The sequence below is a fragment of the Shewanella sp. MR-4 genome, assembly GCF_000014685.1.
In the GTDB taxonomy this organism is placed as follows: Bacteria; Pseudomonadota; Gammaproteobacteria; order Enterobacterales; family Shewanellaceae; genus Shewanella.
Genome location: NC_008321.1, coordinates 517,651 through 748,336 on the forward strand (window position 1 = coordinate 517,651; position 230,686 = coordinate 748,336).

Genomic DNA, 230,686 nt, shown 5'->3' on the forward strand with positions numbered 1-230,686 from the left:
TAACTTGTTGTTTAAATGTGACAAAAATGCTTAAGGTGCGGCTGTTGCTGGTAAGAGTGATATTGAGTGCTAATGATGCCAATGGTCATGGATGTTAAAGTGTTAACTGCTGTTTTTAAGATTAAATTCAGCCTTTATCACTTGGTGAAAATTCAAAGTTTGACCTATATCACAGTTTTAAACATTTATTCAGTTACAGCTTTCACAAACTTCTGCGGTATTTTTGTGCGTTTGAAAATTTTGCACATAACTTTAGATCAAAAACAGGTGATTTTTATCTCGAAAATGGCTTTTTTGCGCCTTTTGTCTGCAGTATTTGTGGTTGCCTAGTGGCAAAAGTACAAAATAAACTGCTTTGCCAAGTGTGACCTATGCCCTAAATTTGCCTAAAAAAATAATGGTATGAAGGTTGTCACCATGTCGTCTTTAGAGCAGTCAACGTCGGTTCCCCCCAATCATTCGCCCGCGAATGCCGGGCTTGAAAAGAAAAAAATGCTGATCTTAGTAGCGGATATTCTGCTGCTATTCGCGTTGTATTACGGTTTACCCTTTGACCAAGGGGTCAATACAGGGCTTGCTATCTTAGTGTTCGCCGCCATCTTGTGGTTAAGCGAAGCTATTCACATCAGTATCACGGCGATTTTAGTGCCGATTTTGGCGGTATTCTTTGGAGTGTTTGAAACCAAAGAAGCCATGAGTAACTTTGCCAATCCAATTATCTATCTGTTTTTCGGTGGTTTTGTATTAGCAGCTGCGCTGCACCATCAAAAGATCGATACCCTGATAGCGCAAAAATTATTGCTGGCCTCCAAGGGTAAACTCAGTATTGCCTGTTTAATGCTGTTTGGCGTGACGGCGTTGCTGTCTATGTGGATCAGTAACACAGCAACCACGGCGATGATGTTGCCACTCGCACTGGGGATTTTGCAGCAGCTCGATCGCAAGATGTACCACAGCACTTATGTGTTCTTACTGCTTGGGATTGCCTATTCCGCCAACATTGGTGGCATTGGTACCTTAGTCGGCAGCCCGCCAAACGCGATTGCCGCGGCGCAGGTCGGCCTAAGCTTTAGCGACTGGCTGAAGTTTGGTATTCCAACGGTAATCTTGATGTTACCTATGATGCTTTTGGCACTCTACTGGTACTTTAAGCCGGATCTATCTGCGCAATGTAAGTTGGATGTTGAAGAGCAAAAACTGACTTTCCAAGGCAAACTCACCTTAGTTATCTTCCTCGCGACGGTTTGTTGCTGGATTTTCAGTGTGCCGCTGGCCAAAGCGCTCGGTGGGATCACGCAATTTGATACCGTCGTCGCCCTTGGCACTGTAGTGTTGCTGGCTGGACTCGGGCTCGTAGGCTGGAAGAAGATAGAATCGACCACAGATTGGGGCGTATTGATCCTGTTCGGTGGCGGTTTAACCTTGAGTGCCGTGCTCAAAAGTACTGGTACCAGCGTGTTCCTCGCGCACTGGATGACGGATATTTTTGGTAGCACCCATATGTCGTTGTTCGTGTTTGCGGTAATCGCTTTCGTGGTGATGCTGACCGAGTTTGCTAGTAATACCGCAAGTGCCGCGCTGTTAGTGCCAGTATTTGCGGCGATTGCCGAAGCATTAGGGGTATCGCCAGTGATGCTCTCAGTGCTGATTGGTATTGCGGCTTCCTGCGCCTTTATGTTGCCTGTGGCGACGCCGCCTAACGCCATTGTTTACGGCTCTGGCCATATTAAGCAGTCGGAAATGGTGCGAGTGGGCATGATAGTTAACTTCCTCAGCATGATAGTGCTGGGCATTATTGCCCACACCTTCTGGGAAGTGTAAACACGCCTGATTCATCCAAATAAAATACCCAGCTAGGCTGGGTATTTTTATGGGCGAAACTATAGATTCTAGCAATAACTCTGCAGCCATTGGTCGAGCGCCGACTTGGGTAAGGCGCCCGCTTGCTGGGCGATAAGATGCCCCTGTTTGAATATCATCAGCGTAGGGATAGAGCGGATCCCAAATTGCGCCGCCAACGCCTGTTGCTCCTCGGTATTAATCTTGCCGAAACGAAATTGTGGTTCCCATGCTTTTGCTGCCGCCGAAAAGGTGGGGGCAAAGCTTTTACATGGGCCGCACCAGCTTGCCCAAAAATCGACAACGATTGGCAACTCTGACTTGTGAGCATGATTGATAAAATTGGCGCTCGTGAGCTCAATGGGCGCCGCCGCAAACAGATCCTGTTTACATTTGCCGCAGGTAGGCTGCTCAGTTAACCGCTCTTGGGGCACGCGGTTTAAGGTGTCACAGTGGGGGCAGGCGATAATCATGGAATGGCTCCTTAGCTCAATGCATGCTGTAGATATGGGGACGCCGTGGCAAATTTAAAGGGAGGTCAAGGCGTATCGAAACCTGTACCACAAAATGGGTGAGCTGCACCGACAAGCTCGGCTGGCGATGTTAGAATAGGCTCTTTGATGGATCACTTGAATGTAAGTGAAGACGAAGAGATTAATTAAATGACTGAATTAGAAGTTGTCGATCTGGTTATCGGCGAAGGAAAAGAGGCCGTAAAAGGCGCGTTGATCACCACTCAATACCGCGGTTTTTTGCAGGATGGCACTCAGTTTGATTCCTCCTATGACCGTGGTCAGGCATTTCAATGCGTGATTGGCACTGGCCGAGTGATTAAAGGTTGGGATCAAGGACTGATGGGCATGAAGGTTGGCGGAAAACGTAAGTTATTCGTCCCTGCGCATTTAGCCTACGGCGAGCGTCAAATTGGTGCCCATATCAAGCCTAATTCGGATCTCACCTTTGAGATTGAATTGCTTGAAGTGCTCACCCGCGATTAAGCGTCAGCTTGATGGAGTCAGCATCTGGCTGACTCCTTTGTATGGCTTGTCAGCCCCCCTTGGCTTTATCCTTTTTACTATGTCCCTTCGGCTTTAACTGTTTTACACTGGACGAAAATCCCCCAACCTAACAACAGAGACTTTTCGTGGTAGCGGATTCTGCAGCACAAATAAAGCAACTTCAGGCCGAAATCGCCGAACTTAAACGTGAAAATGCGCGGTTAACGGCGCTCAATAATCGCGCCGAAGAAAAACTGTTTGCCGCCCTCGATGGCAATGGCTTGTGTTTGTGGGAGCAGCATGTTCCCAGTGGCAATCTCACCCTGTTCAATGTGAAGTGGGGCGAACTGCTCGGCTTTAGCCGCGAGGAGCTTCGCGCCCATGTCGACAGCTGGAAAAGCAAACTTCATCCAGAGGATAAAGACTGGGTAATCAAAGCCTTTGAAGACCATGTGAATGGTAAGGCCGATTATTATCAGGTCGTACATCGCATGCTGCACAAAGATGGCAGCATCACTTGGGTGTCGGATCGTGGCCGCATTGTTGAGCGTCTACCCGATGGCACGCCGCTGCGAATGATGGGCAGCCATATCGATATCACTCAAGAAAAGCGCTACGAGCTGGATTTAGCTCGGTTAGCTCATAGCGATCCTCTCACCAACCTGATGAACCGCCAAGCCATCACCACGGCCTTCGATGAGTTATTGCAACCCGGCCAGCGTGGGGCGTTATTCTTTATCGATCTTGATGGTTTTAAAGCCTTAAATGATCACCATGGTCACAAGTTTGGCGATAACTTATTGGTGCATGTGGCGCATTCCTTAGTGGAGCATTCGGGTGCACAGGCAAAGATCGCGCGGCTCGGCGGGGACGAGTTTGTGATTGTCCTGCCCACTTCGGATATCGAAGCCTTAGGTATGCTCGCGCAATCCTTATTGGATGTTTATCGACAACGTTTCTTACTCGATGGTTGCGAGGTGGCGATAAGCCTGAGTATTGGTATCGATATTTTTGAGTACGGTGATCGTTTTGCTCAAAGCTGCGATCGCGCCGATGCCGCTATGTATCGTATTAAACACCAAGGGAAAAACGGCTACAGTTTCTCTCGGAATGAGAGCGCTATTGACCGTTAATCGGCGGCAGATGCGCCTAGCTTGCGCGTCTTTATGAAGCGACATTTCACAGCTGACAGCCCCACACCTCAACGGCGGCATCGTGTTTGTTCGGCGGGCCAATCCAATGACTCATGGCTTGGCATTGCGCCTCCCCCGAAGCCTGAGTGAAGCACAGCTCAAAATCCCCCGCCTCGGGTGTGCGCCCTAGGCGTAATCTCGGCAGCACGGGCAACTTAGGTTGATAATGCCAACTGCCATTGCTAAATACCGCATCATCGGGGATTTCCATTCCTGCCCCCGTGCCTTTGACTCTGGCCTCAGTGAGGCGTAATCCTTGAGTGGTGACTTGATAGTCTTCTTCCCAGCGGATTTTTTCTATGCTGTGGTTCCACGCGAGGGTGAACTGCTCTGTGGGCACTTGTGCCCACAGTGTGCCCGCTAGGCCTAAACATAGACCTAGCATCTTATTGCCTTACCTTTGCATACACTCAAAACCTTACCCCTGCTCGGCAAGACGTTTCAGTTTGCGCGCTCTTAGGCTGTGCTGCACGATAAAGAGTAGCGCCAGTCCAAAGCCGATTTCATCACTGAGCGGTGTCGCAAGGATTAAACTGGCTCCGGCGAGGAAGCCGATAACACGCTCCCACCAATAGAGTTTTTGCAGTAAGAAACCGGTGAAGATCACGCCCCAGATACCAATACCTACGGTGGCTTTTAACATCACAAAGCCGATGGCAAGCCAGCTATCGCTTTGTAGCATAAGCGCCGGATCGTAAACCGCCATAAAGGGGATCACAAAGCCAGCGATAGCGATGCGAATCGCCCATAGACTGATCTTCAGCCCCGATTCTTTTGCGATTGGCGCAGCGGCAAAGCAGGCCAAGGCGACGGGAGGCGTGAGGTCGGCCATAATTCCAAAATAAAACACAAACATATGGGAGACGATCAGCGGCACACCTAAGTCCAGCAGCGCGGGGGCGGCAATCGAGCTGGTAATAATATAGTTAGGGATACTCGGGATGCCCATGCCTAACACCATGCAGGTGAGCATAGTTAACACCAATGAGAGGAAGAGGTTATCTTGACCCACGGCGAGGATGTAACTGGCGAAGGTTGAGGCAATCCCCGTCAGCGAGACGATCCCGATAATCACCCCAACCAGGGCGCAGGCAATCCCCACGGGCACCGCATGGCGAGCGCCATCGACTAAAGCGTGCAGGCAGATGGTCAGGGTATCTTTACCCCCTTTGATAAACCAGCAGACAGCGACGAGTAAGGCGATGACCCCAAAGACGACGGCGATTCCCATCTGGAAGAAGCCGGCACACAACACCCCAAGGGCAATCCAAAAGGCGAAGCGCATCGCATTAGAAGGTAGGCGCAGCACAATCGCAGAGCCTAAGATCACAATCGAAGTTAGTGCTAAACCGACCATGCCAGAAAACAGCGGCGTACGACCCGAAAACAGCAAGTAAATCAAAATAAACAGTGGGATCAGCAGATACCAGCGCTCCTTCACTGCCGCCCAGGGATCGGGGCATTGATCCTTAGGCAAACCACAGAGATTGGCGCGTTTGGCCTCCAGATGCACCATCCAGAACACTGAGCTGAAATACAACAATGCGGGGATTAACGCCGCTTTGGCGATTTCAATAAACGGCACGTTAATGGTTTCGGCCATGATAAAGGCCACCGCGCCCATGATGGGCGGCATAATTTGGCTGCCCATACTGGAAGTGGCTTCTACACCGCCGGCAAAGGCGGGGCGGTAGCCGAAGCGCTTCATCAAGGGAATGGTAAATTGCCCCGTGGTCACCACGTTGGCAACTCCCGAGCCCGTGATTGTGCCCATCATCGCCGAAGAAACCACGGCCACTTTCGCCGGGCCGCCGAGTTTATGGCCGAATAATCCCATGGCAAAATCGGTAAACAGACGGATCATCCCCGCTTGCTCTAAAAATGCACCAAAGAGAATAAACAGGAAGATATAGGTAGCCGACACATAGGTTGGTGTGCCGTAGAGCCCTTCGGTACCGAAGGATAACTGATTGATAATTTGGTCAACGCCGTAGCCACGGTGCATTAAGTCACCGGGGAGATATTGGCCGAATAAGCCGTAGGCCAAGAAAATACAGCAGATAATCGGCAGCGCCCAGCCCATCACCCGCCGCGCGGCTTCAAACACTAAAACAATCAACACCACGCCAATTACCATATCGGCATCGGTGAGTTCACCGGAGCGCTGGATCAAGTCGGCCTCAAAAAACCATTGATAGGCGGCCGTTGCCATGCCCGCAAGGCCAAGCACCCAGGCTAAGGGTTGCCAGGGGCGAGACTTGCCCACCGCCGGATAACTCAAGAATACGACTAAGAGTAAAAAGCCCACGTGGGTTGCCCGCAAAACTTGGGTCGATACGGGATGAAAGGCGGCGGTAATGATTTGAAAAATAGAGAAAAGTAGCGCGGTGTAAAACAGCGCCTTGGGCCAGTCACTGGTCTTAGCGCCTAGTCCTTGTTCGGAATCGCTCATATTTATGCCTCACAGCATTAGACTACAGAGGGCGACGCAGCACTTGAGTGACGCTATCACTCAAGTGCTTAGGTGAAAAATGGGTCGCACAGATTGAGGTTACACCCTTAGAGTGCGCCAACTTCTTTGAAATAACGCTCAGCACCTGGGTGCAGTGGCGCAGGCAGGTTTTTGGTTGCCTTGTCTAATTGAATGGCTTTCGCCGCTGAGTGGGCGTTGCCGAGGCGATCTAAATGCTCAAACATCAGTTTAGTCATCTGATAGGCTAAATCGTCAGACACACCAGTTTGAGTCACAAAGAGGTTTTGAATAGCAACCGTAGAGACATCGGCGGTTTGGCCTTCGTAGGTGGCTGCTGGGATCACTCCATGTTGGTAGGCGGGATTATTGATTTTGCCGATCACATCTTCGGGAATTTCCACAAAGTTGATTGGCATAGTCGCGGCTAAATCGCGGATCGCTGCCATACCTAAGCCCGAAGATTGTAAGGTCGCATCTAACTGACGGTTCTTAATTAGCTCGACCGATTCGGCATAGGGTAAAAACTCCACTTTGCCCATGTCTTCGTAGCTTAAACCCGCGGCTTTAAAAATGGCGCGCGCGTTGAGTTCTGTGCCCGACTTAGGCGCACCGACAGAAATACGTTTACCTTTCAAATCGGCTAAGGTTTTGATGCCAGACTCCTTATTGGCCACAATTTGAATGTAGTTAGGGTAAGCGGCTGCGAGCACGCGCACCTTATCTAATGGCTTTTTAAAGCCGGCATCGGCATCGCCTTGATAGGCAGCAGCCACAGAATCGCCTAAGGCTAAGGCCAATTCACCACGGCCCGCTTGCAGCAAATTGAGGTTTTCAACCGAGGCTTTAGTGGCCTGCACTGAGGTTTTGGCGCCTTCAATGCCTGAGCCATAGAGCTGCGACAATGCCACACCAATGGGGTAATACACGCCACTGGTGCCGCCAGTTAAGATATTGATAAAGGCAGGTGCGGCCGCCATTGAGGCTGCGCTGAGTGAGAGCGTTAATGCTGCGCCAACGGCGATAAAACGTTTGTTGATTTTCATGCTGAAATATCCTTATTTTTTATTGTGTTATATAGGGTAAGGTAAATCGGACTGTTTGATTGCAACTTTAGTATCACTACTTATATACCCAAATCTGCTCAAAATACAGGCTTTGTCACGAGTTTATATGCAGTCTAAATCGTGATTTATTAGGCGTATAGCCAATATTCCAATAGGGCTAGCGAGCGTCGGGTGCTGTGATGGCTAAAATGGAATAAGCTGATAAATCGGTAACTTAGCTGCGATTGTGGTTCTGGGTGATCTAGGTAAATAAAACCTTAGCAAAAGACTCAAGCAATGTGCATGTTGCTTTAGTCTAGGTGACTTTTTTAGTTAAAGGGTTTTCCTAGTTAAAGTAATGATTTAATTGGTTATTAACTTGTTTTGTTTGCTGAATTAATCACCAATGGTATGGGGAATAAAAAGCGAGCCAATAAAAAGGGCTAACCGCAGTTAACCCTTAATTGTCGATATTGGAGGCGCACCCTAAAGTGCCACAATATTATTTAACGTTATCGAGGAGACCTTTAGACGCGTTTTTGGCGTGTTTTGCGGCACGCTTTTCCTTCATCGTCATTAACGGCTGTTTCTTGGCCTCTTTGCGATTTTTTTGCTCTTTACTCATAGTTAACTCCATGTACTTTCAGTGGTTGTTCATCAGGCTAATCATGTAAGCCATTTGCGTAAAACCCGTTCCATGATGTCCTGATTAAAGCGAAACGATTAAACTCGAATTACACCATTTTTAAATCACAACTATTTAAAACTATTGGTAATTTACTTGAATTTATTTGCCTCTCTGAGCGGTACTCGCAAAATAATCTTATCACCTAAATCCTAACTAAGATCCACTCACTACTTAGAATAATTCACGCTAATGGTAGTGCCAATGTGTATATAAAATATGCGGTTTAGCGCACGGTTTTAGCCCTGCGCCATTACCTGCGGGTCGACTTGCCGAGTATGCCGCCGAGTAATCCGCGCAATATTTGTTTGCCGAGTTGATTACCCACGGTTCGCGCGGCTTGTTTGGAGAGTGTCTCGGCCAATCCTTGGCGGCGTTTATTGCCGAAGATCAGTTCACTAAACCAGCCTTGATCCGCTTCTTGGGCGGCGGGCGTACTCGCGGTTTGGGTGCTAGCTGCGCCATTGGCCGCTTCGGCGTGCCGTTGATTGAGCCGTTCGTAGGCGGACTCTCGGTTGATTAAAGTGTCGTACTTGCCGCCGATGGGGCTCTTGGCTCGAATGGCGTTTAACTCCTCCGCGCTTGCTGGCCCCATGCGACAGCGGGGCGGTGCAATCAGGGCGCGTTCCACCATAGTGGGCACGCCTTTCTCGGCGAGTGTCGAGACTAAAGCTTCGCCCACGGCGAGTTGTGAAATTACCTCGCTGACCACCAATTTAGGGTTGGGCACAAAGGTCTCTGCCGCGGTTTTAACGGCTTTTTGATCCCTTGGGGTATACGCCCTGAGGGCATGCTGAATCCGATTACCGAGCTGACCTAAGATCTCGTTGGGAATATCGTCAGGAAACTGCGAGCAAAAATACACCCCGACACCCTTGGAGCGGATAAGCCGCATAATCTGCTCTATGCGTTTAAGCAAACTTGCTGGGCAGCCTTCAAACAATAAGTGCGCCTCATCAATAAAGAAGACTAACTTGGGTTTATCGAGATCGCCGACTTCGGGTAGGTTTTCAAAGAGTTCTGATAGCAGCCAGAGTAAGAAGCTGGAATAGAGGTTAGGGGTCAGGATTAACTTATTGGCGGCTAACAGGCTGATAATGCCGCGCCCTTGTAAGTTCGTGCGCATCAAGTCTTCGAGTTGAAGCGCTGGCTCGCCGAAAAAGTCTTTGCCGCCATCGCGCTCCAAGCCGAGGACCGAGCGTTGAATAGCGGCGAGGGACTGGGCGCTGATAAGCCCATACTTGGCGGAGATATCTTTACGTTCATCGGCGACTAAGTTCAGCATGGCGCGAAGATCGTCGAGATCGAGTAACAATAAACCTTGGTCATCAGCCAGTTGAAACACTATGTCCAAAATACTGCTTTGGGTGTCATTGAGTTCGAGAATGCGCCCGAGCAGGGTGGGTCCCATCTCGCTCACGGTTGTGCGTAAGGGGTGCCCTTGCTCTCCAGCCAAATCCCAGAAAACCACAGGATTGGCCTCGGTTTGATATTCTTCAATCCCGATTTCGGCGGCTCGCTGGAAGAGTTTGTCGTTTGGTGTGCCCGCGACGCCAAGCCCAGAGATATCGCCTTTAATGTCGGTGATAAATACCGGCACACCTTGGCGAGAGAAGCCTTCGGCGAGGGTCATCAGCGAAACGGTTTTACCCGTCCCAGTGGCGCCTGCGATCAGTCCGTGGCGGTTGGCATATTTAAGATTTAAGTGAACCTGTTGCTCACCTTTACCTAAGAGTAGAGTATTCAAGCGCAGTCCTTGTCTTAATTAGCCCCGTGATGAACCTATGGGGCGTCGGTCATGGGTGGATAAAAAAACATCACTCAGTGTTTGCCTTTCGTGGATCTGTGTCAATATCGTTGAGCACATAATCGATACAGGTTTAGGGCGTGTTGACGTTTCGAGATTAGATTTTGTTCGTTCTGGCAAGCTCGTGCTTGCGAAACGAGGAATGATGTGTAGTTATTCTACTCAAATGACGAGTGACAAAGAGCAAGGGCTTGCCAGACGAACCCTTCGGGCAGCATTTGGCTGGCTTTTCTGCTGCGTTATCGTCCGTTTATGTAGAATAACTACACTGCACGGACTTTGCCTTGCATAAAAGCCAGCGAAATTGCTGCAAAAATAACCCTGAAACGTCAACATGCCCTAGTAAAGCTTGCCAACGTTAGCTTGGTTAAGTGTAGCTATTTTGTTGAGGAGCCGAAGATGAAAACCCCTTTGATTATGTTAGTCTTGTCCGCATCACTGTTAACCTCCGCCTGCGCCGAGTTAGCCTGTTCTGCTAGGACGGATGTCGACCCCTATGAGCCCATGCTAGATAAACAGCGCTGCGTGGCCGAGGCGGATAAACAGTTAGCAGCCCACGAGAAAGCCAAAAAGGCTGCAGAGGACCAACAGCTTAAAGAAGCTGTCGACAAAGCGATTCAACAACGTCAATAGAAAGGATTGGTATGAAGGGAGCGGGAGGAACACAGGGCGGTATTGGCCAATTTTTTATTGGGCTTGCCATGATGTGTGCAGGATTTTATCTGTTATTCAATGCGATACAGGTAAGTTCCAGTTTTGGGCTGGGCTATGGACTCTACCGCATGAATGCCTTTGGACAGGGATTCTCTATCACCACAGGTATGGTGATGCTGCCGTTTATCCTCGGGATAGTGATGGTGTTTTTTGATGCCAAGACCAAGCTCGGTTGGCTGCTCACCTTAGGCTCCTTAGTCGCCTTAATTGTCGGCGTGATAAGCTCAATTCAGTTTCACTTTAGGGCCATGTCGGCCTTCGATTTGATCGTGATTTTAGTGTTAGCCTTTGGTGGGCTAGGGCTGTTTTTGCGCTCGTTAAAAGCGGCGCCCACCGAGCAGAATGATCCCAAATAACGGCTACACTGAAATCTAGTTCCCATACCCATAGCCTAGGAAATCCAATGCGTTGGCGTGACAGTGACCGCAGCTCCAATATCGAAGACAGACGTGACCAGCAGATGGCGTCCGCGGGCGTGCCTAGCGCGCTCCTGCTGCGCTTGCTGCCTTTTCTACTTCGCACCAAAATAGGCCGAGTGATACTGCTGTTGGGCGGGCTATATTTTGCGTTTCAATATTTTACTGGCGGATTGTCCCTAGATCCGAGCCATCAAGCGGGGTTTAGTCAATCACAATCGGCCAGCAATACAGCCGCTCAAGATGAGAATGCCCAGTTTGTGGCGGCGATCCTCGGCACCACCGAAACCGTCTGGAATCAATTGCTGCAAGGGCGATATGTCGAGCCCAAACTGGTGCTCTATCGCAATATGACCTCAACGGGATGCGGTATGGGACAGGCGCAATCAGGGCCTTTCTATTGCCCCGCTGATAGCAAAGTTTATATCGACTTGAGTTTTCTCGAGGAGCTGAAAAAACTTGGGGCGCCGGGGGATTTCGCCTTCGCCTATGTGATTGCCCACGAGGTGGGTCATCATGTGCAGAACCTACTCGGGACCAGCACTAAAGTGCGTCAGGCGCAGCAAGCCGTCGGCAAGGCGCAGGCCAATCAACTGAGTGTTGCCCTCGAATTGCAAGCCGACTGTTATGCTGGCGTGTGGGGGCATTATGTCGACAGGCAGCTCAATCTGCTCGAAGCCGGAGATGTAGAAGAGGGCATCGCTGCCGCGAGTGCCGTGGGGGATGACCGCCTGCAAAAAATGGCTGGCCGAGCCGTACAACCCGAAGCTTTTACCCATGGCAGTTCGGCTGACAGGGTAAAATGGTTTAAGACGGGTTTTGCCTCAGGCAAGCTTGCCAGCTGCAATACCTTTAATCACAACTCGTGATAACACTGCCTTAGCGTGGGATTGAAACATGGCATTTGAAGATAGGTTTCGGCTCAGTAGCCATGGGGTGATCACTAACGATGCAGGCCAAGTGTTACTCCTTAAGGCAAATTACGGCAATTGCGCCTGGGGCTTACCCGGCGGCGCCTTAGAGCCCGGTGAAACGATTCACGAAGCCCTGCTGCGCGAATGCCAAGAGGAACTGGGGCTGGCGGTGAACGTCCACTACCTAAGCGGCGTGTATTATCACAGCACCTATCAATCCCAAGCTTTTATCTTTCGTTGTGAGTTTGCATCTGCCGACGCCGTGATTCGCTTAAGCCATGAACACTCAGAGTTTGCCTTCCATGATATCGACACACTTAGCGCGGTCCAGCAGCAAAGAGTTAAAGATTGTCTTAATTTCAACGGTGTTGTCGTGAGTGCAAAGTTTTAAGGCTTTGTCAGTAAGTATCTACAACAATAAAAAGAGACAGCAATGAAACTCGGTCGTAACGATCCTTGCCATTGTGGCAGTGGTAAAAAGTTTAAACGTTGTTGTATGAGCAGCGTTTTCCAGCAACATGCCCAAGTGTTCGATGATGTTGAGGCTATGTTGGCAATGAACCCAAATTTGAGCCTTGATGAACTTAACGCCGTTTTACAACACAAAGTTCAGGATCGCAATAATCAACCTCATCCCGATTTTTGTGGCGTAACACCAACACAAATGGCCAATTGGCTATATGCGCCTTTTGAGCAATTACAGTGGGTGAAAATCAGCACACCAGACGATCTTTCAACCAGTCCGGTGATGCGTTATCTAGCGCTAATTCTTGATGAGGCCATGGCGCAAGAAGGCTCCTTCAAAGCCACAAGTAAAGGCAGCTTACCGGCTAAGTTGGTTAAACAGGCCTGTGAGTTATTACCTGAGTTTGCCGTTGCTCAGTTCGAACGTGATCTCAGTATCAGCGAGTTTGCGGGCAGTAACGAAGACAAATTTAATGCCTTGCACTACACCCGAGTGCTTGCCGAAATTAGTGGTATTATTTACCTTCGTAGTGGCCGTTATCACGTTAAAAAGTCAGCGCAAAAGCAGTATCAAGCTCTAGGCATACAGGCATTTTTTAAACCTATGTTAGAGGCTGCCATCGGCAAATATAACTGGGGCTATCTGGATGGTTTTGAGTTTGATGTCGACTTACGAACCTTTTGGTTATTTATGTTGTGGCGCCTACAAGGTCATCACAGTGTAGAAAAGCTGGTGAAAGAGGTGATGACGGCTTTCCCCGATTTACTGCTTGCATTCGCTTTGGATGATTACTTCTCGCTAGAAAGAAACTTAAGCATGCTCATCGAATCTCGATTTATTGAGCGATTTTTACAGTTTTGGGGATTTTTGATCATTGAGCCAAGGCGTTACAAAGACGCTGAACCGATCGGCAGAGTTGTTAAGGTACAGCCTTTGTTAAAACAAACTTTTCAATTCACCATTAACGCATAGCAAGGTCATCGTGAGCGAATATCAATACTATAAATTCGAGCGTCTGGATGGGTACTTAGATGCTAAGGCGCGTCAAGCACTCAGAACCATTTCAAGCCGTGCGGACATCACTGCTACGTCCTTTCAGGTGTATTACACCTACAGTGACTTAAAGGCGGAACCTTCTACGCTGATGTTAAAATACTTCGATATCGGGTTTTACTATGCCGATTGGGGCTCAATCGATGTATACATCAAGTTACCTGCCGGAACGATCCCTGAAGCGTTGCTTGGCTTTTCAAGCGATGGGCTTCATGTACACCAAAGCGATGAGTGGCAACTACTGATTTTTTCCATCGAAGAGTATGGCGAGTATTTTGACGATGAACAGGCTGACGACTTTTTCCAGCATTTAGTTGGGTTACGCAGCGAGTTAATCCAAGGGAATTGGCGTCTTGTGTACTTTATGTGGCTCAAAGCGTTTGATTGTAATGACGAACTTGAAGAAATACCGTTAATTCAATACGATTTTGAGCACCTCAGTGAAGAGGTGCAGACGTTTGCGGCGCTGTATGATATTCCCTTAGCATGGGTTAAGGCACTTGCGATGGTGCTGAACGAACAACCAAGTCACCAAGCCAAACAAGCCCAATTTCAGTTTGATACGTGGCTGCATAATCTCACGGATGCGGAGAAAGACACGCTATTACGCACGCTGTTTGAGCAAGGCCTGCTAACTCGTCACCAAGCCTTAGCGCTGACGCGAAAAGAATCGGCCAACACAGACGAAACCTATCAGTATTGGTTAACGCCTGACCTTATTACCCCTTACATTCAACAAGCGCAAAGCCAATTACAGCAAGAGCAAGCTGAGGCGCTCGCAAAAAAATTAGCCATCGAAAAAGCGGAAAAAGAGAAGATGTTGACGGATATCTATAATCAGCGTGAGCACAGCTGGCAGCAAGCACAAGAGCAAGCGAATCGCACCTGCGCCAGTGGCTATGATGAGGCAGCACGCTATTTGCATCAGCTGTTTGAGGCCTATCAGTTTAAAGCGGATAACGTGGCGTTTGAGCAACGTTTTAAGCGCTTTGTTGTGACTAATAATAGCCGTAAAGCGCTGTTAAACCGGTTAAGTGATTTGCTTTAAATGATGGGGTTACAGACAGGCCAAGCGTTGTTAGCAAAAAATATCGTTCAGTTTTGATTGGCTGAAAGCTTGTATGCTCCTTAGGTCTACAGATTGTTACTCATAAAGTCACTTTGTGTAGACCTCGGGATGCTAAGCAACTCTCTTTACCATCTCTGTGGTAAATACTGGGTGAAATACAAAGGCATTACAATATTGGTTTGTTCTAACGCCGATGAGCCTTGTGTGCCCGTTAACTTAAAGGTTTTACTTGGAGCACATTTTTCAACGTAGGATGCCAACGATTTGGCTCTTGTACGTTTGCCACTTTTGACTTCAACAGGGACGATAACGCCTTCATCGGTTGCCAAAATAAACTCGATTTCGGCCCGGGCGTCATTCCATGAATAGCTTGGGTCAACGCCAATAGCAGTGAGCTCTTGCTGCACAAAGTTTTCAGCCACATAGCCTTTGTACTCATAGTCTTGTTGCTTAATCTCTTTATAACTGCTGCCTAGCATATGATTGAGCAGTCCCACATCAAATAGAAACAGTTTAACCATATTTTCTTTTTTGTAGGCCGCCAGAGGTGATTTTGGTATCCCTTCAATAGGGTAGTTTGGCAAGGCTAAGCGGCAACAGTGAAGCCAATGGATCGCGGTCTCAAAATCGCTATAACGAGATTTGCGCTCATGCACATGTTTAAATTTAAAGCGTTTAACGGACTCATCGCTGACAAGTGATAACTGCGCTGGAATACTGTTAAACACAGATTCAATCAGTGTGGCATCGACCTTGCCCGCGTACTTGCCAAAATCGCGGCGATAACCTTCAACTAAATCGGCATGAATTTTTGTGACTTTTTCAACCCGCTCTAAAATGCTTGAATCTTTAAACCTATACCAAGCGGAAACGGCTTCTGGCATACCACCGGTAAAAAAGTAATCTGTAAGTTTATCCATCAATTTAGTGTGCGCTGCCGGTGTGCTTGCTTGGGCTTCAAACGCTTTGATCAGTGCTTGCTCGTTGGATGCGTAAATAAATTCTTGGAAGGTCAGAGGTCGTAAATTGTATTGTTCTACCTTACCTACAGGGAAGGTGTTGAGCAAACCAATGTTCGAGCCGCTTGCCGCGACAAAATAGGACGGTGCTTTTTCAGCAAAATACTTTAGTGAGGTAACGGCACGCTCACATTCGCCAATTTCATCTAATATCAGCAGATCGGTTTCTGGGTTGAACGCCTGATTGGTCAACAGCTCAATGTTCATTATTAGCTCGTCTGGTGACAGTGAGCCATCGAATGCTTGTTTGTAGGCGGGATTTTCAAGAAAGTCGATACGCAGGATGTTGGCAAAGGTGTTACCAAACAACTCTTGCAGCAGATAGGTTTTACCCGTTTGCCTTGCGCCATCGATCAATAATGGCTTGCGCACAGGTTGGTTTTTCCATGCTATTAAGGCGTTGAGTAGGTTGCGCTGCATTGTCATTTCCCGTCAATTAAGATTGTTAACGGCCTATACTATAACTCACTCTACACTTTTACGCGCAGAAAAGTGTGGAATTTTACATTTTTATGCGCATAAAAGTGATAATCCGATCTGTTTCATGCATGTTACTCTTTATTTAATTCAAAATTAACGAGTTACCGATTGTTAAATTTATAAAGCCAAAGTCAAAGTCAAAGTCGTGGGGTTTCACCCTGATTTTTAATCAAGAGTCGACCAAGGAGGACTGCTCGTCCTATCCTCCTTTGATTATGAAGTTTGCTATTGGTCACTTAAAGCATCAAAGAGTTGTGGATGTTCTGTTTCACCCGCAAAATTTAACAGTGGGTGTCTCGTTAAACTTCTGGTGAACGTGCCAAGGTTTCACAGCCTTAAACCTAGACTAATTCTTGGTAGTAAGAAGAGATTAAAAAATTGATTTAATTTGATAATCCATTCGACTATTAAGCACCGCCATTTCAGTGACTCGCCGTAAATATATCCCTATAGGCTCGACGGCGGCATCCATGCCGCCAACGGTCACTTCTATGACTGTGCTTAATTTCGCGAGCTAAATCGTATTCTGCTAATCTGAAGCAGCACCTAAGTGTGACATGAAAAATGAGTGAACAATCTCAGCGGATATATATCTTTAAGCATGTTATGCAATTTCCCCACAGCTGAAAAATATGCTTAGACTTTCTATATTAAAAATATTAAGTAGTAACAATTGCTTCCATCTCAGTAAAGTGTACTTCATCAATTGTCTTTACCATATCTAATAGGATATTGAGAATCGCAGGTGACTCTCCAAGCAAGTTATCAACATTATCCTCTAACTCAATCTCTTGGTTGTGCGAGTATTTGTTGATAAAGCGATAAACCTTTTCAGCATCTTCAGGTTTGATTTCAGGATATTTTTTTACGCCATCATCAACTAGCTGCCTAAAATCATTTCTCTTTTTAGGAAATTTAAAGCACAAGAAAGATTCAAGAAGCTTTCTCGACAAATTTGCACACAAATACACTTCATCAAGATTAAGCTCGTGTTTCTCTTTTAGAGAATAAAGTTTAGAGAACAGGTAGTGATACTCGGAATTGTAATCAGTTAATGAATGGCCTGCGTTAACCAATTTAGACTGACGCACCCCATCAGATTTACTTTCAATTGTATAAGCTCTTGCTTTGATCTCTGGCGGTTGTTTACGCATCTGATTTTTCTTCAGTATCCAGTCTCTTACCAACTTGAAGTAGGCAAAATTGTGCGTCATTACAAACAACTGCTTTGCCTGTTCACAGTGCTTTTTCAAGAATGAGTACGAGTGAAACAAATGATTTGAGTCAAAGCTAGAAACTGGGTCATCAATCACCACAATCGTATTCTTAATATCATTATCGCGTTCTTCTAGTTTCGTCACGAAGTAGACAAATGCGATCGCAGTTTTCTCACCTTCACTCAGGTTTTGAGCGTGACTATCGGACCCATTACGTGAAATCCGATAGCCTTTTTGCTTTGCATCAAACCTTAAAGTTAACTCAGTTCTCCCAATAAACTTTGCCAGCTCAGCATTGAAAGCATCTACGGCAATTGACTCATTCGATAACTCTGCTTCAAGTCTCTGTATTTCTTTCATAATTGCAGAAATATCATCACTCAGCTTTTGTACATTAGCATATGCGGTCTTTCTATCTTCTATTTTTTTGCTGTATTCAAAATCGATAACTTCATCTGCGGCGTAATGAAGTTCAAGTGCTTTTTTATGTGAGGTCGTAACGGACTGAAAGTTTTCTGATTTGTCATTGTGTTTTTTCACACAAGTAGCGATATCAAGAATCACTTTGTTATATTGGTCTATCAAATCCACTGTTACAGACGAAATCTTTTGAGAGATATCAAATGGATCATTTGATTTATTTTCTATACATACTTGCCACTTATCTACGATACTCTTGATTTCAGTTACAACTCCCACCAAAGGAGCTACTGCATCTTTATACTCAGTCTGAAACTCATCAAAAAATGACTCAACGCTGGGTAAAGTAAGCTCAGGCAAATCAGGACAGTACTTTGTTGCCTCAGTAATCTCTTGCTTCAATATTTTGAATTCATTACTAAAATGATTGTTTAAACTAGTGAGCCTTGATTCATCTATCTTATTTCCGCAGAAATGACATTTTTCCGATTTGTGCTCATCATGTACCGACATACCACTTGATACCCACGTTTGAATATCGGGGTTGTCTCTAAGAAACTCAATGACTTCATTAACAGCTGACTTACTTAACAGTTTAGTTAGCTCATTAAAGCTTGACTCAAAATAATGTTGACTGATTGTATTTGCTGCAAATGAAATTTTATCTTTTTCGACAGGTGAGGCTGACTTGGTATGAAGAGTGATTTGCTCATCGGTAAGAACTGACGCAGGATCCACAATTTCCGCAGAGCTAGTTCTAATCAAATTTTCAAGCGAGGTTTTGTTGTAGTTAAGATACTTACTATCTTCGGTCCCAATTAGTTTTAAGCTTGTTTTGATATTCTTCGCTGTGCGTGTCAAAAATTTGTTTATTTCGGTATCGAGGTCGTCAGCTATCTTTGCTTCTTTTTCTGAAGCTGATTCTTTCAGTTTGAGGGTTTTATTTTGTTCATCTAACAGCTTTCGTTCTTCGATTTTTCGCTGGTCAACAAGCAGGATACTTTTGACTGTACCACTCCAGTCGATGTTTTCACGAACGAAATCATTATTAAATGTCCGAATGTTTAGCTGATTCTGAGAAAGGTTTTGTTGAGTAAGAATACTTTGAGCTTGACCATCCAAGCTATACTCGATTTCAAATGCTGATTCGGTGTAGTTGGTACCATCTAATTTCTTGTTTTCAATGCAACGGAATAATCGAGATAACGTCGATTTACCTGAACCGTTCCAACCATAGATAAGATTAAATTTCGCAAACTCATCACAACCATCATTGATGTGATTCTCATAAATGCCGAATGAGCGAAGAGTCTTTATTTTACTAATGCCGTTAATCATCTTGTCTATCGCTTCTTGTTTGACTGAGCTAGCACTGAAGCTGCGAATTCTTTTGTCTCGTCACTGTATTTGCTCGACTGAAGAACCTTAGACGCTTTAGTTTCCATATCTTTGCCTGTTTGCTTTGATGAACTGGCTTGAGACATAGCGCTTGCTGCTAGTGACTTCTGAATATTTGAAGCATTAGGGTTTAATAGGGTCTTAGCTGCTTTTGAAGCAACTGACTTAGAGGTTTGTTTAGTACTCATATTCTTATCCTGTGAAATAGACAATAAGGATATGGTGACCACTGAATATAATTTCAACAGCAGACGATAAAAAACCTCAATTTATCAGGGGTTTTATGAAAAAAGTCACAACTATTGATAGCTAATCATTAATAAATTAACGAGCCATCCATCATTAAATTTACACGGTGCATGCTTGTAAGAAGGGGTTCAGATTACTGTAGGGGTTGGCAAGATTAAGCGCTGTCATGAAAGTGACCGTCCGTGACATGGATGTCACGGTCGAGCACACAGGGATGTGCTTGCTGCGTGTCACTGGAATGAAAGTGCTTAATTGTTGAAACAGAATGATGAACCCCCTTTCTATGAGTAATTAGTACCGCTGTGTATTTGTTTAATTCCAACCCAAAACAAATAAAGCAGGATTTCCGCTCACAAGCATTGCGGGAATGACGGTGCTTAATCAATGTAGTCATTACGATATAAGCGCAAACCAAGGTACGGCAACTTGTCATTCTCCTTATGGCTTTCGTCTCGTAGCTCTTGTCTTGTGGATCAGGCGCGCAGGTGGGATTTCTTCTGTTATACTGCCCCCTCGATTTTTTGGAGGCGAGAATGGACGTATCTTCTTTACTAGACGGCCTGAATGATAAACAGCGCGAGGCTGTCGCGGCACCGCAATCCAGCATGTTAGTGCTTGCGGGCGCAGGCAGTGGCAAAACGCGAGTATTAACCCACCGTATCGCGTGGTTAATGCAGGTCGAACAGCAGAGCCCTTACTCAATTTTAGCCGTGACGTTTACCAATAAAGCCGCAGCCGAGATGCGTGAGCGGGTGGAGAAGGTCGCTGGCACCAATATGGGGCGGATGTGGATTGGTACCTTCCACGGGTTAGCGCATCGTCTGTTACGCACTCACTTCCAAGATGCGGGACTACCGCAAAGCTTCCAAATTCTCGATTCGGACGATCAGGTGCGTTTGCTGAAACGCATCCTTAAAAGTTTGAATCTGGATGAAAAACAATATCCTCCCCGTCAGGCGCAGGCCTATATCAATGGCAAGAAAGACCAAGGATTACGGCCCAAGCATATTGATGCGGGTGGTTTCCCGATTGAGCAAAACCTGCTGAAGATTTATCAGGTTTATCAAGAGTCTTGCGACCGCGCAGGTTTAGTCGACTTTGCCGAAATCCTGCTGCGTGCCCACGAGCTGTGGCTCAATAAACCGCATCTGCTGGCGCATTATCAGGAGCGTTTTAAGCATATTCTGGTGGACGAGTTCCAGGATACCAACGCCATCCAATATGCGTGGATCCGTGTGTTGGCCGGCCAAACTGCCAACGTGATGATAGTGGGTGACGATGACCAATCCATTTACGGTTGGCGCGGCGCTCAGGTTGAAAACCTGCACCGGTTCCTGCGGGATTTTCCGACTGCGACTACGATTCGCCTCGAGCAAAATTATCGCTCCAAGGGCAATATTTTGAAGGCGTCGAACGCCCTTATCGCCAATAACCCTGAGCGTTTAGGTAAAGAGCTGTGGACCGACGAAGCCGATGGTGAGCCGATTTCCCTCTACTGCGCCTTTAACGAAATGGACGAGGCGCGCTTTATTGTCGGTCGTATCAATGATTGGTACGAAAAAGGCGGCAATTTAAGTGACTGCGCGATTTTATATCGCTCAAACGCTCAGTCGCGCGTGCTCGAAGAAGCCTTATTACACAAAGGCTTAGCCTATCGTATTTACGGTGGCCTGCGCTTCTTCGAACGCCAAGAGATTAAAGATGCTATGGGTTATATGCGTCTTATCAGCAATAAAAATGACGATGCCGCCTTCGAGCGCGTGGTCAATACGCCGCCCCGTGGCATTGGCGATCGCACCTTAGATATTCTGCGTTCGACCGCCCGTCAGCAAGAGCTTACGTTATGGCAGGCTTGTTTACGTTTGCTGGATGAAAAGGTGCTGGCTGGCCGCGCCGCCTCTGCGGTACGTGGCTTTATGGATCTTATCGTCACCCTGCAGGAAGAAACTCAGGACATGGCGCTGTACCGGATGACAGACACAGTGATCCAAGCCTCTGGGCTTAAGGCCATGTACGAGGCGGAAAAAGGCGAGAAGGCCCACGCCCGTATCGAAAACTTAGAGGAACTCGTTACTGCGGCGCGTACCTTCGAAATGCCAGAGGAGCTTGAGGATATGGGCGAGCTGAATGCCTTCTTATCCCATGCAGCCCTAGAGGCGGGCGAAGGTCAGGCCGATGCCTTTACCGATGCCGTACAGTTAATGACACTGCACTCGGCCAAGGGGCTTGAGTTTACTATGGTGTTTATGGCGGGCGTCGAGGAGGGGATTTTCCCGAGTAAGATGGCGCTCGAAGAGGGCGACAGACTCGATGAGGAACGCCGCCTCTGTTACGTGGGCATGACCCGCGCGATGGAAAAACTCTATATCACCTATGCCGAATCCCGCCGTATTTATGGTCGCGAGGATTATGCCCGCCCATCGCGCTTTATTAAGGAAATTCCGCCGCAATATGTGGACGAAATTCGCTTAAAAGCGCAGGTGTCAACGCCGATGGCGAATAATCGCTTCAGTACGCAAAAGTCGGCGGTCGCCAACGATACTGGCTTTAGCGTCGGCCAAAGGGTGCATCATCCAAAATTTGGTGACGGCAAAGTGACTAACTTCGAAGGCAGTGGCGCACAGGCGCGGGTGCAGGTGAATTTTAGTGATTTTGGCAGTAAGTGGCTGGTGGTGGCCTACGCGCGTTTAGAGGCGCGTTGATTGACGCCAATGTCATGATTTTGTGACAGCTTGAGTCTGCACAAATTCGCTTAAAAGGTGGCTAGGGTATATGATGCTTAGCCTAGCAACCGAGATAAAAAATTAGGTTTGGGAGTAGCTAGTTAATGAATCTAAAGCAGAAGTGGGACGTGTATTCCCGCCTGACTCGACTCGACCGTCCTATCGGCACCTTGTTATTGCTCTGGCCCTGTTTAATGGCGCTGGTGTTAGCGGCGGGTGGAATGCCCGATATCAAAGTGTTGATTATCTTTATTATCGGTGTGGTGATCATGCGTGCCTGTGGCTGCATTATTAACGACTATGCCGACCGCGACCTCGACTCCCACGTTGAACGCACTAGATCCCGTCCCCTCGCCAGTGGCGAAATCAGCACCAAAGAAGCGTTATTGCTGTTTGTGATCTTAGGTCTAGCCGCCTTTGGTTTAGTCTTACTGCTCAATGGTTTAGTGGTTAAGCTCTCTGTTGTCGGCATTATCCTCACCATTATCTACCCCTTTACTAAGCGGGTAACGAATATGCCGCAGATGTTTTTGGGCGTGGTGTGGAGTTGGTCGATTCCCATGGCTTATGCGGCGCAAACCGGTGAAGTGCCCATCGAAGCTTGGTGGTTATTTGCCGCCAATTGGTTTTGGACTGTGGCCTACGACACTATGTACGCCATGGTCGATAGGGACGATGATTTAAAAGTCGGTATCAAATCGACCGCCATTCTGTTTGGCCAATACGATCGCCAAATCATTGGATTATTTCAATTTGCTGCGCTGCTGTGTTTTATCGCAGCGGGTTGGAGTGCCGACCGTGGCCTGCTCTATGGTCTGGGACTACTTACCTTTGTTGGTTTTAGCACTTACCAACAGATGTTGATTTTTGGCCGCGAGAGAGCTCCTTGCTTTAAAGCCTTCCTTAACAATAACTGGGCAGGGTTAGCACTGTTTGTTGGTTTAGGCGCCGATTACCTGTTCTAAACATTTTCGAGTAAATTTAAGTTTATTTGTGCGCGTTAGAATAACCTAACGCGCACATTAAAGGATATTTACGACTTCCAGACGTCATTATTCTTGTATCTATCATCCACATGACTTTCATCATTATTTCGAACCACTTTGGTTGCAAAGGTATCTTTCTCAAACTCGTGGATTTCAGTGGTATTTAAAATGATTTTTATAAAGTAATAGGCAAAGAATGGTATGGCTAAACCAAACGTAATGATGGATAGCGTAATCCACAGTATTGTTTGAATTAAAATGGCTTCAAACTTAAGGTTGTTTACAATCTTGTATTTTTTCACTTCGAGTCATTCCCTGTTAAAATAATGCTTAGCATCTAATGGTATGATTTGTAATTGACTTTATCAATCTAATCATTTGGTATCAGCTGAATGTTTCATCTTTGTCAATAATTCTTGTTCTACTTCATTGTAAGTAATAAGGAATGACTTTAGGTGTAGTTTATTGGAGCTGGTCAGCTTCAATCTCGGTGGTATTTTGAATTCCAACATGATAGTTGCTTTACTTGTACGCAAATTTATCGCTGTATATTTATTTTAATGAGGCGAATAAAGCTTTAAATTAAAGTAAAAAACTAAGGAGGTAGGATATGCCGTGCCGACTAACACAATTGTTTGGGATCCAGTTTCCGATTATTCAAGCCCCGATGGCGGGCGTGCAGGGTAGTGCACTGGCGATTGAAGTATCGCAGGCAGGTGGATTGGGCTCCTTGCCCTGCGCCATGTTATCCCTCGAGGCGCTTGAGGCTGAGTTAACCGAAATCCGCAGCAATACCACTAAACCTATCAATGTAAATTTCTTTTGCCATAGTGAGCCTTTAGCGCAGGCGGCCAAGCAAGCGGCTTGGCTTGAACAGCTCTCGCCTTATTTTACTGAATTTAATTTCGATCCGAATGCGCAGCCCGCTGGCGCCCAGCGCACCCCCTACAGCAAGGCGCAGGCCGAGGTGTTAGCCAAATTTAAGCCCGAGGTGGTGAGTTTTCATTTTGGGCTGCCCGATGAAGAATTGCTGCTGGAAATCAAATCCTGGGGCTCAAAAGTTATCTCCACGGCGACTACAGTCGAGGAGGCTCTTTGGCTCGAGGCCCGTGGCGCCGATGCGATTATTGCCCAAGGTCTAGAGGCGGGCGGGCACAGAGGGCACTTTTTATCCGAGGATTTAACCGAGCAGCAGGGGACTTTTAGTCTATTACCGCAGGTGATTGCGGCAGTGGATATTCCGGTGATTGCCGCCGGCGGCATTGTCGATGCCACTACAGTGCGCGCCGCCATGGCGATGGGCGCTTCGGCGGTGCAAGTGGGAACAGCCTATTTACTCTGCCCCGAGTGCAATACCAGCAGCATCCATCGTGAGGCGCTGCAAAGCGACGCCGCGCAGCATACGGCACTGACTAATTTATTTTCCGGTCGACCCGCTCGCGGCATAGTGAACCGCTTTATGGCCGAGATGGGGCCGATGAATGAAGCTGTGCCAGATTTCCCCTTGGCATCCTCGGCCGTTGCAGGCTTAAGAACGGCGGCGGAGCAACAAGGATTTGGCGATTTTAGTCCGCTATGGTGCGGCCAAAATGCCAGTGGTTGCCGAAACATTCCCGCAGCCGAGCTGACGAGGCAGTTGGCTTTAGGTGTGATGGGAGCATTATCTGGCTGATTATTTTTAACTCAACCTTGTCTCCATGGTCGTCACTCCCCATATCACCACTAAGCCAAGTGAGGAGTTTGGTGTTCATTATCATGGGGATGAGGTGTATCGAGCCGCATCCCTAAATTGAATATGCTCGTTGATAGGGATGTTAAATGCTAAAAATCCAACTTAGACGCCAAGTTAAATACCGCATTGCCTTTCTGGTACTGATGATTGCGGTTTATACCCTAGGCTTTCATTTGCTGCCGGAGCAGCTTACAAACACGCGCGAAGCCTTATCCTTAGCCGTAGTGACGGCCCTCTATTTTGTGTTGTTGCCAGTGCTTTATTGGTATTGGATTATCAAAATAGGTGCGCAAAAGCCGTGGAAGATGTTGGTTGTGTTAAGTTTGAGTAGCCTAATGGCGAGGCTTAGCTATCCACATGAAGTGGCTGAGTATTTCGAGTTTATCGCTTGGCTACGTTACCCCATTATTGCAGTATTACTCATTATCGAGCTGTACTTGATAGTAAGTATTATTAAGGGGTTATGGCAGGCGAGAAAGGCATCTGGGGATCCAAGATTAGCTATCGTTGAGCAGTATGCAGCAATGGCGCAGTCTGAGCCGAGTGCTGAAACGATAAAAAGGGAGTCAATTAATCCCAAAAAGCCGTCAGAGTCTGACTTGCCGCCCATACCCGATGAGAAGAGGCTAACATTGGGTTTAATCCTCGCCACTGAGCCCGCCAGTTGGTATTACGCCATTCCTTACTTTTCCCGTCGCCACCCTGAGGCCATTGGCTCTCTCAACTTACTCAGTGCTAAGCCTTGGCATGCTTTGGTTGTCATCGTGGGGTTAATGGCCGCCTCTGCGGTGAGCTACAGTTTACTCGATGGTATAAGTCATATTGCTGCTCTCTTTGTTTCAGGTTTGCTTTTGTATTCCATCCTATTAATGGCGGCAAATTATCGGATCAGTCGTTATTACTCACTTTACCAAAGGGCAGATAAGCTCATCATTAATAACGGTATGTGGGGCTTTATGGCCGTTGATTTCACGCAGATTAGTGAACTGAAATTAGGGCGCTTTAGCAGTCCTGTGTCGCAGGCTTCACAGGGTGACACCATGCCTAGTGACGCACCCGAAATCTTAACCCTAGGTCGCGGTGAGGCGAATGCGCAGTTGATATTTAACCAGCCGCAAGTTTATTACGGCGCTATGGGGCAATTACCTGAGTCATTGACTGTGGTTAACTTAGTCGTCGAGGACCCTCAAGCGTTAGCCGATACTTTAACCCCAAGTGTTGTGTTAGATAAGGTATCGTAGCGAGAAGAAAATGAGTTCGCGGCCTTGGTGCAATCAGCGCGTCGCTTCTGCTCAAATAGGCTTAAATTTTACATGGCTAAAATATAAGCCTATTCATTTATACTGGCGGCCGGGTGGCTTAGTCCTGTAATGCCGATCTGTTTCACTTGGTATTTGTTCTCAGTAATTGCTTATGTCACTGGCTGAATATCACGACCAACCCTTGTGGTTGCGAGCGATTTCCATCTGAAAGGATAACGCTAATGTTGTTACGTCGAATCATAGTTACCTGTCTCGCCCTTATCAGTTTTTCCACTTTTGCTGTCGATAAAAGCTATCAAGATATAGTGCTAAAAATCTATCCAGATCAACAGCAAACCTCCTTAAAAAACATCGCTGGCGATAAACCGATTTACCTTAAGTTTTGGGCAACCTGGTGTCAGCCCTGTATGGAGCAGATGCCGCATTTTGAGGAATTGCAGAAAAAGTATCAGGACAAGGTCAATATTCTTGCCCTGAATATCAATATCAACGAAGAACAACCTAAAATTGCCGAAGTCATCTCCCGTTTCGGTCTGACTATGCCAGTCTGGCTAGACAACGAAGGTGAATTGGGTGTGGCCCTTGGCTTGGTCGGGACCCCCTATAGCGTGTTAATCAATCGCGCGGGCGAGGTGGTTTACACTAGCCATGAGTCGGATGCGAACCTCGATAAATTTATCGATATGTTGGCCAATGGCCAAGAGCTCAGCGCACAAACTACAGATGCGCCAAGCCCAGAACAAACGGCTAAGCTGCTGAAACCTTGGGAGCAAGGTGAGCATTTACTGTTTTTTACTGCCACTTGGTGTGATTGGTATTTGGCAGAGAGTCGCCCTGAAATGTCTCAGGCCTGTGTTGCCGCCCAGAAAGATTTAGACAAGCTAGCGCAAAAATTGCCGAACAAAGCCTGGCATGGGGTGGTAAATCATCTGTGGACGGACGATAAAGCCCTCGCCGATTTTAAACAGCTCTATCCTTCACGCGTCGATTTCAGTATCGATGAATTAGGCGTGCTATTTAATCACTTTAGTATCCGCAACATCCCGACATTGCTTTGGGTGAAAGACGGTAAAGTCATTGAGCGTATTACCGATTTTAGCCAGCCAGAGAAAATTGTCGTAAGGCTCAAGGCCGCGCCATAGGGATTTTCAACCATTTGGCCTTCGAGATATTCGAAGGCCTTTGGGGATACAAGTAGCACTGATACACTACTCACGCTTTAGTTAAATGTCGTTGCCCATGGAAAGCACTGCGCAATAAACTGGCTCACAGAATGGGGAACACCCAAAGGCTGGTTGTTGCTTGGCACTCTGCCAAGTTTTCCGCCTTGTTGTTGGATTCTATTGTGGGAGTATGTGGATGGCACAGATTATCAGTAATGCTGCGGTGGGTCGTACCCTATTGATTTTATTGCTGTGTGCTGGTGTTTTCTTTTTTATCGATTTTTTAGTTCCCGCCTTGGCCGCCCTGATCGTCTGCTTCTCCAGTTGGCCGTTGTATCAAAAATTAATGGTTAAATGCGGTGGTCGCTCGGCGCTGTCTGCCACTATCGCGTTAGTCTTGATTATTCTTGGGCTTATTACGCCGCTGATTTTTGTATTTTCCTATGCTTTACAAGAGATTAGAGCCTGGGTGGAGTGGCTGGTGTATGCCAACCAGCATGGCGCTCCTGTGCCGCTGTGGATTAAGGATTTACCTTGGATTGGCGAGTGGCTCACCCTGCAATGGCAGCAGTTTATCGGTGAACCCCATGAGCTGGGCAAGATAGTCAGCGCGATCAGTGGCCAGAATCTGAGTGGCATTTCCCGCTGGGTACTGCAATTGGGCTGGAATACCTTGGGCCTGCTGCTGACTCTTCTCTTTATGCTGATTACCTTGTTTTTCTTATATAAAGATGGCGAGTCGGTGGCCAAGCAGTTGGATATTGTTGGCGAGCGCATTCTTCCTGCCCGCTGGCATCGATTCTCCCGCGTGGTGCCTGCGACTGTGAGTTCAACGGTTATCGGCATGACGCTTATCGCTATCGGTGAGGGCATAGTGCTAGGGATTGCTTACTGGATTGCCGGTGTGCCTTCGGCCGTGGCCTTTGGGGTGTTGACCGCGTTTATGGCCTTAGTGCCTGGCGGCGCGCCAACCATGTTCACCTTGATCTCACTGTACTTAGTCGGTACCGGCGATATGACGGCGGGGGTGGGCTTATTCCTCTGGGGCAGTATCGAGCTGTTTATTGTCGATAAAACGCTGCGACCTAATTTGGTTGGCGGGCCAATCAAATTACCCTTCTTGCCGACCTTTTTCGGTTTGATTGGTGGGGTCAAAACCATGGGGTTCGTTGGTCTGTTTGTCGGCCCTGTGCTGATGGCGCTATTAATTGCCATTTGGCGCGAATGGTTAAGGGACGATCCCAGTACCGAGTCTGACTCGCCAGAGGCTCCGACATCAGCATCCCAAGAGATACAGCCAAAGCACGCAGATTAGATCTGGCCGTATGTCTGTTTGCGCTCTTCGGTGTAAAACCACCAAGGTTTAGGGTCGTCACCTGCCATAAAGCGGGTGATAGACAGAAACACATCCAGCACGCAGGGGTCATGTCTCAGCCCCGTTGTATCGCACAGCGTGACATACATTTCGTAGGGATTACGCCCGCGTAATTGCGCAGGCGTCTCTATGCCAAGCAGACGCAGATCCGCCGCGCTCGCTTTACCAATATTGGGTAAATCCGTTAATTGCACGACCTCGGCACGCACCACTTTCGTCGGATTCATCTGTTGCCCAACCCAAGTTAACTCACGTCCTATGAGTCTACCTCCTTCTTGGTGTTTTCGTCAGATTTTCAAGGGGCTGTGGCTATCGGCTCGGCAAAACGTTGTTGTATTTGCAGTATTTGCTCTTTGCAGGCGATAAAGGCAAAGGCAAGCTTTGGGTCAAACTGAGTCCCTGAGTTTTCTTCAATGTAATTAAAGGCCTGCTCCGTACTCCACGCGAGTTTATAGGGGCGGTCTGATGTGAGTGCATCGAAAACATCGGCAATGGCGGCAATGCGGGCGCTTAATGGGATTTGCTCGCCAGCCAGCCCATGGGGGTAGCCTGTCCCGTCCCAACGTTCATGGTGATGGAGGGCGATTTCCTTGGCGAGGGATAACAGCGGATCGTCATCGTCACCGAGGATCTGTGCGCCGAAGCTGGCATGTTGCTGCATTTGCTGCCACTCGTCATCGGTTAACTTACCCGGTTTTGACAGAATCGAATCTGGGATGCCAATTTTGCCAATGTCGTGCATCGGCAGCGCAGTAAAACACATCTCACACCAAGCCTGCGAATCGCAAACCTGTTGGGCCAGAATACGGCCATAATGGCTCATGCGGGAGATATGTAATCCCGTCTCGTTATCCCGATATTCTGCCGCCAGTCCAAGCTTTTGAATAATCTTATGACGAGTCGATTCAAGCTCTTGGGTTCGTTGCTGAACCAGTGCTTCGAGCTGCCTTGCCTGATTGCTCAAGGCTAAATGGGTTTGAGTACGTACCTTCAGTACCGCAGGGCTAATGGGTTTGGAAATATAGTCCACCGCGCCGAGTTCAAATCCGGTTTGCTCGTCTATGGTGTCTGTCTTAGCGGTGACAAACACTACGGGGATCTTGCTGGTAACAGGATCGCGTTTGAGTCTGCGACAGGTTTCGAAGCCGTCCATCTCAGGCATCATCACATCGAGTAGGATTAACTCTGGTAATGGATGGGTGCTGGCCAGTTTTAACGCTTTTTCACCCGATGTCGCGGCGCGGATAGTGTATTGCTCTGACAAGATCCCATGAATGATCTGAATATTGTCTGGAGTGTCATCCACTACCAAAAGGGTAGGTTTTGTTACGAATGGAGTCATGGTTTCGCCTCAACTGAGTCGGTTGGTTTCCCGTATTAATCCGGTGGCGACATTGAGTTAACCCCAATTCGTCCCCGTTAATGCCAGTGCCAAACTAGGCGGTTAATGCTGCTTAATTCCATGAAGATGTAATATAACAATATGAAAAATATCATAAAAAATAATGATAGATTTTTCATTGTCAGGTTATATGTTGGCGATAACTGTAAGCTTGACGGAAAAATAAAATCGCGGATTTAACGACTGGTTAAATCTTGTACTGACAGGATAATACTCCAAAAAAATGTATCATGTTGTATCTTTTGACCTGTTTTGTTCACACTTTTCGGGATTGATACTTTTTAGTCGTTAAAGTTTTTCTTACAATTGTTGCCTGTTTTATGAGCGAATGCGCCATTGGCCCCCGTGGATATGCGGCCAAATGAGCTCCATCCATTATCTCGGTTTTAATAGCCGCCAACGTATTTTCGCTGTTCGCATTTCGTCAGTTCTTATTCTTAATAACACCATTCATACCAACGGGACGGTAAGAAACTTAACCTAAGAGGAAAAGTTATGGCCGTTTTTGGCATTTCATCGGGTCATTTATACAGGACCATTCGACAAGTCTTGGCGGTCATTTGCTGTCATAAACAACAAATCCATCTTGGGAAGCGTATCGCTTCTCTGGGATATGTTGTTTGCCTAGTGAGTTTATTCGCCGTGCATTTTGGGCTATTCCCTAATATGGCAATGGCAAACGAGGTCTCACAACAACAGTATCGTCAAGCGTTATCTCAGTTGACGCCCGCGCAAAAGCTCGCCCATAGCCATAGGGTGAGTATGATCTTGGAATCGGATAGACCCTTTTGGCATCAAATTGCTAAGTTTGCCAAGATTGCGGCGATGGATCTCAATATCCAGCTCGACGTTGTTTACGGTGATGGCACCCCGGAAACCCTACTCAAACTGGGCCATGAGGCGATAGATAACAAGGTCTCTGGGATTGTATTTGTTCCCGTTTCGGGTATGGGGCAGGAACTCTTAGCCGAGGCTAATCAGCAGCATATACCTGTTGTGACCATCAATTCTGAATTTAAACAAAGCTCATTATCCCTCAGGACCCAAAACCCCAACTGGATTGGCCGAGTAGCGATAAACAACACCAACCTCGGACAGAGTCTGCTCGAAAAAATGTTTGAGCATGAAAACTCTGCCGAGCGGATGAATGTGCTGTTACTCGCGGGAAACAAAGATAACCTCGATGTGCAAAAGCGTACCGCTGAACTGAAAAGTGCGGTGAACAAGCAATTTGCCAATGCCAAGCTCAAAGTGGTGAATACCGATTGGACGGCCTCGGCGGCGCGTGATGCTTATCTAAAAGCCATAAAACAAGATCCTAGTATCAACACTGTGATTGCCATGGATACCACAATGGCCTTGGCGGTGAGTCATGAGGCCGAAGCCAGTACACTAAGACCCATTCCCCATATTGCCTCGTTAAGCTGGGATTATCAGCTCGCTCAAGGGATCCAAAATGGCACTATCGCCGCGGGTGTCGGTGGCGTGGAGTTTCAGGGCGCATTTAGCCTGGTGCTGCTGTTCGACTACTTAAACGGAGTGGATATTCGTTCCAAGGGGGCGGAGTTTTTAATAGCGCCCTTGATCATCAGCCCGAATAACTATAACGATTACTACGAGTTACTCGATTTTGACTCATTGCAACCCGATTTTGCCCGTGTCTCGTTGGCGCTCAATAAAAATCTGTTTTTGGTCGATTTTCGCTTAGGTGCACTGATCCCCAATATGGATTTGCATCGCTTTATGAGCATATTAACCGTCGAGGAAAGGGCCTTTATCAACAACAATCCCATCGTCAGGGTTGGCGTGGATCCCCATTCTGCTCCAATTGATTTTATTGATGAAAACGGTATTCACCGCGGCATGATGGCGGATTATCTCGCCGAAATCAGCCGTGTGGTGCCACTGATTTTTCAGACCTATAACGAAGGTTCTTGGCAGCAAGCGGTCGAGGAATTTAAACACCGTAAAGTGGATATGTTATCTCTGGCGTCGGCGGGCTCTGGGCGTGAGCAGTGGATGCTATTTACCGATCCCCTAAATCAGTATCCGCCCGTGATTGTGACCCCTATTGAGGGGACACACTTTAATAGTCTTGAAAGCCTCAAGGGTAAGTCGGTCAGCGTGGTTGCTGGCGACATTACTCAAAACCATTTGCTTGATGACTATCCTGATATTGTACTGGTCCCCGTCAGCAACTTGGAGCAGGCCTTAACGGCGGTGGATAAGCGTCAGGTGGATGCGGCCTTTGTAAATTTCCCGAGTACCGCACACTTACTCCAGTCCCCCCCCTTTAATCGCCTCCAGATAACGGCCGCCACTGACTATCGCTTTGGCATTTCTATGGGAGTGCGTAAGGACTGGCCCGAGCTGCAGAGCATCTTAAACAAGGCATTTGCACAAATTCCGCAGGATAAGGCACGCGAAATTCAGCACCGTTGGGTGAATGTGCAATATGACCTGGGGTTAAAGAAGCAGCAAGTGTTTAACTGGGCGGTGCGTATTGCCGTGGCGGTCTTGCTGGTGCTGTTTCTTTTTAGCTTGCGCAACAGGCGGTTAAATAAGGATATCGCGCAGCGGATCCACACAGAACAGCAGCTAAGCCTGAGCATGCACAAGTTTCAGGCGCTGTTCGATTCTGCGGTCGATGCCTGTGTCATTACCGATAGCCAAGGGGTGATCATTGAATGTAACAGTGCGTTGCTGTCATTACTTAAGTATCAGAGTAAAGACCAACTCATTGGTCAGCGCACCTTAGTCTATTACCCCGAACAGAGCGACGATGCTTTAAATCAGAGCGTGTTTGAGCGGCGTCTGCAAACCGTGCTAGACCAAGGGCAGCTTAAGTTTGAATCCGAGTTTATTACCACTGCGGCAGAGATCATTCATGTTGATGTGACGCTTAAGCGAATCGAGCTCAATGGCTCCCTGTTTGTGCTCGGGTCATACCACGATCTGTCGGAACGAAAATTGATGAATGCCTTGCTCGAGCGCGAGCGGGATCTGCTTAAAAACGTATTAGGCAGAAGTCCGATCGGCGTCTGGATCTGTGTTGAAGGGGTTTGCCGTTATGTGAATGAGCAGATTACCGAGATGACGGGGCTAGAAGTCGGCCAATCTGTTTATCGGATTTTTGTGCAGCCCGAAGACTACCGTTGCCATATTCGTGAATTGGATTTAAGCCAAGACAGTACCGTATTTGAGACACAACTGTTTGATGCCCATGGGCAGCGCCGCGATGTGCTGCTGACCTCTTATCACACAGTGCAGGATGGCCAAAATGCTAACCTCTGTTGGGCCTTAGATATTACCGACACTAAGTCGATCCAGGATGAGTTAGCCATAGCAAAAGATGCTGCCGAGGCGGCTAACCGCGCTAAGTCGGACTTTTTAGCCAATATGTCCCACGAGATCCGCACGCCGATGAATGCCATTCTCGGCATGTCGTATCTAGTGCTGCAGACGGAGCTGAGCAGCAAGCAACGGGATTATGTGGGCAAGGTGCATCAGGCGGCCGGTTCTTTGCTGGGCATACTCAACGATATTTTGGATTTTTCTAAAATCGAGGCCGAGAAGATGGATATCGAATGTACCGTATTCGATCTCGACGATGTGCTGTCTAACTTGGCCAATGTAGTGAGTTACAAGGTTGAAGAGAAGAACATGGCATTTATCTTCGATCTGCCGCCCGAGTTGCCCCGTTACTACCATGGTGATGGCTTGCGTCTGGGGCAAATTTTGATCAACTACTGCAATAACGCGGTGAAGTTTTCCCACAACGACAGCAGTGTGGTCTTGAGTTGTCAGACTCAGCAGCAGGGGGAGCAGGTTGAACTCACCTTCTGTGTGGAAGATTTTGGCATTGGGATCCCCGACCAAAAACAGGGAGTGTTATTTGGCTCATTCGAACAAGTCGATGCCTCGACTTCACGGGAATATGGTGGAACAGGGCTGGGGTTAGCCATTTGTAAGCGCCTAGCCCACCTGATGGGCGGCGAAGTGTGGTGCGAGAGCGAGTTAGGCGTGGGGAGCCGCTTCTATCTCAGGCTCACACTCAACTGTGCCGATACCTATGAGTCTCAGTCGCTATTCGATGCCTTAGCGGGCGAAACCGCTAAGCTAGTCGGGTTGCATCCTAGATTGGAAAAGCTGCTCACCGAGCATGGGCTGGCGGCTAAGATGCAGGTGGCGGTGGCCGAGACCAATAGCGTGATTGAAGAGCTTAAACACTCGAGGACACGCCAGCTGGTGCTCTGTGATTACAGTGCATTTAGCCCTGAGTTACTGGATGCGCTGACGGCGAATCCCGATTCACGTATGTTGTTGGTTGGTAACCTTAGCGATCAGGACGCCCTAAGACCGCTGATTGAGAATAACCCAAGGGTGTTGTCACAAACGAAGCCACTGACGCCCATCGCAATCGGCAATGCCCTGTTATCCCTGCTGGGACATAACAATGAGAATGGCAGGCAAATGCAGCAGGATCATTCCTTACACGCCCTTAAGACCCAGCTAGCGGGGGCAGAGGTGTTACTGGTAGAGGATAATCAGCTCAATCAGGAGCTGGCGGTGGAGTTGCTGCACCAAGCGGGCGTGAATGTCACTGTGGCTAATCATGGGCTTGAGGCCATAGATCGCATCGAGCAGCAGTACTTCGACTGCGTGTTAATGGATTGCCAGATGCCGGTGCTCGATGGTTACGAGGCGACCCGCCGTATCCGCGAATTGCCTCAGTTTGCCAATTTACCGATTTTAGCCATGACGGCCAACGCCATGTCCGGTGATATTGAAAAAGCACTGGCGGTGGGAATGAACGACCAAATCACTAAACCTGTGCATGTGAAGGATCTCTACACTGTGATGGCGCGCTGGATCACGCCCAAGCAGCGTAAATCTGTGCCCTTGGTATTAAAGCGAGCGAGCACGGCCCATAGCTTGCCGCAGCTCGATGGCTTACAGACTCACAATGGTTTGGCGCTTTGCGATCACAACGAGTCGCTCTACAGCCATTTGCTGGGCTTGTTTATCAACACCAGTAAGACACTGCTTGGGCAGCAACAGCGAGCTTGGCAGGATGAGAATATCGATGAGCTGCGCTTAAGCCTGCACACCTTAAAGGGCGTTGCCGCTAATGTGGGGGCGGTGGAGATCAGCCGTCAAGCTGGCGAACTCGAGCTACAATGCCAGACGGCGCAGCAGAGTTTTACCGTGGAGTTACACGAGCAACTGTTGGGGCTACAAACCGAATTGCAGTGTTTGGTCAATGGCTTGGAGCTTTGGCATCAACAGCTCAACAGCCAGCATGAAACCACACTGGATGATGACGCCCTAATTGGGTTGATGGAGCAATTAGAAAACAGCCTGCTGGAATACAATACCAACGCTTTGGAATGGGTAAATAAGCTTATCCATGCGCCGCAGTTTCAGTCCCAGGCGAGTGTGCTTAAACAGTTAAAAATGGATGTAGAACTGTTTGATTTTGAACAGGCATTAGCGCGACTGCACACTCTTAAACTGGCGCAGGAGGACGTATGCAGTTAGGTCAGATGCAGTGTTTGATTGTTGAGGATATGGATGCCCTGCGTAAGATTATGGCCGAGCAGCTGCGGCAACTCGGTTTTGGTCAGGTGTTACAGGCCGATTGTGGTCGCCAAGCCTTGGATGTCTTACAGCGTCATCAGATCGAGTTGTTGCTGCTGGATTGGAGTATGCCCGATGGTGATGGCCAAGAGTTACTCGAGAACTTGCGCCAACAGGAAAAATGGCGGGAGTTACCCATTATCTTAGTGACGGCTAATGCCCATCGAGGCTTGGTAGACGCGGCGCTGAAGTACGGGGTCTCAGACATTATTGCGAAGCCCTTTAACTCCAAAACCTTGCAGGCGAGAGTGTTACAGGCTCTTACGCGCCGGCATAAGCGGGCTAAGTCTGTTCCGACTTTGCCCATAGCTTCTAATGCTGCAGTAACGCCAATGTCCGAACCCTCATCAGCAATGAATGTGGTGCTGGTGGTCGATGATATGCCGGATAATCTGGCCTTTATGGCGGGACTCTTAAACGACGAATACAAGGTGCTATTTGCTAAGGACGGTAAAGCGGCACTCAAAATTTGCCAATCAACAACGCCGCCCGATGCGGTGTTGTTAGATGTGATGATGCCCGAAATGGACGGACACCAAGTGCTGCAAGCCTTGAGATCTGAGCCTAAATCGGCGCAGATCCCAGTGATTTTTGTCAGCGCCCTCGGCGAGGTTGAGCATCATCTACAGGGGCTTAGAGGCGGCGCTATCGACTATCTTAATAAACCAGTGCAGCCGGAGATCTTAAAGCTCAAACTGGCGAATGTGCTAGCACAAATGCAGCGCCAGCGGACATTACAGCAAGAGTGCGACGAGATGCAGCGGCTTGCGCGACTAAAGGACAGTGCCGATGGCATCATGAGCCACGATCTTAAAAATCCGCTGGTGACCATCAGCGCGCTGGCGCAAAAACTCGCGCAGGATAAAAGCTGTCCTAAGGACTGGTTACCCAAGATTAATTTGGTCGATGAGCTGGCCTTACAGTCGATTAATACGGTGAATTTGACCTCGGATATTCTGCGTATCGAGGCGGGGCAATATGCCTTGGATGCCGAGTGGTTTTCAGTGCATGAAATGCTGAAGCAATTGCTACAGGCGGCGCAGGTCAACTTTCACAGCAAACAGTTAGTGGCGTATCTGTTGCCCGATGAAGACCCCAACAGTCAATTCGATGTGATAGGCGATCCTAAACTCTGCCATCCCATGTTGTTCAATCTGATTAAAAATGCCTTCGAGGCGGCGCGAGCTAAGACTAAAGTGGCGATTTCGCTGATGCGTCAAGAAGGCGAAGTGCTGATCGCTATCGAAAACACTGGTGTCGTGCCCGTCGATATCCGTGAGCAGTTTTGGGAAAAGTATGTCACTCAAGGTAAGAGTGAGGGCTTAGGCATTGGCACCTATGCGGCACGTTTGTTTGCAAGGGCGCAAAAGGGCGAGGCTAATCTCGTGGTGGATGACACTAAGTTACTGACTCGAGTTGAAATCCGCCTACCCGCGGCCATAGATGCCATCGTCGCCGAGGAATAAGTGCAAAACGGCTATGCTGCGACCATCTTAGTCTGCGATGGACAGTTGGGAATACCGCAAGGATGCCGAACAAGACGCATCGGACTAAGGAAGCGGCCTAGGCTGCATGCTGTTGCTACATGCTGTGCAGCCTAGGCAGCTGTTTTACGCTTTTACTAACTGAGTTAAATCCGCAGGGCGATAGTACACTGACTTTAATACCTTGCCTTGGCGCACGACTTTACCGGCCATTTCCACATCCTTAGCGCATTTGGCGATGATAAACTCGCCCTTTTTGCTGCCAACGATTTCAACGCCTTGCTCGGCATAGAAGGCGATAGTCTCTGTCAGTTCCTGCTCATTGCGGCACACTTTGCTCATGTTGCTCGAATGCACTTCATCCCAGCAGGCGATAAAGTCGATTTCACGGTTTTTAGCCACACACAGCAGCAAGTCGATAAGGTAGCTGATCTCTAGGCGGTCACTCATTTGGGCCGCGCCTAAATGCACTAAACGCCCCATTAATACATACACAGAATCGACAATAGCATCGGCCTGTTCGATACGGCTATCGGCTTCGGCAAGTTCGGTTAATTCTTCAATAATCAGTGAAGTATGTAGCGTGTCGGCCTTTTCATCCAAGGAGTTAGCATCGTTGACGGCGAGGTCGAAGGTGCTGCGAAACTCACTGATATCACGGTACAAGTGGTCATAAATAGGTTGAGTTAAACAAGTGAGTTTCATCGGGAAGCCTTAGATTTTATCAATGGGTTTTACGAATGGATTTGCAAAATCGATTCATGGATAACAGCGGCAATTCTAAAGAAAGGTGGCGCAGAATACAAAGCGAGTCCGCCTTGGGGAAAAATACCCGCTGCCAAATTGGGGAGCAGCGGGCTTCGGCAAAGATTTAGGGTGGGTTACCGAACGGAGATTTGATTCATGGATTGGCTAAGACAAAACCACCTTAGCCCTTTAGTGCTGTACTCATTAGTGCCAAGTGTAATTACTGGGCATATTTAGCGATAAGCTTATCCAAATAGGGCGCAACCTCTTTATCGGTCCAATCGAGATAGCCACGGACAAAACCGACTAGGTTGCCTTTAGCATCAAAAACATAGGTAGCGGGGACAACGTTGGCTGGGATGATCTGCTCGATGTTTTTGTCTGGGTCGAGCCAAGTGCGGTAGTCGTTAAAGCCATGCTGATCCAAAAATGGTCGTACATCTTTTACTTCTTCATCAATCGAGATGGGCACTATGGCAATGTTCTTATCGACATATTGTTGCTGGAGTTTTTGCAGCTCAGGGATTTCCCGTAAGCAGGGCACGCACCAAGTCGCCCACAGATTCACTAAGGTCAGTTTGCCTTGGTGTTGTTTTAAGCTGTGTGCCTGCCCAGCTTCATCGATAAAAGGCACTTCGGGCACGCCGCGGGCATGCTGCATCTCGATAAAGCCAGTCATGACTCTGGGTTTAGGGATGGGATCACCCGTGTCGTAGAGTTTGTTTTGCAGTGAATGGGCCTGAACGGCGCAGCTCAGCAGCCATGCGGTGCAAAGGAGAGCGAGCTTGGCGGTGTAAGATTTCATGGGGTTATCCTTCTATTCAAACTGAGCAATAGGGTAAAGGGGTTATCTTTTAGGGGCTATGCGTTTGGGACTTGTGGCCTGCGCTTTAACAGCGCAAACCCTAAGCCAAATCCTGCGGCTAACAGCACGAGCGGGCCGAGCCAGAGTGCCAGTGTGGCGGGCTTAAATTCGGGCTGATAACGGATTTTCTCGCCATAGCGCTGCACCATAAAATCGAGGATCTCATCCCGCTTATAGCCTTGTTCCAAAAGTGAAAAGATTTGTCCTTTAAGCTCATGGGCAATCGGTGCTTGCGACTCAAATAAGGTTTGATTAGTTGCCATAGGGCAGCGCAGCACTTTGCTAATCTCTATGGCTTGCTGTTGATAGGAGGCGCCAAGGTTGGGAGCCTCCTGCGCCGTGGCGAGAAACGTCGCGCCGCCAAAGCACAGACTCAGCGACAGCAACCAAAATAAGAGGCTCAAATAGGGTGAGCGAAACAGTGGGTTCATAACGTCATTGTCTCCTGTGGTGAGCGACTGACATTCAGCGCCTTTGTTTGTGCGACTCTGTGGCTTTGTTTGATTGGCCAAGCGGCAATCGCGCCCGCAAGCATCATCAATAAAGCACCCAGCCAAATCCAAGTCGCCAAGGGCTTATAGCTAATGCGGATCAGATATTCGGTGTCGCTCAGTTGCAGCCCCATAGAGACATAGAGATCCCGCCAAAAACCGTGGTCTATGCCCGCATGGGACACTTCCATGCCATTACTATTAAAAGTTTGTCGCTGTGGATGGAGGTAACCCAGCACTACGTCATCCTGCTTGGCTGCGCGGATACTGATATTGGCTTGAATCGCGCTAAAACTTGGGGTTACTACTGGTTCTGTGCTTTCGTAGACCAGTACATAATCGGCAAGGGGTTTACCTTGGCCAGGCCCCATACGCAGCAAGGCTTCCTGCTCGAAAAACGATACCGAGGTCGCGCCGATAATGCTGACTGCCACACCAAAATGGCCGACTAGCATGGCTAATCTGGCGCGCTTTGATGTTGTCGATATGGCGGGCTTAGGTGGCGTCAATGCTTTGGATTTCACTGTTACACTCACCCCAAGACAGCAGAGTAAAAACAACGCACTGGCGCAGCCAAGGAATAGGAAGAGAGCACCATCGGTTTGGGTTTGATAACTCATTAGCGCCGCGATAATCACAATGGCGATAGAAGGCAAGGCTAATACCTTGAGTGGCTTGCCGCGCGATCGTCCCCAAGCAATTAACGGTGCTATGCCCATTAGCATCACCGCGATAAAGGTCAGTGGGACAAAAATCGCATTAAAGTAAGGGGCGCCGACCGACAGAGTGCCTAAGCCTAGCAACTCGTATAGCAGGGGATAAAAGGTGCCCAGCAGAACGGTAAAGGCTGCAACCACTAATACTATGATGCCAAGCAGTAACAGTGTCTCTTTGCTCAATAGACTAGGGCTGACCTCGTGCTTCAAGGCTTGGGCTTTGAGTGCAAAAATCAGCAGCGCTGCGCCGACAAACAGCACCAATAAACATAGGATTGACATGCCTCTGGTGGGATCTGCCGCAAAGGCATGCACAGATTGCACTATGCCGGAACGCACCAAAAAGCTGCCGAGTAAACTCAGCGAAAATGCCAAGATGCACAAAAATAGCGTGGTGAGGGCAAAGCCTTGGGTCTTTCTGGTCAGCACTAAAGAATGCACCAGCGCTGTGGCGACTAGCCAAGGAATAAAAGAAGCATTTTCAACGGGATCCCAAAACCACCAACCGCCCCAACCCAATTCGTTATAGGCCCACCAAGAACCAAAGGCATTGCCTCCCGTGAGGAAAATCCATGCCAGTAATACCCAAGGCCGCAAGTATTCGAGGTGACGATGCACTAATACGCCTCCCAGCAGGGATGCTAGCGCCGCAGCAAAACATACCGTTAGCCCGACATAGCCTAAAAACAGCATAGGTGGGTGCAGTATGAGGCCAATGTCCTGCAATATCGGATTGAGGTCGCGCCCTTCAATGGGGATGTTAGGCAGTAATCGGGCAAAGGGATTGGAGGTAAAGAGTAAAAACAGATTAAAGCCGAGGATAACGAGCGCGAGAATCGCCAGTAGCCGTGCAAAGTAGGCTTTATCCGTCTGCACATCGGCGTTATCTAAGTCGACGAATTTACTCGCTTGGCGGCAATTGATGATGGCACCCCATAACGCGATGGCGAACACCCAAAACAGCATAGAGCCTTCATGGCTGCCCCATACTGCGGCAATTTTATAACCGAGGGCGAGTTGGCTGTTGGAATGATTCGCCACATAGGCAACCGAAAAGTCATCGCTAATAAAGCCATAAATAAGGCATAAGAGTGCGCTCAATAAGCTTATAAACATGGCATTAAATAATTTATTGCCGAACTCGATTAAATAAAACTGTGGTTGATGAATGCCAATAAAGTGAATGATTGTGGAGAATAATGCCAACACAGTACTTATGATGAGCAATAGGTGACCTATTTCTGGGATCATACTTATCATAGTGATTTCCTGTGTTGCATGGTTAATCTGATTTATTGGCTATTCATTAATGGCGAAATTAAACATTGATAATGTCGAGTCTTTTAATTTGAGCTTTATGTCAATTCTCGCTGGATTATTTTTTATGAATCTTATTTTTAATTTTGAGTGCTTTTAAATATCTCGAGCATTTCACCCGCTTTGGACTGACTGGCAGGGTAGCGGAGTTTTTCGGGCAGGAATGTGATCTGTCTCGGCATTAAAATCGTCACGTTTCTCTTTGGTGATTTTTGAAAAATAAAACCATTTTTTAGGTCTTTTTATATCTCAAAAAACACGATTTATATCTAAAATATTTTTCCTGCATTTTAATTAAGTCATTGGTTTTGTTTTATTTGTTTCTTTTTATTTCTATTGATTTCTGAAGCTAAATTTAATGTGCTCTAGCTCAGGTTTTTAGGCGTTTAGCTGCTTCATCATGCCGCCACTGGTCAATTGTTTATGTCGTTCAGTGAACAGTTAGGTTCAGTGGAAAATATAAAACTAATGATAAATTAGGAGTGAATGATGAAGCGATGGAAATCCAAAGTAGCATTAAGCGTGCTATTTTGTTTAGGTTCTGCCGTAAGCGCTACCACAGTCGCTGCCGATGCTAAGTCGGAGGGGAAAGTGGTACCTGGAGTGGGTAATAAACAGCAATCCCACTATACTCAAGATATTCTGGCTAACCCCAATTTAAATGAAAATTTAATGGAGAAATCCCGCGGTGTGAAAACACTGCAGGATTATATTGTTCAAGAGCAAGAATTGTTTGATTTTCTATTTGAAAATCACCCAGTTTTTAAATACGACGCTGAAGGTCGATTAAAGGGCACTTATAAAGTCAGTGACCGTGGTGAAGAATATTTGCACGGTGGTGACAGTGTTGCTTACAGCAAACACAGTAAAGAAGTGAACCCCACTGATGGCACCGCAGTGCGTTACAGCTCCTATAACGATGGCCAGCGTCCTAAGGCACTGCAATACCGTTTAGGAGCCAAATCGATTTTAGATTTCCCGAACAAGTTTGTCGGCCCAGAAAAATGCGGTGAGTGTCACGGTCCGCAATACGAGAAGTGGAGACGTTCACGCCACTCTAAGACGATTCGCTTCCCTGGCGAGCATCCTGAGGTCGATAACGACCTGAAGAAAACCATGTATGGCACTAAGGATACCTCGATTCTGCCATCGGGTATTACCGCCGATGCCATCTACGCCACTGTGGGTACACCACGGACTAAGTATGGTTTTATCGACGCCTACCTAGTGCGTGGTACTTATCACGTGAAAGACGGTCTGTTGAAGGATGGCACTGGGACTATGGTCGCTGGTGGTAACCAGTTCTCCCGTGGTTGGGCTGAGTGGTTAACCCCTGAAATGGCAGCCAAAATCAACAAAGCTATCCCAAGCTTCCCCGTCAAAATGGAAGACTTCGGTACCAGCGGTTCACACCAATGGGGCATGAGTTCATACGGCGCTAAGTACGAGAAGGAATTCCTGTTCCAACCGGCTAGCTCCTATTGCGAAATGTGCCACAGCTTTAAGTTTGACTTCCAAACTAAAGATGAATTTTTCGCGGCTTTAGGTAACCCAAAAGAGCTGCAAAAACACACGATTTCTAAAGGGATTACCTGTGAAGAGTGTCACGGCGCAGGTGGTCACTTAGACGGTGGTATTGGTGGTGGCATGCCATCTAACTGTGAACGTTGTCACCAACGCTTTAACTTTGTTGAAGAGTTAGCCGACACGCCACAGGGTAAAGAGAAGCTGGAATATGCCTTCAACGTGAAGATGAAGTCTTCTTGCCCATCCTGTGGTACTGAAGGTTCGCAAATGTTTGCCTCAGCGCACTATGACAAAGGCATGCGTTGTTCAACCTGTCACGATCCGCACGAAGTCACCGACGGTGATTGGACTACGGGTATGACTAAGCCAAAAATCATCAAAGAGTGTACTGACTGTCACACGGCCCAAGCCGAGATCGCCAAGAACACTAACACCCACAGCAACCAAACCTGTCAAAGCTGTCATATGCCAAACATGGGAAGTTGTGAAAACTTCACGGCGATCCAATTCCCAGATATGGCGGGCTTCGACAACGTGCGTAAGTCACACATGTGGAAGATTGATGTCGACCCACTGCGTAAGACCCTCAACCCACCTGAAGGCAAGTCTCGCGATGCGACCACTAAGGGCTGGACTGTGGCGAAAGACGAGAACGGCTACAACTACCTCGACCTGATGTGGACCTGTGCCCGTACATCTGCCTCAGACCATGATGTGGTGGATAACAAAGGTTGTCATAGCCAGTTCCAATCTGAGCTAGAAGTCGGCCTGCACTTCGAAGATCAGCTGGAAATCTACGGCGAAGTTCAAAAGTGGCAAAAACCCGTTAAGGATACTTTTGCTCAAGTAGAACAAGCCCTTGCCCGTATCGACAAGCTGTTAGAAGTCACCAAGCTGTCGGTAGAAGACAAGACTCAAGTGTTGATGTTGACCGACAAAGCCCAGGACGTTGTTCGCCTAATCAAGGCTGACGGCTCATGGGGTGTCCATGGTCCACGTTATTCACTGAAACGTCTCGACGCTGCCTTGACCTATGTTACTCAAGCCCAAGCCATTATCGATGGCAACGGCCTGAGCGCACAGAAAATGTAGTTCGACTCGAGTCTAACTTGTCCCCGACACGCGAGTGTCGGGGGCTATACGAGGCCAAATGATGAATAAAGCGATTCGACACAGCCTATTAGGCGGCTTACTGGCGCTGGGCCTAGGTGGCATGAGTTTACCCGTCGTGGCTGGTGGTGGCTCTGAGATCTCCGAGGCGCCCTATAACGAAATTCAGTTGAATCCGATTTCCATGCGGGAAGCCGAAACCTTAGTCGGCAAGCCAGGGGTGTATTTTTTCGATGTAAACACGCTGGAAATCTGGGCGGATGGTTTTATCCCCGGAGCGGTGTTTTTCAATGTGCAGAATTGGCGAGATCTACTGCCAAAGAATAAAGACGCTGTGATGGTGTTCTATTGCGCTAACCGTCTTTGTACCGCCAGCAACATGGCCGCACGGGAAACCATGAAGCTAGGTTACACAGGTGTGCGCCACATGGCCGATGGCATCTTCGGCTGGCGCATGTCAGGCAGAACAACAGAAAAACCATAGTAATCAAATAAATATTTTAATCGGTTATGGGGTTACCCATACGTTTTCGGCTAAAGCACTAAAGCCCAAGGGCTAAATTGTAGAGAACATAAAATGAAAATATCTATGCCAACTTCTTTTATCCCAAAAAACCTCACAGTGGCGACCTGCGCTGCATTGTTTGTCTCTATGGCGAGCTTTGCTGCCCCAACGCTTAAAACCGATGCGGATAAAGCGTCTTACAGCATCGGCGCCTCTGTGGGTAATTACATTTCTGGCCAGATTTATAACCAAGTCGAACTGGGCGCCGAAGTGAATGTGGACTTAGTGGTGAAGGGCTTTGTGGATGCGCTGAAAAAACAGCAGCAATTAACCGATGAAGAAGTGCTGACCTATCTTAACCAACGCGCCGAACAGTTAAACCAAGTGAGAAAGGCTAACGCCGAGAAGCTCGCTGCGGAAAACACTAAGGCAGGTGAAGCATATCTTGCTGAAAATAAGAAGAAATCAGGCGTAACCGTTACAGAGTCAGGCCTGCAATACGAAGTGTTAACCCAAGGCTCTGGCAATAAACCCAACCCTGAAGATGTGGTCACCGTCGAGTACGTTGGCAAGCTTATCGATGGCACCGAGTTTGAAAATACCGTCGGCCGTGAGGAACCCACACGTTTCGCCCTGATGACAGTCATCCCAGGTTGGGAAGAGGGCTTAAAACTCATGCCTATGGGCTCTAAATACCGTTTTGTTATCCCGGCAGAGCTGGCCTATGGCAATGAGTTTGTCGGTGAAATCCCACCGCAATCCACCTTAATTTTTGAAATCGAACTGAAAAATATCGAAAAGCCCAGCGAGAAAAAAGAAGCCCGCATGATGGGCATGATGCCTGCCCACTAAGGGCTAAGCATTGGCTTAGGTTCAGTGAGTGATGAACTTGGATAGGCGAGCGTCGAGGTAAGGCATGGCAAGTTTAGGATTCAGCATAGCACTTCTGTTAAGCGGGTTTGTGGCTTGGATTTTCTGGCAGCACGCGCGTTTAAACCAGCGGCAAACGCTGGTGGGAGAGTCTCAAGTCTCCCATGGTGTGCCTGTGCTGTGCAGTGCGCTGCTGTTGCTACTTACGCTCGCCATCTATAGCCAAACGGGGCGTTATCAGGATTGGAACACAGGCAAGCTCAATGAAAACATTGACTATTTAGTGGCTGCCGACATCACCAAAGCCCTGCGCCTCGTGGATGAACAACCGCAAAACCCGTTGGCATTACAGGCGCTTGCCGAGGCTTATAGCGCCGGTGGCTTATATGCCGATGCGGTGCAGACCCTAGACAAACAGCTTGCGTTGGTGGGGGAGGATGCAGAGGTGCTCGGCGCTAAGGCCAATGCCCTCTATTACCGCGATGGCCGCCAAATGACCGCAGAGACCCAAGCACTGATTGCACAGATCTTGGCGCTCGCGCCCTTCGAGCCACAGACGCGGATGCTACAGGCCAACGATGCCTATCTCCATGGGCGCTACCAAGAGTCGATAGACCATTGGCAAGCATTACTGGCGCAGCCAAGGGCAGAGATTAATCGTGAGGCCCTGTTAAACGCCATCGGCAAGGCCCAAAGCAAATTGAATGAAAGTGGATATTAATCAAGTCGCTAGCCACTTTCAGGCATGTTGGAACGATAACGATATAAATAAAAACGTCGGTATAAAACCGATAGATGGAGGATGTTGTGAGTGAAAATATAGAGAGACGGAGGTTCCTTAAAAGCGCTGGCATGTGCTCTTTGATGTTAACGCCTTTAGCCGGGTGTTCGGTCAAAGAAGAGTCCGACGGCGCCCATAAGCCCCATTACGTCATGGTCTTTGACCAAAACAAGTGTGTCGGCTGTGGCGACTGTAAAACCGCCTGTAATCAAGCCAACCATTTACCTGAAGGCAAGTCACGGGTGTTGCTCGAGCAGCAGAGTGGCCGTGTCGAAGGTCAGCCTTGTCCGCACTGCGGCAAGATGAGTTGTGACTGTGAACGTAAGTTTGTGCGGGTTTCCTGCCAGCAGTGCAAGAACGCCCCCTGTGTGACCGTTTGTCCTACGGGCGCGGCGCACCGCGATGCGAAAACGGGCATTGTGACTATGGACGCGAGCAAATGCGCCGGCTGTAAATACTGCATTGGGGCTTGTCCTTACAACGCCCGTTACATCAACAGCGATACGGATGTGGCCGATAACTGCGATTTCTGTTTGAACAGCAAGTTAGCCAAGGGCGAATTACCCGCCTGTGTGCAGAGCTGTAAATACGATGCGCTGATCTTCGGTGATGCCAACGATCCTCAATCCTACGTAAGCAAACTCTTAGCGGTAAAAGACTCAGTGCGCATTAAGCCGCAGTTTGGCACCGAGCCGAGCTTACGTTACATACCAATCGTCAAACTGGGAGTGTAAATATGGATACCAGTATGGAATTTACCTTAGGCCTCTCCCAAGGCGTCGCTTGGCCTTGGCCGATTGCGGTGTATTTGTTCTTCGCGGGCATCTCGGGCGGGGCGCTAACCATTGCGCTGGCGCTGCGGTTTTACTTAGGTCAGGTTGAAAATACCGCCTTTTTAAAAGCGGCGACCCTGCTGTCGTTTGTCACTATCAGTTTAGGGATGTTGTGTCTGGTGCTCGACCTGACTAACCCCTTATTCTTCTGGCGAATTTTGGTGTTCTACAACTTAAATTCTGTGATGTCGATTGGTGTGATTGCCCTGTCGGTGTATATCCCGTTAGTGGCTGTGGTCGCGCTATTCGCCCTCGAAAAAGAGCTGATGGCCATTCCCCAATTGCAGTTCCTCGGCCCCATCATCACTAAGCTGAAGGGCTTTAGACGCCCGATGGAAGCACTGGTGTTATTACTGGCGTTATCCGTCTGTGCTTACACCGGCTTCTTAATCTCCGCCTTGATCCGCTTCCCGCTGATCAACACCTCGGTATTGCCTGCGCTGTTTATTGCCTCGGGGCTTTCTGCGGGCGGCGCCTCGGCCAAAATGCTGGCGGTGTGGTTGTTTAAAGAACCTTTGCACAGCGGCGAGATGAAGATCCTACACGGCGCCGAGTGGCCGATTATGTTCGCCGAAGCCCTGTTTATTTTTATGATCGCCACCGCGCTGTTAACTGGCAATGCCGGAGGCCAGTTTGCCTTTGCCGCCTTCCAAGAAGGGATCTGGGCAAGCGTATTCTGGATTGGCGTGGTCGGTATCGGCTTTGGTGCGCCGCTGCTCCTTAACTTCGCCACAGGTAAGCATTTTAGCCATTCGGCCAAAGCGTTTTATATGTCGGGCATGTGCGCGGTAGTGGGCATGATGTGCCTGCGACTCTTCATCCTGTTGGCGGGGCAAAACTACGCGATTTAACCCAGAGCTAAGGCCAAAGGCTTGAGCTAAGAACCATTTTTGTATCAACCCTCGTCGCAAGAGGTCTGTCCCTGCAAGGTGCCTTGGCGAGGCGTTGATATTTTTCAAGGAATAACAGGATGAAAAAGTACTTAAGTTTGCTACTACTCGCTCCTTTGTTATTGGGCTGCAATAAGAGTGAAGCCACTGATCATCAACATAAAGCCGAGATGATCCACGAGCATGACCGTTGCCATCTCTGCGGCATGGTGATCACTAAATACCCCGGGCCTAAGGGGCAAGTGCATTTGAAGGCCGAGAAGATGGTGCCTAAGTTTTGCTCCAGTCGCGATATGTTTAACTTTGCCCTACAGCCTGAAAACAAAAGACAAATTGATTACATGATGGTGCATGACGCCGCATCGACCGACTGGGAACAGCCAGACGATGGCGCCTTTATCGATGCCGCCAGCGCGTTTTATGTCTACGGTACCAGTAAAAAAGCCGTGATGGGGCCTGCTGTAGCGCCTTTTAGCACTAAAGCCGCCGCCGAGGCCTTTGCTCAAGAATACGGTGGCCGCGTGCTTCGATTCGATGAGATCACCCTCGAATTACTGGCCGGCGATAAGTAGGCGATTGCTATGTGGCGCGGTTTGCTCCTCGGTTGGCTCTGTAGCTTATCCCTTGTTGGGTTAGCGCAGGAGTTTAGGGTCACAGATACTGCGGCTTTAACCCAAGCCCTCGCGCGGGCGCAGGATGGCGACACTGTTGTGCTCGCCACCGCCGTTTACGAAGGCAATTTTAATGTCAGCCGCACGATTCATCTTAAGGGCGAAGCGGGGGCGACTCTTGATGCCCTGCGCCAAGGTAGCGCCTTAATCATTGCTGCGCCCAAGGTCATCGTCGAAGGGCTGAATATCCGTCACTGGGGGCAGGATCTTTATTACCAGAATGCGGGGATCTTGCTGCAAGTGGGTGCTGACGAAGTGCTCATTAAGGGCAATCGGCTGGTGGGTGATGGCTTTGGTATCTATGGCGAGCAGCTGAGTGCGCCCCGCATTATGGAAAACAGCATCAGCGGTAATGGTGCCATTTATGTGTTAGATAGGGGGGACGGCGTCTTCCTCAAGCATGTGAGCGCGCCGCAGGTGCAAGATAATCATTTTATTTTTGTCCGCGATGGCGTGTATCTCGAGTCGGTGACGGACAGCCAAATCCACCATAATCAATTCGCTAAGTTGCAATACGGCATCCATTACATGTACACCCGAGGCGATGAAGCCTCAAATAATCAAGCCATTAGCGTCGATGGCGGTTATGCCTTGATGAACTCGCAGCACATCTATCTACACCACAATAAGGTCAGCCAAGCGCGGGACTTTGGCATTCTGCTCAATATCACTGACGATGCCCATATTCAGGCGAACATCGCGACTGAGGTGGTTAATCCCCAAGGCTCTGTGGAGCTGGGTAACGAGGGCAAGGGCATTTTTATCTACGCCGCGCAGAATAATCGCATCGAGGCGAACGAGTTTAGCCATAGCGATACCGGGATCAGCATGGCCATGGGCGGCGAAGCAAATCGCCTTTGGCATAACCGGATTGTCGCCAACCAAACCCAAGTCAAATACGTTGGCGAGGCGCAACTCGAGTGGAGTTATCAGGGGCAGGGCAATTACTGGTCCGAATATCAGGGCTGGGACACTAATGGCGATGGTGTCGGGGATATAGTCCATCGGCCCAACGACAGCTTAGACAAACTCTTTTGGCTCTATCCCGAGGCCAAGCTCTTGATGGAAAGCCCAGTGGTCTTGCTGCTGCGTTGGGTGGAGCGGCAGTTTCAGCCAACGAGTGCGAGCGGCGTGAGTGACAGCTTTCCCTTAATGGGATGGAAAACCGAGGAGATGGGCAATGAGCCATTTCAGCAATGATGCACAGCATAAACAGGCGCTTACCTTGATGAAAAACGAGGCTTCATCCCAAGGACAAGTGGCGATTAAGGCCATTGGGCTTTACAAGCGTTATGCGACATTTGAGGCGCTCACTGATCTTCATTTTGAACTGCACGCCGGCCAAACTTTAGCGCTACTCGGCCACAATGGTGCGGGTAAATCGACCCTGATTAAAATGATCTTGGGGCTTGTCTCCCCAAGCCATGGCGAGCTATTTGTGCAGGGACAACCTCTGCATACTAAGCGACCTAACGCTAATCTGTCATTAGGCTATTTGCCTGAAAATGTGAGCTTTTATGACAATATGACGGCGCAGGAGATCTTAAGCTATTTTGCCAAACTTAAGGGGGTCGCCCCCAAGCGAGTATCCATTTTGCTGGAAGAATTCGGCCTAATGGCAGCCAAGGATAAACGCCTAAGCACCTTTTCCAAGGGGATGCGCCAACGCTTGGGATTAGCTCAGGCGGTATTAGCCGATCCTAAGGTGCTATTGCTGGATGAACCGACTGTGGGCTTAGATCCCCTCGCATCGGCATTTTTATATCAGAAAATGGCGCAACTGAAGGCGCAGGGCTGCGCCATCATCATCAGTACTCACGAGTTAGGATTAGTGCAAGATCAAATGGATAGTGCGCTGATCTTAGGCCAAGGTCGGCTGCTCGCCTCGGGCGATTTATCGCAGCTTAGGGCAATCAGCGCGCTGCCAAGTCAGCTAGAGTTGCACCGCGTTTCGCCGCTGCAATATCAGCAGCTAATGGCTCTGCCACTGTTCGCCTCAATGCGGAATCACTCAAGCGCAAACAGCGTGTGCTTTAGTGTGCCCGATGCGCTTAAGCCCAAGGTTATCGAGCAATTGCATCTCCTTAAAATTCATGAGTTTTCCATTGCTCCACCGAGCTTGCAGGATCTTTTCCATCACTTTATGGCAGGGCTGAATCGCTCTACTTCGTCAACCGCGTGCTCGGCGGTTGAAGACGAGCAAGATCAAAGGGAGTTAGTGGCATGAGTCAGATAAGTATCGAGCAAGGCTGTGCCCAATATTGTCCCCCACGGGCGCTAACACTGATTCAAGCCGTTGCAGTTAAAGAATTTAAGGACAATTTACGCAACCGTTGGCTGGGCTTGATGGCGGGTATCTTGTTGATTTTGTCCCTGTGCGTGAGTTTTATGGGCAGCGCCGTGTCGGGTACAGTGGTGCTGCTCGATAGCGTACAAATCTTCTCTGGCTTAGTCACGCTCGCGGTGTTTATCTTGCCCTTGGGGGCGATTTTACTCAGCTACGACAGTTTTGTCGGCGAGCGTGAGTCGGGCACGTTATTGCTGCTACTCACCTATCCCTTGGCCCGTTGGCAGTTGGTGTGTGGCAAGTTGCTCGGCCATGCCTATGTGATGATTGCAGCCTGTGTGATGGGGTTTGGCGCGACGGCATTGTTGCTACTGGCCTTTGTTGGCGGACACTCTAGATACGCCTTAGTCATAGGGTTTATCCACTTGATTAGCAGCGGTATTTTGCTGTCGCTGGTGTTTGTGCTTTTGGGTTATTGCGTGAGTCTGTGTGTTCGCGAAAAGGCCAAAGCCCTGGGCATATTACTGCTGCTGTGGTTTGTGTTGGTCTTGGTTTATGACTTAGTGCTACTCACGGCGCTGGTGAGTCTGGCGGAAGTGTTCAATCGCCAGCTATTTAACCTATTGATTTTAATTAATCCTACCGATCTTTTCCGTGCCTTGAACCTGCTGGCCAATCCCGCCGATACCCTGTCGGCTAAGAGTAGTCTCGCCCTGATTGCCCAAACGGGAATGGGGCCTGTGCTGATGTACGCCATGCTGGCGGCTTGGATAGGGCTGTTAGGATTACTAGCCTGCTGGATTTTTGCGAGGCAAGAGGTTTAGTTTTTTCTGCATTAGTTTAAATTTATGCTTTATAAACAATGGGTAAACTGAGTATAGGGTCACAGTATTTTATGTTGTTAAGAAGTAAAATAAACCCTCTTGATTTAGTAGCTAGGAATCACGGTTGCTCTCGGGTGAGACTGAGTTTCACTGTGTTTGCCCGTTGTTAGCGCAATCATAGTCTATTGTGTTGGCTTAGTTTGGGCGCTTAACATGCATAAAATCACTTCATACCTAATGTTAGATGAACAGGCCAAAGAGCTTGTTGACCTTGTTCATGGAACCCAGATCGGCCTGACTTTTTCAGAAACCGCCGTACTTGTATTGCTGTTATCTGCCCCGAACGCGATTTTTACCAAGGAAGAATTGCTGCAAGTCGGCTGGCCAGAACGTGTGGTCGCGCCTACCTCATTAACCCAGTGCATCAGTACCTTACGTAAAAAGTTAGAGCCTTATACCGAAGTGCAGCTCAAAACGGTGGCGCGCCGCGGTTATCAGTTGCATGTGTCCGAACAGTCCCATGTGAAGATGTTGGCAATTAACGATGCCGATGCGATCCGCGATGCCATTGTCGGTGTCTCGGCGTGGACGAAACTGGCAGGCATCGTCATGCTGGGGTTAATCCTTATCTCTGTGTGGTACTGGAGCGATCACCATGCCGTGGTCAAACAGGTCGCAAAATGGAACGCCGATAAATATATCAGCCTCAATATTGGCGGTACCTTGGGCACGGCACAGGTGCTGTATATCGACGACGAAGAACATTTACATCCCTCGTGGTGGCAAAAGCATCTAGCGCCAGAAGGTAACCATATCAGCGGCTTGCCTTATTTCAGCGCCTTCGCCGCAACGGATGGTAAAAACTATTCGATGGCTATTTGCCCCTCGCTCGATGCCAAGGATTGTAACGGCAAGGGCATCATCAATATCACCTCGATTGATGCAACGCCGGTGGGCCTTAACATGGCCGAGTTTATCCCGCTGAGTAAGACGATGGAGGAGCGTATTCGCTACAACCGCATCGTGCTGCCGATTGATGACAAGGGGGCGGGGGAGCTGCTGGAGCATAACTACCACGCGGATATATATTTCCCAGTGGCGGGCGAGCTGCTGGTGCGTACGGATCTCAGCATGTCGCTGGTGTACGAAGGGGAGAATCGGGGCAAGTTTTACTCCACCTCCTGCATTACCGATCAGGACTGTTTAACCACGCCGATTAAGTACACTATCCGTGGGGAGTTTGAGCAGTATCAAACGCAAATTGATGATCTGAATGTGGATGTATTCCATGTCAAAGTGTCGCAAAAAGAGCTCACCAAACCCGATGAGGTGAGTGGCTCTGCCATGCAGTTTTACCGCGCGATCCGTAAGCACGATATTCGCGATGAAGATCTGTTTTACTATCGGGTTTATCAAAATAAGGGCACGGCGGTGTGGATAGTCCCACAAATGGGACAACTGCTGGCCTGGACTCAGTACACTCAAGTCAAACTCTAACCTAGTGTGTTATGCAAACAGCCGATAGCCATCGGCTGTTTGGGTTTTTGCTAGCAGCATCTGTTTGTAGAGAGGTAGAGTGTATTAAAGACTTTGCATTAACTTTCTATCATAAAGCGTGAGTTTCTTTTACATCCCACCATATCGCCAGTTACACTGCCTCGCCATGCTGGAAAGCATTCGAATAGCCAAAATACCAAAAATACAAGAATAACAACGGAAGGAGTCTCTCATGTCGGACCGCCTGATCCCCGCCATATTACTGTCGACGACAGTACTGACAGGGTTAACTGCCTGTGGTGATAACACCAAGGAAACCGCCGCTGTCGCTAGCGACAATGCAGCAAAAGTACAAACCAGCGCAGCGCCTGCTGCCAGCCAAGCCGCCATGCCAATCGGCATTAACCTCGCGGCCATGTCGCCTAAGGTTAAACCCGGCGATGATTTTTATACTTACGCCAATGGCGAGTGGATGAAAACCACAGAGATCCCCGCCGATCGTTCAAGCACGGGTGCATTTCTAGTGGCTTTCCAAGAGACGGAAAAGCATAAAACCAGCCTGATCGCCGACTTGGTCAAGGCCGAACATGCTGCTGGCAGCGATGATGCGCGCATTGCCGATTTCTACAAGGCGTACACTAATACTGCGGCAATCGATGCGGCGGGCATGAAGCCAATGGAAGTCGATTTAGCCCGCTATCAAGCCATTGCGGATAAACACGCCCTATCTGCGGCGCTCGGTGCTAACCTGCGTGCCGATGTGGACCCTCTCAATGCCACCGACTTTTTCACCGAAAACCTCTTCGGTATTTTCGTGACTCAAGGTCTGGCGACGCCGGGTGAAGTGCTGCCTTACCTACTGCAAGGCGGTTTAGGTTTACCCGAGCGCGAATATTATCTGTCGGACGACCCTAAAATGGTCGAGATCCGCACCGCTTACCGTGCCTATATCGAGACCCTGCTGACCGATGCGGGTATCAGCGATGCAGCGGCCCGTGCCGATCGCATTTTTGCCCTCGAACACCAGATTGCTAGCGCCCACGCCAGCCGTGAAGACAGTGAAGATTTCACTAAGGCATCGGGTGTGTGGAGCCGCGCCGACTTTGACGCTAAAGCCCCAGGCATCGACTGGACAGCCTTTTTAGATGCCGCCCAGCTTGGCAAGCAAGACAGATTTGCCGCCTATCACGCCAGTGCTATTACTGGGCTGTCGGCGCTGGTGGCCTCTGAGCCGCTGGATGCGTGGAAAGACTGGTTGGTGTTCCACCATATCAACAGCCACGCCGATGTATTGCCATCGGCTATCGATAACGCCTCTTTTGCCTTTAACGGCACTAAGCTATCGGGCACCCCTGAACAGCGCAGCCGCGATAAACGCGCCTTGAGTGCCTTGGATGAATACCTAGGTGATGCCGTGGGCCGCGCCTATGCCGAGCATTATTTCCCTGCCTCGGCCAAGGCCGAAGTCAGCACTATGGTGGATAACATCGTCAGTGCCTTTGGTAAGCGTGTCGAAAAACTCGAGTGGATGGACCCTTCAACCAAGCAGGAGGCCCTAGCTAAGGTTGCGACCATCGCCGTTGGCGTGGGTTATCCCGATAAATGGCGCAATTACGATGCCTATGCGGTATCGCCAACCAATGCCTATGCCAATGTTATCAATGGTGAAAAGGTGGAATACGCCCATCAACTCGCCAAAATCGGCAAACCAATGGACAAGGGCGAGTGGTGGATGACGCCGCAAGTGGTTAACGCGGTTAACCTGCCAGTGCAAAACGCGCTTAACTTCCCAGCGGGGATTTTGCAGCCACCATTCTTCGATGCTAAGGCCGATGCGGCCTATAACTATGGCGCGATTGGCGCAGTGATTGGTCATGAGATCAGCCATAGCTTCGATAACAATGGCGCGGCGTTCGACTCGACTGGCGCTATGCGTAACTGGTGGACGCCAGCGGACTTTGCTCAGTTTGCTAAGCAGGGTGAGGCATTGGCGAAGCAGTTTGATAGCTATGCACCATTCCCGGATCTGCATGTCAACGGCAAGTTGACCTTAGGTGAAAACATTGCCGACGTGGCGGGCTTAGCGGCCGCACTCGATGCCTACCATGCTTCGCTTAACGGCAAACCTGCGCCAGTTATCGATGGCTTTAGTGGCGATCAACGCTTCTTTATCGGCTTCGCGCAAACGTGGGCGACTAAGATGCGTGACGAAGCCTTGCGTGCCCGCGTGGCGACCGATGGCCATGCCCCTGGCATGTACCGTGCGCTGACCGTGCGTAACTTAGACGCTTGGTACACAGCCTTTGATGTGAAGCCCGGCGATAAGCTGTACTTAGCCCCAGAGGATCGCGTGAAGATCTGGTAAGCGTAAGTCGATAAAAAGGGAACCCTAGGGTTCCCTTTTTTGTTAGCGATTTTGCAGCCGATTGTAGTCCAGCCAACCGCTCTCAATCGGGTGACTGTCGAAAAAGGCTTGGTTAAGTTTGTCACTAAAGGCCCAGAAACGCGGATCGGTGCGGCGCACTGCCGCCAAATCCAATAACGCCTCGTAGTCTTTTTCGGTTTGCATGCCTTCGACTTTAGCCACAACTTTGGCTAAGTCTTGCTCCTTAATATGCCAGAAGGCTTCGGGATAACTACCCAATAGCCCGCGCACTAGCGTGACATCATCCTTGGCGGGATCGCGGTTGCTTTCCTCACTGAATAGGCTCGAAATATTTCGATGGGCACTGTTACGTACTAAGGTAAAGATTTCCGCTTTGCCCGTTTTTTCAGGCTCAATCATGATCATCGTCAGCTCGGGCAAAAGGGTCGCTTGCGTGCCTTTGACTCTGCCTAGCGCCTGCAACAATGCCTTGCTGTTAGGTTGCAACTGACTGAGTGCGATTTGATAGCGTTGGGGCTGAACCTCGCCGACCTTAGCGGCCAACTTTTGGTAGAGTTCGGCTTTTAGATCGTCCGTGTAGTAGAGCACGCCCGTGGGCTGATTGAAGGTATTAATATCCCCCGCGATAAAGGCGGTCAACTGGGTGCCCGCATCCTGATACCAATCCTTAAACTGCTTACGGCGCTCCTCTTGGGGTAATAAGGTCAAGAAGTTAGACTCGCCCTCCATCCGTAAAAAATCCATATACAGGCGGGTGAGTAGCTGGTGGCCATAGTTGCCATACACATCGAAACCCGCGACCAAAAGGTAGTGAATACGCTCTAGCAGGGCATAGTCGATCACCCAAGCCGTCTTAGGGGATTCTCCCACTAACCCTTTCACCACAGTGGCATTATCGAAATGCCTAAATACCGTCAGGCTGGCATTATCATTGTTGCCGTCGCCATCCCATAGGCCGTCGATAGTGAGGTGGCGACCATTTTTAAACTTATGATTTAAAAACTGATTTCGTGCCCGCATATACTCGCCCTGTTTGGCGGCATATTTCACCCAGGTCACGGCAAGGGCGGTGCTTTCTTCCTCAGCAGGCATGCGTAGGTTCTCGATTTGGCCGTGGTAGAAGTCGGTAAAGTCGCTATCGTCCATATATTCTGGGGTGACAAAGTAAACCCAAAATCTATCGTTGATCACATTGAGGGCGACCTGACCACGGCAAACCGGCCCCTTGATAAAGCCCATAATAGTGTCTTGGGCGCGGGTAAGCATAAAGCGATAGCGCGAGCCTGCGGGCAGTTGAATAAAGGCCTCGAAAGGGTTGGCCGATACGCTCGGCGCATAGCTGGGCAGCGAGCTGACTTGGTATTGGGCGTCGATAAACCACTGCTGCCAGTTTTGCAGCACAGTGTTATTCAAGGCGTAGGGAATATGGGTCTTATCGACGATCGTGGCGTGATAGGGCTGAAAGCGGTAATACACCCGCGACACTTGCGGATCGTCGAAGGGACGGCGGCTGGCAATCAGATCAATCGGTTTGCCCGGCGGTGTGCGTGAGCGCACTAACTCGAAGTAAGCCGCAGGAGCATCGGCCGCGGTTAATGACTCAAAATACAGGTGGAAGGCAAATAAGTGCTCGTAAATATAACGGGCGCTCAGTTGCGCCTTGAGGCTGTCGGCATTTAAGAACTGCTCCCAACGAGCGATTTCTTGATTGAACTCGGCGCTAAGCGCGGGTGGCGTCGACAACACTGCGCCCTGTTCGAGCCATTGCATCAATACCTTATGTTCCTGCTGATTGAGCGCAGGTAAGCCGTAGGGCATACCCGCAAGCGGTTGGTATTGTTCGTATTTGTCCATTTCCTCAATGCTGGCGCATTGCTGAACCCGATCGAGGCTAAAGTCGAAGCTTTTATCGAGGTGTTTAGTGTCCGGCAGGGGATGGGCCTGTTTTAGCGTTAACATCCGCGCCAGCACTGAGGCCTGGGTATTGGCCAGCGGGGTCTGGGCGCGCTCATTGAGCACGGGATAAAACCCGCGTTCGCGCCATGCTTCAGGTGTGTGGGCATCGACAAATAACCGATTCGGCGTTGCCGCCATCAAACGGGTGCCCTGATAGACTTTTTCATTGTTCGCGCCCCGTTCAATGCCCTCACTGGAAGTCATTTTAAGCTGGCAGGGCGCATCGTAACAGGCATGGCAAACCACGCAGCGACTGTTGATGATAGGTTCAACAGTCGAGTGATAAGCCTTTGTTTGTGAAGTGAGTTCACTCTGGATTGGCCGATTGTCGGCCCGCGTCTGCGGCGAGCTTTTACCATAAAGACTGTCGAAATCCACCTGGGCAACGCTAGCACAACCCGAGGCCGCTAATACTATGGCTAAGAGCCAACGTTTCCAGATTGCGTTTATCGGATTCATATTCCACTCCTTTGCCTACACTGACCAGTCTTATCCATTTCTAACCTGCAATACTCTAGCAGAATAGTCCGAACAAGTTGAATTGACTGTGTATTTTTATGATTTTTCTAAACTCAACAGCGACGCCACCATATTCATCCCTCAGGATTAAATGTTTCAAATTGTTTAATTTGTGTTTTATCAAGGTTACATAATGGTACGCATTTTTTTGCGGATTTTTGTTATATCTAGTAGTGCACCTCTGTGCGCAAAAAAATAACTATATAATTCTAAAGGAAATGCTATGAACAATCTGCAGTTCAAACGTAGCGCTATCGCGAGCCTGACAGCGCTCTATGTTAGCGGTGCTTGTACGTTTGCATTGGCGGCACCTGGGATGGAGAAGGTCGCGGGGAGCAGTTTTTATACTCCGACTTTCACCGCTGAAGATGTCTTAAAAGTGACCAATGAACGTAAGGCCGAGCTGAGTGGTGACATTTATGTCGGCACGCCAGGACAGCTAAACCGCGTTAAAAAAGCCCGTACTCCTGAAGAGATTTTTCAGCCCGAAGCCAGTTCTCAGGGCGTGCAAACCTATATCGTTCAATTAGATGCTGAACCCCTTGCGACCTACGAGGGTGATATTCCTGGTTTTGCTGCCACTAAGGCACCGGTTAACCGTTCTATCATCGCTAAGGGCCGTGTCAGCGTAAATACAGCTGCGGCTCAGTCCTATAAGAGTTTCTTGTTAGGCAAGCAGGACAAGTTTGTTTCGCGCGTACGTCAAGCGGGCGTTAACCTTAAAATCAACAAGCAATTCACTATTGCCAGCAACGCATTAGTTGTTGAAATGACGCAGGAAGATGCGATTCGTATGTCGCATCAAGCGGGTGTGAAGCGTATTTCGCCTAACCGTATTTTTGAATTGCGCACCGACCGTGGTCCTGAATTTATTGGTGCCGATCAAATGTGGCAAGGCACCGCCACTCAAGGTGGGTTACCTGTTAAAGGTGAAGGCATGGTGGTCGGTATTATCGATACTGGTATCAACACCGACCATGTCGCCTTTGCAGATGATGAAGAATATGCACGCTTAAACCCATACAAAGGTCAGGCGATCGGCGATTGTGGCGCCTTCCCTGAACTGTGTAACAACAAGTTAGTCGGCCTGCATTCTTACCCTGAAATCACCGATGTGTATGCTGCCCCTGAGTTCCAAACTTCTAGCGGTGCGAAAAAACGCATCCGCCCAGCTAACGCTGAGGATTACGCGGGTCATGGTTCTCATACGGCGAGTACTGTTGCGGGTAACACCTTAAAAGATACACCACTGCAAGGTTTTACTGGCGATAAGGTCAGCGATGGTGTGGATGTACCTTTTACCTTCCCTCAGACCAGTGGTGTCGCGCCGCGTGCCCACATTATTGCCTACCAAGTGTGCTGGCCGGGCAGCAGTGGCGACCCTTATGCGGGCTGCCCTGAATCAGCCATTTTATCGGCATTTGAAGATGCGATTGCCGATGGTGTCGATGCGATTAACTTCTCTATCGGTGGCGCCGAAAACATGCCTTGGGGTGACCCAATGGAGCTGGCTTTCCTGTCTGCGCGCGAAGCGGGGATTTCAGTGGCCGCGGCCGCGGGTAATAGCGGAGCCTTTTGGACTGCAGACCACTCTTCACCTTGGGTAACTACGGTTGGAGCCTCGACTCATGACCGTAAACTCAAGGCAGGTATTAAGAGCATTACTGCCTTTGAAGGTACGGGTAAACCAACAACGGCGATTCAAGGGACTAGCTTCTCAGGTTCTATTACGGGTGAAGTGGTATTGGCGGAGAAATATGCCGATCCCAACCCTAATGACAGCTACAAAGCGGCAAGCTGTAACGTGCCTTTCCCTGCGGGTACCTTTACTTCGGATCAGATAGTCGTCTGTGAGCGTGGCGATATTGCCCGTATCGAAAAAGCGAAAAACGTGGCAGCGGGTGGCGCGGGTGGTGTGATCCTGCAAAACATGAGCTCTTCAGTGGATAACCTCGAAGCGGATATGTACGTGATCCCGGGGATCCAGGTGAAGTATACCGATCGCCTTAAAATCCGTAACTGGGTACTTAAAAATCCAGGTACGGCGCGAGCGACTATTACTGACTTTACTAACGACTATAGTTTCGACGCGTCAGCGGGTAATAACCTAGCGACATTCAGCTCCTTAGGCCCAAGTAAAACCAACAACACCTTAGTGCCAGATTTAACGGCGCCGGGTGTGGATATTTACGCGGCCAACGCGGACGATCAGCCGTTTACCAATAATCCGAGTGCGTCTGACTGGACCTTTATGAGCGGTACCTCAATGGCGGCACCGCATGTCACGGGGGCTATGACCCTGCTGACTCAGTTGCACCCCGATTGGACGCCCGCTGAAATCCAGTCTGCACTCATGCTTACCGCAGGCCCTGTGGTATTAAATACCGGTTATGAGCTCATCGAGCCTTACTACAACTTTATGGCGGGTGCGGGTGCGATCAACGTAGCTCGCGCAGCGGATACTGGGTTAGTGATGGATGAAACCATCGAAAACTACCGTAATGCCGATCCGACCAACGGTGGTGTAGTGAACTGGTTGAACTTACCTTCCATGGTTGAAATGGAATGTGAAAAAACCTGTAGCTGGATGCGTACCGTTAAGGCGACCCGTGATGGCACTTGGACAGTCGAAGGTGTAGGTAAAGAAGAAGGTTTTGAAGTTTCTGTATCGCCAGCTTCCTTCAGCCTTAAGGCGGGTGAGTCGCAAAGCATTATTATCACTGCTAAAACGCCAAATCTTATCGAGCATAAGGTTGAGCCTGAAGATGGTTCATCGCCATGGAGTGCAGTGCTCAATCAGAACACTTTCTTCAATGGTCAAGTACTGTTAAAAGAAGTTAATAGCAGCTCTCCTGATGTACATATGCCTGTGGTTGTGGCGAGTGTTGCCGAGCAATTACCGATCTCGCACCGCTTTGAAATCTCTCGCGATCAAGGTACCGAGTCTTTGGTGGTTAACACGGATTCATACAGCCAACTGACACCACGTTTCTATGGCCCTGTGAAGCCAGAAATTGCCTCCAGCAAGTTAACGGCTGTGAGCGCTATCTTAAGCAAAGCGAACATAGATAAGGGTTGGGATATTCGTCCGCTCGTGGTGCCAGAAGGTACTAAACGTCTCGTGGTTGAAGTTCAAAAGGCCGAACAGGTATCGACGCTCGAAAACCTAAACCCACGTTATACCCAACTTCACCCCTTTATCATGGTGGGTCTGGATAAGAACGGCAGTAATACCTTTGTGCCAGAGGGAGATAGCCCAACGAGTTCTGAGATCAGAGCGGAATATATCGATGAGTTGATGTGTATCTCAACTAGCCAGTCCGAGCATAACTACTGTAGCTTTGAGAGCCCAACCCCAGGCACTTACTGGATTGCAACCGCTATGGCCTATGCATCTGGTCAAGGTGATGTTGCCATCGAAACGGGATATGCCCTAGTGATGGAAAACGATGACAAGGGCTACCTGAGCATGTCAGGCCCTGCATCTCACGACGGTAATGGTAACTATGAGATTGGCCTTAACTGGAACATTCCTGAAACCAAAGCTGGCGATGTTTACTACGGTGGATTCGACCTTGGCAATATGCCAGGTGCCGAAGGCACATTAGGCTTTACCGCGCTGGACATTCGTCGTGCCGACGATGCGGTAACTTGGTCTGTGAGCCAAGATAAGGCCCGTAGCATGGATGTGATCGATGTTAAGCTCAACATTGCGCCTAACTTAGAGACACAGGATCGTAACTATAAGTTCGAAATGAAGCTGCCGGAAGGTATGCGTTTAGCGACTGGAACGATCAAAACCAATAACGATGAAGTCGCCACAGCGATCGTTGCCGATGAACACACCTTAACCCTGAGCGGTTTACAGTTGTCGACTCGTAACGTTGAGCGTGAGTACAAGGTCAGCACTAACTTAACTGACAAGATGTGTCACACGCCGATCATCGATGAGTACTCTAAGGGTGGTTATATCGATCTGTGGGGCGAGTTCCGCATCCAACCTAACGCAGACTGGTTTGTCGGTGACTTTAACAACGCATTCGATGTGCCTATCAATTGGTTATTCTACAAACAAGACGCCAAGTTTGAAGTCTACAACCAACCTAACGCGGGCTACATGCGTATGCATACCGTGGGGGCGTTGCAGTTCAACACTGGTTACTGGTACATGTCACAGCACCGTGGTCCTGGTTTCTTGAACGAAGCATTGGCACCATTCTGGCGTGGTACTTTCACCAGCAAATATCGTCGCGATCCTTCTTCACCCTGGGGGTTAACCATCGCGAGTCAGTATGCTGCAGAGCGTCCAGATCTTGGGGATCTTCTGTTCCTCGAGTTTGATAATGTCACCGACACTAAAACGGGCGAAGAGTTTGACTTTGAAACCATTTTACGCAGTGGTATCGATGATCGCCCAGGCCAATTCGAAATCATTTATGCCTATAGCAACTTAGGTGAAAATGTGGCGAAAGGGGCCGTGTTTGTGGAAGGGTTTGATTCTCCATGGTCAAAAACCGTTGGTCCAAAAAATGGCACGCTATACGAGGTCTTAGGTTTCGATGACTTAGACGAAAAACTGCAAAACGATCTCGTGGTCTGTTACGACTACGTTGGTCCTGAGCAGAGCCGTATGGAAGTCAGCTTTAAAGTAGCTGTACAACCTGAAGCCACGGGTAAGACGCTGGATCTTGAGCTGAACTACGATCTTGAAGGTGCAACACCCACTAGCTTAGTGCATACAGTGGCAGTGAATGGCAATATCAAGTTAGTGCCAATCGCCAACCAAGTTGTGGCTGAAAACACCCGTCTTGAAGGACTAAGCGTATCCTATGTGGATGCGAACAAGGTCCCTAATACGGTTGAAGTTTCTGGCGAGCACATTAGTGCAGAGATCAACGGTAATGATTTTACCCTGATCCCAGAAGCTAACTTCCACGGCGACACTTTAGTCACAGTGACGATACGTGATAACGAAATCGGTTCAGATGCCGCCAGCACCAGCTTTATGCTGACGGTTGAGTCTGATGGTGTTGAACCTCCACCAGTCACCCCTGTGACTCCCGATAAGCCGGAGCCTGAATCTAGCTCAGGTGGTGCCTTAGGTTGGAGCTTGCTCAGCTTGCTTTCTATGGCGTTTATTCGCCGCGCTAAAAAAGCCACTCGTGCTTAATTAGCCTATAGTTCTAGTCAAAAAGAGGGACGCATGTCCCTCTTTTTATTGGATTAATATCCAGTTTTATTCGACTCATTCACGGGGTAATATGGATCCCATTCGCGCATGCTAAGCTTTATTGGGCACAAATCGACAGGGGATGAAGATGACTACAGAACGCTATTTTTACGAGCCGAGCAAGGGACATGGACTATCGCACGATCCCTTAAATGCGATTGTCGCCCCCAGACCCATAGGCTGGATCTCCTCGCGCAGTGCCCAGGGGCAACGCAATCTCGCGCCCTATAGTTTTTTCAATTGTTTCAACTACAAACCACCGATCATTGGCTTTGCCAGCACGGGCTGGAAGGACAGTGTCGCCAATATCGTCGACACTGGCGAGTTCGTCTGGAACCTCACCACCCGCAGCCTTGCCGAGAAAATGAATCAAACTTCCGCCATGTTACCCCGCGGGGAGGATGAGTTTGCCTTTGCCGGACTCACCCCCAAGGCGGGCACTATCGTCCAAGCTGAGCTGGTGGCCGAAAGCCCGGTCAACTTTGAATGTAAGCTGTCTCAATGTATTCAATTAACTGCCGCCAATGGGGATAAGATTGATACTTGGCTCGTCTTAGGTGAAGTGGTCGCGGTGCATATCGCCAAGCATTTGCTCAATAGTGAAGGTGTGTATCAAACCGCCCTCGCCGAACCCGTGCTGCGCGCAGGCGGCCCATCGGCTTACTATGGGATCTCCGAAGATCTGCGTTTCGATCTACATAGACCACAAGTGTAGGTGGTGGTACTCAAACTTCGTTTGAGTTTTTAAAGCAAAATCAACGTCGTGGGGCTTCACCCCCTATTTTTTATAAAGAGCCGACCAAAAGGGGAAAAGCGCCTGTTCCCCTTTTGGAAATCCCTCGACGTCCCTAGCGAAGTTACATGCATTGGTTAGTGGTCTCATACTCCAATAAAAATTGCCTAACGGCTCCGATGGGACATCCCTGTCTCCCCGAGCCTGTGCCATCATCCATGATGTCGCCACGGCCCAGCTTAAACAACTAAGAGCTATCTGCGTATTTCGACAACTTCGCAGGGGAGGCTAACTCCATTATTTTGGTGTTGTTAGTTAGCCCGAAAAGTAAGAAGAATTGCGGGCGTCTCCATTCTTACTTTTATCTGTTGTACAACCTTAATAATTGAGGCACACAGCAGGTGGCAGTGGGGTGTCCTCTTTTGCGATTAACGTTGGGAATTGGTTGATGATTTGAGTGTATGACTCAGGGAACTTCAAACGTATCAATGACATTAAACGTTGATGATGAGGGTAGACCTTGGGTTCAAGTACCATTAGTAAGGATAAGTACTCCAATAGATGCTCAGGGTTAAATTCGTAATGGTTAGTCTCCAATAACAGATACAGTGGATCTCGTCCGCTTTCCCTATATGGATAGCTAATATGCTGATTAACCAGATAATTGAGCAGTGGAAGATCGCGATTCACTATTGCAATGTCGAGCCAACTTTTACCCGTATAATCTAGCTTGTCGATATCCAAACCTTCGGTCATAAGGGAAATCGTTTTGGAATTTGCCATGCGATACAAGGCATCGTAGTCGAATGTTTCTTGACGTAATTTGCTGAGTTGTAACTCAGTGAAATACTCGGGGTTATAACCTAATAGTTGATAGAAAAATTCACGATTTACATTCTCTTCTAACTGCGCGTCCTCAACCATTTTAATGGCTTCATTAATGTTATTCTGAGCCGCAAGCCTGTATATAGCGCTGTCTAAGTTGTGATCGCCACTTTGCCGTCTAGAAAGAGGTTGCCATTGTTGATAGTTAAAGCAATCAGCTAATGCTGGATCAATTTGATGGAGATGGGTGGCTGTGACTTCCTTGCCCTCTTTGGTTAGTTTATCGATAAAGTAAGAAAGACTACGTGGCTGCCATTGAGAATCTATTTTGTGAACGAATGACTGGCAATCTGCAACTGCTTCAGGTGTAGCACTGTTTGCATCTAGTTGCGCAAAATTGGCGTTAAGTTCTTTTAATAAAGGGGAGTTAGGATTAAAAGTTAATACTTTTTTAGGGAGTATATCGGTGAGCGTGAGGCCATACATTTGCTGTAAATTTGTTATTTGTTGTGCATCGAAGCTATAAATATGGCGAGGAAAGAAACCCACGGCTTTTTGAGCTGACTGAATGCTAAAGTTGGCAGTGCTATTTAGTCCGTGAAGCGCTTTAATTATTTTGACTTGTCGTACAATTAAGTCATCTTCTAATGGAATATTCATTTGGAAATAGTAATCCAGACGAGCAAGGGCATAATCCATGGTTGTGCCTAGGTATGCATCATCACTGAGAACACTGTTCTTTTCTAGCAGAGTGGTTACGATTTGATCCCTGCCATAGTAGGCTGCGGTATCTATAAGATGTAGAGTTTCATTCTCTTGGATTCCGAATCCTATAATCTCATCAGTGTTATCAATTTTTTCAATGGCTTGTGACAATAATTGCTGGCTAAGTGAATCTTGTTTAAGCAACCAATCAACATCATCGATGCTGAGCTTCGTTTCTTTAATGAGTGCTAGTGCGTCAGCTTGAGTGAGTGTGGCAATATTTTCTATTTGAGATTGAGGTATGCTTCTCTCGATTCGTACAAACGAGGGGAGATCAGGTACTAAAGCCTTTACTTGTTCGGCTAAACTTTGATTCTGCTGATTAAGTTTTGAGTCTTTTTTGAGCTGCTTTGCCCGCCAATTAGCCGCGAAATTAGAATTTAAAAAGTGATCTATAGCCAATGTAATCTCATCGATAGAATACCCCTTGTCTAACCATTGATCCCATTCTTGTTTTTTAGCCCAACTCCAACGTGTTTCTTTTTCCGATGTGATAAGTTGTTGGCAACTATAGTAGTTGTTAGGAGCCTTCAGTTTTTTGTGGGCGACTTCTTTCTCAAGTGTTGCGGATGAAGACGAGGTTGAGGGCTGGGCTGTTTTTATCTTGTCATTGGAATGCGATGAGCTGTTAGAGTTTTTTTGGGTAAACCAAAATAGCGCGGCAATACAGGCGAGTAAAGCGACAAGGTACTTCTTCATTTTGTTTCAATCCTTAAAACGAGCATAGAATTATAATGATGTTTTATAAGGGGATAATATCATTGGAGTTCGTCATAATATGACATTTTATTTAGTCAGCGATGGTTAACATCATTTGATGTGTGGTTGTAAAAAATAGAATTAAGATTTCGGAAGGGATGGAAAGATTAAACGCTGGCATGAAAGTGACCGTTGGCGGCATGGATGCCGCCGAGCATACATGGATGATGGGATGGACACCTCTTGTGAAGTAGGCGTCATTTACGCCATATTGAATTTGCACGTTCAATAACAACAAAAGGTGTCCAAAATGAAAGTTACACTAATAGGAATTGATCTCGCAAAAAATATCTTCCAAGTATGTGGGGTAAATCAAGCTGGCAAGAGTGTTTTTAACCGTTCGATTAAACGTGCTCAGCTCCTTACTTTTCTGCGTACTTACCCTGATGCCACTATTGCGATGGAAGCCTGCAGTGGCTCTAACTATTGGGGCAGAGAGTTACTTTCTCTCGGGCATGACGTCAAACTGATCCCGCCTCAGCATGTTAAGCCATTTGTCAAAGGCAATAAGAACGATCGCAATGATGCCTTCGCTATCTGTGAGGCGGCGCAGAGACCGAACCTGATTTTCGTCCAGCCGAGAACCTTAGCGCAGGTTGATATCATCATTACTCACAGAATTCGCGAGCGCCGGATCAGAATACGCACTGCACTAACCAATCAAATCAGAGGTTTACTAAGTGAATATGGAATAGCCCTCCCTAAAGGACGTAATCCATTGAATCTTTTACTGCCGGAATTACTTGAGGATGCCAGTAATCAACTCACTACGATTGCACGCCAATACATGCGTGAGCTGATGGAAGAGTTGCGTGCGATCAACGTTGCAATAGGTTCACTGGAAAAAGACATCAAACTGCAGGCAAGAACGCACCCAGATGCCAAGCGACTAATGGGTATAAGAGGCGTTGCAGAAATCATTGCCACTGCCGCGGTGTCATTTGCCGGAGATGGCTCTGGCTATCATGGTGCTCGGCATTTTTCTGCAAATTTAGGACTGGTTCCTAAAGAGTTTTCCAGTGGGGGAAAACAGAAATTAAGCGGCATAACCAAACGAGGTAACAGCTATCTGCGGCGGCAACTGATCCAGGGAGCTTGGTCGATTATTCGCTATGCAAGTAAGAGTAATGACAGGATCTCCGTATGGGCCTTAAAGGTGATTGAGCGGCGGGGTAAACAGAAAGCGGCAGTAGCAATTGCAAACAAATTGGCGCGGATCATTTGGGCGCTGCTGTTTCATCGCAGCGAATATCGGTCTTGTTAATTTGTAAAAATCGAGTATTAAACTCACCCCAAAAACACGACTACAGATAATGAAGTAACAGGTAATACCGGCCTTTGCAGATGCTGAGAGAGTACAAGGAGCATATGACTCCGGACGGACGATAAGCTGCAAAGGCGCGGTTCTCATTAAGGCCAGAGAGCAAAGATTCTCATAAACAGGTCGGATATACGTACGCAGTATTACTTTCTGTTACTTAAAAAGTGGTTGATCTATTCGAGGTGTCCATATATGTACTCGCTGTGTGTCACTGGAATGACAGTGCTTAATTCTTACGGTTAATCAAGTTGCACTTAAAAACAAAACCCCAGTAAAAACTGGGGTTTATTGTTTGAGCCTATGTTGGCAAAGGTTACTCAGCCAAGCTTACAAATTAACGCGTTATTTGATAAACGCGAAGGCATCGCCGTAGAGATGGGCTTCATCGACACCCATTTCGCGGAAGATTTCGCGAGCGGCGCCAACCATATCGAAACGACCTGCGATATAAATGTCGTAGCCGTTTAGGCTGATAAAATCTTGCTTGATTTGCGCGAGCAGGTTAGCGGTTTTACCCTGCCAGTTAGCTGGAGCTTCTTCCACAACGGGCACAAAGTGTAACCAAGGGTGAGCGTCGTGCCATTGGCGGGCGATGCTTTCGTAATACATCGCATCTTGGGTGCGGCAACCCCAGTAGAGGGTGGTTTCAACCTGTTGGTCGAGGGCGATTTGTTGCTCGACAATGCTCTTAATGTACGAGAAGCCTGTGCCACCGGCGATCAATAAACGTGGGCGCTGGCTGTCGTGGCGTAAATGGGCTTCGCCGCCTGGAGCTTCGATGTCGATATGCGTGCTATTACGCAATTTTTCAACCACTTGCATTGGATAGCTTTCGCTGACGGCCGCGCCAATATGAAGCTCAATCACTTCGGCATTGGGGGCGGACGCGATAGAGAAGGGACGTTTATCTTTTTCACCCATCACAACACACAGGTATTGTCCTGCTTGAAACTCAAAGGGGGTGTCGGGCTTTAACCACACCTGATACACGGCGTCGTTAAAGGGGGTTACTTTCTCTATCTTACAACGTATGGTTTTCATCAAACTTCCTTTGCACCTTTCATCATTTGTTGTCGTTAGGTGTCACATTAAGGCCGCTGGCGGCCTATTCTCTTGGCTTAAGCGGGTACGAGAGTCGTGCTTAAGCTGAATTATAGGGTTGGGCTGTCGTCTATGCCTAACTCATCCCAGATTGAGTCGATCTTTTGCTTAACCTTAGGATCCATCACGATCGGTGTGCCCCATTCGCGGTTGGTTTCGCCTTCCCGCTTATTGGTGGCATCGAGGCCCATTTTGGAGCCGAGGCCTGCCACGGGGGAGGCAAAGTCGAGGTAATCGATAGGCGTGTTATCGATCATCACGGTATCGCGCTTAGGATCCATACGGGTGGTAATGGCCCAAATCACATCGTTCCAGTCGCGGCAATTCACATCGTCGTCGACCACCACAATAAATTTGGTATACATAAATTGGCGCAGGAAGGACCAAGCGCCCATCATCACCCGTTTCGCATGGCCAGGGTATTGTTTACGAATCGAGATCACCGCCATCCGATAGGAGCAACCTTCGGGCGGCAGGTAAAAATCAATAATTTCAGGATATTGCTTACGCAAAATCGGCACAAACACTTCGTTGAGTGCCACACCTAACATGGCGGGTTCATCCGGTGGACGGCCTGTGTAGGTGCTGTGGTAAATCGGATCCTTACGGTGGGTAATATGGGTCACGGTAAAGACTGGGAATTTATCCGTCTCGTTGTAGTAACCCGTGTGGTCGCCGTAGGGGCCTTCTTCGGCCATTTCGTCGGGATCGATATAGCCTTCGAGGATGATCTCGCTGCTGGCGGGCACTTCTAAATCACAGCTTAATGCCTTGCAGACTTCGGTACGCTCGCCGCGCAGCAATCCTGCGAAGGCGTATTCGCTCATGGCATCGGGCACTGGGGTGACCGCGCCTAAAATGGTCACAGGATCAGAGCCTAAGGCTACCACCACAGGGTAACGCTCGCCGGGGAATTGCTCTTTAAAATCGGCAAAGTCGAGGGCGCCACCACGGTGGGACAGCCAGCGCATAATGAGTTTATTCTTGCCGAGCAACTGTTGACGGTAGATCCCAAGGTTTTGGCGACTCTTACGCGGACCTTTGGTAATGGTTAAGCCCCAAGTGACCAAAGGCGCGACATCGCCCGGCCAGCAATGCTGAATCGGCAGCTGAGTTAAATCGACTTCATCGCCCGTTTTTACCACTTGCTGGCAGGCGGGATTACGCACCGTCTTAGGCGGCATATTCAAGGCTTGCTTGAACATGGGGATTTTTGAAATCGCGTCTTTAAAGCCGCGTGGTGGCTCGGGTTCTTTTAAAAACGCCAGCAGCTCACCTACATCGCGCAGCGCGAGCGGGTCTTCTTTGCCCAGCGCCATGGCGACGCGTTTTGGGGTACCAAAGAGGTTGGCCAGCACTGGCATTGAATGATTCGTTGGATTTTCGAATAGGAGTGCAGGGCCTTTGGCGCGTAGAACGCGATCAGCGATCTCTGTCATTTCTAAATGAGGATCAACGGGGTAGCTAATGCGTTTGAGTTCGCCATTGGCTTCCAGATGATCAATAAAGCTGCGTAAATCCTTAAAACTCATGTGGAAATAGCCTCTGCAGTGGAAATCCGTGTGGCGCGCACTATAGCATTTTTCTGTTTTAGGGTTAACCTATTCAGTGATCTTCCAGCTTTGGAAGCGTAAAATGCTTGTCCTAGGTCGATGTTTATTTGACCAGTGCCCGGTATTTCGAGGTTTATATGACACTCTCTCCATGCCTTGTTAAAGATAAATATCTTCAACTTCAATCAGTTTGCTTACCTAAGTCGGCTGTGCCTTGGCATAAAACAGGCTTTACCTTGTCTTTACTGGGCGCCTTACTGATTTGCACCTTAGCCGTGCCGAATCTGGCGGCGGCGCGCGATCGCGGCAATGATCGCCATAGCGAGAGTCATGGTCGGCACGACAATCACTACAATAATCACCATAAACATGGGGATAGCCACCGCCACTATCGTCCCTATTATCGTCCTTATTATCCGTGGGGATTGGGCCTAGGTGTTGGCTTAGCGACGGGTTGGGGCACGGGTTGGAATCTCGGCTACGGTTGGAACAATAACGGTTGGAACGATTGGGGCTGGAATAGCTCGCGTTATTGGAATTCACCCTATTCGGGCATAGGCTTGTCTATTCCTATGGCCTATGATGATACGCCAGTGGCGGTTTCGCCCCCAGTGCGAGTCACAACGAGTATGCAATATTCGCCGAGTGAAGGCCGTATGGTGTCGAATATGCCAACGAATAGCGCGACTGTGATATCACAGACAGGTGCATCGACGGCTAGGGCATCAACAGCCTCTGCGGAGCAAATTGCCAATGTGCCCCGGGCACGGGCTGCGCGCAGTGTGTCGAGCCTGCCGAGCAATGCCAGAATAGTGCAACAGGATGGCCGTACCTTATATGAGTGGCAAGGTACGCTTTACGCCTTCGATTGGAATAGCCAAACCTATCAAGAACAGTTAGTGAAGTAATGTTGTTTTAGGCCTTATCGACGGGAGCCCCGAGTGGGCTCCTATTTTTTTCTTAGCCAGTTGTCGTTTTATAGAATCGCGGAGAAATCGTTTGCAAGCAGTTCAACCCCAGACTCAGGCTCAAAGCAGCGCGCTTTGGGTGTTACTCGCCTTGGCATTAGGCACCTTTGCCTTAGGCACCACAGAATTTGCCGCCATGACCTTAGTGCCTTATATCGCCAGTGATTTAAGTGTTGATGTCGCCCATGTGAGTTATGCCATCAGTGCCTATGCCCTTGGGGTGGTGGTGGGCTCGCCCATCATTATGGTGCTGGGGGTGAGGATTAAGCGGCGCACGCTGTTAATCGCCTTGGCCGCCATGATGGCGGTTGCCAATGGTTTAAGCGCCCTAGCACCCAGCTTGAATTGGTTGGTCTTTTTCCGCTTTTTAAGTGGCTTGCCCCATGGGGCTTACTTTGGGGTGGCTATGTTACTGGCGGCGTCCTTAGTGCCCCCCGATATGAAGGCTCGAGCGGTTTCTCGGGTGATTATCGGCTTAACCTTAGCCACTATCGTTGGCGTGCCCTTCGCGACTTGGATGGGACAAACCGTCGGTTGGCGCTCAGGTATCGGCATAGTGGCGATTATTGCCGCCGTGACTGCTGTGATGCTGTATTTTCTCGCGCCGAATGTCGCCGTACCGCAAAATGCCAGCCCGAAAAAAGAGCTGCAAACACTGAAGAACCGTGAAGTTTGGCTCACGCTCGGCATTGCGGCTATCGGTTTTGGCGGGATTTTCTGTGTGTATACCTATCTGGCCGAGACGCTGATCCAAGTCACCCAAGTCGAGCCCTTTAAAATCCCGGTGATGATTGCGGTCTTTGGAATTGGCGCCACCTTGGGCACTTTAGTCTGTGGCTGGGCGGCGGATAAGTCGGCGCTGGCGGCGGCATTTTGGTCGCTGGTGTTAAGCACCTTAGTGTTGGCGCTGTATCCGAGTTTGACGGGATCTTATTGGGCATTAATGCCGATTGTATTCTTTGTGGGTTCGGGGATTGGTCTAGCAACCATAGTACAGGCGCGATTAATGGATGTGGCCCCCGATGGGCAAGCCATGACGGGCGCCTTAGTACAATGTGCCTTTAACCTTGCCAATGCGATTGGCCCATGGGTTGGCAGCTTAGTGATCTTATCAGGCCAAGGCATCGCCGCGACTGGCTATGCCGCAGCGCTGTTATCCCTCGGTGGTTTAGTCATGTGGTGGTTAACCCATAGGGAGAGTCGCCGCGCTGATAATCTTTGTACTGCAAACTGCATTGATTAAGCTGACCATGACGGCGCAGATCTATATCTGCGCCGCCTTTAAGTAAACTTCTTAACCTCTTTGTATGGTGATATCGGCGATATAACCATGTTCAGTGGCGAGCAGTGCTTGTTTTAGCATGCTTGCGGCCTCATCGGCGGACATAAAGCTTGAGGTATCTAGACTCTTACCACTACTCGGCCAAAAGCCGGTATCCATACCGCCGGGATAAACCGCAATCAACTTCATCTGACTCTGTTTGAGCTCCAAACGTACCGATTCGATAAAGCCCCTTACCGCCCATTTGGCGGCGCAGTAAGTCGACTCACCCGCTTTGGCGGCGAGGGCGGCGGTAGACATCACGACCACAACCTTAACTGCTTGTTGCTTATAGCGTTTCACCAATTCACGTACCAGCAGAATGGTTGACGTGACATTGTTATTCAGCAGCGCTTGGATCTCACTTGTGCCTTGGGTTTCCAGTGCGCCAAAGTAACCACTGCCAGCGCAGTGGATGACCGTGTTGGGGGTATCGGTGAGACCATCGAATAGCGCTTCGACACTCGCTTCGTCCGCTAAATCGGCACTAATGGCGCTGATGCTTTGGGTCGAAAATGGGCTGAGGGCATTGGCCACGGTATGCAGGCGATTGGCATCGCGCCCCGTCAGTGTAAGCGCTTGGTTATCCTTGGCATACAGGGCGGCTAATGCCGCGCCTAAGCCACTGCTTGCGCCAGTAATCAGTATCATCTTTACCTCTTAATTCTATTTTGAAGTCTCAGCTTCGATCAGGGTGAACAGCGGCTGGTCGAAGGCGACATCGTCCCCATCTTTCACCCAAATGGCGCCGACTATACCGTCACGCTCGGCCTCGATGGGATTTTGCATTCGCATGGCTTCGATAATGCAAAGTGTGTCGCCGCGGGCCACCCTTTGATCGATGCGCACCAAGGGCGCCTCGGTTTGGCCTTGCGAGGTATGGAAGGTGCCCACCATGGGCGATACTTGCACAAAGCCTTCAATCACAGGCAGGGCGTCACGGGCTTTGGCAGGCTTTGGCGTGAGTGCAGAAGAGGGCGCAAGATGATGCGCGCCTTCAGGTGCGCTTGCGGTGTGCGGGCCGTAGCGGGTGATGCGAATAGACTCTTCCCCTTCGGTAATCGCCAGCTCTGCAATCCCAGATTCCTGCACTAATTCAATCAGTTTTTTGATCTTTCGAAGGTCAACCGCCATGGCTTGTGGCTCCCTGTACTCACGCTAATCGCGTTTATGCCTTCAATCTCTTAATCGCCGCCGCGAGGGCAAACTCATAGCCTTGGGCGCCGAAACCACAAATCACCCCAATGGCCTTATCGGACAAATAGGAGTGGTGGCGGAAGGGCTCGCGAGCGTGGACATTGGATAAATGCACTTCAAAGAAGGGAATATCTACCCCAAGCAGTGCGTCACGCAGGGCCACACTGGTGTGGGTAAAGGCTGCGGGGTTGATAATGATCATCTGCGCATCGGTAGCATGGATAGCGTTGATCAGCTCAAATTCGGCATTCGATTGAATATGTTCAAGTTCAACACCTGCTGCTTGAGCTTGTTCACTCAAAGTGGCAACGATATCGGCTAAGGTTTGATGACCGTAAACACTGGGCTCACGGCGGCCAAGGAGGTTTAAATTGGGGCCATTGATGAGCAGAACTTTATGATTCATTACGCTTTCCTTTTACGACATGCCTTAACGGGTTGAATGCCATTAACTTAACCTGTTCGGGCGGATTTTGCATTATGAATGTCACCGCGCTGTTGGCGGGGTTAATCAAACTTAATCTGTCGCATGGCTTTAGTGGCACCGCGTTGTTTTTTCGCATCTAAGCGTTTGGTTTGGCTGCTTTTGGTCGCGCGGGTTGGAATGCGTTTTTTGGGCACTTCGGCCACGCTGGCAACCAGAGCGATAAATTGCTCCAATGCGGTTTGCCGATTCGCCTCTTGGCTGCGACTCGCCTGACATTTGATAATGATTTTGCCACTGGCGGTAATCCGATGATCGGCTTTTTGCAGCAGGCGCTGCTGATAAAACTCGGGTAATGACGAGTTTCTGATATCAAAAATCAATTGGGCGGCGGTTGAGACTTTATTGACATTCTGCCCGCCAGCGCCGCTTGAGCGGATAAATTGCCACTCGATTTCATTTTCCGGAAGTTCCACACGGTTTGAGATTTTTATCATGGCAGACTTAGGGTTTTGTCCAATTGCTTTGAGAAGCGAGCAATAACTGCTTATGGCTTTTCAATAGATTTGTTATCATCGGCGCATTCTTGCTGGGCAGGCGTGTTTGCCCGTTTGCAAAATAGTGTTCTCGTTTCGGAGTGCCTTTATGTTATGCCAAATCCCCGATATTGCTAAGGGTGTTATCAGTCTTTTCGCCAGTGGTCGACTCTCATCAACCGATTATCGTACCCGTTTACAGCCGGCCATTAAGAGTTACCGCAAGGATTGGGGACAAGTTTGCCTGTATATCGAGGCGGACGTCTTACTCGAAGGCTGGGAATTTGAGTCGCTAACGGGCAGCGGCGAAGTCCAACTCCCTAATTTTGAAGCCCTAGTATTTGTTGGTGGCCCAGATTGGGTGGGTAACGCTGTGCGTTTACTCGGTCCCTTTATGCAGGGCGAAGTGGCTTGGTTCCCCTTAGAACAAAAAGCCAAAGCCATCGACTGGATTGCGAAACGTTCAACTTTTTAACGGCCCATGGTGGGTATTACTTATAAGGAATTAACTATGTCTTTGTTGAAAACTATGACTGCCAAACCGACCGCTAAATTAGGCGCTATCGCCCTAGTGTTGGCCTTTACCGCAGGCTTAAGTGCCTGTGCGCCAGAGGTGGGCAGTGAAGCTTGGTGTAAGCAAATGAAGGATAAACCTTCTGGCGATTGGACGGCGAACGAAGCGGCCGATTACGCTAAACACTGCGTGTTTAAATAAGCTTTTCAAGCTAGTAGCGTCACAGCTTGGCTTCTTTTTAGTTGCAAGCTGTGAACTTATGCTTAGAATCCCTGTCTGAAGTTGCACAAGCTATTGCTTTACAACCTACTAAATTGTCCAAAGGTGATATTTGATTTCGACCGCCAAGCCATTCTTTAGCCGAATGGTCACCCTACTGATAGCCATTATCGTGCTGCAATTTGCGGGCGCGAATTTGGGTGCGCATCAGTTACATGCGGGTAATGGCGCCGAAGAAGCCGAAAATCATCCCCATCTCCAATTTAGTGCTCCCGTGACCACCTTGGCCCAATGTGTGGATTGTGTGTGTTCCAATGAGCAGACACTCGGATTCAGTGCCGAGGCGTTTGGCGAAACGGCGCTCAAGTCTGGCATAGCAACGGCGAGCGTGAGTGGCCATTCACACTTAGTGCAAACCACTGAAATTCAAGATTTTGACCTCTGCCTCGATTGCCAATGTCACGGCGGTCATGTGGCGTTGTTATCCCATACCGAAAACCAAACGACTGTCGCGTTTGATATGGTCTATGTGCCGGCTGATTTAGCTTATTTCTCGGCAGATCAATTACCTAAGTACCGACCTCCCATCGCTTAACCTTCAATATCTGCTTATCGCGTATCGCAGCGTTTTTGCGCGCCGCCATAAGCCCTTTATTTATCCCCAAAGCATCGATTTTAGGCCTTGAACGGCCATGGCTCGCGCTAGCGCTTTGAGCCGAATCGACACTGATTGCCTCTGGGGCCATTGGTTGGCATTTACCCGCCTATTGCGTGGTGCCAATCCTATTTAGATATTGTTAGGAATTGCGATGAAGAAAACCATTATCGCCCAGACCTTGTTCGGCCTGTTTAGCGCACTTGTGCTAATCGGCGGACAGGTAAACTCTGCTGTTGCAGCAACCCCAGCCCTAGAAGCCAAAGCGCTTAAGGGCGATTCAGTCGCCGCATCGGTTGAATTGGCACCAGATAACCTATTAGCCCCTGAGACTCAGGCATCACTCAATCAGTGGTTACCTGAGTTACTCAAGCAAATTAATCAGTTGCCTGAAGTGCAGGCACAAATAGCCAGGCAGCAACAGGCGGAGCTGGCCATAGCCGCAGCGGATCGCGCCGTCTATAACCCTGAGCTTGGACTCAATTACCAAAATGCTGACACAGATACCTACAGCCTGGGGCTCAGCCAAACCATAGACTGGGGTGATAAGCGTGGCGTGGCGACCCGCCTTGCCCAGCTTGAGGCGCAAATCCTGTTAGCAGACATTAGCTTAGAGCGCAGCCAAATGTTGGCCGAGCGGCTATTGGCACTGGCTGAGCAGGCGCAGAGCAATAAGGCGCTCACCTTCGCCGAGCAGCAATTAAGGTTTACGCAGGCACAGCTCAATATTGCCGAGCAGCGCTTTGCTGCCGGGGATCTATCCGATGTTGAGTTGCAACTGCTAAAGCTCGAACTGGCGAGTAACACCGCCGACTATGCGATGGCCGAGCAAGCCGCCTTGGTGGCCGATGGCAAAGTGATCGAGTTACTCGGGGTCGACAAGCTCAAGTTTAAGGAGTTTATCCCCGAGATTGGCCAATTGGTGTCTAAGATGTCCCCGAAAGCAGATTTACCCGCCTTGACCAGCGCCCATCAACAGGTGTTGCTGGCCAAGGCCAATGCCATCAAGGTTAAGGCGGACACGGCGGCCGATCCCACCATCAACCTAGGTGTTGAAAAGGAAGGCGATGACAACAAGCTGGGTATCGGCGTGGCAATCCCTTTGCAGGTGCGGAATAACTACAGCGAGTTACAGTCGGTTGCCGACAAGGGCATCGCTATCGCGGAGCAGGACTACTTAGCCCGTGAGCGAGTACTTACGGCCAAACAGGCACAATTTGTCAATGCTTTACCTCGTTTACTGGCGCGCTACCAAGATTGGCGTGAGCGAGTCGAAGCCTCGGGGGGCAAAGCCGCTAAATCCTTAAGTGAGCTTTGGCGCTCGGGGGATGTGAGTACTAGCGAGTATTTGCAGAGTCGGCGACAACTCGCTGCCAGCTATTTGGTCGGTTTAAACCTCGAAACGGCAATTTATCAGAGTTGGTTAACTTGGATGGGGGACAGCGGTCAGCTGCTGTCCGTGATCGACAATTTAGCCGACAAATCAGCGTCCATTTCTTCTACAAATGCCGTGCCAGCAGAGTAAATCGTGAGGTAACACTATGAATTCAATCACTCAGAAATCTATTTTCCATTCTTTTTCTACTGTGTCTGCTACGGGCTTAAGGTCGTTGTTTACTCCTTCCCGCTTAGCGCTGGCGCTGATGCTTACCTCGTTAACTATTACGGCCCCCACCTTCGCGGGTGAAGGCCATGACCACGGCGCTGAAAAGGTGGCCAATACCGCTGAAAAGAGCGTAAGTGCAACAGAAGATGACCATGGTGAGCAGGCACTCACTCTGACGCCTGCGCAGTTGGAACTTGCAGGGATCCGCCTCTTACCCCTGAGCAGTGACAGCTTAAGCCTAAGCAATCTCAATCTCGATACTATGGCGACCGCCACTCTAGTGGTCGACCGTGATAGAACCGCCACTTTGGCACCACAGCTGGATGTGCGTGTGCAGGCGCGCCATGTTGTGCCCGGTCAAGAGGTGAAAAAAGGTGAGCCCTTACTGACCTTAGGTGGGGCAGAAGTCGCCAAGGCGCAGGCCGAATATATCAATGCCGCCGCTGAGTGGAACCGTGTGCGCCGCATGAGTGAAAGCGCCGTGAGCGTGAGCCGCAGAATGCAGGCGCAGGTCGATGCCGAACTCAAGCGAGCGATTCTGGAGGCGATCAAAATGACGGCGGAACAAATACGCACCTTAGAGTCGACCCCAGAAGCTATCGGCAGCTATCAGTTACTGGCGCCTATCGATGGCCGTGTGCAGCAGGATATCGCCATGCTAGGTCAAGTGTTCACCGCTGGCACACCATTAATGCAGTTGACCGATGAGTCGCATCTTTGGGTTGAAGCGCAATTAACCCCAGCACAGGCGGCCAATGTGAATGCCGGCGGCCCGGCGTTAGTGCAGGTCGGGGATAAAACCTTGGCGGGCAAGATTATCGGCCGTTCCCATGAGCTGGATAGCGTGACGCGCACCGAGCAGATTTTAGTCAGCATGCCAAACCCTGAGCATGTGTTGCACGCGGGACAATTTGCCGAGCTTTACTTTGCCGATGCGCCTGCAAGTGCAGACGGAGCCGCTTCCTCATCGGGCTTCTCATCTGGAATCGTCCTGCCCGATGCGGCGCTAACACGTGGCGGTGATGGTGATTGGCAGATTTTTGTTCAAGACGAAGATGGTTTTGAAGCCATAGAGGTGGAGCTGGTTCAGCGTCAACGTGGCTTAAGCCTAGTACGCGGGGATGAGTTGGATAAGGCGCGGCAGGCACAACAGAAAGTGGTGATTGAGGGGGCGTTTTTCTTGGCATCGGAGCAGGCCAAAGCTGGCTTTGATATTCATGCCCACTAATGGTTGTGCTGATATGAAAGCTGTTTAGTGAACCCTTATCAAGCCCTATTTTGATAACTTTTTTAAAGGCTTAGGGCTAGCGCGCGAGGAATTTTTATGTTGCAAAAAGCAATCGAAGCCGCGATTAAAAATCGGCTATTAGTGGTACTGGCACTGCTTGCTGTGGTGGCCGCCAGTGTCGCCATGTTGCCCAAATTGAATCTGGATGCCTTTCCCGATGTGACCAACGTACAGGTGACCATCAATACCGCGGCCGAGGGGTTGGCCGCCGAAGAGGTGGAGAAGCTCATCAGTTATCCGGTCGAATCGGCCATGTATGCCTTGCCGGCGGTGACCGAGGTGCGCTCACTTTCACGTACTGGCTTGTCCATTGTGACCGTGGTATTTGCCGAGGGCACGGATATTTACTTTGCTCGCCAGCAAGTGTTTGAGCAGTTACAGGCGGCGCGGGAGATGATCCCAAGCGGGGTGGGCGTGCCAGAAATTGGCCCTAACACTTCTGGTTTGGGGCAGATTTATCAGTACATTCTGCGGGCTGACCCTAGCTCTGGCATTAATGCCGCCGAGCTGCGAAGCCTTAACGATTACCTCGTTAAACTGATCATGATGCCGGTGGGCGGCGTGACCGATGTTTTATCCTTTGGCGGCGAGGTGCGTCAGTATCAAGTGCAGGTCGACCCTAACAAGTTGCGAGCCTATGGCTTGTCGATGGCGCAGGTGAGTGAGGCGCTTGAGAGCAATAACCGCAACGCCGGTGGTTGGTTTATGGACCAAGGCCAGGAGCAATTGGTCGTGCGGGGTTATGGCATGTTACCCGCGGGTGAAGCGGGGCTTGCTGCTATCGCTCAAATTCCGCTGACTGAAGTGCGTGGCACACCGGTGCGAGTGGGCGACATTGCTAAGGTCGATTTTGGCAGTGAGATCCGCGTAGGGGCTGTGACTATGACGCGCCGCGATGAGGCGGGTCAGGCGCAAGCCTTAGGCGAAGTGGTTGCGGGCGTCGTGCTTAAGCGCATGGGCGCCAACACTAAGGCGACGATTGATGATATCGATGCGCGGATTAATCTGATTGAGCAGGCGCTGCCCAAGGGCGTGTCCTTCGAGGTGTTTTACGACCAAGCGGACTTAGTGGATAAAGCCGTTACCACAGTGCGCGATGCGCTGCTGATGGCTTTTGTGTTTATCGTGGTGATCTTGGCGCTGTTCCTTGTGAATATTCGCGCCACCCTGTTGGTGCTGCTGTCTATCCCTGTGTCCATTGGTTTGGCGCTAATGGTGATGTCTTACTATGGCCTTTCTGCCAACTTGATGTCTCTTGGTGGGTTAGCGGTGGCCATTGGTATGTTGGTCGATGGTTCTGTGGTGATGGTTGAGAATATTTTCAAACATTTAACTCAGCCAGACCGCCGTCACTTAGCTCAGGCGAGAAGCCGCGCGGATGGCGAAGTCGACCCATACCATGGCGATGAAGATGGCAGTGTTCGCGCCGTTGAAGCGGATAACAGCATGGCCGTGCGCATCATGCTGGCGGCGAAAGAGGTTTGCAGTCCGATCTTCTTCGCGACCGCCATCATCATTGTGGTGTTTGCGCCGTTATTTGCGCTGGAAGGGGTTGAGGGCAAGTTGTTCCAACCTATGGCGGTCAGCATTATTTTGGCGATGATTTCCGCTTTACTGGTGGCCCTGATCGCCGTGCCTGCACTGGCGGTTTATCTGTTTAAGCGTGGCGTCGTGCTGAAGGAGAGCGTCGTGTTAGTACCTTTAGACTCAGCCTATCGCAAGCTGCTGAGTGCTACCCTAGCTCGGCCAAAGTTGGTGATGATCAGCGCGCTGCTGATGTTTGCCATGAGTATGGTTCTGCTGCCAAGGCTGGGTACCGAGTTTGTGCCCGAGCTAGAGGAAGGCACTATTAACCTTAGGGTGACGCTGGCGCCGACCGCGAGCCTTGGCACTTCTTTAGATGTGGCGCCAAAGCTTGAGGCCATGTTGCTGGAGTTTCCCGAGGTGGAATATGCCTTGAGCCGTATCGGTGCGCCAGAATTAGGCGGCGATCCTGAGCCTGTCAGCAATATCGAAGTCTATATCGGCCTTAAACCCATCGAAGAATGGCAATCGGCTAGCTCGCGTTTGGAGCTGCAGCGGCTGATGGAGGAAAAGCTCAGTGTCTTCCCCGGACTGCTACTCACCTTCTCACAACCGATTGCGACGCGGGTCGATGAGTTGCTCTCTGGGGTAAAGGCGCAGTTGGCGATTAAGCTTTTTGGCCCTGATTTAGATGTCTTATCAGAAAAGGGACAAGTGCTCACCGATCTGGTGGCGAAAATTCCCGGTGCCGTGGATGTGTCCCTCGAGCAGGTCAGTGGTGAGGCGCAGCTGGTGGTGCGGCCAGACCGCTCGCAGCTTGCCCGTTATGGCATCAGCGTCGACCAAGTGATGTCGCTAGTCAGCCAAGGAATTGGTGGTGCAAGCGCTGGACAGGTAATCGACGGTAACGCGAGATACGACATCAATTTGCGCCTCGCCGCCGAGTATCGCAGCAGCCCAGATGTGATTAAAGATTTACTCCTTAGCGGCAGCAATGGTGCCACAGTGCGTTTAGGTGAGGTGGCCAGTGTTGAGGTGGAAATGGCGCCGCCGAATATTCGCCGTGACGATGTGCAGCGCCGTGTGGTGGTGCAAGCCAACGTGGCGGGTCGGGACATGGGATCTGTGGTCAAGGATATCTATGAGCTGGTGCCTCAGGCCGATTTGCCCGCGGGATACACAGTGATTGTGGGTGGTCAGTATGAGAATCAGCAGAGGGCACAACAAAAGCTGATGTTGGTAGTGCCTATCTCTATCGCCTTGATTGCCTTGCTGTTGTACTTCTCCTTTGGTGCGGTGAAGCAGGTCTTATTGATCATGGCAAACGTGCCCCTGGCATTGATCGGCGGTATCGTGGCGCTGTTTGTCAGCGGCACTTATCTGTCGGTACCGAGCTCCATTGGTTTTATCACGCTGTTTGGGGTGGCGGTGCTCAATGGCGTGGTGTTAGTGGACTCGATTAATCAGCGCAGGCAGAGCGGCGAGTCGCTCTATGACTCGGTTTACGAAGGCACGGTTGGCCGTTTACGCCCCGTGCTGATGACGGCATTGACCTCGGCCTTGGGCTTGATCCCCATCTTAGTGTCATCGGGTGTGGGTAGCGAAATCCAAAAGCCGCTGGCGGTGGTGATTATCGGCGGGCTGTTTAGCTCTACGGCACTGACGTTATTGGTGTTACCGACCCTGTATCGCTGGTTATATCGCCACGATAAGTCGCCCGCCTAGTGGGATGTTGAGCCTTGGCCTCATTTTGTGGCAAGGCTCAATGTTAAAGTTAAAAATCAGTGAGCTATAGTGCGCGATCTAGGCTAGGCTTAGCTCTGGTATTAAGGATTACTATCTTTGGAGAGCATTATGATCGCAGTCATTTTTGAAGTCGTGCCCACGAAAGAAGGCAAGGAAGAATATCTGCACGTGGCAGCTGAGATGCGTCAATATTGATACCCAAATAACCTCTAGATACGAGTTTCAGAGCGTCCAAGGTGCTCCAATTCAAGGCGCATCAATGACAGAATGTCGGCCACCTTTTGAATTAATGCAACGCAGAAGTGGAGTGCCATGGGCGCTCCGTCTCGGCGGGTTTTAACGTACTTTATGCTGCGTTGACTATTTTTTAACTTAGCCCACTAGGTCTGCAAATAGCCGCCTTGCCTAAAGTGCGTTAAATTCCCGCTGAATCCTGCCTGCATCTTGAGGTTATTTGGGTATCTTAGGCGTCAGGGGCTGATTTCAATTGAACGGTTTCAGAGCTTAACCGACGATGGCAAGGTGCTAAGCCTGTCGTTTTGGGATGATATGGCCTCTATTACCCAATGGCGTAATCAAATGGCCCACAGCATCGCTCAGCAGACTGGCATTGTGCCTTGCTTATTTAACTCTTATCGCATCCGCGTTGCCGAAGTGGTACAAGACTATAGCGAAACCGTGCACGACGTGCCCGAGTAAGCTGAGCACTTGCATAAAAAAACAAAACCCATCGAAGTCGATGGGTTTTTTATTGCAATCAATTGGATAAGAAAATAGCGAGAGCTTATTTTTCTTGCTGCGCTTTAAGCAGATCGCGGATCTCTGATAATAGCTCTTGATCTTTGGTAGGCGCAGGTGGCGCTTTCGGCGCTTCTTCCTGTTTGCGTTTTAGGCTGTTAATGGCTTTTAAGCCCATAAAAATTGCAAAGGCGATAATGGTAAAGTCGATAACGGTTTGGATGAACTTACCGTAAGCAATCACTACCGCTGGCGCATCGCCCTGGGCGGCTTGCAACACTATGCTCAGATCGCTGAAATTCACGCCACCTAAGATGATCCCAATTGGCGGCATAATGATATCGGCTACAAAGGATGAGACTATCTTGCCAAAAGCGGCACCGATGATAATACCCACCGCCATATCGATCACATTGCCACGGGACGCAAAAGCCTTGAACTCTTTAATTAAGCTCATTAGGTTTCCTCCGAAATTAAAATGAAATGTTAAATTTTATTGTGTTAACTGTATCAGGAAAACCTAAGGGTCTTTTGCTGCCTGTTACCTTGCCAAGCTTATAGGGGCTTAAGGATTAAGGCAATTCTGACTTTCGGGATTTATCCTTCATCGGCTAATTTCAGCTCAGCAAGGTTACAATTGTTAAGTCGAACGAGGGTTGTTTGGTTCTTGCTGGCCAATAAATTCCGGCACTTCTAATACCTGTGAACCCCAGCGTTTGAACAGGGCGGTATAGATAAATTCGATGAAGACACGATATTTGCGGGGTAAATACGCCCGTTTGGGGTAACTGAGCACCACTTTGGTTTGCACCATAGGATAATCGTCAAGGAGCGGCACTAAATAGCCTTTCTCTATCGCTTCCTGCGCAATAATCGACGGCACGGCCGTAATGCCAAGCCCCGCAATGGCGGCTTCGCGGGCAATGGTGACATTGTTTACGGTTAGCTGCGTGACGGGTTCTATCACCACCCAAGACTGGCCATCAAACAGCTTCCACGCCCCTTCAATATGTGCCGACTGTAAGCGAATCGCTTTATGCTTGGCCAAGTCCTGCGGCACTTTTGGGGTACCGTGCTCGGCTAAATAACTTGGGCTTGCCATCAATGATTTGTAAGCATTAACTAAGGAATAACTCTGCAGACGAGTATCGCTCGAGTCGGCGATTTGGAATAACAAATCGATGCCTTCTTCTATTACATCCACTTTGCGGTTCGTGAGCTCAGCCTCAATGGTGATATCGGGATAAAGGGTTAAAAACTGGGCGAATATAGGCCCGAGGAACAATTGGCCTAACTCGATGGGGCACACTATTTTTAGGTTGCCTTTAATCAATTGCTGGTGGGCGCTGAGCTGATTTTCGGCGCTCTGCAGATCGCTCAAGATCTTATTGATCCGATTGTAGTAACTCGATCCCGCCTCGGTGAGTTTGAGGGCGCGGGTCGTGCGGAATAACAATTGGGTGCCAGTATCGGACTCCAGTTCGGCAATCTTGCGACTGACGGTGGCCTTAGTTAAGCCTAGGGCCTTGGCGGCGCCAGTAAAGCTGCCTTGCTCGACCACTTGGGCAAATATCTGCACACGATTGAGATCCATGATTGTTACACCTGTGAAACAGTGGGTTGATTTTTAACTATCTAATAAACGTGATGAGACAGTAGTACACTAGCACTCACTAATCAAGGAGTCATTCATGTCCAAAAGTAAGCTCATCATCGCCGTTCCACTGATACTCGCCGCTGTCGCGGGTGGCGGCTATTACTGGTGGACGCAAGTACGTTTTATCGAAACCACTGACAACGCCTATGTTGAGGCCGATATCTCCCATGTGAGCGTGAAAGTCCCAGGTTATGTGGTGATATCCGATGTGACCGATAACCAGCATGTGCGCAAGGGCGAGTTATTGGCGCAACTTGAAGATAACCAGTTTAGCGCCAAAGTCAGCCAAGCCGAGGCGTCACTCGGCAGTGCTAAGGCCGATCTGCAAACCTTAGCCGCTAAGGTGGAATTACAACATGCGTTGATCAGTCAAGCGAGTGCGGGCGTGGTCGCGGCGCAGGCCGACAAACTGCGCGCCGAGCAACAGTTAACTCGTGCTAAAAAGTTAAAAGTCAGCAACTACAGCTCACAGGACGATGTCGACCAATTGCAAGCGGGTTTTGATTCTGCCGCCGCTGGGCTGGATGAAGCCAAGGCACTGTTAGTGGCTAAAGAGCGTGAGCTTGCCGTGTTCAATGCCCAGCTTAATCAAGCTGGCTCTGTGGTTGAACAGTCGAATGCGGCATTGGAGCTGGCTAAAATTCAGCTTAATGATACCCGCGTAACCGCGCCTTTCTCTGGGGTGATTGGTAAACGCGGCGCCATGGTGGGGCAATATGTGCAGCCCGGCCAGGCACTCTACAGTTTGGTTCCGGATGGGGCTGTGTGGATCACGGCGAACTTTAAAGAAACCCAAATCCAACATATGCAACCTGGGCAGTCGGTGCAGGTCAGTCTCGATGCGTTTCCCGACAAAACCTTTACAGGTGTTATCGATAGTCTGTCGCCGGCGTCCGGAGCCAAATTTAGTCTGCTGCCCGCCGAAAATGCCACGGGTAACTTCACTAAAATCGTGCAACGTATTCCGGTGCGGATCCGTTTAGATCTCTCAGAAGAAGAGGCACGTGTCGTCCCCGGTTTAAGTGCCGTGGTGAAGGTCGATACTGCGTCGCATCCGACGACAGCTATCGCTGCTAACGTCGGTCGCTAAGTCGGTCGTTAACATGAGCACAATTGCTGCGGCACCTGAAGCTATCGCCGCGGGGGCTACACCGAGCGAATATGAGCGTGGTAGTCGCCGTTCGTGGATTGCTGTTTTCGGTGGTTTGATTGGCGCCTTTATGGCGATCCTCGATATTCAAATCACCAATGCCTCGATGAAGGAAATCCAAGGAAGTCTCGGCGCTACGCTGGAGGAAGGCAGTTGGATTTCAACGGCTTATCTGGTTGCCGAGATGATTGCGATCCCGCTCTCGGGTTGGTTAAGCACAGGGCTTTCGGTCAGGCGTTATCTGTTGTGGACCACAGCTGCCTTTATCTTTGCCTCTATTCTGTGTTCGATTTCGTGGAACCTCGAGGCCATGATCGCCTTTCGGGCGTTGCAGGGCTTCTTTGGTGGCGCGCTGATCCCGCTGGCCTTTCGGTTGATCTTAGAATTTTTACCCGAGAATAAACGTGCCGTGGGGATGGCGCTCTTTGGCGTGACTGCGACGTTTGCGCCCTCGATTGGCCCAACCTTAGGTGGTTGGTTAACCGAGCATTTTAGTTGGCATTACCTGTTTTATATCAACGTGCCGCCCGGATTGCTGGTGATGGCAATGTTGGCCTATGGTCTCGAAAAACGCCCTGTGGTGTGGGATAAACTGAAGAATGCCGACTTAGCGGGCATTGTCACTATGGCGCTAGGCATGGGCTGCCTCGAGGTCGTGCTTGAGGAAGGTAACCGCAAGGATTGGTTTGGCTCGGATTTGATCCGCAATCTCGCCATCATTGCCGCGGTGAATTTAGTGCTGTTTGTGTGGATCCAGCTTAAACGTAAAGATCCTTTAGTGAATTTGCGCCTGCTCGGTAAACGCGATTTTGTGCTTTCGACCATAGCTTACTTTTTGCTGGGGATGGCTCTCTTTGGCGCTATCTATTTGATCCCACTTTATTTGTCTCAAGTGCATGATTACACGCCGCTGGAAATCGGCGAAGTCATTATGTGGATGGGGTTCCCGCAGCTCTTGGTATTGCCATTAGTGCCGCGTTTAATGCAACGTTTCGACGGGCGTTATTTAGCCGCCTTCGGCTTTTTTATGTTTGCCCTCAGTTATTACATGAATAGCCAAATGACCGCCGATTACGCAGGGCCGCAGATGATCGCCTCCCAAGTGGTGCGCGCCTTAGGCCAGCCCTTTATCTTGGTGCCCATTGGCATGTTGGCGACGGCCCATTTAAAGCCCCATGAGAATCCTTCGGCTTCGACCGTATTGAACGTGATGCGTAACTTAGGCGGTGCCTTTGGTATTGCGCTGGTGGCGACCTTAAGCGATAACCTTGCCCGCGGTCATTTTGCCCATGTGAAGGAGTCTTTACCAGCGGTCAGCACACAGGCGCAGGACTATTTGAATCAGAGCGCCAGTATGTTGCAACAGGGTGGCTCGGATCCCTATACCGCCTCGATGCAGGCCAAAGCACTATTAGGGCAAACCATGAGTCAGCAGGCCTATATTCAAGCCTATAACGATGTGTTTTTGATTATGGGGGCCATGTTGTTAATTGCCGTGGTGGCTGTGCTGCTTATCCGTAAACCTCAAGGGCCAGTCGCCCATGATGCGGCAATTGAATAAGACTGGTTTATACCAATCGTATTAAATATCTGTTCATTCAGCGGGAATTCAACGCGCTTTAGACAAGGCGAAGGCTTGAAGGCATAGTGGTGCTCTGTCGAAAGCCTTAAACGCAGTATAAAGCGCGTTGAAACCCGCCCTTTGGGAGCCACACAGGCATCCCACTCCGGTGTTGCATTGGCTTAAAAGGGAATGGCCATTTCTGCGTCAATGCGCCTAGGATTGAAATGCCTGTGAGGCTCTGAACTGATTAGATATTTAATGTGATTGGTATTATTTCATTTTCGCAATGCGTAACCCTTGCGCCTTAATTCCCCCAGGATTAAGGCGCTTTTTTATGCGGCGACCGCTGTGATAGACTCGAGCTCTTTTCCGGTAGTACGCAGAGCCTTTTTATGTCGATACAAGATTCAGTCGAGTGGCAAAATCTTAAATTTAATCAATTAACTGCTAACACTTTGTATGAGATTCTCAAATTGAGAGTCGATGTGTTTGTGGTCGAGCAGGCCTGTGCTTATCCAGAGCTTGACGATAAAGATAGACACCCTGAAACTCAGCATTTAATCGGCTTATCACCAGCGGGCGAGTTACTCACCTATGCCCGCATCTTACCTCCTGGGCTGAGTTATCCCGAGGCTAGTATTGGCCGAGTCGTCGTGTCTCCAGCGGGACGAGGTAAAGGACTGGCAATGCCTTTGATGCAACGGGCGATTGATGCCGCTCTTAGCACTTGGCCTGCAGCGGGTATCCAAATTGGTGCTCAGGATTATCTGAAAAGCTTCTATCAAAAACTTGGGTTTAGCGCCTGTTCCGACATGTATTTGGAAGATGGTATTCCCCATATCGATATGCGCTACCAGCCTAAGTGATCTGGTTTTAACTAGCTGACTTTACTCTTATTAAGGAAATCAAATGACGACAGTTACGGACTACAAAATCAATCAACAACAACTCGTTTGCGTCGCGAGCTTTTTAGCGAAAGAAGGTAAAACCGAGGCCTTGATTGCGGCACTCGCTTCGCTGATCCCCGATACGCGCCGCGAAGCAGGCTGCATCCGTTATGAGCTCAATGTCAGCCGTGATGAACCGCGCCGCGTGACCTTTGTGGAGAAGTTTGTCGATATCGACGCGTTCAATAAACACTGTGCAAAGGACGCTATCCAACATTATTTCCATCAGGTGATGCCCGAGTTAGTCGAGTCTTTCCATGTGGAAACCTATTATCAAGTCATCGTCTAGCTGACTCGCCGTGCAGTATTGATAAGCCATTTTTGCCATTTTCAAGTGCTACTTGAGTGGATATTGTCGATACTGCATGTATTGCTAATACCATATATTATTCATACTGTAAGTTAATATGAAATATTGCAGGATGAAGAGTTTAAATAAAATATTTTAAATTATTTCAAGTGGATGCTAAAAATTGGGTTCATTGTGTCTCATGATATTATTAGATGAAATGGATGAATTATTTTAGTTCACATCGAATCAATCTGATCAGGTTTGTCGGGAGGTCATTGTCCTTCTAGACTAGATTAGTAATAGGTTCATTTGCCCCCTTATTATGGATGAAATCGCGAAGCCTACTCCCGTAGAAAATCTTTGGAAAAGGTGGTTGCTGGTACTCGATCCTGAGCAATCTCTACCTGAGTGTAGTGAAGAACTTAAACAAGCTGCTTGGAACTGTTTAAAAGCAGTGTCGGCAGCTGAAGCTCTAGTATTGCTGCAAAAATATGATTTACGTGTCGCTATTGCCTTTATCAATGATACTAATCAAGTCTTACTCGCTAACGAAATTGCGATTATTCAAACCGAATATCCCTCGCTTCATTGGATTGCTGTCACCGATAGCACCTTGGAGCAGCACTGCAGTTGGTTAAGTGCCGCTAACTTTATTGATTATTATCACCGTCCATTCGATTGGGGGCGTTTTGCCGATACCCTTGGGCATGCATGGGGGATGGCGCAGTTGACTGTCGCTAAAAAGGGCAAGTCAGCGCCAACAGAAGCTTTGACCACCATTAAAGGGGATCATCCGTTGTTGCAACAGCTGCGTCAGCGGTTACACAAATTTAGTTTGTCGGATGACACGGTTTTACTCAGTGGTGAAACGGGCTCAGGCAAAGGTCTCTGTGCAAAAACGCTCCATAGTTTATCTAAACGTCGAGATGGCCCATTTATCACAGTTAATTGCGGTGCACTTCCTATTGGACTGATCCACTCTGCACTCTTTGGTCACGAAAAAGGGGCCTTTACCGATGCAGATAAACGTTATATCGGCCATTTAGAGCAGGCCAATGGCGGCACGCTCTTTTTAGATGAAATTGCCGACTTACCTTTAGACTTACAGGTCAATCTACTGCATGTTCTCGATGATAAACAGATCATGCGGATCGGCGGTAATGTGCCCATTAAGGTGGACTGTCGTTTGTTGTTTGCTTCTCACCAAGACCTCGAAGTCGCGATTGATGAAGGCCGTTTCCGTGAAGACTTATATCACCGCATTAATGTGTTGCGGCTGCATGTCCCCAGCCTGAGGCAATATAGTGATGAAGTGATGTTACTCGCTGAAGACTTTTTACAAGAGAATACAGACAGTAATGTCCAGTTTCATTTTAGCGACGATGCTCGCTGTGCCATGAAGCACTACAATTGGCCCGGTAATGTACGTGAACTCCGCAACCGTATTCGCCGAGCTATGGTGTTGAGTGATGACAGCAAGATCACAGCGCAGTTGCTAGGGTTGGATCAATTGCCAAGCCGAGCTGGTCAAGATTTGGCTCGCTGTCGTGTTGAGCATGAGGCGGAAGTACTACTAAAAGCGATCAGCGATCATAAGCACAATATCTCCGCCGCCGCCCGCTCATTAAATATCTCCAGAGCAACGTTTTACCGCTTATTGAAAAAGTGTCAGATCAAGATGCCCTAGCGGGCCTGTCTCTGCTGCTACAGCTTGCTTCACTCCTGTGACACATCTTACTCATCAAATGTGAATAAATTCTTGTTTATCAATTGTTTAATTTTTGGCCTGTGACTTGCTTTAATGCAGTGGTTCACAATCGGAATGCTCATTTGCAGAGGTTGGTGGGGGCAGCGGCATTCCGTCCACTGTAAATAAGGAGAATGTTATGAAACTCAAACTATTGTTTCGTACCCTTCTACTCTGGGCTTGTACATTGATGGCATATGGTGTTCAGGCTACGGTAGATAAGGTCGAACTGGATGGTAACATTGTTAAGCAGACTACACTCGATGATTGGCAAACGATTAACCTCGGGAGCAGTACTGCAAATGTCACCACAGGAGTGATTTCTGACTTGCCACCACAAACGATTTTTTGGAAAGGTGGCTCGAAAGACACTTCAGACGTGACTGAATGGTGGTACAAGGACGGTGCCGTACCTGATAAAGATGACCTGCGCAATGGCTATGCGGCGGCCTATTTTATCAATAACGGCGGTGGTAGTGACGATTTAGTGTTTTACTTTGGTGCCGAGCGTTATGCCAACAATGGTGACGCAATTATGGGATTCTGGTTTTTCCAAGATAAAGTTGGTCCTGGCCCTGGTAATAGATTTACCGGTCAACACCAAGAAAACGACTTATTTATCATCATGGAATATCCTCAGGATTCAAATTCAGTACCCTTTGTGCAAGTGATGCGTTGGGTGAATTCTGGTGGTAATGTCTCTGAACATTTAGAGTTGCTCTATGCTTCTGGGGAAGCGGGAGCTAAATGTTTATCAGGCGGTGACACTGGGGTTGCCTGCGCCATTACCAATGAAAATCCTGAACTTGCTGGGGTGGCAAATGGTTTGTGGCCCTATGAAAACAAAGAGGGAATTCCTAACACTTATCCCTATGAGTCCTTCTTCGAAGGACGTTTGAATGTGACCCAAGCATTCTTGGCTGCGGGCGTGAGTGAAATTCCTTGTTTCAGTAGTTTCCTCATAGAAACCCGCTCGTCTCGTTCCGAATCGGCCCAATTGAAGGACTTTTTAGGCGGCGATTTCCCTCTCTGTAGTATTGGGATTGAGAAAACCTGTAGCGCTACTGAGCTGACAGGTACTAATCAATTCCGTATCGATTACATCTTAAAACTCACTAATACCGGGGTTGGTAGCATTGGTGCCAGTGAAACTGTCACCATCAACGACACGCCAAGCAATGGTTCTGCCTTTATCATAAACCAAGCCTTGAGTGCATTTGATAACGGTGCTGACGGTTGGGCGCCTAACGAAATGTTAACCTATACAGGTTATTACATTTCAGAGGTGAATGGCGGTACTAACACCGTCGATGCTAGTGTGAGTTTTGGCTCTGCCAGTATCAGTGCCGATCCGTACACTGCAACCTGCGATTCGTTGGCTTTGAGTCCTATGTTAACTATTGCGAAAAACTGCAGCGTATCACTGGAGGAAAATAGTGGCTTAGTTGCCCTACGAAAAGACTACGATATTACCGTCTGTAACACTGGCGATGCACCTTTAGATGTTTCACTGACAGACTCGGTGGACACTAGTCTAAATGCATCATTCAGTTTGGATTTTGCGAAGCAGTGCTTAACCAACAGCGATTGCGGATCTGGGTATAGTTGCGACAATAATAGTTTTATGTGTACCAATACGGCGGGCGAATTGGAGGGTAACTTTGGCGGCAATGTTTGTCATCTAACCCAAAGTTATTACTTCCCAAGCACATTACCCACAGGAGCCGACGGTACTCTGTCTAATACCGCGACAGCGAGAGCGACTTCCCCTGTGGTTGATACGGGTGATTTGGCGACGATCGGTAACTCCGACACTGCGAGTTGTGACTTGTGTCCATTACCATTGCCAGCGCAGGAATAGTTAATTGAGTTGAGTTTGCGCAAAAGGGCCGTTATCACGGCCCTTTTTCTTTGATGAGATTATTTATTTTTTCCTTTGCCACCCGTGCCGGTGCTGGTATCAGACGAACCACTGCTTGTCGTGCTCGGGCTGATTGTGACTGTGGCGATAGCAGTTAACTTGCCATCACTCACTGTGTAGCTAAAGCTATCGTTACCTTTAAAACGTTTCGATGGCACATAGGTCAGGGTATTATTAGCGTTGACAGTCACTTTTCCATTCAGTCCTTGAGTGGTGCCACTGATAAACAGGCTGTCACCATCTAAATCGCTGTCATTGGCCAGCACATTCAGTACCGTACTCGCGCTGATATCGTTGAAATCATCATTCACAGCGAGTGGCGCAGTATTACTGGTTGCTGCAGTTAACAATACGCTACCAGAGCTAATCACTTGCTGTGAGCTTGTCTGATTGTTGCTGATCACTTTCCAAGTATTGCTACCACTGCCTTGCAACGCTTCTAGCGATAGGGTCAGGTGCATGCTGGTTTGTGGGGCTAGTGTCACACTGTTATTCGCTAAGCTTGCATATAAGCCTGCATCGGCTTGAGTTGTCAGGCTGTAATTGTTTTCAGGACAGGCGCTACTGTCGTTGTTGGTGAGCAGTAAATCAACCGAACCTTGCTGCCCTTGTTGCAATTGTGAGACAGCCGATTGTACCGCTAAGCTGCTATTACCACGAATACACTGTGTTACCGTATTTTGCATTACAACATCTAAGGTGACTGAGGCGGTATCGGAAGAGATGACGTCGATACGCACTCCTTGTTGCTCAAAGGATTGTCCCGGCGCCAAACTGATATCATCCCAATCATAACTACTGCTGTTTGGTGTTGGATCAAGCAAATAGCTACTGGCAGCGTTGTTGCTGGCGCCTTCGCGCAATCTTACGCCATCGAGCATAGCGGCTGCTTCAGTCGCTAGTGAGCTATCGAACCCAGTTGCCTGACGATATTCGACATAGTAGAACAGCTCGTTACCTGAAGTGTCCTGACCATTTGGAATTTTCAATAATAATGGGAAGTTACCTTCGGCCTCCACTGGAGATAGGGTTACACGTGAATCAGTACTTACGGTCTTGATGCGATCGCCACTAAGCCAACCTAATTGCTCCTTATGGAATGCATTGAAATGCTTGGGAGTATTGGTGCCACTCATTGCACTGAGATAGTCGCCATATTCGGTGATGGTACATTGGCTGCTGTCAGCTGTCGTGACCGCGCCACAATCTTTCTTATTGGCATGGAATAAGCCTAGGTTATGCCCCAATTCATGGTTTATGGTGGATAACTGTACTCGCTTAATCCAGCTACGTTTGCCTGCCACATTGGCTTTGCCTGACCAGGTGCACTTAGGATGAGTTGGGATCAAGTACATCACATGGTCGTAATTATCTGGGTTAAAGCCACGGGCACTAAGCTCTTGATCTGCGGCTAAGGCAACGGCATCAGTATTACAGACAGAGACATCCACGTTGACTGTGATTGGGCTGGTCGTGTCGCCTGACAGAGTGACAGAACCATAGGAGTTTTCTTCGTAGAAAGCTGAAGCTTGATTAAATAGCAGATCTTGGATCTCTGCTTCAGTCAGCCTGATGACAGGATTGATCGCAAAGTTTACTTCAGCCACTAAAACGCTTCTGTTGCCACTGATAGGTGTGATGGCCGAGTTGACGGTTTGGGCTGATCCTGACGTTTCATTGGTCTGCAGTAAACTGAGGTTACTATCGCTCACCTGCAATTGCTTGCCATTGGCCTGACCAAAAACACGGATACTCTGACCGGGCTTTAACCAATGGGGGATCGATGTTAAGGCTAAGTCGTGCACTTGGTTTTGTTTACCGTGGAGACGAAACGTTTCAATCGCATGTTGTGGGAAATCTTCCACCTCGAGGGAAAGCGTGCCTTCAAAAGGGCGCATATCTGCAGCAAGGACTGTGTTGGTTAGCAGTAAGCTGCTTAACATCATGGCAGAGTATTTCATTGTTCATCTCTTCAGGTTTGGGGCAAAACGTGACACTTATGAGCTCCGCAGTTCAATTAGGAGACATAAGTTCCATTTAATATCGTAAACAGTTTTTAACCTGTTTCGCGGGGGCATTCTAGGGTAGGAAATAATGAATGTATATAGGCTGAAACCCAGCAAATACGCGGGTTTCGGCTGATATCGTTGAAATGAAAGAAATAAAATTGTTCAAAAAATATACTGGTTAAACCAGGCTGAATTTTGACTGTTTTTCATTCATTTAGCAGTTAGTTTATTGTGGAAAATGTTTTTGGATACAGAAACAGCCAGTTATTAGTATGAGTCAAATAAAAATAGCAATGTCTAAATTTTGACGCTGATATTTTGTCACTTACCAGCAATGCTCAACTTAAATCGATAAAAACGGCAAGCCTTAGTCCAGACCGAAGCCGTGATGCGACCTAGAGTCATCTTTATCCAAAGCAGAACGCTTAGTAGCAGTAAGCGTTTTATCTTTAAATTCCTGTCACGAACGCGCAATAGCCAGTTGTGGAGTCGCAAAGGATTCAATTTGTGAGTAGAGATGGATATGGGGATCTTTGAGCTTTAAGTCGGCGTCAGATTTATCTTTAGTATTCTTGCTGGCTTAGGTTTTACGCTGGATGTATTTGCGATTGTCGCTGCACTCCAATTAATCCATGTGAATTTGATTAATATGTTATTCATCAGGATAATCAACAACAATCGTCTGCGTCGCGAGTTTTTATCGAAGAAGGCAAACCGCGGAGCTTGCTCTCTGTTCACTCTAACCGCTGTGCAGTGGGCGGCATCAGTTATGAGCTTAATGTTAGCTGTGCCGTGTGACCCTTGTAGAGAGGTTTGTCGATATCGCCGCGTTCGATAAACCCTGTGCAAAGGATGCTATCTAGCATTATTTCATCAGATGATGCCCGAGTTAGTCGAGTCTTTCCATGTGGAATCCTATCATCAATTCATCGCCTAATTTATCTGGTTTAACAGGAGTTTGCAGTGTTAATTAACTATATTGAGCCAGTGTTTAGACCGCCATCAGAATGGAAGTCGTTAATACTGCAAGTGACTAACGGTTGTAGTTGGAATCAGTGCAGTTTTTGCGATATGTACACTCAGCCGCAAAAAGCCTTTAGGGCACAAAAGCTCGATAAGATTGAGCAAGATATTCTCGCGATTGCCAAAACTGGGATGCCGGTATCACGGGTGTTTTTGGCTGATGGTGATGCTATGAGCTTACCCTTTGCCCGGTTAGAGGCGATTTGTGAGCTGATCAACCGACACTTGCCGCAGGTGACACGCATCAGCAGTTATTGTTTGCCGCGCAATCTGAATAATAAAACTCCAGAGCAGCTCGCTCGGTTGCGGGAGTTAGGCCTAAGTCTGCTGTACGTTGGCTGTGAAAGTGGTGATGACGAAGTGCTGGCCAAGATCAAAAAGGGCGAAACCTTCGAGTCATCGCTGGCGGCATTACAAAAAATTCGCGCGGCTGGGATGAAGTCATCTGTGATGATCCTCAATGGCTTAGGCGGCGTGGCATTATCGCAGCAACATGCCATCAACTCGGCCAAGTTGATGAATGCTGCCCAGCCCGATTATTTATCCACATTGGTAGTCACTTTACCGCTAGGCACTGAGCGAATGGACGCTGTATTTGGCGGGCAATTTCAGTTGCCGGATCAAATGGGCTTGTTCCAAGAAATGCAGACCTTATTGGATCATTTGGAATTAGAGCAGACGATATTTAGATCCGATCATGCCTCTAACTATCTTGTGCTAAAAGGAGTATTAGGTAAGGACAAGGCCAAATTGCTGGCACAGGTCGAGCAGGCGATTAATGCGCCGCGCAGCATTCCCTTAAGGCAGGAATGGCAGCGCGGTTTGTAATTGATCACCGAGTAAAAAGCCCCAGAAAGATGCCGGGGCTTTTTTATTGGAAACAGATTAGCAGCGCTTAGAAATTATAACGCACGCTGACTTTGTAGCTGCGTGGCTCGCCAGGCATAGTCCACATCGATGAATAAGAGCTTTGATAGTAAACTTCGTCGAACAGGTTAGTGATATTAAATTGCAGGCTAAGATCCTGATTTAACGCGTAGGTGCTAAATAGATTCACTAAGGTATATGCTGGCAGTATGTAGTTTGGATCAATGGTTTCACCTAAGCGATCGCCCACATAAAGCAATGTCGCTCCCGCGGAGGCATCGGAACCAAACAATGAAGTATCATGTTTTAGCGTGAGATGACCATTGTGTTTTGGGATGTTGATTAAACGACTGCCTTCGGGAATGCTCACGCCCCAATCTGCGTTGAGAATATCGTTAGCCGTCTTGGCATCGGTATAGGCGTAGGATAGCAACAGCTGAGTATCGGCCGTTAGGTAGGCTGCCAAATCCAGCTCAATCCCTTGGCTATCGGCTTTACCTAGTGCCGCTGAAAAACCTGAATTCACAGGGTCTGCAGTTAGCACATTACTCTTTTCGGCGCGGAAGAGGGCGATAGAGCCTGTCAGATTTTCTAACTCAAACTTAGTACCTAGCTCATAGGATTTACTCTCTTCGGGTTCGAATGCGACACCGCGATAATCAGAACCTGTGTTAGGGCGAAAACCTTCAGAGTAACTGCCATAGAGGCTTAACCAAGGTTGCCATTCGTAAACGATACCGGCTCTTGGACTAAAGACATTTTGGGTTTGATTGGATTCTGTCTGATTTTTATGGTTTTCAATGCTTTGCTCGAAACTGTCAAAGCGGCCACCTAAGGTGAGCTTCCATTTTTCGCTGAGATCGAGTTGGTCTTGCAAATAGATCCCGTAGTTATCCTGAGTCTCTACCTGGTTGTAGAGCAGGGCGCCTTCGGGCGCAATTTGTCCATACACTGGATTGTAAACATTGATGCTGTAAGTCGTATCGCCAGCTGCAGGGCGGAAGCGTTCCCAATATTTGTCGAAATGGAAGTGATAACCGTCTGCGCCAATGAGAAGGTGGTGGCTAATATCACCGGTCTCGACCTTGCCGCTTAACTCAACGCGACCCGATAAGTCAGTTGAGGTGAAGTTACGGTAGTTATGTTGACGGCTTAGGGTTTCACCGTCGATGTTGAGCATTTGACGACTTTTCACCAACTCTGGATCGCTTGCGTAGCCTTCAAGTCCTGTGTCGCGGTAGCTAATACCCGATAATAAACTCCAGTTACCAAAGTCATGTTCTAAGGTAAATTGGTGGGCTAATAGACCAATTTGGGTCGCGCCATCACTGGCCTCACCTAGATATCTATCAATGGGTAAGGCTTTAATGTCGCCGTCGATAGCCACAATGCCACGGTCGAAGGGGACTTTTTGGTTTGTATATTCCAGTTCATAGCTTAGACGCGTGGTATCACTAGCTACCCAAAGCAAAGAAGGGGTTAAAATCCTTTTTTCCGAATTAACGGGATTGCGGAAACTGCCCTTGTCTTCAATCGCACCGTTAACCCTAAAGGCTAAATCGTCGGTAATGGCGTTAGTATAATCCCCCTCAAGACGGTAATTATCCCAGCGACCGGCACTGGCTTGCAGATAGCCTTCTTGGAAGAATTTAGGTTTTTTGGTGATGATGTTAATGGTGCCGCCGGGTTCTGCGCGGCCATAAAGAGCAGAACCTGGGCCTTTCATTATCTCGATACTTTCTACGTTCGCAGTATCACGGGTACCACCAAAACCACGTCCCGCATCATAACCATTAACTAGATAACCCGAGGGGACGTTTTCATCGCCCACAAAGCCGCGCACGGCGAAACTGTCCCACATACCACCAAAATTATTTTGGCGATTGACTGAGCTCGATAAATCCAGTGCATCCATCAGCGTCGATATACCCGCATCGCTAATTTGCTCCATCGACAGGCTTTCTACCGCCTGTGGCTGAGCTTTCAGTGGCACATCCCCTCGAAATGGTTGGCGAATACCTTTGACTTCGAGGTGTTCGATATTGGGCGTGGACTCTTCGGCATAAACTGTTTGAGTAAACACGCTTAAGATGGCGATTTGAATAAGGGATACACGAAAAATGTCTTTAGTAGACATATGGATAGGCTCCGGATTATGGCAATTATCTGTTGCTTTTATGATTGCTTAGCTTTGGCTTGATGATGTGGTAGAGGAGAGAAAACAACATACAGCACCAAAACTTTTAACTTAGTACGGATTTTAATGTAAATAATTATCATTTGCAACCAGTGGTTTTCATATCGATTTGGCTGATGTGATCTGGTTCAAACAACATCTTTCTTAAATTTAAATGGGTTATATACAGAGTTTATTTTGATGATAGCGACTAGATATATATGTTTTTTCATATATACTTTTATTCATATGTGTGTTGGATTTGTATAGGGGCTATTTCATGCAAGCCGTCGCCTTTTTTAAGGCCCTTGCCGATGAGACTCGGCTGAAATGTGTACTGCTCATCCAGCGAGAAGGGGAGTTGTGCGTATGTGAATTAATGGCTGCGCTGTCGGAGATCCAGCCTAAGATCTCTCGGCATTTGGCGCAGTTAAAAAAAGCAGGGATCTTAGTCGATAGGCGTCAGGGGCAATGGGTGTTTTATCAAATTAATCCTGAGCTTAGTGCTTGGTGTCAGCAAGTATTAGCGCAAAGTTGTGAGGCTAATAGTCCGTTTTTAGCCGAGAGTATGCAGAACCTGTGCAGCATGGGTGCTCGTCCCGAACGCGCTAAAGCCTGTTGTTGAATTGAAAAGAATGCATTTTGTGAGTCGAGGTTGTTATGGGGATCTTTGAACGTTATTTAAGTCTCTGGGTTGGCTTGAGTATTCTTGCAGGGGTCGCGCTTGGAAACCTGGCGCCGGGTGTATTTGCCGCTGTGGCTGCCATCGAATTTGCCCATGTTAACTTAGTCATCGCCCTGTTTATCTGGGTAATGATTTACCCCATGATGGTGCAAATTGATTTTTCTGCGGTGAAAGATGTTGGGAAGACACCGAAAGGATTGGTGTTAACGCTCATCATTAACTGGTTAGTTAAACCTTTCACTATGGCATTGCTGGGGGGGCTATTTTTTAAGTTGCTATTTGCCGACTGGGTTGACCCTCAAAGCGCCAGTGAATATATCGCGGGGATGATTCTGCTCGGAGTGGCGCCTTGTACCGCCATGGTGTTTGTTTGGAGCCAACTGACGAAGGGCGATCCTAACTACACTTTAGTGCAAGTCTCTGTTAACGATATCATTATGGTGTTTTTGTTTGCGCCGCTCTGCGCGTTGTTGCTGGGAGTGAGTGATATTCAAGTGCCGTGGGAAACCCTGCTGCTTTCAGTGGTGTTGTATGTCTTATTGCCCTTAGTCGCAGGCGTGTTAACTCGAAAGCGCCTCGAGGCAAGCCATGGTGCCAGCGCGGTGCCGCAGCTATTGGCTAAACTCAAACCTTGGTCTGTGATAGGGCTACTCGCGACGGTTGTGCTGTTATTTGGTTTTCAGGCCAAGACTATAGTGACACAGCCACAAAATATTCTACTCATAGCTATTCCTTTGATTATTCAGACCTATGGCATTTTTATCTTGACCTACTGGTTGGCGCTAAAGCTCAAACTGACCCATGCCATTGCCGCGCCCGCGAGCATGATAGGTTCTTCTAACTTCTTTGAATTAGCCGTGGCGGTTGCGATCTCTCTCTTTGGTCTGCACTCGGGAGCTGCCTTAGCGACAGTGGTAGGGGTATTGGTCGAGGTGCCTGTGATGTTATCGCTGGTGTACTTTGCTAATCACACGCGGCACTGGTTTCAATATTGAGGCATCGAAACACGTAGGTCGGCATTGCATTAAGGAGCAATATGTTCCAAATATTTACTGATTTGGCGACTTGGCTAGTGTACGGCGTGTTTGGCTTAGAGGCGGGTTCGGCCTTGGGCGGCGCTGTGCATTTTTTTGTTGAAGATGTCAGTAAAATTTTTATATTGCTGGTGGTGATGATTTATCTCATCGCCTTGCTGCGGGCGTCCTTAGATGTTGAGCGAGTCCGTGACTATTTAACGGGCAAGAATAAAGGCGTGGGATATTTTCTGGGGTCGATATTTGGTGCCATCACACCTTTTTGCTCATGCTCGAGCATCCCAGTCTTTTTAGGCTTTACTTCGGCTGGGATCCCCCTTGGGATCACTATGGCCTTCCTGATCACTTCTCCTTTGATCAACGAGGTCGCCGTCCTGCTGCTGATGAGTTTACTCGGCTGGAAATTTACCTTGCTATATGTGGCTGTGGGGATGACAGTAGGTATGCTCGGCGGACTATTGCTCGATGCGATTAAGGCCGAGCGTTGGTTACAATCCTTCGCCGCCGAAGCCCTAGTTCGTGGACGCCAAATGGCGGCGTCGAATGCTGTTCCTACGACTCAGCGGGTCCTATCTTTTACCGAGCGGCATCAATTTGCGAAAGCTGAGGCGCTTGAGATTTTTGGCCGTGTTTGGAAGTGGGTCATTATCGGTGTGGGTCTTGGCGCTGCCTTACACGGTTTTGTACCAGAGGGATGGGTTGAAACCCATTTAGGTCAAGGTCAATGGTGGTCTGTGCCTGCGGCCGTGTTAGTCGGTATTCCTCTGTATTCGAACGCGACTGGCATTATTCCTGTGATGGAGAGTTTACTGGCGAACGGCTTGCCTATTGGTACTACGCTGGCTTTCTGTATGAGTACAGTGGCGGCCAGTTTTCCCGAATTTATTTTACTCAAACAAGTCATGCAGTGGCGCCTGTTGGCGGTGCTGTTGGTTGTGCTATTGACGGCATTTACGTTAGTAGGTTGGATTTTTAATTTTGCAGCACCGTATCTTTAAGGAAATAACATGAAACAAGTCAAAGTATTAGGTAGTGGTTGCGCTAAATGTAGTAAGACCGCCGAAATGATTGCGGACATATCAGAAGAAATGGGCATAGATGTGATTGTGAAAAAGGACACAGATCCGCAAACCCTATTGAAATTTAACGTAATGAAAACCCCAGCGGTTGTGATCGATGGCGAGTTAATCCACAGCGGCTCAGTTCCAACCCGTGACGAAATCGAAACCTGGTTAAAGGACTAAGTTGTTACCCTTGGTTAATCAAGGCTTGCTATTAGCCTTGCCATAATCGTTAACAAGGCGCGCCATTGTCATCCTAAATGTTTGGCAATGGTGGTGTTACCGCTTAAGTAACCTATTAGTAGTATTCAGAAAATATAATAATTAGCGACATTAAAATTTTAAATTAACTTATTGGAATATCAGCATGGCAATCAAAATTGGCATTAATGGTTTCGGGCGTATGGGGCGTTTAGCCCTGCGTGCGGCGTGGGAATGGGATGATGTTGAGTTTGTGCAGATTAATGATCCTGCTGGGGATGCGGCTACCTTGGCCCATTTGCTTGAGTTCGATTCAGTCCATGGTCGCTGGCGTTATCCGGTAACGGCGAGTCACGATGGCATTCAAATTCAAGATAAAACCATTCACACTACAGGCAATAAAACGATTGCTGAGACCGATTGGTCGGGATGCGATGTGGTGATTGAAGCCTCCGGCGTGATGAAAACCAAAGCCTTGCTACAAGCCTATTTAGATCAAGGCGTTAAGCGGGTGGTTGTGACCGCACCTGTGAAAGAAGAGGGGGTGTTAAATGTGGTGATGGGCGTGAACCATCAGCTATACGATCCTACTATCCACCCAATCGTCACTGCCGCATCTTGTACTACCAACTGCCTTGCGCCTGTGGTGAAAGTGATCCATGAGCAGATCGGCATTAGGCATGGTTCCATGACGACCATCCACGATATTACCAATACCCAGACGATTCTCGATGCGCCCCATAAGGATTTACGCCGTGCCCGCGCCTGTGGTTTGAGTTTAATCCCCACCACCACCGGCAGTGCGACGGCAATTACCCATATTTTCCCAGAGCTTAAGGGCAAGTTGAATGGCCATGCCGTACGGGTGCCGCTCGCTAATGCGTCCCTTACCGACTGTGTATTTGAGCTTGAGCGCAGAGTGACTGAAGCAGAAGTGAATGCGTTGCTACAAAGCGCCGCCGAAGGTGAGCTTAAGGGTATTTTAGGTTATGAGGAGCGGCCGTTAGTGTCGGTTGATTATAAAACCGATCCCCGTTCGAGCATTGTCGATGCGCTTTCGACCATGGTGGTGAATGGGACTCAGCTAAAACTCTACGTGTGGTACGACAATGAGTGGGGATATGCCAACCGTACGGCAGAGCTCGCCCGTTTAGTCGGCCAGCTTGATATGCCGCGTTAGGAGACCATAGTGCCTGCTGCCAAGCTATTTGAACAACTGATGCAATTGCCCGCGGCCGTGCGGCAATATTTGCTGATCACCTTCAATTACTGGAGTTTTACCTTAACCGATGGCGCACTGCGGATGTTGGTGGTACTGCATTTCCACGATCTCGGTTATACGCCATTCGCGATTGCGATGTTGTTCTTGTTTTATGAGATTTTTGGTGTAGTCACTAATCTCATCGGCGGTTATCTTGGCGCTCGCCTAGGGCTTAATCGCACTATGAATCTAGGCCTTGGTATGCAGGTGTTGGCATTAGGGATGTTATTGGTGCCAGCGGCCAGTTTACCACTGTGGCTCGCGGGCGTGCCCTGGGTGATGGCGGCGCAGGCGCTTTCGGGGATAGCTAAAGATCTCAATAAGATGAGTGCAAAAAGCGCGATTAAGTTGCTGGTGCCAAAAGGTGAACAGGGCAAACTTTATCAGTGGGTAGCCTTATTAACGGGTTCTAAAAATGCCCTCAAGGGAGCGGGATTTTTCCTCGGTGGTGCCTTGTTGGCCTGGTTAGGTTTTAACATGGCAATCACCGCCATGATGACGGTGCTGGCGTTTGTGTGGCTTATGAGCCTCGCCTTGCTGAAAAAGGATCTAGGTAAAGCCAAGAACAAGCCAAAGTTTACTGAGATTTTTTCGAAGAGCCGCTGTGTAAACATTCTCTCGGCGGCGCGACTCTTCCTGTTTGCCGCAAGGGATGTGTGGTTTGTGGTGGCGCTGCCCGTGTATTTGGCAAGCCAATTGGGCTGGGATCATTGGGCCGTGGGTGGCTTTTTAGCCGTTTGGGTTATCGGTTACGGTATAGTGCAAACCTTAGCGCCTAAGATTACGGGAGCGAGTCGAGCCGATGCCTCCCATAGCATCCCTGATGGTTATACCGCCTTAGTTTGGTCGAGTTTACTCACTCTTGTACCCGCTTTGATAGCCATCTGCCTGTATTTAAATCTCGCACCACAGCTGAGTCTGCTCTTGGGGTTGTTGTTATTTGGCGGGCTGTTTGCGATTAACTCTTCACTGCACAGTTATTTGATTGTGAGTTATGCCAGTGAAGAGGCGGTATCCCTCGATGTTGGATTTTATTATATGGCCAATGCTATGGGGCGTTTAGTGGGAACAGTGCTTTCTGGCTGGGTCTATCAGAGTTATGGACTGGTAGCTTGTTTATGGATTTCGACTGCCTTTATCGCGACTACGGCCTTGATTTCTATTAAGTTGCCTCGACAAGTGAAGGAATAACAAGATGTTAATCTTGCGAAAGCACTTAAAGGGTAACCGTTCTATTGGCTTAGCCTGTATTGCTTCGCTACTTGCAGCCTCTGTTTCGCCACTCTCAGCATCGGTTTCCCCAACGTTAAGTTCCAAAGAGGCCGACATACCCAATCTTGCTTCAAAACCCATTCGAGATTGGAAAAATCCTGCTTACATCATCCAAGCTTTTGATGAGATAGCCCTTAAAAATGAATACGATAAAGATAAGCATCGGGTACGGAAATGGCGTCAGCCCGTGCGCGTCTTTGTCGAGCATCAAGTGGGCGATAATGGGTTGCATGCACAATTGGTGCTGATGCATTTAAGCCATCTGGCACAAATCACGGGTCATAGTATTTTGCCGGTAGATAAGCTAGAAGAGGCTAATTTACATTTAGTCTTTACCCGCCAATCCCAATGGGCCGATGAGGTGATGCGTCTTATGGGGGCGAGTGCAGCCAGTAATATTCATGGCTCTGTTTGTATGGGCAAATTTGCCCTCAACTCTCAGAATGAGATTGAGCGCGCCTGGGTAATTATTCCTGTCGACCAAGCGCAAATGCACGGCAAATTGGTGGCCTGTGTGGTGGAAGAACTTACCCAAGTGATGGGCTTACCAAATGACTCGGTGAAAGTGTTTCCCTCTATTTTCAACGACAAAACGCCACAGGATTTACTCACAGGGCTGGATTATATTTTGCTGAAACTGCTCTATAGCGCGGACATCCATGCCGGTATGACAACGGCCGAAGTGCAGCCTATATTGCAACAACTGCTTGAACAATGGCAGCGGGATGGCAGCTTGGAGCGCGCCGATAAAACGGTGCGCCAAGGTCAGCTATATCCTCTATTAGGCTATTGATCCCCAAGGTTTTACATCTAAAGTTGGTTTTGACCATGGTTTGCTAATTATTCCTTTTTCTTTTAGGAATAAGGGCATAGTCTATCTTTAAAAGAGATAAACGTGCTGGAGGTAAGGTATGCAGATGACATTGCAGTTTTTGGGGGCGACCGAGGAAGTCACTGGGTCGTGCCATTTACTCACAATTGCTGGGCAGCAGATGCTCCTCGATTGCGGCCTCATCCAAGGCGGTAAGGCTGACGAGTTACGCAATCACGAACGATTTTCCTTTGACCCCCAAGCCATTTCAGCCGTTGTCTTGAGTCATGCCCATATTGATCATTCGGGACGTTTACCCCTGTTGGTCAAGGCTGGCTATACGGGGCCGATTTATACCCACAAAGCGACTGCCGAGCTGTGTGCCATCATGCTAAAAGATGCTGCCATGTTGCAGGTGCGGGATACCGAAAGAAACAATAAAAAACGTGCTAAGCATGAGTTAGAACCCTTAGAGCCGCTATTTACCGTGGAAGATGCGGAGCAGGCCGTCACCCAATTTGTGGCGCTAGAATATGGTCAAGTGACGCAGGTTATTCCCCATGTGGATATCTGCTTATCCGATGCGGGGCATATTTTAGGCTCGGCACTGGTTGAGCTGTGGTTGGGCGAAGGCAAGGCACAGAAAAAACTGGTATTTAGTGGCGATCTTGGCCGAGCGGGTATGCCCATCTTACGTAATCCTACCTTAGTCGACACCGCCGATTTAGTGTTAATGGAAAGCACCTACGGCGATCGTTTCCACCGTAGTTGGACTGATACTCTGGCCGAATTAAAGGCAATTTTTGCCAAGGCAGTGACCGAGAGCCGCGGTAATATTCTCTTGCCAGCCTTTTCTGTGGGGCGAGCGCAGGAGCTTTTATATCTATTTCATTTATATGCTAAAGATTGGGACTTATCTCGCTGGAAAGTCTGCCTCGATAGTCCAATGGCGATTGAGGCGACACGGGTGTATGTTAATAACTACCCCTTAATGGATGATGATTTTAAGCGTTTTACTCGCCAGCATCCGGGGCAGCATCCCTTACTATCGAATGTCGAATTTATTCAAACCACCGAAGAGTCTATCGCGCTAAACGATGTGCATCAGGGCTTGATCATTATTGCGGGTAGTGGCATGTGTAACGGTGGCCGGATCCGTAGCCATTTGGAGCATAATCTGTGGCGGCCAGAATGTGATGTGATTATCTGTGGTTATCAAGCACTTGGCACGCCTGGACGCGCCTTGGTCGATGGCGCCGAGGAACTCACTATTCATGGTAATAGCATCAAAGTTGCCGCCACATTGCATACGGTCGGTGGCTTATCTGCCCATGCGGATCAGGCCGAGTTGCTACGCTGGTATCGGCATTTTGAAGATCAGCCACCCTTGGTACTGGTGCATGGCGAGCCTGGAGCGCAGCAGGGATTAGTCGCAGTGATGAATCAAGATCCAAAAACTAAACCTAAGGCGCTTGCTATTGCCACCCGTGGAGATATGTTGGATTTGAACGCCTTACCAAAATTAGTCTGGGTGACAGCTTAAGCGATAGTCCACAGCCCGAATAGGGCTGTGGCTAACTGATTGAATTAATCTGAGTTGTTGTCAAACTCAGTATCGTCGAATAACTCGAGGCTTGGGTCGATACTGGGCACATCTTTAAATAAGCGGGTGAAGTGACGTTGCACTCCTTTCAAATCGATACCTGCTAATCCTGAGGCGAAACCAAACCATGCATATAGACCGCTGAAGTTGTCGAACATCGGCGGCAAATACTTTGGCTGCGTGAGTATGCCTTCTTGGCAGGCTTGATAGAGAACGGGAATATCCTCAATGGCGAGTTTGCCTAAAAACAGCATGGGGATCAGCTCGGGTAAACCCGATGTAATGGCGCTACGGATAAAGTTGATATTCTCAACATAACCACGAACATAGGAGATATCTTTAGTAAAGAAGCTACCACCTTCGACCATACCACCGCGAAACACCCTCTGTGTGACCCGATAACTATCCTTAGCGCTTAGATTTAACTCTCTGAAATAATTGAATACCTCGATAAAGTCGGCCCCATTTTCCGCCATATCTACCGCAGCGACGCGATCGCTAATACGTCGGGCGCGGCCTGGATTTGAGCTCAGGGTGAGCATTTCGAGTAACACCGCGAGCCCTTCTTGGGTTGCTGCAACGCGGGGAGAGCCAACACTGAGCCAAGTCGCATGGGGCTGGGCACGACCATTGAGTGTGGTGCCCACATGTACCCAACCTTCATGGACTTCGTACACATTAAGATCAGACTCGCTGAACATGGCCTTACTGTTGAGTTTGACGGTATCGCCCCCCACAGCGGCATCGGACACAATACCGTCACTTAACCGTACCCGCATATCATCACTGTGGAAGTACTTTTCCAATCTCTGGCTGAGTACATGCACGGCCTCAGGGGCGGAGATGATTTTGGGATGATGTTTATTCATATGCCGCGCAGCGGGCAGGGAAAAAATATAGCTGAGCTTATCGCCCAATTGGCGCAGGGTGTGGCGATCGCCGTGTAATCTGTGGCTGGCGCTGCCGTAGAGTTCTTGGCTGAGCTGACCAAAGACGGGCGTACCTCTATGGCCCAACATATCGACCACCAGACGATACTGGTCGACGTTAGCGACTAATATCTTGCCCAGCTTGTCTTTTTTTCCTAAGCGGCGGTGGATTTCTTGTTTAAGCCCAAGCAATTCGGCCTGGGTTTTAATGGGATCGAAGGGCAGGGCAATTTTTTGATAAAAATCCTGTGTAATCGCGGGCAGAACCGTGCCTTTACTGGAGAGAAAACGCTCTTCCATTTCCCGTGGCCATTTGATGGCATCCAAAATTTTAATCGGCGTTTGGATGCGGATAAGCTCATCGGAAAGACGGCGTAAATCTTCTTGATATTGGGCTAACGACTCTGACATTCCCGTAATCCTGTTGCTACATAGGAGATAAAAATTAGCTTAATCATAGCGGTAAAGCCGCGGTATTTATAGGTATCAGCTCTAAGCATTAGAAGATTGTCGATTAAATGCCTTACTAGTTATCGGTTTAATGAATCATTTTGGTGCAATGTGGCTGATTTTAGCGCGAGGGTGTTTGTCACTTATTTCATAATCTGCTGTTAAATAATGACTTTTCCTTATGGCATTAAAGCTGCTTTGCTTGTGTGAGCAATGTGATGATGGCAATGGGAGAGGGTTATGGCTGCAATGAGCTATTTAAGTGTGATTGAGCGTTATCATGAATATGAGGTCACAGTGCACGAGCTGATGGAGTCGATTTTAACGGGTATTGCCGACGCGGATTTATTTCACCAACCCAAAGTCGATATCAAGGCCATGAAAGGGATTGCGGGAAGCTATCCCTTTGTCGAACTGATGTATTTACTCGATACCCAAGGGGTTCAAATTAGCCAAAATATCGCTGTGGTTGACCAGCAAATCAAGTTAGTCCCACTCGGTGGCAATCGCGATCGAAGCCAGCGACCCTACTTTATCAATCGGGATGAGTCTGATGGGGTGAATATCACTCGACCTTATCTATCCAATGCCAGTGGTAACTTGTGTTTATCGGCATCCTTAGCGATTGTGCAGCAGGAGCAAAAGCTGGGCTATCTGGTCGTCGATGTGGATTTGACTCGCATGATTGAATTTATGATGGGCGACAGTGCTCGTCGGCGGGTGACTCCGGCCTTTAAAGCCGTGTATGGTCTGATTGTCGCAGGGCTTTTTGTGCTGGTGATGGTGCTACTTTGGACAGCGCTGAGGGATATTTATGGATTATTTGTGGTGGATCATGTCGGGCAAGATCCATTGCAACCCTTTGGGATTATTATCTTTATGACCTTAGCCTTAGCAATCTTCGACCTTGGTAAAACGATTCTAGAGGAAGAAGTGTTAATGCATAAGGATATTTTTCGCCACAGCTCAACCCGCAGAACCATTACTCGCTTTGTTTCAACGATTTTGATCGCTATTTCAATCGAAGCCTTATTGACCATGTTTAAGGCGTCACTGGGCGAGAAACAATATATCGAGCCTGCGATATGGATGATGCTCGCCGTGGTGGGATTATTAGTTGGATTAGGGGCTTATGTATATCTCGGGGCAAAAGCAGAATGGCTGCTGATCAAAACTCAGGCTTATAAGAGTGGTAAAAAATAGCATTAAAATAACAGTATATTGTCGCACCCAGCCCCAAGGAGCTGGGTGAGGCATGTAACGAAAAACGCAGGGTCTGAGTGACCTAACGCCTCAAGGGAACGGTAAGCTTAGAAAAAGTCGTCATCTCCTAATGCACGTCTTAACTCGGCGCGTTCGAGGTAATCTTCCAAGCGTTTCTTAATTTCACGCTTATGTTGCATTGCCTCGGCTGCTTTGCTGTTTCTAGGGGTGGTCATTGCCTCAATTTCAGTATCGTTGGGCACGACTTCAGTAATATGAGCCATAACGAATTCCTCATTGTTGTTCCTAACGCCTTTCTATCTAAAAAAAGTGTGGCAGAAAAGCAAAAAATTTTGCGAATAAACGTAAAATTTTCTTCCCGTGGTGCCGAAACGTGACGTCGTAGGCTTGTCATATTATCGCGCTATTTTGGGCTATTTCAGCGAGTGCTGAATTTTGTGATTAAGCGCATAACTCATTATTTTTATTTTCTAAGTTAATTCCTACTTAAATAGTCGGAATTAACTTGAATTTGCCTGAAACACCAACAACACTTGGATAAGTCATTTTCATGAATTTGGTGCTAGGGATTTAGCGTGTATGGACATGGATAGTTTTCCCGAGTCTTTCAACTCCTCAAAAAGCGTTTATGCCAGCGTGATCAGTTCCAGTTGGCTGATGTTGCTCGCCGCCATTTTTTTCATGGGAATATCTTGGTATGTCCTCGAAGAATATTTAAGAGACCGTGGTGAAGAGCGCTTTAATAATAATGTGCAAGACCTTATTGGTGCCGTAAGCAGCAGGATGTCAGCTTACGCGCAAGTTTTACGTGGCGGTGTAGGGCTATTTCTCGCTTCTGATGGCGTTACGCGCCATGAATGGCAACTCTATGTTTCTAATGCCCGACTCTCTGAATATTATCCTGGTATTCAAGGTTTAGGATTTGCACAACTTTTAACGCCAGCGACCTTGGATGCATTTACTCGAGAAGTACAACAGGAAGGGGTTGTTGATTACAGGGTAGCCCCCTCAGGGAATAGAGAACTCTATTGTGCTATCAAATACTTAGAGCCATTTGATTGGCGGAATCAACGGGCGCTTGGTTTTGACATGTGTTCAGAATCGACGCGACGCACAGCCATTTTGCATGCTATTGCTACAGGGTTTCCTACCGCGTCGGGTAAGGTCACCTTAGTGCAAGAAACCCCTGACGACACCCAAGCCGGTATTTTAATGTATGCCCCTTTATACCATGGTCAGCCGATAACGGAGGAAGAACGTAAACAACAGGCCATAGGCGTTGTTTACGCCCCATTTCGTATGAACGACCTGATGCAAGGCATTATGGGAAAACGTTTTTCGGGCTTAAAACTGGCGATTTACGATGGGATTGAGGCTAACAAGGATACTCTGATGTTTACTAGCCACACCGCACTCCCTTCCGCAGATGATGTTTTTTATCAATCCCAGTTAGAGACAATGGAAGGTCAAGTATGGCGTTTGGAAGTGTCCTCTGAATCACGATTTATCTCGAGCTCTGAACAAACGCAAAGCATATGGTTACAGGTAATTGGAAGTGCGTTTATTTTAGTCCTGTTCTACTCAGTGCTAACTATGGCGCGAAATCGCTATCAAGAATCTCGATTAACGGCAGAGTTAATCGCTAACGAAAAACGCTTTCGCCTCGTCATTGAAGCTTCGCCGAGTGCGCTTTTTATGGTGGATAGGGCGGGTATTATTACCTTAGTTAATACCCATGCTGAACGCTTATTTGGTTATGCAAGAGATGAGCTGCTCGGCCGTTCGATCAATATGTTACTTCCCGAAGCGCTGAGAGATGTGCATCAACAGCATATGGGGAATTACCTGGTTCAGCCGATTGCGAAAAATATGTCACTACGGGATGACTTGTTTGGCTGTTGTAAAGATGGGACGCGCCTAGCGATTGAAGTTGGGTTGACACCTATCCACTTCAGCAATGGGGTGTCGATTCTGGCGACCATTAACAATGTGTCGGAGCGTAAGCGGATTGAAGCGCAGCGCATTGAACATACCGCTGAACTTGAGCGCATCAACAAGGAACTTGACCAGTTTGCCTATATTGCCTCTCACGATCTGAAATCACCCCTGCGTGGCATAGAGCAATTAACTAACTGGTTAAGTGAAGATCTAGCCGAAAACACCGATGAAAATGTCCAAAAATATCTAGGGTTAATCCAAAGCCGTATTCAACGTATGGTACTACTACTCGACGGGTTATTGATGTTTTCGCGTATTGGGCGGGTTGATGCAGAGCGAGTTGAAGTCGATTCGCGGCAACTGATCGAAGACATGTTTGCCTTAGTTGCCCCGCCGCAGGGGTTCAGCTTAGCTCTTGAAGGGAATTTCCCAAGGTTTAAGACAGTGAAAACCCTGTTAGAACTGGTGATTAGAAACTTAATCAGCAATGCGATTAAACACCACGATAAGGGCGAAGGCGTCATCAAAGTGATATGTGAAACCTCGAATCATCATTATTGGTTTAGCGTGATTGATGATGGGCCAGGGATTTCTAGCCGTTTTCATGGGAAGGTATTCCAAATGTTCCAGACCCTTAGACCAAGAGATGAAGTCGAAGGCAGTGGTTTGGGACTCTCTTTAGTTAAAAAGACAGTAGAAAGTCTCGGCGGAAAAATTCAACTAGAATCAGAGGGGCGGGGTTGCTGTTTCAGATTTAGCTGGCCAATGCACATAGTCAACAAGGAGGGGATATGAGCAATAGTCATGACTACAAACAAGTCACCATTTTATTAGTGGATGATGACGATGTGGATTATATGGCGGTGCAGAGGGCGATGAAGCAGTTGCGCTTATTAAACCCCCTTGTAAGAGCGAGAGATGGCCTCGAAGCACTTGCCATTTTGACACATTCAGATGCCATAAAAGGTTCCTATTTAATTTTGCTCGATCTCAATATGCCCAGAATGAATGGGTTCGAATTTCTTGAGCATATTCGCGCTAATCCTGCCCTGTCCTCCTCTGTGGTTTTTATGCTAACGACCTCAAGCACTGATGAAGACAGGATGAGAGCTTACAGCCACCACGTCGCAGGTTACATGGTGAAAACGGATATTAAAGACGGTTTTAATAACATTTTTAATATGTTGGAAGGTTACTGGCGCATAGTGGAGCTTCCAAGCGTATAGGGGGTGTATATGGACTTACTACTGATCGATGATGATGACGTCGATAGAACTGCCATTATTAGGGCATTGCGACAGTCGAAATTAGCCTTTAACGTGATTGAGGCAAACTGTGCTTTCGATGGTTTAAACCTAGCACTAGAGCGCCATTTTGACGGCATATTACTCGATTATTTGTTGCCCGATGCTAATGGATTGGAAGTGTTGATCAAACTCAACTCTATGACTCAGGAACAAACAGTCGTGTTAATGTTGAGTCGCTATGAAGATGAAAAACTGGCGCAGCGTTGCATCGAGTTAGGTGCGCAGGATTTTTTACTGAAAGATGAAGTCAATTCAAGAATCTTAAGCCGTTCAATTCGTTACGCCAAACAACGTGCCTCTATGGCGCTAGCCTTACGAAATAGCCACCAAAAACTAAAAGAATTGGCCGAGCACGATTCGCTCACTAAATTAATGAATCGCTATGGGTTTGAGTTGTGTCTGAATCGAGCGATTGCGAGGGCTAAACGCAGTAATGATTTTTTAGCGGTAATATTACTCGATCTCGATGATTTTAAAGCGATTAATGACACATTGGGGCATCAAACGGGTGACATCCTATTAGTAAAGGTGGCGTCGAGGTTAAGTTCGGTATTGCGAGATGGGGATGTTATTGCACGCTTAGGCGGTGATGAGTTTGTGGTGCTGGTGACCGACAATGACTACAAATACTTCCCCATGATAGTCGCCAATCGCCTGCTGAAGGCTTTCGAAGAAGTGTTTGGTCTTGGGGATAACGATGTCATGATCGGTGCCAGTATTGGAGTCGCCTTTTATAACGAGGCGGCATCCAATAGCTCCGAATTGATGAAATGTGCCGATATCGCCATGTATCGCGCGAAAAAAATGGGCCGTAACCAGATCCAATTTTATTCCGAAGCGTTAGACCGTGAAGTGCGTTATCGCAATCATATCGAATCTAGTCTGAGAATGGCTCAGAAGCAGAATGAACTTAAAGTTTACTATCAGGCGCAAGTCGATTCGAAAACACACCAAATTATCGGTATGGAAGCGTTAATCCGTTGGTTGCATCCACAAGATGGATTGATTTCACCGGACCAGTTTCTGCCCATTGCTGAAGAAATCGGACTGATGGAGGAAATTGGAGATTGGATCCTGCTTGAGGCGTGCCGACAGGCGCAGCAATGGCTGAAGCAGTTAGCTCCTACGGGACATAGTTTTACCATGGCGGTAAACTTGTCAGCATCGCAAATTGGTCATATTGATCTCTATGAGAAAATTGTGAAAATGCTAGCCGAAACAGGGCTTTCACCAAAGGCGCTGGAATTAGAGATTACCGAAAACTGTTTGATTGAAGAACCCCATGAGCATGCCAAGGTGCTGGATAAAATTGCGCAACTCGGGGTGCGATTTGCCCTCGATGACTTTGGCACAGGTTTTTCGTCATTAGAGCATATAAAGCTGTTTCCTATCAGTGTGTTAAAAATCGACAAGAGCTTTATCGCCTCCTACGATAAGGATGAAAAGGACGCTCGGTTACTCACGGCACTACTCAATTTTGCCTATGGTTTTAATGTCACATCTGTTGCTGAAGGGATTGAAACCGTTGAACAAGCCGAGTTTTGCACCGAAAGACACTGTGACGTGTTGCAGGGGTACCTTTTCTCACGCCCCATAGAAGCAAGTGAATTTGAAGCAAAGTTCATCATTCCTTTACTTCCTAAATAGTGCTCCTAAATTGTGAAGATTATCTTACGTTTGGCTATGGCTTAGGTTTTCGTCTGGTGAGGAATATTTTCTTGCTTTACACTCAGCAATAGACAAATATCTGCGCCCCTTTCTGATGCAGTGTGCTCAGAGCTTCAATCACAGTGTTTAATTTGGTCATTTGGCAATGAAAATAGGTATCTTATCCCAGTTCCCTGAGTTGTATTCCACCCGACGTTTAGTGGCGGCCTGCGAGAGCCGTGGCCATGAAGCCGTGGTTATTAATACCTTGAATTGCTACATGAATATCAACTCCATCAAGCCGAGCATTCATTATCAAGGCCAAGAGTTAACAGGATTCGATGCCATTATTCCGCGGATCCACGCGAGTGTGACCTTTTATGGCTGTGCCGTTGTGCGCCAATTTGAAATGATGGGCGTATTTGCCGCCAACGACTCGATTTCAATCGCACGTTCGCGGGACAAGTTACGCGCGCTGCAATTGCTTTCCCGCAAAGGTATCGGCATGCCAGTGACGGGATTTGCCAATAAACCCAATGATATTCCCGACTTGATTAACATGGTGGGCGGTGCCCCTTTAGTGATTAAGTTGTTGGAAGGCACCCAAGGGATTGGCGTGGTGTTAGCCGAAACCAAAACCGCCGCCGAGAGCGTGATTGAAGCCTTTTTAGGGCTGAAAGCCAATATCATGGTGCAGGAATATATTAAGGAGTCCAACGGCAGCGATATTCGCTGTTTTGTGGTCGGCGATAAAGTCGTGGCTTCGATGAAGCGCCAAGGGCCTGAAGGGGATTTTCGCTCTAATCTGCACTTAGGCGGCTGCGGCGAGAAAGTAAAAATTACGCCCGAAGAGCGCAAGATGGCGGTTGCCGCTGTGAAAGCCATGGGATTAGTGGTCGCGGGGGTCGATATTTTACGATCGAATCGCGGCCCCTTGATCCTAGAGGTGAACTCGGCGCCCGGTATTGAAGGCATTGAGCAGACCACGGGGATTTCGGTGACTGAGCCTATCGTGGAATATATTGAGAAGATGGTATTAGCGCGTAAATCGAATCGCGCCGTGATAGCCTAACAAAAACGCCGCGATTATCGCGGCGTTTTTTTTGCGTTTAATTTTATAAATCAAAGCTGTAGGAATAGCCTAAAACAACCTTGGCATCATCACCCTGCAGATCGGTATCCGACACCATAAATGAGACTGTGCCCATGCTGGTATCGGCACTGAGTGTGACGTTGTAATCTGCGTAGTTATCCTCATCGAACCAAGATTCGACTACATCGCCGCTGGAATAACCGTAGTGCAATGACAGGCTCAGCTTATCCGTCAGTGGGAAAGACGCAGTGGCCGCAAGATAACTCATATCTTTGTTATCTAATGGCTCGGCCGCGACATCATCACCGGCGTTGATCACGTGGGAATAACTGAGTTCAAACCATTTCCAGGTGATGGCACCGTGCAGTTCACCAAAATCGATGCTGCCTTCGGCATCGGGGTAAGCGTAGTAGAGGTAGCCAATATCGTAGCTGAGGTCTTCGGTGATGTTGCCGCCGTAGCCTGCGTAGAGATCCAACTCATAGCTGGTATCGTCGCCAAAGTCGACATTTGAGGCCCAAGTGCCGGCATAGAATCCGGAGTCATGGCTATAGTCAATGCCTCCTTGGATAGCGACCGCATCGTTGGTTTGAGTTACCCCGCGCCATAGATAGTTTGAGGTGCCGCCAATATTGCCGGACACCGCCGCAAAGGCGTTGGTCGTTAATAACAATCCCGTCGATAATGCCAAAACGCTGTACAGTGATTTTCTCATTCTCATCCCCTCGATTGACTTATTTATCGATTCACTCATGTCACCATAGAGTGGGTGACATTGGTGCATCATGGTTTTTTCTGATAAGGGAATTGCTAATCACATGCCATTATTTGAACATCTTTAAAAACAATTGGTTGCATAATTGATGTTAATTAAATGTTTTAAAATGCTCAAAAATGGAGCGGTGGACGCACTGTGTTTGTGCAAAAAATCATCTTTCATGCTTTCGTGAGGGCAAAAAAAACGCCTCACAGAGGAGGCGTTTTATAAAATCAATGTCGAGCGAATTAGTTCACACTATCACGCAAGGTTTTACCCGCTTTAAACTTAGGCACAGTGGCTTCAGCGATCTGAATTTCTTTACCTGTCTGTGGGTTACGGCCAGTACGAGCTGCGCGAGTGGAGGTTTCAAAAGAGCCAAATCCAACGATAGAGATCTTGTCACCGTTTTTCATTGATTCAGTAATAGCTGCTTCGAAAGATTTCAATGCACGTGCTGCTTCAGCTTTAGTGATATCGGCATTTTCTGCAATCTTGGCAATAAGTTCAGTTTTGTTCATCTTTATTGTCTCTTCTTTCCGTAGATTTATTAAGTCAGCGTGCCTAACATGCCACAAGGTTTAGCCATTGGAAAGCCCTTTGCTACGGGCTTGTGTCCTATAAGTAACAAAAATGCAGAATATTTACCCCATTCGTGACTTAGGTTTTATTCTTCGAGCAGTTGATATAAGAGCTGCTTTACCAATTTGGGTTCGAAGGGTTTATCGCACAGGGCATTGACTCCCGCCTGAGAGACATTGCTCAGGTGAGCATCATTCGCTTCCGAAGACACCATGAGGATAGGCACATGGGATTGCTGGCTTTCATTACGGATAAATTGAGTGAGTGCTAGGCCATCAACACTGGGCATATTGTAATCGGTAATGATCAGGTCAAACATATTATTACGCATTAACTCAATGGCTTGAGCGCCATCTTCCGCTTCGGTGATCTGCTTGATCCCAAGGTTGCCAATGGTACGTTTAATCACATTGCGCGCCATGCGGCTGTCATCGACCACGAGCACTCGCACGTCATGCACATCGAAGTGACTTAGGTCGAGTTCATCGTGGCTGAGCAAATCGATGGTCGCATTTAGCGCCTTGCCTAAGTGTTCGGCATTAAAAGGTTTTGGCAGAATCGCGACCACGCCAGACTGGCGGAAAATTTCCAATTGCTCGCGGCGACATTCGCTCGAAACCAACATAAATTGAATGTCTTTATATTCGCTTTTGGTGCGCAGGTAGCTTAAAAACTCGGTCGCGGTGCCATCTTCAAAATACATGGCGCTAGCGATGAGATCCGGTTTGTGGCGGGCAATCAACTCCCTTGCTTGGGTCAAACTTGCGGCATTTTGGATGCTGATAATGCCTTCTTGCTGTAAACGCTTGATGATAATGCGGCGCTGGGTTTCCGATGGCTCAACAATGAGAATCGAGAGTTCGCTAGGCGATAAATGAGTCATAGTGGCTGGCTTTATCAGGTCTTTTAGGGAGCCGTTAACTTAGTCTAGAAACAAGGGCTTAGCAATAAACACGCTTACGCTTTTACCTTTGCGGTTAAATAATTATGGGTGATGCGGGAAAAGGCTACCCAATACTGCACCAATAACAAGGCGATGATGCTTAACACTAAGGGCAACATGGGAATATTGTGACCTTCAATCACCACTTTGACATCTTGCGGGGTGATTTGATAGGCGATAATCGCGGTAATCCCCAGTGCCGACAGGCCTAAGGTCTGTAATCCAATATAAATTTTCAGCACTAAGCTAGACCAAGGTGCCTGCGTGAGTATGCCAAACAAGACTGGTAATACACCTAGGCTGAATAGATCGAATGAACCTGTCGCAACCGCCCGCAGTAACGCGACTATGGCAAATAGGGTGTAGAGGGCTATCAGTATAATAAGGCGTTTAGGCATTGGCTCGGGTTTACTGGCTGATGTTAAGTGGGGCAAGTGTAGGAAAAGCCCTGAACTGAGTCCAGCATAACCGTATTATCATGTAGAATACGCCTTTGCTTAGGCATTCAATATTAGGTTAAGTGATGACAGAAGTAGAATTTTGGGACTTAGTGACCCGCAGTGAACCCGCGCAATCCCAGGAATCTTTAGCGCAGGCATTAAAGCAAAAGTTGGCAGAGCTGAGTGACGACGAGTTAAAAGCCTTCGATAAATTGTTTGGCCAACAGATGCGTCGAAGCTACTTATGGTCAGTATGGGGAGCGGCTTATATCATCACTGGCTGTGATTCCGATTATGCTTTTGCCGAATTTCGCGCATTTTTAATTTCACTTGGGCAGGCGCGTTACGAGGCGGTGATTGCCAATCCTGACACTTTGGCGCAGTTAACGGCATGGCCTGAGAAAGACGGCTATGCCTATCCTTTTATCGAAGATTATGACTTGATTGCGGGCCAATTGTACGAGGATAGAACTGGCAAAGAGTTACCTTTCATGCCTTCGGGTAAAGCGACGCCAGCGGGTAAAAAATTTAGCACTAAGCCCAAAGATTTAAAACAGCAATATCCAGAGCTTAGTGCGCGATTTCCGTTTTAATTCGGCTTAAGAGCGTAAACAGGCGCTGCTGCGCATATCGAAACTCATGCCATATTTAGAGCAGGTCTGGCGCATTAATTGATGCTCTTGCTCCGCTAATTGACGGCTAAATTCTTGATCGAGCTGCTCAGTCATGCGCTCTTCTGCAAGCTGTTGTGACTGGGCTAGCTTATCGAAGTGGGACTTTACCACCTGTTGCTGCGCTGCGCTGAGCGTGGCGGCCTGGCTGGGTAAACTGATGAGTGTGCCTAGAGTGAGCAGTGTCAGTAAGGTAAATTTTGCGATTAAAGGTTGCTGTAGCTTTGCGGTTGTTAGTTTCATAGATAACTCCAAATAAAAATCACCGGAACTCGGTCGATTTTTAAATCGTCGTTTGGCTTTCATCGTGCATCCATGACAAACAAAACCAAAGGTATTGTCGAAAAATTAAGCTTACCGGAGGGATCTTGAACCTTAGCTGAACCGCAATCTTACTGCTCGTTACGCATTTCTTGGCATTGAAAGCCCTGTTTACGGGTATCAAAACCGCATTTTAAACCGCATTCCCAAGGCACATCATCGTAGAAGGAAGATTGCTCTTTGGCATAGTCTCGACAGGCCTCATAACTGTCAAAATTATCAGTTTTCTTATATTTGCCAGAATCATAACCATGGGTATAGATGAAGGACGACCAATTTTCGGGGCGCGTGTCTTTTTCCCCTGAGGAGATAAACCAAATGGCGCTGGCAAAACAAGTAAACAGGATTAATACAAACACAGGTACAACGGGGAATTTCATGTTTCGTTCGTGGTCATAAAATAGTGTGCGAAGGATAATACTTTTTGACGTAATATGCGCGTTAAATGATCACAAATTAATAACTTTACCTCTTATGGGGTATTGGATACAAAAAGATACGAGTTTCCCTGAAGTTTTATTTAATATTTACTAATCTATACAAAAACTTACTTAATAAATGCGGTTGCGAATAGCATTTTGCATTAAGCTAAAGTACAGGTTAGATTTTGTACTGTACATGGCAGAAACAATTAGGCCTAGGAGGCAAAAATGAAAGTTCAGTTCTTATTACTCGCCAGCGTGTTGAGTTGCAGTGCTGTATGGGCCGCAGATGAGGCGAAAACCGACCCAATGACTGAAGATGGGGTGGTTAAAATTGTTTGGCAAAACCCAAAGGATTTTCGTGATATTAAATCATCGGGCGAAATTCAGTCCCGTTATGAAAAACGTCTATTCGATACCTTAACTACCAATATCAATAAAGAAGCGGCAAAAGTCTTAAAGCCGAATCAAAAGTTAGAAATGACGGTGACCGATGTCGATTTAGCCGGTGATATGCGCCCAACCTTTGGTGCTACAGCCGATGATTTACGGGTGATCAAAGAGATTTATCCACCGCGCATGACCTTTAGTTATCAAGTGCTTGAAAATGACAAAGTGATCATCGCCGGTGATGAAAAACTCTCGGACATGGGCTTTATGACGGGCATTCAACCTATCACTGACAAGCCATTTATGTATGAAACTGAGATGCTTCGTGATTGGTTAAAGAAGACCATTGCGCCTAAACTCTAGGCGAATCAGTCACCTCTCTAGCCTAAGCACTTAGGGCTTGGGTCATATTGAGTTCTTCTAACAGGCAAAATCCGTTACTCGCGGATTTTGCCTGTTTTTTTGCCTTGGCACTCAAGGTCGATAGGCTATGTTCATTGCAGTTGTAGGTATGGGCGGGGGTAAGTACGCCGACACAGAGGCTGATTAACTTGTGATAACAGGCTTGTCCTTGCCTATCATCGGCGAGCATCTCTTGGGCTTGCCAATGCTCAGTGCTGTAGAAGAGCGGTTTATTGGTCTCAAACTCCGTCAAAATGCGTTGGCAGCGGTCGATGAGTTGCTCGCAGGTACTGATCACCACAAAGTCATCCCCACCCACATGGCCGATAAAGCAGTTGTCCGTCTTGTATTTCACTAACAGATTGGCGACTTCGCAGATCACCTCATCACCGCGGCAAAAGCCATAGATATCGTTATAGGGCTTGAAATTGCAGAGATCAAAATAGGCCAAATAGAAGGGCTTTTGTTGGTTTCTGAGGCGTTTGAGTTCTTCCTGGATCGGCACATTACCGGGTAAATCCGTTAACGGATTGGCATGTCTTGCCATCTTGATCCTGTGCTCGGTGATCCGCTGTAGCAAATCTTTAGTGTGGCCAATGCCGAGCAACTTGCCACGGCGCAGAATGATAAATTGCTGGGCGACGGTATTGGCGCTCTCCGAGGTCAGTAATTGGCTCACAATCGACAGGGGTTCGCTGGCCTCAATCTGCAACACTTGCGGGTCCATCACTTCACTGACGGCGTGGTTTTCATGCAGGGCTCGGCCATAGGGCGTGCTAAAAAGCTCCAGCAAAGTCGCTCTGCTAATGATCCCCAGCGGCAGTTGATCTTGCACCACAACCACGGCCTGTAAGGCGGGTTGAGAGCTAAAAGTGTCGCTTAAGTGCTTAAGCTTGAGTGTCGGTACCACTGTTATGGCGCTGGTGCAGAGACTTTCGGCGGATTCGCTGTATCTGGGCTGAACTTGGGTATTATTCTGCACTAAGGTCGCTTTCATGGCGCGACTCGGCAGTGCCTCGGGGCGCCCGAGCAAATACCCCTGACAATAGACTATGCCTAGCTGTTTGAGTACGGCGAGTTCCTCTTGGGTTTCAATCCCTTCGGCAATCACTTTACAGGTGAGGCTCTGGCACAGTTCGACAATCGAGCGCACAAATTCTTGTTTAACCGGGGTCGAATCGATTTGGTGGATAAAGTGGCGATCGATTTTCACATAGTCGGGCGATAACTCAGACCAGAGCCGTAAACCCGAGTAACCCGCACCTAAATCATCGATAGCGGTCATAAAGCCTTGGCTGCGATAGTGATTCAGGCAAGATTTCAGTAAGTCGATATCGTCGGCGGGATATTGCTCCGATAACTCAATCACCACCTGTGAAGGTGAGATCCCAAGCTGCTGTAACAGTTGCAGCGTCATGCCCTTAGGATGGGTGGGATCGAGCAGGGCCTTAGGGGAAATATTGATAAACAAACGGCCTTGGAACTGGCGCAGTTTAAATTGTTCCAGCGAAATACGGCGGCAAAGTGTCTCGAGCTCGCTCAATTTGCCCTGATGTTCTGCGGTTTTAAACAGCGGAATGGGCGAGTATAGCGGGCTGTGCTCAGGCCCACGGCTAAGCGCTTCAAATCCGTGGATCTTGTGTTCCAAGATATTGAATATGGGCTGAAAAAGCGGGATGATTGCCCCCTTTGTGATTATCTTATCAAGCTCTTTTGCCAGATCTAAACTCGTCATTACTTCAGTCCCCACGACAATGTTTGCGGAGTCTATGACTTAGAAATGACAAAATGATGACAATTTTGCTTGCTGAAAATCCGTACGGTGTAAATGAGAGCAAACGCTGAAATTGATGATATTTCAGCGTTTATTGAATTAGCTCTGCTTTTTAAAGGCGTGCAAGGTTTTGAGTAGGGTGGCCAGTTGGCGCACTAAGGTTTCCAGTGCTACGGGATCTAGGCTGCTCTGTTGTTGCAGCTTAGTGAGGTCATCCACCAATTCTTGCACATAGGGCAAAAAGCGGTTGCTCGACACCATAAAGCCCTGTTCGGCTGTGAAAATGCTAGTGAATTTCCCATGGCCCGCTTTTTTCAACTCATCTAACTTAGTGTCAGCGTCTATGGCTTGGCGATAGGCGATTTGAAGGTTTTCTTTCAGTTGCTCTATAACCTTAGTGTGTGGCATAACAGCGTCTCATTGCAAAATTTGCAGGAATTATAAGGGGCAAAGGATATGGCAACAAGTCGGTGGCGACTATTACTGGCGCTGTGCGGCGTCGCAATGTTTACCAGTGGACCGAGTTGGGCGGCACAGACGGATAAACCGCCGTTTTATCAGGTGCAATGGCAGGGAAAATCCGCTTACCTTTTGGGTTCAATCCATATTGGTCGTGCCGATTTTTATCCTATGCCGGCGCAAGTGGAGGCGGCATTTACCAAGTCCAAGGGATTGGTGGTTGAAATCGATACTAATAAAATCGACAGCCGCGCCCTATTGCAAAAGTATGGTATGGCGACTCACGCACAGGGGCTCGATTGGCAGAGCCGAGATAAGCAAACGATAGAGGTGATGCGCAACTATTGTGAAGACAAAGCAAGCCTATGTCAGTCGATTCAAGCCTTTGCGCCTTGGTTGCAGGCATCGCAACTTAATCTATTACGCTACAATAGCTTAGGATTTAGTACCGACTATGGTGTCGATATGCAGTTGCTTGGCCGCGCGGGTAAGCCTGTGTATCAGCTAGAGACGGCGGAGTCGCAGTTTCAGTTGCTATCCTCCTTCGATAGCCAAATCCAGTGGTCTATGGTGCGCGAAGCCATTAATGCCTCAGATGCCGAGCTACTCTCACTGGTTGAGGCGTGGCGCTCCGGTGATGAAACTGCGCTGGATACCTTAATGCAGGAGCAGCTCGGCGGTGAGGGCGACACTCTGATACTGGATAAAATTCTTTGGCAGCGCAATAAGGTCATGGCCGATGGCATGATGAGATTAATGACCGCAGAAGCCGCCAGCGAACCGCTATTTGTGGTGGTGGGCGCAGGCCATGTGGTGGGTGATAAAAGCGTAGTTCAGCTACTTAAACAGAAGGGCGCCACCGTAATCGCCTGTTGGCGTGAGCAATGTGACTGATATCGTTGGTCTGATTGAGCATAACTGAAATACTTGGTTTATAAGCGTTTGGTTGCAAATAGCTAAGTTCAAATCAACGGTTTTAAAATAATAAGGACGCCTCTTGCGTCCTTATTGTTTTGCGACATTACTCGGGTGCTTGGGGCGCTGCGGCGCTTTGCCCCAGAAAATGCACATAACGACCGAGCGAAATATAGGGCTCACGTTGGGAATATTCGAGCTCCATCGTCAGCAGCTTTTGATAGTCAAAATCCGCAGGCTGGTGTTTTTTCAAATAGTCGTGAATGACTCGCACGCCTGATTCGCGCAGCAGGGTCATGTGCCATTCGGCAAACCATTGTTTAACATCATGAATATAAAGCGGGTGCGTGGGCGTGAGGCGCACCTTCTTCTTCACCTTAAGATCGGCGGCAACATAGTCGAAATTACCCGACACTAACGCATGGAAGCGCATCGCTTCTTTATTGTAAAACATCAGCGAAAACAGCCCATTGGGCTTAAGCATGGTCAGCAAACCTTCCATGGTGGTTTTCGCATCGGCCAGCCATTCGACTACGGCATGGCAGAGGATAAGATCGAACTTGCCATGTTCGGCGACTGAGAGATCTTGAATCGGTGCGTGAACCAAACGGATTGCCAATGGCGTGTCGCTGGCATCGATTTGTGCTTTCGCTTGGGCGAGCATTTCGGCGGAAATATCGCACAACACCACTTCATGGCCCAGACGTGCCAGCTTTTGGCTGAAATAACCAAAGCCGCCGCCCGCATCTAAAATCCGCAGTTTTTTATCGCCCAATTGCGCCAAGGCGGGAGCAAGATCGCGCCATAACACGGCGGCACGGATTTCACCTTTAGGGGTGCCATAAATGTTCTTCGCGAACTTTTGCGCGAGTTTATCGAAATTCTTATCTTGCACGGGTTAACTAAGTTAAAGACTGGGGGCGATAGTGTGGCACAGGCGTAATATTTTCGCACTCCTAGTGTGGGAATCGTAAACTCATCCTAGTATGGGTTTTTGTAATGTTTTGATTTTCATTGGAATAAAAATCACAGTAAAGTTGGGGATACCCAGAACTCAATCCTCTGGGGTATAATCACGCCGTTTTCGATAAACCTGACTCTTTAGCTGTCCATCCGGTGAGTCAGCATCAGCCCTTTTTAGACACAGTTTTGCCTGCTTTACACTCGTGAGTTTTTTGATTTTCAGATGTTCTGCATCTGGACGGGGTATTTCTGGTTATTCGTGCGTAGGGATAGTTAATTAAAAGGTACTCAGACTTGAATAATGCATATTGTGTTGAATTGAACGCGATGCCCTCGCTGTTTTCTCTTTATCGCAAGATTTTCTTTGGCCGTAAACCTGGTTGGGATCAACAGCCGCTGCCTTATATCAAGGTGTCGGCGCCCAATGTGCAAGTGTCCGAGGCCAAAGTTAGCCAATATGCCCAAGTGTGTGGCTTTAATTTCGACGGTAAATTATTACCGCCAACCTATTTGTATGTGATGGCATTTCGTCTGCACGCGGTGATTTTTACCCACGATGGTATTACCTTCCCGCTGCTGGGGATGATCCATTTAAAGAACCGTATTCAAGTCTATCGTCCGACGACAGTCGATGAAGTGTTCTCCCTCGAATGCGCGTTAACCACCAGCCGTGAAACCGATTCAGGCTTAGAGTTTGAATTTGTCTCTAAGGCCTTTGTGGGCGAAGAGCTGGTGTGGGAATCGCTGTCGACTTACCTCTATCGTATCGAGACCGCGGGTCGTCGCGTTCGTCCTCCTAAGGCGCTTGAGATGGCTTGGGATTCACCCCAATCATGGGAATTGAGTGAAGATTTAGGTCGTCGTTATGCCAAAGCATCAGGCGACTATAACCTGATCCACCTGCATCCTGTGCTGTCCAAACGTTTCGGTTTTGACCGTGTGCTGGCCCACGGTATGTGGTCTAAGGCGCGCTGCTTAGCGGAATTAATGCCTGAGATTGGTGAACGCCCCTTTGTGGTCGATGTGGCCTTTAAGCTGCCGTTACTGATGCCCGCAGAAGTGGGATTTGGTTACGAAACATCACAAGACAAGTGGGTGTTCGAGCTACGTGACAGTAAAGGTCGCAGGCCACATCTCAGTGGTGAAGTGCAGCTTTAAGCATGATGAGTAACGGCGCCTAAGGCGCCGTTTTTGTTGGTGTTGTTTGCAGTGCTAAGGCACGCTGTGTCCGGTTGATGCTTGCCAGATACTAAACCATTGCTGCCTGTCTAGGGTGAGTGACTGTGCGGCCACCGCCGTTTTTATCCTCGCAATATTGCCACTGCCGATAATTGGCACGGGCCGAGTCGGTAACATCCGCACCCAGGCATAAATCACTTGGCTGATATCTTGGGCATCAATCTCATCGGCGATGACCGCTAAGGTTTGCTGCAGGCGAATGGCCTGTGGATGGTTATTATCAAAGATCTTACCGCCGCCCAAACAGGACCAAGCCATAGGCCGAATGCGCCGCTCCTGACATAAATCGAGAGTACCATCGTGCAAACTCGCCATTGTTAGCGGTGAAATTTCGATTTGATTGGTGACTAAGGGGTCAGTTAATCTCGACTGCAATAATGAAAACTGCGCGTTGGTGAAGTTAGATACCCCAAAGTGTTGCACTTTGCCCGCCTGTTTTAAATCAGCAAAGGCTTCGGCCACTTGATCGGCGTCCATTAAAGGATCGGGTCTGTGGATCAGCAATAGATCTAAATAATCGGTTTTCAGCTGCTTTAGTGATTGCTCCACACTGGCAATAATATGTGCCTTGGAGGTGTCGTAGTGGTTTACATAGCGCTCAGGGCGACAATCGAAGGCGGGCTTAATGCCGCATTTGCTGACCAATTGCATCTGTTGCCTTAAGGCGGGTTTTAAGGCTAAGGCCTCACCGAACAGGGTTTCGCACTGGTATTGGCCGTAAATATCGGCGTGATCCATAGTGGTCACACCTAAGTCTAAATATTGTTCTATTAGGTTAAGTCGCTCGGCGGGTGACATTTGCCAACTGTGCATTCGCCAAAAGCCGGCAACAAACTCTGAAAAACTAAAAGGGGATCCGCTCATGTTGTTTCTCTTTTGGGAATCTGTATTTTGTTGGGGAAAGGACCTGAGTCGATTTTTTGATGTAGATTAAGGAATCGCTCATTAACCCTTTCGATGGCTATATATCTTAATGCTAATCACCTAATATTCGCCATATTCAATCAGCCGTTGCTGATACTTACCGATTTTGCATACCTATTTTGTATTTCCTGCTCGCATGCCTAGCGTGGATACCAAAATACCCAAGGGAGAGATGACCCATGCTAACCGATATGGATATTTCGCGCCGTGCGCCCCTAAAAGATATCGCAGTGCTTGGCGCCGAGTTTGGGTTATTGCCCGATGAGATGCAGCTATTTGGCAAGACAAAAGCCAAGGTCGATTTACGTGTGCAGCAGCGCTTAGCAGAGCAGCAACAGGGTAAGCTGATCATTGTCACCGCCGTGACACCAACGCCCCACGGCGAAGGCAAAACCGTCACCACCATTGGCTTAACCCAATCCCTCAAAGCGCTTGGTAACAAGGTGTGCGCCTGTATTCGCCAGCCCAGTATGGGCCCGGTATTTGGGGTGAAAGGTGGTGCAGCTGGTGGCGGTTACGCCCAAGTGGTGCCCATGCAGGAGCTGAATCTGCATCTAACGGGTGATATTCATGCCGTCAGCAATGCCCATAATCTTGGCGCGGCGGCGATAGCCTCTCGGCTATATCATGAAACACGTTTAGGTAAGGCCGAATTTGAGCTGCAGTCTGGGCAGAATTACCTAGATATAGCGCCTAATGGCATCCGTTGGCACAGGGTGGTCGACCATAACGATCGCTGCTTACGTGAAATTGAAGTTGGGCTGGGTGAAAATAATGGCCCAGCTTACACCTCTGGCTTTGATATTACCGCTGCCTCTGAGTTAATGGCGATTCTGGCGCTCAGTCGTAATCTGGCGGATATGCGCGCGCGTATTGGCAAGCTTGTGCTGGCAGTCAATCGTCAAGGTGCGGCTATTAGCGCGGAAGACCTTGGGGTTGCCGGCGCGATGACGGCGATCATGGCGGATGCGGTAAAACCCACCTTGATGCAGACTTTAAACGGTGCGCCTTGTCTTATTCACGCAGGGCCATTTGCGAATATTGCCCATGGCAACTCGTCGGTGATTGCCGACGATATCGCCTTAAAGCTGGCCGATTTTGTGGTGACGGAAGGCGGTTTTGGCTCCGATATGGGGTTTGAGAAATTTTGTAATATCAAGGCGCGCCAGTCGGGATTAACCCCGAGCGCTGCGGTGTTAGTGACTACCTTAAAGGCATTGAAGGCCAATAGCGGCTTAACGTCGGATGCGGATATCAATGCGCCCGACCAAGCCCGTCTCGAGGCGGGATTTGCCAACTTAAACTGGCATATCAACAATGTGGCGCGTTACGGTATTCCCGTTGTGGTGGCTATTAATCGCTTTGCAACCGATACGGATGCCGAGCTTAACTGGTTGATTGAAGCCGTTGCGGGCACTGCCGCCTTTGGCTGCGAGCTTAGCGAGGCTTTCAGCCAAGGTGAGGCGGGGGCATTGGCCTTGGCGCAAACCGTCATGCGCGCCTGTGAGCAGCCAAGCGAGTTTACCCTGCTATATCCCGATGACATGGCGCTTGAGGCGAAATTATCGACCTTAGCTGAAGTCGGCTATGGCGCTGCAGGGGTGAGTTTATCCGAGGCGGCTAAGCTCCAATTACAAGAACTCAGTGCCCTTGGTTACGCCGATTTACCCGTCTGCATGGCAAAAACACCCTTATCCATTAGCCATGACCCTCAACTTAAAGGCGTACCGCAGGGTTTTATCGTGCCAGTGCGCGAGTTAGTGTTAAATGCTGGAGCCGGATTTATTACCGCGCTGGTGGGGAATGTGATGACTATGCCAGGGCTTGGATTAGTTCCTGGCTATTTAAAGATTGATATCGGCGCAGATGGCGAGATTACTGGCTTAGGTTAATCGATTAACAGTTTGAATATCATGAAAAAGGCGCAATCTAGGATTGCGCCTTTTGTTTACTTCTCGCCTTGGCGAAGCGTTATTTACTGGTTTGGTAAATATGTACATCGCGCTGCGGGAAAGGAATGCTGATGCCCTCGGCATCGAAGCGCATTTTCACTTCGCGGGTAATATCCCAATACACATCCCAATAATCTTCGGGTTTAGCCCAAGGACGGACGATAAAGTCGACCGAGGACTCCCCTAAAACGTGCAGCTTAATGAGCGGTGCAGGGATTTTTTGCACCTTAGGATGCGCTTCCACAATCGACTTAAGCACGGCTTCGGCGTGCTCAATATTGTCGCCATAGCCAATGCCGAAGGTCATGTCGACGCGGCGTTGGTGCTCGGCGGTAATATTGTTAATGGTATCACCCCAAATCTTGTTGTTTGGAATAATAAGCCTTTGGTTATCTAACGTTTTAATTGTGGTGGAGACTAGGCTCATATGGCTTACGCGCCCCGTTACACCAGCGGCGCTAATCAAGTCACCCACATCGTAGGGACGATAGATCAAAATCATCATGCCCGAGGCAAAGTTCGAGAGTGAATCCTGCAGGGCGAAACCGATGATCACACCGGCGATACCAAAGCCTGCCAATAACGGGCCTAACTCAATGCCAAGCTGGGAGAGGGCAATCAGTACACCGATAGTGAAGACCGCTTTGCCCGAGAGCGAGGTAAAGAAGTCTTGCAGTAACTTACTGAAATTTAATTTAGAGTTACTAACGGTATTGCTCACAATCTTCTTCGCCAGTTTGCCCGCAAGGCTTGCGACAAACAGGATCATACAGAAGATAAATAGCTTAAAGACTAAAGTCGGGCCATGGTTGATGGACTGTTCTTTGGCCGTATGCAGCCATTGTTCGACTAGGCTTGAGGCCACATCGATACTCAAGACATCCTGAGTGATATCGCCTGAGATACTGAACAGGGTCTTTTTCAGCGAGGCGGTGTTTTGCTCGAGCGCATCGAGTAAGTCGATATCTATGCTAAGGCTCTGGCTATTGAGCGCCAATCTGTCCTTTAGCTGCATGACGCGACTGGTTTGCGCGGCGGTCACATCTTTACCGGCATTAGTGGCGGCGTTAACTGCATTTTGTAACTGCTGCTGGGTAAAAGTGACAAAGCTATCGAAGTTATCGGCGCGACTTAAGAGAATTTGGGTCAGCTCTGCTTTCTGCGCTGCGACATCTTCGCCCATTTGGCCGAGCCAGTTTAAGGTCTCGAGTCGTTGTTTGTAGTTGTTGTCCTTATCGAGCTCACGTTTAGAGATTTCGAGTAAGGTCGACTCATCATCCGCCGAGCCGAGTTTATGGGACAACTTGGTGACGATATCATTGAAGTAGTCGTTGATTTTAAGATTAAATGTCAGCTGCTCTTGCACCAATGCCAACATAAAGGCTTTATCGTAGTTCTCATCTTCTAACAGTACTTTAATCTTATTGCGTAACTGCAATGTCTTGTTTTGAATGCGATATTCAACAATGGTGCGCAATTCACCTTGGGATTGGGATAAGCGCGCAATATCCTCTTTAATCGCTGTTTTTAGCGAAATTAATTCGTTTTGGGCTTCGTTAGGGACGGTAGTGGTTTGAGTGGCGGCAACGGGGTCGGCTGCATCCGTCGCGAAAACCTCGGTACTCAATAGCAGGGGAAAGCTGAGGGCGAACATGAATATGAGTGAGCGGCGCATAGGCGTTATCTTCAATAAAAATAGGTAGGTACATAATAGGAGCTGCGCTAAACACTGTAAAATTAGAACCGCATAAAATGCTATCTGAGTATAAAATTTGTGCGCTGGTTTGCAGCTTTCGCTATGGGAGTGAGGTTTTGAAACCACTGCGCTAATTAGTTCGACTGAGTGGCGGGAAATTCTGATAAACTTAGCGGCCCATGTCGAGGAACCTACTCTAAATGCTGTGCTCCCATTGCCATCAGTCGATCAAAATTGCCCAAATTACCCAACAGCGTGGAAAGGGCTTTCACGCTCAAGTGCAATGTCCCCATTGTTCAGCGTGGCTGGGACACAATCCTAAGCTGTTGAAGTTAAAATTATTTGGCTTTTATGCGAGTGTGCTGACAGGTTTATACAGTTATTTTGATGCCTCGACGCGGCATTTTTTGATCCCAGTGATGATCTTCTGTGTGATGTTACTGCTGGTGAGCCATTTTATGGATCAACTACAAACGATTGAGGCGCCAGAGAAGCAAGACGATAGCGATCAAAGGCAAAAGTATCGCTAGAGGTGAGGGCGTTAGATTAACCGAGTCGAGCCGCGCAGGGGTTATCGCACAGGCTCAACTTGGTTTAGGCTAGGGCTGAGTTATTGGATAACCTGCTCTTGGCTCTCGAGTGAGTGTTCTACGTAATAAATCCCGCCCAAAATTACGGCGCCGAAAATCACTATCCCTAAGATTAACCCTAAGTTTTCACGAAAGAATGCTAGCATTTTTATTGCCTTTATCTGGGTTGAATAGAATGAAAGATTAACTCGATGTCACGCTGGGCACATCATAGTTTTACTGACTTAAGCTAATCTTAAATAACTCTTTTTGCCAACTCGAGCGCGTTCTTACCGGGCACTTTTTCACGCTAAAGTTGCAATGGTAAATATCTTGTAACGCATTGCAGGGGTGTTACCTTATTGCAACTTGCTAGCGGCCTGACTTAAACTTGTGCCACTTTTTTACTATGGGGATGACTGAGTGAGATTGCACAGTCACATAAGACGCACAATTTCGGTATGGCTTGCCGCCGTATTGGTATTGCTGTCTTTTGTTGCCTCAGCCCATAGTGTGACCCACCTTGATGATGGGGCGAAGACGCACTGTACGCTCTGCTTCCATCAACATCAGCTAAATAAAATTCTGTTCACAGCTCCGCAGACGCTAAATTTAGCGATACAGCGATTTGATGTTTGTGAATTTGTCTTACCCGTAACCTTCTCTAAACACGTCAGTGTTTACCTAAGCCGCGCGCCACCCGTTCTCCGCTAAATCAACTTTTACATTTTAACTTATTGTATTTCTTGATGACTTGGATGAGTCATCGAGCGCTAGTTGTATTTTGGAGATATCATGACTGTTTTTAACAACCGAATTTCTTTGGTGGCTTTGGCGTGCGCATTTGCTTCACCGACGTTATTTGCCGCTGACTCAAGTTTAACCAATCCGGCGATCAGCGCAGTGCTGAATGGCTATTATCAAACGGCCGAGCGTCCATTGGCCGAAACCGCCGAAGGATTTGGTTTAGGCGAAACTGAGCTGGCGATGAGCGCCAACATTGACGACATGTTCTACGGCAAAGTCACTGCCGTTGTTGAGATGCACGACGGTGAAACTGAGCTTAATCTCGAAGAAGCCTTTATCCAAACCATGGCGATGCCTGCAGGGTTCTCAATCCGTGGTGGACGTTTCTTATCGGATATCGGTTATTTAAATAACCAACATTTACACACGGATTCATTCACCGACCGTCCTATTGCTTACCGCGCATTTTTCGGTGGCCATTACTTTGACGACGGTGTGCGTTTGAACTTTGTGGCGCCAACGGATCTGTATTGGACCTTAGGCGCCGAAGCTTTTAAGGGCGAGAGTATGCGCGCCGCCGATGAACATGGTGAACGTGAGTTTAAGAATGTGGGCGTATACACCTTTTACACCAAAATCGGCGGTGATATTGGTGACAACAGCTCATGGCAGGCGGGCTTAAGTTACCTACGTAACGAAAATGGTCAAGTGACAGCCCATGAAGAGGGCGATGAGCACGAAGACGAAACCGCCGAGGAAGGCCATGACCACAGCCATGCGGCATCTTACACTGGTAAAAACACCTATGGTGCTGATTTTGTGTATAAATGGGCGCCAAATGGCAACTATAAATACCAAAACCTGACCCTGAGCGGCGAGTATTACCGTGTGACTGACTTTGTGCCGAGCGACCTTCATCCCGAAGATGCGCCGAGCAAGGATTATCATCAAGGTTGGTATCTGAGCAGCGTGTACCAATTCACGCCTAGCTGGTCTGCGGGTGTGCGTTACGGCGAGGTGGATACCCAAGAGCTCCATGGCGATCATTTCCATGGACAGAAGTTAAAGGAATCTGAGGTGAGTCTGGCGTGGCATTCGAGCCATTTCTCGACGGTACGTTTCCAGTACACCAATCAGAAGGGAACTAACTTCGATGGAATCGAAGACGACAATGTTTTCACTGTTCAATACATTATGTCTCTGGGGGCTCACGGTGCGCATCAATTCTAATTTTGTTAAAGCGGCCGCAGCGGCCCTGTCTTTCGCTTGTTCAGGCTTTGCCCACGCAGAGCTGAATGTGTTTGCCTGTGAACCCGAATATGCCGCATTGGCAAAAGAGTTGGCTCCAAACGCCAGCATTTATTCGGCAACCACGGCCTTACAGGATCCGCATCAAGTGCAGGCGCGTCCGAGTTTGATCGCCAAAATGCGCCAAGCGGATCTGGTGGTCTGTGCGGGCGCCGATTTAGAAATCGGTTGGCTGCCAATGCTGCAAATGAAGTCGGCTAACGCTAAGGTTCGCTCTACCGATCAGGGGCTGTTTTTCGCCGCCGATCAAATCGATACCTTAGATAAGTTAGCGAGTGTGGACCGTAGCATGGGGGATGTGCATGCTCAGGGAAATCCGCATATCCACTTCGATCCGACGCGTTTGCTAAGCGTCGCGAATGCGCTCAGCGCTAAGATGAGCCAACTCGACCCGAGCGAGGCGGCGAATTACCAAAAGGCATTAGCGGACTTTAGTACTCGTTGGCAGGCGGCGGTCCCCCGCTGGGAAGAGCAGGCCAAAGCGTTAAAAGGCAAAAAGGTCATCGCCTATCACACCAGTTTTAGATATCTGTTCAACTGGTTGGGGATTGAACAAGCTGCTGATCTTGAGCCTAAACCCGGTCTGGCACCGACTAGCGGTCATTTAGCGAGTTTGCTGAGCCGTGCTGAGCAGGGCGATATTCTGGCGGTAGTTGTGGCGTCCTATCAGGATGAGCGTGGTGCTAAGTGGTTGGGTGAAAAGGCTAATCTACCAGTGCTTATGTTGCCAATGTCGGTAGGTGGCAACGATGCGAGTCAAGATCTCTTCAGCCTCTACGACAGCGCTATTGCCCTCTTAAACGGGGTGAAATAAGCCTATGTTGGATCTGGAACTGATGTCGATCCTGCTGCCAGCATTGACGGCGGGGATCTTAGTGCTCTCAACGCATATTGTACTTGGCAAACAAGTGCTTAAGCGTGGGATCATCTTTATCGATTTAGCCATTGCTCAAGTCGCCGCGTTGGGGGCGATTGTGGCGCACATGGACCACAGGTTAGAAGATATGCCATTTTCTAATGTGTGGATGCCGGCCTTATTCGCCCTTGCGGGGGCGGGTTTTATCGCTTGGTTATCTAAGCGGATGGCGGGTGAGCTAGAAGCGATGATAGGGTGCTTTTACGTGTTGTCGGCGGTGGCGGCCATGCTATTGCTGGCGAACGATCCCCACGGGGCTGAACTGTTAAAGCAATTGATGTCGGGCCAGATCCTTTGGGTGAGTTGGTCGCAATTAGTGTTGCCGACCGTGGTTTATGCGGCGGTGTTAGCGGTGATTTTTCTGCGGCCACAGATCTTAAACGGTGCGGGATTCTATCTGCTGTTTGCGCTGGTAATCACTTTGTCGGTAGAGCTGGTAGGGGTCTATTTAGTGTTTAGCACGCTTATTTTGCCTGCTCTTGCGCTCAACAAGTACCAAGGTAAGAACGGCCTATTTTACGCTTATCTGGTCGGCCTTATGGGTTACTTGCTGGGGCTGGTGCTCTCGGCAACGTTGGACTTACCGAGCGGCGCGGCAATTGTCGCGACTTTAGCCCTTAGTGCCTTGGTCTTCCGTTTAGGCTTAAGTAAAACCGCGGCAGTGCGCTAGGTCGCAAACTAGGTTTTTCGCTTAGTCGTTTAAGCTTAGATATTGATTTAAAAGCCCATCGTCGTGCATGATTGCGCGAGTACCGATGGGCTTTTGTTTGGATTGTTAGCAACTCAGCTTACAGATGTAAACATTATATTGAGTCCCTAGGGCTGGGTGGCTATACTGTCGCCACTTTCATCCTTGGAGTATGTCGTGCTGTTACTCGTCAGATCTGTGTTGTTGGCTGTGTCATTGTTACTCGCGTTTATTTTTGGTGGATTGGTCTGCTTGTTGCGGCCCCGTCACCGTGACAATGTACATATGTTCGCCAAGATCTTCTCATCCGTCGCCCCTATTCTAGGGCTTAAAGTCATAGTGCGTCGGCATAAAGAAATTCAGGATGGCCCTTATATCTTTTTAGGGAACCATCAAAATAACTTCGATCTGTTCACTCATACTAAAGCCGTGCCAAAAAGCACCGTCAGCTTAGGCAAAAAGAGCTTAGTGTGGATCCCGCTATTCGGGCAGATCTACTGGTTATCGGGCAATATTTTGATCGATAGAAAAAATCGCAACAGTGCCTTCGATACCATGGCTAAAACCGCAGAAAAGATTAAACAGAACCGTTTATCAGTGTGGATATTCCCTGAGGGTACCCGCTCACGTGGCCGCGGTTTGCTCCCCTTTAAGGCTGGCGCATTCCATACGGCGATTACCGCTGGGGTGCCGATAGTGCCAGTGCTCGCCTCTTGTCAGAGCCATATTAATTTAAACCGTTGGGATAACGGGGTAGTGATCATTGAGATGATGGCGCCTATCCCGACCGAAGGATTAGACAAAGCCGATGTGAAGGCCTTTTCAGCCCAAGTGTATGAGACTATGTCAGCCAAATTTAACGAGATAAATCGTGAAGCGGCAACATTAATGGGTAAAACTCTCGAAGGCGATGACGTATAATAGCGCCAATTTGAGCCAGTTTTACCTTAACGGAGACAAATCCATGTCTATTGAAAGTCAATTAAAAGCCCAACTTGCCGAGAATCGTGACATAGTGCAAGCCCTGCTTGACGATGGCTCAGAGCCAGATGCGGAATACACCATTGAGCACCATTTCTCATCTAGTAACTTCGACCGCTTAGAAAAAGCCGCCGTTGATGCATTCAAACTCGGTTTTGAAGTCAACGACGCCGAAGAGATGGAGCTGGAAGATGGCTCAGTGATTTTCTGTTTTGATGCTATCGCTTACCACAAGTTGGAAGTGCCATTACTGGATAAAGCGACCGAGCAGTTACTGCAACTCGCGGCTAAGCAAAAAGTGGATTACGACGGTTGGGGCACTTACTTTGTTGGCGATGAAATCGACGATGAAGAAGGTGACGACGAAGAAGACGATGGTTTTCCGCACTAATTGCCGCAATTAAATTAGTAACAAAAAGCCCATCATCGATGGGCTTTTTGGTTTTAGTAACCACTAGTTTGCGCTGTGTGTAGGACGCTACAGTTACGCCCCTTCTGCTTGGCTTCGTATAAGGCTTTGTCTGAGCAAGAAATCCAGCCAGAGCTGCTAGTGATATGTTTGCCAATTTCACACACGCCTAGACTCACTGTGACTTTTATCTTCAGCCCTTCGTACACTATGGTGGAGTCGGCAATTCTTTCCCGCAAACGCTCGGTAAAGTTGAGGGCATCGGCGCCACAGGTATTGGGCATGACCACAGCGAACTCCTCACCACCATAGCGGCCGACACAATCTGTCTCCCGTAATGAATGGCTTAGGATATGGGCGATATGCTGAATCACCTTATCACCCGCGACATGGCCGTAGGTATCGTTGATTCTTTTGAAATGGTCTATGTCTATCATGACCAAGCTCGACATCCCCGAATAACGGGCGTGGAGGTCAAACTCATGCTCTAAACATTGTTGCCAATGGCGGCGATTATGGAGCTGTGTCAGGCCATCGGTCTGGCTGAGGCGTTCTAACTGCTCGTTGGCGGCCTTGAGCTGTAGCTTGTTGACGGCGATGTCGGTGACATCATAAATAATCACGCTGATATGGGTGATTTTTCCGGTTAATGAGGCCAGAGGCAACAGCGTCACGTTCTGGTACATAAAATCGGCCCGTCCGGTAATGGGGCGGTAGTTTTTAAACTGAAACACGTAGGGTCTTTGTTCCCAGCTGATAAAGGCTCGATTTTTCAGCATAAAAACCGATTCCATCTTTTGCTTTAACCAAGTCGCTGGTAGCTCAGGAAAACGGGTGAACAGGTTTTGCCCTTTAATCGAATTAGGGGATACGCCGCTATGGTTTTCCATAAAGCCGTTCCACAGTTGGATATTATAATCGCGATCTAATACCACTAGACCCACTTCGATGGTTTGCACCATATCGATAAGCCAATGGAGTTCGTTCATTGCGCTTTGATCGTTTGACATAAGGTAAAATCCAACTGATTAATCGAGTAAATAACCGAGCTTATAACTGAGCGTCGGAATAGAGTCTTCGGTAAATAGCAGTAACAAATCGCATTGAACATTATGGTTTTCAATACGATAGTTAATCTCCATTGCTAAGGTTCTATGCCATTTTTCCGAGTTATCATGGATAAGATCATTCACCGTACAGTGGCGGCCTAGCACTACAGGGTGAGCCTGGCTGAACTTCATGTCGAGCTGCTCTGAGATCCCGTTTAGGAAGGCGCCAATCAATACGTTGCCTGTGTCGATCAACACTTCAATCTCAGTGCTAATGTCCTCTGGATTGGCTAGCCCCATGAGTTTCGCCATGTCTTGAAAGCTCGAATCGTGGAATAGCAGCAGAGCTTCACCCGCCACGCCTGCACCAATAAATCCTTGGCAGAGGGCTGATACCGTTGAACTTTCTTCCGTCGCTTTGAGGGCCATCGTCAGCTCACTGACTTCGAGCACGTTCACGTTTGGAATAGGTAAGAGGACAAAAACATCGAGAAGTTTGGCTAACAGATCGGCGGCGCGCCCCATGGCGACGTTGGCGATCTCTTGGCAGGCGTCACGCATATCGACTTTGATCATCGGCGTTTCTTCCGCCTGATCTTTCTGCGTTAAGGTGAGGATGCCGTATTCCTGCAGAATATTACTGATGGCGTCGGCACTGACGGGCTTTTGAATAAAATCCAATGCACCTAAGGCTTTAACTCTTTCATGGGCTTTGATCTGAATATCACCCGAGACCACAATAATCAGCGCGGGAAGATCGTTTTGCTGCACGGTTTGCAGCACTTCATAACCATCCATGACTGGCATATTAAGGTCGAGGAAGACAACTTCGCCTTTACCTGCGCGAATGGCATCTAAACCCTCGGCGCCATTGGTAGCGTAGGTGATCTCGACATCCCATTCTTTCGGTAGGGTGCGAGCCATTTGTTTGCGCGCCATGGCGGAGTCGTCACAGATGAGTACAGAGATTGTCATGCTGACTACTGATCCTTAATTGCCCATTTATTGAAGATAACACTAATTCTAAATCTTTGAATGACGAATTAAGCTCTTCGGGCAAGTTTGATTTATAACATCTATATGTAACCTATAGATTTTATTTGTTAATTCAATTTATTTATCTCTCGAGCGCGAGGCGCTGGCAGTAAAAAGCCTTGGAGAATTAAATCAAATTTCGCGAATTTGTCGTAAGCAGGGCATCGATTTTTGCGAATAGCTCGATGCTCAATCCTGCAATAGGCTGTTTCCCCACGGGACCCATCTCGACACGATTATGCAAATTTGTGGGTAAGCAGCGCCGTTGGTGATGCAACCGATGTTCAGAGAAGATGACTCGTTAAAACGACAAGTTGCACCCATGGTTGAACATAAGGGGTTAATACTTTTGAGGTTCTCATGCTTCAGCGCAAGCCTAGCATACTCACCTATTAAAACTTAATGACAGTCGACAGTATTTTGACGCATGTCAAAATTTAGGCTTATGTTACATCCTTTGGTGAATTATTCCAAACGTGTTAACATTTGTTCTGGCCTGACCAGTAACGGAATATTTCATGAGTGAGCCTTGCGTGCAAGTAACGATTGAGAATGGCATTGCATATGTCCAGCTCAATCGACCAGAAAAATATAATGCAATTAACTATTTAATGTTTAGCGAGTTGGATAGAGCGATCAAACGTATTAAATCAAATTCGCAGATTCGACTGGTTATTTTATCTGGAGCCGGAGGCCATTTTAGCTCGGGGCTGGACGTAAAGAGCGTGATGTCGGCACCGATGCAAGCATTCAAATTGCTGTTTAAATGGTTGCCTGGCAATGCCAACTTAGCGCAGAGAGTCTCCCTTGGTTGGCAACGTTTACCCGTGCCCGTCATCGCGGTGTTAGAAGGCTGCTGCTATGGCGGTGGCATGCAAATCGCATTAGGTGCTGATTTTAGAATAGCGAGCCCTGACAGCAAGTTATCTATTATGGAAGCCAAATGGGGGCTCGTGCCGGACATGGCAGGCTTAGTGGCGCTGAGGCAAATAATGCCCAAGGATCAGGCGATGTTACTCAGCCTTACGGCCAAAGTGTTGTCGGGCGAAGAGGCGAGTCGCTTAGGGTTAGTGACTCAGCTAAGTGATCATCCGATGTTAAGCGCGCAGCAATTGGCTCAGGAACTTCTCAATACTTCCCCCGATGCCGCAGCGGCGATCAAGTTGAGCATCAATCGCAGCTGGACGGCTTCGATTCGTGCACTTCTTTGCCGTGAGTCGTGGAGCCAAGTGAGACTGTTACTCGGTAAAAATCGCGCGATTGCAGCGACGCGTCAGCTAAAGGATCCCAACAAAGCCTATCAAGATCGCCAATCGGGTTGGTAGCAGTGCAATTCTATCTCGATAACGCCCCATAACGGATGACTTAAGCTTTAGAAAGGCTTGCACCTCAATGGGCGCCGCTCATACGGGCGGCGAATCCCCTTATGGCGCTCAAACAGTTCTGCCATGCACTCTCGTTATCCAGATTTAATGCTAATGTCGTTTGCCGATAATTCGGCGCCTCTAATGTCACGGCAAGGCTTTTGCGTTGCTCCGCCGTTTCTAACGATGCGGGGTGACCATCGGGCGATTGAATATCGAGTATTGGTATAGTGAGCTTGGCCAGTTTTTCGGCAAGGGCTTGGTTACGCGCCTCATCTTCGCTGTAGGGGTTGATGACGATTAATACATCGGGATCGGCAATTTTCTTTTGGCTTAATAGACTTATCAATAATCCCGCACTTTGATCGGCGGTGATCAGCACCCGTTTACCGGGAAAGTCGGTGCCTACGCTGTCGAGCTGAGACATGCTTTTGACTAAAAAGTCTTCCTGTTCAAGCAAATGCTTATTGCTCTGCTCGGGTTTCACTTTTTGGCTCGGTTTATTCGAAGGACTGCTTAACTGCGCCGCCCCTGCGGAGGTCACTTCGGTCGCCGGAGTGGCAAAGTTGGGTGCGGGCGGCTCTGTGGGCGGGGTAAGGCTTAAACTGGCCCAGCCGGCAGCATTAATATTACGTCTGACAAACGCCATTAATCCGGGCGCATCGGCGGTGCCATTGGTGGCGGGTAAGATAATCGCAGCGCCAAGTTTTTTGCGGCCTTCCCATGAACGAACTAAGAGTTCGAGCGGCTGATCATCTATGGTGATCTGCTTGATTTCACTCGCGGGTAAATAACTGCTCGTTCTTTTCGCCGCAGCTTGCCCATTGGGCGCTTTGCTAGCTTGGTTCGTCTCGGGGTTTTGGGGAGTTGTCCCTGGCGCCTGCGGGCTGGATTCAGGTGCAGATTCAGGAGCCTGAGTACTTGTTTCTGGCGCCTGAGTATTGGGGTCAGGAGCTTGAGTGCTGGGATCGGCGGCGAATAAGCTCGCACTGGCGAGAGCTAAGGCTAGGCTCAATACCGAGGGGATAATACGCGCCATAGAATTGATAACCACCTGTGTAGTCTCATAAATTCAATTAGCTAGAGTATAACCTGAAGCAGCGTAGCAGAAGCAATTTTTGCTTGAGCTCGTGACGGCACCGCGCACAGCAGTGCCTAGGCCCAGCCTACAGCCATACTTATCGTGAAGATAAAATAAAAACGCCCAGCATTTGCTGGGCGTTTGCATATTCGCTTAAGCGAGCCTGAGGAGGCTCTTGCTTATCGTCATTGCGGATTAGACATGGCTAACCAGTACCATACGAATCGCGTCGAGCTGTAGCTGACTCGCGTTGAGGTAAGTACTCAGCTCCTGCATCTGATTACGCAGGTATTCCAACTCTTCCTCACGGATATTCGGGTTAACCGCTTTCAAGGACTCTAAACGGTCCAATTCGCCCGTCAGTTGGCTGGTCATTTTCTCACGCGCCTGCGCCACTAACTCGTCCACCGCGGCTTGGGCATATTCTTCGCCCTTAGCAAATAATGGATGCAGAATCGGTTGTGATGCTGTGACTAACTTGCTGCCAATATGGCGGTTAACCGCGCTTAACTGTTTGTCAAAGCTGGTGTAATCCACCTTAGCGGATAAATCGTTGCCGTTTTTATCCAGCAGTACGCGGATAGGCGTCGGTGGCAGATAACGATATAACTGGCTCGATTTAGGCGCCGAAGCATCCGCCATGTAGATCAGTTCTAAGAACAGGGTGCCTGCGGGTAAGGCTTTGTTTTTCAAAATCGCGACGCTCGTCGTGCCTGTGTCAGAGCCAGTGATCAGATCTAAGCCTGTTTGCACTAACGGGTGCTCTTGGGTGATCAGGGCGATATCGTCACGGGAGAGCGCAGTATCACGGTCAAAGGTGACCGTCACGCCATCCTCATGTAGACCCGGATAGGTTGGGAACATCATGTGTTCACTTGGACGCAGGATGATAGAGTTTTCACCTTTATCTTCTTGATCGACACCGATAATGTCCCACAAGCGGATCACCGAACCAATCAGTTTAGTGTCCTGATCGCTTTGGGCTAAACGCTCGACAATCGCCTTGGCCTTATCGCCGCCGTGGGAGTTGATTTCCAGCAGCTTATCGCGGCCTTGCTCCATAGCGTGTTTCAGTTCTTTGTAACGGCTTTGGGTGTGGTTGAGCAGATTGGTCAGCTCATCTTCATCCCCACCGACGAGAACATTCAACAGATCTTCGGCAAATTCACTGTACAGCACATGGCCACTCGGACAGGTCAGCTCGAAGGCATTCAGACCTTGGTGATACCAGTTGAGCAGACGCTCCTGCGCCGTATCTTGCAGATAAGGCAGGTGAATTTGGATATCGTTCTTCTGCCCGATACGGTCTAGACGGCCGATACGTTGCTCTAATAAATCTGGGTTCAATGGCAGATCGAACAGCACTAAGTGGCTGGCGAACTGGAAGTTACGACCTTCGGAGCCGATTTCAGAACAGATCAGTGCTTGGGCGCCGCCTTCTTCTTGGGCGAAGTAGGCACCCGCCTTGTCGCGCTCGATGATCGACATGCCTTCGTGGAAAACGGTGGCTTGGATGCCTTCACGGGTACGCAGGGCTTCTTCTAAGCTCAGGGCGGTATCGGCGCCACTGGCGATGATCAACACTTTCTTGCTGCGGTGCGACTTTAAGAATTCGATTAACCAATCCACGCGAGGATCGAACTTCCACCAACTGGCGCTGTTATCTTCAAATTCTTGGTAAAGTTTTTCAGGGCTTAGGGCTTGTGCCGCTTTCGCTTCTAAGGTCTTACGACCACCCATCATCTCATTTACGCGGGCAGCGGTAAGATACTGCTCAGGCATTGCATGGGGATAGGCGTTGAAAATACGTTTCGGGAAGCCTTTTACCGAGGCGCGGCTGTTGCGATACAGCACGCGGCCTGTGCCGTGACGATCGAGCAATTCTTGCAGTAACTCGCTGCGAGCCGCTTGTTGCAGTTCGCTATCGATATCTTCGGCTTGAATTAAACGAATGCTCGGCGCTATGTCTTTCTCGCTGAGTAATTCGGTGAGGCTGTTGATGGCGGCATCGGATAATTTTGCGTCGCCCGCTAAGGCTTCGGCGGCAACGGCGACATCTTTGTAGCTGTTTTCTTCGGCGAGGAAGGCATCGTAGTCGTAGAAACGATCTGGGTCGAGTAGGCGCAGACGCGCAAAGTGGCTCTCATGGCCGAGTTGATCCGGCGTTGCCGTTAATAACAATACGCCAGGCACTACTTCGCTTAATGCTTCAACCACTTGGTAGGCACGGCTCGGGGCTTCTTCGGTCCACTCTAAGTGGTGAGCCTCGTCGACGACCAGCAGATCCCAGTCGGCATCGAGTGCTTGGTCGAGACGTTTCTTTTTACGCAGTAATTCGAGGGAACAAATCACTAACTGCTCGGTGTAGAAAGGGTTGTCATGGTCGGCAAAGGCTTCGACACAACGGTCTTCATCAAATACTGAGAAGCGCAGGTTAAAGCGGCGCAGCATTTCCACTAACCACTGATGGCGCAGGGTATCCGGTACAATGATCAGCACTCGTTCGGCGCGGCCAGTGAGCAGTTGTTGATGGATAATCAGACCCGCTTCGATGGTTTTACCTAAACCCACTTCGTCGGCCAGCAATACACGCGGCGCATAACGGCGACCCACTTCATGGGCAATCCACATCTGGTGGGGGATAAGGCCGACGCGTGGACCTTGTAAGCCGAGTAAATCTGAGGTCGCCAATTGATGACGCAGTAACTGGCATTGGTAACGAATACCGAAACGGTCGAGGCGGTCAATCTGACCGGCAAACAGGCGATCCTGGGGTTTGTTAAAGCGAATGTTGTGGTTTAACAGGGTCTCACGCAGGCTGGCTTTCTCACCTGTTTCGCTGTGGATTCCGTGGTAGACGACGAGGCCGTCTTTTTCGGTGAGTTCTTCAATCGCGAGGCTCCAGCCTTCATGGCTTTCAACCGTATCGCCAGGGTTGTATATGACACGGGTCAGGGGGGCTTCGTTGCGCGAGAACATACGATTCTCACCAGTCGCAGGGAATAACACTGTGACCATACGGCCTTCAACTTGTACGACTGTTCCTAAACCAAGCTCTGACTCGGTATCACTTATCCAACGTTGTCCTAAGGCAAACGGCATCTTAAATTCTCATCTCTGGGCGGACTCTAACAAAGGGCGCGTATGTTATATCAATACTAGGGATATTTGAATCGCCCTCTCACCCGTTAGAGCCTAATTCTCCACACTCTAGATTACAAATTGAACAGTGAAGAAAAATCTCTATAGTCCTTCGATGATTTGTCATGCTACTGTCATATCGAGGGACCTACACTGCCCTCGAGTCACCGACTTAAACACAGGTTCATTCGGTTGGCATTCAGAGAGAATGGTGCCAATATTAGTTTAAGCCGCTAGCCGTCTTTATTAAGTAGAGGCTTGAACTTTAAGATCATTCTTTAGCTCGCCAACTGACATAGGAGCCATATCCACTCACCGGGAAAGAGATGTAGCATAAAAACAATCGAGCACTCTGGAGGCGCCATGGAACAAGACGACAGAAAGTTGTTTGTACTGGATACCAATGTGTTACTACATGAACCTTTGGCGATCTATTCGTTTAAAGAGCACGATGTGGTCATTCCGATGACAGTGCTAGAAGAGCTAGACCAGATTAAAGATCGAAAGAGTGATGTGAGTCGGGATGCTAGGGTCGCCATACGGGCGCTGGAAGATACCCTAGGCGGTGATACAACACCGGAACAAATCATTAATGGTGTCCCTTTACCGAGCCGAGAAGGGCATGCCGATGCGATAGGGGCGCTGTCTATTTTCCCTGACCATCTTGTCGATTTTACCCTAGGCGCCCTGCCGGGGGATGGCAACGATAACCGCATTATCAATACCGCTCTACACCTGCAAAACCTCCACCATCCACGTACCGTGGTGTTAGTTACCAAAGATATCAATATGCGTCTTAAGGCCAAGGGCGCGGGCATTCAATTGGTTGAGGATTATCGAACCGACCAGCTGATCGATGATATTCGTTTCCTTAGCAAGGGCTTTTATCAATTCGAAGGGAATTTTTGGGAGCATTTAAACAAGGTATCCACCGAGCGCCATGGTCGACATACGATTCACGAAGTCCCACTGAAAGATTTAGATAACGAACCCTTCTACATAAACCAGTATCTGATTGATGCCGAATCTGATTTTTGTGGCCGCGTCACCGAGCGTAGCGATACCCATCTGCATATTTTAGACCTGGGCCGCGAGCGCTTAAAAAACCTCGAGGCGTGGGGCGTTAAACCTAAGAATGTTTACCAAGGGATGGCGTTGCAGGCGCTGCTCGATCCCGATATCGATCTGGTGATCTTAACGGGACCCGCCGGTTGCGGTAAAACCCTGCTGGCAATGGCGGCGGCACTTGAGCTAGTAGTGGAGCGTAATCGCTACGATAAGGTCATTGTGACTCGTAATACGCCAGAAATTGCCGAGTCCATCGGCTTCTTACCCGGCACCGAAGAAGAGAAGATGATGCCATGGCTGGCGGCGATTACCGATACCTTAGAAGTGCTGCATAAGAATGATGTGAATCCGACTGGCAGTTTGAACTACATCATGGAGAAGGCGAATATCCAATTTAAGTCGATCAACTTTATGCGCGGCCGCTCGATCCAAAACTCCATCGTGCTCTTGGATGAATGTCAAAACCTGACGGCGTCGCAGATCAAAACCATGATCACTCGGATGGGAGAAGGCACAAAATTGATTTGTTGCGGTAACTTAGCGCAGATCGATTCGAATTATCTCACCGCAGTGACCTCGGGTTTAACCTACATAGTCGAACGCTTTAAGGACTTTGAAGGCAGCGCCAACCTGTACTTGAATGGGGTGGTACGTTCACGCTTGGCCGAATACGCCGAAGAACATCTCTAACTATTTACTTTATTGTTACAAAAGGTCTCACTCGTGGGACCTTTGTTTTTACGCATTTCTATGATTTTTCAATCAACTAATCATAGACTTTGACAGCCTTCGTACGGCAATTATTTGATGCGACTCGGGGTTTCTTCCTGCTAATATATGAAGCCATAAATGTACTCAGTCACTTTTGCCACCGATGGCTAAAATCAAGCGCTGCAATCAAGGGTAGTGGATGAAATCGAGTGAGCCGGATCTCCAATTAAAATCGCCGATCCAAAAGAACTATAACCGCGCCGTTTTTTATACCTATATCGGCGTGATTGTCCTGTCGTTGCTGACGGCGTGGATGTTTTTCGATCGCCAGAAAACCCAGCAGATGGAGCAGCGCGAAGAGCAGGTTGAGCGTCACGTATTGCAAATCGACTTGCTGTTGGAGTCGAGCATCCGCGCGGTCAAGAGTCTGCGGGATGTGGCCGTAGATCACCTGCGCTTAGGTGAGCTAGTGCGTAAGGATCGTTTACCGCAATACGGCAAATTTAACGAGAGTGGTCAGTATTTTACCTTAGAGCCTAACTACGCAAAGGGCGGTAAACCTTTTACCAACATGGGGCGGATCACGGGCGCAGGCTCCCTCGATGGCCGCAGCGATAAGTTCTACCAAGAGCTGGAAATGCTGTTCGAGTTGTCGCTGTCTTTCCCCGTCGCCAAAGAAGCGGCACCTAAAGCCTCGGCGATTTATTATTTATCGCGCCAACGGATGATGTCCTACTTCCCGTGGACCAACGGTGACCAGCGTTTTAGGGATGAACTGCTCAATAAGAAACAATTCCAATACGCCACCCCGGCGATGAACCCGCAGCGCAGTGTGTTTTGGAGTGAGGCCTACGTCGATTCGACGGGTAAAGGCTTGCTGACCACCTTAGGTGTGCCCGTTTATCTCGACGATGAGTTTATGGGTTCAATTAACCTCGATATGACCTTGGCCTCATTGGCGCGGCAAATTCGGGTGTACTTCAAAATGCCTGGGACTGTGATCCTGCTCGATCAGCAGAACAATATTTTGTCCCACAGCGACTTCGATGGCTCAGATATCAATCGGGTATATCACATCAGCCAGCGGATTCCGTCTGAGCTGCATTCGCTCCCCGAGTCCGAATTGTTCGATGCCCACGAAGGCATTATTCGCAACGGTTACTATATTCACTCGGTCGCGCTGCACAACGCTCCGTGGCGCTTGTTGTATCTGCAAAATGAAGACGACCTGTTCCAAGATTCGGTTGAAAAACTGCAGCTGACCTTTATCCTCGTTGTCATCGCTCTGTCGGTGCTGGTAACCATAGTGCACTGGCAAACGCGCCGCTCCTTCGTGAGCCCCGCATCGCGCCTGTTGTCACACTTAGAGGGCTGTTCCCAAGAGCCGCGTAAACCGCCGGAAAAAATCACTCCGGGCTGGGAACCTTGGTTCCTGCTGGTGAGCCGCATCTTTGAGGAAAACAAGCAATACACCCATCATTTGGCCGAGCAGAATAAGCGACTCGACAAACTGGTCGCGCGCCGTACCGAGCGGTTAAAAGATGCGACCGAACGGCGCGAGCGGGAATATGCGTTGTTGCGCTCCTTACTCGACTCCATTCCAGAAGCCATTGTCTTTAAAGATAAAGAAGGCAATTACCTCGGCTGTAACAAGGCCGCCGAGCGGATGCTGGGCTACACCGAAAGCGAGATGATTGGTCTGTCGTCGGAGGATTTAACCTCGCCGGAGATGGGCATTCGTATTCGTGCCGAGGATGAGCAGATCTTAAAAGATCGCACGCCGCTGCGTTATCAAGAAAAGGTTGAGTTAGCGGGCAAACCAGTGTTGCTCGATACCCTGAAACTGCCTTTCTATAACCGCCGTGGCGAGTTGCAAGGCTTGATTGCCGTGTGGCGCGATGTGACGCGTGAGTACGAGTCCGCCGAGCAGTTACGCCTGTCAGAGGAGCGTTACCATTTAGCGATGGACGCGGTAGAAGACGGTCTGTGGGACTGGTATCTGGATTCGGAGCATATTATTTGCAACCCATCCTATTATTCGATGCTGGGCTATAAACCCAATGAATTCCCAGCGTTAGTGTCGGCTATCGACCAGCTGACGCATCCCGACGATAGAATTCGGGTCGAAGAATATCGTAATCAGTATCTGCAAAATCCCGTCGATGCCTATGAGATCGAGTTTAGGATCTTAGGCAAAAACGGCAGTTATCACTGGGTGCTTTCCCGCGGCCGGGTGGTGGAATTTACCGCCGATGGTCAGCCTAAGCGTATGGTCGGTACCCACAAGGACATCACGCGCCATAAGAGTAACGAAGTGGCACTGCTGGAGGCGAAGCAGGACGCAGAACTGGCGAACCTCTATAAGAGTGAGTTCTTGGCGAATATGAGCCACGAAATCCGCACGCCAATGAACGCCATTATCGGTATGTTGCAGTTAGCGCAGCGTACCTCGCTGACGGCGCAGCAGAAGGATTACCTCGAAAAAGCCGGGTTCTCGGCGCAGTCGTTGCTGCGGATTATTAACGATATTCTCGACTTCTCTAAGATTGAAGCGGGTAAATTAGAGCTGGAGCGGGTGCCGTTCCCGCTGGATAAAGTGCTCGACCATGCCCTCGATCTCAATGCGCTTAAGGCGCAGGAGCAAGGCGTCGAGTTATTACTGTATGCGCCAGTCACGGCAGGCCTCATTCTTAAGGGCGACCCGCTGCGTCTAGGCCAAGTGCTGATCAACCTGTTATCGAACGCGGTGAAGTTTACCCAATCCGGTGAGATTGAACTGGGCTGCGAAGATGTGGGCGAGCGCGACCATCGGATTACCTTAAAATTCTGGGTACGGGATACGGGGATTGGGATCAGTAAAGATCAGCAGGAAAAACTGTTCGATGCCTTTGCCCAGGCCGATGGCTCGACGACCCGTAAGTACGGTGGCACGGGATTAGGTTTATCGATCAGTAAGCATTTGGTCTCCATGATGGGCGGCAAGATGCAGGTGCAGAGTGAGTTAGGCGTCGGCAGTACCTTCAGCTTTACCATCAGCTTTGAGATTGCCGAAGAGGCCAAGGTTGAGCCCTTAGTGGTGCCTGAAAAACTCAATAATTTACGCACACTTGTGGTGGATGATAACCCGACGGCGCTGCAAATTTATTCGGCATTGATGCGCGATTTCCACTTCGAGGTGGATACGGCCGCCAGCGGCGCCGAGGCGCTGTATAAGTTGTCGCGGGATCCTATCGATTTATTGTTGCTTGACTGGATGATGCCTGAGATGGATGGTGGCGATGTGATCAGTGCCATCGATACCATGGTGGCCGAAGGCCGCATCGCAAAACGGCCCATTATCATCATGATGACCGCCTATGCGGCAGAACCTTTACAGCACGAAGTCGACAGTGCCAATGTGTTTGCCGTGTTGCAAAAACCCTTTAAGGCATCGAGTCTGTTCGATGAGATCATCGCCGCCTTTGCCGATGAGCCAAGGCTTAATGTGGTGCAGCCTATTGATGAAGTGCCGGTAGAAGAGGGTGAACATACAGGGCTTGTGCTCTTGGTGGAAGATAACTTTATCAACCAACAGGTGGCGACTGAGCTACTAAAGAGCGCAGGATACGAAGTCGTTGTTGCAGGAAATGGCCAAATTGCCCTCGATATTATCGACTCACGCCCCTTCGATGCGGTATTAATGGATATTCAAATGCCAGTGATGGACGGGTTAACCGCGGCGCGGGCACTGCGTGAACGCTTTAGTGCCGACGTGCTGCCTATTATCGCCATGACGGCCCATGCGATGTCGGGCGATCGAGAAAAGAGTCTTGCGGCAGGGATGAATGCCCATATCACTAAGCCGATAGTGTTAACTGAACTGTTTGAAACCTTATCGCATTGGATAAAACACAAGAATAATCATCATTAATTGTTTGCCCGGGGCCAATGATGGCCCCGCGTGGTTTAGTTTTGTGTAACATGACCACGTAGACAGCCCTATCAGGAGGAAAGATGAAACCCCATAGCCTAGCCCTCGCCATCCTACTCTTAGGTTTACCCGCGCTGAGCGTCGCCGCGGATCTGCCGAGCACTAAAGTCGTTAAGCAGAGCCAAGCCGCTAAGGGATTTCTTAATTTATACTATGAGCCAAGCGAGGGGGAGTTATACCTCGAGGTGAGCCGTTTAAATCAGCCTTTTTTATTGGTGACTAGCTTGCCTGAAGGGGTCGGTTCTAACGATATCGGTCTCGACCGTGGTCAATTAGGTCAAACCCGCATGGTGCAGTTTGAGCGCCAAGGTCCCTACATTCAGCTTAAGCAACTAAACACCCAGTATCGCGCTAATACCCAAGACGCCGCCGAAAAGCGCGCCGTGGATGAGGCCTTTGCCGATTCGGTATTGTGGCAGGGTAAGTTACTCGATGGTAAGCCAGAGATGGTGGCTATCAGCGAGTTGGTACTCAACGATCTGCACGGCGTCGCGGATGCTCTCCTGCATCGCGGGCAGGGGAATTATCGCCTTGATTTAACCCGCTCGGCGATTTTACCCGCCGGGGTGAAATCTTTTGAAAAGAATAGTGATGTGGATGTGCAGCTTACCTTCAAAGCCGATGCGGCGGGTGAGCAAGTGGCTAAGGTCACGCCCGATGGCACCTTAATGTCGGTGCGGATGCGCTACTCTTTTGTCGAGCTGCCCGATGAGGGCTATCAACCTCGCGCTTATCATCCTATGAGCGGCTATTTATCCGATGAGTATCGCGACTATGCCACGCCGTTTTCGGCGCCACTGGTGCAGCGGTTTATTTTGCGCCACCGCCTGCAAAAGGTGAATCCTGGCCCTGCACCGAGCGAAGTAGTCAAGCCCATCACCTATTACCTCGACCCAGGTGTGCCTGAGCCTATCCGCTCGGCGCTACTCGATGGTGCTCGCTGGTGGGAAACGGCCTTCACCCAAGCGGGATTTATCAACGGCTTCAAGGTTGAACTCTTGCCACCCGATGCCGATCCGCAGGATATTCGCTACAACATGATCCAGTGGGTACACCGCGCCACGCGCGGATGGTCCTACGGCGCGGCGCTAACCGATCCGCGTACCGGCGAAATCATCAAAGGCCAAGTGACCTTAGGTAGCTTGCGAGTGCGCCAAGATTACTTGATTGCCAAAGGCTTAACTGCAGGCTGGCGTGATAGAAGCGCCGCCGAGCAAGCGGCCAACGACTTAGCATTAGCGCGTATTCGCCAACTTGCCGCCCATGAGGTCGGCCATACCTTAGGCTTAGATCATAACTTTGCCGCCTCGACCAATCAGGACGCGTCAGTGATGGATTATCCCCATCCTAAGATCATGCTAAAAGGTAATGACATTGATATATCAGCACCTTATGGCGTAGGTGTCGGGCTATGGGATAACTTTGCTATCGCTTACGGCTATAGCGATGAAGGCGATGCCACTGCCCAGCAGGCGCTGCAAAATCAGTTGCTGGCCGAAGTGGCTCGAAAAGGGCTGCGCTATATTGGCGAAGCCGATTCACGCCAAGCGGATGCCAGCCAAGCCTATGCGAGTTTATGGGATAGCGGTGACGACCCTATCGTGCAGCTGCTGGATTTGAACCGGATTCGCACTAAGGCCATCGAAGGTTTTAGCAGCACGGCCCTGTTGCCGGGCGAGCCACTGGGTGAGCTAGCCGATGCCTTTGTGCCTATCTATTTGCTTAATCGTTACCAAATCGATGCGGTTATTAAGTTTATTGGCGGCACTGACTACAACTATCTGTCCGTCGGCGAGGGTGGCCGCTGGAGCTACATAGCGCCGCAGTTACAGCTGTCGGCCCTTGATGCGCTGCTAAGCACCTTAGATGCGGCCAGTTTAACGGTTCCGCAAACCTTGCTCGAGACGCTGGTGCCTAAAGCGGGCAATTATCAAGCGACGCGGGAGTCCTTCGAGTCTGGGCTTGGGGTGGTGAGCGATCCCCTCGGTATGGCTGAAGTGCTAGCGCGCCATACTGTGGGGCAGTTGTTGATGCCACAGCGCTTAAATCGCGTCAGCCAAGGGGCGATGGCGGATAATGAGCAGCTCTCGATCGAAACCTTACTCAATAAGCTGTTTGCCGCGACCCTATACCAAGAAGACAAGCTCGCTCTGGTTGAAGGTGTGTGGATGCGGGTGAATGCGGTGGTGATCGATGAACTCTTGTCTGCATATCACAATCCGCAAACCTCAGCAGAGGTGAAGGCGGCTATTTACGAGCGCGCCCAATTCGTGATTAAACAGCTTAAAGCCAAAGCGAATCGCGCGAATGCTAAGGTGGCCTCCCACTACACTTGGTTGCAACAGGGGCTGAGTGCAGGGCTCACTGATGCCAACAGCAAACTCATTCCAAAACCCTTGAAACTGCCGCCGGGTTCACCTATCTAAGTTTGGTTTTCAATATCATAGGCGCTAACGAGGGGATTCGTTATGCGCCTATTTCTTTTGGGTTTCTAGGATAAAAATGCTCAGCTTTTCGCTCAATATGGGTAAAGCGGCGAGTATTTTTATAGGGCAGTTTCATAAAGCCCGATACCCCATGACCTTGAATTTTACCGACATAATGCAAAATGCGGTCGAGGCTAGCGCGAAATGCCGCCTGTTTACGCGGATTGAGCAGTTTTAAGTAACTGTGGATCTTTAAGTGATTCGGCAGCGCTTCAAAAATAATGCAGCCAGTGTGGTGGATTTGGTTGATACGCGCCAATTCCTCCATGATTTCACTCGGTAATTCGAGGTTCTCATCTGGATCCTTACCGTCTTCAAAGTAAGAGTGAAGCCGCGATTTATCTTCGAGGGTCGGCACATCTCCGACTTCGAAGGGCAGTTGGAGATCGGCGCTGGCGATAAAGGGTTCGCTGGTGTTTTCGCGCTCGATATGTAGCGTGTCCCTAGCATTAAAGAAGCAGGCCTTAAACACCCCGATACGCTTAATCCCCCGCGCGAGTGTCACCATATTATTGACGGCGATGATGAGCGCACTCTTTTGTTTAGCATCGTAGATGGCCAGGTTGGAGTCGATAAACACGCCAGTTTCTTGCCAATGGATAGCAAGGCCGCCCACTATGGGATATTGACCGAGTCGCCCCACGGCGGCAATAAAGCCCTTTTCGGTATCGCCCATGCCGGCTAAGAAGTTGCGATAGTATTTTTCGAGCTGAATGTCATCCATCTTAGCGATGGGTTCCTGCGCGTTATGTTCCTTTAAAAAGGATTTGCGCGAGCTGTAACTGACGGTTTCGACATCTTTCTCGCGGGATTGCACCCAGACGGGGATTTCACCCAGCAGTTCGGTTTTGGGCAGCTCGGGTAAGTGTATTCTATGGCTGTGGCGCATGCTTTTGAGAAAATAATCACCCGCCAGATTGCGCTGCACGGCATCACTACTAAGCATGCCTTCCAAGGTGCGCGCCAACTCCATGGGTAAGCCTATGCTGGTGGGCGGGATCACCTGTGCGCCGAAGCGACTTGCCTGTCCTGAGGCCAAGGCATACAAGGTCGCTGCTACGCCTTGCTCGTCGAAACGCGGGCTAGAGAGCGCGCCATTTAGCTGCTCTTCACCGATAAAATACACGTCCCCCATGCGGGCGTTAGTGTGCTGTTGATCGCTCGACATCAGCGTCATCACATTGTCTTCGACGGCCTTGTTATGTTCATCCCGTTGCGCAAATACGGCCGAGCCCCAGTCGATTAAGGATAAATGTTGGCTTTCAATATCATAGACAAGGTTTGAAGGCTTAATGTCGCCATGCACTAAGGGTTTGCCCGTTCGCAGATAGTAGAGAATATCGGCCAGTTGGCGGGCAATACTCATCACCATGGCGGGAGGGAGGGCGCCTAAGCGGCGGCAAAGCTGCTCGAGATCTTCGCCCTTAGCGCGCTCCATCACTAAGATCCCTTGTTTACCGACGCGCTCAAATTTGATCGCCCCCGGAATATTGGGGTGTTTGAGTAGGGACAGCATAAAGGCTTCTTCCTCTAAGCGATCTTGAATATGCTGCGGCAGATTAATTCTTGAGAATTTAAATACATGGGCTTCGTCGGCCTGATTAATTCCCGCAAACACAAAGCCGTAAGCCCCCTTACCGATAAACTCAATGTCGCGATAACCCAACTTACTTAACTGTTGTTTACATAAACGGATCCACGCCTTGTGTTTACGGGCATCGTTGGCTTTGAGCAAGTAAATGGATTGCTCTTCGGAAATGTAAAAATGTTGTAATTGGGGTGGTTGCAATGCGCGACTCCTTGTTTTGGTTATTTAAACAGTAAGCGAGGCAGATAAGCAAATCGGCGTTGGGATTATTTTGACTAGGGTCCCTTAAGGTAAGGTTGTGATTTTTAGGGTTTACCTATCCCATCATTTCGTCGCTGACTTTGATTTATATCAAGTTAAATCGCATGGAGTCTAGGTAATCTTAAGTACATTGGATGGGATACATTTTTGTTAAATTTCCCGTGGACAAAGTGGATTTAAGGAGGGCATATGCCCACCCCAGATAAGGCTTTATTGATCGAGTTGTTAGAGTTTCCGCGTAAGCGAATTTTACAGTCAATGGAGGTGACCCATTGTCCACACGCGGTCTTTTTTAATGATAGCGATGAGCAGTGTCTCACTTGCCACCAGGGCATGGAATGTATTTGGATGAACCAGAACGATGAGCTGGTAGCGGTCGAACAAAAATCCGTCGCCGAACTGAAGCAGCAGTTGCTGATCGCCGTCGATTTTATCGACTCCTCCTTAAGTCCGCACCATTTGTCACGCCGCCAATGTCAGTGTGACAATTGCGTTTGGCTCCGCCGGGTACAAGCGGCACTGGCTTAGTCATTAAGTGTTTACATCTCTATGATTAACTTGCGGTATCTGAGATTTTGCATCCATCCGTTAATGCCATTAGAGTAAGGATAACTTTAGTCATTTGAGATATACCTATGGAACCCGGTTTTTGGCATGAGAAGTGGCAGCAACAGTTGATTGGTTTTCACCAGCAAGATATCAATCCCTTTCTCGTAAAGTATTGGCAAACCTTGGCATTGCCCGCCGATGCCAAGGTCTTCGTTCCCCTGTGTGGCAAGTCTTTAGATATGTGCTTTTTAGCCGAGCAGGGCCATCAAGTGATTGGTTGTGAGTTGAATGAACTCGCTGTTCAGCAGTTTTTCGAAGAAAACCAATTGCCTATGAACCAAAGTGCAGAGGGCGAGCATCAGCATTATCAAACTGAGCAGGTCAGTTTATATCAAGGGGATATCTTCACTTTACCTCAGTCAATTACGGCGCAGGTGAATGGTTTTTATGATCGTGCCGCCTTAATTGCTTGGCCTGAGAGCATGCGGACGCAATACGCCAAGCAATTAGCGCAGTTATTGCCTTCGGGCAGCGTAGGCTTGTTAGTCACCCTAGATTACCCACAGGAAACCTTAAGTGGGCCGCCTTTTGCGGTGTCGCCAACTTGGGTCGAAACACATTTAAGTGATGATTTTGAAATCCAAGCTTTAGCTTGCCAAGACGTGCTTGCGGACAATCCTAGGTTTGTTAAGAAAGAAGTCCCATGGCTGAATGAAGCTGTGTATTTATTAAGACGCAAATAATCGAGTGCATCCCATTGAGTTCAAAGCATTTATGCTTATGGGCTGAGTGGGATGTGTCATTAAGGGGTCATGTGTTTGCGGCAATATCAGTTTCAAGCTTGATATTGTTAAGCAGACCCTAGCGATGTGGATGCCAGCGAGTAGGAAAAGCAGTTGGAACAAAAGTATGTTTTACAGAAAAAGAGCTGGAGGCTCTAAGTTAAGCGACTTCGTAGTATTTAGGTTCAATTTCCAGTTGGTTTTGGATGATTTGTACGGCCATTCTCGCGCACTTACCGCATTGATCGGCAACGCCTAAACGCTTTTTAACGTCAGCAAGGCTAGTATCGCCCTGACTTACAGCGTTTTTGATTTGCGTATCTGTGATGGCATGGCAGAGACAAACGTACATTTTTTCGACTCCAAAATGAATTGAGCTAATTCTAAATGAAAACGCTTATCAAATGCAATCCTAATGGTGTACTTGTTGTGTTGGTTACCCGTTTTGTTACTCATCGCACATTTTTTGGTCTATTCTCAGTGTTCTGAAGACAGGAAAAAGAGGGATGATGTAGCAGTAACGTGTCATTGGACGCGAGCAAGGATGGATAACTCATGGATGATGGAATAATAAATTTATAATAGATCCAAGGGTTATCATGAGAAAAAATTTACCAATAACACAGCGGGAATACGACTATCCAGCGGATTGGATTTTACTGTCGACGACGGACACTAAGAGTCATATCACTTACGCCAATCCATCATTTTGTACCGTTGCGGGATACGAGCTTAGCGCCATGTTGGGGCAACCCCATAATATGGTGCGTCATCCCGATATGCCCCCCGAAGCATTTGAAGATCTGTGGAAAACCATCCGAAAAGGCGAGCCTTGGAAAGGCATAGTCAAAAATCGCTGTGCCAATGGCGACCATTATTGGGTCGACGCCTATGTGTCGCCGATTATGGTCAATGGTCAGGTGGCCGAATTTCAATCGGTACGCACTAAACCCAGCCGCGACCAGATAAACCGAGCAGAAGCCGTCTATGCCGAATTAAATAAGAGTGGTCAAGTTAAGGCATTAAAACGCACCTTAGAAATGCCGACTCAGTTGATGCTACTCGCCTTAGTTGCTCTGTTGCCCATGCTGTATTTGGCGCTGCAGATTGGAGCGGTGGGATTTGTCGCGCTTGCCATTAGTGCTCTGGCACTTTTTATTGGTGGCAATATGATTTTAGGGCGTTATCGGGCGCTGGTCGCTAAGGCGAAGAAAATCTACAACAACCCTTTGATGGCACATATCTATACCGGAAAATCCGATGATCTAGGCGCGATCGATCTGGCGCTGCAAATGCAAACCTCAGAGTTAAAATCCATGTTAGGTCGCGCCCGCGATTCCTGCGATAAGGTGAGTAAGCAAGCCAAAGTTTCGGCGGCGAAAGGCGAAGAGATTCAAGGGACAAGCCAGTCACAGCTGGCCGAGATTGAACAAGTCGCGACGGCCATGCAACAGATGACGGCGACACTTGGGGATATGTCTTCTAACTGTGCCGATGCGGCGAGCGCTTCACAGATGGCGTCGCAGCAGACAATCAATGGCGATAAAACTGTTGTCAGTACCATTCAATCGATTCAGGCCATGGCGCAGCAGTTGCAAGAAACCTCGCAGGTGATCACTGAGTTAGAAGGGCATAGCAGGGATATAGGCACAGTGCTGGATGTGATCCAGGGGATTGCCGAACAGACAAATTTATTGGCACTAAACGCCGCGATTGAAGCGGCGCGAGCGGGTGAGCAAGGGCGTGGTTTTGCCGTAGTTGCCGATGAGGTGCGGGCATTAGCGCAGCGAACCCATGATGCCACCAAGGAAATCCACACAATGATCAACCTGTTGCAGCAGGGCACCCACAAGGCGGTGCGCAGCATGCAAGAAGGAGTCGATGCCGCCGCTGAATGTATTACCACTGCGGATCTTGCGGGCACGGCGCTGCGTACCATACGTGAAGCTATCACTACCATTACGGATATGACCCACCATATTGCCAGTGCGGTAGAGGAGCAATCGAGCGTGGCGAACGAGATGAATCGCAGCGTGGTCAATGTGTCGCAATTTACCCATTCCAGCCATCAACTCGGCTGTGAAATGGTCAGCATCAATGATGAGGTGATAGGCGAAATGGACTCCCATACAGTGCTGGTCGGGCAGTTTTTAAAGCGCAGCTTTAAGGTATAGAGCGTTGTTGCAGTAAAAACGAAATCAAAAGGCAATCAGCGTGCTGATTGCCTTTTCTTTTTTCTGATCTTAAGGCAGCCGTGATTAATAGCCCTTAGTAAAATCTATCTGATTTTGTAGCGGTTCTGCTGCAATATAGCGGCGATAATTATCGCTAAAAATACTGACAATTTGTTCTGGATGACTCGGCGCCGAGATATGGGGCGTGATGATGGCGTTGGGTCTTTCCCAAATCGGATGACTTGCAGGGAGTGGCTCCTGCGTGAACACATCGAGAATGGCCTGCTGTTTAGGATACGCAATCAACTGGGTATTGAGGGCATCGAGATCGAGCACGTCACCACGGCCGACATTCACTAAAATGGCATCGGTTTTGAGCGTGGCGAGCATGTCTGCATTTAACTGCAAACGTGTCTCTGGGGTGCTTGGCAGTAAATTGGTTACCACATCGCTTTGGCTTAAGCATTGCGCGAGCTGAGAGAGCGGCTGGATCGCATCAAAGCCTTCGACCTCACGGCCACTGCGGTTTATTCCAGTAACATGCATGCCGAAGTGCTTGGCCGTCTTGGCCACATGCTGGGCGATAGAGCCTGTGCCTAAGATAAGCAGTTGCATTCCTTGCAGGCTACTGTGGCGCTTCGCTGCTTGTACTTGCCAATTTTTTTGCCGCTGCTGCGCTTGGTAGAATTGGTGTCCTCGCACATGAGCGAGCAGATAACCAAATAGATATTCACTCATCAAGGGGCCGAAAATACCTTTGATGTTAGTGAGTTGATAATTTTTTCTTGCTCTTGGGCCCATCAGGGCATCAATGCCTGCGAAACTGGATTGCAGCCATTTTAACTGTTTTGCATGGAGCACCAGCGGTGCGGCAAGTTTAGGCTCGGCAAGCCAAATGTTGGCCTCTGCAATATTCGCGGGATTATCATCGAGCAACTCAAGCCCAGGTAGCTGCTGCGCCTCAATGAGCTGGCGATACTGCTCATTCGCCTTGGTCAGTAAGAGTAACTTGTGCCCCATGTCGTCTCCCTTTATGCTTGGTTGTCGTTATTTTTCAATACGCTGCTGTAGTTGTTTTGATTTTGCAGCGTCATTTTAGGTTGAGTGATTATGTTTGATCAGTTAGTCGCCATTATTGGCCATTTAGGAAATATGCTTCGCCCTTGGTCCTTCGATATCGCCACGGCCATGGTCGTGTGTTTGATTTTAGTGTTTTCAGCCGATGTGAATCGTATCCTCAGGCGGCATTTACTTGGTCATTCGTTTATCCTGCGAACCTTTGTTTTTATTATTGTGAATGCCTTTGGCTATGGGCTGCTTATCGTTAAAGCTACGCCTTGGGTGGCAAGGCAAATCGTTGCCATGCCATCCCATTGGATGTTTTTGCTGATCGTCGCCATGTTCATTTTTATCGGTTATTGGGCGCAGCGAAATAGCCAAGCCTAAACCGCTAAATCCACGCCATGGGGTTATTCGAAGTAGCCGCAATAATCCGTATTGGTGGGTTGTAACAGCGCCTGCATGGCACGGTCGGGGTAATTGCTAAAGATACCATCGACCCCTAACTGCTTAAGGGCATGGATATCATCACTATGATCGACAGTGTAAACATACACCTTAGCGCCCCTCTGGTGAGCGTCATCCACTAGGGCCTTGCTGATAAAACTCACGTCTAAATGCAGGGAATAGGCGGCTAACTCGCTCACCACCGCCGCACCATTGAGGGGAATACTGGCAAGCAAGGGCGCCACTAATGCCTGTGGCAACGCCTGTTTGACTTGCTGTAAATAGGGATGATTGAAGGATGAGATCAGCAATTGCTCAGTGCTGAACCCCAGCTCGGCAATCGCTTTAGGATAAAGCTCGAGTAGCGGCGCTACCGTATTCACCCCTTTAAGTTCGATGTTGATTGTGGCACGGCCAGCAACCAGTTCGAGCACTTGCCAGAGTGTGGGAATCGGCTCACCTTTGACAGTGACCTTGCCCAAATACTCTTTGTTGACTAAATGGATGATACCTTGGCCCGAGCTTTTACTGTCGAGTCTGCGGTCGTGAAATACCATTAACTCCCCTTCGACATTATGCACATCCAGCTCAATGGCTGTGGCACCTAACTCTATGGCTTTGGCCATGGCGGCTAAGGTGTTTTCCGCCACATAACCGCTGGCACCACGGTGAGCAAAAATAAGCATCTGATTTTCGTCCTATTAACTGCGGATTATGCCGACCTGATCGCGATTCTGGCCATTTTTAAGATGGATTTCCATTTGCGGATAGGCGAGTTCTAAGTTGTTTTCTTTAAGCTTACGGGTGATGCGTTTATGCAGATCGTGGCGTAGCGGCCAACGGGCCGACATCTCTTTTGCATAGGCACGAACTTCGTAATCTTGGGTATGTTTGCCAAAGCCTGCAAACCAGACTTCAGGCTCTGGATTCGGCAGCGCATCTTCACATTCCTGCACCGCTTGATATAGCGTTGCCTCAACTTTGGCCGGATCCGAATCGCGGGCAACCGACACATGCACTATCACCCGCGTGATGGGGTCTGATAGTGACCAGTTAATCAATTGCTCGGTAATAAAGGCCTTGTTTGGAATGATAATTTCCTTTCTATCCCAGTCGATAATGGTGGTGGCGCGGATCTGAATTTTACTCACTGTCCCCGTCAGATCGCGGATCGTCACCGTATCGCCAATACGCACTGGTTTTTCAAACAGAATAATCAGGCCCGAGATAAAGTTGGCAAAAATTTCCTGCAAACCAAAACCTAGACCCAGTGACAGCGCGGCAATCAGCCATTGCAGTTTTGACCATTCCATCCCGAGATTCGAAAAACCAATCAGCAGTCCTAAAAACACCACTAAATAACGGCTTACCGTAGTGATGGCAAAGCCTGTGCCCGGCGTCAGGTCGAGCCGTTGTAGGATCATCAGTTCGAGCAGACCGGGTAAATTGGTGGCAATCATCAGCGAGAAGCCAACGATGATTAAGCCCAATAACAGCGATTTCATGGTGATAGGCAGCTGCTGCTCGACACCATTGACGCTGGTGTTTGTAGTCCAGAGGGTGATGCCATCTAAGAAGGAAAATAGCGCCGTATGGGTTTGCGTCCATAGGCCAATCAAGCTCGCTAAAAATGCGAGTAGCAATAAAGAGCGGACTAAGCCTAAGGACTGACTCGAAATGGTTTCGAGGTCGACGACCGGCTCTTCATAGGTGTCGAGTCCATCGTTGGAGGCATGGTGTGTCTCGCCCTTTTCCCGCTGCGCTAACCGTTCGGCCCGTTTGGCCTTGGCGCGATCGAAGGCAATACGGCGTCGCTCGATCAACATCCAACGCTTAATTAATTGATAAAGCAGTAAGAAACTTAATCCCAATACGATGGAGAGTTGTAACTGTAACAGCATTTGGAAGGCGGTGAAGTAGTAACCCCTAAAGGCGAGTCCGGCACTGAGCAGAGGCACAGAGATCAATAGCGCCCAGAGCATTTTTTGCAGCAGTCGTTTGTTTTTGCCATCCTTTTGGGTGTCGCTATTTTGGCGGCTTAGCACCAAGATATCCTTGTATAACAAGAATAAAACTACGCAAAAACAGATAAATGCACCGCGACCAATGCTATTGCGGATAAGGGATGCGTCGAGGACTTCGGTAAAGCCCATAATGCCGAGCAGGGGGCTGGCGACAAACACAAAGTGTTTGAGCCTTAGCTGACCTGCTTGGATGAGTTTTGAGGGGCGTTTGAAATGGCCAACCAAGACCCCTTTGTCGAGGGCGAGAATAAATATCAAGCGATACAATAGGTAAACCAATCCTATCGCTAAAATCCCCATGCCGACGGCCTGCACAAAGTTACGTTCGGATTGATAGAAAATCCATCCCGCCGCCACTATGGGTAGCGGTTTTATTAGGGCATAACCAAGGCTCAGGACTAAGGATTTAAAGGTGTAGATAAATTTATCCTGCGTCACATTACCCACGTAGGTGACATAGTGGCTGAGTAAGCGTTTGAACTTAGGCCGGATTAAATCTTGGATGACCAAGCAAAGCACTAACAGAATGATCCACCAGGACCAGTAGTCATTTTGCTCCTGCCAGGCTTTGCCCAATTGTCCCCACTGCGCTTCTTGGATGAGCCACAGGGCGCTGCGTTGCACGTCGGTGAGCCAGAGTTTGTTCATGCTGGCGGCGTTGGGTACCCAAAACAAGTGCTCGTTGAGGGTGTTTTTTAAGGTCAGGTGTTGCTGGCTAAGTTGCTGATAATTGACTTTGAGTTTGCCAAGCTCACTCAAATATTGGTCATAACTCTGCATCAACTGCGTCAGCAGCGCTTGTTGTGAGCGCAGTAGCTTAATTTGTCCCTCGTTGTAGAGGTTGGTTTGCTCTAACTCTTGTTCGTTGAGCGCCTGTTGTTGCTCGAGGTGGTACCTATCGAGGCGAGCATCGGCGATCAGAGTTTGTAGCTTCTCATGGTTTGGCGGCTTAGGCAGAGATTGCAACATCTGCAGAAAACGCTCGCCAAAGGCGGAGTTCATTTTGACCCAAGTGATTTGCTCTTGGATATTCGCCAGCTGTTTGGCTTGGGATTGATATTGCAGTTCGGCCTGCTCTTGCTGCTCAACCACATTGTTGATTTGCAAGGTTAAGGTTTGTAACTTTTGGCCGTAGATTTGGTTAGTGTCGGCAATATTGCGGGTCACAGGATCCACGACCTTGGCGGTATCCACTAAATTCTTGGCCAAGGTTGCATCGGTTTGTTGCTGGCGCTGTTTATTCATCGCCTTATTGATGGTTTCAATAAAGGCTTCCTGTTGGCTCAATTGCTGGCGAACCAACTGTAACTGTAACTGGGTGAGTTCGATGCGTTTTTGGCTGCTGGCAAGCTCAGCCTCGTTAGTGGCGAGGCTTTGCTCGAAGAAAATCCGCTGCGTTTGCTGTAGTTCGCCCGTTGGCGTATCCAGTGGGGCCAAGTCGGTTTTCTTATTTTGCAGCACATTCTGTCTTGCGTTGGCGATGACGGAGGGCAGCTGATTATGGCGTTGCAACAGTTCGCTGACTTGATTGCCTAGGGCCGTTTCGCTCTCTTTTAATTCCGACAGTCGTAAATAAGCCATCGAGGCTTGCTGGTTGAGATCCGTGGCTTTGTCCAGCTTTAAGGGTTTGGCGGCTTCTTTTAAGCCCTGGTCGATGACCTTTTTGTTTTCTTCAAAATCGAGCTGAGCCTGCTGAAAACTGCTCGCATTCGCCGCCAATCTATCAATGTTGTTTTTAAGCTCAACAATTTGATCGTCAATGCTAATATTTTGTTGCTGATTTTGGTTGTTTAGGCCAAGGCGCTTGTCCAATTGCAGTGGCGAATTGGCATGGAGAGAAAAAGAGAAAAAAGCAATAACGAACAATAAAATACGTGGCATATAAGCAAAAGCAATTAGGGGCGAAAGACGCACTCATCTTAGCCAACTTAGGCCAAGATTGGTATGTTTCAGACGTTCTTTTTTCGCCGTTGTGACTGGTGGGATTGATGGGTTTCGAAGATGGCGGTGGCGACTATGATGGTTCCGCCTATCAGGGTATTGAGATTCAGTGCTTCGCCTAAGATCACTAATGCCAACATGGCTCCGTAGAAGGGCTGTAGGCAGGAGACTAACCCGACGGTTTTAGCGCTTAATTGGCGCAATGCCGAGGTGAAGAGTGCATGGGGCGCGGCGGTAAATACCACCCCGAGCAGCACAATCAAGCCCCAGGTCCCGAGGGAGATAGTCTGCAACTCGGTTTGATGCCAAGGCATAAGAAACACCGCCGCCACTAAGGTCTGATAAAACATGGCATGGGGGCCGCTATATTGGGAAAAATAGCGTTTTTGCAGCAGGTTACGGGCGGTAAATAACATCGCCGAGACAATCCCGACCGCAATCCCTAAGGTTGTATCGTTGCCAAGATTGGCTTCGGGGATCAATAGCACTACGCCTATCAGCACTAAAACACCGCTGATAATATCCATCAGCTTGATTTTATTGCCCGTTAATAACGGTTCGGCAATGACTGTCATCACCGGATAGGTGAAGAAGGCAATCATGCCGATGGCGACCGATGAGAGTTGCATCGCGGCAAAGTAGGTGACCCAGTGTAAGCTGACTATCACGCCTAAGCCAATAGCAACCAGATAATCCTGTTTGCTGGCAAGGCTTAAGTATTTACCGCGGAACTTGATGAGTAACGTCAAGACTAACGCCGCGACCACACAGCGTAAGAAGGTGATATCGAGTGCGCTTAAGGGAATTAACTTTGAAAACAAAGCTGTGCCGCCAAACATCAGCACAGCTAAGTGTAATTCGATTAATCCCGAAGATTTAGAGGTCTGGCTCAACTTGACTGCCGTCAGGATTAGTCAGCTGAGGACTGGTCTTTCAGATTGGCAAAGGCTTGACCCATACGCGTTACGGCTTCGGGTTCAACGCCTTCGGCGAAGGTGTCGATAGCCTCTTTAGCAAACAGCATGACGACGGTACTGCCAAGCTTGAATCGGCCCATTTCTTCGCCTTTATCTAAGGTAATGGCGTCTGGACCGACCGTTGGGTATTCCCAAGTGAATACTTGCTTACCTGTTGGCGGCGTAATAGTGCCAGCCCACACGGTTTCGATACTGGCCACAATGGTTGCGCCCACTAATACCATAGCTAGCGGGCCAAGTTCGGTTTCAAAAATCGCCACTACACGCTCGTTGCGAGCAAACAGGCCAGGCACATGGCGCGCCGTTAAGGGGTTAACGGAAAATAACTCACCCGGTACATAGGTCATCTTCGACAGCGTGCCCTTTATCGGCATGTGGATGCGGTGATAATCCTTTGGAGCCAGATAAATTGTCGCAAAATCCCCACCTTCAAAGCGTTTGGCATCTTCGGCTTGGTCGCCAAGCAAAGTGAGTGAAGAATAGTGATGGCCTTTAGCTTGGAAAATACGGCCATCCTTGATGGGGCCGAGTTGGCTGACGGCGCCATCAACAGGATGGACCATGATATTGGCCGCAGTATTAATTGGGCGAATACCAGGCTTAAGTGCGCGGGTAAAAAAGTCGTTGAAGCTTTTATAGGCTTCGGGTTCGCTCTGAGCCGCTTCGCTCATATCGATTTTATATTGCTTGATAAACCATTTAATCGCGGCAGTCGTTAATGCGCCAGCTTCGGAAGCGGCAAGTTTACCGACTAAGCGAGATAACAGGTGCTTTGGCAGCATGTACTGCAGCGCAATTTTAACTTTATCCAATTTGTGTTCCTTTATGTTGCTCAACTTAGGTTGAGACTTGTTTTACGTAAATTCTATTCGTTGTGATGGCTTTGTCGCACTCATTATTCATCACTTTGGGCGCGAAATTGCCGTGCGTGGCGCTGCTCATCGAGGCTTGCGATAATACGATGGTAGTTATTAAAGCGATCTTCGCTAATCTTACCCGCATCGACAGCGGCTTTTAAGGCGCAGCCTGGGTCATCACCGTGCTTACAATCGCGGAATTTGCAGCCACCTAAAAAGTCTCTAAATTCGATAAAACACCAACCGACACGTTGGGCGGGTAAGTGCCAGAGGGCAAATTCGCGCACGCCGGGAGAGTCGATTAAATCACCACCGCTGGGTAAATGCAGTAACTTAGCCGTGGTGGTCGTGTGTTGACCCAGCCCCGAGTTGTCGGAGACATCGCCCACCAATAATTCGGCTTCGGGCAGTAAGGCGTTGACCAGTGAGGATTTACCTACACCGGACTGGCCAGCAAATACGCTCACTTTATCTTTCAGCAGGGCTTTAATGGTATCTAAGCCTTCGCCTAACTTACTGCTGACCTTATACACGGGATAACCAATAGCTTCGTAACGTTTTAAGGCGGCTTCGATGGCGGGGGCTTCTTCTGGCGTTAGCAGATCGATTTTATTCAAAATGATGATCGGCGGAATATCCGTGTCTTCGGCCGCCACTAAATAGCGGTCAATAATCTGAGTGGTAAAGCTAGGCAATACGGAAGACACAATTAAAATTTGGTCGATATTCGAGGCGATAATTTTCACGCCATCGTATAAGTCGGGACGCGAGAGGGAGGAGCGTCTAGGGTGTACCGCTTCTACAATGCCAGCAATGCCACTGTTGGCTTGGGTTTCAATGGCGAGGCGCACCACTACTTTATCGCCGGTGACTAAGCTCTTAATGGTGCGGCGAATATTGCAGCGCACGATTTGGCCGTCTTCGGTTTCAATATCGGCATGTTGGCCAAAGCGGGAGATCACGGTTCCGCTCTGTTCTGGGCCGAGTGAGCTATCCTGTAACTCAGGCGCATTTTTATCACCATTGTCACGATTGAGGCGTTTCTCGTGATTGGCGCGCATACGGCGTAATTGGCCTTGGCTTAGGGGTTTCTTTTTACTCACTGATTTGTCTTCGTCAATTAGATGATTTTTTGTGTCTGAAAAAAGCAGTATGATACACGCTCTTGAATAAAAAAGCCTGAATTTAGGCTAACTGACATGATAAGGCGCAATTATGGCGGCGGACGCGAATAATCTGATTTGGATCGATCTCGAAATGACAGGGTTAGAGCCCGATGTCGACAGGGTCATTGAAATTGCTACCTTAGTAACAGACCAAGAACTCAATATTATCGGTCAGGGGCCTGTTATTGCTATTCATCAATCGGATGAAGTGCTGGCGGCCATGGATGATTGGAACCAGAAACACCACGGTGAATCGGGTCTGATCGATAGAGTGCGTGCTAGCCAAGTGAATGAAGCTCAGGCCGTTGCACAAACCATCGCATTTTTAGAGCAATATGTGCCTAAGGGCGCATCGCCTATGTGTGGCAACAGTGTGGGCCAGGACCGTCGCTTCTTAAATCGTTATATGCGTGAACTGGAGGATTACTTCCATTATCGCAATCTCGACGTTAGCACGGTAAAAGAGTTAGTGAAGCGTTGGAGCCCTGAAACCATGGCGGGTTTCAAAAAGCAAAATACCCACCAAGCGCTGCAAGATATCCAAGAGTCGATCGCGGAATTACAGTATTACCGCAGCAAAGTATTTAAAATTTGACCGATCAGCAGATAAATCTGCAAGAAGGGGTTGCAGCCGCATAAATTTTTCATATAATGCGGCCTCAACTTTTTGATGCGGACACGAAGCGCTGCTCATATAAGTGATTTAGTGATTGCGACATTAGCTCAGTTGATAAAGGTTAGGAGACTATACCTTTGTGAATGTTGAAAGCAAATGTGGCAGCGATACAAAAGGCGACATTAGCTCAGTTGGTAGAGCGATACCTTGCCAAGGTATAGGTCATCGGTTCGAACCCGATATGTCGCTCCAATTTCAGACGGTTACAGTCTTAAAATGTAAATGCGACATTAGCTCAGTTGGTAGAGCGATACCTTGCCAAGGTATAGGTCATCGGTTCGAACCCGATATGTCGCTCCAATTTCAGACGGTTACAGTCTTAAAATGTAAATGCGACATTAGCTCAGTTGGTAGAGCGATACCTTGCCAAGGTATAGGTCATCGGTTCGAACCCGATATGTCGCTCCAAATACAAATTTAGTGATTCACCAAGTCATTAAATACAAAATTATGCGACATTAGCTCAGTTGGTAGAGCGATACCTTGCCAAGGTATAGGTCATCGGTTCGAACCCGATATGTCGCTCCAATTTTCTACATCTCCCCATAATTTAGTACTCAATTAGCATTAGCTCAGTTGTGCTTTTGATATTGCGATACCTTTCTTTTTCAAGGTATAGGTCATCGGTTCGAACCCGATATGTCGCTCCAATTTTTCTCGTCATTCCCTCATAAAATCTTCTCTATTTCAAACAGATATATCGCAACTTACGCAGTGCTATTTTGCTTTTCTGTTTGCTTAGCATGTCTGTTTCGTTGTTGATTACTCCAAGCGCTTTTTTCGTACTTTCATCGCTGCAATTTATTAACCTTTGTTTGCACGGTTATTTTTAATGCTAATGCGGTTAAGCATGGGCACACTTTGCCGGCTCTGCGGCTGTAGTTGATGATGTTTTCTATTTTGTAAAAAATAAAACAGCCAAGTTAATGCGTGATCTGTGCCTTGTTTCTTTAAGATTTCCTAAATTAGATGGCGTTGCGAAAGTTAAATTATGACCTTGTTCAAATATTCGCAACGCTTTTACTTACATAATGAATCCAGACAAAGTTAATAGCGCCAAGTAGTTGGCTTAACACTGGAGTGCATTATATGCGTATTCAACAATTGCGTGATTTACTTGAGTATGTGGCGAACTGCCGCTTAGATATGGCGCAACTCTATGGCCGACTGAACAATCAGGCCGATTCTGCCCGCGTGAAGATGATGCTGGAATATTTTGAGTCTCACCAAAAACATGTGGCTGAAAAATTGCGTGATTATATGGATGAGGCGCCCGTTAGAGTATTAGATACTTGGTATAAAGACTTTGTATTTGAAGACTTTACTAAGCGCTGCCAAGACACTATGTTGCCCGCCAATATGACCGAAGATGATGTGCTGAATCTGCACCTCGATTTAGAAAATCGACTGATTGGCTTATTGGAAAAAACCGTTAACTCAACTACTGCCGAAGATGCTCGCACCGCATTAGAGGGCCTGATTCGAGTAGAGAAAACTCAGCAGCAACGTTTGGTGCATAGCACAATTCGGATGGACGATATCTAATTCGATTCAGAATGACCTTTCAAAGCCAGCGTAATGCTGGCTTTGTTGTCTTTACCGGATGAGTATTTTTCACTTTGGACGCTTTTTGCATGGCAACTGATTTACGTCATAATTTTTTGGGGCGTTTTTTGCTACTTTCTTGATCTCATTGGTTGATTTGACCTTGTAATGCTTGGTTCTCACCAATCACAGGGTGTGTTAGGTGAGCTGTCCTTTTGATTATTTGTCGCGCAGGAGATCCTCTATGGCACAAGATTTATCGAGTTTACCCACGGCGCTTTATACGCAGCAGCAGGTGAGATCCGCCGAATTGCTCGCTGTTTCAGAAGGGGAAACCACTTTATATCAATTAGTTGAACGTGCTGGTCGTGCGGCATTTGAGTGTTTTACTGAGCAGCGTGAACTCCATCCTCAGCTTGAAGGAATGCCTTTACTGGTATTGGCGGGCAGCGGCAATAATGGCGCCGATGCGCTAGTCTGCGCGCGCCTAGCCTTAGAAGCAGGACATCAGGTCAAGGTGTACTTGCTTAAGACCCAAGGCACAGCAGAATTCGAGCAGGCACTTTCTGCCTATCTAAACCAGGGCGGTGTTATCGATTCCCCAAATATCGAAGCGATACAGCAGGCGCCAGTCATTATCGATGGTCTACTGGGCACTGGAGTTAAGGGCGCAGTGCGTGAGGATATTGCTGCACTGATCCATGCGGTCAATCAGAGCGAGGCTTGGGTGCTGAGTTTAGATCTGCCCTCGGGGATCGTTGCCGATACTGGCGTTGTGGCTCAAGCCGCGGTGATGGCGGATGTCACTCTGTGCTTTGGTGGGTTAAAACAGGGGCTTTTGACCAGCAAGGCGAGACATCACTGTGGCCATTTAACCTTTGCCGATCTGGGATTAACGCCTTTCTTCGATACTGAGAGTGCAACGCGAGTCGGCGGTGAAATGTTAAAAAGCCATTTTGCCGCAAGAGCACGGGACAGCCACAAGGGGCAATCGGGCAAAGTAACGCTGATCGGTGGTGACTTTGGTATGGCAGGAGCCATTCGCCTCGCCAGTGAGGCCTGTTTACGTGCGGGCGCCGGATTGGTGACTGTGATCAGTCGCCCTGAGCATCAACTCACTGTCAACGTCTCACGACCCGAATTGATGTTTTGGGGCTGTGAACTGGTTGATATGGAAGTCTATCTGCGCCTAGGTTGGGCACAGGTGGTGGTACTTGGCCCAGGTTTAGGAAAACACGACTGGGGTTATAACTTGTTTAAAGCCGCGGGCTTAAGCGATAAACCCTGTGTGCTCGATGCCGATGCCCTGAATCTGCTCAGTCAAGAACCGCGCAGGCAAACTAACTGGGTACTCACGCCTCATCCCGGGGAAGCCGCGCGGCTCTTGGGATGCAGTGTCGCCGACATTGAGCAGGATAGATTTGCTGCCGTGCGTGCTCTGCAGCAAAAATATGGTGGCGTGGTGCTGCTCAAAGGCGCGGGTACAGTCATTTTTGATGGAAAACAGATGGTCGTGGCACCTGTTGGTAATCCTGGGCTTGCGAGTGGTGGGTGCGGCGATGTGTTATCTGGTATTATAGGCGCACTTATGGCTCAAGGAATGGATAACATGCAGGCGACCGTTGTTGGGGTTGTCGTTCATGGCTGCGCGGCGGATTTGGCTGCAGTGCAGGGTGAGCGGGGCATGTTAGCCAGCGATTTGATGCCTTTTATTCGCCAATTAGTAAATAGTGATTTACTCTAGGCGCTGTAAAACTTAAGCGCAGGACATTCCCGCGCTTAAGTTGCCTCCTCCATCCATAACAGCAGTGATAAAAGCGGAAATGACAGAGTTAACCTTTCAATTAAATAACGAAGACGAGACTATTGCGGTAGGGCAAAAACTGGCCCGCCATATTCAAGCGCCTTTGACTCTGTATTTGACGGGGGATTTAGGGGCGGGTAAAACCACTCTGAGCCGCGGTTTAATCCAAGGATTAGGGCATAAAGGAGCGGTAAAGAGCCCGACCTACACTTTAGTTGAACCTTATGAGCTAGACGGTGTCGAAGTTTATCATTTTGATTTGTATCGTTTAAACGATCCTGAAGAACTCGAGTTCATGGGGATCCGTGATTACTTTACCGATAGCAGCCTGTGCATTGTGGAATGGCCTGACAAAGGTCATGGACTCTTGCCCGATGCCGATATTCACCTGCATTTAAATTATGTTAACCAAGGACGTGAAATCCAAATTCGAGCCTTAACAGAATCAGGTAAAAAGCTATTAGCCGCAATAAAATAAAAACAAAGATGACTAAAAATAAGCATTACTTTCAGACTATTACTCTTTTTTTGTGCGCTTTTTTTGCTGTAGCAGCCCACGCGGCTAACCAGCTTGAGGGCGTACGTATTTGGGCTGCCCCCGAGTCGACCCGTGTGGTGTTCGATTTGAGCGAAGCGCCTAATTACACTTATTTTTCCCTCGATGGGCCCAATCGTTTGGTGGTCGACCTTAAAAAGGCTTCGACAAAACTGAGCCTGAAAAATATCGATAACAACAGTAAATTGGTTAAAGGGGTTCGCGTCAGCAAATCACCCACTAAAGGTGATTTACGTTTGGTGATCGATCTGGTTAAGCCATTAAATGCTAACCTGTTTTCTCTACCAGTGACGGCGCCCTATGGTAATCGTCTGGTGGTCGATCTCGAGGATAAAACCTTAACCACGGCGACAGCTGTGGTGAGTTCAACTCCCGTTAAAACGGTTACTCAATCGGCGCAATCGTCCCGTGATATTGTGGTGGCCATTGATGCGGGTCATGGTGGTGATGATCCTGGTTCTATTGGGCCTTCAGGTGTTTACGAGAAAAAAGTCGCACTGGAAATAGCAAAAAGAGTGGCCAGTAAGATCAACGACACGCCGGGTATGCGCGCCGTGATGATCCGTACCGGCGATTACTTTGTGAATTTGAACAAGCGCTCCGAGCTAGCCCGGAACAGTAAGGCCGATTTACTGATTTCTATCCACGCCGATGCCTTTACCTCGCCTCAGCCAAAGGGGGCGTCTGTGTGGGTATTGTCGATGCGCCGCGCGAACAGTGAAATTGGTCGTTGGTTAGAGCAAAAAGAGAAACACTCAGAACTCTTAGGTGGTGCAGGGGAAATTATCCAAAATACCGATAATGAACAGTACCTTGCAATGACTTTGCTCGACATGTCCATGAACAGTTCGATGGCCATAGGTCACTCTGTTGCTGGGGATATTCTCAAGGATCTCGGCTCGGTGACCGAGCTGCATAAGAGTCGCCCTGAGTCTGCGAGCCTTGCGGTATTAAAATCCCCCGATATTCCCTCCATTCTGGTGGAGACAGGATTTATCTCGAATCCGAAGGAAGAGCGGTTACTCAATAGCAGTCGCCATCAGGAAAGCATTGCCACAGCTATCTACAAGGGCGTGAGCCGTTATTTCCACAATAATCCGCCGGCAGATACCCTGTTAGCGAAGCGTAATAGTGGTAGTTCGACGACTAGAGCGAGCGCTAAATCCTCGAGCAATATTAAGCACAAGGTGAGCCGCGGTGAGTCACTTTCGGCAATAGCTCAACGTTATCAAGTGCCTATGGCCAGCATTAAGCGCGCCAATGGCATGAAGACGGATGTGGTGCAACTCGGACAAACACTCGTCATTCCTGAGAGTTAATAGGATGAAGTCTATGGGGATCCAGATCCTTCCGCCGCAACTAGCCAACCAAATCGCCGCCGGTGAGGTGGTCGAACGGCCTGCTTCCGTGGTGAAGGAACTTGTCGAGAACAGCCTAGATGCTGGGGCGACGCGTATCGATATCGAAATCGATAAGGGCGGCAGCAAGCTGATTAAGATCCGTGACAATGGTTCGGGGATCCCAAAGGATGAGCTGGCTTTGGCCTTGTCGCGCCATGCCACCTCGAAACTGCACTCCCTTGACGACCTTGAAGCCATCCTCAGCTTTGGTTTTCGCGGCGAGGCATTGGCGAGTATCAGCTCTGTGTCCCGCTTAACCTTGACCTCGCGTACGGCCGAGCAAACGGAAGCCTGGCAGGCTTATGCCGAAGGCGTCGACATGGCGGTTAAGGTCATGCCGGCCGCGCATCCTGTTGGTTCAACTATCGAAGTTGTCGATCTGTTCTTTAATACGCCCGCCCGTAGACGTTTTCTTAAAAGCGATAAAACCGAATTTACTCATATCGATGAATGGTTAAAACGCATTGCGTTAGTGCGTGGGGATATCCACTTTACCTTGACCCACAATGGCAAAACCGTACGTAACTATCGTCCGGCGATGAATGAGCCGCAGTATTTGCAGCGATTGACTCAGGTTGCTGGACGCCAATTTGCCGATGAGGCGTTGCGGGTCGAATGCCAACACGATGACCTACGTTTAAGTGGTTATTTGCAGTCGCCTTGGTCAACGGTGTTAACCGACACCCATTATTTTTATGTGAATGGCCGCTTAGTGCGCGACCGTTTAGTCAATCATGCGGTGCGCCAAGCATTTGCCCAGAAAGCCGAGGTCGAACAGCCGGGTTATGTGTTGATGCTGGATATCGATCCTCATCAGGTGGATGTGAACGTGCATCCGGCGAAACACGAAGTGCGCTTTCATCAGAGCCGTTATGTGCATGATTATATTCTGCAGGCACTGCAATCGGCGCTCGAAGAAGCGGGTGAGCTGGGTTTTGAGCATCCTTTCGAGCCAAGTTCGCCACAGGTTAGGGATGAGGTCTCTCTCTCCGAATCTGGGACGCAGACACAAACAGAGCATCATGCCTTCGAGCTGCAATCGCCTGAATCTAAAACGCATTCAACTTGGAATGAAGCTTCACGTGTTGATACTTCTCGCGTCGAGATATCACGGGATTCTCAGCTTACTGAGCGTACTCGGGACATTGCTAGCGCGCGTCCGTATTCTGGCGTGCAAAGCAATGCCTACGGCAGTATGGCGGTTCCGCGGGAGTCACGCAGTGGTCCGACAGGGGAAAGTCGTGCCCGAGCCGAGCTTCCTTCTAAGGCGGCAATCGCCAGTTACGGCGAATTATTGCAAACGCCATCCTATAGCGTGCAGGACAAGCCGTATCAACCCGTGCTTGCAATGCCCGCCATGCTCAATGGTCAATATTGGGTATTAGCGCAAGGGCAAAACCTGAGTCTGTTGCCGATTCAATCTGTGGCGTTAGCGACTCGTAGCCATGAGATAGAAACAAAGCTGGCAACCGGCTTGATAGGTCAGCCATTATTGATGCCAGTGTCGATTGCCGCCGATACGGATTGGCCAGCATTACTCGAAGAACATGAAACACTTATCCGGCAATTAGGATTAGAACTAACAATTCGCTATCAGCAGTTGATAATCAAAAAAGTGCCCCCATATCTCAGGGATAGCCAGTTAGCGAAGGTGATCCCCGAGTGGTTGCAATCGCTACGTTTTGAAGCGCCAGCACCTAATGCATTGGCTGTGTGGCTGGCAGAGCAGAGTTTAACTGGATTTACCTCGGCTGCGGATATTTGGGCGGCCTATAGTCAGTTAACTGAAGAGAAAAGACAGCAAATTGCCGATAAAGCAGTATCCTTACCTTGGCAATCGTGGCTAGAAGAGCAAGCAATTGAATAAAGAATTACAGCCAAAAGTGGTTTTTTTGATGGGACCAACGGCGTCCGGAAAAACCGCTTTAGCACTCGAATTAGCCGAAAAGCATAATTGCGAGATTATCTCGGTTGATTCAGCATTGATCTATCGTGGCATGGACATTGGCAGTGCTAAGCCTTCTGCCGAGGAATTAGCACGAGGTCCGCATCGACTGATCGACATCCGCGATCCGGCAGAGAGCTACTCCGCCGCCGATTTTAGAGCCGATGCGCTGCGCGAGATTGAACAGATTATTAGCATGGGAAAGACCCCCGTATTAGTGGGCGGCACCATGATGTACTTTAAGGCGTTATTAGAAGGATTATCGCCGTTACCGAGTGCCGATGAGGCGATTCGGGCCGATATTCAAGCCGAAGCGGACGCAAACGGATGGGAAGCACTGCACGAGCAATTAAGGGAGATAGATCCCGTATCAGCAGAAAGAATTCATCCTAATGATCCACAAAGGCTTTCAAGAGCGATAGAAGTCTATAGAATAAGCGGTAAGAGCCTGACCGAGTTAACTCAGACCAAGTCGGCTCCTTTACCCTACGATGTGGTGCAATTTGCCATTGCGCCCCGTGAGCGCAAAGTGCTGCATGAGTTAATCGGGCAGCGTTTTCGGATAATGTTAGAGCAAGGTTTTATTGATGAAGTCGCCCAGCTAAAAGCGAGAGGTGACCTACATTTAGATTTGCCCTCAATGCGTTGCGTGGGATATCGACAATGTTGGCAGTATCTCGATGGTGAATTTGACTATGATACTATGGTCGAAAAAGCCGTTGCCGCTACTAGGCAATTAGCTAAGCGTCAATTAACATGGTTGCGTAGTTGGCCAGAGTTGAATTGGCTTGAAAGTGGTGCTGAGGGGAATTTAGTTACACTTATGCGTCAATGCCGCTAGCTTATTAGCCCTTGCTGTATAATACTAAAACTAAACAAAAAACTTCACTGATAACGATTTATTTTTATATAAATTAAAAAGGAAATAATAAAATGGCTAAGGGGCAATCTTTACAAGACCCATTTTTGAACGCACTACGCCGCGAGCGCGTTCCTGTATCAATTTACTTGGTAAACGGCATTAAACTCCAAGGACAGGTAGAGTCGTTTGATCAGTTTGTCATTCTGTTGAAAAACACAGTGAGCCAAATGGTTTACAAACACGCTATTTCTACCGTAGTACCTGCTCGTCCATTTAACGTTGCTGGCCATCAAAATGCCCAGGGCGGTTATGGTGCGCAAGACGATATGCCAAGTGGCGAATAAGTTTTAGTTTGAGGAGTTTGCTTCTTGTTTGATCGTTATGAGGCGGGAGAAACAGCGGTTCTTGTCCATATCGACTTTTCCGATGAGGAACGCCGAGAAGACTTAGTCGAGTTACAGCTATTAGTCGAGTCAGCTGGAGCACGCTCAGTCGGGGTCATTACTGGAAGTCGACGCTCACCAGACCGTAAGTTTTTTATTGGTTCTGGTAAAGCCGAGGAGTTAGCTGCATTAGTGGCTGCAACTGAGGCTAATGTGGTTATTTTCAATCACGCCTTGAGTCCTGCTCAAGAGCGAAACCTTGAACAGGTGTGTCAGTGCCGAGTATTGGACCGAACCACGCTGATCTTGGATATTTTTGCTCAACGTGCTCGGACCCATGAAGGTAAGTTACAGGTGGAGCTAGCGCAATTGCGCCACATGTCGACGCGTCTTGTGCGTGGTTGGACTCACCTTGAGCGCCAAAAAGGCGGTATCGGTTTACGTGGCCCGGGAGAAACCCAGCTCGAAACCGATAGACGTTTGCTCAGGGGACGCATTAAAAATATCAACAAACGCTTAGAGCGTGTTGATAAACAACGTGAGCAGAGTCGTCGCGCCCGTAAGCGTAGCGACATGCCAACAGTCTCATTAGTGGGTTATACCAACGCGGGCAAGTCAACGCTGTTTAATGCCTTAACCTCATCTGATGTTTATGCAGCCGACCAGCTATTTGCCACACTCGATCCCACATTGAGAAAGTTAGATCTACCCGATGGTGCCGTGATCTTGGCGGACACTGTAGGTTTTATTCGCCATTTACCACACGATCTAGTTGCCGCTTTTAAGGCAACATTGCAAGAAACGCGTCAAGCGGATTTGTTGCTGCATATTGTTGATTGTGCTGATGAGAACATGGCGGATAACTTCGAGCAGGTACAAAACGTGCTCGAAGATATCGATGCTGCTGGGGTGATGCAGTTGGTTGTTTGTAATAAAATCGACCTGCTTGAGGATGTCACACCGCGCATCGAATATGATGAACACAGTAAGCCCGTACGTGTCTGGGTTTCGGCACAAAAGCGTTTGGGATTTGATCTACTCTTGAAGGCGATCACCGAATTAATCGGTGAAGTGATTCATGAGCTTACACTTAAGATTCCAGCAACTGCTGGACATTATCTTGGCCAGTTTTATCGACTGGATGCGATACAGCAGAAAGAGTACGACGATCTGGGGAACTGTATTTTGTCTGTTCGTTTATCGGATGCCGATTGGCGCCGATTAGCTAAACAGAGTCAGGGTGAGTTAGAAACCTTTATCTTCGATCCGTCGATAGAAAAGGCTGTTTGTTAATAATCTAATTTATTTCATCCACTTATGGAGTGCTAAATGGCTTGGAACGAGCCCGGTAACAAGGGTAATGATCCTTGGGGAAATAAAGGTGGTAACGACAAAGGACCACCGGACCTTGATGAGGTTTTTCGTAATCTTTCAAAACGCTTTGGCGGCAAAGGCAATGGCTCATCAGGCCAGAACTTTAGTTCGTTTAGCGTAATCATCATTCTTGCCATCGCTTTTGTTGTTTGGGGACTCTCGGGTTTTTACACCATTAAAGAAGCTGAGCGTGGTGTCGCGCTGCGTTTTGGTCAGCATATTGGTGAAGTGGGCCCAGGTCTGCATTGGAAAGCCACTTTTATCGACCAGATTTACCCTGTTGATGTGCAATCTGTCCGCTCTATTCCTGCCTCAGGCAGTATGTTGACCTCAGATGAAAACGTCGTAAAGGTAGAGTTGGACGTACAGTATCGTATTTTAGATGCGTACTCTTATCTGTTCAGTGCAGTTGATGCCAATGCCAGCTTACGTGAAGCCACAGACAGTGCGCTGCGTTATGTCATCGGCCACAACAAAATGGACGATATTCTAACCACGGGTCGTGATGCCATTCGTCGTGATACTTGGAAAGAGTTAGAGCGCATAATTGAGCCGTACAAATTAGGCTTAGCCATTGTTGACGTTAACTTTTTGCCAGCTCGTCCACCTGAAGAAGTGAAAGATGCTTTCGATGATGCGATTGCGGCTCAAGAAGACGAACAGCGCTTTATCCGTGAAGCAGAAGCTTATGCCCGTGAAGTTGAGCCTAAAGCGCGCGGTGAAGTCGAGCGTATGGCACAACAAGCCAATGCCTATAAAGAACGTGAAGTTCTTGAGGCTCGCGGTAAAGTGGCTCGTTTCGAGTTGTTGTTACCTGAGTACCAAGCGGCACCTGAAGTGACCCGTAAGCGTTTGTATCTTGATGCAATGCAGCAGGTGATGACAGATACCAATAAAGTACTGATCGACACAAAGAACAGTGGCAACTTAATGTATTTGCCCTTAGACAAGTTAATGAAAGAGAAGCCTGTGACTATGCCAGAGGCTGAGAATAAGTCTCAGCAGAATGTCAATTCTTCATCTATGTCAACGACTCGCATCAGCGAGCCTTTGAGTGGACGTCCGTCTCGCGAGGACCGTGCTCGCCAAGGGAGGGAGTAATTCATGGGTAGATTAAGTATTGTTCTGATTGCCATAGTATTAGGCATAGGTCTGTCATCTGTGATGGTGGTTAACGAAGGCGAGCGTGCGATTGTGGCGCGTTTCGGTGAAATCGTTAAAGACAAGGTTGACGACAAACAAGTGACCCGCGTTTTCGGTCCTGGCTTGCACTTTAAAGTGCCAGTGATCGATAAGGTGAAGTTGCTCGATGCTCGTATTCAAACCTTAGACGGTGCAGCGGATCGTTTCGTGACCTCTGAGAAAAAAGATTTGATGGTCGACTCTTATGTAAAGTGGCGTATTTTCGATTTCGAAAAATACTATCTCTCCACTAATGGCGGGATTAAATCGAATGCTGAAACCTTACTGCAACGTAAGATCAACAACGATTTACGTACCGAATTTGGTCGTCGCACTATCAAGGAAATCGTATCTGGTAAACGCGATGAGCTGCAAAATGATGCGCTAGAAAACGCCTCTGAAAGCGCTAAAGACTTAGGTATTGAAGTCGTTGACGTGCGTGTTAAGCAAATCAACCTTCCAGCAAACGTGAGTAACAGTATTTACCAACGTATGCGTGCCGAACGTCAAGCGGTTGCTAAAGAGCATAGGGCACAGGGTAAAGAGCAATCTGAAATCATTCGTGCAACGATTGATGCCAATGTGACAGTGAAGATTGCCGAAGCTGAACGTAAGGCCTTAACCATTCGCGGTGAAGGTGATGCATTAGCGGCGAAGATATATTCTGACGCTTACAATAAAGATCCTGAGTTCTTCAGCTTTTTACGTAGCTTAGATGCTTACCGTGCAAGTTTCTCCGGTAAATCTGATGTGATGGTGCTAGAACCTGATAGCGAGTTCTTCAAGTATATGAAGAGCACTTCACCTAAGAAGTAAGCAGCAAGTTTTGCATTGAAATGGGTCCTGATATCAGGGCCCATTTTTTTTAGCTGCGGGAAAATACAAAATCGCAAAAATGAGAGCTTAAACTATATTAGCGATGCATGGATTATGCCTACCTAACAGTTCATTTGCTCAAAAAACAGATCAAAACGATTAAAATCGCTTAATAATTGTGCTTTTTTTGTCCGCTTTTTAAAAAACACGCAATCTCCCTAACTTAGTTGAGTGTTTTCACTATGATCTGCTTCTAATTTTTAGCTATAATGAGCCCCGCTTCAAACTTCGATTTTTGCCCATGGTGATAACTAGGGGGCATAAAGTCTTTGAAAAACAAAAATTCCAACACCCTCTGGGAGATAAGTGGATGAGCAATGCGCCAGTCGATACCGGACGTCGCAGATTCCTGACAGCCGCAACCGCCGTAGTAGGTGGTGCTGGTGCCGTCGCTGTAGCGGTTCCTTTCATCAAGTCATGGAATCCGAGTGCCAAGGCGAAAGCTGCAGGTGCACCGGTCGAAGTAAATATCAGTAAAATTGAGCCAGGTCAGCTGATCCGTGTTGAATGGCGTGGAAAACCTGTATGGGTTGTCCGTCGCACAGAAGCGGTTATCAATGAACTGCCAACACACGACGATAAGTTAAGAGATCCAGCTTCTGCTGAAATGCAGCAACCTGAATATGCAACAAATCCTCTGCGTTCTATTAAGCCAGAGTATTTTATTGCCGTCGGTATTTGTACCCATCTAGGATGTTCACCTACTTATTTGCCAGATTCATTTGCTGAGCAAGTTCAAGGTGTGACTTCTGGTTTCTTCTGTCCATGTCATGGTTCTAAGTTCGATATGGCGGGCCGCGTATTCCAAGGCGTTCCAGCTCCATTGAACCTAGTTATCCCTCCACATCAATACGTTGATGATGGCACCGTTATCATCGGTGTAGATAAAGGAGTGGCGTAATGGTTAAGAATTTAATTAATTGGATCGATGCGCGTATCCCAATGACGGCGACGTATAACCGTCACGTGGGTCAGTATGCGACGCCAACTAACTTTAACTTTTGGTACTTCTTCGGTTCATTAGCCATGTTGGTATTGGTTAACCAATTACTGACGGGTATCTGGTTGACCATGAACTATGTACCTACAGCAGAAGGTGCTTTTGCCTCTGTTGAATACATCATGCGTGACGTAGAGTACGGCTGGTTATTGCGTTATATGCACTCAACTGGTGCGTCTGCATTCTTCGTGGTGATCTACTTACATATGTTCCGTGGTCTGATTTACGGTTCATATCAAAAGCCTAGAGAACTGCTGTGGCTATTCGGTATGTTGATTTTCCTCGTGCTGATGGCTGAAGCCTTTATGGGTTACTTGCTGCCATGGGGACAAATGTCTTACTGGGGCGCGCAGGTAATTATTTCTCTGTTCGGTGCTATCCCTGTTATCGGTGATGACTTAACCCTGTGGATCCGTGGTGACTACGTGATCTCTGGCGCGACACTGAACCGTTTCTTCGCTCTACACGTTATCGCACTGCCATTAGTGTTAGTGGTTTTAGTGTTCCTACACTTAATCGCACTGCACGAAGTGGGTTCAAACAACCCAGATGGTATCGAAATCAAGAAAAACAAAGACGAGAACGGCTGGCCAGTTGATGGTATTCCATTCCACCCATACTACACAGTTAAAGATATTATGGGCGTTGCGGGCTTCCTGATCGTGTTCTGTTACGTGCTGTTCTTCATCCCAGAAGGCGGCGGTTACTTCCTTGAGAAGCCAAACTTCGAAGCGGCTAACCCAATGAAGACACCTGAGCACATTGCACCTGTATGGTACTTCACTCCGTTCTACGCCATTTTACGTGCTGTTCCCGATAAATTGGGCGGTGTGGTAATGATGGGTCTGTCGATTGCAGTACTGTTCGTGTTGCCTTGGTTAGACCGTTGTAAAGTGAAGTCAATTCGCTACCGCAGCACGCTGCACAAGTTGAACATTGCTCAGTTTGCTATTTCATTTATCGTCTTAGGTTACTTAGGTGCTGTACCTGCAACACCTGAGCTGACGATTGCTGCACGTATCTTCACTGTAACGTATTTCGGCTACTTCTTATTACTGTGGTTATATAGTAAAAATGAGAAAACTAAGCCTGTTCCAGCGAGGTTGACACACTAATGAAAAAATTACTGATTGCATTAGTTACATTGCTCCCGACGCTGGCGATGGCCGCGAGCGGACACAATGTACATTTAGAAAAAGCCAATGTTGATTTGCATGATAAGGCTTCTTTAGAGCGTGGTCTGGATATGTTCCAACACTATTGCTCTGGTTGTCATAGCACTCAGTATCAACGCTATGAACGTGTGGCGAACGATCTCGGTATTTCTGCCGATGATATGCGTAACAAGTATATGTTTACCGATGCTAAAATCGGTGAGCTGATGCAAAACGCGATTCCACACAAAGATGCGGCTAAATGGTTTGGTGCAACACCACCAGACTTAACCTTAGTAGCACGTGTTCGTGGCGAAGATTGGGTGTATTCATACCTCAAAGGCTTCTACAAAGACCCAAGCCGTCCATTCGGCGTCAACAATACTGTCTTCCCATCTGTGGGTATGCCACACGTTCTTGAAGAACTGCAAGGCACACCTGTTAAGCAAGAAGATGGCACTATTGTGGTCTCAGGTGGTAAGTTAAACGCAGAAGAGTACGACCAAGCAGTTCGTGATATCACTGGCTTCTTAGTCTATTCGGCTGAACCTGTTAAGTTAGAGCGTCAAGCGCTAGGTTGGTGGGTGCTCGGATTCCTGTTTATCTTCTTTATTGTGGCCTACCTCTTGAAGAAAGAGTACTGGAAAGATGTACACTAGGCACCAATAACGGGTAAAATATAGTATCCGCATAGTGTAAACGGGGGGCTTTGCCCCTCGTTTACTTTTGTTTTATTTCGACTCTGGAGGGTATCAATGGCTGTTGCTGCCAACAAACGCTCTGTCATGACACTGTTTTCAGGTGCTGATGATCTGTATAGCCATCAAGTCCGTATCGTGTTAGCTGAGAAAGGGGTTACTGTTGATGTTTTACAGGTCGACCCAAACGAAATGCCTGAAGATTTACTTGAAGTAAATCCTTATAACTCAGTGCCAACCTTGTTAGATCGTGAACTCGTTCTCTATGAATCACGTATCATCATGGAATACTTGGATGAGCGTTTCCCTCATCCACCGTTGATGCCTGTTTACCCAGTATCTCGCGGCCAAAGCCGTTTGATGATGCACCGCATCGATACTGACTGGTACTCGCTCGTCGACCGTATTCGCAAAGGCGATCGCGCCGAAGCGGCCCGTAAAGAGCTGACTGAAAGTTTACTTTCAATCTCACCTGTATTTGGTGAAGTTCCTTACTTTATGAGCGAAGAATTCGGTTTAGCGGATTGTTACCTCGGCCCATTATTATGGCGTTTACCTGTATTAGGTATCGAGTTAGACAGCCGCGTAGCGAAAGACATCAAAGCCTACATGACACGTATTTTCGAGCGTGAATCATTTAAAGCTTCGTTGACTGAAGCCGAACGCGAAATGCGCATGGGAATGTAATGAAAGCGTTGACTCCAAATCGTCCTTATTTACTCAGGGCTTACTACGATTGGTTGATGGACAACCAATTAACGCCTCACGTTGTCGTGGATGCCTTTGTGAAAGGCACTCAAGTACCGCAGCAATACGTGAAGGATGGCCAGATTGTATTAAATATCGCGGCCGGCGCAGTGGGCAATTTGCAAATTGGTAATGAATTTGTGGAGTTCAATGCGCGTTTCGGTGGTGTACCTCAGCAGGTACTATTACCAATGGCTTCGATTGTAGCCATTTACGCCCGTGAAAATGGCGCAGGAACTGTCTTCGATATTGAAGATGCGTACTTAGTCGAAGAGGAAGCCGAATCGACTTTGTCCGTTATCGAGACAAACGAGAAGCCAACCGAACCAACGGATGAGCCTCCTAAGCGCCGCAGTCATTTAACTTTGGTTAAGTAAGTTAATTGCGCCCTGTTCTATACTATTGAAAGCCAGTCTGCCGACTGGCTTTTTTATTGCCATAAAGGCTTAATCCGCGAGGTGGGCTGTGGTAGCATTTGCGCCGCATTTCATTCATGGATTGCATCGACTACCATTTGAGCTAATGGATTTTGTATGTTGCTAATGATCGACAATTACGACTCTTTCACCTTTAACTTAGTGCAGTATTTTCAGCAGTTAGGGCAAGAGATTGTGGTTAAACGCAATGATGAAATCAGCTTAGCGGAAATCGAGGCGCTGGCACCGAGCCATTTAGTCATCTCTCCCGGGCCTTGTTCGCCCAATGAAGCGGGGATTTCCCTCGCGGCGATTGAGCATTTTGCCACTCGTTTACCTATCCTGGGTGTGTGTTTAGGGCATCAAGCCATGGCGCAGGTGTTTGGTGCTAAGGTTGTGCGAGCGCAGCGAGTGATGCATGGCAAAGTCAGTGCGATTGGCCATACAGGCGAGCGCTTATTCAAAGGGTTAAATCAACCATTAACTGTAACACGCTACCATTCATTGTTGGTCGATGCTGTCCCTGAGGGATTTGTGTTAGATGCTTGGTTTGACGACCCAACCCATGGACGCGAAATTATGGCCATGAGTCATAAGCAGCTGCCACTCTTTGGTGTGCAATTTCACCCCGAGTCAATTTTGACCGAGCAAGGCCATGAATTGTTGGCAAACTTCTTGTCTCAATCTGCTCTTACTTGCGGTCATAAGAGCAGCTCGTCATTTGAGTAGAATAACTACACTTCATTCCTCGTTTCGCGAGCACATGCTTGTCAGAACGAACAAAATTTAATCTCGAAACGTCAACACGCCCTAAGCTTTGTTACAAGATTTCTCCCCCTTTTAAGCAAATATGTCGCCTAAGTGTGATATAACTGCCGCAAAACTACGCCTGCCCACGCACTTATGGAGTCAACTCTAGGGTGTGTCTAGGGCCGCGATAACAATAAAAGGAAGGATAAATGAACAGCGTAATGCGAAATTTGGGTTTAAGTGCGTTAGCCGTTGCGGTATTGACGAGTTGCGCCGCCACCTCAACTGAAACGGCGACTCCCGCGACCACTCCACAGGTTTATCAAGTTCCCTTAGCTCAGCCTCCCCAAGTTTCACAACCCCTTACGCTGAATCAAATTATGGCGAACCCCGATTGGATGGGAATTTTCGCTAAGGAAGCCTACTGGAGCGATGACAGCCAGAGCGTTTTCTTTGCCCGTCAACCTAGCGCATCGCCGCTACGGAATTATTATCAGCAGGGCATTAATGACAGCCGCGCCGTTGAACTGGCCATCGATAAGCTACACGCGGCGGACCAACAGTTTGGCGTGTTAGACAGTGCTAAGGCCAACAAGGCCTATCTCTATCAAGGCAATATTTTTGTTAAGCATTTTAGCTCAGGCAAAATCACCCAGCTTACCCGTCAGCGCACTGCCATCAGTGGCCTGCGTTACCTGAACAATGGCGATATCGCCTATTGGCAAGGGGATAATGTTTTCCAAATCCATCAAGACAGTGGATTAGTGGAGCAGCTGGCTGAAATCAAAATGGCGAAAGCGCCCGAGGGCGTGAAAGAGCCAAGCAGCTACTTAGCCAAGCAGCAGCACAGACTCATCCAATATGTGGCGTTGCAGCAAGAAAATGCTAAAGCCAAAGAACAGTTTAAGAACGAGCTGCAAAAGAGCGATCCAACCCTCGCCGCTAACACTTGGTATCTAGGGGATGCCGAGGTGGTGTCTGAGTTGAGTCTGTCGCCAGATGGTCGCTATCTGTTTGTGGCCCTAACCGATAAAAACTACACTGGCAGCAGTGAACACGACATCATGCCAAACTACCTTGGCAGCGAAGGTTATATCGATCCTGTGCCCGTGCGCGCCCGTGTTGCAGAAGATACGCCGCCTGGCCAACGCTTTGTGGTACTCGATCTCAATGAGCACAAACAGATTGATGTGACTATCGAAGGTCTAACCGGCTTCGATGAGGACGTTTTAGCTAAGGTTAAGAGTGAAAATGCTAAGGCAAAAGGTGAGTCGTATCAAAGTACAAAGGCTCCTCGTAAAATCCAGTTGATGCAGGATTGGGGCTGGACTCAAAGCGCGATTCAATGGCATGAGTCTGAGAACAAGCTGGCGGTGATGGTCGAAGCGACCGATAACAAAGACCGCTGGATTGCCAGCGTCGATCTGGCAAAGGGCAAGTTTATCACCGAGCATCGCCTGCATGATGATGCCTGGGTGAACTACGACTATAACCAATTTGGCTGGTTACCTGGTACGGACACTCTGTACTATCTCTCTGAAGAAACAGGCTATTCCCAGCTTTATATCAAGGCTCGTGGCGAAAAGCCTCGCGCTTTGACTCAAGGTAAGTTTGTGGTGAGCGATATTACTCTCTCGCCCGATGCAAACTACATCTACTACAAGGCTAACCAAAGTCACCCAGGTATTTACAACGTTCACCGTGTGAATATCGCCTCGGGCAAAAATGAGCAATTAACCCAGTGGGACGGTAACTTAGATTACAGCTTAAGCCCCGATGGCACTAAGTTGCTGCTGAATGCGTCTCGCCGTACAGCGCCGAATGAGCTGTATGTTCAACCGATTGGCGGTGAGTTAAAACAGCTCACGTCATACACCAGCGATGCGTTTAAGCAATATCCATGGCAAGCGCCCGAAGTAGTAGCCGTACCTTCTAATCATGGCGCTGGCCAAGTGTATGCGCGGGTTTATTTGCCGCAGGATTACGACAAATCCCGCGCCGAGAAATACCCCGCCGTTATCTTCAACCATGGTGCGGGCTACTTACAGAATGCCGATTATGGTTTCAGTGGTTACTTCCGTGAGTTTATGTTCCACAACCTACTGACTCAACAAGGTTATGTGGTGATGGACATGGATTACCGTGGTTCCAAAGGCTATGGCCGCGACTGGCGCACGGCGATTTATCGCAATATGGGTCACCCTGAAGTTGAAGACTTAAAAGACGGTGTAACTTGGATGGGCCAAAATGCCAACGTGGATATTAAACGCGTCGGTACCTATGGCGGTTCTTACGGCGGCTTCTTAACCTTTATGTCCTTGTTTACTGAGCCTGAATTATTCCAAGCAGGCGCGGCACTGCGCCCTGTGGCGGATTGGGCGCATTACAACGCGCCATACACCTCCAACATTTTAAATACACCGGATGTTGACCCTATCGCCTACGAGCGTAGCTCGCCCATCGAGCATGCCCAAGGTCTGACTAAGCCGCTACTGATCATGAGTGGCGTGATGGATGACAACGTGTTCTTCCAAGATAGCGTGCGCATGGTGCAGCACCTTATCGAGCTGGAAAAACCTATGTTCGAAACCGCGATTTATCCGGTAGAGCCCCATGGTTTCCGTCAGCCATCGAGCTGGTTGGACGAATATCGCCGTATTTATAAGCTGTTTGAACAAGAGCTTAAGTAAATATCGTGACAATATGAAGGCCTCAATATGAGGCCTTTTTGTTGTGTGGATTTCAGCGTCTGTGAATCCAATCTGGACTGTAAAATAGTAAGCGGTTTGCTTATTGCCAAGATTTAACCTATATGCTGAAATTGTCATGTTTTTAACGATTTTAGCGTATGCGCGCCACTTAGCACGGGCGAGATAGGAAAGATAAACTGTGGCGATATCGGTAGCGGGCGGCGTTAGACCCGGCAAAATTATAGAGATAGAACATAGGCTCTATCAGCAACTTATTCTCGGTAAGCAAAAAGCCGGTCCTACCTTATTGGATGATTTAGACCGAGAGCTTGAAGCCGATGCTAATAAGCTCGATGTCGAGCGAGAGGCGATTCTGTCGCGGCTACTCAAACAAATTCAGGCCCGTGAAGTCTTTGAGGCCATCTCAAATCAACTCACCGAAACAGTCAATAATGCCATTGAGCATCAACTGGCATCCCCAGAGTTAGTGCTGGCAAAGTCGGAGATTAACGAGTCACAGATCCTGTTGCTCGAGCTTTTGCTGGCCAAAAACCTAGATGCGACGCGGTTAAGACCTTTAATCAGTAATTTGAGCTGGTTATGCCGCGATTTAACCAATATGGTCAATAGCCCGGCATTTCGGGCACGGCGTCCGCAAAGTTCCGATGTGCGCGTTACTGATATCAAATTAGTGATGAATTACATTGGCATCGAAAACCTGCGCACCATTATTCCTTATTTTTGCCTGCGTAATTGGCTGCCCAGTGGCAACGCTAAGTTGCTCTGGACCACCCGCAAGCTGTGGCGCTACAGCATCGTTAGCGGCATTGCAGCGAATGCATTAGCGCAGCTTCATAATACTGACTCAGCCTTAGTTTATAGTGGTGCATTAATGAATCAGTTAGGCACCTCGGTTGTGCTTAGCTTGAGTGCGCGTTTATTTGATAAAACTTGGGGCAATTGGATCCGCGAGGCCAGCTCGAGTCGCGATAAAGAAGTGTATGATGCGGTGATTGCCACTGAGTTTCCGGCCAAGGCGGTATTTGAGCAAGTGCTGGCTCACGGGCACAAACTCAATTGGCAGCTATTAGAGTTACTGAAATTTGAGCATAGCCCCTTAACCCTGTTGTTAAAGGAGCTAGACCAAACCTTAACTTACCGCGAACTCTCTATGCCAGCCGCCATAGTGGCACGGGCGAATTGTTATGCTAAGGTGCTGTTGCTCGAGGAGATGCGCCAAATCGAGCCGCAGGAAAAACGCTTAATGTTCGATTATTACGAGCTGAGCGAACAGGAAGTGCTGCGCCTAAAAGCACAGAATTATCGGAAGTTGGATCTGCTGTGATCTGCACGCCGTTCCCATCGGTGTCCTATTGCGGCACTGATGTGGAGGACGGGAAATGCCAAGCTGGCAAGCATCTGTATTAAATACTATTTTATCCTATGTGGCACGGCCATCCATCAGCCGTGGTAAAGCCAAGCTCCCCCTAAATCAAGTGAGACAACGCTTATTAGAGCTGGATAAGCGCTGGTTGCCGTGGCCCGAAAAACTCGTTACGGCCTCGATTACCTTACAACATTCTACCCTGTTGCATTATGTGCTGCTGAATGACACGCCGCGTTTGGGCAACCTGTTTTACATTCGTGGCGGCGGATTTTGTTTTAAAACTCCCCATGCCCACGCAAGACTGGTGGCCGATATCAGTGAACGTTGTCGCCTCGATACGTTTATCCCAGATTATCGTTTAGCGCCGGAGCATCCGTATCCCGCGCCCTGTGACGATGTGCTCGAGGCTTATCTGCACTTAATTGAGTTGAAAGGCAGCGATAATCTGGTGTTGATGGGCGATTCTGCCGGCGGCAATTTAGCCTTGAGTCTGTTGCTCGAACTGAAAAAGCGCCATCTGCCTATGCCTAAAGCCTGTGTGTTGTTGTCACCCGCACTCGATTTAGCCATTACCGGCGATACCGAGCTGATTTTAGGGGCGGACGATCCGTTCTTTACCATTGAGTCGCTTTTGCGGCTGCGCGGCGCTTATCTTGCCGGGGCGAATCCTATGTCTGAACGGGTTTCACCTTTACAGGGGAACTTGGCTGACTTGCCGCCACTCTTAGTGATTGCCGGTACGCGCGAGTTGCTTTTACAAGATTCAGAACGACTGGTTATGCAAATTAAGGCCTGTGGTGGTGCGGTAGAATCGCGTTTTTATCACAACATGCCCCATGTTTTTCCCCTGTTCCATCTGTTGCCAGAAGCGATTGAGGCGAGGGAACAAATTGCAGATTTTGTGCTTTCACAGCTGATTCGTTAAAATTGTGTAGTTATTCATATTCAGTGAATAGCTAGCAAAAATAGGGGTAAATAACTTTTTTTCTGACTAAATATGCTAAAGGCCTCTGGCGTAAACGCTTGCATAGTTCTTAAACTACAATCTTTATGCACTTTGACCCAAAGCATGGCGAATGTTGTTTGTGAAAAACTGGTATTTTGATCACAATTTCGCTAATAATGGCTATTAATAGACACAAGCATACCCTGTATCACTAACTCAAGATAAAGATACGTTGGGGACTCAGACGGCTCCCGAGGCCGTTACATTTAAACAAAGGATGAAGAAGAATGAGCGTTGATATGAAGTTGAATCGTGCCCAGTTTGATGCGGTTATGGTGCCTAACTATGCGCCAGCTGCCGTAATTCCTGTACGTGGCGAAGGAAGCCGAGTATGGGATCAAGAGGGTAACGAGTTTATCGATTTTGCCGGCGGTATCGCGGTAAATTGCTTAGGTCACTGTCATCCAGCCTTAGTGAATGCCTTAAAAACGCAAGGCGAAAAATTATGGCACCTGTCTAACGTGATGACCAACGAGCCGGCGCTTGAGCTTGCGACTAAGTTGGTTAACAGCACGTTTGCTGAGCGTGTGTATTTTGCTAACTCTGGTGCCGAAGCCAACGAAGCGGCACTGAAATTAGCTCGTCGTTATGCCTTAGAAAAATTCGGCGTAGAGAAAGATGAAATCATCGCCTTCGATAAAGCCTTCCACGGTCGTACTTTCTTCACCGTGAGCGTTGGCGGTCAAGCGGCCTATTCAGATGGTTTTGGTCCAAAACCACAAAGCATCACCCACTTACCTTATAACGATGTTGCGGCATTAGAAGCGGCCGTATCGGATAAAACCTGCGCCATTATGCTTGAGCCACTGCAGGGTGAGGGCGGTATTATTGATGCCGATCCTGCATTCTTAAAAGCGGTTCGCGAACTGGCCAACAAGCACAACGCACTGGTGATTTTCGACGAAGTACAAACCGGTGTAGGCCGTACTGGTGAACTCTACGCTTACATGGGCACCGACATAGTACCGGATATCCTGACCACGGCTAAAGCGCTGGGCGGCGGTTTCCCTATCGCAGCTATGCTGACGACCGCAGAAATCGCTGAGCACCTGAAAGTGGGTACTCACGGTTCAACCTACGGTGGTAACCCATTAGCTTGTGCTATCGGTAACGCGGTATTAGACGTGGTTAACACACCAGAAGTCTTGAACGGTGTGAAACATCGCGAGCAGTTGTTACGCGATGGTCTGAACAAAATTAATGAAAAATATCATGTTTTCTCTGAAATTCGCGGTAAAGGCTTGCTGTTAGGGGCGGTTCTAAACGAACAGTACCAAGGTCGTTCACGTGACTTTTTAGTAGCGTCTGTTGCTGAAGGCTTAATGAGCCTGATGGCGGGTGCTAACGTGGTACGTTTTGCTCCTTCACTGGTGATCCCTGAGGCAGATATTGCAGAAGGCCTAGCACGTTTTGAGCGTGCTGTGGCGAGCATCGCTGCTGCCTAAGCGACCAAAGGAGTGCTGAATCTTATTCGCACTCCTTTTTTGTCAGGGAATACTTGCGTGCATCCATCCTGTCTTTTTCAAGATAGGCGCCTTGTTGCACAGCAAGCTTAAGTGAGGAGACACTAAGATGTTAATCATACGTCCTATTCAGGCAGGCGATTTTGAATCTCTATATCAAATCGCCGAAGAATCTGGCCATGGCTTTACCTCGTTGCCAGTCAATGCCGATTTGCTAAGGCATAAAATTGCCCGCGCAGAAGCCTCATTCGTTAAGGTGATTGATAAGCCCTTCGATGAAGGCTATTTGATGGTGCTCGAGGATACCGCGACCCGTGAAGTGGTCGGTACCTGTGCCATTGAAGCCGCCGTGGGTATGGAAGATGCCTTCTACCACTACCGCCTCGGGACTGAGGTCTATCATTCTGAGCAAATCGAAGTTCGCAACGAGGTGGAAACCTTAACCCTGTGCCACGATTACACTGGCGCCGCCGAGCTTTGTACCCTGTTTTTGCGTGAAGGTTATCGCAAAGGGAACAATGGCCGGATGTTGTCCCGCAGCCGTTTTCTGTTTTTGGCGCAGCACGCTAAACGCTTTGGTGAGACAGTGATTGCCGAAATGCGTGGCGTGAGCGATTCCGATGGCAATTCTCCCTTCTACTGCTGGTTGCAGAAAAACTTCTTAGGCATTGATTTTATTCAGGCAGATTACCTGTCGGGTCTTGGCAAAAAAGCCTTTATGGCGGAGATGATGCCCCGCAACCCAGTGTATGTTTGCTTGCTGCCCGAAGAAGCGCAAAAAGTAATTGGCGAAGTGCACACCAATACGCGCCCTGCCTTGAGTCTGTTGCAGGCGGAAGGCTTTAGATGCCGTGGTTATGTGGATATTTTCGATGGGGGTCCAACGGTGGAGTGCCGTCTCACGGATATCCGCGCCGTGCGAGAGAGCCGTCTGCTGACCGTAGATATTGGTGAAATGCCTGAATCCGATAAGCAATTTATTGTCTCTAACACTCAATTAGCCAATTACCGTGCGACCTCCGCTTGTCTTGCTGTCGATGACAAAACTGAGCAGGTGGTAATTAGTCCAGAACTCGCCGAGGGTTTGTTACTCGCAAAAGGCGATCAAATCCGTATTTTGGCAATGTAGGAATAGCAAATGACACATTTTATTAAAGGCCAGTGGCAAGCTGGCAAGGGTCATGATATGACCTCTAGCAACCCAGCAAATAGCGAAATCATTTGGCGCGGCCAAACGGCGACGGCTGAGCAAGTCAATGCCGCCGTCGATGCCGCCCGTGAAGCTCAGTTCGATTGGTTTATGTTAGGTTTTGATGCGCGTTTAAAGATAGTCGAAGCCTATCGCAGTCAACTCGAAGCGAACAAAGCCGAATTAGCCGAAACGATCGCTCAAGAAACCGGTAAACCTCAATGGGAAACGGCAACTGAAGTCGCTGCCATGATTGGTAAGATTGGCCTGTCGGCCACAGCTTACAACAAGCGTACCGGCACTGAGGCCAATGACACGCCAGCAGGGCGTGCAGTACTGCGCCATAAGCCGCACGGTGTGGTTGCTGTGTTTGGGCCTTATAACTTCCCAGGGCATTTACCCAATGGTCATATAGTGCCAGCGCTGCTTGCGGGCAATACCGTGGTGTTTAAGCCCTCAGAATTGACCCCAAAAGTGGCCGAGTTAATGGTTTCTCTGTGGGAAAAGGCGGGTCTGCCTGCGGGTGTTATCAACTTAGTGCAAGGTGAAGTCGATACGGGTAAGGCGCTGGCGTCGCACCCACAACTCGACGGCCTGTTCTTTACCGGTAGCTCTCGCACTGGTCACCTGTTGCATCAGCAATATGCGGGTCATCCGGGTAAGATCCTCGCCTTAGAAATGGGCGGTAATAACCCGCTGATTATTAAAGGCGTCGCCGATATTAAAGCGGCGGTGCACGATATTCTGCAATCGGCTTATATATCTTCTGGCCAGCGTTGTACCTGTGCCCGCAGGCTCTATGTTGAGCAAGGCGAGCAGGGCGATGCCTTAGTCGCCAAGCTGGTTGAAGCAGTGAAGCAGATTAAAGTCGGTCCTTGGAACGCGCAGCCACAGCCATTTATGGGCTCAATGATTTCCGAAGGTGCAGCGAAAGGTATGGTCGCGGCGCAGGCTAACTTGCAGAACTTAGGCGGAGTGTCGCTGGTTGAACTCACTCATTTGCAGGCGGGAACGGGCTTAGTCTCACCCGGACTTATCGATGTGACTGCGGTGAGCGAGTTACCCGATGAGGAATACTTCGGACCATTGCTGCAATTAGTGCGCTACAACGATTTTGATCAGGCGATTAAGCTTGCTAACCAAACCCGTTATGGTTTGTCTGCGGGTATCTTGGCCGATAGTCGTGATGATTATGAGTATTTCCTCGCCCGCATTCGTGCGGGGATTGTGAACTGGAACAAGCAGATCACTGGTGCTTCAGGTGCTGCGCCCTTTGGTGGTGTAGGCGCTTCAGGTAACCACAGGGCGAGTGCATTTTATGCCGCTGATTACTGTGCTTACCCCGTTGCCTCCGTTGAGGCGGATGCGGTGAGCTTACCCGCAAGTTTAAGCCCAGGATTAAGTTTAGAATGACATCATTGAGGAAGAACCTAGGTTCTTCCTTTTTCATCACAAGCAGTAACGTTACTTGGGCTGCTACTGAGCGCCGTTGTGCAGCAAGTGGCTAGGGTCGTTACATTGAGTGCGAGCGGCAAAACAATACGCACTATAGTCGCAGCACAATAAAAGGAGTTTTTATGCACACAGATATCAATGCGTTATTTGCCGCCCTCTGGCAAGACTATATTCAAATGACCCCATCTGCGGCCAAGGTGCACGAGCTACTCGGTCACGGCAAGCCAATTATCAACGACCATATCGCCCTGCGTACTTTTAACATCGCTAAGGTGAATTTAGCCGTATTGGCCGAGCACTTTACCTCTTTAGGTTATGTGGCTTGTGGTGATTATAAGTTTGAACAGAAAAAGCTGGTGGCTAAGCATTTTGAGCACCCAGATGCGACTCAACCTAAGGTGTTTATTTCTGAGTTATTGGTGGAAGAATTTAGCCCATCACTGCAAAGCACCATCCAAGGCTTAATTGCCCAAGTGGATGAGCAAGCGACGAAAGCGGATAACTTTATTTATTCGGGTCGCCATTGGTCACTGGATGCTAAGACCTATGAGACGCTGCTCGAAGAGAGCGAATATGCGGCTTGGGTGGCGGCCTTTGGCTACCGGGCTAATCATTTTACAGTCTCTATCAATCACCTCGAGGGCTTCGAGACATTAGAGTCTGTAAACGATGCGCTTAAGCAAGCGGGCTTTGTGCTGAATAGTTCAGGTGGCGAAATCAAAGGTTCGCCAGAGGTGTTACTGGAACAATCATCGACCATGGCCGATAAAATCGCCGTAGAATTTAGCGATGCAACGGTTGAGATCCCAAGCTGTTTCTATGAATTTGCCCTGCGTTACCCCAAGGCGAATGGCGAGCTGTACACTGGGTTCGTGGCCGCATCAGCCGATAAGATTTTTGAGAGTACCAACGCGAAAAAGGCCTAATGAATTAAGGCGGTTGCTGACTCATCTGAAACAAAAACGCCATCGTTCGATGGCGTTTTCTATTGGCGGCTCTAGAGCGACACTCAGAGCAAATAGTTGGCTCGCTAAGCACTGGTTAGCTAAGCACTCGTTAGCCAAAGACTAGTTCAATACTGAGACCGGATAAATGGCTGCTGTGCTTAAACTTAAGCTCAATGCCATATTGCTCGGCAATCTCTTTCACTATCGATAGCCCTAGGCCATGACCCATAACGGATTCATCGAGGCGTGTACCTCTTTGGGTGAGTTTATCGAGTTCATCGTCAGCAACACCTGGGCCATCATCATCAATGCTAAGGCAGAGTTTGTTTTGCGCCTTCCACAGTTTGACCGCGACTTGGCTGCCCGCCCATTTAAAGGCGTTATCGAGCAGATTCCCTAAGAGCTCCATGCCATCTTCCCTATGGATGGGCAGGCGCTGGATACTGGGGTCGAGCTCAAAGTCGCAATTGATGCTTTTGCTTCTATGCACTTTGTTGAGGGTATTGGCGAGGCTGTGAAGATCCCTCGGTACTACTAACTGGGCGGCAGGTAACATATCACCGGTGATCCGCGCCGCAGCAAGTTTACGCTCGACCATTTTATGGATAGCGTCGAGTTGCTGTTGCAGCGCCATGGCGGTGTCGGGATCTTTAAGCCCCAAGGCTTCAACCTGTTGCTGCATCACCGCCAGTGGGGTTTTTAACCCATGGCTTAAGTTGCCTAAGTTATTGCGGCTACGCTCAATTTGCTTGGCGGTGTATTCCAATAACTCGTTGTAGGTCTTGGCTAGCGGTTGCACTTCGGGCGGAATGTTATTCAGCTCTAAGGCGTTAATCTCGCCTTCCTGCAGGCGTGAGAGCGCGTGTTGGATCTGTTTTACCGGTTTAAAGGATTGACGCAGGATCAAGAAGATCCCCGCGATCATGGCCACTAACATGGCGAGGTTAATCCCAAGCTTAGTGCCATAGACCTCGCTAAACACGCGCCGGCCGATACTCAAATCCTGCGCTACCGTTAGGGTGGCGGTGACATTGGCGCTGCTGGAGTTCAGCCCTAGGGATAATAGCTGCATATCATTGTTTTTCGGCCCTTTTGCCTGCCAGACGCGGGTCTGGTTTGGCGCCAAAGGTTCGATATCGAGCTGCATGTCCCACAGGGAGCGGGAACGGATCACTTCATTGGGCAGGTTGAGCTGGAAATAACGCCCCGAATAGGCGGGGCGGTAGAAGCTCGACAGTTGGCTCTGATCGATATTGATCTCCCCATTATTGATATGGGTCGCCAACATGATGTGCTCAAGATCTTCTTCTAAGCGGTTGATAATGGAGTCGTGAAACGCTTGGCGCAGCATGGACTCAAACAATATGAGTCCAATCACTGTGCCTAACACTAATAAGCTCGTTAACCATAAACTGAGCTTAGTGCGAATGGAGATCATGCAGTCAGGCCGTGGAAGATGTAACCTTGGCCGCGGCGGGTTTCAATCGCGGTTTTGCCGAGTTTTTTACGCAGGTGAGTCACGTAAACTTCAACCACGTTACTCTCTTTCTCATCGTCAAACTGATAGAGCTTGTCCGTCAGCTGTGCCTTAGATAACAGCTTCTTAGGCGACATGAGGAAGATTTTTAACAGCCTGAACTCCATGGCGGTCAACTCATATAAATGTTCGCCAACGCTCACCGTCTGCTCGGCTTCATCTAAGGTGACGCCACCATAGCTCAACTGTTTACTGGGATTATTTAATCGGCCGTGCGCGCGGTGGATAAGCGCTTGGATACGCGCCAGTAATTCCTGTGCATGGAAGGGTTTACCTAAATAATCATCGGCGCCGGCATTAAAGCCTTCGACCTTTTCATGCCATTGGCTACGGGCTGTCAGCATGATAACTGGCGTGCTAATGCCTTGATTACGCCAGCCTTCGAGTAATTCCAGTCCATTGCCGTCGGGGAGGCCAATATCTAAGATCACGCAGTCGTATTGGGTTTCTTTAACGAGGTAATCGGCTTCAACTGCTTTGTCAGTAATATCGGTAACGTAGCCAGCCTGTTTGAGTTGCTTCTCCAGTTCGGAGACCAACATCGGATTATCTTCAACGAGTAGCAGTTTCATGTTTTCGACATTCGCTCGGTAGTGCGGTGGAGTGTTCGAGCTGACCATTGGTGGCATCAATACTCAGATTCACTATTTGGCCGCGTTGCACTTTGATTTGTAAATCATAGCGCCATTTATGATCTTCTTGATAGAGATGGGCGTCAATTAGTTCGCCTTGGCAAAATTGATTGACCACGGCAAGGGTGCCATTGAGTGATAAAATTTGCCCGGAATTGACCAAAGCCTTGGCTTGATAATGTTCTAATTCAATCGGTTCGGCGTGAATTATTGTTGGATGCACCAGCGTAAACAGACTGAAAAAACAGATAAAAAACAGCCGTTTCATTTATGCTCCCCAATAAAAAATGGCCTAGATTTTATGCTAGGCCACTTTAATGAAACAGGCTTAAATCAAGCTGAAGTCTATCTTAACGGGTACCATATACCACAATGGTTTTACCGTGTGCTTGGATCAAATTCTGCTCTTCAAGCATCTTTAAGATACGACCCACAGTTTCGCGGGAGCAACCGACGATCTGACCAATTTCTTGGCGAGTGATCTTAATTTGCATGCCGTCTGGGTGAGTCATCGCATCGGGTTGTTTAGCTAAATGCAACAATGTCTGGGCAATACGGCCAGCCACATCGAGGAACGCTAAATTACCCACTTTCTGGCTAGTGCTTTGTAGGCGGTATGCCATTTGAGCCGATAGCTTCATCAGAATTTCGGGGTTAACTTGAATTAATTGCTTGAACTTCTTGTAAGAGATTTCAGCAATTTCACATGCTTGTTTCGCACGAACCCAAGCAGTACGTTCAGCTTGTTCTTCGAACAATCCTAACTCACCGATAAAGTCGCCTTGATTAAGATAAGAAAGGATCATCTCCTTACCTTCTTCATCTTTAATCAATACCGCTACAGAACCTTTTACGATGTAATAAAGGGTATCTGAGTCTTCACCAGCATGGATCAAGGTGCTTTTAGCGGGATACTTGTGAATGTGACAGTGTGATAAAAACCATTCCAAAGTTGGGTCTGGTTTTGGCTTACCAATCAGAGCCATGTCGATGTTCCTCGATTGATTAAAACGAAAGTAAGAATATTCTAAATAAGCATTTTACGTCAATTACACTCATAAAAACTTGATACACCTCTTAGTTTAGAATGAGTGAATAAATGCAATTAACCACCTAAAATTAGAGCTTATTTTGCTACTTTAGTGATATTAGTCAACTAAATCGGTGCCAAACTCACTGGATTCACTTAACTCTGTAGAGTTAATCACATCTTATAAAGGCTTTTAAGGTTTTTTGCGAAGAAAATAACCTCAATTGCGACTAATGAATCAAAGGAATGGGATAATTGCTGCCCCTTAAGGGTTATTTCTATTTAATATAGGTTCGATTACGCCTATTTAGGCTCGACTTATGGGAATAATTCAGGCTAACTTGAGGGCGCGGTTGTTTTTCGTAAAGAGGTTACCAGGTGAAATACAGACGATGGGTTTTAGGCGCCGGATTCACTTTATCCCTAGGGATGAGTGCTGCCGCGCACGCATTTTCTATTCCACAGCCAGCCAATGAAGTCGCGGCGAGTAAATTTGTGCACATTCAAGTGCAGGCGGAGCAGGGCGATGCCGACGCACAATTTTTACTGGGGCTGATGTTTCTCTCTGGACGTTATGTACAGCAAGAAGTGCCGACCGGATTACATTGGATGACCCTTGCCGCCGAGCAGCAACACGAAAAGGCGCAGCAAACCTTAGCGGATCTCTCCTTTGAGGGGCAGCTAGTAAAGCGTGACTTAGCCGTGGCCGAACGTTGGTATAAGGATATGGGCGAGCGTGGTAATCGCTGGGCGCAGTTCCGTTTAGGCTTTATTTATGCCTCGGGTGGCGATGGCATTGCGCGTAACTGCGGTAAAGCCGTGGAGCAATTTACCCGCGTGGGGGATGATGTTGCCCTTGGCAATGTGGCGTGGATTTTAGCGACTTGCCCCGAAGCCGAATATCGCGATGGTAATAAAGCGCTCGAATTATCCTTGCAGCTGCTGAAAGTGAACGAGAACGACCCTACCAACCTCGATAACTTGGCGGCCGCCTATGCCGAAGTCGGTGATTTTGGCGCCGCGGTATCGACCCAGCAAAAAGCGATAGCTGCCTTAAAGATGACGGCCGAAGCCGCTAAGACTGACGAGTTTCAGCAGCGTCTGCACAGCTATGAGCAAAAGCGCGCTTACCGTGAGACCTTGCGTTTACTCGATTAACTTCGTCTGTGGTAGCTTGTCTTGTTATCAGCCCGAGCCATGCTCGGGCTGATTGTTTTTATGGATTATTTTTACAGATTACTTCTGGTGCATTACTTATTCGCGTTAGCGGATTGGGTTTATGCGAGCGGCCAAGAATGTAAGATTTGATATTCCACACCGCGTCCGCCACTGGCGGAAAGATACAAATGCAGCTGCTCGGGTGCGAGCGTGAGTTCAAGCATCGAAGCTTGGATGACGTTCTGCAGTACCAACTCCTTAAGCGTTAGCTCACTCGCCAAGATGCCTGACGGCTTTGCCTTTCTAAACAAGCTGATATGGGGCCGAAACGGATGCTCACTCAGGTGCAACTGTAACTGTTGGGCTAAATCCTGTGCCTGAGATGTTAAGAGGGCTAACTCAGGACTGATGCTATCGCCCTTTAAACAACAGACCTGCGCCTTAGGCCACACGGCGATGCTATCCAGCGTGACACTGAATCTTGGTTTAGCCAGCTTATCGACACCGTCGAGCAACTGCGCCACTTGAGTCGGATTCGTGAGTCCTAAAAAGGCGAGGGTTAAGTGTAAATTGCTTTGGATGACGGGTTTAGCATGTGGCGCTAAATGCGGTGCCAAGCTTTGCTGCAATTGCAGCAGTTGTTGCCGCTGTATGCTTGTGGGGGCAAACCCAAGGAAGAGTCGTTGTAACACCTGTTTATCTCCATCAGCTGCTCAAATGCCAAACATAAGCTATGCTTTTGTTTGGTAATACAGATATTTCTGCGCTAGTCCCATGATGGACTTCGACGACTTGAGTTTATCCGAGGTCAGCGTAGAAATAATACCTTAAATGGAATTGTAGGTAAGGAAATCCCTTTTCATGTCAGATGGTTTAGCAAATCCACTCCAACAGGCATTAGTGACGATTTTTAGCGAAACGCCGCTAGAAACCCTAGAGCAAAATGTTGACCAAGCCCTAGAGGCCATCACGCTGCAGTTGCATTGTGATGGGGTATTTGTGCTGACGGGCAGTTTAGCCCTAGACCATCTACGTACCCGTAATCTGTATTTAAAACCGCAATTTAGCCAGGGCCAACAGACACGGGTCTGGCCGCTCGCGCGTATGCCGTTTTTTCGCTCCTTAGTGAGAACCCCCACACTGCTGAATCTTCCCGATGTCGATACCTTGCCCGCGGAGGCTCAAGCGGAGCGGGCGTTACTTCGTGATTGGAACGTTAAAAGCCTATTGGTGTTACCGCCTGTAGTGTTTGGCGAAACCCGTATCGCCCTCGGCGCGGTCAATTGCTCGGAATGCTGTGAATGGAGTGCGGAGTTTATTCGGGAATTTCAACATGCGGCTGTGATGATTGGCTCGGCGATGGAACTGACCCGTATCGCCCACGATATGTTGGCCAGTGAGCACAAATATCGCGAAGTTTTTAATCAATTGCCTTTAGCCTGCGCCCTGCTCGATAAACAGAACCAACTGACCATGCTGAACAAAGTCGCGTTGCAAACCTTGCCGGTGCAGCATGGATACGATTTATTCAGCATGGTGCGCGAAGAGGAGCATGCCATGCTCACCGACACGCTGCACATGGTGCGCGAAGGCGTATTGGGGCAAGCCTGGTGTGAGTTACCCTTAAAATCTAACCTGCAGTTGGATTGGCTGAGGCTGAGCTTTAGCCAAATTCACGGCAATAAAGATACCCTAGTGATGATTGCCGAGGATGTCAGTGAAAAATATCGCCTCGCCGATGAGCTGTCCTTCCATGCCAATTATGATGCTTTGACTGGGTTACCGAATCGGCTGCATTTTGAGGCCTTGCTCGAAAATCTGCTGCAAACCAAAGATGAGATGCCCACCTGCGTTGCCTTTATCGATGTCGATCAGTTTCAGGTGATCAACAATGTGAGCGGCCATCAAGCCGGTGATAAATTACTGTGCCAGCTTGCATTACGTCTCAAGCAATTGGTTCGTAAGGGGGATATTGTCGCGCGTTTGGGCGGCGATGAGTTTGGGATTTTAATGCATTATTGCAATGTGGATTCGGCGCAGCATATCGCTAATCGGATCTGCACTCAGTTAGCGACCCACGAGTTTATTTGGGAAAACCGTTGCCACAATGTCAGTGTCAGCATGGGGATTGCTAAGCTCGAAAAGTCTGCGACGGATATTTACACTGTGATGAGTCAGGCCGATGCGGCCTGTCGTCTCGCGAAGGATAAGGGCCGCAATGGCTGGCACTTGTACAGTGCCAAAGATCCTAAAATGACCCGCCTGTATACCGAGATGATGGCCTCAGTCGATATCGTCAGCGCCCTCGCGCTAAATCAATTTGAGCTGTATTTCCAAAGCATTGCCCCGTTAAGTCGCGAAGAATCCGGCCTGCATTTAGAGGTGCTACTGCGGATGGTGCAGGCCAATGGCACTATTGTTTCGCCGGCGATCTTTCTCCCCGCGGCGGAGCGTTACAACTTGGCGGCCAAGGTCGACTTGTGGGTGATCGATAATCTGCTGAAGTGGGGCAGTAGCCATTTGGATATTTGGCAACAGCTGGAGTTGGTCTCGGTCAACCTGTCGGCGACCTCGTTAGGTGACAGCGAGTTTATGAATTGGCTCGAAATGCGCCTGATGACCGAACCTGAGCTGGTGGATAAGCTCTGCATTGAGATCACCGAAACCGCCGCGGTGAGCCAATTAGATCAGGCCACTAAATTGATTGAAGTGCTGAGGCCATTAAACTGTCAACTCGCGTTGGATGATTTTGGCGCGGGGTTCTCAAGCTTTGCCTACCTTAAACGCTTGAACGTGGATTATGTCAAAATCGACGGCCAGTTTGTGATTAATCTCTGCGAGGATGAGGCCGACCAAGCCATCATTAAAGCCATTTGCCAGTTAGGGCAAGATATGGGCTTCGATGTAGTGGCGGAGTTTGTTGAATCCACCGAAATTGCCACTAAGTTAAAAAGCCTAGGCGTGGATTATGCCCAAGGTTATGCCATCAACAAGCCTATGCCGTTACTGACTTTAACCTCTGGCTTGGCCGAACCTTGGCTACGCTAACTTTAGGTTATCTTGCGCTGAGTTTTCGCAAATCTGCAATTCTTAACGGCTAAGCGACTCATTTACCACTATTTATTTAATTGTGATCCCTCGCCATTTGGGCTGCGACAGATTGTCGCGCCCAGCCGAGTTTTGATTGCGCTTCCTTAGCCAGTAACAACAATACCCCCACAAAAATCATTAAAAACAATATGTAGGGGAATATCGTGCTGTATCAACCTATCAAATTAGCCGTTATTTTAGCGGGAGTGCTGGGCACCGCTGTACCTCAATTAGGCTGGTCTTCTGAGGCGAGCGATTGTGGTGAAGATAAAAAATGTCAGGATTATCTAAGAGTATCTGGCGATGTAATGCGCCAGCCTGTCCATCTAGTGAGCGATCCTAAACAGAACCGTTTGCCATTGCCTGCCTACGATGGCTCGGGATTTTTACGCTCTATCCCTGGATTTAATATCACCCGCAAAGGCGGTTCAGGTGGCGACCCTATGTTTAGGGGGCTGGGCGGCTCGCGCTTAAACATAGTCGATGATGCTCAGCATGTGTATGGCGCCTGTGGTGGACGTATGGACCCACCGACAAACTATATTTATCCCGAAAGCTACGATCAGATAACGGTAATCAAAGGGCCACAGACGGTGAAGTACGGCCCTGTCGGCACTGCGGGCACAATTCTATTTGAGAAAAACCGCCATCGCTTTAACCAAGCGGATCTTGAAGGACGGGCCAGCGCTACGGGCGGCAGTTTCGATAGGCGAGATGCCATGGTGGAGCTGAGCGCTGGGGATAAGAATTACTACCTTGATTTCGATATGAATCAATCCAGTAGTGATCATTATGAAGATGGAAATGGCAACAAAGTACAATCGAGTTACGATCGGCAAAACGCCAATCTTGCCTTGGGGTGGACACCGACAGAGCGCACTGTACTTGAACTGGCCTACGGTGAGTCGAGCGGCGAAGCCGAGTATGCCGACAGGTTAAACAAGGCGCGTCAAATCGATAACCGTGATGCGGCGCTACTGCTACAACACGAGTTTGAATCGAGTTGGTTAACGGCGGTCGAATTGCAAGCCTTTAGCAATAAAAACGACCACATTATGGATAGGTTCGATGAAGGGGTTAATTCAGGTGCCAATGTGCGGCGGATGACGGAGGGCGGCCATTTGTGGTTCGAGTTAGCGCCACTCGATGCTCTGGATGTGACTCTTGGGCTGGATTATATGTCGAGCAAACACGATGGTCGCAGCATGGCGCCCGGCGATGTCGGCTTAGACGACTTACTCAATAAACCCTTTAAAGAGGATATGCGCTATCAAAACTATGGGCTGTTTGCTGAGTCCCGCTATCGTTTTGAAGCGAGTGACCTAGGCAGCAGTAGCTTGCACGCTGGATTGAGGCTAGACGACTGGAATAGCGAGCTCTTGATTGCTCAGCAGGGCGAGCGGGACGATACCCTCTACAGCGGATACCTGCGTTATGAGTTTCAAACCGCGCAGCACCAATATTATGCAGGCTTTGGCTCGGCGCAGCGGATGCCGGATTATTGGGAGATTATGAAGGCTAGCGCCGATAACCCCGCACAAAAAGCCTTTGACCTGAAAGCGGAAACCACCAATCAGTTCGATATAGGTTGGATTTATCAGGGGCCTGTCGAGGCTTCGGTGTCACTCTTCTATGGTGAGATTGCGGACTATATTCTGATTGATTCCAGCGGCCAAGCCACCCTTGCCCGTAATATTGATGCGAGTCTCTACGGTGGTGAGGCCAGTCTAGATTATGCGCTGAATGAGCAGTGGTCGAGCCAACTCACGGTGAGTTATACCCATGGCGAAAACGATACCGACAAGGTGGCGCTTGGGCAAATATCGCCGTTAGAGGCCAGATTAACCGTTAACTACCAATGGCAACGTTGGACCATGGCGGCGCAGTGGCGAGTGGTGGCCGCGCAAGACCGCTACACCTTAGGCCATGGCAATATCGTGGGGCAAGACTTAGGCACGAGCAGCGGTTTTGGTACCTTGGCGCTCAATGCTTCTTGGTCGTATAACAAGGATTTATCCTTAATTTTGGGTGTCGAAAACCTGTTTGATACCGCCTATGCCGAGCATGTGAGTAAGGCGGGCACGGGGAACGATCTGCCGGGCAGTGAGGCCATGTTTAGGGTCAACGAGCCGGGCCGTAATCTATGGGCCAAGCTGACCTATCAGTTCTAACTCGGCTTATTTGTACTATTGGCGCCCCGAGAGTCTTGCTGTCGGGGCGATGCTATTTTTAGCAAGCCAATGCCAAACTGCGACGTATCAAAGCTAAGGCCGCAGGAGGGACACTGCCTAAGGCCTATGTTAAACTTCCCCATCATTTTTATCTGCTGATACTGTTGCATTGAACAATCTACCCATTCATTCCTTATTGCCATCCCTGCGCGATGCCTTTGCGAAACATGCGCAAGTGATCCTCGAAGCGCCAACGGGTGCGGGTAAATCGACCGCATTGCCCTTAGCCATGCTGGATTGGCCTGAGATTTCTGGGCGGATTTTAATGCTGGAACCTCGGCGTGTGGCCGCCCGTAGCGTGGCGCAATTTATTGCCAGTTGTCGGCAGCAGGCGGTAGGGCAAGAGGTAGGTTATCGCGTACGCGGCGAGTCAAAGGTCAGTGGTGAGACTCGACTTGAGATTGTCACCGAAGGGATTTTAACTCGCATGATCCAGCAAGATCCTGAATTAACAGGCATCGAGATGATCATTTTCGACGAGATCCACGAGCGACATTTGACCACAGATCTCGGTTTAGCCTTGGCGCTCGAAGTGCAAAGCTCACTACGGGATGACTTAAAAATCCTCGCCATGTCGGCAACCTTATCTGGCCTGACATTGGCCGAGTTGATGCCCGATGCCGCCCTGCTACAGAGTGAGGGGCGCAGTTTCCCGGTCGAAATATTTTATCGCCCCGTTGCTGGGCAGCAGCATTGGCTCGATCATCTGAGCCGCGTTGTGCTCGATGCCGCGACATCCGTAGGCGATAAGGGGCCACAGGATATTTTGGTGTTTTTGCCCGGTAAAGCCGAAATCCTCCGAGTGGCGCAGTATCTAGAAGAGCGCCTCGATAGCAGTCACGTGGCGGTGTGCCCACTCTATGGCGAGCTATCAGCGCAGGAACAAGACAGGGCGATAAAGGCCGATAGCAGTAGGCGCAAAATTGTGCTCTCAACCAACGTGGCCGAGTCGAGCTTGACCATCGAGGGCATTGGCCTTGTTATCGACAGCGGTTATAAACGCCAAGCCAGCTTTAATCCTAAAACTGGGGTGACACGTTTAAGCCTTAAGCGCATCAGCCAAGCCTCGGCAACCCAGCGTGCTGGCCGTGCGGGGCGTTTAGCGGCTGGCGAGTGTATCCGTTTATGGGGCCAAGAGGAGCATCAACGTCTGCTCAAGGCCGATGAGCCCGAAATCAGCCAAGCCGACTTAGTCGCCATGGCCCACGACTGTGCCTACTGGGGCGCGAAATCCTTCAGCGACTTACTGTTATTGACTGCGCCGCCCACGGTGAACGAGGCATTAGCTTGGCAACTGCTTCAGCGTTTAGGCATGGTCGATGAACAAAACAAGCTGACTGCGCATGGCAAAGCGGCCTATGAGCAGGGGTGTCATCCGCGCCTCGCCCATATGTTATTGGTGGCCAAATCTCGCGATGAACATCAACTGGCGGCCTTAGCCTGTTTACTGGCGGGGATTTTAGAAGCGCGGGGATTGCCACGCAAAGGCGCAGATATCATGAATTATTTGCACTTTGCCACCCAAGGCAGTGCGGGGCAGCAGGCCAAACAATGGCTTAAAAAGCTGGCGCTAGATAAGCAATGTACTCAGGCCGATTTAGTGGCCATCGCCTCCCATGCCCATCATCAGGATGTCGGTTTGCTGTTGGCGCTGGCTTATCCAGACCGGATTGCCAAATCCCGTGGCGTTGAGGGGTATCAATTGGCCAATGGTACGGGCGTGGTGCTCAACGCCGAAGATGCCTTAGCGCAAACGCCTTGGCTGGTGGTGGCTGATTTTCAAGAAACCGAAGGTAAGAATGCCGGGCGGATTTATCTCGCTAGTCCATTATCGCCAAGTCTGTTCGATGAGGAATTGGCCGAGCTGGTGGAGCGTTATGACCAATGCGGCTGGGATGAAGCCAAGGGCCGCGCTGTGGCCGAACGCCAAACCAAAGTCGGGCAGATTTTATTGAAATCAGAGGCTATCGCTAATCCGAATCGCGGCCAAATTGTGGCGGCATTACTGAGTTACATTCGTCAGCAGGGGTTACAAATCCTTAATTGGCACGATAACTTAGCGCAGTTTCAGGCTCGATTACAGTTAGCGCGCGATTTAGATCCGAATGCCGATTGGCCGGATATGAGCGATACCGCGCTGCTGGCAAACCTTGAAACATGGCTGGCGCCCTACCTTGAAAATGTGAATAATCTGCCGCAATTACAAAAACTCGATTGCTTTAGTTTGCTGGTAAACCAATTAACTTGGTCGCAGCAGCAGGCGCTCGATGCGCTGCTGCCCACCTCATGGCCGTTAGCCACGGGCACCTTCGCGCCGATATTGTACGATGCCTCGGGGCGAGCCTTGCTGCGGGTACGTTTGCAGGAAACCTTTGGCATGGCTGACAGCCCGCTACTGGCTCAAGGTAAGCTGAAGGTGACGATGGAATTGCTGTCACCGGCGCAGCGCCCCTTGGCTCTAACAGCGGATCTCGCGAGTTTTTGGCAAGGGCCCTATGTGGAAGTGAAAAAAGAAATGCGTGGGCGTTATCCTAAACACCTGTGGCCGGACGACCCTGCCAATACGCAGCCCACAAAATTTACCAAGAAGAAAACCTTAGGTTTATCTCAGTCATAGCCTTTAGACTGCTTTGATTTACAACCTTGTGTTGTGCCTGTGACTGATGCCGTTAACGCATAAATGATGAAGTAGATATGACAACTAAGACGACAAAAAAAGCGAAAGCGAAGCGCAGCCGTGGCCTGTTAGGGCAAATGTGGTCGCTCACTTGGAAACTAGCCTTAATCGGCCTAGCCGTTGTGACCTTCTACAGTATTTACCTCGATCAAATTATTGCCCGCAAGTTTGAGGGGCAAAAATGGCACTTACCCGCGCAGGTATTTAGCCGCTCGATGGCCTTATATCCCGGCGCTGCCGTAAGTCATCCACAGTTAATGGCCGAACTCAAACTCTTAGGTTATCGCAAAGTTGCCAATCCCCGTGAGGTCGGTGAGTTCTCGGCATCCAGCACCAAAATCGAATTATGGCGTCGTCCCTTCTTACATCCTGAGGGCGATCAGGCCGAGCAGCGGGTGATGATTAGCTTCGACAGCGATGGGATCAGCTCGATTGCGCGTATGTCAGATAAGCGCCAGTTGGCGATATTCCATTTAGAACCTGTCTTGCTCGACCGCATTATTGCGGGTGACGGCGAAGACAGATTGTTTGTCCCCACAGAAGAAATGCCCAAGGCGATTGTAAAAGCCTTGCTGCTGGTGGAAGACCGCAGTTTTTACGAGCATCACGGGGTCAACCCCTTCGCGATTCTGCGCGCCGCTTTTGTGAATATCAGTGCGGGGCGAACTGTGCAGGGCGGCTCGACACTCACCCAGCAGTTGGCGAAAAACTTCTTCCTCTCGAGCGAACGCTCTTTGCTGCGTAAAATTCGCGAAGCCTTAATGGCGGTGATTATCGATTTTCGTTATAGCAAGGAAGAAATCCTCGAGGCCTACCTCAACGAAGTGTATATGGGGCAAGATAAATCCCGCGCCGTGCATGGGATGGGGCTGGCTTCACAGTTCTATTTTGGTCGACCCATCGGCGAGCTAACCACGGCGCAGCAAGCGTTTTTAGTGGCGGCGATTAAGGGACCTTCCTATTACAACCCATGGCGTTATCCTGAGCGCAGCCAAGAGCGTCGCGATTTAGTGCTGCGTCTCTTGATGGAAGCGGGTGAACTGAGCACCGCGCAATACAAGGTGGCGGTAGAGTCGCCCTTAGGCTTACGTAACGCCAATAAACCAGTGCATCAAAAGCTACCTGCATTTTATGCCTTGGTTAAACAAGAGCTTAACGAGCGCTATGGTGATGCGTTATTAAAACAATCTGGAGTGAAGATTTACACCACACTCGATCCAATGGCGCAGGAAGCCGCCGAAATCGCCGTGACTCAAACCTTTAAGAGCTTAGATAAAGGCAATAAGTCGTTGCAGATTGGTATGGTGGTTACAGACAAATACACTGGCGGTATCGCAGCTATGGTCGGTGATAAGACGCCAGGCTTTGATGGTTATAACCGCGCGGTTGAGATCCGCAGACCCATAGGCTCGCTCGTCAAGCCATTTGTGTATGCGACCGCATTGGCACCGAATAGCCAGTTTACCTTGGCTTCGCCACTTAAAGATCAGCCGATTACCCTAAAGAATGAGCAGGGCAAAACTTGGTCACCGCAGAACTTTGATAAGAAGTTTAGCGGACAAGTCTCGTTATTAACGGCGCTGAAAAAGTCGATGAACGTACCTACGGTGAACCTCGGGATTGCCGTGGGGGTGGATGCGGTGGCAACCACACTAGCGAAATCTGGCTGGCAAGAGCCGCTTAACGAATACCCCTCTATGTTATTGGGCGCCGTGAATGGTTCGCCCTTGATGGTGGCGCAGGTTTATCAGACACTGGCCGATAGTGGCGCCTATCGTAAACTCACTACGGTCACGGCGGTGCTCGATAGTCACAATCAGCCATTACCTGTTACACGCTCACCGAAGGAGCAAGCCATTACGCCGGATACTGATTTCTTGGTGCAATATGCTATGCAGCAAGTGGTGCGCTCGGGTACGGCAACACGTTTAGGCAATGCCTTCCCAGGCGTAGCACTGGCGGGTAAAACCGGTACCAGTAACGATAGCCGCGACTCTTGGTTCGCGGGTTTTGATGAGCGTAACGTCGCGGCGATTTGGGTCGGACGCGACGATAACGGCAAGACCAGCCTCTACGGTAGCAGTGGCGCGATGGCGGTGTATCAAGCCTTCTTGAAGGAGCGTCCACCGATTGGGCTACGCTCGATTCCGCCAACGGGCGTGATCCAAGGTTACTTTGACCGTGATACCGGTGAAGCTAAGGAGGCGGGATGCCGCAATACCGAGGCATTGCCAGCCCTTAGAGGTACCTATAATCCTGCGAAAAACTGCGGTGAGCCGTTGCAGTGGTGGCAGAAGATTTTAGGTCAGTAATACTTATTCTTGATAGGTAAAGCGATAACAGCGGTGCAGCAAAATGGCACCGCTGTCTTTTAAAAAGAGAGTACCAGATGTATAAAACCGCAGCCGCAGTGCATATCCTTGTTAAACACAAAGAGCAGGCGGAAGATATTATTAAGCAATTGAATAAAGGCGCGAATTTTGGCGCGTTAGCCAAGCGCTATTCCTCATGTCCGTCGGCGAAAAAGGGCGGCGATCTCGGTGAATTCAAGCGTGGGCAGATGGTGCCTCAGTTCGATAAAGTCGCTTTTTCCGGTGAACTGCTGGTGCTACATCTCGTCAAAACCAAGTTTGGTTGGCATGTAGTGAAGGTGCTGTATCGCACTTAATCAGGTTGCGTTGATTGAGTAAATAAGCTGACTTATCGACGCATTAAACTGCATCTAAACATCAATCTAAAGGCTTATTTTCAAAAAATAGTTAACTGTGCGCGTTTCCTGTGTTCTCACGAGATAAACGCGCATACGCACTAATAAGACGTTAGCTTCTGGTATGTATAAATGGATTTAAAACAAACAAATTTGCAGAGCATTCTCGACAGGCTCTATAAGACTGCGTTGACACTACTCCTCCCACAATTAGGATTACTCACCATAGTTGGTTCAAAAAGTGATCAATATACTTTTTTACTGATGTTTATTGTTTTTCTAGCGGTGAATATTCTCATTCCCGTATGGTTACTTATCTTCAACACTGGGAATTCAAAAATTGATTCATTTTCAATCATAATAGACGACCAGAAAATTCTTGTTTCGACCTATGAAGAAGTCCAGAAGATAGATAAAGCTTCATATTGTGGCTATAAAGTTACCTCGCAGTATCCAAAGCAAATACAGCTATTAGAGGCTAACGGCGAACATATAGAGTTTAGTTACTACGCGTTAAATAAAGAGCAAAGGAATCGCTTGTTTGATTATTTTGGACCAGCGAAAAGCTAATAATCTGATCTAGTCGCTCCCTTCGAATGCAGGGAAAAAATATGGGGCCGCTTGGCGAATACGGCCCATATTCTTCCCCCCCTAAGTATGGGGGTTATCCATAAAAGTCTAAAGCTAAAGCCAACGACTTAGAGTAAAAAACTAACGTGCTTTTGTCCCGAAGTGAGATTTCTTTTGAAGGCGTTAGCTCAATTGAATGTCTTAGACGCAGTCCAAGCGATTAGTGATGGTTCTAGTTTAAGCCATTTAACTCGAACAAGTTGTAGATAAATCGATAGTGCATTATGTTGTTGATTTAAAATGGATGACAGATTTACTCGATCTGCAAGAGTGGTAGGGATGTATGAGTATTAATATTGCGTGGGATGGTGATTATCGTTTTAAAGTGTTAACTGAAGGCGGCTTTACGCTGAATGTCGACGCTACGAGTCAGCAAGCTCCCTGTCCAACGGAAGTGTTATTGTCGGCTTTGGGTTCATGCAGTGCAACAGATGTTGTTTCATTGCTGCAAGAGCAAGGCTTTGAGGTTGAGAGTCTACAAAACAATATTACGTTTACCCTAACCGAATCAGAGCCTCGTTTGTATAAATCGGCAAACTTACACTTTGTGGTATCTGGCAGTGGGTTTCGGGAGACTGACATTTTGCTTGCGGCCCGAGAGGCCGTGGAAAAACACTGCCATGTTTGCCTTATGTTGAGTCCAACAATCAATATTACTTGTTCGGCTGAAGTGGGTGAGAATGGCACTTAGAAATAGATGGAATTGCAAACATCTAGCCTAAACGGTGCGGTAGTGAAGCTCGACTATGCTTGGGTTCAGGAGTGTAATATGCCGCGCCGCCGAATTCAGATAAGTCTTGAACTCTCTCTTTAAAATCGGTCGTTGTTAGCATTGCTTTAACTATGTTGTACGGCGCGCATTGCTATATAACAACCATACCAATTAGGGACATCACAGGGAGGCGAGATGAGCTTTAACTTTGATACCTACCGTTTTAATACCGAAGATGCGATTCAAGTCTGCGTCGGCGCCTTTGCGCTCGCCGTGCCTATTGGTTTTTCGGAGGAGGCATGGCAACTCGGGGAGACCTTGCCGCTACTGAATCTGCTGATGTTATTGAGTCTGTCGCTGCTGTTCCTTGGGGTATTTACTTACCAGAGTGTGTTCCAACAAAACATTCGTCACCGTCTGCCGGTATTTATTTTTCGGATTGTTATGGCCTATCTGATTAGCGCCTGTGTGGTGAGTTTGGTGCTCCTTTGCCTCGATAAGCTGCCCTTTATTGATGACCCTCTGACCTCCATTAAACGGATTATCGTGATTACTATGCCGGCTTCTATGGGGGCGATTGTGGTGGATAGTTTCGATAAGGAATAGCGTGGACTTGATAAAGAGCCGCTCAACTGCTTGGTGACAACTCATGACTTTTGTCACTGGTGCATTTAGGTTATGTTGCACATACTGGATTAAGAGATAAATTCGAAAAGGACCCGTTATGAACGCAGCAACGCTTGCATTACTAATCCCTATTTTTGCCATTGTCGGCGGATATACAGTCGCGATTATGAAGATCCGCGAGCGCGGCAATTCGGTCAGTAATAAGCTTCAGGCCGAAAACCAACTGTTACGCATTGAGCTTGATAAACTGCGCGAACGGGTTGAGGTGTTAGAACAGCTGGTGACCGACGAGAGTTTTCAGTTAAAGCGCGAATTTAAGCGAGTTTAGTCGCAGTGATTGCAGACAGATGATTTACAAGGGCAAACTGGGTTTGCCCTTGTTAGTTTTACGAGGGATTAAAATTTATAGCTGTAACCGAGTGTGACCGTTTGAGGCTTTCCGGCAAAAATAGAGCCGTGTACTCGCGTCGTCATATAGGTTTCATCTAAGAGGTTGTCTACGGTTAAGTACACTTCCTGACTGTGGGTGACAAAGTAACGCGCCGACAAGTCCACTAAGGTTTTGGCCTCAATCACTTCATCTGCGGGAATAGCGCCTGCACCTGCTTTGGTTCGCATCTCATCGGTATAACGTGCCGCCACTGTGACTTGCCAGCTCTGCGATTGCACACCTGCTGAAATATACAATTGGTTTTCAGGTAGATAGCTTAACTTGTAACCCGCTTCAACTTTATCCCAAGTTTCAAACTCAGATTCGAAACTATTGCCAAACTCGGCATCCGTGTAGGTGTAGGCGAGTTTGACTGGAAAACTCATCGCTCCGGTGCGGTTAAACTCGTGGGCGAGGCTGAGTTCGAGGCCTTTGACTTCCACTTCGCCTGCGTTGTACTGGTTGTCGAGTTTAGCGTCATCACAACCCTGCGCCGCCGTGCAGTTGCCGTGCATATTACTGTAATCGCTGTAGAAACCGATTAACTCTGCACTAAATGCATCTTGATGGTAGCGAACGCCAGCCTCATAGTTCCAGCTTTGTTCTTCTTGCCCCTTAGCGTTGCCGGGCGCGGCGGGCGAGAAACCTTTCTGTACCCCAGCCAGAAGTAATACTTGCTCATTAATCTGGTAAGTTGCTGATAACGAAGGCAGCAGTGCATTGAACTGGCTTTCAACCTGTTTATCGGGATTCCCCTCGCGGCCGGGGTTCTTCTTGCCCCAATCGCGGCGTTGGGTTTCGACATCTTCCCAGCGAAGGCCGGCGGTAATGGTGAGAGCATCTAGGCTGATTTTATCCTGCACATAGGCCGCAAATGCCGTGGCGCTATCGACACGGTTAGAGTCGGTGCCCGGGACACCACTCTTAGTGCGTAACATGACACTGTTGGCGTCCATTGCATAACTGTCGGCCCATTGGTATCTGTCCATCTCATCTTCATGGTAGCGAAGACCAAAGGCGAGGTCGTGATCCCCGAGTAACCAATTGAGTTCCGTTTGTATCCCTTGGGCGAGGTAACTGCGATTATTGGCTTTGACATTGACCTCAAGCTCAGAGAGCAGACCCGCGTCAAAGTCGGCAGCATTTTGGATCCCTTTGCCACTTAATGATTCGCCACCAACCTTGTCGGCCTTATACCAATTACGATGAAAATCATTGTAATAGCCAATGCTGCTAAGGCTTAGTGTGTCGCTAAAATCGATAATATGGTTGAGCTGCACTTGCTTATGCTCTGTGGTCATCTGATCTTTTTGTGAGGCAGAATAGCGACTATAGGGCGAGGCCTGATAATCCGCATCGGTCAGACCCATATAGGTTTCGTTAGAGGTCTCATCGGCAAATTTCAATTTGAGTTCAAGGGATTGCTGGTATGTGGCCGTGCTGTCGGTGTTAACTCTGACCTTGGCTAAGGCATCATTTTTAGTAAAGCCAGTGTCGCCGCCGACCGTGTTTATCTCCCTAAATCCGTCGGCTTGATAGCGATAAATCTCGGCCACTGCGCCAATACGTTTGCCTTGTCCGCCGGCATAGGTGTGTAATTTACCGAAGCCATCTTGGCCTAAGGCCAGATCAATTTTGCCGGCTAATGTCTCTTGAGGAATTTGCCGAGACAGCATGTTAATCACTCCACCTGTGGTGCGGGGGCCATATTTTACCGTTGAGCTTCCCTTAAGGATTTCAACCGATTGCATTCTACCTGAGGTGGGGAAGTAGTAAGCCGCTGGGGAGGCATAGGGGGCGGGAGCGGCGAGAACACCATCTTCCATCACGGTAATCTTTTCAGAACGATTTTGTCCCGTGCCACGCATACCAATGTTTGGGCGCAGACCATAACCATCTTCTTCTTGAATATAGACGCCGGGCACAGAGGTCAAGGTGCGCATAATATCGGAATATTTAAAGGTTTCTAATTCAGCTTCGGTAATTTGATGGGCGCTACCTGGCGTGGTATCGAGAGGATTTTTACTGCCGAAAATACTGATCTGTTCTATTTTTGCGGGGGCTTGAGTGGGTGAATTGGCTTGGGCATTGAAGGCGGTGGTTAATGCGCAGGCCAATATACTGAGGCGTGTAGGGCTAAGCTGGGTCATTAGGTTCTCCGAATCGACAAGGTGCTTGTCTTTTTTCTTGCAAACAAGAATTATTCTCGTTATTGGCCGCAAAGCTTAGTTTTGTTAACTTAAAACCAACTTAAAATTCTTTATCTTTACAAATGTAAGTTAAATGTTACTTTGTTCGTTACTTAAGGGGGATAAGTCATCGGGTGAGTAAAATACCGAAACTAGGATAGACTCGTTGCACTTTTTATTTTTCGCCCAATATTGAGCCACTAAAGATCGAGTTTATATGTTCCTATCGCCGTATTTTTCTAAGCAAAATCAATCAATTTCTGTTTCTGCACAACAAGCCAGTGACTTCGCCAAGAAAATTGCCCAAGACTTCAACCCTATCCACGATGTGGGTGCTAAGCGTTTCTGTGTGCCAGGGGACTTGCTATTTGCCTTAGTCTTAACTCAATACGGCTTAAGCCAGAATATGAAGTTTACCTTTGCGGGTATGGTCGGCGATGGCGTCGAGCTGCAATTCCCCGAACAGGTGAGCGACAGTTTTGCAATCTGCGATAACCGCGAGAAAACCTATTTGCAGGTGAGTCGTCAGGGCGAGGTGAGTCGCTGCGACGCGCAAACCGAATCTTTTATTCGCAATTATGTGGCGTTCTCGGGTCACAATTTTATCGACATTCTGATGCCTTTAATGAAACAGCATCAAGTGATGATTAATCCTGATCGTCCCTTAGTGATTTACGAGAGCATGTCATTCGATTTGACCAGCCTCGACTTTGTAGAAGTGAGTTTATCGCTTGTACAACAAGAGCTTAAGATTGACGGTAAGCGTGGCGATGTGACGCTGCACTTTGAGCTGCACAGCGGTGAAACCTTAGTCGGTACAGGAATTAAGACCTTAGTCATGAGTGGACTACGTGCCTATGATGAGGTGCAAGCCCAGCAAATGTGCGCGGCTTATGAAGGGCGTAAAACCGAGTTTTGATTGGCTGATGCCCGTTAGTAAGTGAGTGTCACCTCAGGCAAAGAGGAAGTTAGAAGGCGCTCATTATCACTTAGCTCGAGTCAAATCAGTTGGGATAACGGCACTTAAGGCGAACAGCACTTAAGATGAGCCGTTATCCCAAGCCCTTCGTTTAATTAGTCAATCGAGAGTTGAGAGACTGTTTCGGCGACATTCTCCGCGCCGGTACGAATATGACTCATCACAGCGGTGACCTCCGCTAATTGCTGCTTGCCTTGCTCGGCGATTCGTTCTACCTCATTCATCATACTCGTGGCGCTGGCGGTCAGTTGGCTGTTCTTATCCACCACAGCGGCAATCTCGCCGGTCGATTTACTGGTTCTGGCCGCCAGTTGGCGCACCTCATCGGCCACTACGGCAAAGCCTCGACCTTGTTCTCCCGCCCGAGCCGCTTCGATGGCGGCATTGAGTGCCAGTAGATTGGTTTGATCGGCTATCGCGCTGATCGTCGCGACAATCGCTTGAATGCTCTGGGATTGCTCGTTGAGTTTCAACATGGACTCAGTGGTTTTATAAGTCTGCGCCGCAATCGCGTTTGAGGTGCTTACCGTCGCGTCTAGCAACTGCACGCCGCGGTTAGCCTGCTCAACCGTGGTTTGCGAGGTGGCGTGGGCGATATTGGCCGCATCTCGGATCGCATGGCTCTTGACGATCCTCTGGGTAATGTCGCTGGCGAACTTGATCACTTTTACCACTTTGCCATTGTCATCGATCACAGGGTTGTAGACGGCTTCTAACCATACTGAATCGCCGTAGGCATTTTTACGTTCAAATAAACCTTTCTTATACTGCCCGCGCTGGAGGTCGTCCCAAAAGTGGGGGTTGTCCTGATGGAAGTTATCGAAGCAGAAGATCCTATGATGCTTGCCCTGCAGTTGCTCTTTGCTATACCCCATGGTTCTTAGGAAGTTAGCATTGGCATTGAGGATATTGCCCTCGGGGCTGAACTCGATGATTGCCTGCGAGCGTTGCAGGGCATTAAACAGCGCCGCCTGTGCATCCAGCTGGTATTTATCTTCGGTGATTACCGCCGCGGTTTTCATGATCTTAGTAATTTTGCCATCCAGCTTGATGGGAAAATAGGTTGCCCTGAGCCAGATCTCTTGACCATTTTTGTGCACGCGAGGGAATTTACCTTCCTTCGCCTGTCCTTGTTTTAATTCGCGCCAAAACTGTTGATACTCAGAGGTATTTACGTAGTCTGCTGCGCAAAATAATTTATGGTGTTTACCGACAATCTCATCCAGTGAGTAGCCTACAGCCTTCAAAAACAAAGGGTTCGCATCGAGGATGATGCCATCGGGGGTAAACTCAATCGTCGCGATACTCGCTTTGATTGAATCGACAACGGCCTCGGCTTCCCTGCGTTTTGTTTCGCTTTCTGCGAGGTCTTTACGTAGTGAAGAATTAAACACTGAATACTCCTGATGAGTGGGTTAACTCAAAGACGGCGTTGAGTGCCTAAGCTGAGCAAGTTAGACATAGTGTAAATATAGCCATGATTTTACTCGTAAGAGGCGTTACAACGAAACTTAATGCTGTGAGATAGATACCAATTATCGTCAAAATAAGATCACGCTGAGGATAAAAAAGAGCGACATGTGTCGCGCTTCAAAGGCGGAATATTTATCCAAGGCGCCGCTGCAAGCGCCTTGGATGGTGAGCCTAGATTAAGCGATTTTCTCTATCTTGGCGGGAAGTCCTTGCCGCGCCGATGCACCGCTGGCCCAGTCCACCAGCGGATAGCGCCCATGGCGGCTTGGGTCGAACAGATTCAAGTCGTTCATATTGACTCCGACGCGGATCAGCGGATTGGCGGCAATCTTTTTATCATCGATGACGATATCCCGCGCGCCTAACTCCTTATGGCCATAACCGTGTTCGATGGCAATGCAGTCGGGATGCACGCCCGCCACACATTCCACCAAGGCCACCACACTGCCATTTGGCGTGCTGATCTTGACCGTATCTCCGGTCTTGATGCCAAAACGTGCCGCGGTTTGTTCATTGATGCGCACCGGATTGTTGGGGTGCACTTGGCGCAAACGGTCCGAACCTATGCTCATCGAACTCATAGTATGCGACTTATAACTGCTGATCAGCAGCGGCCACTGTGACTTATCGAATGCTTGCTCCAAGGGTGTGCCGTTGGCGAGCGCAGGGTGATAACGCCGTGGACAGCCACTCATATATTCACCGCTCAAGCTGTTGCGCCGACTGCCGACTTCTGGGTTCCACAGCATTAAAGGTTTTGGCCAAACCTTGCTGGGGTTGCCCGCCTCGTCGCGACCCGCGCTGATATTCTCAAAGCGGCCGCCACGGGCAAATAAGTAACTGACTTTTTTGACCTCTTCGGGTTTGAGTCTGGCATTGAGTTCCGCTTGAATGCGCCCAACACCACTGAAGTACATATCTTCGGCATTGATATCGGCAACGGGTTTACCAAGGTAAGCCACGTTCGCCGCGCCGTAGAGCGAGAAATCGGCCGCGCGGCTCAAAGGATGCAAACTGCCATCTGCGGCCTTGATAGCATTGGCGCCAAAGCCGGGCAGATTAAGTTTTATCGCCACTTGGCTAAGGAAGGACTCCATACAAATCACATCGCCGTCGGCAGTTTTGGCGACCCTCGGCTCGACAATCGGCCAGCGCCCGGTGGCTTCTTTGGTGAGCGTACCGTGCCACGCGGCGCTCCAGCCCCAAGATTCATAGGTTAAGGTGTCGGGCACTATGTAGTCCGACAGCGCCGAGGTCTCATTGATAAAGCTGTCGATGCTGATAAATAGCGATAATACTTTGGGATCTTTTAATTGTTCACCAATGGCTTCGCCGAGACCCGCCTGGCCATAAATGGGGTTGCCCATATGGTTGATCCACGCCTTGAGTCGATAGGGATAACCGTGCACCGCCGCGGTTAAATGTTCGCCCAGCAGGGGCGATGATATGGGGAACCAAGGCTCCTTCGACGGATAGGGCGACTCTCCCGCTTCGATTTTACGGCGGTACTCAGAGGTTTTTTCGTAGGGGAACTTAGAGCGGGAAAGGAATACGCCCTTAGGTTCGACCATGCCGTCAAAGTCCTGCAAATTGTACCTTGGGCCAGCACCAAAGGCGGGGAAGGTGCCGCCCTTAGCCATAGCGCCGCCCTTAAGATTTAGGTTACCAATCATGGCGTTGAGCATCATGATCGCCCATGCACTGTAAAAACCGTTAGCACTCATGGTACCGCCGTGGGAAATCACCGCCGCCTTAGTGCCGTGATCTGTGAATTTGTGGGCGAGGGCGGCAATTTGCGCCTCGCTGATATCGCATTCCTTGGCGTAGTCGGCCATCTCGACGCTGCGCGCGGCTTCACTGAGCAGCTGAAAACTCGATTTCACGCTCAGCTCGCCCTTTGGCGTATTCACGCTTTGCTCAACCTCAAGTTGCGCCTTGGCGCATTGTCCGGCAGGTAGGATCTGCCCAGTAGCGGCCTCGACAACCAGTGGTGAATCCTGCTCGCCGTAAGCTTTACCTTCGAAGGGCAAGCCGAGATCACTGGCATACAAATATTGGCCGTATCTGGGGTGATTTGGCGTGCTGATGATTAAGAAGCTGGCATTACTAAAGCCTCGGTAGCCTGCTGCTTTCGCCGCCTCGGCATTGGGCGCGGTTAAAAACGCACTGGCGTAGCGCTGGTTATCGATAATCCAGCGCAACATGCCCATGGCGAGGGCGGAGTCGGTTGCGGGGCGAATGGGCAGCCAAGTATTGTTGCCCGCGCAGGGCTGGTTCGAGGTGTTGGGCAACATGGGCGACACCACCACATAACTGAATTCTCGCCCATCGACCCGAGCGTTGGCCAACTGCCGTGCTTGGCGTTTAAAAGGATTGCCCGACTGTTGCGGCGAGGTGCCGATAAACAGCAGAAACTCGCTATTGTCCCAATCGGGCTTAAGGTGAGCGTACTTTTTTAAATCGTCGAGCAGGGCACCTGCACCTGCGCGATAGGTAAAGCCGCAATAGGCGCCGTGGTTGGCAAAATTTCGTGTACCGAAACTATTGAAGGTAAAGCGTTTAATGATGACATCGCGGCCCTCATCCGAAGCGTTCGACACCAATAATTGGTTGGCCTTGGGGCCATATTCAGGATTATTGGCATCGAGTGGCGTGCTGATATCGCGAATCGCTCTTAAGCCTTCGACATGGCCTTCGCCAAATAAGTCACCGCCATCGACGACCTCGGTCAGCAGTTGCTCGAAACTAATGCTTTGCCATTGACCACTGCCGCGTGGCCCGACCCGTTTAAGGCATTGGGTGACGCGATAGGGACTATCTAGTTGTTCTAACATGGCATTGCCACGGGCGCAGGCGGTAGAGCGCCCCTGTAAGCCCTGCTCCTGATAGGCGCTTAAACCGACTAAGGCGGTTTTGATCGGGGTATCGAAGTCGATATGTTCCCGCGCCGAGAGTGGATGATAGGGATTACCGCTGATGCGGAGGATCTTATCTGTTTTATTATCGATACGGGCGCGCACGCCACACTTGGTCCAGCAGCCGAGACACATGGTATTGGCGATGCGTTGTTCATCGTTGCCAATCAGCTGGCCTGAGGTTAAATCCACTTTATATTCAGGGGCTAGCGAATTGCCATGGATGGGATCTTGGGTGGTTTTGCCTGAACTGCCATTCACGACCCCTTTGCCCATTTGCGCTAAGGTATGGCTGTAACCTGCGGCAAATAATCCCACGCCACCCGTCACAGCTGCGCCTTTGATAAAACGACGTTTACTCTTATCCATTACGGACTCCTTAATGCGGTAACTTTTCTTAATGCCAATGCTCTTAATTAGAGTGCTGTAGCTCACAAGGCCTGATGGGCTGAGAGTGGTTGATGGCGAATAAATTCAGACACTAACACCATCAACGCGAGCCAGAGGCCGAAGGTGCCAGCGATACCCAATAGGCCCTCTGGCCCCCATGGCAATTGATAGAAATAAGTGCCCGCGCCGTATTTAGGGTCGGTTTGCGCTTGGATAAGTACAATCCAGCGAAATCCCCATGCCAGATGCACTGCCGTTAAACTGACGACTAACATCAATACCGAGGGGAGGCGGCGCATTGCTAATACCAATGCCAGCAGGGCTAGGGTGACCAATACCCAGATGGCGGCCAGTTGCCAGCTTGGGCTGGTGTCTAATAACAACGCCGCTTCGTGCGCCGAGCCTTTATCGAATAAGGCCCAGCCGATAAGACACAGGGCGAAGAGACCAAAGCTTGCTCTGACCCATTGCAGCAACCTGTCTTGGGTGCTGGCTTGATAACCATGCAAAACACGATTGAGCAGGGTGAGAGTGCCGCAGGCCGCGAGTAGGGCACTGGTCGCCATCAATGGCGGCAACCAATAGGTATGCCAGAGCGGCCGCGCTTTGATCGCCATGGTTTCCATTCCGGTATAAAGCGCAATACTGCAGGCGCTTAGGCTAGCAATCAGTGCGATTGGCTTGATCCATTTATCGCTATCCCAGTCTCCTAGGCGGATAAGTTGCGCAATACGCCTCACCCAATCTTGGGACGATTCCCCTTGTGTCGAGGCTTTAGTTGGCAAGTATTGGCGCAGTAAGAGCCAAGCAAAAAGGGCGCTCGTACCGGAAAATATCGGCAGTAAAAAGGCGCCGTACCACATCCACGAATGCGGTCTGATTTGGGCGTAGAAATGCCATGCCCGCAGCGGTTGGTGTAGGTCTGCAAGTAGCGCAATCGGCGCGACTATGCCAGCGGTAAGCATCAAACAGGCGCAGAGCTTGAGTAGTCTGGCATCGGTTTGTTTCGCACTAAATAAATGTATGGTTGCCACCCACACACTGGCGTAGGCCAAACCCATCAAAAAGAAGTACTGCACTGCCCAGGGCAGCCAAGTGATGGAGATATCTGGGGTAAAGATTTCTTTAATGACCATGGTGGATCTCCTCGCCAGTGTCTGTCAGTAGGGTGCGAACGGGGGCTTGGCCGCTGATCCTGTGTTCGAAGGCGCTGTTCATGCCGATGTAAAACACTCTAGGTGCCGTGTTGGCATCGGGCTTGAGCACCTTGATATCCGCTTGATTCGCTTTGAGTAGCTGGCTGATGTGGCTGTGAGGATCGTTCAGATCGCCAATCACCCTTGCTTCGCCAACGCAGGTTTCGACACAGGCGGGTAAGAGTCCTGCTTCGAGCCTGTGGGCGCAGAAGGTGCATTTATCGGCGGTGTTGGTCTCATGGTTGATAAAGCGGGCATCGTAGGGGCAAGCCTGCACACAGTATCCACAGCCGACGCACCATTCGTTGTTGACGACCACAATGCCATCTGGGCGTTGGAAGGTGGCACCCGTGGGGCAAATCGGGATGCAAGGCGGGTTTTCACAGTGGTTACACAGTCTTGGCAACATCAAAAATGCGGGTGGTGTGCTGGCATCCTGTTGCGACACTTCGTATTGCTGCACTGTGGTACGAAATTGCCCCAAGGGCGGCAGGTTTTCGAAGGTGCACGCCACGGTACAGGCCTGACAGCCGACACAGCGACGCAGGTCAATCACCATGCCGTAGCGTTTGCCCGTAGCTGCAGCTTGAGTCGGTTGGGCTTGCACTTGCACGACGGGAATGAGCGCGGCGCCGACGCTCACACTGGCCATTTTTCCGAGAAACTGACGTTTACTCTTGTCCATAGGAATTTCCTTCACTCTTACAGATAAAACGGGTCGAAAGACTTAAGGTTTAGCGTTAGGCGCATTCTGTAAAAGGCGGGGTGGCATCTCTATAGTGGTTTTCCACATATCGGATAGGGACTTGATCTAGCGCAACAAATATCAGTTAGAATGACCTCTCAAAAAATAGGGTTTATGATTTAGCAACAAAATGGATGCAATCCTAGGGCTAAGGAGTATGGGCACAGTGTTGAGTGTTGTCGTATCAACTGTCGTATCAAGCGTCGTATCCGTATCAAACAATGGCAATGGCTGGAGCTGGGGCAGGCTATCGGGAGTGAGGCTCATCATCGCCTTATTTGGCCTGTTGAGTTTGAGTGTGGTGGCCGAAGAATCGGCAGCTCAAATGGCGCAGACTGGTGTATTAAGCTTAGCGCCTGCCGCGCAGCAGATGGATGATGCCGCGAACTATCAAGTGGTCGATGTGGGCGTATTGGCGATTCGAGGCTACAAGGGCACCATCAATCGTTGGCAACCGCTGATGGGGTGGCTTGAGTCACAAATTCCCAATAGTTACTTTAGGTTGCATCCATTAAGCCTCGAAGAATTAGCCAGAGGGGTTGAAACCGAGGCTCTCGATTTTGTCATCACTAATCCTGGGCAATCTGTGATGCTGGCGCGGCAGTATTCACTCTCTTGGCTCGCCACCCTACGAAGCCCTATCAATAATGGTGCGGCCATGCAGGTGGGGTCGGCGCTGGTGGTGAGGGCCGATTCACCCTATAAAACTTTATCCGATCTCAAAGGCAAGCGCCTTGGCATAGTCTCCAAAAATGCCTTCGGTGGTTATCTCACTATGGTCTACGAGGCGCAGCTAAAGGGCATAGATTTAATCCATTTAGTGGGGGATATCATTCCCTTAGGCTTTCCGCTCGATAACTTGGTTTATCAGCTTGGCGGTTCAGGTCAGCAGGGTGGGACAAGTGAGCTTAGTGGTACAGATGAACCAAGCGTTAAAACATCAAGCGGTAAGGCTCCAAGCGTTAAAGCTCTAGGCTTAGATGCGGCGATTGTGCCTGTCTGCCAACTTGAGCAAATGCAGGCCGAAGGCTTGATTAACATAAAGGATTATCGGGTGCTCGATAATCAGGCGCCCGTTGGGTTTCATTGCCAAGTGTCGAGTCGGCTCTATCCCAACTGGTCGATGGCTAAGACCAATCGTGCGATACAAACCTTAGCCAAGCAGGTGACTCAAGCCCTACTGGCCTTACCCGAAGACAGCCCCGCCGCGAGAGCCGCCGAATCCGCGGGTTGGACTACGGCCGTGAGCCAACTTGCGATTGATCAACTGCTTAAAGATCTCGATATGCATCCCCTGCAAACCCCGTGGTGGCAGCGAGCGTGGCAATGGGTGAAGCTGCATCAGCATTGGGCTTGGCTAGCGTTGGCGATTTTAGTACTGCTCAACGTGTACCATTTCTGGCTCGAATATCGCTTTAGCCGCCGTGGCCGTGAGTTGATAAACACCCAGCGACAACTCAGTGAAAACCGTGCCCTGTTGGAACATGCCCAGCGCATCGCGATTGCGGGGGAGTTAGGGGCGAGTCTATCCCATGAACTCAATCAACCGCTGGCGGCGATTGGCCATTATTGCCATGGCGCCGAGGTGCGTTTGCAGCGTGGAACCCGTCCTGAAGAGTTACAGGCTGTGCTGAACTTAATTCAGCAAGAGGTCAGCCGCGCCGACAGTATTATCAGCCGTTTGCGTAACTTATTGAAAAAGCGGCCAGTCTCCAAACAACCTTTATATTTGCACCAACTTGTGAACGACACTGCGCCGCTGCTCGCCTATGAGCTGGAGCAGCATCAGATCCAGCTTTCCACCAATATCAGTGGCGAAGCCTATCAATTGCCCTTGGATGAAGTCGGCATGCAGCAGCTACTGCTCAACCTATTGAAAAATGCCGCCGATGCCTGTGTGCAGCGTCAGCAGGCTGAGCTTGACCCGGCAAAACCCTATCTGCCCACAATCGATATCGATCTTAGGTATCTTGAGCGTAAGTTACTGCTCACTGTGACAGACAATGGCACTGGGCTGACCGAGGATGCCAATCTGCTGATGCAAGCCTTTTATTCAACTAAGTCCGAGGGCTTAGGGCTAGGGCTGGTGATTTGCCGTGATATCGCCGAGAGTCATGGTGGCCGCTTTAGCCTAGAAACCGCTTTAAGTGGCGGCTGCCAAGCGCAGGTATCCTTACCCCGTAAGCTAGATGGAGCACCAGTATGAGCCACGAATTGCCCGTGTATTTAATCGATGACGATGAGTCGGTGCGCCGCTCGCTGCGGTTTATGCTCGAAAGCTATGGCTTGAATATCCACGATTTTGATAGCGCCGAGGCGTTTTTTGCCGCCATCGACTTGAGCGAGCCGGGCTGTGCCTTAGTCGATGTGCGTATGCCGGGCCTTAGCGGGCCGCAGTTACATGCGCAATTAGTGCAGCATAATAGTCCGCTGGCGGTGATTTATCTTACCGGCCACGGCGATGTGCCCATGGCGGTGGAGGCGCTAAAACTCGGGGCGGTGGATTTTTTCCAAAAGCCCGCCGATGGCGCTAAGCTCGCGGACGCGGTAGTGAAAGCGCTAGAGCATGCCAAGGCATATCACCAAAATAATCAATATCTTCAGACTTATCAGGCGCTCACACCGCGTGAGCGGGAAATCCTCATTCTTATCGCCAAAGGCTATAAGAATCAGGAGATCGCCGATACGCTGTGCATCGCCATGCGCACGGTCGAGATTCACCGCGCGAACTTAATGAAAGGCATGCAGGTCGGCTCGCTCGCCGAGATGATGTTAATTTATGGCCGCATCGCCGATCGCCTTCCCTCCGCATAAAACTCACCTTTCTTGGGACGAATTGGCGTATCCTTGGCCGTTTGATGTGAGCTAACGCATTCAGCCCTAGGTGCCGAATTGCCAAGGCTCGACGATTGCCTTATTTTAGGGGCTTACTTTTAAGGCCAAGACTTTTAACATCCCGATTTTTGAAGTCTAATGCCGCTTTTGGACAACCTTATCGTTCGCTTTGTGCATAAGGTCTCCCGTTTGGATAAGGAATGAAATGCCAAGCTTGATTCGTATTGTGCTGATTGATACGCACCTTCCGGGCGTTGTGGAACTCGCCCTCAATGGCCATACCAATATTTGTGGTACTAACGCCTCGGGCAAAACCACTCTGCAACGCTTAGTGCCGGTATTTTATGGCGAATATCCTAGCCGCGTGGTGCCTTCAACCCGTGACAGTTTCGAGCGTTGGTACTTGCCACACGATTCAAGCTACATCATTTACGAATACCAAAAGGCCGATGGCTTGCTCTATCAAGCTGTGCTGGCGTCGGCGGGCGATGGCAAAGGGGTGAATTACCGCTTTATCGCTAAAGGTTTTGAGTTAAGCGATTATATTAAATCGCAAAATGGTGACACTATTCTTTGCCACACCATGGCGGAACTGGGCCGCGATTTAAAACGCCAAGGTATTGCCACCACTAACTTGCTTAACACCCGCGAATACCGCGCGATTATTCAAAACGATCGCACTTTGTTAAGTACGGGCAGCAACCGCAGTGAACTGCGAGCCTATGCGCACCAATTCGCCCTGTGTGAAGGTGAGCATTCACTGCGCCATATCGAAAAACTCGCCAAGGCGGTGCACTCGAAAGAAGGCAAAATGGAAACGGTCAAATCCATGATCGCCGCCATTTTGGAAGAAGACGGGGTGAATCCACCTAGCTCACGCCTCAATCCGCAACGTGTCGAGGCGTGGATCCGCGAGAGTCAGCTTATCCAAGGCTTTGAAGTGATCCGCCCCGAGTTTGAAAAGCTCGAGCAGGAATTTAACCAATTACTCAGCGCCGAGATGCGTCTCTCGAGCCTGTCCCGTGGTTATCGCAACGACGAAAGCCTAGAAGCCGATCGTTTAGAGATCCAACAAACCCTGTCTAAGGAGCTGAATCTAAAGCTTCGAATGTTGGACGACGAATGGAAAGAAGTGCGTGACGAGCTAAACCTCGACCTATCCGCCGCCAAGGGCGACGTGGCCAAGTGCGAGTACGAACTCGATGCGATTGAAGATCAGCACGGCGCCTTTTTAGATGCCAATATCGAGCAAGCTAAGGCCGACTTGGACATGCTGCCAAACTGGCGCGCTGATATGGAAAACTTAAGCGAGCGCCATAAATTACAAACCGAAAAGCACCAAGATATTGAAGCGGCTTACAATGCCCGCCGCAGTAAAATTGGCGAGCAGTTAAACCGCGAGCTTGAAGGCTTACACGCGGATCAAGACAAGCAACGCGAAGCGCGCGATAAGCAGCGTGAAGTGGCAAGAGCCGATCTCGATGCCCTCGAAGCCCAATGGCGCAGCCAAATGGATGCGGGCAAGGCAAGCTTTAGCGAGCAGGAATATCAATTCAAACTCAATGCCGCCGAGCTTAAATTACGTGTCGATGGTGTGACCTACACCGAGGAAGAAAAGTTAAGCCTAGCGATTTTTGACGAGCGGATTCACCGCGCCGACGAAGAGCAAGAAAGCTGTAACGCTAAGGTGGAACGTTTAAGTAGCGATGAGCGTAAGCTGCGCGCCAAACGCGACCAAGCCAACGAAGCGCTGCGTATCGCCAGCCTGCGGGTTAACGAACGCCAAACCGCGCTCGATGAACTGCACCATATGCTGTTCCCGCAGTCCCATACCTTGCTCGAGTTTCTGCGCAAGGAAGCCCAAGGTTGGGAGCAGAGTCTGGGTAAAGTGATTGCCCCCGAGTTGCTACATCGCACCGATTTACATCCGAGCGTGACCGGAACGAGCGACACCCTGTTTGGGGTGCATTTGGATCTTAAAGCCATCGATGTGCCTGAATATGCCGCCTCCGAGCAGGAACTGCGTATTCGTTTAAGCAAGGCCGAAGAGGCGCTGCAAAGCGCGCAGGAATTACAGGCCGAGGCCGAATCACAGCTGGTGGCGATTAACGGTGAGCTGGATAAACTCAGCCGTGAACTCACCTTTGCCCGCACGGCTTACAAAAATAGCCGCGATGATTTACGTCGTCTGTTCGATGAAAAACGCAGTGAGCAGGACAAGATCAACAAGGCGCTGGCCGAGCGTAAAGCCTTTGCCCAGCAGCGCTTAACTCAACTCGATGGCGAGCTAAAGCAGCTTAAGCATCAACATCAGCTCTGGCTCGAAGAGCAAAAAGAGCAGGCGCTCGAAGCGCGGATGGAAAAACAAGCCTACTGGCAGGAAGTGATTGGTGCGCTCGACAATCAACTCGGGCAAATCAAGGCGACTATTGATGCTCGCCGCGAAAGCGCTAAGGCTGAGCAGAAAGCCTGCGAAACCTGGTACAAAAACGAGCTTAAGTCCCGCGGTGTGGATGAGGACAATATCCTTAAACTCAAGCAACAAATCCGTGAGCTTGAAACCAAAATCAGCCGCGCCGAGCAGCGCCGCAGTGAAGTATTGCGCTTCGACGATTGGTATCAACATACTTGGTTGCTGCGTAAGCCTAAGTTGCAGACCCAATTGAGCGACGTAAAACGTGCCGCCTCGGAAATCGATCAGCAGCTTAAAGCCAAGACTCAAGAAGTGAAGACTCGCCGCCAACAACTCGAGACCGACCGTAAGGCCTCGGATGCGGCGCAAATTGAAGCTTCTGAAAACTTAACCAAACTGCGCGCCGTGATGCGTAAGTTGGCCGAGTTGAAACTGCCCGCCAACAATGAAGAAGCCCAGGGTAGCCTAGGTGAGCGTTTGCGTCAGGGTGAAGATTTACTGCTAAAACGCGATTATTTGATGGGCTCGGTTAAGCAATATGTGGAGCATTTTGACTCTGTAATTGCCAGCAAGTCAGGCTCAGGTTTAGCCGAGACTTGGGAGCGCGCTCGCGAAGAATCGAGCTTTATCAATGACAAAGGTATTCGCCTGCTGGATTACCGCAAGCTAGTGCCACAGCTTGAACAGTTACTCAATGTGATTGTGCCGCAATCGATTATGGCGCTGCGTGAACAGGGGCGGATCTTCGGGGTCGACTTAACTGCCTTCTACGATGTACTTGCCGATATCGACCGTCGCATCGCCTCCCAGAGTGCGCGCATTACCCGCGAAGTGGGCGAGGAGTTATTCCTCGATGGCGTATCCGAGTCAGCGGTTCGTATTCGCTCTAAGATCAGTGAATTAGAGTTTTGGCCTGAGCTTGAGCAGTTCGTTAAAGCCTTCAAACAGTGGAAGGCCGACGGCTTTAATGGTCTGCCCGATGAGGAATACACCAACAGTATGCGCCGCGCCTTGGATATTATTGGCCGCGCGGCCTTAACTGGCGGCATTTCTAAGTTGCTTGAAATCGAGCTGCGCCTCAAAGAGGGCAATAGCGACCTGATTATCCGCACCGACAGACAGCTGAACGAATCCTCGAGCCACGGTATGGCTTATTTGATCCTGTGTAAGTTCCTGTTGGCATTCACGCGCTTGTTACGTGGCCGTGCCGACGTCACCATTCACTGGCCGATCGACGAGCTGGGCACGCTGCACCACACCAACGTGAAGAAGATTTTCGATGCCTGTGGTAACAACAATATCAGCGTGTTAGGCGCCTTCCCGAACCCAGAGTCAGAAGTGCTGAACCTGTTCGAGAACCGTTACATTATTAATAAACAAACCAAGAAGTTGCAGGTGGTGAAGCCCAAAGCCAATCCGATTGCCGATATGTTGAGTAAACGCCTGAGCAAGGAGGCCATCTAATGAGTGCTGCCATGAATGAGTCAAACCAAACCGTATTAGTCGGCACGGGCGCCATTATCGAACTCTTGCTAAAAGGTGAGTTTATTTGCCGCACCACCAATGAAGATGGCTGGCGCGCATTGAAAAATAACAGCACCCGCGAGCGGGTCGAGGCTTATCTGAATCAAATCAATCGCACCGTGGCTTCGGCCGCCGAGGGCGATGTGTTTTTCTGCGGTTATTTGCAGTTAGGCGAGAGCGAACGCAAGGTGATTTCATCGCAGTTTAAGGATATTTGTCAGGCACTTATTCCTATGGTGGAGTGGCTGGTATTAGTGCAGGAAGCCAGCGGCCAAGATGCGCCCTTAAGCGAAGGCGCGCCAGTGCGCTTAACCGAGTTGCAAAGCCGAATTGAAGATACGCCCGCGTTTCGTGAGCAGTTGGCCAAACTCAGCCAATACCGTTTATTCGGTTCAACCAGTACCAATAGCGATGCGCAAATTAAGCTAGTGTTCAAGCGCTTAGTAGAGCTTGGTTATCTGGTGCGCCCTAACGTGGAAAAACAAATTTATATCGCCACTGGCAAGCTGGATTACCTGTATGAAGTGATCCGCTTTATCGACGAGACCGAAGGCCTAAGCCTAGAAGCGCAGGCGGAAACGGCGACGCAGCGGGATTTACTATGATGCCTTGGACGATAACGCACAGCATCAACCAAGGAGGCCGTGATGAGCAGTAATTTACATCAGGCTGGGGTGAAGCTACTCAAGCAGTTAGGTCGCCATGCTGACATCATTATGGACGCCTATTTAGCGGGTTCCTTAAACGAGGATGCCCATGATCCCGCCGTAGTTGAAAAACTCAAGCAGGCGGGGATTTTATGGCGCCCAGAGCCTGACCAAGAGCTGCGCCTTAAACGCTCGGTGCGTGCCTTACTCGAAGAGGGCTTAAGTGATGAACGCAATCGCCAAATCGACTCCAACGTCGGCTCGGCGCTCGCCACCATTAAGACCTTGGCCGACCACTATAAAGAAGCGCGCCACAGCTCAGATTACAGTGCCGCCGAGGCGTATCTGTCTGATTTAAGTGAGCATGTGTATAGCTTTGCCGACAGTTTACGTTACTCCATCCGCGTGTTGTGGGGGCGCATCAACAACGAGTTCGGTTATGTCGGTACCATTAACGCTAAGATCCGTGAAAACGAACTCGCTCAAAGCCAAGTATCTGAATTACTTAATGGTTTGGAGATGTTCCAGTTTAGCGAATTAGGTGAAATCGCCGGTGATATCCGTGAGCTGCGTAAGCTGCTGGTGACGACTTTGCAGGAAACCATGAGCGACTGCGCCCAGGAACTCAGTGTGGTGCAGGGCAGGTTGCTGGAACTCCTCGGCCGCTTTAGGCAAATTCGCGGCCGTACCCGCTTGCTTAAGGGCTGGTTACTGTACACCGATTTGCATCCGGATTATCGCCCTGCGGACCATGTGTCCCACAAGGAAATCCCGAGTTTTTTCAATCGCGCCGAAGTGCTGTTGGCTCCAGCATCTGTGGATGTGCATAACGCCAGCCAAGAGTTTGAGTTGATGAACATTGTCGCCCATATCAAGGCGATTAGCCGTCAGGGCATAGTCGAAACGGTGCGCGAGCAGGATGTGGCCGTGCCGCTGACGCAGAATGAAGACTTTGATATTCCTGATAATCCACTCAAGCAAGCGGTCGACACTTACTTTGTCGATGTGATTGAGTCGGGCTTACGCCAGTCGGCGCTCGATTACTTAGCCGAAAAAGCGCTGCCGTGGGATGCCGAAAGCTGGATTTATCAAGTGATTGGCGGCTACGAAGGCTTACCCGATGAGCATAAGGCTTACTTCGAGTTAGAACCCTTAGGTGAACCGCACCCCATCTACAGCGGTAACTTTATTATCCGCGACGTGGAATTATGGCTCGCCTAGGTAAGCAGCAGTTGCAACTCTTGGAGGGCGTTTACCTTAATCGCTCTCCAAGGGTGAAACTCAGCCCGAATTGGCGGACGATTTACCGCGAGTTAGAAGTGGGCGAGCTGGATGGCGCGGAAAAATATTTGTGCTTTGCGCCGCGGGATTTTGAGTTGCTGCGCCAGGGCGTGTTAGCAAAAGAGGGCGTCGATTTACAGGCTCTGGACTTTAATCTAGACCGTATCGCCATGTCCGCCCAAAGCCAAAATGAAAAGCTGGCGAGTATCCGCCCAGAAGCCGAGTATGTTTTGTTGAAGTATCTCGGTTTTGAATCGCCTCCTATGGGAATGTCTACGCGTTCTTCGTTACGCACTCCCTTAGATGAAGCAGAGCAGCTTTGCCATGATCTTTATGTTAAAGCCATCTTAGTGATTGAAAACCTAGATATATTCGATGCAATAACTCAAGCGCGCTTACCGGCCGAACTTAGCCGCATTATGGTGATTTACCGTGGTAGTGGCCACCATTCCCCCATTGGTGTGCGGCATTTTTTGCAGGCAATGGCGGGTAAAATGCCGATCATTGCCTTTACCGATCTCGATCCCGCAGGGCTGCAAATTGCCCATACCTTAACGGGCATGACCCATTGTATCGTGCCGCAGTTAGCGCTTGTCGCGCCCAGCGAGTTACTCGCTATCCCACAGATTAATTCCGCTGATGACTTTGCCAAGCAAGCGCCTCAGGCCAAATATTTACAGTCAACCGACTTAAAAAATTGGCAGCAATTGAGTCTTTGGTTAAATCAGCAACGCATTAGCATTAAACAGCAGCACCTGCTAGTGCATCGGCTTGAGCTAGTGCTACTGGCATATGATGAGTCGTTATCCATCCCCATCTATCTACAAATACCTTAATTAATAGTTTTAAATTCTGATTAATTTATTTATTTGGTTTTTAAATCTGGCTTTATTCAAGCTGAATCGATTAATTGTGTTTATTTGGTTTAAATACTGTTTAAATTTTGATTTTTTAACTTGCGCATTAATAGCGTAATTATTAATCGATAATTTTATTTTCAATAAAAATCAGTTAAATACAAAATTTTTGTGATGAGTTTGGCTTAATTGAAAATGAAATAAGCAAATTTATTCATTGAATTTACAGCCAGCATGTTTCACTATCCCCGCCTGAACCGAAAAGGGAATGGCGATTTTGCTCATCAAGGAAGATGAATAATAAAAGATGAGCTATTTGGGGAAACCATAAGCATGATTAAATCACTTTCGACACGGATCTTTATCGGTCTGTTTGCGGGACTTATTCTCGGCACCTTAGTGCAATATTTTCTAAACGATATTGGCTTCTTTTCTGGCAATTTAGTCGAACTGGCTGGCGGCGTCGGCACTATGTTCGTCAATATGATCATGATGTTGGTCGTACCGCTGGTGTTTGTCAGTATCGTTTGCGGCGTGTGTGAGCTGCAGGACTTAAAAAGCTTTGGGCGCCTTGGCGGCAAAACCTTCGGCTTTTACATCGTTAATACCGTGGTCGCTATCTCAACCGCCCTATTAGTCGTATTACTGCTCGACCCAGGTAAAGGCGTCGATATGAGCAGCACTGATGGGGTGGCGATTACCGCGACTGAACTTCCCAGCTTAATGGCGCTGCTGATTGATATAGTGCCGCGCAACCCAGTGGCGGCTTTTATGTCGGGCAATATGCTGCAAGTGATCTTTATGGCACTGATGCTGGGCGGGGTGATCAAATCCCTCGGCGAGCATGTGGCTGGCGCGGTACAAGGTTTTCAAACCGCCAATAAAATCATGATGAAACTGATTTCTGTGGTGATGAGCCTTGCGCCTTATGGTGTGTTTGCGCTGATGTTTAAGTTAGGCGCTACCTTAGATGCGGCAGTATTTATGAGTGTGCTCGAATACGTCATGATCATTCTGGCGCTGCTATTACTGTGGATTTTTGTGGTCTATCCATTGGCAGTGGGTTTCTTCACACCGATTTCGGCCAAGAGCTTTCGCGAGAAAACCCAAGAGCAAGTGCTGTTTTCCCTGTCTACCGCCAGCTCTAATGCCACGATTCCTGTGACCATGCGCA

At 48.9% G+C, this 230,686-nt stretch carries 189 protein-coding genes and 4 tRNA genes (1 of these 193 cut by a window edge); 128 read left to right on the forward strand and 65 right to left on the reverse strand.

The features are described from left to right. Window positions 1-72: 72 nt before the first annotated feature. Together SHEWMR4_RS02405 and SHEWMR4_RS02410 are read left to right on the forward strand one after the other, a co-directional pair. Window positions 73-330 carry a hypothetical protein gene (locus SHEWMR4_RS02405; RefSeq protein WP_011627365.1) on the forward strand — a complete coding sequence of 86 codons (258 nt, stop codon included), beginning with the start codon at window positions 73-75 and terminating at the stop codon, window positions 328-330. A gap of 87 nt (window positions 331-417) precedes the next feature. Then, window positions 418-1,821, forward strand: a complete 1,404-nt coding sequence (locus tag SHEWMR4_RS02410; RefSeq protein WP_011621257.1) for a DASS family sodium-coupled anion symporter — start codon at window positions 418-420, stop codon at window positions 1,819-1,821. A 68-nt stretch (window positions 1,822-1,889) separates the two neighbouring features. Here SHEWMR4_RS02410 and trxC read toward each other — a convergent pair whose 3' ends face one another. Then, window positions 1,890-2,312: a thioredoxin TrxC gene (gene trxC / locus SHEWMR4_RS02415; RefSeq protein WP_011621258.1), complete on the reverse strand. Its 423-nt coding sequence runs from the start codon at window positions 2,310-2,312 to the stop codon at window positions 1,890-1,892. Between the two features lie 189 nt (window positions 2,313-2,501). Between trxC and SHEWMR4_RS02420 the strand changes: the two genes are divergently transcribed. Both SHEWMR4_RS02420 and SHEWMR4_RS02425 read left to right on the forward strand, forming a co-directional pair. Beyond that, a complete protein-coding gene (locus SHEWMR4_RS02420; protein WP_011621259.1) occupies window positions 2,502-2,837 on the forward strand; it encodes an FKBP-type peptidyl-prolyl cis-trans isomerase in 336 nt (111 codons plus the stop codon). Window positions 2,838-2,983: 146 nt separating this feature from the next. Further along, complete coding sequence (locus SHEWMR4_RS02425; RefSeq protein ID WP_011621260.1) at window positions 2,984-3,970, forward strand: sensor domain-containing diguanylate cyclase; 987 nt, start codon at window positions 2,984-2,986, stop codon at window positions 3,968-3,970. A 46-nt stretch (window positions 3,971-4,016) separates the two neighbouring features. Here SHEWMR4_RS02425 and SHEWMR4_RS02430 read toward each other — a convergent pair whose 3' ends face one another. The 5 genes from SHEWMR4_RS02430 to SHEWMR4_RS02450 all read right to left on the reverse strand — a co-directional run bounded on the left by SHEWMR4_RS02430 (window position 4,017) and on the right by SHEWMR4_RS02450 (window position 9,978). Next, window positions 4,017-4,415 carry a DUF1850 domain-containing protein gene (locus SHEWMR4_RS02430; RefSeq protein WP_011621261.1) on the reverse strand — a complete coding sequence of 133 codons (399 nt, stop codon included), beginning with the start codon at window positions 4,413-4,415 and terminating at the stop codon, window positions 4,017-4,019. A gap of 33 nt (window positions 4,416-4,448) precedes the next feature. Next, complete coding sequence (locus tag SHEWMR4_RS02435; RefSeq protein WP_011621262.1) at window positions 4,449-6,482, reverse strand: TRAP transporter permease; 2,034 nt, start codon at window positions 6,480-6,482, stop codon at window positions 4,449-4,451. A 107-nt stretch (window positions 6,483-6,589) separates the two neighbouring features. Further along, window positions 6,590-7,546 carry a TAXI family TRAP transporter solute-binding subunit gene (locus SHEWMR4_RS02440; RefSeq protein ID WP_011621263.1) on the reverse strand — a complete coding sequence of 319 codons (957 nt, stop codon included), beginning with the start codon at window positions 7,544-7,546 and terminating at the stop codon, window positions 6,590-6,592. Between the two features lie 502 nt (window positions 7,547-8,048). Further along, window positions 8,049-8,171: a hypothetical protein gene (locus SHEWMR4_RS21170; RefSeq protein WP_041408679.1), complete on the reverse strand. Its 123-nt coding sequence runs from the start codon at window positions 8,169-8,171 to the stop codon at window positions 8,049-8,051. Between the two features lie 313 nt (window positions 8,172-8,484). Continuing rightward, the gene (locus tag SHEWMR4_RS02450) at window positions 8,485-9,978 is read right to left on the reverse strand and encodes a helicase HerA-like domain-containing protein (protein WP_011621265.1); all 1,494 of its coding nucleotides are present in this window, start codon (window positions 9,976-9,978) and stop codon (window positions 8,485-8,487) included. A 459-nt stretch (window positions 9,979-10,437) separates the two neighbouring features. On the opposite strand from SHEWMR4_RS02450, the gene SHEWMR4_RS02455 reads away from it, so the two are divergent. The 6 genes from SHEWMR4_RS02455 to SHEWMR4_RS02480 are packed head-to-tail and all read left to right on the forward strand — an operon-like array spanning window position 10,438 to window position 14,649. Continuing rightward, a complete protein-coding gene (locus SHEWMR4_RS02455) occupies window positions 10,438-10,671 on the forward strand; it encodes a hypothetical protein (RefSeq protein ID WP_011621266.1) in 234 nt (77 codons plus the stop codon). Between the two features lie 11 nt (window positions 10,672-10,682). Next, on the forward strand, window positions 10,683-11,108 hold the full coding sequence (locus tag SHEWMR4_RS02460) for a hypothetical protein (protein WP_011621267.1): 426 nt from the start codon (window positions 10,683-10,685) through the stop codon (window positions 11,106-11,108). 47 nt (window positions 11,109-11,155) lie between these two features. Then, a complete protein-coding gene (locus tag SHEWMR4_RS02465; RefSeq protein WP_011621268.1) occupies window positions 11,156-12,037 on the forward strand; it encodes a neutral zinc metallopeptidase in 882 nt (293 codons plus the stop codon). Window positions 12,038-12,065: 28 nt separating this feature from the next. Next, window positions 12,066-12,473: an NUDIX hydrolase gene (locus SHEWMR4_RS02470; RefSeq protein ID WP_011621269.1), complete on the forward strand. Its 408-nt coding sequence runs from the start codon at window positions 12,066-12,068 to the stop codon at window positions 12,471-12,473. Window positions 12,474-12,515: 42 nt separating this feature from the next. Beyond that, complete coding sequence (locus SHEWMR4_RS02475) at window positions 12,516-13,520, forward strand: YecA family protein (RefSeq protein WP_011621270.1); 1,005 nt, start codon at window positions 12,516-12,518, stop codon at window positions 13,518-13,520. A 10-nt stretch (window positions 13,521-13,530) separates the two neighbouring features. Further along, window positions 13,531-14,649: a hypothetical protein gene (locus tag SHEWMR4_RS02480; RefSeq protein ID WP_011621271.1), complete on the forward strand. Its 1,119-nt coding sequence runs from the start codon at window positions 13,531-13,533 to the stop codon at window positions 14,647-14,649. 146 nt (window positions 14,650-14,795) lie between these two features. On the opposite strand, the gene SHEWMR4_RS02485 is transcribed toward SHEWMR4_RS02480, so the two are convergent. The 3 genes from SHEWMR4_RS02485 to SHEWMR4_RS02495 form a co-directional block, all read right to left on the reverse strand. Continuing rightward, window positions 14,796-16,109 carry an ATP-binding protein gene (locus SHEWMR4_RS02485; protein ID WP_011621272.1) on the reverse strand — a complete coding sequence of 438 codons (1,314 nt, stop codon included), beginning with the start codon at window positions 16,107-16,109 and terminating at the stop codon, window positions 14,796-14,798. A 719-nt stretch (window positions 16,110-16,828) separates the two neighbouring features. Continuing rightward, entirely contained in the window at window positions 16,829-19,144 is a 2,316-nt protein-coding gene (locus SHEWMR4_RS02490) for an AAA family ATPase (protein WP_011621273.1), read from the reverse strand. Window positions 19,145-19,149: 5 nt separating this feature from the next. Further along, a complete protein-coding gene (locus tag SHEWMR4_RS02495; RefSeq protein WP_011621274.1) occupies window positions 19,150-19,392 on the reverse strand; it encodes a hypothetical protein in 243 nt (80 codons plus the stop codon). Between the two features lie 594 nt (window positions 19,393-19,986). Between SHEWMR4_RS02495 and uvrD the strand changes: the two genes are divergently transcribed. Together uvrD and ubiA are read left to right on the forward strand one after the other, a co-directional pair. After that, a complete protein-coding gene (gene uvrD / locus SHEWMR4_RS02500) occupies window positions 19,987-22,155 on the forward strand; it encodes a DNA helicase II (protein ID WP_011621275.1) in 2,169 nt (722 codons plus the stop codon). Between the two features lie 125 nt (window positions 22,156-22,280). Continuing rightward, window positions 22,281-23,141 (forward strand): 4-hydroxybenzoate octaprenyltransferase, encoded by an 861-nt coding sequence (gene ubiA, locus SHEWMR4_RS02505; protein ID WP_011621276.1) that lies wholly within the window; start codon window positions 22,281-22,283, stop codon window positions 23,139-23,141. Window positions 23,142-23,209: 68 nt separating this feature from the next. Here ubiA and SHEWMR4_RS02510 read toward each other — a convergent pair whose 3' ends face one another. Further along, window positions 23,210-23,464 (reverse strand): DUF6693 family protein, encoded by a 255-nt coding sequence (locus SHEWMR4_RS02510; RefSeq protein WP_011621277.1) that lies wholly within the window; start codon window positions 23,462-23,464, stop codon window positions 23,210-23,212. A 308-nt stretch (window positions 23,465-23,772) separates the two neighbouring features. Between SHEWMR4_RS02510 and SHEWMR4_RS02515 the strand changes: the two genes are divergently transcribed. The 4 genes from SHEWMR4_RS02515 to SHEWMR4_RS02530 all read left to right on the forward strand — a co-directional run bounded on the left by SHEWMR4_RS02515 (window position 23,773) and on the right by SHEWMR4_RS02530 (window position 28,634). After that, entirely contained in the window at window positions 23,773-24,834 is a 1,062-nt protein-coding gene (locus SHEWMR4_RS02515) for an NAD(P)H-dependent flavin oxidoreductase (RefSeq protein WP_011621278.1), read from the forward strand. Window positions 24,835-24,980: 146 nt separating this feature from the next. Continuing rightward, window positions 24,981-26,135, forward strand: coding sequence for a hypothetical protein (locus SHEWMR4_RS02520; protein ID WP_011621279.1), 1,155 nt, complete (start codon window positions 24,981-24,983; stop codon window positions 26,133-26,135). Between the two features lie 242 nt (window positions 26,136-26,377). Beyond that, window positions 26,378-27,298 carry a TlpA family protein disulfide reductase gene (locus SHEWMR4_RS02525; protein WP_011621280.1) on the forward strand — a complete coding sequence of 307 codons (921 nt, stop codon included), beginning with the start codon at window positions 26,378-26,380 and terminating at the stop codon, window positions 27,296-27,298. A gap of 217 nt (window positions 27,299-27,515) precedes the next feature. Continuing rightward, on the forward strand, window positions 27,516-28,634 hold the full coding sequence (locus tag SHEWMR4_RS02530; protein ID WP_011621281.1) for an AI-2E family transporter: 1,119 nt from the start codon (window positions 27,516-27,518) through the stop codon (window positions 28,632-28,634). Here SHEWMR4_RS02530 and SHEWMR4_RS02535 read toward each other — a convergent pair. Together SHEWMR4_RS02535 and SHEWMR4_RS02540 are read right to left on the reverse strand one after the other, a co-directional pair. Further along, window positions 28,631-28,921, reverse strand: coding sequence for a helix-hairpin-helix domain-containing protein (locus tag SHEWMR4_RS02535; protein ID WP_011621282.1), 291 nt, complete (start codon window positions 28,919-28,921; stop codon window positions 28,631-28,633). The genes SHEWMR4_RS02530 and SHEWMR4_RS02535 overlap by 4 nt on opposite strands. Before the next feature lie 68 nt (window positions 28,922-28,989). Further along, complete coding sequence (locus SHEWMR4_RS02540) at window positions 28,990-30,036, reverse strand: HD-GYP domain-containing protein (RefSeq protein WP_011621283.1); 1,047 nt, start codon at window positions 30,034-30,036, stop codon at window positions 28,990-28,992. A 555-nt stretch (window positions 30,037-30,591) separates the two neighbouring features. On the opposite strand from SHEWMR4_RS02540, the gene SHEWMR4_RS02545 reads away from it, so the two are divergent. Next, entirely contained in the window at window positions 30,592-35,637 is a 5,046-nt protein-coding gene (locus SHEWMR4_RS02545) for a response regulator (protein ID WP_011621284.1), read from the forward strand. Next, complete coding sequence (locus tag SHEWMR4_RS02550; RefSeq protein WP_011621285.1) at window positions 35,628-37,202, forward strand: response regulator; 1,575 nt, start codon at window positions 35,628-35,630, stop codon at window positions 37,200-37,202. The genes SHEWMR4_RS02545 and SHEWMR4_RS02550 overlap by 10 nt, the downstream gene beginning before the upstream one ends. 144 nt (window positions 37,203-37,346) lie before the next feature. Here the strand turns inward: SHEWMR4_RS02550 and SHEWMR4_RS02555 are convergent, their stop codons facing one another. The 4 genes from SHEWMR4_RS02555 to SHEWMR4_RS02570 form a co-directional block, all read right to left on the reverse strand. Then, a complete protein-coding gene (locus SHEWMR4_RS02555) occupies window positions 37,347-37,925 on the reverse strand; it encodes a nucleoside triphosphate pyrophosphohydrolase family protein (RefSeq protein ID WP_011621286.1) in 579 nt (192 codons plus the stop codon). A 262-nt stretch (window positions 37,926-38,187) separates the two neighbouring features. After that, complete coding sequence (locus SHEWMR4_RS02560) at window positions 38,188-38,772, reverse strand: TlpA family protein disulfide reductase (protein WP_011621287.1); 585 nt, start codon at window positions 38,770-38,772, stop codon at window positions 38,188-38,190. Window positions 38,773-38,828: 56 nt separating this feature from the next. Next, on the reverse strand, window positions 38,829-39,263 hold the full coding sequence (locus SHEWMR4_RS02565; RefSeq protein WP_011621288.1) for a cytochrome c-type biogenesis protein CcmH: 435 nt from the start codon (window positions 39,261-39,263) through the stop codon (window positions 38,829-38,831). Then, a complete protein-coding gene (locus SHEWMR4_RS02570) occupies window positions 39,260-41,299 on the reverse strand; it encodes a heme lyase CcmF/NrfE family subunit (protein WP_011621289.1) in 2,040 nt (679 codons plus the stop codon). Before SHEWMR4_RS02570 ends, SHEWMR4_RS02565 begins: the two co-directional genes overlap by 4 nt. Window positions 41,300-41,845: 546 nt before the next feature. Between SHEWMR4_RS02570 and sirA the strand changes: the two genes are divergently transcribed. The 12 genes from sirA (at window position 41,846) to SHEWMR4_RS02630 (ending at window position 55,516) form a co-directional block, all read left to right on the forward strand. Then, a complete protein-coding gene (gene sirA, locus SHEWMR4_RS02575; protein ID WP_011621290.1) occupies window positions 41,846-43,975 on the forward strand; it encodes a dissimilatory sulfite reductase SirA in 2,130 nt (709 codons plus the stop codon). Between the two features lie 58 nt (window positions 43,976-44,033). Then, window positions 44,034-44,477: a rhodanese-like domain-containing protein gene (locus tag SHEWMR4_RS02580; protein ID WP_011621291.1), complete on the forward strand. Its 444-nt coding sequence runs from the start codon at window positions 44,034-44,036 to the stop codon at window positions 44,475-44,477. Window positions 44,478-44,570: 93 nt separating this feature from the next. Further along, a complete protein-coding gene (locus SHEWMR4_RS02585; protein WP_011621292.1) occupies window positions 44,571-45,350 on the forward strand; it encodes an FKBP-type peptidyl-prolyl cis-trans isomerase in 780 nt (259 codons plus the stop codon). Window positions 45,351-45,414: 64 nt separating this feature from the next. Beyond that, on the forward strand, window positions 45,415-46,089 hold the full coding sequence (locus SHEWMR4_RS02590; RefSeq protein ID WP_011621293.1) for a nitrite reductase: 675 nt from the start codon (window positions 45,415-45,417) through the stop codon (window positions 46,087-46,089). Window positions 46,090-46,175: 86 nt separating this feature from the next. Continuing rightward, window positions 46,176-46,883, forward strand: coding sequence for a 4Fe-4S dicluster domain-containing protein (locus SHEWMR4_RS02595; protein WP_011621294.1), 708 nt, complete (start codon window positions 46,176-46,178; stop codon window positions 46,881-46,883). 2 nt (window positions 46,884-46,885) lie between these two features. Then, complete coding sequence (gene nrfD, locus SHEWMR4_RS02600; RefSeq protein ID WP_011621295.1) at window positions 46,886-47,833, forward strand: NrfD/PsrC family molybdoenzyme membrane anchor subunit; 948 nt, start codon at window positions 46,886-46,888, stop codon at window positions 47,831-47,833. A gap of 119 nt (window positions 47,834-47,952) precedes the next feature. Next, window positions 47,953-48,444: a nitrous oxide reductase accessory protein NosL gene (locus tag SHEWMR4_RS02605; protein WP_011621296.1), complete on the forward strand. Its 492-nt coding sequence runs from the start codon at window positions 47,953-47,955 to the stop codon at window positions 48,442-48,444. Between the two features lie 9 nt (window positions 48,445-48,453). Further along, window positions 48,454-49,743: a nitrous oxide reductase family maturation protein NosD gene (nosD, locus tag SHEWMR4_RS02610; protein ID WP_011621297.1), complete on the forward strand. Its 1,290-nt coding sequence runs from the start codon at window positions 48,454-48,456 to the stop codon at window positions 49,741-49,743. Further along, window positions 49,724-50,770, forward strand: coding sequence for an ABC transporter ATP-binding protein (locus tag SHEWMR4_RS02615; RefSeq protein ID WP_011621298.1), 1,047 nt, complete (start codon window positions 49,724-49,726; stop codon window positions 50,768-50,770). Before nosD ends, SHEWMR4_RS02615 begins: the two co-directional genes overlap by 20 nt. After that, window positions 50,767-51,654, forward strand: coding sequence for an ABC transporter permease (locus SHEWMR4_RS02620; RefSeq protein WP_011621299.1), 888 nt, complete (start codon window positions 50,767-50,769; stop codon window positions 51,652-51,654). The genes SHEWMR4_RS02615 and SHEWMR4_RS02620 overlap by 4 nt, the downstream gene beginning before the upstream one ends. Before the next feature lie 213 nt (window positions 51,655-51,867). Continuing rightward, a complete protein-coding gene (locus SHEWMR4_RS02625) occupies window positions 51,868-53,151 on the forward strand; it encodes a winged helix-turn-helix domain-containing protein (RefSeq protein ID WP_011621300.1) in 1,284 nt (427 codons plus the stop codon). A 232-nt stretch (window positions 53,152-53,383) separates the two neighbouring features. Further along, entirely contained in the window at window positions 53,384-55,516 is a 2,133-nt protein-coding gene (locus SHEWMR4_RS02630; protein WP_011621301.1) for a M13 family metallopeptidase, read from the forward strand. A gap of 42 nt (window positions 55,517-55,558) precedes the next feature. Here SHEWMR4_RS02630 and SHEWMR4_RS02635 read toward each other — a convergent pair whose 3' ends face one another. Continuing rightward, window positions 55,559-57,952, reverse strand: a complete 2,394-nt coding sequence (locus tag SHEWMR4_RS02635) for a fatty acid cis/trans isomerase (RefSeq protein WP_011621302.1) — start codon at window positions 57,950-57,952, stop codon at window positions 55,559-55,561. A 283-nt stretch (window positions 57,953-58,235) separates the two neighbouring features. Between SHEWMR4_RS02635 and SHEWMR4_RS02640 the strand changes: the two genes are divergently transcribed. Further along, window positions 58,236-63,182, forward strand: a complete 4,947-nt coding sequence (locus SHEWMR4_RS02640; RefSeq protein WP_011621303.1) for a S8 family serine peptidase — start codon at window positions 58,236-58,238, stop codon at window positions 63,180-63,182. Between the two features lie 148 nt (window positions 63,183-63,330). Further along, window positions 63,331-63,957, forward strand: a complete 627-nt coding sequence (locus tag SHEWMR4_RS02645) for a flavin reductase family protein (protein ID WP_011621304.1) — start codon at window positions 63,331-63,333, stop codon at window positions 63,955-63,957. A 396-nt stretch (window positions 63,958-64,353) separates the two neighbouring features. Here the strand turns inward: SHEWMR4_RS02645 and SHEWMR4_RS02650 are convergent, their stop codons facing one another. Further along, the gene (locus SHEWMR4_RS02650) at window positions 64,354-66,264 is read right to left on the reverse strand and encodes a hypothetical protein (protein WP_011621305.1); all 1,911 of its coding nucleotides are present in this window, start codon (window positions 66,262-66,264) and stop codon (window positions 64,354-64,356) included. Window positions 66,265-66,574: 310 nt separating this feature from the next. Between SHEWMR4_RS02650 and SHEWMR4_RS02655 the strand changes: the two genes are divergently transcribed. After that, entirely contained in the window at window positions 66,575-67,588 is a 1,014-nt protein-coding gene (locus tag SHEWMR4_RS02655) for an IS110-like element ISShes7 family transposase (protein ID WP_011621306.1), read from the forward strand. A 399-nt stretch (window positions 67,589-67,987) separates the two neighbouring features. On the opposite strand, the gene fre is transcribed toward SHEWMR4_RS02655, so the two are convergent. Continuing rightward, window positions 67,988-68,686 (reverse strand): NAD(P)H-flavin reductase, encoded by a 699-nt coding sequence (gene fre / locus SHEWMR4_RS02660; RefSeq protein WP_011621307.1) that lies wholly within the window; start codon window positions 68,684-68,686, stop codon window positions 67,988-67,990. A 110-nt stretch (window positions 68,687-68,796) separates the two neighbouring features. Beyond that, window positions 68,797-70,278, reverse strand: coding sequence for a 4-hydroxy-3-polyprenylbenzoate decarboxylase (ubiD, locus tag SHEWMR4_RS02665; RefSeq protein ID WP_011621308.1), 1,482 nt, complete (start codon window positions 70,276-70,278; stop codon window positions 68,797-68,799). A gap of 158 nt (window positions 70,279-70,436) precedes the next feature. Here ubiD and SHEWMR4_RS02670 point away from each other — a divergent pair, with 158 nt between their 5' ends. Together SHEWMR4_RS02670 and SHEWMR4_RS02675 are read left to right on the forward strand one after the other, a co-directional pair. After that, window positions 70,437-71,207 (forward strand): hypothetical protein, encoded by a 771-nt coding sequence (locus SHEWMR4_RS02670; protein ID WP_011621309.1) that lies wholly within the window; start codon window positions 70,437-70,439, stop codon window positions 71,205-71,207. A 91-nt stretch (window positions 71,208-71,298) separates the two neighbouring features. Then, on the forward strand, window positions 71,299-72,510 hold the full coding sequence (locus tag SHEWMR4_RS02675) for an MFS transporter (RefSeq protein WP_011621310.1): 1,212 nt from the start codon (window positions 71,299-71,301) through the stop codon (window positions 72,508-72,510). A gap of 51 nt (window positions 72,511-72,561) precedes the next feature. Here SHEWMR4_RS02675 and SHEWMR4_RS02680 read toward each other — a convergent pair whose 3' ends face one another. The 4 genes from SHEWMR4_RS02680 to arfB form a co-directional block, all read right to left on the reverse strand. After that, entirely contained in the window at window positions 72,562-73,239 is a 678-nt protein-coding gene (locus tag SHEWMR4_RS02680; RefSeq protein ID WP_011621311.1) for an SDR family NAD(P)-dependent oxidoreductase, read from the reverse strand. Window positions 73,240-73,254: 15 nt separating this feature from the next. Next, window positions 73,255-73,722, reverse strand: a complete 468-nt coding sequence (gene accB / locus SHEWMR4_RS02685) for an acetyl-CoA carboxylase biotin carboxyl carrier protein (RefSeq protein ID WP_011621312.1) — start codon at window positions 73,720-73,722, stop codon at window positions 73,255-73,257. A gap of 34 nt (window positions 73,723-73,756) precedes the next feature. Beyond that, on the reverse strand, window positions 73,757-74,191 hold the full coding sequence (gene aroQ / locus SHEWMR4_RS02690; RefSeq protein WP_011621313.1) for a type II 3-dehydroquinate dehydratase: 435 nt from the start codon (window positions 74,189-74,191) through the stop codon (window positions 73,757-73,759). Between the two features lie 101 nt (window positions 74,192-74,292). Beyond that, window positions 74,293-74,706, reverse strand: coding sequence for an alternative ribosome rescue aminoacyl-tRNA hydrolase ArfB (gene arfB, locus SHEWMR4_RS02695; RefSeq protein ID WP_011621314.1), 414 nt, complete (start codon window positions 74,704-74,706; stop codon window positions 74,293-74,295). A gap of 148 nt (window positions 74,707-74,854) precedes the next feature. Here arfB and SHEWMR4_RS02700 point away from each other — a divergent pair, with 148 nt between their 5' ends. The 7 genes from SHEWMR4_RS02700 to SHEWMR4_RS02730 all read left to right on the forward strand — a co-directional run bounded on the left by SHEWMR4_RS02700 (window position 74,855) and on the right by SHEWMR4_RS02730 (window position 82,996). Further along, window positions 74,855-75,220 (forward strand): STAS/SEC14 domain-containing protein, encoded by a 366-nt coding sequence (locus SHEWMR4_RS02700; RefSeq protein ID WP_011621315.1) that lies wholly within the window; start codon window positions 74,855-74,857, stop codon window positions 75,218-75,220. Between the two features lie 36 nt (window positions 75,221-75,256). Then, entirely contained in the window at window positions 75,257-75,460 is a 204-nt protein-coding gene (locus SHEWMR4_RS02705) for a DUF3012 domain-containing protein (protein WP_011621316.1), read from the forward strand. Window positions 75,461-75,623: 163 nt separating this feature from the next. Then, complete coding sequence (locus tag SHEWMR4_RS02710; RefSeq protein ID WP_011621317.1) at window positions 75,624-76,073, forward strand: hypothetical protein; 450 nt, start codon at window positions 75,624-75,626, stop codon at window positions 76,071-76,073. A gap of 214 nt (window positions 76,074-76,287) precedes the next feature. Next, window positions 76,288-77,658 (forward strand): TolC family protein, encoded by a 1,371-nt coding sequence (locus SHEWMR4_RS02715; RefSeq protein WP_011621318.1) that lies wholly within the window; start codon window positions 76,288-76,290, stop codon window positions 77,656-77,658. Between the two features lie 16 nt (window positions 77,659-77,674). Further along, on the forward strand, window positions 77,675-78,967 hold the full coding sequence (locus tag SHEWMR4_RS02720; RefSeq protein WP_011621319.1) for an efflux RND transporter periplasmic adaptor subunit: 1,293 nt from the start codon (window positions 77,675-77,677) through the stop codon (window positions 78,965-78,967). A 96-nt stretch (window positions 78,968-79,063) separates the two neighbouring features. Further along, the gene (locus SHEWMR4_RS02725) at window positions 79,064-82,276 is read left to right on the forward strand and encodes an efflux RND transporter permease subunit (protein ID WP_011621320.1); all 3,213 of its coding nucleotides are present in this window, start codon (window positions 79,064-79,066) and stop codon (window positions 82,274-82,276) included. Window positions 82,277-82,723: 447 nt separating this feature from the next. Further along, window positions 82,724-82,996 (forward strand): antibiotic biosynthesis monooxygenase family protein, encoded by a 273-nt coding sequence (locus tag SHEWMR4_RS02730; protein ID WP_049764452.1) that lies wholly within the window; start codon window positions 82,724-82,726, stop codon window positions 82,994-82,996. 85 nt (window positions 82,997-83,081) lie between these two features. Here SHEWMR4_RS02730 and mscL read toward each other — a convergent pair whose 3' ends face one another. Both mscL and SHEWMR4_RS02740 read right to left on the reverse strand, forming a co-directional pair. Continuing rightward, window positions 83,082-83,492 carry a large-conductance mechanosensitive channel protein MscL gene (mscL, locus tag SHEWMR4_RS02735; RefSeq protein WP_011621323.1) on the reverse strand — a complete coding sequence of 137 codons (411 nt, stop codon included), beginning with the start codon at window positions 83,490-83,492 and terminating at the stop codon, window positions 83,082-83,084. A 183-nt stretch (window positions 83,493-83,675) separates the two neighbouring features. Continuing rightward, entirely contained in the window at window positions 83,676-84,629 is a 954-nt protein-coding gene (locus SHEWMR4_RS02740) for a LysR family transcriptional regulator (protein WP_011621324.1), read from the reverse strand. Between the two features lie 97 nt (window positions 84,630-84,726). Here SHEWMR4_RS02740 and SHEWMR4_RS02745 point away from each other — a divergent pair, with 97 nt between their 5' ends. Together SHEWMR4_RS02745 and SHEWMR4_RS02750 are read left to right on the forward strand one after the other, a co-directional pair. Next, window positions 84,727-85,782, forward strand: coding sequence for an HlyD family secretion protein (locus SHEWMR4_RS02745; RefSeq protein ID WP_011621325.1), 1,056 nt, complete (start codon window positions 84,727-84,729; stop codon window positions 85,780-85,782). A gap of 13 nt (window positions 85,783-85,795) precedes the next feature. Continuing rightward, window positions 85,796-87,403 (forward strand): DHA2 family efflux MFS transporter permease subunit, encoded by a 1,608-nt coding sequence (locus SHEWMR4_RS02750; RefSeq protein WP_011621326.1) that lies wholly within the window; start codon window positions 85,796-85,798, stop codon window positions 87,401-87,403. On the opposite strand, the gene SHEWMR4_RS21025 is transcribed toward SHEWMR4_RS02750, so the two are convergent. Further along, window positions 87,367-87,555, reverse strand: a complete 189-nt coding sequence (locus SHEWMR4_RS21025) for a hypothetical protein (protein ID WP_083757876.1) — start codon at window positions 87,553-87,555, stop codon at window positions 87,367-87,369. The two genes, SHEWMR4_RS02750 and SHEWMR4_RS21025, sit on opposite strands and share 37 nt — an antisense overlap. A gap of 243 nt (window positions 87,556-87,798) precedes the next feature. On the opposite strand from SHEWMR4_RS21025, the gene SHEWMR4_RS02755 reads away from it, so the two are divergent. The 4 genes from SHEWMR4_RS02755 to SHEWMR4_RS02770 all read left to right on the forward strand — a co-directional run bounded on the left by SHEWMR4_RS02755 (window position 87,799) and on the right by SHEWMR4_RS02770 (window position 92,253). Further along, window positions 87,799-88,272 (forward strand): GNAT family N-acetyltransferase, encoded by a 474-nt coding sequence (locus SHEWMR4_RS02755; RefSeq protein ID WP_011621327.1) that lies wholly within the window; start codon window positions 87,799-87,801, stop codon window positions 88,270-88,272. Between the two features lie 43 nt (window positions 88,273-88,315). Continuing rightward, window positions 88,316-88,642, forward strand: a complete 327-nt coding sequence (locus tag SHEWMR4_RS02760; RefSeq protein WP_011621328.1) for a putative quinol monooxygenase — start codon at window positions 88,316-88,318, stop codon at window positions 88,640-88,642. A gap of 376 nt (window positions 88,643-89,018) precedes the next feature. After that, complete coding sequence (locus SHEWMR4_RS02765) at window positions 89,019-90,332, forward strand: sigma-54 dependent transcriptional regulator (RefSeq protein ID WP_264622835.1); 1,314 nt, start codon at window positions 89,019-89,021, stop codon at window positions 90,330-90,332. A 199-nt stretch (window positions 90,333-90,531) separates the two neighbouring features. Further along, window positions 90,532-92,253, forward strand: coding sequence for a hypothetical protein (locus SHEWMR4_RS02770; RefSeq protein WP_011621330.1), 1,722 nt, complete (start codon window positions 90,532-90,534; stop codon window positions 92,251-92,253). 59 nt (window positions 92,254-92,312) lie between these two features. Here SHEWMR4_RS02770 and SHEWMR4_RS02775 read toward each other — a convergent pair whose 3' ends face one another. Then, a complete protein-coding gene (locus SHEWMR4_RS02775) occupies window positions 92,313-94,274 on the reverse strand; it encodes an Ig-like domain-containing protein (RefSeq protein ID WP_011621331.1) in 1,962 nt (653 codons plus the stop codon). Window positions 94,275-95,285: 1,011 nt separating this feature from the next. Between SHEWMR4_RS02775 and SHEWMR4_RS02780 the strand changes: the two genes are divergently transcribed. After that, the gene (locus SHEWMR4_RS02780; RefSeq protein ID WP_011621332.1) at window positions 95,286-96,173 is read left to right on the forward strand and encodes a radical SAM protein; all 888 of its coding nucleotides are present in this window, start codon (window positions 95,286-95,288) and stop codon (window positions 96,171-96,173) included. Between the two features lie 67 nt (window positions 96,174-96,240). On the opposite strand, the gene SHEWMR4_RS02785 is transcribed toward SHEWMR4_RS02780, so the two are convergent. After that, entirely contained in the window at window positions 96,241-98,349 is a 2,109-nt protein-coding gene (locus SHEWMR4_RS02785) for a TonB-dependent siderophore receptor (protein ID WP_011621333.1), read from the reverse strand. A gap of 319 nt (window positions 98,350-98,668) precedes the next feature. On the opposite strand from SHEWMR4_RS02785, the gene SHEWMR4_RS02790 reads away from it, so the two are divergent. The 8 genes from SHEWMR4_RS02790 to SHEWMR4_RS02825 all read left to right on the forward strand — a co-directional run bounded on the left by SHEWMR4_RS02790 (window position 98,669) and on the right by SHEWMR4_RS02825 (window position 106,256). Next, window positions 98,669-99,013 carry a metalloregulator ArsR/SmtB family transcription factor gene (locus SHEWMR4_RS02790; RefSeq protein WP_011621334.1) on the forward strand — a complete coding sequence of 115 codons (345 nt, stop codon included), beginning with the start codon at window positions 98,669-98,671 and terminating at the stop codon, window positions 99,011-99,013. Between the two features lie 35 nt (window positions 99,014-99,048). After that, window positions 99,049-100,068, forward strand: coding sequence for an ACR3 family arsenite efflux transporter (arsB, locus tag SHEWMR4_RS02795; protein WP_011621335.1), 1,020 nt, complete (start codon window positions 99,049-99,051; stop codon window positions 100,066-100,068). Between the two features lie 41 nt (window positions 100,069-100,109). Beyond that, window positions 100,110-101,105: a permease gene (locus SHEWMR4_RS02800; protein WP_011621336.1), complete on the forward strand. Its 996-nt coding sequence runs from the start codon at window positions 100,110-100,112 to the stop codon at window positions 101,103-101,105. Window positions 101,106-101,114: 9 nt separating this feature from the next. Continuing rightward, complete coding sequence (locus SHEWMR4_RS02805; protein ID WP_011621337.1) at window positions 101,115-101,351, forward strand: thioredoxin family protein; 237 nt, start codon at window positions 101,115-101,117, stop codon at window positions 101,349-101,351. A gap of 184 nt (window positions 101,352-101,535) precedes the next feature. Beyond that, a complete protein-coding gene (locus tag SHEWMR4_RS02810) occupies window positions 101,536-102,549 on the forward strand; it encodes an ArsJ-associated glyceraldehyde-3-phosphate dehydrogenase (RefSeq protein WP_011621338.1) in 1,014 nt (337 codons plus the stop codon). A gap of 9 nt (window positions 102,550-102,558) precedes the next feature. Further along, complete coding sequence (gene arsJ, locus SHEWMR4_RS02815) at window positions 102,559-103,821, forward strand: organoarsenical effux MFS transporter ArsJ (protein ID WP_011621339.1); 1,263 nt, start codon at window positions 102,559-102,561, stop codon at window positions 103,819-103,821. 4 nt (window positions 103,822-103,825) lie between these two features. After that, on the forward strand, window positions 103,826-104,695 hold the full coding sequence (locus SHEWMR4_RS02820) for a DUF2927 domain-containing protein (protein WP_011621340.1): 870 nt from the start codon (window positions 103,826-103,828) through the stop codon (window positions 104,693-104,695). A 118-nt stretch (window positions 104,696-104,813) separates the two neighbouring features. After that, entirely contained in the window at window positions 104,814-106,256 is a 1,443-nt protein-coding gene (locus SHEWMR4_RS02825; RefSeq protein ID WP_011621341.1) for an MBL fold metallo-hydrolase RNA specificity domain-containing protein, read from the forward strand. Between the two features lie 44 nt (window positions 106,257-106,300). On the opposite strand, the gene SHEWMR4_RS02830 is transcribed toward SHEWMR4_RS02825, so the two are convergent. Then, a complete protein-coding gene (locus SHEWMR4_RS02830; RefSeq protein WP_011621342.1) occupies window positions 106,301-107,656 on the reverse strand; it encodes a flavohemoglobin expression-modulating QEGLA motif protein in 1,356 nt (451 codons plus the stop codon). Between the two features lie 279 nt (window positions 107,657-107,935). Between SHEWMR4_RS02830 and SHEWMR4_RS02835 the strand changes: the two genes are divergently transcribed. Beyond that, window positions 107,936-108,898 carry a PDC sensor domain-containing protein gene (locus tag SHEWMR4_RS02835; protein WP_011621343.1) on the forward strand — a complete coding sequence of 321 codons (963 nt, stop codon included), beginning with the start codon at window positions 107,936-107,938 and terminating at the stop codon, window positions 108,896-108,898. Window positions 108,899-109,005: 107 nt separating this feature from the next. Here SHEWMR4_RS02835 and SHEWMR4_RS02840 read toward each other — a convergent pair whose 3' ends face one another. After that, window positions 109,006-109,182 carry a PA3496 family putative envelope integrity protein gene (locus tag SHEWMR4_RS02840; protein WP_011621344.1) on the reverse strand — a complete coding sequence of 59 codons (177 nt, stop codon included), beginning with the start codon at window positions 109,180-109,182 and terminating at the stop codon, window positions 109,006-109,008. Between the two features lie 316 nt (window positions 109,183-109,498). Here SHEWMR4_RS02840 and SHEWMR4_RS02845 point away from each other — a divergent pair, with 316 nt between their 5' ends. From SHEWMR4_RS02845 to rimK, 4 genes are all read left to right on the forward strand, one after another. Next, window positions 109,499-111,652, forward strand: coding sequence for a CHASE domain-containing protein (locus SHEWMR4_RS02845; protein ID WP_011621345.1), 2,154 nt, complete (start codon window positions 109,499-109,501; stop codon window positions 111,650-111,652). Continuing rightward, window positions 111,649-112,083 (forward strand): response regulator, encoded by a 435-nt coding sequence (locus SHEWMR4_RS02850; protein ID WP_011621346.1) that lies wholly within the window; start codon window positions 111,649-111,651, stop codon window positions 112,081-112,083. The genes SHEWMR4_RS02845 and SHEWMR4_RS02850 overlap by 4 nt, the downstream gene beginning before the upstream one ends. Window positions 112,084-112,092: 9 nt before the next feature. Further along, entirely contained in the window at window positions 112,093-113,811 is a 1,719-nt protein-coding gene (locus SHEWMR4_RS02855; protein ID WP_011621347.1) for a putative bifunctional diguanylate cyclase/phosphodiesterase, read from the forward strand. A 166-nt stretch (window positions 113,812-113,977) separates the two neighbouring features. Next, a complete protein-coding gene (rimK, locus tag SHEWMR4_RS02860; protein ID WP_011621348.1) occupies window positions 113,978-114,883 on the forward strand; it encodes a 30S ribosomal protein S6--L-glutamate ligase in 906 nt (301 codons plus the stop codon). A 43-nt stretch (window positions 114,884-114,926) separates the two neighbouring features. On the opposite strand, the gene SHEWMR4_RS02865 is transcribed toward rimK, so the two are convergent. From SHEWMR4_RS02865 to SHEWMR4_RS02880, 4 genes are all read right to left on the reverse strand, one after another. After that, window positions 114,927-115,619: a TorF family putative porin gene (locus tag SHEWMR4_RS02865; RefSeq protein WP_011621349.1), complete on the reverse strand. Its 693-nt coding sequence runs from the start codon at window positions 115,617-115,619 to the stop codon at window positions 114,927-114,929. Between the two features lie 290 nt (window positions 115,620-115,909). Continuing rightward, a complete protein-coding gene (locus SHEWMR4_RS02870) occupies window positions 115,910-116,182 on the reverse strand; it encodes an HU family DNA-binding protein (RefSeq protein ID WP_011621350.1) in 273 nt (90 codons plus the stop codon). 146 nt (window positions 116,183-116,328) lie between these two features. Next, the gene (locus SHEWMR4_RS02875) at window positions 116,329-117,126 is read right to left on the reverse strand and encodes a response regulator (protein WP_011621351.1); all 798 of its coding nucleotides are present in this window, start codon (window positions 117,124-117,126) and stop codon (window positions 116,329-116,331) included. Between the two features lie 74 nt (window positions 117,127-117,200). Further along, window positions 117,201-117,584 (reverse strand): hypothetical protein, encoded by a 384-nt coding sequence (locus SHEWMR4_RS02880; protein ID WP_011621352.1) that lies wholly within the window; start codon window positions 117,582-117,584, stop codon window positions 117,201-117,203. 125 nt (window positions 117,585-117,709) lie between these two features. Here SHEWMR4_RS02880 and SHEWMR4_RS02885 point away from each other — a divergent pair, with 125 nt between their 5' ends. Next, the gene (locus SHEWMR4_RS02885) at window positions 117,710-118,219 is read left to right on the forward strand and encodes a DUF4240 domain-containing protein (RefSeq protein ID WP_011621353.1); all 510 of its coding nucleotides are present in this window, start codon (window positions 117,710-117,712) and stop codon (window positions 118,217-118,219) included. A gap of 6 nt (window positions 118,220-118,225) precedes the next feature. Here SHEWMR4_RS02885 and SHEWMR4_RS02890 read toward each other — a convergent pair whose 3' ends face one another. Together SHEWMR4_RS02890 and SHEWMR4_RS02895 are read right to left on the reverse strand one after the other, a co-directional pair. After that, window positions 118,226-118,540 (reverse strand): hypothetical protein, encoded by a 315-nt coding sequence (locus SHEWMR4_RS02890; protein ID WP_011621354.1) that lies wholly within the window; start codon window positions 118,538-118,540, stop codon window positions 118,226-118,228. Between the two features lie 149 nt (window positions 118,541-118,689). Further along, window positions 118,690-118,998, reverse strand: coding sequence for a hypothetical protein (locus SHEWMR4_RS02895; RefSeq protein WP_011621355.1), 309 nt, complete (start codon window positions 118,996-118,998; stop codon window positions 118,690-118,692). A gap of 270 nt (window positions 118,999-119,268) precedes the next feature. Here SHEWMR4_RS02895 and SHEWMR4_RS02900 point away from each other — a divergent pair, with 270 nt between their 5' ends. Beyond that, entirely contained in the window at window positions 119,269-119,793 is a 525-nt protein-coding gene (locus SHEWMR4_RS02900) for a DUF3016 domain-containing protein (RefSeq protein ID WP_011621356.1), read from the forward strand. 22 nt (window positions 119,794-119,815) lie between these two features. On the opposite strand, the gene SHEWMR4_RS02905 is transcribed toward SHEWMR4_RS02900, so the two are convergent. Together SHEWMR4_RS02905 and SHEWMR4_RS02910 are read right to left on the reverse strand one after the other, a co-directional pair. Then, window positions 119,816-121,567, reverse strand: a complete 1,752-nt coding sequence (locus tag SHEWMR4_RS02905; RefSeq protein ID WP_011621357.1) for a GGDEF domain-containing protein — start codon at window positions 121,565-121,567, stop codon at window positions 119,816-119,818. A 138-nt stretch (window positions 121,568-121,705) separates the two neighbouring features. Beyond that, window positions 121,706-122,014: a hypothetical protein gene (locus SHEWMR4_RS02910; protein ID WP_011621358.1), complete on the reverse strand. Its 309-nt coding sequence runs from the start codon at window positions 122,012-122,014 to the stop codon at window positions 121,706-121,708. 48 nt (window positions 122,015-122,062) lie between these two features. Here SHEWMR4_RS02910 and SHEWMR4_RS02915 point away from each other — a divergent pair, with 48 nt between their 5' ends. Continuing rightward, window positions 122,063-122,959, forward strand: coding sequence for a TraB/GumN family protein (locus SHEWMR4_RS02915; protein ID WP_011621359.1), 897 nt, complete (start codon window positions 122,063-122,065; stop codon window positions 122,957-122,959). A gap of 127 nt (window positions 122,960-123,086) precedes the next feature. On the opposite strand, the gene SHEWMR4_RS02920 is transcribed toward SHEWMR4_RS02915, so the two are convergent. Continuing rightward, the gene (locus SHEWMR4_RS02920) at window positions 123,087-123,875 is read right to left on the reverse strand and encodes a methyltransferase domain-containing protein (protein ID WP_011621360.1); all 789 of its coding nucleotides are present in this window, start codon (window positions 123,873-123,875) and stop codon (window positions 123,087-123,089) included. Between the two features lie 395 nt (window positions 123,876-124,270). Between SHEWMR4_RS02920 and SHEWMR4_RS02925 the strand changes: the two genes are divergently transcribed. After that, entirely contained in the window at window positions 124,271-125,101 is an 831-nt protein-coding gene (locus SHEWMR4_RS02925; RefSeq protein ID WP_083757964.1) for a MaoC/PaaZ C-terminal domain-containing protein, read from the forward strand. A 54-nt stretch (window positions 125,102-125,155) separates the two neighbouring features. On the opposite strand, the gene SHEWMR4_RS02930 is transcribed toward SHEWMR4_RS02925, so the two are convergent. Next, window positions 125,156-126,046: an aldo/keto reductase gene (locus tag SHEWMR4_RS02930; RefSeq protein WP_011621362.1), complete on the reverse strand. Its 891-nt coding sequence runs from the start codon at window positions 126,044-126,046 to the stop codon at window positions 125,156-125,158. A gap of 239 nt (window positions 126,047-126,285) precedes the next feature. On the opposite strand from SHEWMR4_RS02930, the gene SHEWMR4_RS02935 reads away from it, so the two are divergent. Then, window positions 126,286-127,998, forward strand: coding sequence for a formate--tetrahydrofolate ligase (locus tag SHEWMR4_RS02935; protein ID WP_011621363.1), 1,713 nt, complete (start codon window positions 126,286-126,288; stop codon window positions 127,996-127,998). A gap of 79 nt (window positions 127,999-128,077) precedes the next feature. On the opposite strand, the gene SHEWMR4_RS02940 is transcribed toward SHEWMR4_RS02935, so the two are convergent. Next, window positions 128,078-129,733 (reverse strand): mechanosensitive ion channel family protein, encoded by a 1,656-nt coding sequence (locus tag SHEWMR4_RS02940; RefSeq protein WP_011621364.1) that lies wholly within the window; start codon window positions 129,731-129,733, stop codon window positions 128,078-128,080. Window positions 129,734-129,954: 221 nt separating this feature from the next. Between SHEWMR4_RS02940 and SHEWMR4_RS02945 the strand changes: the two genes are divergently transcribed. Continuing rightward, window positions 129,955-130,284, forward strand: coding sequence for a hypothetical protein (locus tag SHEWMR4_RS02945; RefSeq protein ID WP_011621365.1), 330 nt, complete (start codon window positions 129,955-129,957; stop codon window positions 130,282-130,284). A gap of 80 nt (window positions 130,285-130,364) precedes the next feature. Here SHEWMR4_RS02945 and SHEWMR4_RS21175 read toward each other — a convergent pair whose 3' ends face one another. Beyond that, window positions 130,365-130,490, reverse strand: a complete 126-nt coding sequence (locus tag SHEWMR4_RS21175; protein ID WP_011621366.1) for a hypothetical protein — start codon at window positions 130,488-130,490, stop codon at window positions 130,365-130,367. Between the two features lie 256 nt (window positions 130,491-130,746). On the opposite strand from SHEWMR4_RS21175, the gene SHEWMR4_RS21035 reads away from it, so the two are divergent. The 6 genes from SHEWMR4_RS21035 (at window position 130,747) to rraB (ending at window position 135,354) form a co-directional block, all read left to right on the forward strand. Next, window positions 130,747-131,037, forward strand: coding sequence for a hypothetical protein (locus SHEWMR4_RS21035; protein WP_011621367.1), 291 nt, complete (start codon window positions 130,747-130,749; stop codon window positions 131,035-131,037). An 81-nt stretch (window positions 131,038-131,118) separates the two neighbouring features. Beyond that, on the forward strand, window positions 131,119-132,300 hold the full coding sequence (locus tag SHEWMR4_RS02960; RefSeq protein ID WP_011621368.1) for a membrane protein: 1,182 nt from the start codon (window positions 131,119-131,121) through the stop codon (window positions 132,298-132,300). Then, window positions 132,284-133,192 (forward strand): metal ABC transporter solute-binding protein, Zn/Mn family, encoded by a 909-nt coding sequence (locus SHEWMR4_RS02965; protein WP_011621369.1) that lies wholly within the window; start codon window positions 132,284-132,286, stop codon window positions 133,190-133,192. Before SHEWMR4_RS02960 ends, SHEWMR4_RS02965 begins: the two co-directional genes overlap by 17 nt. Window positions 133,193-133,196: 4 nt before the next feature. After that, window positions 133,197-133,964: a metal ABC transporter permease gene (locus SHEWMR4_RS02970; protein ID WP_011621370.1), complete on the forward strand. Its 768-nt coding sequence runs from the start codon at window positions 133,197-133,199 to the stop codon at window positions 133,962-133,964. Between the two features lie 195 nt (window positions 133,965-134,159). Continuing rightward, window positions 134,160-134,903, forward strand: coding sequence for a 1-acylglycerol-3-phosphate O-acyltransferase (locus tag SHEWMR4_RS02975; protein ID WP_041408682.1), 744 nt, complete (start codon window positions 134,160-134,162; stop codon window positions 134,901-134,903). 43 nt (window positions 134,904-134,946) lie between these two features. After that, the gene (rraB, locus tag SHEWMR4_RS02980; protein WP_011621372.1) at window positions 134,947-135,354 is read left to right on the forward strand and encodes a ribonuclease E inhibitor RraB; all 408 of its coding nucleotides are present in this window, start codon (window positions 134,947-134,949) and stop codon (window positions 135,352-135,354) included. A 53-nt stretch (window positions 135,355-135,407) separates the two neighbouring features. Here rraB and SHEWMR4_RS02985 read toward each other — a convergent pair whose 3' ends face one another. Continuing rightward, the gene (locus SHEWMR4_RS02985; protein WP_011621373.1) at window positions 135,408-136,382 is read right to left on the reverse strand and encodes a GGDEF domain-containing protein; all 975 of its coding nucleotides are present in this window, start codon (window positions 136,380-136,382) and stop codon (window positions 135,408-135,410) included. Between the two features lie 18 nt (window positions 136,383-136,400). Beyond that, window positions 136,401-137,396 (reverse strand): response regulator, encoded by a 996-nt coding sequence (locus tag SHEWMR4_RS02990; RefSeq protein WP_011621374.1) that lies wholly within the window; start codon window positions 137,394-137,396, stop codon window positions 136,401-136,403. A gap of 578 nt (window positions 137,397-137,974) precedes the next feature. On the opposite strand from SHEWMR4_RS02990, the gene SHEWMR4_RS02995 reads away from it, so the two are divergent. After that, the gene (locus SHEWMR4_RS02995; RefSeq protein WP_011621375.1) at window positions 137,975-138,781 is read left to right on the forward strand and encodes a crotonase/enoyl-CoA hydratase family protein; all 807 of its coding nucleotides are present in this window, start codon (window positions 137,975-137,977) and stop codon (window positions 138,779-138,781) included. 64 nt (window positions 138,782-138,845) lie between these two features. Here SHEWMR4_RS02995 and SHEWMR4_RS03000 read toward each other — a convergent pair whose 3' ends face one another. Both SHEWMR4_RS03000 and rapA read right to left on the reverse strand, forming a co-directional pair. Then, window positions 138,846-139,859, reverse strand: coding sequence for a DUF3530 family protein (locus SHEWMR4_RS03000; protein WP_011621376.1), 1,014 nt, complete (start codon window positions 139,857-139,859; stop codon window positions 138,846-138,848). A 237-nt stretch (window positions 139,860-140,096) separates the two neighbouring features. Next, window positions 140,097-143,003: an RNA polymerase-associated protein RapA gene (rapA, locus tag SHEWMR4_RS03005; protein WP_011621377.1), complete on the reverse strand. Its 2,907-nt coding sequence runs from the start codon at window positions 143,001-143,003 to the stop codon at window positions 140,097-140,099. Between the two features lie 402 nt (window positions 143,004-143,405). Here rapA and SHEWMR4_RS03010 point away from each other — a divergent pair, with 402 nt between their 5' ends. The 3 genes from SHEWMR4_RS03010 (at window position 143,406) to SHEWMR4_RS03020 (ending at window position 151,217) form a co-directional block, all read left to right on the forward strand. Beyond that, window positions 143,406-144,800: a PhoH family protein gene (locus tag SHEWMR4_RS03010; protein WP_011621378.1), complete on the forward strand. Its 1,395-nt coding sequence runs from the start codon at window positions 143,406-143,408 to the stop codon at window positions 144,798-144,800. A gap of 220 nt (window positions 144,801-145,020) precedes the next feature. Continuing rightward, window positions 145,021-148,731 (forward strand): response regulator, encoded by a 3,711-nt coding sequence (locus tag SHEWMR4_RS03015; protein WP_011621379.1) that lies wholly within the window; start codon window positions 145,021-145,023, stop codon window positions 148,729-148,731. 83 nt (window positions 148,732-148,814) lie between these two features. Then, complete coding sequence (locus SHEWMR4_RS03020) at window positions 148,815-151,217, forward strand: zinc-dependent metalloprotease (RefSeq protein ID WP_011621380.1); 2,403 nt, start codon at window positions 148,815-148,817, stop codon at window positions 151,215-151,217. A gap of 40 nt (window positions 151,218-151,257) precedes the next feature. Here the strand turns inward: SHEWMR4_RS03020 and SHEWMR4_RS03025 are convergent, their stop codons facing one another. After that, window positions 151,258-153,066: a protein kinase domain-containing protein gene (locus tag SHEWMR4_RS03025; RefSeq protein WP_011621381.1), complete on the reverse strand. Its 1,809-nt coding sequence runs from the start codon at window positions 153,064-153,066 to the stop codon at window positions 151,258-151,260. 249 nt (window positions 153,067-153,315) lie between these two features. On the opposite strand from SHEWMR4_RS03025, the gene SHEWMR4_RS03030 reads away from it, so the two are divergent. Together SHEWMR4_RS03030 and SHEWMR4_RS03035 are read left to right on the forward strand one after the other, a co-directional pair. After that, window positions 153,316-153,654 (forward strand): hypothetical protein, encoded by a 339-nt coding sequence (locus tag SHEWMR4_RS03030; protein WP_011621382.1) that lies wholly within the window; start codon window positions 153,316-153,318, stop codon window positions 153,652-153,654. Between the two features lie 107 nt (window positions 153,655-153,761). Continuing rightward, window positions 153,762-154,418, forward strand: coding sequence for a thiopurine S-methyltransferase (locus SHEWMR4_RS03035; RefSeq protein ID WP_011621383.1), 657 nt, complete (start codon window positions 153,762-153,764; stop codon window positions 154,416-154,418). A gap of 199 nt (window positions 154,419-154,617) precedes the next feature. On the opposite strand, the gene SHEWMR4_RS03040 is transcribed toward SHEWMR4_RS03035, so the two are convergent. Next, window positions 154,618-154,809, reverse strand: a complete 192-nt coding sequence (locus SHEWMR4_RS03040; protein ID WP_011070919.1) for a bacterioferritin-associated ferredoxin — start codon at window positions 154,807-154,809, stop codon at window positions 154,618-154,620. Window positions 154,810-155,056: 247 nt separating this feature from the next. On the opposite strand from SHEWMR4_RS03040, the gene SHEWMR4_RS03045 reads away from it, so the two are divergent. Beyond that, a complete protein-coding gene (locus SHEWMR4_RS03045; RefSeq protein WP_011621384.1) occupies window positions 155,057-156,631 on the forward strand; it encodes a PAS domain-containing methyl-accepting chemotaxis protein in 1,575 nt (524 codons plus the stop codon). Window positions 156,632-156,715: 84 nt separating this feature from the next. On the opposite strand, the gene SHEWMR4_RS03050 is transcribed toward SHEWMR4_RS03045, so the two are convergent. Continuing rightward, on the reverse strand, window positions 156,716-157,651 hold the full coding sequence (locus SHEWMR4_RS03050; protein ID WP_011621385.1) for a D-2-hydroxyacid dehydrogenase: 936 nt from the start codon (window positions 157,649-157,651) through the stop codon (window positions 156,716-156,718). 90 nt (window positions 157,652-157,741) lie between these two features. Here SHEWMR4_RS03050 and SHEWMR4_RS03055 point away from each other — a divergent pair, with 90 nt between their 5' ends. After that, entirely contained in the window at window positions 157,742-158,077 is a 336-nt protein-coding gene (locus SHEWMR4_RS03055) for a DUF3392 domain-containing protein (RefSeq protein WP_011621386.1), read from the forward strand. Between the two features lie 23 nt (window positions 158,078-158,100). Here the strand turns inward: SHEWMR4_RS03055 and SHEWMR4_RS03060 are convergent, their stop codons facing one another. The 5 genes from SHEWMR4_RS03060 to rsgA form a co-directional block, all read right to left on the reverse strand. Then, window positions 158,101-158,823 carry a glycerophosphodiester phosphodiesterase gene (locus SHEWMR4_RS03060; protein ID WP_011621387.1) on the reverse strand — a complete coding sequence of 241 codons (723 nt, stop codon included), beginning with the start codon at window positions 158,821-158,823 and terminating at the stop codon, window positions 158,101-158,103. 15 nt (window positions 158,824-158,838) lie between these two features. Further along, window positions 158,839-162,042, reverse strand: a complete 3,204-nt coding sequence (locus SHEWMR4_RS03065) for a mechanosensitive ion channel domain-containing protein (protein WP_011621388.1) — start codon at window positions 162,040-162,042, stop codon at window positions 158,839-158,841. Window positions 162,043-162,110: 68 nt separating this feature from the next. After that, window positions 162,111-162,995, reverse strand: a complete 885-nt coding sequence (locus SHEWMR4_RS03070; protein WP_011621389.1) for a DMT family transporter — start codon at window positions 162,993-162,995, stop codon at window positions 162,111-162,113. A gap of 17 nt (window positions 162,996-163,012) precedes the next feature. After that, the gene (asd, locus tag SHEWMR4_RS03075) at window positions 163,013-163,891 is read right to left on the reverse strand and encodes an archaetidylserine decarboxylase (RefSeq protein WP_011621390.1); all 879 of its coding nucleotides are present in this window, start codon (window positions 163,889-163,891) and stop codon (window positions 163,013-163,015) included. Between the two features lie 83 nt (window positions 163,892-163,974). Continuing rightward, complete coding sequence (gene rsgA / locus SHEWMR4_RS03080) at window positions 163,975-165,039, reverse strand: small ribosomal subunit biogenesis GTPase RsgA (RefSeq protein ID WP_011621391.1); 1,065 nt, start codon at window positions 165,037-165,039, stop codon at window positions 163,975-163,977. A gap of 112 nt (window positions 165,040-165,151) precedes the next feature. Between rsgA and orn the strand changes: the two genes are divergently transcribed. The 28 genes from orn (at window position 165,152) to SHEWMR4_RS03220 (ending at window position 192,586) form a co-directional block, all read left to right on the forward strand. Next, window positions 165,152-165,697 (forward strand): oligoribonuclease, encoded by a 546-nt coding sequence (orn, locus tag SHEWMR4_RS03085; protein ID WP_011621392.1) that lies wholly within the window; start codon window positions 165,152-165,154, stop codon window positions 165,695-165,697. A gap of 197 nt (window positions 165,698-165,894) precedes the next feature. Further along, a tRNA-Gly gene (locus SHEWMR4_RS03090) sits at window positions 165,895-165,970 on the forward strand. A 32-nt stretch (window positions 165,971-166,002) separates the two neighbouring features. Further along, window positions 166,003-166,078, forward strand: a tRNA-Gly gene (locus tag SHEWMR4_RS03095). Window positions 166,079-166,110: 32 nt separating this feature from the next. Then, window positions 166,111-166,186: transfer RNA gene (locus SHEWMR4_RS03100), tRNA-Gly, on the forward strand. A 44-nt stretch (window positions 166,187-166,230) separates the two neighbouring features. Further along, a tRNA-Gly gene (locus SHEWMR4_RS03105) sits at window positions 166,231-166,306 on the forward strand. 561 nt (window positions 166,307-166,867) lie between these two features. Beyond that, window positions 166,868-167,323 (forward strand): hypothetical protein, encoded by a 456-nt coding sequence (locus SHEWMR4_RS03110; protein WP_011621393.1) that lies wholly within the window; start codon window positions 166,868-166,870, stop codon window positions 167,321-167,323. A gap of 244 nt (window positions 167,324-167,567) precedes the next feature. Next, the gene (locus SHEWMR4_RS03115; RefSeq protein ID WP_011621394.1) at window positions 167,568-169,067 is read left to right on the forward strand and encodes a bifunctional ADP-dependent NAD(P)H-hydrate dehydratase/NAD(P)H-hydrate epimerase; all 1,500 of its coding nucleotides are present in this window, start codon (window positions 167,568-167,570) and stop codon (window positions 169,065-169,067) included. Between the two features lie 79 nt (window positions 169,068-169,146). After that, on the forward strand, window positions 169,147-169,605 hold the full coding sequence (gene tsaE / locus SHEWMR4_RS03120) for a tRNA (adenosine(37)-N6)-threonylcarbamoyltransferase complex ATPase subunit type 1 TsaE (protein WP_011621395.1): 459 nt from the start codon (window positions 169,147-169,149) through the stop codon (window positions 169,603-169,605). An 8-nt stretch (window positions 169,606-169,613) separates the two neighbouring features. Further along, window positions 169,614-171,002 carry an N-acetylmuramoyl-L-alanine amidase gene (locus SHEWMR4_RS03125; RefSeq protein ID WP_011621396.1) on the forward strand — a complete coding sequence of 463 codons (1,389 nt, stop codon included), beginning with the start codon at window positions 169,614-169,616 and terminating at the stop codon, window positions 171,000-171,002. A gap of 4 nt (window positions 171,003-171,006) precedes the next feature. After that, a complete protein-coding gene (mutL, locus tag SHEWMR4_RS03130) occupies window positions 171,007-172,950 on the forward strand; it encodes a DNA mismatch repair endonuclease MutL (RefSeq protein ID WP_413540379.1) in 1,944 nt (647 codons plus the stop codon). Beyond that, complete coding sequence (gene miaA / locus SHEWMR4_RS03135; RefSeq protein WP_041408683.1) at window positions 172,943-173,869, forward strand: tRNA (adenosine(37)-N6)-dimethylallyltransferase MiaA; 927 nt, start codon at window positions 172,943-172,945, stop codon at window positions 173,867-173,869. The genes mutL and miaA overlap by 8 nt, the downstream gene beginning before the upstream one ends. 92 nt (window positions 173,870-173,961) lie before the next feature. Beyond that, window positions 173,962-174,234 carry an RNA chaperone Hfq gene (hfq, locus tag SHEWMR4_RS03140; protein WP_011070934.1) on the forward strand — a complete coding sequence of 91 codons (273 nt, stop codon included), beginning with the start codon at window positions 173,962-173,964 and terminating at the stop codon, window positions 174,232-174,234. Window positions 174,235-174,258: 24 nt separating this feature from the next. Beyond that, window positions 174,259-175,566: a ribosome rescue GTPase HflX gene (gene hflX, locus SHEWMR4_RS03145; protein ID WP_011621399.1), complete on the forward strand. Its 1,308-nt coding sequence runs from the start codon at window positions 174,259-174,261 to the stop codon at window positions 175,564-175,566. Window positions 175,567-175,602: 36 nt separating this feature from the next. Beyond that, the gene (gene hflK, locus SHEWMR4_RS03150; RefSeq protein WP_011621400.1) at window positions 175,603-176,748 is read left to right on the forward strand and encodes an FtsH protease activity modulator HflK; all 1,146 of its coding nucleotides are present in this window, start codon (window positions 175,603-175,605) and stop codon (window positions 176,746-176,748) included. 3 nt (window positions 176,749-176,751) lie between these two features. Next, window positions 176,752-177,645: a protease modulator HflC gene (hflC, locus tag SHEWMR4_RS03155; protein ID WP_011621401.1), complete on the forward strand. Its 894-nt coding sequence runs from the start codon at window positions 176,752-176,754 to the stop codon at window positions 177,643-177,645. 370 nt (window positions 177,646-178,015) lie between these two features. After that, window positions 178,016-178,606, forward strand: coding sequence for a ubiquinol-cytochrome c reductase iron-sulfur subunit (gene petA, locus SHEWMR4_RS03160; RefSeq protein WP_011621402.1), 591 nt, complete (start codon window positions 178,016-178,018; stop codon window positions 178,604-178,606). Then, the gene (locus tag SHEWMR4_RS03165; protein ID WP_011621403.1) at window positions 178,606-179,820 is read left to right on the forward strand and encodes a cytochrome b; all 1,215 of its coding nucleotides are present in this window, start codon (window positions 178,606-178,608) and stop codon (window positions 179,818-179,820) included. The genes petA and SHEWMR4_RS03165 overlap by 1 nt, the downstream gene beginning before the upstream one ends. After that, a complete protein-coding gene (locus tag SHEWMR4_RS03170) occupies window positions 179,820-180,518 on the forward strand; it encodes a cytochrome c1 (protein WP_011621404.1) in 699 nt (232 codons plus the stop codon). Before SHEWMR4_RS03165 ends, SHEWMR4_RS03170 begins: the two co-directional genes overlap by 1 nt. 96 nt (window positions 180,519-180,614) lie before the next feature. Beyond that, complete coding sequence (gene sspA / locus SHEWMR4_RS03175; RefSeq protein ID WP_011621405.1) at window positions 180,615-181,244, forward strand: stringent starvation protein SspA; 630 nt, start codon at window positions 180,615-180,617, stop codon at window positions 181,242-181,244. Next, window positions 181,244-181,681 (forward strand): ClpXP protease specificity-enhancing factor, encoded by a 438-nt coding sequence (locus tag SHEWMR4_RS03180; RefSeq protein WP_011621406.1) that lies wholly within the window; start codon window positions 181,244-181,246, stop codon window positions 181,679-181,681. The genes sspA and SHEWMR4_RS03180 overlap by 1 nt, the downstream gene beginning before the upstream one ends. 156 nt (window positions 181,682-181,837) lie before the next feature. After that, window positions 181,838-182,449, forward strand: coding sequence for an anthranilate synthase component II (locus tag SHEWMR4_RS03185; protein WP_011621407.1), 612 nt, complete (start codon window positions 181,838-181,840; stop codon window positions 182,447-182,449). A gap of 230 nt (window positions 182,450-182,679) precedes the next feature. Continuing rightward, window positions 182,680-185,160 carry a S9 family peptidase gene (locus SHEWMR4_RS03190; protein ID WP_011621408.1) on the forward strand — a complete coding sequence of 827 codons (2,481 nt, stop codon included), beginning with the start codon at window positions 182,680-182,682 and terminating at the stop codon, window positions 185,158-185,160. A 199-nt stretch (window positions 185,161-185,359) separates the two neighbouring features. Further along, a complete protein-coding gene (locus tag SHEWMR4_RS03195) occupies window positions 185,360-186,505 on the forward strand; it encodes an HDOD domain-containing protein (RefSeq protein ID WP_011621409.1) in 1,146 nt (381 codons plus the stop codon). Window positions 186,506-186,560: 55 nt separating this feature from the next. Further along, on the forward strand, window positions 186,561-187,472 hold the full coding sequence (locus SHEWMR4_RS03200) for an alpha/beta hydrolase (RefSeq protein WP_011621410.1): 912 nt from the start codon (window positions 186,561-186,563) through the stop codon (window positions 187,470-187,472). A gap of 308 nt (window positions 187,473-187,780) precedes the next feature. Further along, window positions 187,781-188,998: an aspartate aminotransferase family protein gene (locus tag SHEWMR4_RS03205; RefSeq protein ID WP_011621411.1), complete on the forward strand. Its 1,218-nt coding sequence runs from the start codon at window positions 187,781-187,783 to the stop codon at window positions 188,996-188,998. Between the two features lie 127 nt (window positions 188,999-189,125). After that, the gene (gene astA, locus SHEWMR4_RS03210) at window positions 189,126-190,145 is read left to right on the forward strand and encodes an arginine N-succinyltransferase (RefSeq protein ID WP_011621412.1); all 1,020 of its coding nucleotides are present in this window, start codon (window positions 189,126-189,128) and stop codon (window positions 190,143-190,145) included. A gap of 9 nt (window positions 190,146-190,154) precedes the next feature. Next, a complete protein-coding gene (gene astD, locus SHEWMR4_RS03215) occupies window positions 190,155-191,618 on the forward strand; it encodes a succinylglutamate-semialdehyde dehydrogenase (RefSeq protein ID WP_011621413.1) in 1,464 nt (487 codons plus the stop codon). A 164-nt stretch (window positions 191,619-191,782) separates the two neighbouring features. Further along, the gene (locus tag SHEWMR4_RS03220; RefSeq protein WP_011621414.1) at window positions 191,783-192,586 is read left to right on the forward strand and encodes a DUF1338 domain-containing protein; all 804 of its coding nucleotides are present in this window, start codon (window positions 191,783-191,785) and stop codon (window positions 192,584-192,586) included. Window positions 192,587-192,716: 130 nt separating this feature from the next. Here the strand turns inward: SHEWMR4_RS03220 and SHEWMR4_RS03225 are convergent, their stop codons facing one another. From SHEWMR4_RS03225 to crp, 4 genes are all read right to left on the reverse strand, one after another. Continuing rightward, complete coding sequence (locus SHEWMR4_RS03225; RefSeq protein WP_011621415.1) at window positions 192,717-194,045, reverse strand: ATP-binding protein; 1,329 nt, start codon at window positions 194,043-194,045, stop codon at window positions 192,717-192,719. After that, the gene (locus SHEWMR4_RS03230; RefSeq protein WP_011621416.1) at window positions 194,042-194,716 is read right to left on the reverse strand and encodes a response regulator transcription factor; all 675 of its coding nucleotides are present in this window, start codon (window positions 194,714-194,716) and stop codon (window positions 194,042-194,044) included. Before SHEWMR4_RS03230 ends, SHEWMR4_RS03225 begins: the two co-directional genes overlap by 4 nt. Continuing rightward, a complete protein-coding gene (locus SHEWMR4_RS03235) occupies window positions 194,697-195,044 on the reverse strand; it encodes a PepSY domain-containing protein (protein WP_011621417.1) in 348 nt (115 codons plus the stop codon). The genes SHEWMR4_RS03230 and SHEWMR4_RS03235 overlap by 20 nt, the downstream gene beginning before the upstream one ends. An 82-nt stretch (window positions 195,045-195,126) precedes the next feature. After that, entirely contained in the window at window positions 195,127-195,762 is a 636-nt protein-coding gene (gene crp, locus SHEWMR4_RS03240; RefSeq protein WP_011070954.1) for a cAMP-activated global transcriptional regulator CRP, read from the reverse strand. Between the two features lie 422 nt (window positions 195,763-196,184). On the opposite strand from crp, the gene SHEWMR4_RS03245 reads away from it, so the two are divergent. Continuing rightward, on the forward strand, window positions 196,185-196,964 hold the full coding sequence (locus SHEWMR4_RS03245) for a tetratricopeptide repeat protein (RefSeq protein WP_011621418.1): 780 nt from the start codon (window positions 196,185-196,187) through the stop codon (window positions 196,962-196,964). Between the two features lie 119 nt (window positions 196,965-197,083). On the opposite strand, the gene thpR is transcribed toward SHEWMR4_RS03245, so the two are convergent. Beyond that, window positions 197,084-197,656 carry an RNA 2',3'-cyclic phosphodiesterase gene (thpR, locus tag SHEWMR4_RS03250; protein ID WP_011621419.1) on the reverse strand — a complete coding sequence of 191 codons (573 nt, stop codon included), beginning with the start codon at window positions 197,654-197,656 and terminating at the stop codon, window positions 197,084-197,086. A gap of 169 nt (window positions 197,657-197,825) precedes the next feature. Here thpR and SHEWMR4_RS03255 point away from each other — a divergent pair, with 169 nt between their 5' ends. From SHEWMR4_RS03255 to SHEWMR4_RS03295, 9 genes are all read left to right on the forward strand, one after another. Next, window positions 197,826-200,012, forward strand: coding sequence for a putative bifunctional diguanylate cyclase/phosphodiesterase (locus tag SHEWMR4_RS03255; protein WP_011621420.1), 2,187 nt, complete (start codon window positions 197,826-197,828; stop codon window positions 200,010-200,012). A gap of 206 nt (window positions 200,013-200,218) precedes the next feature. Continuing rightward, window positions 200,219-202,225, forward strand: coding sequence for a TonB-dependent copper receptor (locus SHEWMR4_RS03260; RefSeq protein ID WP_011621421.1), 2,007 nt, complete (start codon window positions 200,219-200,221; stop codon window positions 202,223-202,225). 169 nt (window positions 202,226-202,394) lie between these two features. Then, the gene (gene hrpB, locus SHEWMR4_RS03265) at window positions 202,395-204,902 is read left to right on the forward strand and encodes an ATP-dependent helicase HrpB (protein ID WP_011621422.1); all 2,508 of its coding nucleotides are present in this window, start codon (window positions 202,395-202,397) and stop codon (window positions 204,900-204,902) included. A gap of 77 nt (window positions 204,903-204,979) precedes the next feature. Beyond that, a complete protein-coding gene (mrcB, locus tag SHEWMR4_RS03270) occupies window positions 204,980-207,274 on the forward strand; it encodes a penicillin-binding protein 1B (protein ID WP_011621423.1) in 2,295 nt (764 codons plus the stop codon). 77 nt (window positions 207,275-207,351) lie between these two features. Further along, window positions 207,352-207,630, forward strand: coding sequence for a peptidylprolyl isomerase (locus tag SHEWMR4_RS03275; protein ID WP_011621424.1), 279 nt, complete (start codon window positions 207,352-207,354; stop codon window positions 207,628-207,630). A 171-nt stretch (window positions 207,631-207,801) separates the two neighbouring features. Continuing rightward, the gene (locus SHEWMR4_RS03280; protein ID WP_011621425.1) at window positions 207,802-208,239 is read left to right on the forward strand and encodes a hypothetical protein; all 438 of its coding nucleotides are present in this window, start codon (window positions 207,802-207,804) and stop codon (window positions 208,237-208,239) included. Window positions 208,240-208,582: 343 nt separating this feature from the next. Then, window positions 208,583-208,990 carry an OsmC family protein gene (locus SHEWMR4_RS03285; RefSeq protein ID WP_011621426.1) on the forward strand — a complete coding sequence of 136 codons (408 nt, stop codon included), beginning with the start codon at window positions 208,583-208,585 and terminating at the stop codon, window positions 208,988-208,990. A gap of 216 nt (window positions 208,991-209,206) precedes the next feature. Continuing rightward, window positions 209,207-209,617: a DUF2391 family protein gene (locus SHEWMR4_RS03290; protein WP_011621427.1), complete on the forward strand. Its 411-nt coding sequence runs from the start codon at window positions 209,207-209,209 to the stop codon at window positions 209,615-209,617. Window positions 209,618-209,735: 118 nt separating this feature from the next. After that, window positions 209,736-209,966 carry a hypothetical protein gene (locus SHEWMR4_RS03295; RefSeq protein ID WP_011621428.1) on the forward strand — a complete coding sequence of 77 codons (231 nt, stop codon included), beginning with the start codon at window positions 209,736-209,738 and terminating at the stop codon, window positions 209,964-209,966. Between the two features lie 68 nt (window positions 209,967-210,034). Here SHEWMR4_RS03295 and SHEWMR4_RS03300 read toward each other — a convergent pair whose 3' ends face one another. Next, a complete protein-coding gene (locus SHEWMR4_RS03300; protein WP_011621429.1) occupies window positions 210,035-212,218 on the reverse strand; it encodes a TonB-dependent receptor family protein in 2,184 nt (727 codons plus the stop codon). A gap of 256 nt (window positions 212,219-212,474) precedes the next feature. Between SHEWMR4_RS03300 and SHEWMR4_RS03305 the strand changes: the two genes are divergently transcribed. Then, window positions 212,475-213,176, forward strand: a complete 702-nt coding sequence (locus SHEWMR4_RS03305) for a DUF3581 domain-containing protein (RefSeq protein WP_011621430.1) — start codon at window positions 212,475-212,477, stop codon at window positions 213,174-213,176. 155 nt (window positions 213,177-213,331) lie between these two features. Here SHEWMR4_RS03305 and SHEWMR4_RS21205 read toward each other — a convergent pair whose 3' ends face one another. The 4 genes from SHEWMR4_RS21205 to dsrO form a co-directional block, all read right to left on the reverse strand. Then, a complete protein-coding gene (locus tag SHEWMR4_RS21205; RefSeq protein ID WP_011621431.1) occupies window positions 213,332-214,630 on the reverse strand; it encodes a methyl-accepting chemotaxis protein in 1,299 nt (432 codons plus the stop codon). A 255-nt stretch (window positions 214,631-214,885) separates the two neighbouring features. Further along, window positions 214,886-217,993 carry a tetrathionate reductase subunit A gene (locus SHEWMR4_RS03315; protein ID WP_011621432.1) on the reverse strand — a complete coding sequence of 1,036 codons (3,108 nt, stop codon included), beginning with the start codon at window positions 217,991-217,993 and terminating at the stop codon, window positions 214,886-214,888. 62 nt (window positions 217,994-218,055) lie between these two features. Beyond that, the gene (gene nrfD / locus SHEWMR4_RS03320; RefSeq protein ID WP_011621433.1) at window positions 218,056-219,150 is read right to left on the reverse strand and encodes an NrfD/PsrC family molybdoenzyme membrane anchor subunit; all 1,095 of its coding nucleotides are present in this window, start codon (window positions 219,148-219,150) and stop codon (window positions 218,056-218,058) included. Continuing rightward, a complete protein-coding gene (gene dsrO, locus SHEWMR4_RS03325; protein ID WP_011621434.1) occupies window positions 219,140-219,895 on the reverse strand; it encodes a sulfate reduction electron transfer complex DsrMKJOP subunit DsrO in 756 nt (251 codons plus the stop codon). Before dsrO ends, nrfD (SHEWMR4_RS03320) begins: the two co-directional genes overlap by 11 nt. A gap of 217 nt (window positions 219,896-220,112) precedes the next feature. Here dsrO and SHEWMR4_RS03330 point away from each other — a divergent pair, with 217 nt between their 5' ends. From SHEWMR4_RS03330 to SHEWMR4_RS03360, 7 genes are all read left to right on the forward strand, one after another. After that, a complete protein-coding gene (locus SHEWMR4_RS03330) occupies window positions 220,113-222,161 on the forward strand; it encodes a PhnD/SsuA/transferrin family substrate-binding protein (protein ID WP_011621435.1) in 2,049 nt (682 codons plus the stop codon). Continuing rightward, a complete protein-coding gene (locus SHEWMR4_RS03335) occupies window positions 222,158-222,769 on the forward strand; it encodes a response regulator transcription factor (RefSeq protein ID WP_011621436.1) in 612 nt (203 codons plus the stop codon). The genes SHEWMR4_RS03330 and SHEWMR4_RS03335 overlap by 4 nt, the downstream gene beginning before the upstream one ends. A gap of 226 nt (window positions 222,770-222,995) precedes the next feature. After that, window positions 222,996-226,667, forward strand: a complete 3,672-nt coding sequence (locus SHEWMR4_RS03340) for an ATP-binding protein (protein WP_011621437.1) — start codon at window positions 222,996-222,998, stop codon at window positions 226,665-226,667. 11 nt (window positions 226,668-226,678) lie between these two features. Continuing rightward, on the forward strand, window positions 226,679-227,332 hold the full coding sequence (locus SHEWMR4_RS03345; protein WP_037422308.1) for a condensin complex protein MksE: 654 nt from the start codon (window positions 226,679-226,681) through the stop codon (window positions 227,330-227,332). A gap of 42 nt (window positions 227,333-227,374) precedes the next feature. Beyond that, window positions 227,375-228,595: a hypothetical protein gene (locus SHEWMR4_RS03350; protein WP_011621439.1), complete on the forward strand. Its 1,221-nt coding sequence runs from the start codon at window positions 227,375-227,377 to the stop codon at window positions 228,593-228,595. Beyond that, a complete protein-coding gene (locus tag SHEWMR4_RS03355) occupies window positions 228,583-229,491 on the forward strand; it encodes a hypothetical protein (RefSeq protein WP_011621440.1) in 909 nt (302 codons plus the stop codon). The genes SHEWMR4_RS03350 and SHEWMR4_RS03355 overlap by 13 nt, the downstream gene beginning before the upstream one ends. Before the next feature lie 354 nt (window positions 229,492-229,845). Beyond that, window positions 229,846-230,686, forward strand: the 5' portion of a protein-coding gene (locus tag SHEWMR4_RS03360; RefSeq protein ID WP_011621441.1) for a dicarboxylate/amino acid:cation symporter. It continues 410 nt past the right edge of the window; 841 of the gene's 1,251 nt are visible here — the first part of the coding sequence; its start codon is at window positions 229,846-229,848; its stop codon lies off the right edge, out of view.

Coding starts and splice junctions, on each gene's coding strand:
- SHEWMR4_RS02405 (WP_011627365.1), top strand. CDS start 73: ATGATGCCAATGGTCATGGATGTTAAAGTGTTAACTGCTGTTTTTAAG.
- SHEWMR4_RS02410 (WP_011621257.1), top strand. CDS start 418: ATGTCGTCTTTAGAGCAGTCAACGTCGGTTCCCCCCAATCATTCGCCC.
- trxC (WP_011621258.1), bottom strand. CDS start 2,312: ATGATTATCGCCTGCCCCCACTGTGACACCTTAAACCGCGTGCCCCAA.
- SHEWMR4_RS02420 (WP_011621259.1), top strand. CDS start 2,502: ATGACTGAATTAGAAGTTGTCGATCTGGTTATCGGCGAAGGAAAAGAG.
- SHEWMR4_RS02430 (WP_011621261.1), bottom strand. CDS start 4,415: ATGCTAGGTCTATGTTTAGGCCTAGCGGGCACACTGTGGGCACAAGTG.
- SHEWMR4_RS02435 (WP_011621262.1), bottom strand. CDS start 6,482: ATGAGCGATTCCGAACAAGGACTAGGCGCTAAGACCAGTGACTGGCCC.
- SHEWMR4_RS02440 (WP_011621263.1), bottom strand. CDS start 7,546: ATGAAAATCAACAAACGTTTTATCGCCGTTGGCGCAGCATTAACGCTC.
- SHEWMR4_RS21170 (WP_041408679.1), bottom strand. CDS start 8,171: ATGAGTAAAGAGCAAAAAAATCGCAAAGAGGCCAAGAAACAGCCGTTA.
- SHEWMR4_RS02455 (WP_011621266.1), top strand. CDS start 10,438: ATGAAAACCCCTTTGATTATGTTAGTCTTGTCCGCATCACTGTTAACC.
- SHEWMR4_RS02460 (WP_011621267.1), top strand. CDS start 10,683: ATGAAGGGAGCGGGAGGAACACAGGGCGGTATTGGCCAATTTTTTATT.
- SHEWMR4_RS02465 (WP_011621268.1), top strand. CDS start 11,156: ATGCGTTGGCGTGACAGTGACCGCAGCTCCAATATCGAAGACAGACGT.
- SHEWMR4_RS02470 (WP_011621269.1), top strand. CDS start 12,066: ATGGCATTTGAAGATAGGTTTCGGCTCAGTAGCCATGGGGTGATCACT.
- SHEWMR4_RS02475 (WP_011621270.1), top strand. CDS start 12,516: ATGAAACTCGGTCGTAACGATCCTTGCCATTGTGGCAGTGGTAAAAAG.
- SHEWMR4_RS02485 (WP_011621272.1), bottom strand. CDS start 16,109: ATGCAGCGCAACCTACTCAACGCCTTAATAGCATGGAAAAACCAACCT.
- SHEWMR4_RS02490 (WP_011621273.1), bottom strand. CDS start 19,144: ATGATTAACGGCATTAGTAAAATAAAGACTCTTCGCTCATTCGGCATT.
- SHEWMR4_RS02495 (WP_011621274.1), bottom strand. CDS start 19,392: ATGAGTACTAAACAAACCTCTAAGTCAGTTGCTTCAAAAGCAGCTAAG.
- uvrD (WP_011621275.1), top strand. CDS start 19,987: ATGGACGTATCTTCTTTACTAGACGGCCTGAATGATAAACAGCGCGAG.
- ubiA (WP_011621276.1), top strand. CDS start 22,281: ATGAATCTAAAGCAGAAGTGGGACGTGTATTCCCGCCTGACTCGACTC.
- SHEWMR4_RS02515 (WP_011621278.1), top strand. CDS start 23,773: ATGCCGTGCCGACTAACACAATTGTTTGGGATCCAGTTTCCGATTATT.
- SHEWMR4_RS02520 (WP_011621279.1), top strand. CDS start 24,981: ATGCTAAAAATCCAACTTAGACGCCAAGTTAAATACCGCATTGCCTTT.
- SHEWMR4_RS02525 (WP_011621280.1), top strand. CDS start 26,378: ATGTTGTTACGTCGAATCATAGTTACCTGTCTCGCCCTTATCAGTTTT.
- SHEWMR4_RS02530 (WP_011621281.1), top strand. CDS start 27,516: ATGGCACAGATTATCAGTAATGCTGCGGTGGGTCGTACCCTATTGATT.
- SHEWMR4_RS02535 (WP_011621282.1), bottom strand. CDS start 28,921: ATGAATCCGACGAAAGTGGTGCGTGCCGAGGTCGTGCAATTAACGGAT.
- SHEWMR4_RS02540 (WP_011621283.1), bottom strand. CDS start 30,036: ATGACTCCATTCGTAACAAAACCTACCCTTTTGGTAGTGGATGACACT.
- SHEWMR4_RS02545 (WP_011621284.1), top strand. CDS start 30,592: ATGGCCGTTTTTGGCATTTCATCGGGTCATTTATACAGGACCATTCGA.
- SHEWMR4_RS02550 (WP_011621285.1), top strand. CDS start 35,628: ATGCAGTTAGGTCAGATGCAGTGTTTGATTGTTGAGGATATGGATGCC.
- SHEWMR4_RS02555 (WP_011621286.1), bottom strand. CDS start 37,925: ATGAAACTCACTTGTTTAACTCAACCTATTTATGACCACTTGTACCGT.
- SHEWMR4_RS02560 (WP_011621287.1), bottom strand. CDS start 38,772: ATGAAATCTTACACCGCCAAGCTCGCTCTCCTTTGCACCGCATGGCTG.
- SHEWMR4_RS02565 (WP_011621288.1), bottom strand. CDS start 39,263: ATGAACCCACTGTTTCGCTCACCCTATTTGAGCCTCTTATTTTGGTTG.
- SHEWMR4_RS02570 (WP_011621289.1), bottom strand. CDS start 41,299: ATGATAAGTATGATCCCAGAAATAGGTCACCTATTGCTCATCATAAGT.
- sirA (WP_011621290.1), top strand. CDS start 41,846: ATGAAGCGATGGAAATCCAAAGTAGCATTAAGCGTGCTATTTTGTTTA.
- SHEWMR4_RS02580 (WP_011621291.1), top strand. CDS start 44,034: ATGATGAATAAAGCGATTCGACACAGCCTATTAGGCGGCTTACTGGCG.
- SHEWMR4_RS02585 (WP_011621292.1), top strand. CDS start 44,571: ATGAAAATATCTATGCCAACTTCTTTTATCCCAAAAAACCTCACAGTG.
- SHEWMR4_RS02590 (WP_011621293.1), top strand. CDS start 45,415: ATGGCAAGTTTAGGATTCAGCATAGCACTTCTGTTAAGCGGGTTTGTG.
- nrfD (WP_011621295.1), top strand. CDS start 46,886: ATGGATACCAGTATGGAATTTACCTTAGGCCTCTCCCAAGGCGTCGCT.
- SHEWMR4_RS02605 (WP_011621296.1), top strand. CDS start 47,953: ATGAAAAAGTACTTAAGTTTGCTACTACTCGCTCCTTTGTTATTGGGC.
- nosD (WP_011621297.1), top strand. CDS start 48,454: ATGTGGCGCGGTTTGCTCCTCGGTTGGCTCTGTAGCTTATCCCTTGTT.
- SHEWMR4_RS02615 (WP_011621298.1), top strand. CDS start 49,724: ATGAGCCATTTCAGCAATGATGCACAGCATAAACAGGCGCTTACCTTG.
- SHEWMR4_RS02620 (WP_011621299.1), top strand. CDS start 50,767: ATGAGTCAGATAAGTATCGAGCAAGGCTGTGCCCAATATTGTCCCCCA.
- SHEWMR4_RS02625 (WP_011621300.1), top strand. CDS start 51,868: ATGCATAAAATCACTTCATACCTAATGTTAGATGAACAGGCCAAAGAG.
- SHEWMR4_RS02630 (WP_011621301.1), top strand. CDS start 53,384: ATGTCGGACCGCCTGATCCCCGCCATATTACTGTCGACGACAGTACTG.
- SHEWMR4_RS02635 (WP_011621302.1), bottom strand. CDS start 57,952: ATGAATCCGATAAACGCAATCTGGAAACGTTGGCTCTTAGCCATAGTA.
- SHEWMR4_RS02640 (WP_011621303.1), top strand. CDS start 58,236: ATGAACAATCTGCAGTTCAAACGTAGCGCTATCGCGAGCCTGACAGCG.
- SHEWMR4_RS02645 (WP_011621304.1), top strand. CDS start 63,331: ATGACTACAGAACGCTATTTTTACGAGCCGAGCAAGGGACATGGACTA.
- SHEWMR4_RS02650 (WP_011621305.1), bottom strand. CDS start 66,264: ATGAAGAAGTACCTTGTCGCTTTACTCGCCTGTATTGCCGCGCTATTT.
- SHEWMR4_RS02655 (WP_011621306.1), top strand. CDS start 66,575: ATGAAAGTTACACTAATAGGAATTGATCTCGCAAAAAATATCTTCCAA.
- fre (WP_011621307.1), bottom strand. CDS start 68,686: ATGAAAACCATACGTTGTAAGATAGAGAAAGTAACCCCCTTTAACGAC.
- ubiD (WP_011621308.1), bottom strand. CDS start 70,278: ATGAGTTTTAAGGATTTACGCAGCTTTATTGATCATCTGGAAGCCAAT.
- SHEWMR4_RS02670 (WP_011621309.1), top strand. CDS start 70,437: ATGACACTCTCTCCATGCCTTGTTAAAGATAAATATCTTCAACTTCAA.
- SHEWMR4_RS02680 (WP_011621311.1), bottom strand. CDS start 73,239: ATGATACTGATTACTGGCGCAAGCAGTGGCTTAGGCGCGGCATTAGCC.
- accB (WP_011621312.1), bottom strand. CDS start 73,722: ATGGCGGTTGACCTTCGAAAGATCAAAAAACTGATTGAATTAGTGCAG.
- aroQ (WP_011621313.1), bottom strand. CDS start 74,191: ATGAATCATAAAGTTCTGCTCATCAATGGCCCCAATTTAAACCTCCTT.
- arfB (WP_011621314.1), bottom strand. CDS start 74,706: ATGATAAAAATCTCAAACCGTGTGGAACTTCCGGAAAATGAAATCGAG.
- SHEWMR4_RS02700 (WP_011621315.1), top strand. CDS start 74,855: ATGTTATGCCAAATCCCCGATATTGCTAAGGGTGTTATCAGTCTTTTC.
- SHEWMR4_RS02705 (WP_011621316.1), top strand. CDS start 75,257: ATGTCTTTGTTGAAAACTATGACTGCCAAACCGACCGCTAAATTAGGC.
- SHEWMR4_RS02710 (WP_011621317.1), top strand. CDS start 75,624: ATGGTCACCCTACTGATAGCCATTATCGTGCTGCAATTTGCGGGCGCG.
- SHEWMR4_RS02715 (WP_011621318.1), top strand. CDS start 76,288: ATGAAGAAAACCATTATCGCCCAGACCTTGTTCGGCCTGTTTAGCGCA.
- SHEWMR4_RS02720 (WP_011621319.1), top strand. CDS start 77,675: ATGAATTCAATCACTCAGAAATCTATTTTCCATTCTTTTTCTACTGTG.
- SHEWMR4_RS02725 (WP_011621320.1), top strand. CDS start 79,064: ATGTTGCAAAAAGCAATCGAAGCCGCGATTAAAAATCGGCTATTAGTG.
- mscL (WP_011621323.1), bottom strand. CDS start 83,492: ATGAGCTTAATTAAAGAGTTCAAGGCTTTTGCGTCCCGTGGCAATGTG.
- SHEWMR4_RS02740 (WP_011621324.1), bottom strand. CDS start 84,629: ATGGATCTCAATCGTGTGCAGATATTTGCCCAAGTGGTCGAGCAAGGC.
- SHEWMR4_RS02745 (WP_011621325.1), top strand. CDS start 84,727: ATGTCCAAAAGTAAGCTCATCATCGCCGTTCCACTGATACTCGCCGCT.
- SHEWMR4_RS02750 (WP_011621326.1), top strand. CDS start 85,796: ATGAGCACAATTGCTGCGGCACCTGAAGCTATCGCCGCGGGGGCTACA.
- SHEWMR4_RS02755 (WP_011621327.1), top strand. CDS start 87,799: ATGTCGATACAAGATTCAGTCGAGTGGCAAAATCTTAAATTTAATCAA.
- SHEWMR4_RS02760 (WP_011621328.1), top strand. CDS start 88,316: ATGACGACAGTTACGGACTACAAAATCAATCAACAACAACTCGTTTGC.
- SHEWMR4_RS02770 (WP_011621330.1), top strand. CDS start 90,532: ATGAAACTCAAACTATTGTTTCGTACCCTTCTACTCTGGGCTTGTACA.
- SHEWMR4_RS02775 (WP_011621331.1), bottom strand. CDS start 94,274: ATGAAATACTCTGCCATGATGTTAAGCAGCTTACTGCTAACCAACACA.
- SHEWMR4_RS02785 (WP_011621333.1), bottom strand. CDS start 98,349: ATGTCTACTAAAGACATTTTTCGTGTATCCCTTATTCAAATCGCCATC.
- SHEWMR4_RS02790 (WP_011621334.1), top strand. CDS start 98,669: ATGCAAGCCGTCGCCTTTTTTAAGGCCCTTGCCGATGAGACTCGGCTG.
- arsB (WP_011621335.1), top strand. CDS start 99,049: ATGGGGATCTTTGAACGTTATTTAAGTCTCTGGGTTGGCTTGAGTATT.
- SHEWMR4_RS02800 (WP_011621336.1), top strand. CDS start 100,110: ATGTTCCAAATATTTACTGATTTGGCGACTTGGCTAGTGTACGGCGTG.
- SHEWMR4_RS02805 (WP_011621337.1), top strand. CDS start 101,115: ATGAAACAAGTCAAAGTATTAGGTAGTGGTTGCGCTAAATGTAGTAAG.
- SHEWMR4_RS02810 (WP_011621338.1), top strand. CDS start 101,536: ATGGCAATCAAAATTGGCATTAATGGTTTCGGGCGTATGGGGCGTTTA.
- SHEWMR4_RS02820 (WP_011621340.1), top strand. CDS start 103,826: ATGTTAATCTTGCGAAAGCACTTAAAGGGTAACCGTTCTATTGGCTTA.
- SHEWMR4_RS02825 (WP_011621341.1), top strand. CDS start 104,814: ATGCAGATGACATTGCAGTTTTTGGGGGCGACCGAGGAAGTCACTGGG.
- SHEWMR4_RS02830 (WP_011621342.1), bottom strand. CDS start 107,656: ATGTCAGAGTCGTTAGCCCAATATCAAGAAGATTTACGCCGTCTTTCC.
- SHEWMR4_RS02835 (WP_011621343.1), top strand. CDS start 107,936: ATGGCTGCAATGAGCTATTTAAGTGTGATTGAGCGTTATCATGAATAT.
- SHEWMR4_RS02840 (WP_011621344.1), bottom strand. CDS start 109,182: ATGGCTCATATTACTGAAGTCGTGCCCAACGATACTGAAATTGAGGCA.
- SHEWMR4_RS02845 (WP_011621345.1), top strand. CDS start 109,499: ATGGACATGGATAGTTTTCCCGAGTCTTTCAACTCCTCAAAAAGCGTT.
- SHEWMR4_RS02850 (WP_011621346.1), top strand. CDS start 111,649: ATGAGCAATAGTCATGACTACAAACAAGTCACCATTTTATTAGTGGAT.
- SHEWMR4_RS02855 (WP_011621347.1), top strand. CDS start 112,093: ATGGACTTACTACTGATCGATGATGATGACGTCGATAGAACTGCCATT.
- rimK (WP_011621348.1), top strand. CDS start 113,978: ATGAAAATAGGTATCTTATCCCAGTTCCCTGAGTTGTATTCCACCCGA.
- SHEWMR4_RS02865 (WP_011621349.1), bottom strand. CDS start 115,619: ATGAGAAAATCACTGTACAGCGTTTTGGCATTATCGACGGGATTGTTA.
- SHEWMR4_RS02870 (WP_011621350.1), bottom strand. CDS start 116,182: ATGAACAAAACTGAACTTATTGCCAAGATTGCAGAAAATGCCGATATC.
- SHEWMR4_RS02875 (WP_011621351.1), bottom strand. CDS start 117,126: ATGACTCATTTATCGCCTAGCGAACTCTCGATTCTCATTGTTGAGCCA.
- SHEWMR4_RS02880 (WP_011621352.1), bottom strand. CDS start 117,584: ATGCCTAAACGCCTTATTATACTGATAGCCCTCTACACCCTATTTGCC.
- SHEWMR4_RS02885 (WP_011621353.1), top strand. CDS start 117,710: ATGACAGAAGTAGAATTTTGGGACTTAGTGACCCGCAGTGAACCCGCG.
- SHEWMR4_RS02890 (WP_011621354.1), bottom strand. CDS start 118,540: ATGAAACTAACAACCGCAAAGCTACAGCAACCTTTAATCGCAAAATTT.
- SHEWMR4_RS02895 (WP_011621355.1), bottom strand. CDS start 118,998: ATGAAATTCCCCGTTGTACCTGTGTTTGTATTAATCCTGTTTACTTGT.
- SHEWMR4_RS02900 (WP_011621356.1), top strand. CDS start 119,269: ATGAAAGTTCAGTTCTTATTACTCGCCAGCGTGTTGAGTTGCAGTGCT.
- SHEWMR4_RS02905 (WP_011621357.1), bottom strand. CDS start 121,567: ATGACGAGTTTAGATCTGGCAAAAGAGCTTGATAAGATAATCACAAAG.
- SHEWMR4_RS02910 (WP_011621358.1), bottom strand. CDS start 122,014: ATGCCACACACTAAGGTTATAGAGCAACTGAAAGAAAACCTTCAAATC.
- SHEWMR4_RS02915 (WP_011621359.1), top strand. CDS start 122,063: ATGGCAACAAGTCGGTGGCGACTATTACTGGCGCTGTGCGGCGTCGCA.
- SHEWMR4_RS02925 (WP_083757964.1), top strand. CDS start 124,271: ATGCCCTCGCTGTTTTCTCTTTATCGCAAGATTTTCTTTGGCCGTAAA.
- SHEWMR4_RS02930 (WP_011621362.1), bottom strand. CDS start 126,046: ATGAGCGGATCCCCTTTTAGTTTTTCAGAGTTTGTTGCCGGCTTTTGG.
- SHEWMR4_RS02935 (WP_011621363.1), top strand. CDS start 126,286: ATGCTAACCGATATGGATATTTCGCGCCGTGCGCCCCTAAAAGATATC.
- SHEWMR4_RS02940 (WP_011621364.1), bottom strand. CDS start 129,733: ATGCGCCGCTCACTCATATTCATGTTCGCCCTCAGCTTTCCCCTGCTA.
- SHEWMR4_RS02945 (WP_011621365.1), top strand. CDS start 129,955: ATGCTGTGCTCCCATTGCCATCAGTCGATCAAAATTGCCCAAATTACC.
- SHEWMR4_RS21175 (WP_011621366.1), bottom strand. CDS start 130,490: ATGCTAGCATTCTTTCGTGAAAACTTAGGGTTAATCTTAGGGATAGTG.
- SHEWMR4_RS02960 (WP_011621368.1), top strand. CDS start 131,119: ATGACTGTTTTTAACAACCGAATTTCTTTGGTGGCTTTGGCGTGCGCA.
- SHEWMR4_RS02970 (WP_011621370.1), top strand. CDS start 133,197: ATGTTGGATCTGGAACTGATGTCGATCCTGCTGCCAGCATTGACGGCG.
- rraB (WP_011621372.1), top strand. CDS start 134,947: ATGTCTATTGAAAGTCAATTAAAAGCCCAACTTGCCGAGAATCGTGAC.
- SHEWMR4_RS02985 (WP_011621373.1), bottom strand. CDS start 136,382: ATGTCAAACGATCAAAGCGCAATGAACGAACTCCATTGGCTTATCGAT.
- SHEWMR4_RS02990 (WP_011621374.1), bottom strand. CDS start 137,396: ATGACAATCTCTGTACTCATCTGTGACGACTCCGCCATGGCGCGCAAA.
- SHEWMR4_RS02995 (WP_011621375.1), top strand. CDS start 137,975: ATGAGTGAGCCTTGCGTGCAAGTAACGATTGAGAATGGCATTGCATAT.
- SHEWMR4_RS03000 (WP_011621376.1), bottom strand. CDS start 139,859: ATGGCGCGTATTATCCCCTCGGTATTGAGCCTAGCCTTAGCTCTCGCC.
- rapA (WP_011621377.1), bottom strand. CDS start 143,003: ATGCCGTTTGCCTTAGGACAACGTTGGATAAGTGATACCGAGTCAGAG.
- SHEWMR4_RS03010 (WP_011621378.1), top strand. CDS start 143,406: ATGGAACAAGACGACAGAAAGTTGTTTGTACTGGATACCAATGTGTTA.
- SHEWMR4_RS03015 (WP_011621379.1), top strand. CDS start 145,021: ATGAAATCGAGTGAGCCGGATCTCCAATTAAAATCGCCGATCCAAAAG.
- SHEWMR4_RS03020 (WP_011621380.1), top strand. CDS start 148,815: ATGAAACCCCATAGCCTAGCCCTCGCCATCCTACTCTTAGGTTTACCC.
- SHEWMR4_RS03030 (WP_011621382.1), top strand. CDS start 153,316: ATGCCCACCCCAGATAAGGCTTTATTGATCGAGTTGTTAGAGTTTCCG.
- SHEWMR4_RS03035 (WP_011621383.1), top strand. CDS start 153,762: ATGGAACCCGGTTTTTGGCATGAGAAGTGGCAGCAACAGTTGATTGGT.
- SHEWMR4_RS03040 (WP_011070919.1), bottom strand. CDS start 154,809: ATGTACGTTTGTCTCTGCCATGCCATCACAGATACGCAAATCAAAAAC.
- SHEWMR4_RS03045 (WP_011621384.1), top strand. CDS start 155,057: ATGAGAAAAAATTTACCAATAACACAGCGGGAATACGACTATCCAGCG.
- SHEWMR4_RS03050 (WP_011621385.1), bottom strand. CDS start 157,651: ATGGGGCACAAGTTACTCTTACTGACCAAGGCGAATGAGCAGTATCGC.
- SHEWMR4_RS03055 (WP_011621386.1), top strand. CDS start 157,742: ATGTTTGATCAGTTAGTCGCCATTATTGGCCATTTAGGAAATATGCTT.
- SHEWMR4_RS03060 (WP_011621387.1), bottom strand. CDS start 158,823: ATGCTTATTTTTGCTCACCGTGGTGCCAGCGGTTATGTGGCGGAAAAC.
- SHEWMR4_RS03065 (WP_011621388.1), bottom strand. CDS start 162,042: ATGCCACGTATTTTATTGTTCGTTATTGCTTTTTTCTCTTTTTCTCTC.
- orn (WP_011621392.1), top strand. CDS start 165,152: ATGGCGGCGGACGCGAATAATCTGATTTGGATCGATCTCGAAATGACA.
- SHEWMR4_RS03110 (WP_011621393.1), top strand. CDS start 166,868: ATGCGTATTCAACAATTGCGTGATTTACTTGAGTATGTGGCGAACTGC.
- SHEWMR4_RS03115 (WP_011621394.1), top strand. CDS start 167,568: ATGGCACAAGATTTATCGAGTTTACCCACGGCGCTTTATACGCAGCAG.
- tsaE (WP_011621395.1), top strand. CDS start 169,147: ATGACAGAGTTAACCTTTCAATTAAATAACGAAGACGAGACTATTGCG.
- SHEWMR4_RS03125 (WP_011621396.1), top strand. CDS start 169,614: ATGACTAAAAATAAGCATTACTTTCAGACTATTACTCTTTTTTTGTGC.
- mutL (WP_413540379.1), top strand. CDS start 171,007: ATGAAGTCTATGGGGATCCAGATCCTTCCGCCGCAACTAGCCAACCAA.
- hfq (WP_011070934.1), top strand. CDS start 173,962: ATGGCTAAGGGGCAATCTTTACAAGACCCATTTTTGAACGCACTACGC.
- hflK (WP_011621400.1), top strand. CDS start 175,603: ATGGCTTGGAACGAGCCCGGTAACAAGGGTAATGATCCTTGGGGAAAT.
- hflC (WP_011621401.1), top strand. CDS start 176,752: ATGGGTAGATTAAGTATTGTTCTGATTGCCATAGTATTAGGCATAGGT.
- petA (WP_011621402.1), top strand. CDS start 178,016: ATGAGCAATGCGCCAGTCGATACCGGACGTCGCAGATTCCTGACAGCC.
- SHEWMR4_RS03165 (WP_011621403.1), top strand. CDS start 178,606: ATGGTTAAGAATTTAATTAATTGGATCGATGCGCGTATCCCAATGACG.
- SHEWMR4_RS03170 (WP_011621404.1), top strand. CDS start 179,820: ATGAAAAAATTACTGATTGCATTAGTTACATTGCTCCCGACGCTGGCG.
- sspA (WP_011621405.1), top strand. CDS start 180,615: ATGGCTGTTGCTGCCAACAAACGCTCTGTCATGACACTGTTTTCAGGT.
- SHEWMR4_RS03180 (WP_011621406.1), top strand. CDS start 181,244: ATGAAAGCGTTGACTCCAAATCGTCCTTATTTACTCAGGGCTTACTAC.
- SHEWMR4_RS03185 (WP_011621407.1), top strand. CDS start 181,838: ATGTTGCTAATGATCGACAATTACGACTCTTTCACCTTTAACTTAGTG.
- SHEWMR4_RS03190 (WP_011621408.1), top strand. CDS start 182,680: ATGAACAGCGTAATGCGAAATTTGGGTTTAAGTGCGTTAGCCGTTGCG.
- SHEWMR4_RS03200 (WP_011621410.1), top strand. CDS start 186,561: ATGCCAAGCTGGCAAGCATCTGTATTAAATACTATTTTATCCTATGTG.
- SHEWMR4_RS03205 (WP_011621411.1), top strand. CDS start 187,781: ATGAGCGTTGATATGAAGTTGAATCGTGCCCAGTTTGATGCGGTTATG.
- astA (WP_011621412.1), top strand. CDS start 189,126: ATGTTAATCATACGTCCTATTCAGGCAGGCGATTTTGAATCTCTATAT.
- astD (WP_011621413.1), top strand. CDS start 190,155: ATGACACATTTTATTAAAGGCCAGTGGCAAGCTGGCAAGGGTCATGAT.
- SHEWMR4_RS03220 (WP_011621414.1), top strand. CDS start 191,783: ATGCACACAGATATCAATGCGTTATTTGCCGCCCTCTGGCAAGACTAT.
- SHEWMR4_RS03225 (WP_011621415.1), bottom strand. CDS start 194,045: ATGATCTCCATTCGCACTAAGCTCAGTTTATGGTTAACGAGCTTATTA.
- SHEWMR4_RS03230 (WP_011621416.1), bottom strand. CDS start 194,716: ATGAAACTGCTACTCGTTGAAGATAATCCGATGTTGGTCTCCGAACTG.
- SHEWMR4_RS03235 (WP_011621417.1), bottom strand. CDS start 195,044: ATGAAACGGCTGTTTTTTATCTGTTTTTTCAGTCTGTTTACGCTGGTG.
- crp (WP_011070954.1), bottom strand. CDS start 195,762: ATGGCTCTGATTGGTAAGCCAAAACCAGACCCAACTTTGGAATGGTTT.
- SHEWMR4_RS03255 (WP_011621420.1), top strand. CDS start 197,826: ATGTCAGATGGTTTAGCAAATCCACTCCAACAGGCATTAGTGACGATT.
- mrcB (WP_011621423.1), top strand. CDS start 204,980: ATGACAACTAAGACGACAAAAAAAGCGAAAGCGAAGCGCAGCCGTGGC.
- SHEWMR4_RS03275 (WP_011621424.1), top strand. CDS start 207,352: ATGTATAAAACCGCAGCCGCAGTGCATATCCTTGTTAAACACAAAGAG.
- SHEWMR4_RS03280 (WP_011621425.1), top strand. CDS start 207,802: ATGGATTTAAAACAAACAAATTTGCAGAGCATTCTCGACAGGCTCTAT.
- SHEWMR4_RS03285 (WP_011621426.1), top strand. CDS start 208,583: ATGAGTATTAATATTGCGTGGGATGGTGATTATCGTTTTAAAGTGTTA.
- SHEWMR4_RS03290 (WP_011621427.1), top strand. CDS start 209,207: ATGAGCTTTAACTTTGATACCTACCGTTTTAATACCGAAGATGCGATT.
- SHEWMR4_RS03295 (WP_011621428.1), top strand. CDS start 209,736: ATGAACGCAGCAACGCTTGCATTACTAATCCCTATTTTTGCCATTGTC.
- SHEWMR4_RS03300 (WP_011621429.1), bottom strand. CDS start 212,218: ATGACCCAGCTTAGCCCTACACGCCTCAGTATATTGGCCTGCGCATTA.
- SHEWMR4_RS03305 (WP_011621430.1), top strand. CDS start 212,475: ATGTTCCTATCGCCGTATTTTTCTAAGCAAAATCAATCAATTTCTGTT.
- SHEWMR4_RS03315 (WP_011621432.1), bottom strand. CDS start 217,993: ATGGATAAGAGTAAACGTCGTTTTATCAAAGGCGCAGCTGTGACGGGT.
- nrfD (WP_011621433.1), bottom strand. CDS start 219,150: ATGGTCATTAAAGAAATCTTTACCCCAGATATCTCCATCACTTGGCTG.
- dsrO (WP_011621434.1), bottom strand. CDS start 219,895: ATGGACAAGAGTAAACGTCAGTTTCTCGGAAAAATGGCCAGTGTGAGC.
- SHEWMR4_RS03330 (WP_011621435.1), top strand. CDS start 220,113: ATGGGCACAGTGTTGAGTGTTGTCGTATCAACTGTCGTATCAAGCGTC.
- SHEWMR4_RS03335 (WP_011621436.1), top strand. CDS start 222,158: ATGAGCCACGAATTGCCCGTGTATTTAATCGATGACGATGAGTCGGTG.
- SHEWMR4_RS03340 (WP_011621437.1), top strand. CDS start 222,996: ATGCCAAGCTTGATTCGTATTGTGCTGATTGATACGCACCTTCCGGGC.
- SHEWMR4_RS03345 (WP_037422308.1), top strand. CDS start 226,679: ATGAATGAGTCAAACCAAACCGTATTAGTCGGCACGGGCGCCATTATC.
- SHEWMR4_RS03350 (WP_011621439.1), top strand. CDS start 227,375: ATGAGCAGTAATTTACATCAGGCTGGGGTGAAGCTACTCAAGCAGTTA.
- SHEWMR4_RS03355 (WP_011621440.1), top strand. CDS start 228,583: ATGGCTCGCCTAGGTAAGCAGCAGTTGCAACTCTTGGAGGGCGTTTAC.